This window comes from Duganella alba, from assembly GCF_009674495.1.
Lineage (GTDB): Bacteria > Pseudomonadota > Gammaproteobacteria > Burkholderiales > Burkholderiaceae_D > Rugamonas > Rugamonas alba.
This window is the reverse complement of sequence record NZ_WKJN01000003.1, coordinates 170,415-337,580: the sequence shown is the minus strand read 5'-3', so window position 1 is coordinate 337,580 and position 167,166 is coordinate 170,415. Positions and strand designations below refer to the sequence as shown.

General features: G+C 63.6%; 148 protein-coding genes, 1 other RNA gene and 1 pseudogene (1 of these 150 cut by a window edge). 89 read left to right on the top strand and 61 right to left on the bottom strand.

The window, feature by feature from the left end:
* Both GJ695_RS04795 and nhaR read right to left on the bottom strand, forming a co-directional pair.
* Positions 1-991 (bottom strand): OmpA family protein (locus GJ695_RS04795; RefSeq protein WP_154362450.1); only part of this gene is annotated, 991 nt, incomplete at its 3' end.
* Positions 992-1,310: 319 nt separating this feature from the next.
* The gene (gene nhaR / locus GJ695_RS04790) at positions 1,311-2,228 is read right to left on the bottom strand and encodes a transcriptional activator NhaR (RefSeq protein WP_154362449.1); all 918 of its coding nucleotides are present in this window, start codon (positions 2,226-2,228) and stop codon (positions 1,311-1,313) included.
* A gap of 101 nt (positions 2,229-2,329) precedes the next feature.
* On the opposite strand from nhaR, the gene GJ695_RS04785 reads away from it, so the two are divergent.
* The 4 genes from GJ695_RS04785 to GJ695_RS04770 all read left to right on the top strand — a co-directional run bounded on the left by GJ695_RS04785 (position 2,330) and on the right by GJ695_RS04770 (position 5,362).
* Complete coding sequence (locus GJ695_RS04785; protein ID WP_154362448.1) at positions 2,330-3,382, top strand: DUF475 domain-containing protein; 1,053 nt, start codon at positions 2,330-2,332, stop codon at positions 3,380-3,382.
* Between the two features lie 83 nt (positions 3,383-3,465).
* Positions 3,466-4,041 carry a TerD family protein gene (locus GJ695_RS04780; RefSeq protein ID WP_154362447.1) on the top strand — a complete coding sequence of 192 codons (576 nt, stop codon included), beginning with the start codon at positions 3,466-3,468 and terminating at the stop codon, positions 4,039-4,041.
* A 24-nt stretch (positions 4,042-4,065) separates the two neighbouring features.
* On the top strand, positions 4,066-4,764 hold the full coding sequence (locus tag GJ695_RS04775) for a TIGR00266 family protein (protein WP_154356585.1): 699 nt from the start codon (positions 4,066-4,068) through the stop codon (positions 4,762-4,764).
* 16 nt (positions 4,765-4,780) lie between these two features.
* Positions 4,781-5,362 (top strand): TerD family protein, encoded by a 582-nt coding sequence (locus GJ695_RS04770; RefSeq protein ID WP_154362446.1) that lies wholly within the window; start codon positions 4,781-4,783, stop codon positions 5,360-5,362.
* Positions 5,363-5,443: 81 nt separating this feature from the next.
* Here the strand turns inward: GJ695_RS04770 and GJ695_RS04765 are convergent, their stop codons facing one another.
* Positions 5,444-6,733 (bottom strand): porin, encoded by a 1,290-nt coding sequence (locus GJ695_RS04765; RefSeq protein ID WP_229260386.1) that lies wholly within the window; start codon positions 6,731-6,733, stop codon positions 5,444-5,446.
* A gap of 236 nt (positions 6,734-6,969) precedes the next feature.
* Between GJ695_RS04765 and GJ695_RS04760 the strand changes: the two genes are divergently transcribed.
* The 10 genes from GJ695_RS04760 to GJ695_RS04715 all read left to right on the top strand — a co-directional run bounded on the left by GJ695_RS04760 (position 6,970) and on the right by GJ695_RS04715 (position 17,175).
* Entirely contained in the window at positions 6,970-8,391 is a 1,422-nt protein-coding gene (locus GJ695_RS04760) for an MFS transporter (RefSeq protein ID WP_154362444.1), read from the top strand.
* 16 nt (positions 8,392-8,407) lie between these two features.
* Complete coding sequence (locus GJ695_RS04755; protein ID WP_154362443.1) at positions 8,408-9,226, top strand: HDOD domain-containing protein; 819 nt, start codon at positions 8,408-8,410, stop codon at positions 9,224-9,226.
* Between the two features lie 90 nt (positions 9,227-9,316).
* Positions 9,317-10,072, top strand: a complete 756-nt coding sequence (locus GJ695_RS04750; protein ID WP_154362442.1) for a FadR/GntR family transcriptional regulator — start codon at positions 9,317-9,319, stop codon at positions 10,070-10,072.
* A gap of 136 nt (positions 10,073-10,208) precedes the next feature.
* On the top strand, positions 10,209-11,120 hold the full coding sequence (gene kdgD, locus GJ695_RS04745; protein ID WP_154362441.1) for a 5-dehydro-4-deoxyglucarate dehydratase: 912 nt from the start codon (positions 10,209-10,211) through the stop codon (positions 11,118-11,120).
* A gap of 72 nt (positions 11,121-11,192) precedes the next feature.
* Positions 11,193-12,770, top strand: a complete 1,578-nt coding sequence (locus GJ695_RS04740) for an aldehyde dehydrogenase (NADP(+)) (RefSeq protein WP_154362440.1) — start codon at positions 11,193-11,195, stop codon at positions 12,768-12,770.
* A complete protein-coding gene (locus GJ695_RS04735; protein ID WP_154362439.1) occupies positions 12,758-13,636 on the top strand; it encodes an SMP-30/gluconolactonase/LRE family protein in 879 nt (292 codons plus the stop codon). Before GJ695_RS04740 ends, GJ695_RS04735 begins: the two co-directional genes overlap by 13 nt.
* A gap of 74 nt (positions 13,637-13,710) precedes the next feature.
* On the top strand, positions 13,711-15,198 hold the full coding sequence (locus GJ695_RS04730) for a glycoside hydrolase family 43 protein (RefSeq protein ID WP_371866486.1): 1,488 nt from the start codon (positions 13,711-13,713) through the stop codon (positions 15,196-15,198).
* Positions 15,198-16,613, top strand: coding sequence for a serine hydrolase domain-containing protein (locus GJ695_RS04725; protein WP_154362438.1), 1,416 nt, complete (start codon positions 15,198-15,200; stop codon positions 16,611-16,613). The genes GJ695_RS04730 and GJ695_RS04725 overlap by 1 nt, the downstream gene beginning before the upstream one ends.
* Positions 16,614-16,687: 74 nt before the next feature.
* Positions 16,688-16,909 carry a hypothetical protein gene (locus tag GJ695_RS04720; protein WP_154356574.1) on the top strand — a complete coding sequence of 74 codons (222 nt, stop codon included), beginning with the start codon at positions 16,688-16,690 and terminating at the stop codon, positions 16,907-16,909.
* On the top strand, positions 16,909-17,175 hold the full coding sequence (locus GJ695_RS04715; protein ID WP_154362437.1) for a hypothetical protein: 267 nt from the start codon (positions 16,909-16,911) through the stop codon (positions 17,173-17,175). The genes GJ695_RS04720 and GJ695_RS04715 overlap by 1 nt, the downstream gene beginning before the upstream one ends.
* Here GJ695_RS04715 and GJ695_RS04710 read toward each other — a convergent pair whose 3' ends face one another.
* From GJ695_RS04710 to GJ695_RS04685, 6 genes are all read right to left on the bottom strand, one after another.
* Entirely contained in the window at positions 17,176-18,657 is a 1,482-nt protein-coding gene (locus GJ695_RS04710; RefSeq protein WP_208023379.1) for a pectinesterase family protein, read from the bottom strand.
* Between the two features lie 8 nt (positions 18,658-18,665).
* Positions 18,666-20,504: a glycoside hydrolase family 28 protein gene (locus tag GJ695_RS04705; RefSeq protein ID WP_154362436.1), complete on the bottom strand. Its 1,839-nt coding sequence runs from the start codon at positions 20,502-20,504 to the stop codon at positions 18,666-18,668.
* A gap of 10 nt (positions 20,505-20,514) precedes the next feature.
* On the bottom strand, positions 20,515-23,109 hold the full coding sequence (locus GJ695_RS04700) for a pectinesterase family protein (RefSeq protein WP_166455087.1): 2,595 nt from the start codon (positions 23,107-23,109) through the stop codon (positions 20,515-20,517).
* Positions 23,106-23,897, bottom strand: coding sequence for a rhamnogalacturonan acetylesterase (locus GJ695_RS04695; RefSeq protein ID WP_154362435.1), 792 nt, complete (start codon positions 23,895-23,897; stop codon positions 23,106-23,108). The genes GJ695_RS04700 and GJ695_RS04695 overlap by 4 nt, the downstream gene beginning before the upstream one ends.
* A 96-nt stretch (positions 23,898-23,993) precedes the next feature.
* Positions 23,994-26,714, bottom strand: coding sequence for a TonB-dependent receptor plug domain-containing protein (locus GJ695_RS04690; RefSeq protein WP_154362434.1), 2,721 nt, complete (start codon positions 26,712-26,714; stop codon positions 23,994-23,996).
* 230 nt (positions 26,715-26,944) lie between these two features.
* A complete protein-coding gene (locus GJ695_RS04685) occupies positions 26,945-27,649 on the bottom strand; it encodes a FadR/GntR family transcriptional regulator (protein WP_154362433.1) in 705 nt (234 codons plus the stop codon).
* A gap of 282 nt (positions 27,650-27,931) precedes the next feature.
* On the opposite strand from GJ695_RS04685, the gene garD reads away from it, so the two are divergent.
* Together garD and GJ695_RS04675 are read left to right on the top strand one after the other, a co-directional pair.
* Complete coding sequence (gene garD / locus GJ695_RS04680; protein ID WP_154362432.1) at positions 27,932-29,497, top strand: galactarate dehydratase; 1,566 nt, start codon at positions 27,932-27,934, stop codon at positions 29,495-29,497.
* A 23-nt stretch (positions 29,498-29,520) separates the two neighbouring features.
* Complete coding sequence (locus tag GJ695_RS04675) at positions 29,521-30,327, top strand: NAD-dependent epimerase/dehydratase family protein (protein ID WP_154362431.1); 807 nt, start codon at positions 29,521-29,523, stop codon at positions 30,325-30,327.
* Positions 30,328-30,434: 107 nt separating this feature from the next.
* On the opposite strand, the gene GJ695_RS04670 is transcribed toward GJ695_RS04675, so the two are convergent.
* Genes GJ695_RS04670 through lepB form a run of 3 tightly spaced genes read right to left on the bottom strand, consistent with a single transcriptional unit; the run spans position 30,435 to position 34,247 of the window.
* Positions 30,435-32,774 carry a CPBP family intramembrane glutamic endopeptidase gene (locus GJ695_RS04670; protein WP_154362430.1) on the bottom strand — a complete coding sequence of 780 codons (2,340 nt, stop codon included), beginning with the start codon at positions 32,772-32,774 and terminating at the stop codon, positions 30,435-30,437.
* Positions 32,771-33,511 carry an ABC transporter ATP-binding protein gene (locus GJ695_RS04665; RefSeq protein WP_154362429.1) on the bottom strand — a complete coding sequence of 247 codons (741 nt, stop codon included), beginning with the start codon at positions 33,509-33,511 and terminating at the stop codon, positions 32,771-32,773. Before GJ695_RS04665 ends, GJ695_RS04670 begins: the two co-directional genes overlap by 4 nt.
* 58 nt (positions 33,512-33,569) lie before the next feature.
* A complete protein-coding gene (gene lepB, locus GJ695_RS04660) occupies positions 33,570-34,247 on the bottom strand; it encodes a signal peptidase I (protein ID WP_154362428.1) in 678 nt (225 codons plus the stop codon).
* Positions 34,248-34,337: 90 nt separating this feature from the next.
* Between lepB and GJ695_RS04655 the strand changes: the two genes are divergently transcribed.
* Complete coding sequence (locus GJ695_RS04655; RefSeq protein WP_154362427.1) at positions 34,338-34,619, top strand: hypothetical protein; 282 nt, start codon at positions 34,338-34,340, stop codon at positions 34,617-34,619.
* Here the strand turns inward: GJ695_RS04655 and ggt are convergent.
* The 7 genes from ggt to GJ695_RS04620 all read right to left on the bottom strand — a co-directional run bounded on the left by ggt (position 34,561) and on the right by GJ695_RS04620 (position 41,802).
* Positions 34,561-36,324: a gamma-glutamyltransferase gene (gene ggt / locus GJ695_RS04650; RefSeq protein ID WP_154362426.1), complete on the bottom strand. Its 1,764-nt coding sequence runs from the start codon at positions 36,322-36,324 to the stop codon at positions 34,561-34,563. The two genes, GJ695_RS04655 and ggt, sit on opposite strands and share 59 nt — an antisense overlap.
* Positions 36,325-36,335: 11 nt before the next feature.
* Positions 36,336-36,824: a hypothetical protein gene (locus GJ695_RS04645; protein WP_229260385.1), complete on the bottom strand. Its 489-nt coding sequence runs from the start codon at positions 36,822-36,824 to the stop codon at positions 36,336-36,338.
* Between the two features lie 153 nt (positions 36,825-36,977).
* Positions 36,978-37,865, bottom strand: coding sequence for an RNA polymerase sigma factor RpoH (gene rpoH, locus GJ695_RS04640; RefSeq protein WP_371865143.1), 888 nt, complete (start codon positions 37,863-37,865; stop codon positions 36,978-36,980).
* 243 nt (positions 37,866-38,108) lie between these two features.
* Positions 38,109-39,029 carry a permease-like cell division protein FtsX gene (gene ftsX / locus GJ695_RS04635; RefSeq protein WP_154362425.1) on the bottom strand — a complete coding sequence of 307 codons (921 nt, stop codon included), beginning with the start codon at positions 39,027-39,029 and terminating at the stop codon, positions 38,109-38,111.
* Complete coding sequence (gene ftsE / locus GJ695_RS04630) at positions 39,026-39,682, bottom strand: cell division ATP-binding protein FtsE (RefSeq protein ID WP_154362424.1); 657 nt, start codon at positions 39,680-39,682, stop codon at positions 39,026-39,028. Before ftsE ends, ftsX begins: the two co-directional genes overlap by 4 nt.
* A gap of 19 nt (positions 39,683-39,701) precedes the next feature.
* Positions 39,702-40,730 (bottom strand): signal recognition particle-docking protein FtsY, encoded by a 1,029-nt coding sequence (gene ftsY / locus GJ695_RS04625; RefSeq protein ID WP_154362423.1) that lies wholly within the window; start codon positions 40,728-40,730, stop codon positions 39,702-39,704.
* Positions 40,731-40,857: 127 nt separating this feature from the next.
* On the bottom strand, positions 40,858-41,802 hold the full coding sequence (locus GJ695_RS04620) for a MerR family transcriptional regulator (protein WP_154362422.1): 945 nt from the start codon (positions 41,800-41,802) through the stop codon (positions 40,858-40,860).
* 253 nt (positions 41,803-42,055) lie between these two features.
* On the opposite strand from GJ695_RS04620, the gene GJ695_RS04615 reads away from it, so the two are divergent.
* From GJ695_RS04615 to GJ695_RS04580, 8 genes are all read left to right on the top strand, one after another.
* Complete coding sequence (locus tag GJ695_RS04615; protein ID WP_154362421.1) at positions 42,056-43,324, top strand: NAD(P)/FAD-dependent oxidoreductase; 1,269 nt, start codon at positions 42,056-42,058, stop codon at positions 43,322-43,324.
* Positions 43,314-44,081, top strand: a complete 768-nt coding sequence (locus tag GJ695_RS04610) for a DUF1365 domain-containing protein (RefSeq protein ID WP_166455086.1) — start codon at positions 43,314-43,316, stop codon at positions 44,079-44,081. Before GJ695_RS04615 ends, GJ695_RS04610 begins: the two co-directional genes overlap by 11 nt.
* Entirely contained in the window at positions 44,078-45,292 is a 1,215-nt protein-coding gene (locus GJ695_RS04605) for an SAM-dependent methyltransferase (RefSeq protein ID WP_154362419.1), read from the top strand. Before GJ695_RS04610 ends, GJ695_RS04605 begins: the two co-directional genes overlap by 4 nt.
* 4 nt (positions 45,293-45,296) lie before the next feature.
* Complete coding sequence (locus tag GJ695_RS04600; RefSeq protein WP_154362418.1) at positions 45,297-45,818, top strand: chalcone isomerase family protein; 522 nt, start codon at positions 45,297-45,299, stop codon at positions 45,816-45,818.
* Positions 45,815-47,062 carry an MFS transporter gene (locus GJ695_RS04595; RefSeq protein ID WP_229260384.1) on the top strand — a complete coding sequence of 416 codons (1,248 nt, stop codon included), beginning with the start codon at positions 45,815-45,817 and terminating at the stop codon, positions 47,060-47,062. The genes GJ695_RS04600 and GJ695_RS04595 overlap by 4 nt, the downstream gene beginning before the upstream one ends.
* Positions 47,063-47,071: 9 nt before the next feature.
* Complete coding sequence (locus tag GJ695_RS04590) at positions 47,072-47,845, top strand: SDR family NAD(P)-dependent oxidoreductase (protein WP_154362464.1); 774 nt, start codon at positions 47,072-47,074, stop codon at positions 47,843-47,845.
* 705 nt (positions 47,846-48,550) lie between these two features.
* Entirely contained in the window at positions 48,551-49,642 is a 1,092-nt protein-coding gene (locus GJ695_RS04585) for a porin (RefSeq protein ID WP_154362417.1), read from the top strand.
* A 69-nt stretch (positions 49,643-49,711) separates the two neighbouring features.
* Positions 49,712-50,248: a hypothetical protein gene (locus tag GJ695_RS04580; RefSeq protein WP_154362416.1), complete on the top strand. Its 537-nt coding sequence runs from the start codon at positions 49,712-49,714 to the stop codon at positions 50,246-50,248.
* Here the strand turns inward: GJ695_RS04580 and GJ695_RS04575 are convergent.
* Positions 50,243-51,949, bottom strand: coding sequence for a thiamine pyrophosphate-binding protein (locus GJ695_RS04575; protein ID WP_154362415.1), 1,707 nt, complete (start codon positions 51,947-51,949; stop codon positions 50,243-50,245). The genes GJ695_RS04580 and GJ695_RS04575 overlap by 6 nt on opposite strands.
* A gap of 118 nt (positions 51,950-52,067) precedes the next feature.
* Between GJ695_RS04575 and rnpB the strand changes: the two genes are divergently transcribed.
* An RNA gene (gene rnpB, locus GJ695_RS04570) (RNase P RNA component class A) lies at positions 52,068-52,409 on the top strand.
* A 27-nt stretch (positions 52,410-52,436) separates the two neighbouring features.
* Positions 52,437-53,927 (top strand): glycerol kinase GlpK, encoded by a 1,491-nt coding sequence (gene glpK, locus GJ695_RS04565; RefSeq protein WP_154362414.1) that lies wholly within the window; start codon positions 52,437-52,439, stop codon positions 53,925-53,927.
* On the opposite strand, the gene GJ695_RS04560 is transcribed toward glpK, so the two are convergent.
* Entirely contained in the window at positions 53,924-54,706 is a 783-nt protein-coding gene (locus GJ695_RS04560) for an alpha/beta fold hydrolase (RefSeq protein WP_154362413.1), read from the bottom strand. The two genes, glpK and GJ695_RS04560, sit on opposite strands and share 4 nt — an antisense overlap.
* A gap of 109 nt (positions 54,707-54,815) precedes the next feature.
* Here GJ695_RS04560 and GJ695_RS04555 point away from each other — a divergent pair, with 109 nt between their 5' ends.
* The 19 genes from GJ695_RS04555 to GJ695_RS04465 all read left to right on the top strand — a co-directional run bounded on the left by GJ695_RS04555 (position 54,816) and on the right by GJ695_RS04465 (position 75,779).
* Positions 54,816-55,754 (top strand): LysR family transcriptional regulator, encoded by a 939-nt coding sequence (locus GJ695_RS04555; protein ID WP_154362412.1) that lies wholly within the window; start codon positions 54,816-54,818, stop codon positions 55,752-55,754.
* Positions 55,755-56,310: 556 nt separating this feature from the next.
* A complete protein-coding gene (gene mraZ / locus GJ695_RS04550; protein ID WP_166455085.1) occupies positions 56,311-56,739 on the top strand; it encodes a division/cell wall cluster transcriptional repressor MraZ in 429 nt (142 codons plus the stop codon).
* Between the two features lie 11 nt (positions 56,740-56,750).
* Positions 56,751-57,713, top strand: coding sequence for a 16S rRNA (cytosine(1402)-N(4))-methyltransferase RsmH (rsmH, locus tag GJ695_RS04545; protein ID WP_154362410.1), 963 nt, complete (start codon positions 56,751-56,753; stop codon positions 57,711-57,713).
* Positions 57,710-57,985: a cell division protein FtsL gene (gene ftsL, locus GJ695_RS04540; RefSeq protein ID WP_154362409.1), complete on the top strand. Its 276-nt coding sequence runs from the start codon at positions 57,710-57,712 to the stop codon at positions 57,983-57,985. The genes rsmH and ftsL overlap by 4 nt, the downstream gene beginning before the upstream one ends.
* On the top strand, positions 57,982-59,757 hold the full coding sequence (locus GJ695_RS04535; RefSeq protein WP_154362408.1) for a peptidoglycan D,D-transpeptidase FtsI family protein: 1,776 nt from the start codon (positions 57,982-57,984) through the stop codon (positions 59,755-59,757). Before ftsL ends, GJ695_RS04535 begins: the two co-directional genes overlap by 4 nt.
* A complete protein-coding gene (locus GJ695_RS04530; protein WP_166455084.1) occupies positions 59,754-61,313 on the top strand; it encodes a UDP-N-acetylmuramoyl-L-alanyl-D-glutamate--2,6-diaminopimelate ligase in 1,560 nt (519 codons plus the stop codon). The genes GJ695_RS04535 and GJ695_RS04530 overlap by 4 nt, the downstream gene beginning before the upstream one ends.
* A complete protein-coding gene (locus GJ695_RS04525; RefSeq protein ID WP_154362407.1) occupies positions 61,313-62,698 on the top strand; it encodes a UDP-N-acetylmuramoyl-tripeptide--D-alanyl-D-alanine ligase in 1,386 nt (461 codons plus the stop codon). Before GJ695_RS04530 ends, GJ695_RS04525 begins: the two co-directional genes overlap by 1 nt.
* 2 nt (positions 62,699-62,700) lie before the next feature.
* Entirely contained in the window at positions 62,701-63,870 is a 1,170-nt protein-coding gene (mraY, locus tag GJ695_RS04520) for a phospho-N-acetylmuramoyl-pentapeptide-transferase (RefSeq protein WP_154362406.1), read from the top strand.
* Entirely contained in the window at positions 63,870-65,462 is a 1,593-nt protein-coding gene (murD, locus tag GJ695_RS04515) for a UDP-N-acetylmuramoyl-L-alanine--D-glutamate ligase (protein WP_154362405.1), read from the top strand. Before mraY ends, murD begins: the two co-directional genes overlap by 1 nt.
* On the top strand, positions 65,462-66,682 hold the full coding sequence (ftsW, locus tag GJ695_RS04510; protein ID WP_154362404.1) for a putative lipid II flippase FtsW: 1,221 nt from the start codon (positions 65,462-65,464) through the stop codon (positions 66,680-66,682). The genes murD and ftsW overlap by 1 nt, the downstream gene beginning before the upstream one ends.
* Positions 66,679-67,758, top strand: coding sequence for an undecaprenyldiphospho-muramoylpentapeptide beta-N-acetylglucosaminyltransferase (murG, locus tag GJ695_RS04505; protein WP_154362403.1), 1,080 nt, complete (start codon positions 66,679-66,681; stop codon positions 67,756-67,758). The genes ftsW and murG overlap by 4 nt, the downstream gene beginning before the upstream one ends.
* The gene (murC, locus tag GJ695_RS04500) at positions 67,755-69,146 is read left to right on the top strand and encodes a UDP-N-acetylmuramate--L-alanine ligase (protein WP_166455083.1); all 1,392 of its coding nucleotides are present in this window, start codon (positions 67,755-67,757) and stop codon (positions 69,144-69,146) included. Before murG ends, murC begins: the two co-directional genes overlap by 4 nt.
* A gap of 3 nt (positions 69,147-69,149) precedes the next feature.
* Positions 69,150-70,109, top strand: coding sequence for a D-alanine--D-alanine ligase (locus GJ695_RS04495; RefSeq protein ID WP_166455082.1), 960 nt, complete (start codon positions 69,150-69,152; stop codon positions 70,107-70,109).
* 7 nt (positions 70,110-70,116) lie between these two features.
* The gene (locus GJ695_RS04490; RefSeq protein WP_154362402.1) at positions 70,117-70,917 is read left to right on the top strand and encodes a cell division protein FtsQ/DivIB; all 801 of its coding nucleotides are present in this window, start codon (positions 70,117-70,119) and stop codon (positions 70,915-70,917) included.
* A 24-nt stretch (positions 70,918-70,941) separates the two neighbouring features.
* Positions 70,942-72,174: a cell division protein FtsA gene (gene ftsA, locus GJ695_RS04485; RefSeq protein WP_154356536.1), complete on the top strand. Its 1,233-nt coding sequence runs from the start codon at positions 70,942-70,944 to the stop codon at positions 72,172-72,174.
* A 111-nt stretch (positions 72,175-72,285) separates the two neighbouring features.
* Positions 72,286-73,512, top strand: a complete 1,227-nt coding sequence (ftsZ, locus tag GJ695_RS04480; RefSeq protein ID WP_154362401.1) for a cell division protein FtsZ — start codon at positions 72,286-72,288, stop codon at positions 73,510-73,512.
* A gap of 81 nt (positions 73,513-73,593) precedes the next feature.
* Positions 73,594-74,097 carry a peroxiredoxin gene (locus GJ695_RS04475; RefSeq protein ID WP_154362400.1) on the top strand — a complete coding sequence of 168 codons (504 nt, stop codon included), beginning with the start codon at positions 73,594-73,596 and terminating at the stop codon, positions 74,095-74,097.
* A 54-nt stretch (positions 74,098-74,151) separates the two neighbouring features.
* Entirely contained in the window at positions 74,152-75,279 is a 1,128-nt protein-coding gene (locus GJ695_RS04470; protein ID WP_154362399.1) for an XRE family transcriptional regulator, read from the top strand.
* Positions 75,276-75,779: a DUF4411 family protein gene (locus GJ695_RS04465; protein WP_166455081.1), complete on the top strand. Its 504-nt coding sequence runs from the start codon at positions 75,276-75,278 to the stop codon at positions 75,777-75,779. Before GJ695_RS04470 ends, GJ695_RS04465 begins: the two co-directional genes overlap by 4 nt.
* A gap of 6 nt (positions 75,780-75,785) precedes the next feature.
* Here the strand turns inward: GJ695_RS04465 and GJ695_RS04460 are convergent, their stop codons facing one another.
* Genes GJ695_RS04460 through GJ695_RS04445 form a run of 4 tightly spaced genes read right to left on the bottom strand, consistent with a single transcriptional unit; the run spans position 75,786 to position 79,191 of the window.
* Positions 75,786-76,238 (bottom strand): DUF2244 domain-containing protein, encoded by a 453-nt coding sequence (locus tag GJ695_RS04460; RefSeq protein WP_154362398.1) that lies wholly within the window; start codon positions 76,236-76,238, stop codon positions 75,786-75,788.
* Between the two features lie 18 nt (positions 76,239-76,256).
* A complete protein-coding gene (locus GJ695_RS04455) occupies positions 76,257-77,324 on the bottom strand; it encodes a fumarylacetoacetate hydrolase family protein (RefSeq protein WP_154362397.1) in 1,068 nt (355 codons plus the stop codon).
* Positions 77,325-77,371: 47 nt separating this feature from the next.
* Positions 77,372-78,448 carry an alkene reductase gene (locus GJ695_RS04450; RefSeq protein WP_154362396.1) on the bottom strand — a complete coding sequence of 359 codons (1,077 nt, stop codon included), beginning with the start codon at positions 78,446-78,448 and terminating at the stop codon, positions 77,372-77,374.
* A gap of 11 nt (positions 78,449-78,459) precedes the next feature.
* Positions 78,460-79,191: an SDR family oxidoreductase gene (locus GJ695_RS04445; RefSeq protein WP_154362395.1), complete on the bottom strand. Its 732-nt coding sequence runs from the start codon at positions 79,189-79,191 to the stop codon at positions 78,460-78,462.
* A 102-nt stretch (positions 79,192-79,293) separates the two neighbouring features.
* On the opposite strand from GJ695_RS04445, the gene GJ695_RS04440 reads away from it, so the two are divergent.
* Complete coding sequence (locus GJ695_RS04440; protein ID WP_154362394.1) at positions 79,294-80,244, top strand: LysR family transcriptional regulator; 951 nt, start codon at positions 79,294-79,296, stop codon at positions 80,242-80,244.
* On the opposite strand, the gene GJ695_RS04435 is transcribed toward GJ695_RS04440, so the two are convergent.
* Positions 80,219-80,986 carry a class I SAM-dependent methyltransferase gene (locus GJ695_RS04435; protein ID WP_154362393.1) on the bottom strand — a complete coding sequence of 256 codons (768 nt, stop codon included), beginning with the start codon at positions 80,984-80,986 and terminating at the stop codon, positions 80,219-80,221. The genes GJ695_RS04440 and GJ695_RS04435 overlap by 26 nt on opposite strands.
* Positions 80,987-81,080: 94 nt before the next feature.
* Here GJ695_RS04435 and GJ695_RS04430 point away from each other — a divergent pair, with 94 nt between their 5' ends.
* From GJ695_RS04430 to lpxC, 3 genes are all read left to right on the top strand, one after another.
* Entirely contained in the window at positions 81,081-81,848 is a 768-nt protein-coding gene (locus GJ695_RS04430) for a helix-turn-helix transcriptional regulator (protein WP_154362392.1), read from the top strand.
* A gap of 150 nt (positions 81,849-81,998) precedes the next feature.
* Positions 81,999-82,841, top strand: a complete 843-nt coding sequence (locus GJ695_RS04425; RefSeq protein ID WP_154362391.1) for a DMT family transporter — start codon at positions 81,999-82,001, stop codon at positions 82,839-82,841.
* Between the two features lie 23 nt (positions 82,842-82,864).
* Complete coding sequence (gene lpxC / locus GJ695_RS04420) at positions 82,865-83,800, top strand: UDP-3-O-acyl-N-acetylglucosamine deacetylase (protein WP_154362390.1); 936 nt, start codon at positions 82,865-82,867, stop codon at positions 83,798-83,800.
* Here lpxC and GJ695_RS04415 read toward each other — a convergent pair whose 3' ends face one another.
* Positions 83,801-84,286, bottom strand: a complete 486-nt coding sequence (locus tag GJ695_RS04415; protein WP_229260383.1) for a DciA family protein — start codon at positions 84,284-84,286, stop codon at positions 83,801-83,803.
* A 231-nt stretch (positions 84,287-84,517) separates the two neighbouring features.
* Between GJ695_RS04415 and secA the strand changes: the two genes are divergently transcribed.
* A complete protein-coding gene (gene secA, locus GJ695_RS04410; protein WP_154362388.1) occupies positions 84,518-87,301 on the top strand; it encodes a preprotein translocase subunit SecA in 2,784 nt (927 codons plus the stop codon).
* 77 nt (positions 87,302-87,378) lie between these two features.
* The gene (locus GJ695_RS04405; protein ID WP_154362387.1) at positions 87,379-88,581 is read left to right on the top strand and encodes a GAF domain-containing sensor histidine kinase; all 1,203 of its coding nucleotides are present in this window, start codon (positions 87,379-87,381) and stop codon (positions 88,579-88,581) included.
* Positions 88,582-88,659: 78 nt separating this feature from the next.
* On the opposite strand, the gene GJ695_RS04400 is transcribed toward GJ695_RS04405, so the two are convergent.
* Positions 88,660-89,070 (bottom strand): DUF4019 domain-containing protein, encoded by a 411-nt coding sequence (locus GJ695_RS04400; protein WP_154362386.1) that lies wholly within the window; start codon positions 89,068-89,070, stop codon positions 88,660-88,662.
* Between the two features lie 219 nt (positions 89,071-89,289).
* Here GJ695_RS04400 and GJ695_RS04395 point away from each other — a divergent pair, with 219 nt between their 5' ends.
* Positions 89,290-89,910, top strand: coding sequence for a DUF6624 domain-containing protein (locus GJ695_RS04395; RefSeq protein WP_308492158.1), 621 nt, complete (start codon positions 89,290-89,292; stop codon positions 89,908-89,910).
* On the opposite strand, the gene GJ695_RS04390 is transcribed toward GJ695_RS04395, so the two are convergent.
* The 3 genes from GJ695_RS04390 to GJ695_RS04380 all read right to left on the bottom strand — a co-directional run bounded on the left by GJ695_RS04390 (position 89,907) and on the right by GJ695_RS04380 (position 93,625).
* On the bottom strand, positions 89,907-91,871 hold the full coding sequence (locus GJ695_RS04390; RefSeq protein ID WP_229260382.1) for a sensor histidine kinase: 1,965 nt from the start codon (positions 91,869-91,871) through the stop codon (positions 89,907-89,909). The genes GJ695_RS04395 and GJ695_RS04390 overlap by 4 nt on opposite strands.
* A 114-nt stretch (positions 91,872-91,985) precedes the next feature.
* Positions 91,986-92,369 carry a type 2 periplasmic-binding domain-containing protein gene (locus tag GJ695_RS04385; RefSeq protein ID WP_371866484.1) on the bottom strand — a complete coding sequence of 128 codons (384 nt, stop codon included), beginning with the start codon at positions 92,367-92,369 and terminating at the stop codon, positions 91,986-91,988.
* A gap of 38 nt (positions 92,370-92,407) precedes the next feature.
* Positions 92,408-93,625, bottom strand: coding sequence for a porin (locus GJ695_RS04380; RefSeq protein WP_154362382.1), 1,218 nt, complete (start codon positions 93,623-93,625; stop codon positions 92,408-92,410).
* Between the two features lie 328 nt (positions 93,626-93,953).
* Here GJ695_RS04380 and argJ point away from each other — a divergent pair, with 328 nt between their 5' ends.
* From argJ to GJ695_RS04365, 3 genes are read left to right on the top strand one after another with little or no spacing between them, the layout of a single operon-like run.
* Positions 93,954-95,192 carry a bifunctional glutamate N-acetyltransferase/amino-acid acetyltransferase ArgJ gene (gene argJ / locus GJ695_RS04375; RefSeq protein WP_154362381.1) on the top strand — a complete coding sequence of 413 codons (1,239 nt, stop codon included), beginning with the start codon at positions 93,954-93,956 and terminating at the stop codon, positions 95,190-95,192.
* Between the two features lies 1 nt (position 95,193).
* On the top strand, positions 95,194-96,063 hold the full coding sequence (locus GJ695_RS04370; RefSeq protein ID WP_154362380.1) for an ATP-binding protein: 870 nt from the start codon (positions 95,194-95,196) through the stop codon (positions 96,061-96,063).
* Entirely contained in the window at positions 96,060-96,452 is a 393-nt protein-coding gene (locus GJ695_RS04365) for an NUDIX domain-containing protein (protein WP_154362379.1), read from the top strand. The genes GJ695_RS04370 and GJ695_RS04365 overlap by 4 nt, the downstream gene beginning before the upstream one ends.
* 67 nt (positions 96,453-96,519) lie before the next feature.
* Here the strand turns inward: GJ695_RS04365 and GJ695_RS04360 are convergent, their stop codons facing one another.
* From GJ695_RS04360 to GJ695_RS04345, 4 genes are all read right to left on the bottom strand, one after another.
* A complete protein-coding gene (locus tag GJ695_RS04360; protein ID WP_154362378.1) occupies positions 96,520-96,693 on the bottom strand; it encodes a DNA gyrase inhibitor YacG in 174 nt (57 codons plus the stop codon).
* Positions 96,694-96,701: 8 nt separating this feature from the next.
* Positions 96,702-97,457: a cell division protein ZapD gene (gene zapD, locus GJ695_RS04355; RefSeq protein WP_154362377.1), complete on the bottom strand. Its 756-nt coding sequence runs from the start codon at positions 97,455-97,457 to the stop codon at positions 96,702-96,704.
* Positions 97,458-97,550: 93 nt separating this feature from the next.
* Positions 97,551-98,195: a dephospho-CoA kinase gene (gene coaE / locus GJ695_RS04350; protein ID WP_154362376.1), complete on the bottom strand. Its 645-nt coding sequence runs from the start codon at positions 98,193-98,195 to the stop codon at positions 97,551-97,553.
* Entirely contained in the window at positions 98,192-99,064 is an 873-nt protein-coding gene (locus GJ695_RS04345) for a prepilin peptidase (RefSeq protein ID WP_154362375.1), read from the bottom strand. Before GJ695_RS04345 ends, coaE begins: the two co-directional genes overlap by 4 nt.
* 122 nt (positions 99,065-99,186) lie before the next feature.
* On the opposite strand from GJ695_RS04345, the gene GJ695_RS04340 reads away from it, so the two are divergent.
* The gene (locus tag GJ695_RS04340; RefSeq protein WP_154362374.1) at positions 99,187-100,002 is read left to right on the top strand and encodes a sensor histidine kinase; all 816 of its coding nucleotides are present in this window, start codon (positions 99,187-99,189) and stop codon (positions 100,000-100,002) included.
* Between the two features lie 12 nt (positions 100,003-100,014).
* Here GJ695_RS04340 and GJ695_RS04335 read toward each other — a convergent pair whose 3' ends face one another.
* From GJ695_RS04335 to uraH, 8 genes and pseudogenes are all read right to left on the bottom strand, one after another.
* The gene (locus GJ695_RS04335; protein ID WP_154362373.1) at positions 100,015-101,229 is read right to left on the bottom strand and encodes a type II secretion system F family protein; all 1,215 of its coding nucleotides are present in this window, start codon (positions 101,227-101,229) and stop codon (positions 100,015-100,017) included.
* Positions 101,230-101,241: 12 nt separating this feature from the next.
* Positions 101,242-102,981 carry a type IV-A pilus assembly ATPase PilB gene (gene pilB / locus GJ695_RS04330; protein ID WP_154362372.1) on the bottom strand — a complete coding sequence of 580 codons (1,740 nt, stop codon included), beginning with the start codon at positions 102,979-102,981 and terminating at the stop codon, positions 101,242-101,244.
* A gap of 144 nt (positions 102,982-103,125) precedes the next feature.
* On the bottom strand, positions 103,126-104,406 hold the full coding sequence (locus GJ695_RS04325; RefSeq protein WP_154362371.1) for an HlyC/CorC family transporter: 1,281 nt from the start codon (positions 104,404-104,406) through the stop codon (positions 103,126-103,128).
* A 134-nt stretch (positions 104,407-104,540) separates the two neighbouring features.
* A pseudogene (locus tag GJ695_RS04320) lies at positions 104,541-105,134 on the bottom strand (aminoglycoside 3'-phosphotransferase); the annotation flags it as partial.
* A gap of 12 nt (positions 105,135-105,146) precedes the next feature.
* Positions 105,147-105,323, bottom strand: coding sequence for a hypothetical protein (locus tag GJ695_RS29965; RefSeq protein ID WP_229260380.1), 177 nt, complete (start codon positions 105,321-105,323; stop codon positions 105,147-105,149).
* A gap of 8 nt (positions 105,324-105,331) precedes the next feature.
* On the bottom strand, positions 105,332-105,955 hold the full coding sequence (locus GJ695_RS04315; protein ID WP_154362370.1) for a VOC family protein: 624 nt from the start codon (positions 105,953-105,955) through the stop codon (positions 105,332-105,334).
* The gene (locus GJ695_RS04310; RefSeq protein ID WP_154362369.1) at positions 105,946-107,439 is read right to left on the bottom strand and encodes a tetratricopeptide repeat protein; all 1,494 of its coding nucleotides are present in this window, start codon (positions 107,437-107,439) and stop codon (positions 105,946-105,948) included. Before GJ695_RS04310 ends, GJ695_RS04315 begins: the two co-directional genes overlap by 10 nt.
* Positions 107,440-107,459: 20 nt before the next feature.
* Positions 107,460-107,813 carry a hydroxyisourate hydrolase gene (uraH, locus tag GJ695_RS04305; protein ID WP_154362368.1) on the bottom strand — a complete coding sequence of 118 codons (354 nt, stop codon included), beginning with the start codon at positions 107,811-107,813 and terminating at the stop codon, positions 107,460-107,462.
* Positions 107,814-107,922: 109 nt separating this feature from the next.
* On the opposite strand from uraH, the gene puuE reads away from it, so the two are divergent.
* The 10 genes from puuE (at position 107,923) to GJ695_RS04255 (ending at position 124,738) form a co-directional block, all read left to right on the top strand.
* Positions 107,923-108,876, top strand: a complete 954-nt coding sequence (gene puuE, locus GJ695_RS04300; RefSeq protein WP_154362367.1) for an allantoinase PuuE — start codon at positions 107,923-107,925, stop codon at positions 108,874-108,876.
* A 7-nt stretch (positions 108,877-108,883) separates the two neighbouring features.
* Positions 108,884-110,353, top strand: coding sequence for a xanthine dehydrogenase small subunit (xdhA, locus tag GJ695_RS04295; protein WP_154362366.1), 1,470 nt, complete (start codon positions 108,884-108,886; stop codon positions 110,351-110,353).
* Between the two features lie 11 nt (positions 110,354-110,364).
* On the top strand, positions 110,365-112,698 hold the full coding sequence (gene xdhB, locus GJ695_RS04290; protein ID WP_154362365.1) for a xanthine dehydrogenase molybdopterin binding subunit: 2,334 nt from the start codon (positions 110,365-110,367) through the stop codon (positions 112,696-112,698).
* 1 nt (position 112,699) lies between these two features.
* Positions 112,700-113,782 carry a xanthine dehydrogenase accessory protein XdhC gene (gene xdhC / locus GJ695_RS04285; protein ID WP_154362364.1) on the top strand — a complete coding sequence of 361 codons (1,083 nt, stop codon included), beginning with the start codon at positions 112,700-112,702 and terminating at the stop codon, positions 113,780-113,782.
* Between the two features lie 30 nt (positions 113,783-113,812).
* Entirely contained in the window at positions 113,813-115,120 is a 1,308-nt protein-coding gene (gene guaD / locus GJ695_RS04280) for a guanine deaminase (RefSeq protein ID WP_154362363.1), read from the top strand.
* Positions 115,121-115,132: 12 nt separating this feature from the next.
* On the top strand, positions 115,133-116,569 hold the full coding sequence (locus GJ695_RS04275) for an amidohydrolase family protein (RefSeq protein ID WP_154362362.1): 1,437 nt from the start codon (positions 115,133-115,135) through the stop codon (positions 116,567-116,569).
* A gap of 629 nt (positions 116,570-117,198) precedes the next feature.
* Positions 117,199-120,615, top strand: a complete 3,417-nt coding sequence (locus tag GJ695_RS04270; protein WP_154362361.1) for a TonB-dependent receptor — start codon at positions 117,199-117,201, stop codon at positions 120,613-120,615.
* Positions 120,616-120,762: 147 nt separating this feature from the next.
* A complete protein-coding gene (locus GJ695_RS04265) occupies positions 120,763-122,457 on the top strand; it encodes a bifunctional metallophosphatase/5'-nucleotidase (RefSeq protein ID WP_154362360.1) in 1,695 nt (564 codons plus the stop codon).
* Positions 122,457-123,680 (top strand): phospholipase D-like domain-containing protein, encoded by a 1,224-nt coding sequence (locus GJ695_RS04260; RefSeq protein WP_154362461.1) that lies wholly within the window; start codon positions 122,457-122,459, stop codon positions 123,678-123,680. The genes GJ695_RS04265 and GJ695_RS04260 overlap by 1 nt, the downstream gene beginning before the upstream one ends.
* The gene (locus GJ695_RS04255) at positions 123,677-124,738 is read left to right on the top strand and encodes a S1/P1 nuclease (RefSeq protein ID WP_154362359.1); all 1,062 of its coding nucleotides are present in this window, start codon (positions 123,677-123,679) and stop codon (positions 124,736-124,738) included. The genes GJ695_RS04260 and GJ695_RS04255 overlap by 4 nt, the downstream gene beginning before the upstream one ends.
* Before the next feature lie 119 nt (positions 124,739-124,857).
* Here the strand turns inward: GJ695_RS04255 and GJ695_RS04250 are convergent, their stop codons facing one another.
* A complete protein-coding gene (locus tag GJ695_RS04250) occupies positions 124,858-125,769 on the bottom strand; it encodes a transporter substrate-binding domain-containing protein (RefSeq protein ID WP_229260379.1) in 912 nt (303 codons plus the stop codon).
* A gap of 64 nt (positions 125,770-125,833) precedes the next feature.
* Here GJ695_RS04250 and GJ695_RS04245 point away from each other — a divergent pair, with 64 nt between their 5' ends.
* Entirely contained in the window at positions 125,834-126,199 is a 366-nt protein-coding gene (locus tag GJ695_RS04245; RefSeq protein WP_154362358.1) for a c-type cytochrome, read from the top strand.
* Between the two features lie 74 nt (positions 126,200-126,273).
* Here the strand turns inward: GJ695_RS04245 and GJ695_RS04240 are convergent, their stop codons facing one another.
* Positions 126,274-127,029, bottom strand: coding sequence for a DeoR/GlpR family DNA-binding transcription regulator (locus GJ695_RS04240; RefSeq protein ID WP_154362459.1), 756 nt, complete (start codon positions 127,027-127,029; stop codon positions 126,274-126,276).
* A gap of 79 nt (positions 127,030-127,108) precedes the next feature.
* Here GJ695_RS04240 and GJ695_RS04235 point away from each other — a divergent pair, with 79 nt between their 5' ends.
* The gene (locus tag GJ695_RS04235; protein WP_154362357.1) at positions 127,109-127,690 is read left to right on the top strand and encodes an NUDIX domain-containing protein; all 582 of its coding nucleotides are present in this window, start codon (positions 127,109-127,111) and stop codon (positions 127,688-127,690) included.
* Here the strand turns inward: GJ695_RS04235 and GJ695_RS04230 are convergent.
* The 5 genes from GJ695_RS04230 to tal form a co-directional block, all read right to left on the bottom strand.
* Positions 127,687-128,658: an ABC transporter permease gene (locus GJ695_RS04230; protein ID WP_154356488.1), complete on the bottom strand. Its 972-nt coding sequence runs from the start codon at positions 128,656-128,658 to the stop codon at positions 127,687-127,689. The genes GJ695_RS04235 and GJ695_RS04230 overlap by 4 nt on opposite strands.
* A 7-nt stretch (positions 128,659-128,665) precedes the next feature.
* Positions 128,666-129,739: an ABC transporter permease gene (locus GJ695_RS04225; RefSeq protein ID WP_154362356.1), complete on the bottom strand. Its 1,074-nt coding sequence runs from the start codon at positions 129,737-129,739 to the stop codon at positions 128,666-128,668.
* Positions 129,736-131,265, bottom strand: coding sequence for an ABC transporter ATP-binding protein (locus GJ695_RS04220; protein ID WP_154362355.1), 1,530 nt, complete (start codon positions 131,263-131,265; stop codon positions 129,736-129,738). Before GJ695_RS04220 ends, GJ695_RS04225 begins: the two co-directional genes overlap by 4 nt.
* A 75-nt stretch (positions 131,266-131,340) precedes the next feature.
* Positions 131,341-132,336 carry a BMP family lipoprotein gene (locus GJ695_RS04215; RefSeq protein ID WP_154362354.1) on the bottom strand — a complete coding sequence of 332 codons (996 nt, stop codon included), beginning with the start codon at positions 132,334-132,336 and terminating at the stop codon, positions 131,341-131,343.
* Between the two features lie 88 nt (positions 132,337-132,424).
* Positions 132,425-133,504 carry a transaldolase gene (gene tal / locus GJ695_RS04210; protein ID WP_154362353.1) on the bottom strand — a complete coding sequence of 360 codons (1,080 nt, stop codon included), beginning with the start codon at positions 133,502-133,504 and terminating at the stop codon, positions 132,425-132,427.
* A 352-nt stretch (positions 133,505-133,856) separates the two neighbouring features.
* Between tal and GJ695_RS04205 the strand changes: the two genes are divergently transcribed.
* The 4 genes from GJ695_RS04205 to pcp all read left to right on the top strand — a co-directional run bounded on the left by GJ695_RS04205 (position 133,857) and on the right by pcp (position 138,605).
* Positions 133,857-136,205, top strand: a complete 2,349-nt coding sequence (locus tag GJ695_RS04205; protein WP_154362352.1) for a TonB-dependent receptor — start codon at positions 133,857-133,859, stop codon at positions 136,203-136,205.
* A 67-nt stretch (positions 136,206-136,272) separates the two neighbouring features.
* Positions 136,273-136,959 carry a DUF969 domain-containing protein gene (locus GJ695_RS04200; RefSeq protein ID WP_154362351.1) on the top strand — a complete coding sequence of 229 codons (687 nt, stop codon included), beginning with the start codon at positions 136,273-136,275 and terminating at the stop codon, positions 136,957-136,959.
* Positions 136,956-137,912 carry a DUF979 domain-containing protein gene (locus tag GJ695_RS04195; protein ID WP_154362350.1) on the top strand — a complete coding sequence of 319 codons (957 nt, stop codon included), beginning with the start codon at positions 136,956-136,958 and terminating at the stop codon, positions 137,910-137,912. The genes GJ695_RS04200 and GJ695_RS04195 overlap by 4 nt, the downstream gene beginning before the upstream one ends.
* Positions 137,913-137,954: 42 nt before the next feature.
* A complete protein-coding gene (pcp, locus tag GJ695_RS04190; RefSeq protein WP_154362349.1) occupies positions 137,955-138,605 on the top strand; it encodes a pyroglutamyl-peptidase I in 651 nt (216 codons plus the stop codon).
* Here the strand turns inward: pcp and GJ695_RS04185 are convergent.
* The 4 genes from GJ695_RS04185 to GJ695_RS04170 are packed head-to-tail and all read right to left on the bottom strand — an operon-like array spanning position 138,602 to position 142,109.
* Positions 138,602-139,129, bottom strand: a complete 528-nt coding sequence (locus GJ695_RS04185) for a GNAT family N-acetyltransferase (RefSeq protein ID WP_154362348.1) — start codon at positions 139,127-139,129, stop codon at positions 138,602-138,604. The genes pcp and GJ695_RS04185 overlap by 4 nt on opposite strands.
* Before the next feature lie 2 nt (positions 139,130-139,131).
* Positions 139,132-140,040, bottom strand: a complete 909-nt coding sequence (locus GJ695_RS04180; RefSeq protein ID WP_154362347.1) for a LysR family transcriptional regulator — start codon at positions 140,038-140,040, stop codon at positions 139,132-139,134.
* A gap of 19 nt (positions 140,041-140,059) precedes the next feature.
* Entirely contained in the window at positions 140,060-140,974 is a 915-nt protein-coding gene (locus GJ695_RS04175) for a pseudouridine-5'-phosphate glycosidase (RefSeq protein ID WP_154362346.1), read from the bottom strand.
* A gap of 4 nt (positions 140,975-140,978) precedes the next feature.
* Positions 140,979-142,109: a carbohydrate kinase gene (locus GJ695_RS04170; RefSeq protein WP_166455080.1), complete on the bottom strand. Its 1,131-nt coding sequence runs from the start codon at positions 142,107-142,109 to the stop codon at positions 140,979-140,981.
* A gap of 214 nt (positions 142,110-142,323) precedes the next feature.
* Here GJ695_RS04170 and xapA point away from each other — a divergent pair, with 214 nt between their 5' ends.
* From xapA to GJ695_RS04135, 7 genes are read left to right on the top strand one after another with little or no spacing between them, the layout of a single operon-like run.
* Complete coding sequence (xapA, locus tag GJ695_RS04165) at positions 142,324-143,163, top strand: xanthosine phosphorylase (protein ID WP_154362344.1); 840 nt, start codon at positions 142,324-142,326, stop codon at positions 143,161-143,163.
* 51 nt (positions 143,164-143,214) lie between these two features.
* Positions 143,215-144,408: a phosphopentomutase gene (locus tag GJ695_RS04160; protein WP_154362343.1), complete on the top strand. Its 1,194-nt coding sequence runs from the start codon at positions 143,215-143,217 to the stop codon at positions 144,406-144,408.
* The gene (gene deoC / locus GJ695_RS04155; RefSeq protein WP_154362342.1) at positions 144,405-145,367 is read left to right on the top strand and encodes a deoxyribose-phosphate aldolase; all 963 of its coding nucleotides are present in this window, start codon (positions 144,405-144,407) and stop codon (positions 145,365-145,367) included. Before GJ695_RS04160 ends, deoC begins: the two co-directional genes overlap by 4 nt.
* Positions 145,368-145,384: 17 nt before the next feature.
* The gene (locus GJ695_RS04150; RefSeq protein WP_371866482.1) at positions 145,385-147,766 is read left to right on the top strand and encodes an aldehyde dehydrogenase family protein; all 2,382 of its coding nucleotides are present in this window, start codon (positions 145,385-145,387) and stop codon (positions 147,764-147,766) included.
* Between the two features lie 12 nt (positions 147,767-147,778).
* Complete coding sequence (deoA, locus tag GJ695_RS04145) at positions 147,779-149,101, top strand: thymidine phosphorylase (RefSeq protein WP_154362341.1); 1,323 nt, start codon at positions 147,779-147,781, stop codon at positions 149,099-149,101.
* On the top strand, positions 149,098-149,505 hold the full coding sequence (locus GJ695_RS04140; protein ID WP_154362340.1) for a cytidine deaminase: 408 nt from the start codon (positions 149,098-149,100) through the stop codon (positions 149,503-149,505). The genes deoA and GJ695_RS04140 overlap by 4 nt, the downstream gene beginning before the upstream one ends.
* Positions 149,505-150,725 (top strand): nucleoside deaminase, encoded by a 1,221-nt coding sequence (locus GJ695_RS04135; protein WP_154362339.1) that lies wholly within the window; start codon positions 149,505-149,507, stop codon positions 150,723-150,725. Before GJ695_RS04140 ends, GJ695_RS04135 begins: the two co-directional genes overlap by 1 nt.
* Here the strand turns inward: GJ695_RS04135 and GJ695_RS04130 are convergent.
* The 5 genes from GJ695_RS04130 to GJ695_RS04110 form a co-directional block, all read right to left on the bottom strand.
* The gene (locus GJ695_RS04130) at positions 150,722-151,150 is read right to left on the bottom strand and encodes a VOC family protein (RefSeq protein WP_154362338.1); all 429 of its coding nucleotides are present in this window, start codon (positions 151,148-151,150) and stop codon (positions 150,722-150,724) included. The two genes, GJ695_RS04135 and GJ695_RS04130, sit on opposite strands and share 4 nt — an antisense overlap.
* 55 nt (positions 151,151-151,205) lie before the next feature.
* Positions 151,206-151,967, bottom strand: coding sequence for a LytR/AlgR family response regulator transcription factor (locus GJ695_RS04125; RefSeq protein ID WP_154356465.1), 762 nt, complete (start codon positions 151,965-151,967; stop codon positions 151,206-151,208).
* Positions 151,964-152,893, bottom strand: a complete 930-nt coding sequence (locus GJ695_RS04120; RefSeq protein WP_154362337.1) for a sensor histidine kinase — start codon at positions 152,891-152,893, stop codon at positions 151,964-151,966. Before GJ695_RS04120 ends, GJ695_RS04125 begins: the two co-directional genes overlap by 4 nt.
* Positions 152,890-153,141, bottom strand: a complete 252-nt coding sequence (locus GJ695_RS04115) for a hypothetical protein (RefSeq protein WP_154362336.1) — start codon at positions 153,139-153,141, stop codon at positions 152,890-152,892. Before GJ695_RS04115 ends, GJ695_RS04120 begins: the two co-directional genes overlap by 4 nt.
* Positions 153,142-153,242: 101 nt before the next feature.
* A complete protein-coding gene (locus tag GJ695_RS04110; RefSeq protein ID WP_229260378.1) occupies positions 153,243-153,815 on the bottom strand; it encodes a GNAT family N-acetyltransferase in 573 nt (190 codons plus the stop codon).
* Positions 153,816-153,955: 140 nt separating this feature from the next.
* Between GJ695_RS04110 and GJ695_RS04105 the strand changes: the two genes are divergently transcribed.
* Positions 153,956-155,071, top strand: a complete 1,116-nt coding sequence (locus tag GJ695_RS04105; RefSeq protein ID WP_229260377.1) for a choice-of-anchor A family protein — start codon at positions 153,956-153,958, stop codon at positions 155,069-155,071.
* Here GJ695_RS04105 and GJ695_RS04100 read toward each other — a convergent pair.
* Positions 155,031-155,690 carry a TetR/AcrR family transcriptional regulator gene (locus GJ695_RS04100; RefSeq protein WP_154362334.1) on the bottom strand — a complete coding sequence of 220 codons (660 nt, stop codon included), beginning with the start codon at positions 155,688-155,690 and terminating at the stop codon, positions 155,031-155,033. The genes GJ695_RS04105 and GJ695_RS04100 overlap by 41 nt on opposite strands.
* Positions 155,678-157,138, bottom strand: coding sequence for an aminotransferase-like domain-containing protein (locus GJ695_RS04095; RefSeq protein WP_154362333.1), 1,461 nt, complete (start codon positions 157,136-157,138; stop codon positions 155,678-155,680). Before GJ695_RS04095 ends, GJ695_RS04100 begins: the two co-directional genes overlap by 13 nt.
* Positions 157,139-157,328: 190 nt before the next feature.
* On the opposite strand from GJ695_RS04095, the gene aptA reads away from it, so the two are divergent.
* The 8 genes from aptA to GJ695_RS04055 form a co-directional block, all read left to right on the top strand.
* Positions 157,329-158,645: an omega-aminotransferase AptA gene (gene aptA, locus GJ695_RS04090; protein WP_154362332.1), complete on the top strand. Its 1,317-nt coding sequence runs from the start codon at positions 157,329-157,331 to the stop codon at positions 158,643-158,645.
* A 15-nt stretch (positions 158,646-158,660) separates the two neighbouring features.
* The gene (gene ald, locus GJ695_RS04085; RefSeq protein WP_154362331.1) at positions 158,661-159,776 is read left to right on the top strand and encodes an alanine dehydrogenase; all 1,116 of its coding nucleotides are present in this window, start codon (positions 158,661-158,663) and stop codon (positions 159,774-159,776) included.
* A gap of 25 nt (positions 159,777-159,801) precedes the next feature.
* Entirely contained in the window at positions 159,802-161,295 is a 1,494-nt protein-coding gene (locus GJ695_RS04080) for a CoA-acylating methylmalonate-semialdehyde dehydrogenase (RefSeq protein ID WP_154362330.1), read from the top strand.
* 16 nt (positions 161,296-161,311) lie between these two features.
* Positions 161,312-162,682: an NAD(P)-dependent oxidoreductase gene (locus GJ695_RS04075; protein WP_154362329.1), complete on the top strand. Its 1,371-nt coding sequence runs from the start codon at positions 161,312-161,314 to the stop codon at positions 162,680-162,682.
* Positions 162,682-163,971: an NAD-dependent dihydropyrimidine dehydrogenase subunit PreA gene (gene preA, locus GJ695_RS04070; protein WP_154362328.1), complete on the top strand. Its 1,290-nt coding sequence runs from the start codon at positions 162,682-162,684 to the stop codon at positions 163,969-163,971. The genes GJ695_RS04075 and preA overlap by 1 nt, the downstream gene beginning before the upstream one ends.
* 149 nt (positions 163,972-164,120) lie before the next feature.
* On the top strand, positions 164,121-165,605 hold the full coding sequence (locus GJ695_RS04065) for an NCS1 family nucleobase:cation symporter-1 (protein WP_166455079.1): 1,485 nt from the start codon (positions 164,121-164,123) through the stop codon (positions 165,603-165,605).
* Positions 165,606-165,614: 9 nt separating this feature from the next.
* A complete protein-coding gene (gene hydA / locus GJ695_RS04060; RefSeq protein ID WP_154362327.1) occupies positions 165,615-167,009 on the top strand; it encodes a dihydropyrimidinase in 1,395 nt (464 codons plus the stop codon).
* 10 nt (positions 167,010-167,019) lie between these two features.
* On the top strand, positions 167,020-167,166 hold the 5' end (the start) of the coding sequence (locus GJ695_RS04055) for a Zn-dependent hydrolase (protein WP_154362326.1). The gene runs 1,080 nt beyond the window's last position; only the first 147 of its 1,227 coding nucleotides appear in the window; it begins with the start codon at positions 167,020-167,022; the stop codon falls past the right edge of the window.

Genomic DNA, 167,166 nt, shown 5'->3' with positions numbered 1-167,166 from the left:
CGGCGGCGATGGCCGGCGGCGCGGACTTGCTGCTGGGTTTCGCTGGCGCAGGCTTGGCGGCGGCGGTTGCCGTGGAGGGCGCCGGGCCTGCTGCGGCAGCGACGGCTGGCGCCGGCGCCGCGTCAGGACGATAGAACTCGTAGCGCGGCTTGCGGTCGGCCAGGAAGCGGTTGAAGGAATCCGTGTCGGCCACCTCGACAATTTCAACGCGGCGGTTCTGCGCCCGGCCTTCGTCGGTGTTGTTGTCGGCAATCGGATAGGACTCGCCGGCGCCCTGGAAATACAGCGAATCCTGCGGGATGCCGCGCTTTTCCATGTAGGCGGCGACAGCGCGCGCGCGGCGTTCCGACAGGTCGGCATTCAGGCGCGAATTGCCGGTATCGTCGGTATGGCCGATCAGCAGGATTTTACGCTTGCTGATCTGGGCAATATAGTCGGCCTTGGCTTGCGGATCGCTAATATTATTCGCGTTAATACGGGCGTTATAGGAATCGGCGATGGCCGAGAAATAACGTTGCGCCTGTTCGGTTAATTGATCGGAATTGGTTTCAAAATGACCGCCGCGTTCCGGCTGGTCGCGAATCTCCACCACCATGCCGACCGCGCTTTTCTTGATTTGTTCGGCGTTGGGATTATTTTTCAGATTACTGTCGGCGATCACCTCGCCGCTGGCGCTGACGGTCGACGTCTGTAACTTCAGGTCGTATTGCTTGGCAATCTTGGACAAAGCGCAACGACGGTCGTCCATGTCCTTGCCGATCAGGCCGCCGATGGTGGCGCCAGCCAGCGCGCCGACCACGCGCGCACCGTTCGAATGCTTGACCTGGTTGGCCAGAATGGCGCCAGCCAGGGCGCCGGCGACAATCCCGATGTTACGGGCGTTGTTGGCGCACGGATCGTCGCTGGCGAAAGTTTGCTTGAACGATGGCTGCCCCGTGCGGGGATCGGTGGCGCAGCCGCTGACGATGGTGGTGCAAACGGCCACCACCATGAATTTCACGGCAAACCGTGCCGGCAGACACCGGGCAGGAGGCTGAATGTGGGCTGCTATCAAGGGAATCTCGCTGGAGGGTGTGTTAAAGGATGGCTATAATTGTTGCCGAATATCAATATATTCGCATATCTCACACACTTTTGGTAATTATTTTTCTGATATGAAAGATGTTTAAGAGAATAATCGATTTAAAGCTGGAAATTCTCACCAAATATAACAACGCGGGAATGCGCCTGGCCCCGATTTCAGGGGAGGCGTCATTAATTCTAGGTGGGGTATTTAGCGCGGATTTGCGCTGGAACAGAGTAATCCGCGATTAATCGTGCGAGCTAACGAAGAACAAGCCGCTGTGCACTGCATTCAGAATCGCTTCAATTGCCGGGTGAGTAATTTTGCGGGCATTGGAGATGGCGTAGAAATGTTCGCGCAGCTCCGGCGCATCGCCGACCAGCACCGCGCCGAACTGGTCTTCGATGTCCTGCGCCAGCGCCGACGGCGCGAAGAACAGGCCCAGACCGTTGCGGCCGAAGGTGTTGAGCATGGCGTTGTCCTCGAACTCGGCAACGATCTGCGGCCGCACCTTGTGCTCGACCAGCCAGGCGTCGATGCGGCCGCGCAGCGCGTTGTTGCGGGTGGGGACCAGCAGCGGCGCGCCGTCCAGGCTGGCGGGGAAGTCGCGGCGGTATTTGCGCGCCAGCTTGGGCACGCCGAACAGTTTCATGTCGCTTTCGCCCAGCAGGTGGCTGAACACCTTCAGGCTGCCGCCGGCGCGCACGGTGCGGTCGGTCAGCACCACGTCCAGCTTGCCCAGCGCCAGGTCGGCCAGCAGGTTTTCGAATTCATCCTCCATGCAAACCAGATGCACGCGCGTGTCCATCTGCTGCGTGGCCTGCAGCAGGCGGAAGGCGATCAGCTTGGGCAGCGAATCGGAGATGCCGACCGTCAGACGCATCTTGTCGTTTTCCGCTTCTTCCAGCGCATCCTGCAACTGGTCGCCCAGCAGGAAGATCTGTTCGCAATAGCTGAGCGCCAGCTTGCCCGCCTCGGTCGGCACCAGGCGCCGTCCCTGCGGTTCCAATAGCTGCTTGCCGATCGATTGTTCCAGCGACGCCAGCTGCATGCTGATGGTCTGCACCGCCAGCCCGAGACGCTCGGCGGCGCGCGTGACGCCGCCTTCCTTGGCCACCATCCAGAAGAAATACAAGTGTCTGAAATTCAATCCGCTGTTTTTCATGGTTCGGTTTTTACGAAGTAATACTTCAATTATCTTCTATTTTTCAAATCACCGGTTTTCTTTACACTGCGTCCATCGATTAATAAATACGAGAGAAAACGATGAAGCACTTCAGAATTTCTTTCCTCGTCAGCTTTGTCTGCCTTGCGGTGGCAGGCTGGTGGGGCTACTCCCTGGCGGGGTGGAGCGGCGCGCTGTCCGCCTTCGGTATCGCGCTGATCCTGGCGGCGATGGAAGTGTCGCTGTCGTTCGATAACGCGGTGGTCAACGCCTCCGTGCTGAAGAACTGGAACGAGTACTGGCAGAAGCTGTTCCTCGGCGTCGGCATCATCATCGCCGTGTTCGGTATGCGCTTGCTGTTCCCGCTGGTGATCGTGGCGGTGGCGGCCGACATCGGCATCATGGATGTGTGGACACTGGCGCTGAACGATCCGCAGACCTACTCGATGCACCTGACCAATCACCACGCTGAGGTGGCGGCATTCGGCGGCATGTTCCTGCTGCTGGTGTTCCTGAACTTCCTGCTCGATTCGGAAAAGGAAACGCACTGGCTGGGCAACTTCGAGAAGAAACTCGGCACGCTGGGCAAGGTCTCATCCATCTCCGTGATGATTTCCATCGGCGTGCTGATGGCCTGCATGGGCCTGGTGGCTGAAGCGCAGAAGATGGTGGTGCTGATGTCCGGCCTGTGGGGCATCCTGATCTACGTCTTTGTCGACGGCATCAGCAGCCTGCTGGAGAAGGAAGAAGAAGGCGGCGGCAACGTCGGCGACATGGTCAAGAAGGGCGGTATCGGCGGCTTCCTGTACCTGGAAGTGCTGGATGCATCGTTCAGCTTCGATGGCGTGATCGGCGCGTTCGCCATCACCACCGACGTCGTGATCATCATGCTGGGCCTGGCGATCGGTGCGATGTTTGTCCGCTCGATGACGATTTACCTGGTGAAGAAAGGCACGCTCGACCAGTTCGTGTACCTGGAGCACGGCGCCCATTATGCGATCGGTATCCTGGCCGCGATCATGTTGGCCAGCATGAAGTTCCATGTGCCTGAAATCTTCACCGGCCTGATAGGCGTGGCCTTCATCGGCGCCTCGGTGTGGTCCTCGGTACGCCACCGCCGCCAGCAGGCCAAGACACTCGCCGTCACGGCGTAAAGAATACGGCGGGCCGTTTATTACGGACACGGCCCGCCGCCTTGCAGTACCCCAAGTCCGGTTCTCATTAAGGAGTATCACAAATGGCAATCAGTCTGCAAAAAGGCGGCAACGTCAACCTGAGCAAAGAAGCGCCCGGCCTGACCAAGATCACGGTCGGCCTGGGCTGGGACGTGCGTTCCACCGATGGCAATCAGTTCGACCTGGACGGCTCGGCCTTCCTGTTGAAAGCCGACGGCAAGGTGCGCAACGACAGCGACTTCATCTTCTACAACAACCTGAAGTCGACCGACCAGTCGGTGCTGCACTCGGGCGACAACCGCACCGGCGCCGGCGATGGCGACGACGAAACCGTCACCATCGACCTGACCCGGGTGCCGGCCGATGTCGAGCGCATCGCCATCTGCGTCACGATCCACGAGGGCGACGCCCGCCGCCAGAACTTCGGCCAGGTGCAGAAGGCTTTCATCCGCACGGTGAACGCCGGCAGCAACGCCGAAATCGCTCGCTACGACCTGTCGGAAGACGGCTCGACCGAGTCGGCCATGATCTTCGGCGAGGTATATCGCAACGGCGCCGACTGGAAGTTCAAGGCCGTCGGCCAGGGTTTCAAAGGCGGCCTCGGTCCGCTGGCCGGCTCGTTCGGCGTAGGCGTTTAACTTTATCTGAAAGGACTCGCAATCATGCCTGTATTTACGATCACCGGTGACGTCGATCCATTTCTTCATGTATCGCTACGCCAGGGAGAAAAAATCTACTGCGAATCGGGCGCCATGGTGATGATGGAAGCGGCGCTTGACCTGAAGGGCAAGATCACCGGCGGCATCGGCGCGGCACTGATGCGGCGCTTCGCCAACGGCGAGTCCTTCTTCCAGCAGCACATCGAAGCGGTGCGCGGCGACGGCGATTGCCTGCTGTCGCCAACCTTGCCCGGCGCGATGCAGACGCTGGATCTCGGCAACCAGCAGTACATGCTGAGCGACGGCGCGTTTGTCGCCGCCACCTCCGGCGTGGAACTGAAGGTGCGCACGCAAAGCCTGGGCAACGCGCTGTTCGCCGGCAGCGGCGGTTTCTTCATCACCGAAACCAGCGGCGTGGGCCAGGCCGTGGTGTCGGGTTTCGGTTCGATCTCGCAGCTGGAGGTGGAACCGGGGCGCGACGTCATCATCGACAACGCGCACGTGGTGGCATGGGACAGCGCGCTGCGCTATGAAATCTCGGTCACCACGGGCGGCAACAGCGGCTTCCTCAGCAATCTGGTGAACAGCCAGACCAGCGGGGAAGGCCTGGTGCTGCGCTTCTCGGGCAAGGGCAAGATTTTGATCTGTTCGCGCAACAGCGGATCGCTGCAAGCCTGGCTGACGCGTCAGTCGGCCTCGTAAAATTCAAGGAGTAACTATGTCAGTCAATTTGAGCAAGGGCCAGAAGATCTCTCTGGAGAAGGAAGCCGGCGGCGCATTGGGCCGCGTGACCATGGGTCTGGGCTGGGACGCCATCAAGAGCAAGGGCTTCCTCGGCTTCGGTTCCAAGACCGAAGCGGTGGACCTCGACGCATCGTGCGTGATGTTCGACGAAGGCCACCGTCCGGTGGACGTGATCTTCTTCCGCCAGCTGAAGAGCAAGGACGGCAGCATCGTCCACACCGGCGACAACCGCACCGGCGCCGGCGATGGCGACGATGAGCAGATCAATGTCGACCTGAACGCCGTGCCGTCGCACATCAAGAGCCTGGTGTTCACGGTGAACAGCTTCACCGGCCAGACCTTCTCGCAGGTGGAGAACGCCTATTGCCGCCTGGTCGATGCGGCCGGCGGCAAGGAAGTGGCGCGGTTCAATCTGTCGGTGCAGGGACCGCACTCGGCGCAGATCATGGCCAAGCTGTATCGCCACAATGGCGAATGGAAGATGCACGCCATCGGCGAAAACGGCAACGGCCGCACGTTTGACGACCTGCTGCCGCAGATCGCCGCGCATCTGTAATTTCTAAAACCGGGGTCAGTGCCGACATTCGGACATTTCGCGAGCGAAATGTCCGAATGTCGGCACTGACCCCGGTTTGTTTTAGAACGAGTGGCGGATGCCGAGGCTGACCATGGTGGTGCGGGCGTCGATGTTCTGGCCGGCGCCGGAGAACAGCGGCACTTCCTGCGTGCCCAGCGGGATCAGGATCGCGCCCGGACCGCCCGCCAGCGGCAGCGGCGTCGCGCTGCTGACCACCGTCTTGCCGCGCGTGTCCTTGATGCCGCCGAAGCGCGAGTACAGCGCCGTGCGCTTGGAGAAGTTGTAGTCGGCGCCGAACATCAGGCCACGGTCCTTGCCCTCGGTGTAGTTGGTGAAGCGCGTATCGAGCAGGATCACGCTCAGGTCGAAGGCGCCGACCGGATGCTTGAGCGTCGCGGTCCAGGTGCGCACTTTCGGATCGGTGGCGCCGCGCAGGTCGAACTTGGCTTCGTGGCCGCCGATGGCGAGCGAGGTGCCGATGCCGGGGAAGGTGTACTTCACCGCGCCCATGTAGGAGGTGAATTTCTCGCCGATGAACAGCGGCACCAGCGTGGTGCCCGACACCACGCCGATCGGCACGTTGTCGAAGTTGTTGCGGTGGTAGGACGCCAGCGCCACCAGGTCGTCGGTACGGTAGGCCAGCATGGCGCCGGCAGCCTTGCCGCGGCCGCTGGCGGTTTCCGCACCGGCGGTCAGGCCGCCGACGATCTGGCCGGTGGTGCCGGTGGCCACCGGCGTCGAGGCGGTGGCGGTCGAGCGCGCCGCGCTGATGCCGCTGCCGATGCCGGCATTGGTGGCGTAGGACAGGATCGCCGTGATCGGGCCTTTCTTGATCGCGTAGCTGACCTGGTTGTCCTGCCAGGTCTGCACGGTGTTGACCACCAGGCCGGCGCCGAAGAAGTCGGTGCTGCCCAGCGCTTCCGGCGTCACCAGGTAGTAGGCGATCAGCATCGGGCTGGCCTGGCGGCCCAGCTTGACTTCACCGACCGGCGTGGTCAGGCCCACGTAGGCCTGGCGGCCGAACAGGCGGTTGTCGTTGGCGAGGCCGCCATTGTCGGCGGTGATGCCGCCCTCCAGCACGAACAAGCCGCGATAGCCGCCGCCCAGGTCTTCCACACCCTTGAAACCGATATTGCTCTGGCGCGTGTGCGAGGGGCTCAGGCGCGTCGTCACGCTGGCCGGCGCGGCGATGCTGTTAGGCACAGGCGTGGCGCCACTGACGCCAAATACCGTGCCCTGCACATTGCCCTGGCTTTTGTCGATGCGGTCGATGCCGACGTCGATGGTGCCGTACATGGTGACTGAGGATTGGGCGGCGGCGTGGCCGGCGAACAGGGCGAGCGCGGTCATGCACGCTGCGGATGCGGCAGTTCTCTTCATGTGGTTTGTCTCCGATGTTTTTGGTTGTGCTCGGTAGCTCGACTCTATAGCAGTCTTGAGGAAATGGCACGAGTGTTCGCAAAATTCGTGGCAGTTCCAACACACTTGCATGAATGAACCAAAGCTAGCGTTTTGCAAGCATGCGTGCGGGAATGACGGCGATGCGGCAGAATGTCGCGTTGAACCAATGACGGCAAGGGCGGCGTATGCAAAGCGGGACAGTGGGCGCGGTGGTCAACAGCAAATGGATCGCCTTGCTGGTGGCCGGTGCGTTCTTCATGGAGAACCTGGACGGCACCGTGATCACCACGGCGGTGCCGGACATCGCGCGCTCGTTCGGCGTCGCGCCACTGGCCTTGAACATCGGCGTCAGCGCCTACCTGCTGACCCTGGGCGTGTTCATTCCGATCAGCGGCTGGGTGGCCGAACGCTTCGGCGCGCGCCGCGTGTTTGCGATGGCCCTGGCGATCTTCACGCTGGCGTCGGTGTTGTGCGGCATGGCCAACAGCCTCGGCGAGTTTGTCTGGCTGCGCGTGCTGCAAGGCGCGGGCGGGGCGATGATGGTGCCGGTCGGCCGCCTTGTCGTGCTGAACAACACGCCGAAGGAAAGGCTGATTTCGGTGATCGCCACGTTGACCTGGCCGGCGCTGGTGGCGCCGGTGCTGGGGCCGCCGGTGGGCGGCTTCATCACCAGCTATGCATCGTGGCGCTGGATCTTTTACCTGAACCTGCCGCTGGGCGTGATCGCGCTGGCGCTGGCGTGGTGGCTGATTCCCGACAAGCGCGCGGCCGAGCCCCGCCCGTTCGACTGGCCCGGATTTTTGTTAAGCGGCAGCGCCTTGCTGCTGCTGACCTGGGGGGCGGAAGTGATCGGCGGGCAGAACCCGGACTGGAGCGAGGCGGGTGCCTGCCTGCTGGCCGGTGCGCTGCTGCTGGCGGCGCTGGGCTGGCATCTGAAGCGCGCCGCCCATCCGCTGATCGATCTGTCGTCGCTGGCGATACCGACGTTCTCCATCACCATTGTCGGCGGCTCGCTGTTCCGCATGGCGATCGGCGCGGTGCCGTTCCTGCTGCCACTGATGTTCCAGCTGGGCTTCGGGCTGGACGCCTTCCATTCCGGCCTGCTGGTGATCGCGGTGTTCGCCGGCAACCTGATGATGAAGCCGGCCACCACGCCGATCCTGCGCCGCTTCGGCTTCAAGCCGGTGATCCTGGTCAACGGCCTGGCCAACGTGGCCTCGCTGGCCGCCTGCGCCTTGTTGACGCCGGCCACGCCGGTGTGGCTGATCGCGGCCGTGCTGTTTGTCGGCGGCCTGACGCGCTCCATGCAGTTCAGCGCGCTCAATACCATCGCCTTTGCCGACGTGCCGCAGCAGCGCATGGCGGCCGCCAACACCTTGTTCAGCACTGCCTTCCAGGTCGCGCTCGGCCTTGGCGTGGCGCTGGGCGCCAGCGGCGTGCGGCTGGGACACTGGAGCGCGCAGCAGTTGGGCATCGGCGGCTGGGCCGCCATCGACTACCGGCTGGCCTTCCTGCTGGTGGCGCTGGTCAGCCTGCTGGGCCTGGCCGATGCGCTGCGGTTGAGCAGCAACGCTGGCGAGCAAGTTGCAAGGGGCTCGGCGCGTTAAGGGCTATAATGTTTCCATGGTAAAACTTAAAGACTTCTCGCAGATCCTCGCGCAGGCCGCGCGCGGCGAACTGGTTTTTCCGACCAGCGTGAACGCGGCGCTGCGCCTGCAGCTGGCGCTCGCCGATCCGGATTGCGAGATGGACGATGTGATCCGCAAGGTGCTGGGCGAGCCGATGCTGGCCGCGCGCACCGTGGCGCTGGCCAATGCGGCAGTGTTCAATCGCAGCGGCACGCCGGTCACCAGCGTGCGGGCGGCGGTGCAGCGCGTCGGCTACCGCAACCTGTACACCATGGCGGCGGCAATGGTGGTGCGCCAGTTCGGCGCCCGCATCCGCGATCCGCAACTGCGCGCGCAGGCCGATCAGCTATGGCGCCACACGGCGCACGTGGCGGCGCTGGCCCACGTCATCGGCCGCAAGCTGACGTCTTCCGATCCGGATACCGCGCTGTTCGCCGGCATCGTGCACGAGGCCGGCGGCTTCTACCTGCTGTCGCGCGCCGATGAGATTCCCGGCCTGCTGGACGACTCGGTGGCGTGGATGGGCGCGGCGCAGGAAATCATTTCGCGCGAGATGATGAAGAAATTGAGCATTCCCGAACCGGTTAGCCAGGCCATCGTCTCGCTGCGCGGCGCCACGCTGACGCCGCCGCCGCTGGGCCTGCGCGACACGCTGCTGATCGCCAAGCGCCTGGCGCCGGTGCGCTCGCCATTGGCCGCCGCCGAGGACAGCCCGTCGCTGTCGGGGTTTGTCGACGACAACGCCTTGCTGGACCAGATCCTGCACGAATCGGCCGAGGAGGCCGCCTCGATGAGCGCGGCGCTGCTGGTGTAAGCAGACAATTTGTTGTGAAAATGATGTTGTCGATATAATCCGTACACCAATACGTGTATCCTTATAGTCGTCATACAACAGCAAACCGCCATGAATCAGACCGCAACAGTCCCCGCTGCCGCCGCCGCGCCCGCCCTCGTGCCGAAGAAGAAGCACCGCAACCTCGCCCAGGGCGTGGTGGAGAGCTTCACCAGCAGCATCCAGGCCGGCACGCTGAAACCGGGTGAAAAGCTGCCGACCGAGTCCGTCATCATGGAAATGCACGGCGTCAGCCGCACCGTGGTGCGCGAGGCCATCTCGCACCTGCAGGCCGCCGGCCTGGTGCAGACCCGCCACGGCATCGGCACTTTTGTGCTGGAGCCGCAGCCCACCAATATCTTTGCCGCCGACACCATCCGCACCATCGGCGACGTGCTGTCCATCCTGGAGCTGCGCATCAGCCTGGAAACGGAGGCCGCCTGGCTGGCCGCCAGCCGCCGCAGCGAAGAGCAGGTGCAGGCGATGGACGCGGCGCTCAAGCGCATCGTGTCGTCGCAGAACCGTCCCGGCGCGGTGGAGTCGGACAAGGCCTTCCACCTGCTGATCGCGCAGGCCACCGGCAACCGTTATTTCGTCGACATCCTCAGCGACCTGGGCAACACCATCATCCCGCGCGCGCGCCTCGACTCGGCGCAACTGGCGCATGACGATCCGGTGGCTTACCAGGAACGCGTCAACCGCGAGCACGACGATATCTATCACGCCATCCTGCGCAAGGACGCGGAAGCGGCGCGCGCGGCGATGCGCACCCACCTCAGCAACAGCCGCGAGCGCCTGCGCCGCGCCCAGCAAGAGGTGAGCGTTTAAACAACGACAGGGCAGGCGATTTGACGCTTTACGTTAAATCGCTTGCTTCCAACCGGATCTAGTTGTACGATGTCATACAACACGGCGCAAGAGCGTCTTCACCCATTTCACCAGACGTTAATATTTGGAGACTGTAATGCAACCGAATGACCTGAAAAAAATCCTTTCCTCCGGCCTGCTGTCGTTCCCGGTTACCGACTTTGATGCTGAAGGCAACTTCAACAAGTCGACCTATATCAAACGTCTGGAATGGCTGGCTCCATACGGCGCGACCGCGCTGTTCGCCGCCGGCGGCACCGGCGAGTTCTTCTCGCTGACCCCACAGGAATACCCTGAAATCATCAAGACCGCCGTCGATACCTGCCGTGGTCAGGTGCCGATCTTGGCCGGCGTCGGTGGTCCGACCCGCGTGGCTGCCGCTTATGCCAAGGAAGCCGAGAAAGCCGGCGCGCAAGGTCTGCTGCTGCTGCCGCACTACCTGACCGAAGCGTCGCAGGACGGCCTGATCGAACACGTGGCGGAAGTCTGCAAAGCCACCAACCTGGGCGTTGTGGTGTACAACCGCGCCAACTGCCGCCTGAGCCCGAACTCGCTGGCGATCCTGGCGGACCGTTGCCCTAACCTGATCGGCTTCAAGGACGGCATCGGCGACATCGAACTGATGGTCTCGATCTGGCGCAAAATGGGCGACCGCTTCAGCTACCTGGGCGGCCTGCCAACCGCGGAAGTGTACGCCGCCGCCTACAAGGCGCTGGGTACCCCGGTGTACTCGTCGGCCGTGTTCAACTTCATGCCGAAACTGGCGATGGACTTCTACCACGCTGTCGCGTCGGACAACCACGCCGAACAGAACCGCATGATCGACGAGTTCTTCCTGCCATACCTGGACATCCGCAACCGCAAAGCCGGTTACGCCGTGTCGATCGTCAAGGCCGGCGCCAAACTGGCGGGCTACGATGCCGGTCCGGTGCGCGCACCGCTGACCGACCTGAACGCGGAAGAAATCGACATGCTGCACAAACTGATGCTCAAGCAAGGCGCGCAGTAATCAGCTAAGCTATACCCATAAGCAAAATCAAAGCGCGGCTCCGACCGCGCTTTTCAACCATTAGGAGTCAACATGCAAGTAGCAGGCGAAATGATCATTGGCCGCAGCGCGGTCCTGGGCAAAGAAGGCACCATCAAGGCCATCGATCCATCCCGTAACGCTGAAATCGAGCCAGCGTTCGGCCTGGCCGGCGCCGCCGACCTGCAACGCGCGGCCGAACTGGCCAACGCGGCTTTCGACGTGTACCGCGCCACCAGCCTGGAAGTGCGCGCCAAATTCCTGGAAACCATCGCTGACCGCATCATGGATCTGGGCCCGACCCTGATCGAGCGCGCCATGCAGGAAACCGGCCTGCCGCAAGCCCGCCTGGAAGGCGAACGCGGTCGCACCGTCGGCCAGCTGCGCCTGTTCGCGAAGGTGGTGCGCGACGGCCGCTTCCAGACCGCGACGCTGGACAGCGCGCTGCCGGACCGCGTCCCTGCGCCACGTCCTGACCTGCGCCTGCGCAAAATCGGCCTGGGCCCGGTTGCCGTGTTCGGCGCGTCGAACTTCCCGCTGGCGTTCTCGGTGGCTGGCGGCGATACCGCCTCGGCACTGGCGGCCGGCTGCCCGGTCATCGTCAAGGCCCACTCGGCTCACCTGGGTACGTCGGAACTGGTCGGCAAGGCTGTGGCCAAGGCCGCTGAAGAGTGCAATATGCCTGAAGGCGTGTTCTCGATGCTGATCGGCTCGGGCCAGACCATCGGCCAGAACCTGGTGGCGCATCCGTTCATCAAGGCGGTTGGCTTCACCGGCTCGCGCGCCGGCGGCATCGCCCTGATGCAAACCGCTGCGGCCCGTAAAGAGCCGATCCCTGTGTATGCGGAAATGAGCTCGATCAATCCGGTGTTCCTGCTGCCAGGCGCGCTGGACAATCCCAAGCTGCCGCAAGCCTTCGCCGATTCGCTGACCCTGGGCGCCGGCCAGTTCTGCACCAACCCGGGCCTGCTGATCGCGCTGAAATCCGACAAGCTGCAAGCCTTCGTCGACGCTGCCGCCGGCACCATCGGCGCCAAGGGCGCGGCCACCATGCTGACCCCGGGCATCCACAAAGCCTACGTCAGCGGCGTCAAAGGCCTGGCTGGCGTGGACGGCGTCAAGCAGGTCGCTGTCGGCCAGACCACCGATGCACCGTGCGCAGCCCAGGCGTTCCTGTACCAGGTTGACGCCAAGCGCTTCCTGACCGACACCGCGCTGGAAGGCGAAATCTTTGGCCCAACCTCGCTGCTGGTGGTGGCCGAGAACGAAGAAGAACTGCTGGCTGTCGCCGAGCACCTGGAAGGCCAGTTGACCGGCGCCGTGCACGCCACCGCCGACGACAAGGCGCTGGCCACCAAGCTGCTGCCTATCCTGGAGCGCAAAGTGGGCCGCATCCTGTTCAACGGCTTTGGCACCGGCGTGGAAGTGGCGCACGCCATGGTTCACGGCGGCCCGTTCCCATCGACCTCGGACAGCCGTTCGACCTCGGTAGGCGCATCGGCGATCGACCGCTTCCTGCGTCCGGTGTCGTACCAGGACGTGCCTGCGTACTTGCTGCCGGAATCGCTGGCTGACGCCAATCCGCAGAAGATCCCGCGTGTGGTGAACGGCGATCTGGTATGGAACGCGTAAATGGCGTGAGTTGCACGGTGGGCGAAAGCCCAACGTGGAGCGCGGCGGAAAACGCCTGGTACTGGGTGGATATCCCGGCCAGGCGCGTGTGGCGCATGGACGCCGCCAGCGGCGCCACCCGCTATTGGGATAACGCCGAGATGGTCGCCTGCGTGGCGGCCAAGGCTGGCGGTGGCCTGATCGCGGGCATGGAGACCGGTATCTTCAGCCTGGAACTGGGCGCGGGCCAGAACGCGGCGGCGCTGAAGCTGGCGACGCCGGCCTCCGGCCTGGGCGAAGGCATGCGCTTCAACGATGGGCGTTGCGACCGCCAAGGCCGCTTCTGGGCCGGCACCATGTTCATGGACATGGGCGCCGCCAAGGCGGTGGGCCAGCTGTATCGCTACGATGCGGCGCGCGGCATTTCGGCGTCGTTCGTGTCCGAGCTGCTGACGCAGAACGGCACGGCGTTTTCGCCGGACGGCCGCACCATGTACCTGTCGGATTCGCATCCGCAGCGGCGCATGGTGTGGTCGTTCGACTACGACATCGCTGATGGCGTGCCAAGCAACCGCCGCGTGTTCGCCGACATGACGACCTATGCCGGCCGTCCCGACGGCGCGGCGGTCGACGCCGACGGCTGCTACTGGATCTGCGGTAACGACGGCGGCTGCGTGCTGCGCTTCACGCCGGACGGCAAGCTGGATCGCCGTATCGACGTGCCGATGCTCAAGCCATCCATGTGCGCCTTCGGCGGACGGGATCTGGATACGCTGATGGTCACCTCCATCGTCTCCGGCAAGCCGGAAGATGCGGAGTGGGGCGGAGCGGTCGCGTTGCTGCGGCCGGGCGTCAAGGGCGTGGCTGAAACGCCGTTTGGAGCATGATGATGGGGCGGATACTGATACGGTGTCTGCCCTTTTTATTTGCGGCCCTGCTGGCCGCCTGTACGACCGCGCCTGTGGCGCAGTATCAGAACCCGATTATTCACGCCGACTATTCCGATCCCGATGCGATCCGCGTCGGCGACATGTATTACCTGGTCTCCTCCAGTTTCAATAACGCGCCGGGGCTGCCGCTGCTGCAGTCGCCGGACATGGTCAACTGGACGCTGGTCGGCCACGCTCTGCCGCAGCTGGTGCCGCTGGATGTCTTCGCCAGGCCGCAGCATGGCAAGGGCGTGTGGGCGCCTTGCCTGCGCTACCACGACGGCAAGTTCTGGATCTTCTATCCCGATCCCGATTTCGGCATCTACGTGATGACGGCGATCTCGTTCACCGGGCCGTGGAGCGCGCCGCATCTGCTGGCCGCCGGCAAAGGCCTGATCGATCCGACGCCGCTGTGGGACGACGACGGCCAGGCCTACCTGCTGCATGCGTGGGCCAGGAGCCGCGCCGGTTTCGCCAACGTGCTGACGCTGCGCCGCATGGCGCCGAACGGCAGCCGCCTGCTCGATGACGCGGGCAAGATCATCATCAACGGCGACAAGCTGCCCAAGTACACCACGCTGGAAGGCCCGAAACTCTACAAGCGCGATGGCTACTACTACGTGTTTGCACCGGCCGGCGGCGTGGAAACCGGCTGGCAGTCGGTGTTCCGCTCACGCAGCATCGACGGGCCATATGAGGACCGCATCGTCATGGCGCAGGGCGGTTCAACGGTAAACGGCCCGCACCAGGGCGCGTGGGTGCAGACGCCGCAAGGCGAGGACTGGTTCATCCACTTCCAGGACAAGCGCGCCTATGGCCGCGTGGTGCATCTGCAACCAATGACGTGGCGCGACGGCTGGCCGCTGATCGGCGAGGATGTCGGCACCGCGGCCGGCCAGCCGGTGGCGCGCCATCGCCTGCCAGTGACGGGACAGGCCACGGCAGCGCCGCCAAGCAGCGATGAATTCAATGGGGCGACGCTTGGCCTGCAATGGCAGTGGAACGCAAACTGGCAGCCGTCGTGGTACGCGCTGGGCGACGGGCGACTGCGACTGTTCGCCCAGCCGCGCACCGGCAACCTGTGGGATGTGCCGTCGCTGCTGCTGCAAAAGCTGCCGGCCGAAACGTTCACGGTCGAGACCAGGCTGGACGCCGCCGGGCTGGCGGAAGGCGGCGTCGCCGGCATGGTGATGTACGGTTCCGATTACGCCTGGCTCGGCACGCGCCGTCTCGACGGCAGGACACAGCTGGCGCTGGTGAGCTGCTACAAGGCCGACGCGGCCTGCCATGAGCAGCAGGAAGCTGGCGTGGAGCTGCCATCGTCGCAGGTATGGCTGCGCATGCGCGTGATCGCAGGCGGCGTTACCAACTTCTCCTACAGCGTCGACGGCAAGAAGTACACGCCGATCGGCGCCCAGTTCACCGCCAAAATGGGCCGCTGGGTCGGGGCCCAAATGGGCCTGTTCAGCGCCGGTCCCGCCGGTCACGCCGACATCGACTACTTCCGCGTCACGCCCTGATGGCGGCCTCGCGCATCCTGACGACGCTGGTGCTGCTCCTGCCGTTGCGTGTGTTGGCTGCCGATCCTCCGCTGGCCAACTACACCGGCACCTACATCGCCGCCGACGGCCAGGTCGCCGAACTGCTCGACGGCGCTGAACTGGTGGCGGTTATCGACGAAGCCAAGTACCGGCTGCGCCGCCTGGGCGGCGACGATTTCGCCAATCCTGGCGGCCGAAAAATTCCCTTCCACCGCGATGCCGATGGCCGGATCACCGAGTTTGTTGACGGCTCCGTGGTGTACCGGCGCACCGGCGACGGCATCACGGAACAAACGCGCGCGCTGATGCGGCCGCGCGTCTCGTCTGACTACCACTATCGTGCGCCGCCGGATCTGAACGACGGCATCGCTGTCGGCACGCTGGCGGATTCGGATATCGGCGTGGCGGTTGGTGAAAAGATCGTCCGCGGCATTCTGGATGAGACGTGGCGCGACGTGCACGGCGTGTTGCTCTACCAGCGCGGTCACCTGGTGCTGGAAGAGTACTTCTACGGCTACGATATCCAGCGCACGCACCAGATGCGGTCCGCCACCAAGTCCATTGTCAGCGCGCTGGCCGGCATCGCCGCCGATCGCGGCAAGCTGGATGGCGCCACACAGCCGGTGCTGCCGCTGATGACGTATCCAAGCTACGCGAATCCGGACCCGCGCAAACAGCGCATTACCCTGGGCGATTTTCTGGCCATGCGTTCCGGCCTGTCCTGCAACGACTACGATGCCGCCTCGCCGGGCAACGAACAACGGATTTACGAATTCCCCGACTGGGTCAAGGCAACGCTGGATTTGCCGATGGCGGAAGAGCCGGGCCGTGTTGCCCGCTATTGCTCGGGCGGGGTCGCCGTTGTCGGACGCGCGACGGAGAATGCGGTGAAGATGGCGTTGCCGGATTTCGCCCGCGACGCGTTGTTTGCGCCACTGGGCATCAAGGTCTCCGACTGGCGCTGGAACTACACGCTCACCAACGCCAACAAGGAATACTCGCAGTTGCACATGCGTCCACGCGACATGCTGAAGATAGGTCTGCTGTATGCGGACGGCGGCCGCTGGCACGGCAAGCAGATCGTGTCATCGGCATGGGTGCATGAATCGCTGACGCGGCAAAGCCAGATCGATGGCACCGACTACGGTTATTTCTGGTGGCTACAGCGATTCAACGTCGACACGCCGCAAGGCGAGCGCGTGGTGCAGGTGAGCGCGGCGCAGGGCAACGGCGGCCAGAAAATCTTCATCGTGCCGGAGTTCGATCTGGTGGCAGTATTCACCGGCGGCGGCTACAACGCCGGCAGCACACCGCCCAACAAAATCATGACCACTATTTTGCTGCCGGCGCTGATGCAGAAGTCGGCATTGACCACTTCCGTATCTTCTCCCTGATCCGTTTGCCTTGGATCAAATGGCGACCTCGCACCATCGCAGTATAATTTTTTCCTCACATGCGGAGGTGCACCATGCGAACCATGACCTTAAGTTTGTCCAGCGAAATTGACGATTTTCTCACTACGTTTGCGTACGAACGCGGCATTAGCAAGGCCGAAGCAATGAAGGGTGCTTTTGCGCTTTTAAAGATTGCTTATGATGAGAAGCGAAAAGGGGATGGCTCGTCGATAGGTTTGGTTCGACGCCTGCCAGACGACTCCCTTGAGGCGGTGGGGCTGGTAACCGGTGCATAATGGCTACTCCGCAAAAACCAGTCGATTTTCTCGAAGACATATTCCAGCGCGATACCGGCGTTGCAATTAATGAGGGAGATCGGCTCATTTTCGCCAAGCAGATAACGCTGGGATTGGCGCTTATCAGCTCTGCGATCATGACAGGTTATGCCTGTTATCCGGATAATAAAGCGTTGGTTGCTCTCATTGAAATCATTAAGATCGGCGCCTTGCCAATGGCGACGCCGGTGATTTCTTTTTACTTCACCAGCGGCACGAAAAAGTGATTACTGCTTCATCCAGTCACCCAGCACCCACGCTGGATTGCTGTAGTTGCGGATGGTCTCGGCGTCTTTCTCCGTCGTTAGCTGGCGCGCGGCTGGATTGCGTTGACTGGTGTCTGCCTGTGTGCCGTCCGCATTGCGGCTGTTGAATTCCCAGAAGTGCACATTGCTTGCGTCGCCGTCGATCTGTCCCCAGCCCACGGGGCTGATGCCGCTCAGGGTGGCGTTGATCAGCACGGCTTCGGCGTAGGGATAGTTCTTGCCCTTGTTGGCCGGCAGCCGTGCCAGTTCGGTTTGTCCTTCGATGGCGGTGAAGCGGCAGTCGATGAAGACGTTGCCGTGATTGGTGGCCGGATTGCGTATCCACATGAACGCGTTGCGCGACTGGATGTCGCAGCGTTCGAAGAACGCCGGCCCGCGTCCAAGTATCGTGTCGCCATGGCCGACGACCTTCACATCCGGCAGGTAGGTGCTGCCATTGACCTGTAACGCATCGCCTGAACCGATCACTGTCGTGTTGGCGACGATGTTCTCGGAGCCGGTAATCAGCAAGCCTTCGGCCTGGCCTTGCAGCGTGGTCTCCAGCGTCAGGTCGCGCAGGTGGATGCCCTTGACGTTATCCGCTGCGAACGCCGCGCGGCGCGACGGGAAGGTGCCCGGCTGCTCATTGGTGCTGATGTTGGCTGGATGCGGATTGAACGCTTCGTTGTTCGCATAGTGAATGCGCACCTTGTCGCGCGTCTCGCCCTGCACCGTGATGTTGGACTTGTTGCGGAAGTAGACGATTTCCTCGTAATCGCCATTGCGAACGAAGATGGTCACGCGCTTGGCGGGATGATCCGGCACGTAATCCAGCGCGCCTTGCACGGTGCTGAAATCCGCCTTGCCATCGGCGCTGACCACCACGCGTTCGGCGGCTGCTGCCGGACCATGCGGCCTGGTGCTGAACTGCCATGGCTTGATGGCGCGGCCGAACACCGCATCGTCAATCTGCACGCGATAGCGCTTGCCATATTCGAGCAGATTGTTGTGCGGGTAGATCGTCGCCGTCTTGTCATGCACGATCACCGGATGGAAGTGGAAGCCGTCCGTAAAGCCGCCGATGATGGTGAGCTGGTACTTGTCGCCGCCCGGCTCCGCGCCGGCCGATGGCGTACCGGCCTTGGTGTTGGCGTTGGTCGCGCGCGGACCATCGGCGTAAGCGTAGGGCGTCGACAGATACGGCGGTGCCGGCAGCTTGGTGCGCTCGGTCGGACCGGCCGGAATGCTCAGGTCCAGCGTATCGACCAGCCGCCCGTTGGCGGCGTCGTAGATGCGGATCAGGCCCGATCTGCCCAGCACCGGCGGCTGGTCAAAACGCAGCGTCAGATGCGTATCCGGATTGACCTGCCGCGCGCCATTGGCGGGCAGCAGAACGGTGGCCGCGCCGGCCGGTGCAGCAGCGGCGATCAAAACCAGGGTGCAGAGCAGGCGCGGAATCATCATCGCTCCCCTCAGGCCGACAGCGTGGTGTTGTGCACCTTGTCGCCGATGGTCACATTCTTCAGTGTCATGTTCTTGACGTTGTAGAGGAACCATGGCGATGCCGCATTCACCGGCGTGCCGAAATCGCAATCGCTGATCGACACATTCGTCACCGGGAACACCGGCGGCATCGGCTGCGGACCGTTGTAGTCCGACGCCACCGGGCCGAGAATCACGATCGCCTGGAAGCACGACGCGGTCTTGCCATCCTTGCTGACGTTGCTGGCCTTGATGTTGGAAATCTGGATGTTGTCCACAATCGGCGGGCGGATGCGCACGTTGTCGCTGATCGGCGTGTAATCGCAATCGAAGGTGACGATGGCGCCAGCCGCTGTGGCGACCGTCTTCGACTGGATCGGCGAACCTGGCAGCGAGGCATAGAACGACGGCGAAATCTGCACCCCATTCGGCACCGTGCAATCGCGGACATAGAAATTGCGCAGGTAGCCGCCGCGATTCATATTGGTCTTCATGCGGATCGCCGTGTTGAGCGGATTGGTTTTCCAGTTGGCGTTCTCGAACACCAGCTTTTGCGCGAACACGTTCTGGATGCCGCCGGCCATCTCGCTGCCCAGCGTAATGCCGCCGTGGCCGCTGTGCATGATGCAGTTCTGGACCACGATGTTCTGCGAAGGACCATACTGCGTATCCTGGTCCTTGCCGGCCTTGATGGCGATGCAGTCGTCGCCGGTGTCGAAGGTGCAGCCTTCAATCAGTACATGGTCGCAGGCTTCCGGATCAAAGCCGTCGCTGTTCGGGCCGTGGCTGTGCATGTAGACGTTGCGGATCACCAGATTGCGGCAGTGGACCGGATGGTGCTGCCAGAACGGCGTGTTCTGCACCTTGTAACCCTGCAGCAGCACATTGGTGCAACCGATAATCTGGATCATCGGCGCGCGCAGATAGTGGCCAATGCCAAAGACGCGCTTCGACAGCGGCACGCCGGCTTCCGACAGCGCCGGCAGATACTGCGCATCCGCGCGCCACTTGCCGCCTTCACCCTGAATCAGCAGGCGTTCCTCTTCGGTCAGTGCCGGCGCGACCATGGCCAGCGATTCCGCGTTCAACGGATTCTCGGTGTTTTCCGACATCTTGCCGGCCTTGAAGTTGGGCGTAGTGCCCTGGCCGATGGAGTTGATGGTTTTCTGCTTGCCCTTCCAGGTCCACCACGAATCGCCGGCATCGTTGAACGGCACGCCGCCCTGGCCGTCGAGGATGGAAGTCCAGTCCTCGCCGGTGAGGGCGATGTTGTCCTGGCCGTAGGCGTAGATCATCGACGAGTAGTTCAGGCAGTCGTTGCTCTGCCAGCGCGAGATGGTCAGCTTGCCGTTCTTGCCGCAGTCGATGTCGCCGTACTTGGCGTAGTGTTCCGGATTGTGGCTGAAGTAGAGATGCGCGCCTTTGGCCAGGTGCACGTTCACGTTCGACAGCAGCACCATCGGGCCGGCGCAGTACCAGTCGCCGGCCGGAATCAGCACGCGTCCGCCGCCGGCCGCGTTGCAGGCCTTGATGGCGGCCTTGATGGCGGCGTAGCAGTCGCTTGCGCCGGCAACCGGCGTGCCCAGTTCCTCCTGGTCCTCATGCGATACCCACGCCTTCACCTTGGTCAGCTTGCACGGTTTGGCGCCGTAGGCGGTGATGTTGAAGTCCTGCTTGCGGAAGTTGCGCGGACGGGAGACGTGATCGACGATAGCCTGCGCCTGCAGCCATGGATCGGGCGCGGTGGCGGCAATGGCCGGCAGGGTGAGCGACACGCCCGCCGCAGGCAAGGCTTTCATCAGGCTGCGGCGCTGGTTGTTGATGGTCATGCTGTGTTCCTTATTCATCTGAATTGTTGAACTCACCGAGGAAGACATCGGCCGGCGAAGGTGGTTTGGCGTAGCCGAGATCCTTGACGGGATCGATGCTGGCTTTAATCAGGTTGTTCCAGTGGTCGTCCGAGTTGTACTGCGCCGGACGAAAGGAAATCGCGCCGGGCTTGTTCCAGTCAGCCCAGGGATGCTGGCGGTTGATGTGCGCGCCGATGCGCGAATTCAGCACCACCATTTTGCCGACCGCTTCCAGCGATACGCGCGCCACGGTGCCTGCGGGCGCCTTGTAGCCGTTGGCGGGGCCGTAGGTGCAGCTGTAACCATCCAGTGCCAGCGGCGCATATGGCGTGCAGCGCGAGCTGGCGAACCATTGGCGCAGCAGGTAGAAGTCGCCGTTCTTCCTGCCTTCGTGCGTGAAGCGGCAGTTGTCGAAGACGAAGCCGTATTTGGTTTTCAGGTAGGTGTTTGGTGCGGCGGTGTAGGACACGCCGCGATCGCCGAGCGTGCGGATCTCGGTCTGGTAAAAGTAGGCGGTGCTGTCGCCGAAGATGAAATCGACATCGCCTTCGATATACGATTTGTTGAAGAAGCTGCGCACGGTGCTGCCGATCTGCGGCGACTTCAGATACAGCGTGTCCTGAAAGCCGATCAGGCGGATGTTCTCGAACTGCGCCTTGTCGGCGCTGTCCACGCTCAGCGCCAGCGCCTGGTGGTGGACGTTGTTGATGTTCGGGAGTTCCTCGGCGCGGGCGTTGCCGGTGTCCTTGTTGTAGCCGTTTTCAAAGGTCAGGTTGCGCGCCTGGAAGCCGTTGTTCTGCGTCCAGACGGTTTGCGTGCCGAAGGTGCCGATCTGCGCGCGGTCCTTGATGGTGGCGTACATGGCCTGCACCGCCGGCGCGGCTTTGGCGAACTGCGGGCCGTACAGGGCGTCGTAGGCGGCGCCGGTCATCGAGGCTTCCAGTTTGGCGGTGATGCGCGTGGCTGCCGCATCCTTGCCTTCACCGTACATCGTGATCTGTGTGGCGGAGGCTGGGATGTAGACCAGCTCCGGATAAACGCCGGGCTTCAGCAGGATATAGACGCGCCTGGCCTTGCTGTCGGCCACCGCGCGGCTGACGGCTTCCTGCACCGTGTTGAAGGTGCGCGCGCCATCAGCCTTGGCGTCCTTGTCGGCAATATAGTCCGGCGTGAAGGCGGCGCCCTTGGCCAGCGGATCGTTGAGCGGATCCCATGGATCGACCGTTTCCTTGCCGGCCACGCCGACGTACTTCAGCACTTCGCCATATGAGAACTGCCTGGCCTGGTCCAGCGTCAGCTGCGGGCGCGTGCTGGCTGCCGCCGATTCAGGGAACGGCGCGAAGCGCGTGGCGCAGTTGCTGCTGTCGCTGGCGCCGATCGCTTCGCCGGAGAGTCTGGCGAATTCGATCCTGCGGTCCGCTTTGCCGCTGATGCTGACGTCATGCAGCCTGGCCTGCACCGGCCGCTGCTCGTCGTAGCCCTGCACCACCACACGGCCCGGCGACACGCTGTGCACATCATCGAAGGCAATGTTGGTGAACACCGGCACCTGCGTGCCTTCCGCATCCTTGGTGTAGCGCGTGCTGATGTCGATCGGCGTCTTGACGTCGCGCAGGCACACATTGCGATAGCTGACCTGGTCCACCACGCCGCCGCGCGACACATCGCTCTTGATGCGCAGGCCGGAGGTGGTGCCGTCCATGCTCAGGTCTTCGACCAGCACGCGGCGCACACCGCCATTGGTCTCGCTGCCGATGGACATGCCATGGCCGCTGTAGAAGCGGTTATGCACGATGGAGACATTTTCCGTCGGGCCGTTGTTGCCGGCCTTGACGGCCACATTGTCGTCGCCGGTGCGGATATGGCTGTAGGCGATGGTGATGTTGCGCGACGAGATGGGATCGATGCCGTCGGTATTGCGCGCGGTGGCCGGCGTGTCGATGCGCACGCCCCATGCGGTGAAGCCGTCCACCCTGTTCAGGGTCACGTGGAAGTTGGGCGAATTGCGCAGCGTGATCTTGTGCAGCGTGATGTCGCTGGCGTTGGTGATCTCGATCAGACGCGGCACGTTCTGGCGCGCGTCTTCCTTTTGCGCGCGGCGCGCCAGCTGCCACCACGATTCGGCGCCGCCGTCGACTACGCGGCCGCCCTGGCCGTCGATGGCGCCTTCGCCGTAGATGCCGCTGCCCTTGGCGCCGTCGATCGTGATGAAGGGCTTGCAGCCGCGTCCCAGCTTGTCGACCGTGCCGCAAGTGCCGGCGCCGCGGTCGTACAGCTTGGGATTGCCGCTGGCTTGCAGCGTGGCGCCGGCGTCCACCAGCAGGCTGACGCCGCTGCGCAGATTCAAAGGACCGGAGACGAAGCGCTGCTTCTCGTTGTTACCCGACAGCCGCACGGCGCGGCCGGCGGGGCATTGATCGATGGCGGCCTGGATGCGTGCGGTGTCGTCAACGCCGGCGCCGGCGGTCAGCACGGTGCACGATGGCGGCGGCGTTGGTTCGGTTACCTTGCGGGTGTCTTGCGCGTGGGCCGTGGTGGCGGCAAGCAGCACCGCCAGCGCGGCGGAGAGGCGATGTTTCGTCACTGCTCGCTCTCCGGCTTGAACTGGCCTGCGATTTCAGGCAGGGTGTGTTTGATTTCTTCCATCACCATGCGCGAGAAATAGGCGGCGCCCTTGACGCCCACGTGGGTGCGGTCGAAGGCCGACTTGGCGGCGCCCGCCACTTCCACCTTGCCGGCGGCCGGCGCCACGCCGTAGTCGGCGGGACGCGGCACCATGGCCAGCGTGTCGGCTTCGTCCTGGCCCATGGCCTGCACGGCGGCGTAGCTGTCGGCGTTCAGGTCCAGCAGTGGCACTTTTTGAGCGGCGGCGGTGGCGCGAATCACATCGTTCCACGGGCCGAAGTTGTTTTCCAGGACGCCGTCCTTGAAGGTGCGGCGGGTCAGCGGCGTGACCAGCACCGGCACGCCGCCCAGTGCTTTCACTTCCTGCACGTAGCGCGTCATGTTGGCGGGGAATTCGGTTTTGATGTCGGTGGAGCGGCCCGGCTTGCCCGGCTGGTCGTTGTGGCCGAACTGGATCAGCACATAGGTGGCGCGGTAGGCGGCGGCGCCGCGCAGCAGGCCTTCCACTTCGTCCCAGCGGCCTTCGGCGCGGAAGCTGCCGGAGCTGCGGCCGCCCTTGGCGAGATTGAGACAGGTGTTGGCGCGGTTGACGCGCGCGCAGAAGGCGTCGCCATAGCCGCTGGTGTTGGCCATGGTCGAATCGCCGACCAGGATGATGCGGATTGGTTTGCTCGGCGCATCGGCTGCTTGCGCACCGCCGGCCAGCAGCGCCAGGGACAAGGTGAGGACGGAGGAAATCAATTTCATGGTGCGATCCAAAAAAAAGGGCGCCGGCCGTGATGCGGTCCGGCGCCCATTCACATGCTTAGGCAGAGTGATTCAGCTTATGCAGCCACGCTTTCATCAGAAAGTGTAGGTCATGCGCACGTTGTACGCGCGGCCGATGGCGCTGCCCGCGCTGCTCAGGTAACCATAGGTGTACAGGCTGCTGTTGGTTGCCGGCGGCGCGACGTTGAACAGATTGGTGATGCCGGCGGTAACCTGGATATTCTTGAAGCCGCTGTACGTGGTGGTTGCGTTCCACAGCTTGTAAGAATTGATGTTGCGCCAGTACTGCTTGGCCACCAGATTCTGGTCGGTGTATTTCGAGTTGTAGTTCTGGGTCAGCTGGCTGTTCCAGTTACCGGCAGCCCAGTTCAGTTTCAGCGTGTGCTTCCAGCGGTAGGTGATGATCGGGAAGCTCGACGTGGTGCCGTTGCTGGCCAGGCCGAACTGGCCGATGTTCGACACGTACGGGCTGCCGTTATACAGCTGGTTGTCGAACTGGGTCAGGTAGGTGCCGTCGATCGCCACCTTGAAATCGCCGTAGGCGGTTTTCGGGAAGTTGTACGAACCCGACACGTCCACGCCGGCCGCCTTCTGGCCACCCAGGTTCATCGTGGTGTTGACGATGTAGTTGATGGTGCCATCGGCGTTACGCACGAAGTACGATGCGTATTTGACCGGGTCCAGGAAGTAGACCTGCTCTGGCAAGTTGGCCAGCATGTCGGTCATCTTGATGTTCCAGTAGTCGAACGAGATCATCGCGTTCTTCACCGGCTCCATCACCACACCCAGCGTGAAGCCCTTGGACTTCTCCGGTTTCAGGCCGGCGTTGGAGCCGGTCTGTTTAGGCAGCGTGGTGTTGCAGACGGTCGATGCGACCAGGCCCGGCAGCGCGGTGCCGGTGCCGGCCACGCCTGGCGTGCCGCCCGGGCACAGGACCGGATCGTCCCACTTGGCGGCGGTCAGGCCGGTGGCGCCAGGCAGGCGGTAGCCGTAGGCGTCGAACAGGGTCGGCGCGCGGAAGCCGGTGTTGGCCGAACCGCGGAACATCAGCTGTTTCGACGGCTCCCAGCGGAAGCTGATTTTCGGATTGATGGTGTTACCGAAGTCGCTGAAATGGTCATCACGCACGGCGGCGTTCAGTTCCAGCGTTTTGGTGACCGGCATGTTGATCTCGGCGAACAGCGCGGCGACGTTACGCTGGCCTTCGCCGTGCGATGGCGTGGCGTTGGCGTAGGTGACTTCGGCGCCGATCGGCAGCTTGGTGTCCTCGGTGGTGTCGCGGTGCAGGTCGACACCGACTGCCAGTGCCAGCGAGCCGCCCGGCAGTTCCATCAGCGCGCGGCTGGCGGTGGCGTCGACGCCGGTGAAGGTCGATTTCGAGTAACGGTTCTTGGCGCCGTCGACGCTGATCGTGTCCAGGTAAGCCTTGCCGTCGGCGTCCTGCAGGCCGAATGGATTCAGCTTGCCGTTTTTCAGACCGTCCAGCAGGCCCTGGCCCTTGTAGTAGCCGGAGTAGTAGTAGTTGCTGCGCTCGGAGATACCGATCACCAGGCCGGCCTTGTAGTCCCAGCCCGCCAGCGTGCCTTCGTCCATCACGGCCAGGCGCTGGTTCAGCTGCACGTCCTTGGTGGTGGCCAGGCCGCCGTCGGCAACCGCCCAGGTCACGGTCAGCGGTGCGTTGTTCAGGCCCGCCACGGCAGGCACGCCGCCGCTACCGCCCGGATACCATTTGCTGGTCGACGGCAGGATGGCCGAGACGCCGTTGACCGCCAGCGCATTGGTCGGGTTCTTGGTGCCGAGGATGAACTCCTCGCCGCGCGAGTAGTCGACGGTGACGATGTGGTCTTCGCTCAGCTTTTTGGCGGCGCGGGCGTAGAAGGTCACCTGCTGGTTGGCGTACAGCGCGCTGCCGTACTCGTTGTTGTCCAGTACGCAGGTGCCTTTCTGGCCGGTGATCGAGTACGGCGCCAGGCAACCGCGGGTGCCGTAGGGATTCTGCGCGGTCTTGTTGGTCGGCGTGGTGAAGTTGGCCGGCGTGGCGTTGCCGCCGGTGCCCAGCGATGGCGCGCGGCCCAGCGCGGTCAGCATGTCGGCCGTGCTCAGGTAGGCGCGGTCGGACGAGGCCAGGCGGGTGCGCTGGTGCGCGTCCAGCGTGGCGTAGAAGCTCCATCCATCGGTTTGCAGGTTGCCCTTGCCCCAGGTGATGGTGGCGCGCTGCTCGTCGCCGCCGCCCTTGTGCTCCGGCTGCACGGCCTGGCCGGTCAGCTGCAGGCCTTCGAACTGGGTCTTGGTGATGAAGTTGACCACGCCGCCGATGGCGTCGGAGCCGTAGATCGACGAGGCGCCGTCGCGCAGGATCTCGACGCGGGCCAGGGCGCTCATCGGGATCACGTCCAGATTGGCGTAGCCGTCGGAGATCGCTTCGTTGGCCAGGCGGCGGCCGTTCAGCAGCACCAGGGTGCGGTTCACGCCCAGGCCGCGCAGGTTGATGTTGGTGCCGGAGCCGGCGTTCGACGGCGCCAGCGATGCCGATTGCGGCAGCGCCATCATGACGTCGGCCAGCGTGGTCATGCCTTGCTTGACCAGGTCTTCGGCCTTGATGGTGCTGACCGGCAGCGAGGCTTCATTGGCCACGCGCTTGATGCTCGAACCGGTCACTTCGACGCGGGTCATGGCGCCTTCGCCGCTGTCCTGGGCGTAGGCGGTGTTGGTCAGGGTGAGGACGGCCAGACTGATAGCGGTGAGCAGCAGGCGCGGTTGGGCGGAACGGTTCTGGACCGGTTTCTCGGACTTCATGGTGTTGTCTCCTTCGTCTCTTGAATAAAGTTATACGCAGCGCTGAACAGCGCCTGCGTGAGTGGAGCACCTCGCGTACTCCGTGCCGCTGTGACGAGGGCCGCTGTGCAGGGAGCAGAGGGGCGGCCGAGGTCAAGCCGGTCGATAACTTGATTGCTTTATTTTCGCGGCCGGCTTCGAGGCCGGTCCTGCGTTACTACGGGTGCTGTGTGTTCTTGCTGTGTGTTCTGTTATCCGCGCGAGAAGGTGCGGGTCACGCGTTCCAGGTGGGCGCGCATGGCTTTGCGCGCCGCCGCCGGATCGTGGGCGGCAATCGCCTCCAGGATGCGGCGGTGATCCTTCAGCGTTTCCTGGCGCAGTTCCTCGGTCTGGAAGTGTTCTTTCAGCTTGTGCCACAGGCGGCCGCGCTGGTCCCACAGATAGGTCAGCGATCCGACCAGCGCGCTGTTGCCGGTGGCGCGCGCGATGGCCAGGTGGAAGTTGCGGTCGGCCTGCTCGTTGCTGGAATAGTTGTCGTGGTTTTTTTCCATCTCGACCACCGCCTGCAGGATGGCGTCGACGGCGCTGTCGGTGGCGACGCGGGCGGCGATGGCGGCGATCTCGGATTCGATCAGGCGGCGCGCGGACAGCACTTCAAACGGGCCGGGACCGGCTTCCGGCAGGTCGGTGTCGGCCGGTTCGGGGATTTCGCTGACATAGACGCCGGAGCCGCCGCGCACTTCGATCACGCCGCCCAGCTCCAGGGCGATCAGCGCTTCGCGCAGCGAGGCGCGGCTGACGCTGAGTTTGGTCGCGAGGTCGCGTTCCGACGGCAGGCGTTCGCCGGCGCCGATGTGTTCGTTGCGGATGAGTTCCTGGATGCGGTCGGCCACCACGCGGTAGAGGCGCGGCTCGTGGGCGGAGTTCTCGGCAGGAAGAACGGTCTTTTTCAGCATTGCTTGTCTCGTCGTTATCTGTGGCTTATTTATTTGCCATCTGGTCAGGCCATTCTAAGGTGGTCAGACCAAATGCGCAATGTGGACTAGCCAAATTAATTTTAAACTGGCATACTGAATTCATCGAGCGGCCATCTGCGCCCCATGTTTACATGGTAAATTCCCCAGGAAACATGCGGTCTCCAGACTGTGGCGCTCAGGCCACAATTCCAGAGCTGGCCGGCCAATAACAGAAGTGGTCAGACCACTTTACGAGACCAAAAAACAACGTAGGAATGCCAGATGACGACACCGACGAGCGCCAACAACACGCCGCGCTATATCCTGATGCACGACAACGATAACGTCGCGATTGTCGTCAACGACGGCGGCCTGCCCGCCGGCGCCGTGTTCCCCAGCGGCTTGACGCTGCTGGAAGCGGTCCCGCAAGGCCACAAGGTGGCGCTGCGCGACCTCAAGCAGGGCGACCATGTGATCCGCTACAACGTCACCATCGGCTACGCGTCGAAAGATCTGCCGGCCGGCAGCTGGCTGGCCGAGCACAATGTCGAGATGCCGCCGGCGCGCGAGCTGACCGGCCTGCCGGTCTCGACCCGCCTGCCGGGGCCGATGGAGCCGCTGGAGGGCTACACCTTCCAGGGCTTCCGCAATCCGGACGGCAGCGTCGGCACCCGTAACATTCTGGCCATTACCACCACCGTGCAGTGCGTGTCGGGCGTGGTCGAATTCGCGGTCGAGCGCATCAAGAAAGAATTGCTGCCGAAGTACCCCAACGTCGACGACGTGGTGGGCCTGGAGCACACCTACGGCTGCGGCGTGGCGATCGAAGCGCCGGGCGCGCCGATCCCGATCCGCACCATCCGCAACATCGCGCTGAATCCGAACTTCGGCGGCCAGGCCATGGTCGTCAGCCTTGGCTGCGAAAAGCTGCAGCCGACGCGCTTGTTCCCGAAAGGCTCGATCCCGATCCAGAACGCCGGCGGCGCCGATCCCGGCCTGGTCTGCCTGCAGGACGCGCAGCACGTCGGCTTCATGTCGATGATCGATTCGATCATGAAGCAGGCCGAGAAGAATCTGGCGGAGCTGAACAAGCGCCAGCGCGAAACCGTGCCGGCCTCGGAGCTGGTGGTGGGCGTGCAATGCGGCGGCAGCGATGCCTTCTCGGGCGTCACCGCCAATCCGGCCGTGGGCTTCGCCACCGACCTGCTGGTGCGCGCCGGCGCCACCGTGATGTTCTCGGAAGTGACCGAAGTGCGCGACGGCATCGACCAGCTGACCTCGCGCGCCTCGTCGCCGGAAGTGGCCGACGCCATGATCCGCGAGATGGCCTGGTACGACGAATACCTGACGCGCGGCGGCGTTGACCGCAGCGCCAACACCACGCCGGGCAACAAGAAGGGCGGCCTGTCGAACATCGTCGAGAAGGCCATGGGCTCGATCGTCAAGTCGGGCAGCGCGCCGATTTCGGGCGTGCTGTCGCCGGGCGAAAAGCTGACGCAAAAAGGTCTGATCTACGCCGCCACGCCGGCCAGCGATTTCATTTGCGGCACGCTGCAACTGGCGGCCGGCATGAACGTCCACATCTTCACCACCGGCCGCGGCACGCCATACGGCCTGGCCGAAGTGCCGGTGATTAAAGTCGCCACCCGCAATGACCTGGCCAACCGCTGGCATGACCTGATGGACATCAACGCCGGCCGTATCGCCAGCGGCGAAGCCACCATCGCCGATGTCGGCTGGGAGATGTTCCAGATGCTGCTGGACGTCGCCAGCGGCAAGGAGACCTGGGCGGAGAAATGGAAACTGCATAACGCACTGGTGCTGTTCAACCCGGCCCCGGTGACGTAAAAAATAAAACAACGGAGACAAGCATGGCAAAACCATTCAAACGACTGCTGCTGACCGGCGCCGCCGGCGGCCTCGGCAAGATTCTGCGCGACCGCATCAAGCCGTGGGCTGATGTGGTGGTGCTGTCCGATATCGCCGACATGGGCGAGGCGCGCGAAGGCGAGGAAATCGTCCAATGCGACCTGGCCGACAAGGCAGCCGTCATGCGGATGATGGAAGGCGTGGAGGCGGTGCTGCACTTCGGCGGCATCTCGACCGAGAACACCTTCGAGAACATCATGCAGGCCAACATCCTGGGCACCGCCAATATCTACGAGGCGGCGCACAAGCATGGCGTCAAGCGCATCATCTTCGCCAGTTCCAATCACACGGTGGGCTTCTATCGCAACACCGACTACATCGACGCCACCGCGCCGACCCGCCCGGATTCGTTCTATGGCGTCAGCAAATGCTTCGGCGAGCAGCTGGCCAGCTACTACTGGGACCGCGTCGGCCTGGAGACTGTCAGCCTGCGCATCGGCTCCTCGTTCCCGGAGCCGAAGGACCGCCGCATGATGGTTACGTGGCTGAGCTACGACGATCTGGTGGAAGCGCTGCATCGCTCGCTGTTTGCCACCCGCGTCGGCTTTACCGTGTTGTTCGGCATGTCGAACAACGATGTGGCGTGGTGGGACAACAGCAAGGCGTCGCACCTGGGCTACAAGCCGAAGGACAGCTCGTCGCAGTTCGACGCCAGCTTCCCGGACAGTGGGGAGTATCCCGATACCAATGCATCGGTGACTTACCACGGCGGCGCGTTTGCGTTGGCCGAAATCCGCTACAAAGACTGAAACCCGTACGGCGCTGCGGCCAGGGTCTGTCCCCATGCGGGGACAGACCCTTTCGTTATTGGGATTTGAAATTTGTTTCGTTGATGGGCGTTTCGGTGCCCATGCTTCTACCCCTGCCAGAACTGGGACGACAGGATTGCCGCGTTGTAGGTGGCGTGGACCAGCATCGGCGCCAGCAATGTCTTGCTGCGTTCGTAGGTCCAGGCGGTGCACAGGCCCAGCATGAAGACCGGCAGCATCGACAGCGGCGGATGCACCACCGCGAAAACTGCCGCGCTCATCACCATCGCTTGCGGCGCTTTCATCGAGCGTCGCAGGCCGCCGTAGATCAGGCCACGGAAGATGAATTCCTCGCACAGCGGCGCCGCCACCACGGCCAGCGCCAGTATCCAGGTGCGGCTGCCCGTCATCACCGACGCGGGCGCCGACTTGAGCATCTCGTCCCACAGCGCCGTGTGCTGGAGCGTGGCCAGGTAGCCCAGGCCCGCCGCGCAGGCGACGGCGGCGGCGATGGCCGCGCTGCGCAGCGATAGCTGGATGTCGATGCCGCGCAGGATCGCCGGCACGCCGGCCGTCTTGCTGCGCCAGTAGACATAACGCATCAGCATGTAGATGGTCAGCCCGGCGATGCTGAAGGCGATGGTCATCGCCTTCAGGTCGGACTCGCCGATGATGAGCAGGATCACGCCCTGCAAAATGAAGAACGCGGTGGCGGCGATCAGGCCGTCGGCGGTGGAGACGCGCGGCGGCGGCGCGGCGGCCGGGTCGAGCAGGTAGGGCAGGGCGTCGCGCGCTTTCTGCCACAGCGCCAGCGCCATCGAACCGACCAGCACCATCACCACCAGTTTTTGCGACCACACATTGCTGTAGATCGACCAGGTGTAGAAGCTGGCCAGCAGCATGTAGAGATAGACGTAAGTGGGCCGCACGCGGGCGCGCGCTTCCACCGCCAGCGGATCGCAGGCAAACACGCCCAGCGAGACGGCGATCATCGAGTAGATCGGAATGCCGGCGAAGACGGTCAGCACCAGCACCAGCTGCTCCCATTCGAACGACGCGGTGTACCACGCGCTCATGCCGATCACGATGGCCGGATAGACCAGCGCCAGCGTGCCCCACAGCTGCGCCTTTTCCTTCAACATGCTTTCGATCGAGCGCGGCAGGGTGTACAGCAGCCACAGGACCTGGCCTTCGTTGTTCAGCGTCTGGAAGGCCGACAACATCAGCACGTACACGCCGATGCCGAAAGCGATGGAGGCCGCCACCAGATGATGGTCGCCCAGCTCCGCCATGCTATCGAGCTTGCCGTTGAAGACCACCTGGCTGCCGACGATGATCACCGGCAGCAGCAAGGTCTGGAACAGGAAGTTGCGGTCGCGGCTCAGCAGGCGCAGCTCGCGGCGCTTGAGCGGCGACAGCAGCGCATCCAGCCAGCGCGGCTGCGCCACGCCGGCCGGCGCCACGCGGCGCACGCTTTCGCGCGCGCCGGAATTGACCACGCCATGGCGCAGCTGATGGCGCAGCAGCGCCATCCCGGCCCACATCACCGCCGCGACTTCCGCCAGCAGCAGTGCCACGCTGGACGCCAGCTGTCCGATGTCCTGCGCCTGTATCGCCTGCAGCACCAGGCCTGGCGGCAGCCAGCCGGCCCAGGATGGAAAGGCGCGCGCCCAGTTCATGGCGAAGCCGTTCGCCTGCGGCATGCCGAGCGCCATGACGAAGTAGATCAGCGGCAGATTGAGCAATCCAGTCACCGCCTGCAGGTTGCGCAGCTGCGCGGCGGGAAGCCACATGCGCAGGCCGGTGTCGGCCAACGTGTGCAGCATGGCCGCCAGCGGCAGCAGCATGGCGGCCGCCAGCAGCGCGATCGGAATCGTGCTCCACGCATAGCCGGAGTACCAGGCGATCACGCCGTAGGCCGGCAGCAGCGCGAACCAGCCGGCGATGTTGCTGGCGCTGCGTTCCAGCACGCGGCCCCACAGCAGCGTGGCGCGCGACACCGGCATCGTCACCAGCCATTCCAGATCCCAGTCCGGCTGCGCCAGTTCCTTGTTCCCCAGCGGGAGCAGCACGGCGACCAGCAGCAGTATCGTCACCTCCATGCCCAGGCCGCGCATCAGCGCCGGCGCGAACGGCGCGCTGGCCAGTTCGTCGTCCGCGATGTGCAGGCGGCTGTGGTGCTCGCCCTGTTTGTCGACATACAGGCATTTGCTGGCCTGGTCCAGCTGGCACTGCATGTTGAGCACCACGTTGTGCGACATGACGACGAAGGAGAACGACATCACCGCCACCATCGCCAGCGTCAGCACCCACAGGCTGCTGCGCTTGCCGCCGCTGGTGTCGCGCGGTTTTTTCTTATTGAAGCGGAACAGGTTATTGAACAGCATATTGCGCTGGCGCGTCAGGCGCATGCGCGTCATCAGCCAGATGGTGCGCAGCGCCGTCATTGCGCGGTCTCTTCGGCGGCTTCGTCGGTGATCTTCAGGAACACGTCTTCCAGCGAGCCGCTGGCGGAGGCTTCGGCGCGGATTTCATCCAGCGTGCCGGTGGCCACCAACTGGCCGTGGTGGATGATGCCGACGCGGTCGCACAGCTTCTCGGCCATGTCCAGCAAATGGGTGGAGACGAAGATGGTGACGCCGCGCGCGGCCGCCGCCAGCAGGCGCTCCTGCACCTCGCGCGAGGCGCGCGGATCGAGACCGTTGATCGGTTCGTCGAGGATCAGCACCGCCGGGTCGTGGATCAGCGCGCAGGCCAGGCCGAGGCGCTTCTTCATGCCCAGCGAGTAGTTGACGGCATAGTCCTCGCCGGCTTCGGTCAGGCCGAATTCCGCCAGCAGCCGCGTGCTGCGCGCGGCCGCGTCGGCGCGCGCAAAGCCGTGCATCTCGGCGACGAATTGCAGGATCTCGCGGCCGCGCAGGTAGTCGTAGAAGATCGGTGTATCGGGCAGGTAGCCGACGCGGCGCTTCACTTCGGCCGGCTCGGCGTGGCAATCGAGGCCGTCGATCAGCACCTGGCCGCCGCTGGGCACCAGGATGCCCATCATCATGCGGATGGTGGTGGTCTTGCCGGCGCCGTTGGGACCGAGGAAGCCGAACACTTCGCCGCGCCGCACGGTCAGCGTCAGCGGTTTGACGGCATTGAAGCTGCCGTAGACTTTGGACAGGCCCTGGAATTCGATCATGTTTGCACCGGCAATGTTATGAATTTACTACATCATCATAACACCGCCGATGCGGATGTTATTGCTTTGGATAGAGGCTCATGCCGAAGCGCTCGGTGCGCGGCATCCAGTTGCCGGTGATGTCGGCCGAAGCCAGCACCCGTTCGGCGCGGCCGATCAGCAGCGCGCGCGGCACCAGGCCGATGTAGCGCGAGTCTTCGCTGTTGTCGCGGTTATCGCCCAGCATCATGTACTGGCCGGGCGGCACCACCAGCGCGGCGAAATTGCGGCGCGCCTGGATCTGCGGCAGGAACTGGATGGTGTGGCGGCTGTCGCCGACCGCTTCGTCGACGCGCACGGCGGCCAGGTCGCCGATGCCGTGGATGGTTTCGATGCCGTGGCCCAGCGCGGTGTAGCCGGCGGTCTGGCCGTTGATGATCAGCTCTTCGTTGCGCATTTCGACGCGGTCGCCGGGCAGGGCGATCACGCGCTTGATCAGGCGCGTGCCGTTGACCGGCGAGGAGAAGGTGACGATGTCGCCGCGCTGCGGCTCGCCCGTCGGGCTGATGACGATGTCGGTCAGCGGCACCTTGACGTTGTAAGCCAGGCGGTTGACGAACACCACGTCGCCTTCCAGCAGGTTGGGGTGCATGGAACCGGAGGGAATCGGATTCCAGTCGGCGACAGCGGTGCGGAAGATCCCGAACAGCGCCAGGAACAGTAAAAAGCCTTTATTGGCGCGCAACCATTTGTTCATGTCTTCCCCCAAGTGAGTGATGTTATTGGCGTGTGGCCGGTATTAATATTGTGAGCAGATTCTTAATCACGGCTTAGCCGCGGAGGCTTCATGAAACCCCATGATCTGCCATTGGCCAATGTATCGCTGGCGTCCACCCTGATCGGCAACACTGTGCTGGCGCTGATGAACGAGCCGGAAGACGCGCGCAGCGGCCCGGAGGACATGGAGGTGCTGGTGCGGACGGTCAGCCGCTGTCTCGGCTTCGGCGCCGATGAGGGGCCGCATCACGCACAGGCGTGCGCGATGGCGGCGGGGGTCATGCGTGAACTGCTTAGTGAGCGCTCTTCTGCACCAGCGCGCTGCCTATCCCGTGGCGGTGACCTTCGCTGACAGCCGTCACCGTGCCGTCCGGGTTGAACACCAGCGCGTTGGCGGCGCCGATTTCCTCCACATCCTTGCTCCAGTGCTGGCCGGTCTTCTCCAGCGCCTGCGCCTGCGCGCTGGCGACGAAGCCCGGTTCCACGTCGGTGGCCAGGCCGTTGCGCTCGGACAGGCGCGGCGCGTTCACCGCGTCCGGCATCGACATGCCAAGATCGACGTAGTTGAAGATGGTCTGCAGCACGGTGGTGATGATGGTGGCGCCGCCAGGGCTGCCGATCGAGAACGCCGGCTTGCCGTTCCTGAACGCCAGCGTCGGCGACATGCTGCTGCGCGGGCGCTTGCCGGCTTCCGGCACGTTGGGCGCCGGGCCGGAGAAGTCGAAGTCGGTCATCTCGTTATTCAGCAGGAAGCCATAGCCCGGCACCACGATGCCGCTGCCGCCCCATGATTCGATGGTGTAGGTGTAGGAGACGATGTTGCCGTCCTTGTCCGATACGGTCAGGTGGGTGGTGTGCGCGCCTTCGGCGATCAGCTTGTTGGCGTTGGGACGCAGCGGTACGCTGACGTCGTTCTGGAACGGATAGGGATCGCCGGCCGGGGCCTGGGCGCTGGCCTGTTCCGGATTGATCAGCTCGCGGCGGCGCGCGGCATAGTCCTTGTTCAGCAGGCCGGCCACCGGCGCGTCGATGAATTCCGGATCGGCCAGGTAGGCGTTGCGGTCGGCGAAGGCCAGGCGGCTCGCTTCCAGATACAGGTGCTCGGCTTTGGCGCGCGGCATGGACTTGAGGTCGTAGCCTTCGAGGATATTCAACGCTTCGGCGACAGCGATGCCGCCGCTGCTCGGCAGCGGCATGCCATATAAATCGTAGCCGCGATACGTGCTGTGCACCGGCTGGCGCAGGCGCGCTTCGTAGTTGGCCAGGTCGGCCAGCGTCATCTTGCCCGGATTGACCCGCACGCCCGGCGCGGTGGCCGGCGCGTTGACCGCATCGACGACCGCGCGCGCCATCTTGCCGCTGTAGAAAGCTTTCACGCCGCCAGCGCCCAGTTCGCGGTAGGCCTGGGCCAGGTCCGGATTGCGCAGCGTGCTGCCGGCCGGGATGGCCTTGCCGTTCTTCAGGTACAGCGCGGCGGTGGCGGGGAACATGGCGAACTTGGCTTCGTTGCCCTGCACCAGGTGCGAGAAGTTGTCGCTGACTTTGAAGCCCCTGGTGGCGACCTCGATGGCCGGCGCCAGCACCTGCTTGAACGACATCGAGCCGTAGCGGTCCAGCGCCTCGTGCCAGCCGCGCACCGTGCCCGGCACGCCGACCGACATGCCGCTGGCCACCACCGTTTCAAAGTCCAGCTCCTTGCCGTCTTTCTGGAACACGGTCGGCGTGAAGCTGGCCGGCGCCGTTTCGCGGTGGTCGATGGTGATCACGCGCTTGTCCTTGGCCAGGTAGATGACCATCAGGCCGCCGCCGCCGATGCCGCAGCTGAACGGATCGGTCACGCCCAGCGTGGCGGCCGCCGCGACAGCCGCGTCGACCGCATTGCCGCCCTTGTTGAGGATGGCGATGGCGGCTTGCGAGGCGGGTTCGCTGATGGTGGCGACAGCGCCGCCGGTGCCGGTGGCAACCGGTGTCTTGGCGAAGCTGAGGCCGGGCAGGGCCAGGGAGAGGAAGATGGAGGAAACGAGAACGGTGCGGGCGGGACGGGAGATCGGGATCATGTGGGCCGTGTTCAAGGAGAGTTTATGTTGCTCACCTTTAAGCTTACCCGATAATCCGGCGGCGCCTCATTTTTCGCCGGCACCTGTTGCGGTTCAAATCCGGCCAGCGTGAAGGTCAATCCGTGTTGCGTGACCGTGGCGGTGCCGTTCGGCATGCTCTCGGACAGCACGAAGTTGCTGGCGGTGCCGTCCGGATGCGACAGCGCGAAGCTGAAGCTGATGTAGCCGGCCCACACGCACACCGCACCGGCGCGGCAGCGGCTGTCGTTGACGCGGTCCAGTCGCAGCACCGGCGCGGTGGCGCCAATGCTGGCGTTGCTGCCGGCCACCGCCGCCGGCGTGATGGCGACGCTGGCGCCCTGGCGCAACGTGTAGGTGGTGGTGAAGTGCGCCGGCGCGGCGGCGCGGCCGTTGGCCGAGCCGCAGGCGTACAGGGTGGCCATCACGGCCACCAGCAAGGGCAGCACAATCAGCTGCCGTAGTATTGTTGTTTTCATCATAGACCTCTTGCCTCAATTGAAGGCAAGCTTAACAAAAAGACCATGGGCGTGGCGCACGAACGGCACGACCTCAGCGTTAGCTCAACGATGGCCCAAAAAAAAATTGCCGCCGGCGCGAACGCCAGCGGCAATCGGGGAACAGCAGCGCGGGGCTTAGACGTAAGCGGCCAGCGCGCCTTTCATTTTTTTCAAGGCAGCCGCCTCGATCTGGCGGATACGCTCGGCCGATACGCCGAACTCTTCCGCCAGCGTGTGCAGCGTGGCGCCGGAACCATCGTCATTGGCCAGCCAGCGCGCTTCGATGATGCGGCGCGAACGGGCGTCCAGCTTGCTCAAGGCTTCTTCCAGGCCTTCCGATTGCAGGCGGGTCACCTGTTCGGCTTCCAGCACGCGGGTCGGTTCCGACGCTTCGGAGGACAGGTAGGCGATCGGCGCGAACTTGTCATCTTCATCATCGGTAGGCGATTCCAGCGCGATGTCGCGGCCGCTCAGGCGCGTTTCCATTTCGATCACTTCCTCGCGCTTGACGTCGAGCGTCTTGGCCAGTTGATCGATCTGGGCGGGCGTCATCGCGTCCAGGCCGGTCTTGTGGCTGCGCAGGTTGAAGAACAGCTTGCGCTGGGCCTTGGTCGTTGCCACTTTGACCAGACGCCAGTTCTTCAGGATGTATTCATGCATCTCGGCCTTGATCCAGTGCATGGCGTAGGACACCAGACGCACGCCCTGGTCGGGGTCGAAGCGTTTGACCGCCTTCATCAGGCCGATATTGCCTTCCTGGATCAGGTCGCCGTGCGGCAGGCCATAGCCCAGATAGCCACGGGCGATCGAGACCACCAGACGCAGGTGGGACATCACCAGCCGTTCGGCGGCGCCCAGGTCGTTCTGGTCCTTCAGGCGTTTGCCCAGGGAGATTTCTTCGTCGTGCGTCAGCATCGGCAGGCGATTGACGGCCGAAATGTAGGCATCCAGGTTACCCAGGTTGCCACTAAACCCGAGTCCCAGAGCACTGTTTTTCGCAGGTACCACGGACATCATAGTCATTTTCGTTTCCTTCGCTTGTGATTGCTTATGAGCACTTATGTACTCTGTCGGACATATATTAGCACTCTCTGTCGTTGAGTGCCAATCATCCAAAATAAATGGGTCCGATAGTAAAAATACTATCGGGACTTCCGTTGTATTAAGAATGCGCGATGGATCTTAGGGAGGGCTTAACAATGAAAGCATGCTAGGCCGAAGGGAGGGCCGGTTCCGTGCGCGGACGCACGGAACGGTCAGGCAGGCTTAGTTGAGACGGGCGGTGTGGCGGGTGACGGACAGGCGGGCGGCGATCAGGCCGAGGCCGGCGGACAGGGCCAGCAAGGCGGCCATGGCGGCCGGCGGCAACGGCGCCAGCTGGAATTCCGAGGCGTACAGTCGTGCGAATTCGGCAATCGCGGTGTTCAGCGGCTGCAGCGCCAGGGTCACCGAACCGAGCGCCAGCGCGCCGGCGCACAGGCCCAGCAGCGCGCCGGTGTAATAGAAGGGGCGGTGGATGAAGCTGTCGGTCGCGCCGATCAGCTTGGACACCAGGATTTCCTCGCGCTGGGTCATCACCTGCAGGCGGATGGTGTTGAAGATCACCGCCACCACCACCGTGCCCAGGGTGGCCGCCAGCAGCAGCAGCGCCAGCCGCAGGATATTGATCAGCGCGGCCAGGCGCTTGACCCAGGCCGAATCGACCTGCACCGTGTCGACGCCCGGCAGGGCGCGGATCTGCTCGGCCAACTGGTCGACGTCGCCACCGGCCTGGGCGTTGCGGAAGGCGTCCAGCTTCAGCACGTAGCTGTCCGGCAGCGGATTGTCGCCCAGGGTGGCCAGCACGTCGGCCAGGCCGTTCTTGTCCTTCAGGTTTTCCAGCGCCTTTTCACGCGGCGTGAAGACGATCCTGGCCTGCTTGTCGCGCACGGTCTGGCGCAGCTGCACGGCCAGCGCCTCGGCCTGGTCGCGCGGCGTGTCCTGCTTCAGGAAGATGCTGATTTCCGGATCGACCGACAGCGACTCCGACATCGGCCGCACATTGTCGAGCAGCGTCACGCCCATGAAGGGCAGGGCCAGCGCGATGGCCACCACCAATATATTGAACAGGAAACCGCCCGGCGAGCGGCGCAGGTGCACCAGCGCGGCGGACAGGGCGTAGCGGTGTTGGCGGAACCAGTACGTCATGCCGGCACCTCCACCTGGCCCTGGTTGAGATGGATGACGCGCGCGGCGGCGTCCAGCATCACTTCGTCATGGCTGGAAATCAGGCAGGTGACGCCGACCGAGTTGAAGGCCTTCAGCGCTTCCAGCACCTTGTTGGCGCTGGCGCGGTCCAGGTTGGCGGTCGGTTCGTCGGCCAGGATCACCTGCGGACGGTTGACGATGGCGCGCGCGATCGACACGCGCTGCTGCTCGCCGCCGGACAGGGCCAGCGGCTGGGCGTTGGCGCGGTCGCCCAGGCCCACCTTGTCGAGCGCGGCGCGGGCGCGCTGCTCGGCCTGCGTCTTCGAGGCGCCGGTCACCAGCAGCGGCAGCATGACGTTGGCCAGCACGGTGCGGTCGGTCAGCAGCCGCTGTTGCTGGAAGATCAGGCCCAGGTTGCGGCGCAGGAAGGGCACGGCGGACGATTTGATGCGGGCGATGTCCTGGCCGTTGACGATCACCTGCCCGGAACTCGGGCGTTCCATGGCGGCGATCATTTTCATCAGGGTGGATTTGCCGGCGCCGGATGGGCCCGCCAGAAAGACCAGTTCGCCCTTTTCAACCGTCAGCGAGATGTCGCGCAGCGCCATCACATCGGAAGAGTATTGTTTCGAGACGTTCCGGAATTCGATCATAGAGGTCTGGTGATGTTGGTTAGCCAAGCAATGCTTCGACAAATTCGGCAGCCACGAAGGGCTGCAGGTCTTCAATCTTCTCGCCCACGCCGATGAAGTACACCGGCACCGGCCGCACGCGCGCGATGGCCGCCAGCACGCCGCCCTTGGCGGTGCCGTCCAGCTTGGTGATCACCAGGCCGGTCAGCTTGAGGGCGTCGTCGAAGGCTTTCACTTGCGCCAGCGCATTTTGCCCGGTATTGCCATCGATCACCAGGAGAGTTTCGTGCGGTGCGCCGTCCATGCCCTTGCCGAGCACGCGCTGGACTTTTTTCAGCTCTTCCATCAGGTGCAGCTGGGTTGGCAGGCGGCCGGCGGTGTCGATCATGACCACGTCCATGCCCTTGGCCTTGCCGGACTGTACGGCGTCGAACGACACGGCGGCCGGATCGCCCGAGGCTTGCGAGATCACGGTGATGTTGTTGCGCTGGCCCCAGACCATCAGCTGCTCGCGGGCGGCGGCGCGGAAGGTGTCGCCGGCGGCCAGCAGCACCGACTGGCCGTGGGTCTGCATGTGCTTGGCCAGCTTGCCGATGGTGGTGGTCTTGCCGGCGCCGTTGACGCCGGAGATCATCATCACGGTGGGCGTGTGGCGGCCCAGTTCGAACGGATGCTCCAGCGGCGTCAGCAGCTCGATCAGCAGCTGTTTCAGCGCGGCCTTGACGGCGGCGGCGTCAAGCAGCTTGTCTTCCTTGACCTTGCGCTTGAGGGCGTCGAGCAGGTAGGTGGTGGCGTCGACGCCGGCGTCGGCCATCAGCAGCGCGGCTTCCAGCTCGTCGTACAGGTCGTCGTCGATCTTGGCGCCGACGAACAGCACGGACAGGTTATTGGAGGTTTTCGACAGGCCGGCCTTCAGGCGCGCCATCCACGATTGTTTTTTCTCCGCCGGTTCTTCGATCGGCAGCAGGTCGGGGAGGTCGGGCGCGGGGGCGGCTATGGGAGCAGGGGCGACGACAGGCGCCGCAGGCGCTTCGGGAGCGACAGGTTTTTTCTTGAAGAAGCTGAACATGGATATTGAGTAGGGGTGCTGGCCAGCACAAAGTTTGCCCATTCTACCAGAGCGTCAACCCGCACTACCATAGAGGGTCCGACCCCGTACGGGGTCAGACCCCGCGGCGGACCGTCGTGCGGGGTACTTAGCCAGCCGGCAGACCCGCGTGACGCGTCCGCCACTCGCCGATCGCTTTGGCCAGATCCGCCAGCTCGAACACCCGCACATACGCCGGCTTGCGCCGTTTGAGCGCCGCATTATTACCGCCCGCCCACAGGTCGGCACAGCCGGCCAGCCGCGTATGCAGCTCCGCCAGACCATCCAGCACCTGGCGCGGATTCATCGCCACCGAGAACGACAGCGCAATGATATCCACCCGCTGCACGCGCGCCGCTTCCACGATATCCAGCAGCGGCGTCTGCACGCCCAGCGAAATGCAGTGCGCGCCTTCGGCCACGCACATGGCCTCGGCCATCAGCAGGCCCAGGCCGTGACGCTCCTGCGGCAGCGTGGTCAGCAGGATGCGCGGCGCGCCGACATTGTTGGCGTTGGCCTGCGGCATGGCGAAGATGGCGCTGCGCATCACCACCGTCAGCGACTCTGTATACAAGTGTTCTTCAAAGGTGGCCAGCTGGCCGCTGGCCCAGGCTTCGCCGATCAGCGCGGTCAACGGCGCCACCAGCTCGATCACGAAACTCTTCAAGCCCATCATCAGCAACGCCTGTGACAGCTTGCGGCGCATGGCTTCCATCTGATGGCTTTTGCACAAGTCGAGATAGGTTTGCAGCTCGGGCGCCGGCGCCACCGGACCGTTGCCGGCGGCGGCCTTGCCGGTCAGTGCCTGCAATTCGGCGGTGCTGAACTGGATCACCTTGCCGGGGCGGAAGCCGAGGTCGATCAAACGTTTCACCAGGCGCAACTTCTGCACCTGCTCGATCGGATACACGCGCTCGCCATTGGGATCGCGCAGCGGTTGCGGAAAGTCGTAACGGCGCTCCCACACGCGCAGGGTTTCCTTGGCCACGCCGGTGTCGCGTTCGACGTCGCTGATCGTGCTCGGAACTGGTTGTGAGGAAACTGTATTAGTCATCAGGCAATAAGCGGCTGCGGGTTTGGGGCAGTCACGAGGGTTGGGCACAGGGTCCGGGTGCACAGGTAGCGCCCGTCATTTTACAGCCGATTTTGACGCGAAAGTAATGCATCCAAAACAGCGTTTGATGCGTATAAGTTATGGCGAAACTGCTTGTCCACGACACACAGTTGACATCTAGAACTATTTAACTGAATATCGTTTTTGCTCTGCATTTGTCCAGGACAAAAATATTTTGTTTAGGTGAAAAATAATGAAGATAGCTGTTGTAGGCAGCGGAATTTCCGGTCTTTCCTGCGCATATCGCTTGATTCGAGCGGGCAATGACGTTCATCTGTACGAGGCGGGCAGCCATTTCGGCGGCCACAGCCATACCGTCGATGTGACGTTGGAGGGCGTCACCCATGGCGTCGACACCGGCTTTCTGGTGTTCAACCACCGCACGTATCCGCTGCTGACGGCGCTGTTTGACGAGCTTGGCGTCAGCACGGCGCCCAGCGAGATGGGCTTCTCCGTCAAAATGCCGACCGACGGGCGCATGCTGGAGTGGGCGGGCGGCGATCTGGACCAGGTGTTCTGCCAACGCGGCAATCTGCTGCGGCCCGCTTTCCTGCGCATGCTGCGCGATATCCTGCGTTTCAACCGCGCCGCCACCGCCCTGGTCCACCACGGCGCACCACAGATGAGCCTGGGATCTTACCTCGATGCGGAAGGATACAGCACCCAATTCCGCCAGTGGTATTTATTACCGATGGCGGCGTGCATCTGGTCTTGTCCGGCACAGCAGATGCTGGAATTCCCGCTATCCAGCTTTGTACAGTTTTGTCATAACCACGGTTTGCTGCAAGTAAACCAGCGCCCGCAGTGGCACACGGTGCGCGGCGGTTCGCGCGAATATGTGCGGCACCTGCTGGCGGCCTTGCCTCGGCGGCATTTGAACACGCCGGTGCAGTCGGTGGCGCGCGATGCGCTGGGGCTGACATTGACCACCGCGCACGGCGGCGCGCGCTACGACCAGGTGGTGCTGGCCTGCCACAGCGACCAGTCGCTGGCGCTGCTGCGCGACGCCACCGACGACGAACGCGATGTGCTGTCGGCGGTGCGCTATCAGCCCAATCGCGCGCTGCTGCATACCGACACCAGTTGCCTGCCGGCGCAGCGCAAGGCGTGGTCGGCGTGGAATTACCAGGGCAGCGGCGGCGCCGACCAGCGCGTGTGCGTGCACTACCTGATCAACAAGCTGCAACCGCTGCCGTTCGAGCAGCCGCTGATCGTGTCGCTCAATCCCATCGACGAGCCGCGCGCGGAGTGCGTGCTGCAGGAGTTCTCGTATGCGCATCCGGTGTTCGACGAAGCGGCGGTGGCGGCGCAGCGCCGCCTGCATACGCTGCAGGGACGCGGCGGCATCTGGTTTGCCGGCGCATGGACCGGTTACGGCTTCCATGAAGACGGCCTGAAATCCGGTCTGGCGGTGGCTGCCGCCATCGTCTCGCGCGCCGCGCAGGTGGCCCGTGCAGCCTGACGCCAAGCCGCAGCTGTGTTTCGGCCAGGTGCGGCATCTGCGCCTGCGGCCGGTGCGGCATGGCTTCCGCTACCGGACCTATTTCGTGCGGCTGCCGTTGCGGACGCTGGGCGAGCGCGATTTCGGCAGCCGCCTGTTTGCGCGCAATCGCCGCAACCTGCTGTCCTTTTACGACAGCGACTATGGCGACGGCCGTCAGCCTTTGCTGCAATGGATAGACGGCCTGCTGGCAGCCGAGGGCGTGCACGACGCCGATGGCGAAGTATGGCTGCAAACCATGCCGCGCGTGCTGGGCTATGCCTTCAATCCGGTGTCGTTCTGGTTCTGCCACCGCGCGGACGGCACGCTGCGCGTCATCGTCGCCGATGTGCACAACACCTTCGGCGAGCGCCATTGCTACCTGCTGGAGACCGGCGGCGCGATCAGCGCGGCCGATGAACTCACGGCGCGCAAGATTTTCCACGTATCGCCGTTCTGCGAAGTGCAGGGCGGCTACCGCTTCCGCTTTTATTGCGGCAGCCAGCGCAGCATGGCGCGCATCGATTACGACGACGATCTGGGGCCACTGCTGGAAACCAGCCTGTCCGGCCGTGCTGTTGTGCTCGACGACCGCAGCGTGGCGCGCGCTTTCTTCGCTTATCCGCTGATGACTTTCGGCGTGATGTTCCGCATTCACTGGCAGGCGCTCAAGCTCTGGCTGCGCCGCGTGCCGTTCTTCCGCAAACCTGAACCGCCACAACAGAAGGTGTCCCGATGAATACCAATTCCCTGCGCGCGCCCGCGTCGCTGCCCGTCAACGACAAGCTGCCGACGGCCGCGCGCCTGATCGTCAAGGCGCTGCGCAACCTGAAACACGGCGCCTTGCTGCTGCGGCGGCCGGACGGCTCGCATCAATTGTTCGGCGACGGTTCTTTTCCGGTCGTGCTGGAGCTGGCCATCTGGAAGCCGTGCAGTGCGGCCCTGCGCAGCGGCGATATCGGCTTTGCCGAGTCCTTCATCGCCGGCGAGTGGAAGACCGATAACCTGCCAGGCCTGCTGGCGCTGTTGATACGCAATCGCGGCGAGATGGAAGCGCTGGTTTATGGCAGCTGGTGGGGCAGCCTGCTGTATCGGCTGAAGCATCTGCTGAACCGCAATTCGCGCGCGGGCAGCCGCAAGAATATCCACGCGCACTACGACATCGGCAACGCTTTCTACCAGCTGTGGCTCGACCCGACGATGACCTATTCCAGCGCCATCTTCAGCGGCGGCGATGACCTGGCGGCGGGGCAGATGGCCAAGTACCGCCGCATCGTCGGCCAGTTGCAATTGCAGCCGGGGGCACGCGTGCTGGAAATCGGCTGCGGCTGGGGCGGTTTTGCGGAGACTGCGGCGCGCGAAGCGCAAGCGCATGTGACCGGACTGACCTTGTCGACCGAGCAGCTTGACTACGCGCGCCAGCGCTTGACCGACGCTGGCCTGGCGCAGCAAACGGATCTGCGCCTGTGCGACTACCGTGATTGCGCCGGCCAGTTCGACGCCATCGCATCCATCGAAATGTTCGAGGCGGTTGGCGAGCGTTACTGGCCGGACTATTTCGCCTGCGTCGCGCGCAACCTGAAGCAGAGCGGACGCGCGTGCATCCAGACCATCACGATTGATGAGGCTTTGTTTGCGCGCTACCGCCAGGGCACGGACTTTATCCAGCAGTACATCTTCCCCGGCGGGATGCTGCCGGCGCCGTCGGCGTTCCGCCGCATGGCGGAGCAGCACGGCCTGCGCGTGGTGGACGAATTCCGCTTCGGGATCGATTATGCAAACACCTTGCTGCAATGGCGCCGCAGCTTCCTGGCGCAAAGCGAAGCGGTGATGGCGCAGGGGTTCGACCAGCGCTTCATGCTGACGTGGGAGTTTTATCTGGCCTATTGCGAAGCCGCCTTCCGCGCCGGGAATACGGATGTGATGCAGTTCACGCTGGTCAAGGCCTAGCGCCATGCGCGCCTGGCTGATTGTCCTGCTGCTGGTGTGCGCGCCGCTGCACGCTGCAAGCTACATCGAGCAGGAGTTGGGGGCGGCGCGGTTGAGCGGACAAGGCGTCTACACCTGGTTTGGGCTGAAGATTTACGCGGCCGAATTGTGGGTGGGGCCGCAAGGCTATGCAGGGGATGCGGCGCCGCTGGTATTGGAGCTGCGCTATGCACGCGCACTCCATGGACGCAGGATCGCCGAAGCCAGCGCCGAACAGATGGAGAAGATAGGTGCCGGCAGCGAGACGCAGCGCGCAGCGTGGCTGGCGCAGATGAAGGCGATCTTCCCGGACGTGCAGGAAGGCTCGCGGCTGGGCGGCGCGCTGGTGCCGGGCCTGGGCATGCGCTTTTACCGCGACGGGCAGTTGCTGGCCACCGTGTCCGACATGGCGTTTGCACACGCCTTCTTCGGCATCTGGCTGGACCCGGTGACCAGCGCACCGAAGCTGCGCCAGGCTTTGTTGCGCGACGCGGCAGCCGTGCCATGACCGATACCGTTACTGCTCCGCTAAAGTGGGGAGGCATGCTGTCGTATGGCTTGTTCGGCATGCCGTTGGCGATGCTGGCGCTGCCGATCTATGTCTATGTGCCGCAGTTCTATGCGCAGCACAGCGGTCTGACGCTGGCGGTCATTGGCGCCGCGCTGCTGGCAGCGCGCACGGTGGCGGCGTTTCTTGATCCGCTGCTGGGCTGGTGGATCGCGCGCGCCGGCGCCGCCTATCCGCGCTTTGTGCTGTTGTCCTTGCCCTTGCTGTTGCTGGGCTACGGCGCCCTGTTCCATCCACCGGCGCAGGCCGGGACGCTGGCGTGGTTCCTTGCTTCGCTGATGCTGGTGTACCTGGGCTTCGGCCTGGCGACCATTGCGCACCAAAGCTGGGGCGCCGCGCTGACGCAGCGGCCCGGCGAACGCGCGCGGCTGGCTGCCGTGCGCGAAGGCTGCGGCCTGCTTGGCGTCATGACCGCCGCTGCGGTGCCGGCACTGGCCGGCTACAACGCCCTTAGTGTGATATTCGCCATGGTGCTGCTGGCCGGTGGGGCCTGCCTGCTGCTCAAGGCGCCGCGCCCGGCAACCGCTGTCGCGCAATCTGCTGCACCGCGCGGCTTGGCGGCGCTGCTTGCGCCGTTCCGGCAGCAGCGTTTCCGCTGGCTGTTTGCGGTGCTGCTGGTGAACGGCGTCGCCGCCTCGATTCCCGCCACGCTGTTCCTGTTCTTCGCGGAAGATCGGCTGCAGCTTGGCCCCAGGGCCGGCCTGTTCCTGCTGCTGTACTTCACCAGTGCCGCCATCTCGATGGCGGCGTGGCCGGCCATCGCCGCCCGCATCGGTGAAGCGCGCGCATGGATCGGTAGCATGCTGTTGACCGCTCTCGTGTTCATCTGGGCCTATGGGCTTGGTGCCGGCAACGCCTTGGCGTATGGCGTGATCTGCACCTTGTCCGGCCTTGCGCTGGGCGCCGATTTGGCATTGCCACCCGCGCTGCTGGCGGCCACCATCGCTCATGCCGGCGACAGCGGCCGGCGCGAGGCCGCGTACTTCGGCGTCTGGAACTGGGGCGTGCAAATGACGCTTGCACTTGCCGCCGGCGTCGCGCTGCCAGCGTTGGCGTGGCTGGGCTACCGTCCCGGCATGCAGCAGGGACTGGAGGCGCTGTCGTTCGCCTACGCCTTGCTGCCATGCTGTTTGAAACTACTGGCCGCCGTGCTGCTGTGGCGCGCGCCTTTGCATGAGGAATAAACCATGGGCATGAACGCAGCCATTCACGACTGGCACGGACAATATGTGTGGATCATCGGCGCTTCCAGCGGCATCGGCGCCGCGGTGGCGCGGCAGCTGCTGGAAAAAGGCGCCCGCGTGGCGATTTCGGCACGGCGCCAGGCGCTGCTGGATGAACTGGCAAGCACCGAGGCGCCGTCGGACATCTTCCCGCTGGCGCTGGACATCACCGATCACGCCAGCGTGCTGGATGCGCGCGACCGCATACTGCGGCGCTGGCCGCGCATCGACACGGTGCTGATCGTCGCCGGCGGCTACAGCGAAATGCGCGCCGACAGTTTCGACCTGGCCGCCGCCAATCAACTGATCGACCTGAATCTGCGCGGCGTCTTCAACTGCCTGGACGCCGTGCTGCCCATGCTGCTCGGGCAGGGGCGTGGCGGCATCGGCATTGTCGCGTCGGTGGCTGGTTACAGCGGCTTGCCGAAGGCGCTGGTGTACGGGCCGACCAAGGCCGCGCTGATCAATCTGTGCGAATCGCTGTATGGCGATTTGCATCCGAAGGGTATTTCGGTGTATCAGATCAATCCCGGCTTCGTCGACACGCCGCTCACCAAGGGCAATGACTTCCCGATGCCGTCGCTGATGACGGCGCCGCAAGCGGCCCGGCAACTCATCGCCGGCATGGAGCGCGGCGCATTTCATATCCATTTTCCAAGACGATTTACCAACCTGCTGCGGCTGGCGCGGTTGCTGCCTTACCGGGGCTATTTCTGGCTGATTGCCAAAGTCACGGGACTCTGAGCCCGGTAATGAATCTATTTCATGCACCAAATCAGTGCGGTGGTGCAAAAAAACGCACCGATTTGTCTCCTGAATACAACAGGTAGCAATTTCTTACAATTCGGTAACGTAATGCAACTCGTCTCTGTTTTGACAAAATTTACTACACAAATAAAGCTGTAATACTGGGAGCAAAGTTGGTTTGTTGCTGATTTTGCTTGAGAAATGGGCCGAACAAAGTCAGGGGGTGTTAGCTTATTACCATTTGGTAGAGAGGAGTGTGGGCGGTGTTCAGTATAAAATAGCGTCAGAAATAGCAATGTGGCTATTTTTACTTGGTCCGACGAAGAGGTGTTCATCACCGTGTTCATCGTGCGGGAAGCCTGGCCTGTTTCGCTTGATCGGCAGGAAATATTGCGATGCGGTAAAATGCCGCTGCTTTGAAAGACAGACAAGAATATTCGCTGTTCAGTATGAATGGTTTTACACTTGTTGAAGTTTCTTGGCATCAGTATAGTGCCGCCTCCGGCGCCCCACCGCGGGCGCTGCGATTAAAGCCGGCGTAGTTTCATCGGCCGCATTTAGTGAACGCATCCCACGTTACTGGGGTGCACAGTGGCAGCTGGGGAGTTTGCCCTCACGCACAAAACGGCACAAGCCGAGCAGCACCGAACACGCCGCACTACTGGCTTATTTTTACAGCAACACAACTGAAGGAAACATGTAATGAAAAAATCCCTTATCGCTATCGCCGTACTGGCAGCAACCAGCTCCGCAGCATTCGCTCAATCGAACGTGACCATCTACGGCATCCTGGATGCTGGCATCGTCTCCGAACGCGGTGGCGCAGCTGGCACCGTCAGCAAAGTCACCAGCGGCGCCGCATCGGCATCGCGTATCGGCTTCAAAGGCACCGAAGATCTGGGTGGCGGTCTGAGCGCAATCTTCAAACTGGAAACCGGCGCGAAAATCGACGACGGCACCCTGGACGCTACCAACACCATCTTCAATCGTGAAGCGTATGTTGGTCTGTCGTCGAAAACCGCTGGTACCCTGACCCTGGGTCGTCAGTACACTCCGTACTACGAAACCCTGCGCGACGTTGGCGATCCATTCGCAATGGGCTACGCTGGTACCGCTAAAAACCTGTTCCCAGTTGCGTCGTACATGACCCGTAACTCGAACGCTGTTGTGTACAAAACCCCGAACCTGAACGGCTTCACCGGCGCGGTATCGTACAGCCTGGGCGAAACCCCTGGCGATGCAACCGCACAGCGTCAAATCGGCGGCTCGCTGGCTTACAACAACGGTCCTCTGAACGTTGCAGTTGCTTACAACAGCAAAAACAACGACACCGCTACCGTGAAAACCACCGGCATGGGCCACAACGGTCTGATCGCTGCTAACTACGACTTCAAAGTAGTGAAAGTGTTCGGCGCCTACTCGAAAGACAAAGGCACCGGCAGCGCACCGATCAACGGCGCAGCCAGCGCAACCGCAACCACCAACGCGTTCGGTTACACCTTCGCTCAAACCGCTGACAGCGCTGACGCTCTGCTGGGTCTGACCGCACCAGTTGGCGACACCGCCGGCACCGTGATGGCTTCGTACATCCGCAAAAACGACAAAGAAGTTGCTAACCGTGATGCTGACCAATGGGCAATCGGCTACAGCTACGCTCTGTCGAAGCGCACCAGCACCTACGTTGCTTACGCAAAAATCAAAAACAAAAACGGCGCAGGCTACACCGTTGGTAACAACACCGAAGCCGGCACCGGTGACAAGGCCTTCAACTTGGGTCTGAAACACTCGTTCTAATCTGATTATTCAGGTTTAGATTCAACAACGGCTGCCTTGTGCAGCCGTTGTTCATTTCCGAAAGCGATAATGATGACACGACGTGCCCTGTTTGCCGGCGCCATCCTGCTGGCTTCCTGCGCAGTGCTGGCCGCGCCCAAGAGCGCCAAGAAACCCGGCGGCCTGCCGCGCTACGGCATGCAGGTGTTTTCCGATTTATGCATCCACGCCGACAGCGGCGAATTCGGCGGCCAGCGCATCACGCTGCAGCGCTTTGCCGAAGTGGATACGGTGTTATATGAATACACGGCCGGCGGCTTGAGCTGGCCGGTGGTGGCCAGCGACGTGAATATCGATCCGCGCGGCCAGCAGCTGTACTTCACGGTGCAGCCGCCCGACGAGGACGAGCGCACCATCAGCGGCAAGCTGGCCGACGGCGGCAGGACGCTGGTGCTCGATGGCGGCTACTGCGGCGACGAAGCGGTGCCGATGCGGCTGCCGCTGGTGACGGACTTCAGTCGCAAGGCCGGCGCCTGCCGCGCCTGCCCTGTGCCGAAACATAAAAAAGAAAAAGAAGAAGAGAAGCCGCTGCTCGACAGCGGCTCCACCACCACCGCCGGCTTATGACCTGGCGGCCTGCGCGGCTGCCGCAGTCTGGCGGATGGTGTCCAGCGTGGCGCCCGGCGTGATCAGGTTGCCGTCGTAGCGTAGCTCGATCAGCGCCGGCAGATTGCTGGCGCGCGTGTGCGCCAGGGCGCGTTCCAGCGCCGGCGCGAATTCCTCTGTCCTGGTGACCACTTCACCGCTGCCGCCATATGCCACCGACAGCGCGGCGAAATCCGGATTGTGCAGCGTGGTGCCGGACACGCGCCCCGGATACTCCCGTTCCTGGTGCATGCGGATGGTGCCGAACATCGCGTTGTTGAACACGATGATGATCACGCCAGCCTGGTACTGCACCGCCGTGGCCAGCTCCTGGCCATTCATCATGTACTCGCCGTCGCCGGCAAAGGTGATCACCGTGCGCGCTGGATCGATGATCTTGGCGGCCACGCCGGCCGGTACGCTGTAGCCCATCGCGCCGCTGGTGGGCGCCAGCTGCGTGCGCATGCCGCCATAGCTGTGGAAGCGGTGCGCCCACGTCGCGTAGTTGCCGGCGCCGTTGGTGATGATGGTGTCGTGCGGCGCCAGCTTGTCGATCTGCTGCACCACCTGCCACAGATCCAGCGGCGCCTTGCCGTCCTTGAAGATGGCCGGCTGCTGTTTCCACGCTGTGTATTCCGCGCGCGCCTCGGCCACGCTGGCCGCCCATGCCGACGAGTCGACCGGCGCCATCGCCGCCAGCATCGCCGCCACTTGCGGCATGCCGCTGTTGATCATCACTTCCGCCTGATAGACGCTGCCCAGTTCCTCGGCATCCGCATGCACGTGGATCAGGCGCTGCGCCGGCACCGGCGATTGCAGCAGGGCGTAGCCGCTGGTGGTCATCTCGCCCAGGCGCGGGCCGATGGCGAGGATCACGTCGGCTTCGCGCACGCGCGCCGCCAGTTTCGGATTGATGCCGATGCCGACGTCGCCGATGTACTGCGGGTGCTCGTTGTCGAGCAGGTCCTGGAAGCGGAAGGCGCAGCTGACCGGCAGCTGGTTGGCTTCGGCGAAGCGCTGCACGTCGGCGCAGGCCTGTTCGTTCCAGCCGCCGCCGCCCAGCAGGACCAGCGGCTTCTTCGCGCCTGCCAGCATGGCGCGCACGGTGTCGATCTGCGCGGCCGACGGCGAGGCCTGCACCGCCTGGTAGCCGCGCGTGTCGGCCACGCTGGCGCGGGTGGTCAGCATGTCCTCCGGCAGCGCCAGCACCACCGGGCCGGGACGGCCGCTGGTGGCGATCTGGAAGGCGCGCGCGATGTATTCCGGCATGCGGTCGGCGCGGTCGATCTGCGTCACCCACTTGGCCATCTGGCCGTACATGCGGCGGTAGTCGATTTCCTGGAACGCTTCGCGGTCGATGAAGTCGCTGCCGACCTGGCCGATGAACAGTATCATCGGCGTCGAATCCTGGAACGCGGTGTGCACGCCGATCGAGGCGTTGGTGGCGCCCGGTCCGCGCGTGACGAAGCAGATGCCCGGCTTGCCGGTCATCTTGCCGTAGGCGTCCGCCATGAACGCGGCGCCGCCTTCCTGGCGGTTGATGATGAAGCGGATGTCGGAATCGTGCAGCGCGTCGAGCACGTCGAGGTAGCTTTCGCCGGGTACGCCGAAAGCGGTGTCCACGCCGTGGATCTTCAGGGCGTCGACCAGGATCTGGCCGCCGGTGCGGGATGGTTGCGTCATGTTGGTGAGCCTCGTCGGTGAATTGTCCAAGCATTCTACGGCGGCGCCGGCAGGGCGGCTTTTGGAATGGCGACACCAAATTTCAGATTTGCAGGGCCGGACTGGTACAATACCGCCTGAAGCAAGCCAGACAGCCGCTGGCCAGCGCGTAATGCCTGGCGGGAGGAAGGTCCGGACTCCATAGAGCGGGGTGACGGTTAACGGCCGTCCGCCGAAAGCCAAAGCGCAAGCCGAGGTATAAGGCGAGGAATAGGGCCACAGAGACGAGCGTATTAAGTTACGGTGAAACGCGGTAACCTCCACCTGGTGCAATTCCAAATAGGCACGCGATGATGCTGCTCGCGGAGCGTGCGGGTAGGAAGCTTGAGCGCTGGAGTAATCCAGCGCCTAGAGGAATGGCTGTCATAGCGCAGGTTCGCCTGCGCCGTAACAAAATCCGGCCTATCGGCTTGCTTCAACTAACAATCATTTTTTCGCTGCGGACGCGATGAAAAAATACATACTGGCCCTGGATCAGGGCACCACAAGTTCGCGCGCCATCCTGTTCGATCACCAGGGCCAGATCTGCGGCTGCGCGGCGCAGGAATTCCCTCAGCATTTCCCGCATCCCGGCTGGGTCGAGCACGACCCGCAGGATATCTGGCACAGCCAGCTGGCCGTGGCCCGCAAGGTGCTGGCCGACCACCACATCGACGCCCATCAGATCCTGGCCATCGGCATCGCCAACCAGCGCGAGACCACCGTGGTGTGGGACCGCAAGACCGGCGAGGCGATCGCGCCCGCCATCGTCTGGCAGGACCGCCGCACCGCCGACATCTGCGACGGCCTGCGCGCCGATGGCAAGGCCAAAAAAATCACCGATATCTCCGGGCTGGAACTGGACGCGTATTTTTCCGCCACCAAGTTGAAGTGGCTGCTCGACCATGTGCCCGGTGCGCGCGACAAGGCCGTGCGCGGCGAGCTGGCGTTCGGCACCGTCGACAGCTGGCTGGTGTACAAGCTGACCGGGCAGCATGTGACGGACGTCAGCAATGCGGCGCGCACCATGCTGTTCAATATCCACCTGATGCGTTGGGATGTCGACCTGCTGCACCTGTTCGATATTCCGGAAGCGGTGCTGCCGCAGATCGTCTCGTCCAGCGAAGAGGTGGGCGTGACGCATCACAGCCTGTTTGGCGCGGCGATACCGGTGGCCGGCATCGCCGGCGACCAGCAGGCGGCGACCTTCGGCCAGGCCTGTCACAAGCCGGGCATGGTGAAGAATACCTATGGCACCGGATGCTTCATGCTGATGCATCTGGGGCGGCATCCGGTGGCCTCGCATAACCGCCTGCTGACCACCGTGGGCTGGCGCGTCGATGGCGAAACGGATTATCTGCTGGAGGGCAGCGTGTTCATGGGGGGCGCCACGGTGCAGTGGCTGCGCGATGGCCTGGGCATCATCCAGTCTTCGGCTGAAGTCGAAGCGCTGGCGGCCAGCGTGCCGGACGGCGATGGCGTGTTCATGGTGCCGGCCTTTGTCGGCCTCGGTGCGCCGCACTGGGATTCGTATGCGCGTGGCGCCTTGTTTGGCCTGAGCCGGGGCAGCAACCGCGCCCACATCGCCCGCGCCGCGCTGGAGGCGATCGCCTACCAGAGCGCCGAATTGATGGCTGCGATGCAGAAGGACGCCGCGATGCCGCTGATCGAAGTGCGCGCCGACGGCGGCGCCGCCCGCAACGACCTGCTGATGCAATTCCAGGCCGACCTGCTGGGCGTGCCGGTGGTGCGTCCCAAGGTGACGGAAACGACGGCGCTCGGCGCCGCCTACCTGGCCGGCCTCGCGGTCGGCTTCTGGGAAACGCAGGAAGAAATCGCCGCCCAGTGGACCTGCGAACGCCGCTTCGAACCGGCGATGGCAAGTGACCGCCGCGCCGAACTGCTCGCCAGGTGGTCGCGCGCCGTCGAGCGCTCCAAGGCCTGGGAAAGCGCCGCCTAAGCCAGCGAGGCGACGAAGTCTGCGATCAATCCGGCCAGCTCCGGCGCGGATTCCAGCGGCGACAGGTGGCCGGTGCCCGGCAGTACGCGCAGCGTTGCTTGCGGAATGCGGGACAGCACTTCCGCCTGCAGCACCGCCACCGGATCGACCTTGTCCAGTTCCCCCGCGATGACGATGGTCGGCACGATGATCTTCGTCACGTCCTCGCTGATGTCCTTGCGGCTGGTGTAGCTGGGCCAGGCGACGCGCGCCTGCGGGGCGCCGCGCAGGCTGTCGGTGATGACCTGGTCGCGTTGCGCGGCGCTCAACGGCTTGGCGGTCAGCATGTGGTCGATGCTCATGCCGACCGACTCCGGCGAGTTATAGGCGCTTTCCATCGCGGCGCGCGCTTCCGGCGGCAGCGCCAGCGGCGTCGGCGGCGCGGTCGCCACCAGTACCAGTCCCTGCAAACCCTGCGGCCGGCGCGACGCCAGCAACTGCGCGATCTTGCCGCCCATCGAGTGGCCGACCAGCACGTACTGCTTCAGATCCAGCGCGGCGACCAGGTGCTCCACGTCGGCGGCGAAATCGGTCAGGGCGTAGGCATTGTTGGCCGGCGCATCCGAGTCGCCCCAGCCGCGCAAGTCCGGCGCCAGGCTGCGGTAGCCGGCGGGCAGGGCGTCGATCACCGCGCGCCAGGTGCGGGACGAGCCGCCCCAGTAATGCAGAAAGACCAGCGCCGGGCCGTTGCCGTCCTGCTGGCTGACGTGGAGACGGATGTTGTTCACGGTGATATGCATGGCGATACTCCTTATTGATTAGTGTCTCAATTGTAGATTCGCTCAAACCGCGTGATAATCCATTCATTATTATCATGAATCGATCATAAAACGATCGAATTGGATTGCCATGGACCGTTTCGCCTGTATTTCAGTGTTTGTCGCTGCCGTCGAGGAGGGCAGCCTGGTGGCCGCCGGCCGGAAGTTCAGCCTGTCGGCATCGATGGCGGGGAAGTACCTGGGCAGCCTGGAGGCCGAACTGGGTGTGCGCCTGATCCAGCGCAGCACGCGCAGCCTGAGCATCACCGACGCCGGACGCGCCTATTATTCACGTTGCAAACGCATCCTTGAGGAATTCGAGGAGGCCAACCAGGAGGCCAGCGAAAGCGCCGCGACCCTGCGCGGCCTGCTGCGCATCGCCGCCCCGGTCAGCTTCGGCGCCCTGCACATGGGCGACGTGGTGGCGCGCTTCCTTGGTGATCATCCGCAGGTGACGGCCGACGTCATCCTCGACGACCACTACGCCGACCTGCACACGGCCGGCATCGACGTCGCCATCCGCATCGGCCGGCTGGCGGACTCCGAACTGGTGGCGCGGCGGCTGGCGCCATGCCGCATGGTGTTCTGCGCCGCGCCTTCCTATATCAAGCAGCATGGCGCCCCGCGCACACCGGCCGACCTGCAGGCCGCGCCGCGCCTGGCCTTCCGTGGCGCCGTTACGGCCGGCGACTGGAACGTCACCGACGCCGCACAGCGCGTGCACACCATCGCCGGGCCGCTGCGCGCACAGGCCAACAATATGCAACTGCTGCTGTCGATGGCGGTGGCGGGGCTGGGCGTCGCCTACGGCCCCACCTTCGCCTTCGGCCCGGCGATCGCGCAGGGCAGGTTGGTGCAGCTCCTGCCGGATTGCGAGGTCGAAGAACTGACGGTGCAGGCGATTTATCCGAGCGCGCGCTACCTGCCGTCCAAGGTGCGCAGCTTTGTCGATTATGTCGCCCAAGCCTTCGCCGGCGATCCGCAATGGGACGATTTTCCGTCCCGTGCGGGCGCCGCGCGCGGCGTATAATGGCGGTTTACGGCGCATGTTGCACTGCAAAAGTTGTCTATACAAGTTTGCCTGTGCTCGTTGCCTTGAAGTAAAAGTTACCGAGTTTTTGTGAAGGTTCCCAATCCGCGTAAGGGCGCTTCTGCTGCGCCATGCTGGCTTTTCCCTCCTGCTTACCCATATTCCCTGTGAGTTGTTTATTTGATACTGCAATGTTGGCGGTTTGCAACTTTATGCATTTAGATCACTATTTTTATTCGCATAATTTTCGGCTAAAACACATGGGTACAGATGAGGTGAAACCTTCACAATCTTTCATAAGTACTTAATTTATTGAACTATTTTGTTTCTAGCTGGCTTCAAGGAATCGCGCTAAGTCCTTAATTTCATTACTAAAATCCCCGTTTCGATTGGCTGAAAGCGCTTGACCACTATTCTTGCATCCTCTAAAGTGGGCATCTGTGTGAAAAAGTGTCTTTTTGTGGGAAATTTTGCCTGACTTAGCGGACAGGGAAGATGAAAAACGAATGGTCATGGTTTCATGCTCCGCTAACCAACTGAGGTAAAAGGTAATCACGTGTTTCAAGGCGCGTCCGCAATCAATCTCGATGCCAAAGGCAGGATGTCCATCCCTGCCAAGCACCGTGACGCGCTGTCGATCCAGTGTGAAGGCCGCCTCACCCTGACGCGCCATCCCGACGGCTGCGTCATGCTGTTCCCCCGTCCTGTGTGGGAACAACACCGTCAACAGATCTCCGCCTGGCCCATGCAAGCGCGCGCCTGGCAACGCATTTTCCTCGGTTACGCCACCGACGTGGAAATGGACACCGCCGGCCGCATCCTCATTTCGCCCGAACTCCGCGCCGCCGTCGGCCTGGACAAAGAGGTGATGATGATGGGCATGGGTTCCCACTTCGAGATCTGGGACGCCGCCAAGATGGCGGAAAAAGAGCAGCAGGCCATGGATGCCGGCACCCCCGATGTACTCGCTAATTTCTCCTTCTAAGGCCCCGTCATATGACCACGACAACGGTGCCTGAATTCCAGCATCGCACGGTGCTGCTAGACGAAGCGGTCGACGCGCTGGCGCTGGATGGCGCGCGCGCCGACGGCATCTTCGTCGACGGCACCTTCGGCCGCGGCGGCCATTCGCGCTTGATCCTGTCCAAACTGGGCCCGAAGGCCCGTTTGGTCGCCTTCGACAAGGATCCGCAGGCCATCGCCACCGCCGAACAAATCAACGACCCGCGCTTCACCATCGTCCACGACAGCTTTGCCACCATGCGCGAATCGCTGGCGGCCAACGGCGTGGACAAGGTGGACGGCATCCTGCTCGACCTGGGCATCTCGTCGCCGCAGGTGGACGACGCCGCGCGCGGCTTCAGTTTCCGTAACGATGGCCCGCTCGACATGCGCATGGATACCACGCGCGGCATGTCGGCGGCGGAGTGGCTCGCCACTGAAACCGAACAGACACTGGAAAAGGTGATCAAGGAATATGGGGAAGAACGGTTTGCTTTTCAGATTGCAAAGGCGATTGTTGCTCGCAGGGCAGTCGAGCCAATTTCAACCACACGACAGCTTGCCGGCATCGTGGCAGGCGCGGTCAAGACTCGGGAAAAGGGCAAGGATCCGGCAACCCGCACATTTCAGGCTATCCGGATTTTCATCAATAAAGAGCTTGAAGACCTTGAAGTCGGTTTGAACCACGCCTACGACAGCCTGGCGCCGGGCGGCATCATCGCCATCATCAGCTTCCACTCGCTGGAAGACCGCATGGTGAAGCGCTTCTTCGCGTCCAAGGCCAACGTCGAGCAGCCGGACCGCCGCCTGCCGATCCGCGCCGTGGACCTGCCGCAGCCGGAGCTCAAGCTGCTGTCGAAGATGAAGCCTTCCGACCAGGAGATCGATGACAATCCGCGTTCCCGCTCGGCGGTGATGCGCGTCGCGCGTCGTCTTCCCATTCCGGAGGGTGCATGAGCGGTAAGCTCAACCTGGTGTTGACGGCACTGCTGGTCGCTTGCGGCCTGTCGCTGGTTAACGCGCAATACCAGGCGCGCCACCTGTTCATCGAACTGGAACGCACGCAGTCGCAGGCGCGCCAGCTGGACATCGAATGGGCGCAGCTGCAACTGGACCAGTCCACGCTGGGCAAGCACGCGCGGATCGAGGAAATCGCCCGCCGCGACCTGAACATGACGCCGCTGACCGCCGCGCGCACGCAGTACCTGACGCCGGAGAACTCGAAATGAGCCGCGGCAGCAATTTGAACAATTCGCGCGTGGCCGCCTCCAAGGGCGTGGCCTTCTCGAAGAGCCCAGTGCTGGCGGTGCGTCTGCCGGTATGGCGTTCGCGCGTGGTGTTGTTCGTATTGTTTGCCGCATTTGCCGCACTGGCCGGCCGCGCCTTGTGGCTGCAGGGCGTGTCGACGCAGTTCCTGCAAAAGCAGGGCGAGATCCGCTACGCGCGCACGCTGGACCTGCCGGCCACGCGCGGCAAGATCACCGACCGCGACGGCCAGGTGCTGGCCTCGTCGATTCCGGTCAAGGCCATCTGGGCGATCCCTGATGACGTGCAGGAAGCGCCGCCGGCCAAGCTGAAACAGCTGGCCAGGCTGCTCGATATGAGCGACGCCGAGCTGCAGAAAAAACTCGACTCCGACCGTGGCTTCGTCTACCTGAAGCGCCAGGTGGAGCAGGACGTGGCGACCAAGATCACCGAACTGGGTATCGAAGGCATCCAGACCCGCAAGGAATACAAGCGCTTCTACCCGCAGGGCGAAGTGACGACCCACGTGGTCGGCTTCACCAACGTGGAAGACATGGGCCAGGAGTCGATGGAACTGGCGCAGCAGAAAACGCTGCAGGGCGTGCCGGGCAGCCGCCGCGTCATCAAGGACCGCCTGGGCCACATCGTCGAAGACATCGAGTCGGTGCGCGAGCCGCACGACGGCAAGGACCTGACGCTGTCGATCGACAGCAAGATCCAGTACATCGCCTTCACGCAGGTGAAGGATGCGGTGGAGAAGTTCCACGCCAAGGCCGGCGCCGCCGTGGTGCTGGACGTGCACACCGGCGAAGTGCTGGCGCTGGCCAACTGGCCGACCTACAACCCGAACGACCGCTCCAAGCTGACCGGTGAACAGCTGCGCAACCGCGTGATGACCGACACCTTCGAGCCGGGTTCGTCGCTCAAGCCGTTCACCGTGGGCCTGGCGCTGGATGAAAAGCGCATCACGCCGCATACCATGTTCGACACCGGCCCCGGTTCGATGGTCATCGCCGACCGCGTGATCCACGATACGCACCCGCACTACATGATCGACGTGCAGACCATCATCCAGAAGTCGTCCAACATCGGCACCTCGAAGATCGCGCTGGGCATGCCGGCCGAAGACATGTGGGAGATGTTCACCAAGGTCGGCTTCGGCCAGCAGCCGAAGTGGGGCTTCCCCGGCGCCGTGGCCGGCCGCGTGCGTCCTTATAAATCGTGGCGTCCGATCGAGCAAGCCAACATGAGCTTTGGCCAGGGTATTTCGGTATCGCTGATCCAGCTGGCGCGCGCCTACATGATCTACGCCCGCGACGGCGACATCATTCCGCTGTCGTTCCAGAAGGTGCACGAAGCGCCGCACGGCACGCAGGTGGTGAGCGCCAAGACCGCCGCCGAAATGCGCGAGATGCTGGAAATGGTCACGCAGCCGGGCGGCTCCGCCGTCAAGGCGCAGGTGCCGGGCTACCGCGTTGGCGGCAAGACCGGTACGGCGCAGAAGTTCCTGAACGGTCACTACTCGCAAACCAAATACATTGGTAACTTCGTCGGCATGGCGCCGATGTCGGACCCGCGCTTCATCATCGCCGTCATGATCGACGAACCGGGTGGTCCGGTGCACGTCGGCGGCGACGTTGCCGGTCCGATCTTCTCGACGCTGGCGGCGCAGGCGCTGCGCGCCAAGAACGTGGCGCCGGACTCGGACCTGACCCATATCATCATTCCTGAATCAGCAGCACAGGGGAACATGTGACGACTTCTACTTTCGACCCGATCGCGATTGCAGCCGCAATCCGCAAGCTGGCGCCAACGGCGAACCTGGCTTCGGACTCGCGTCGCATCAAGCTGGGCGATGTGTTTTTTGCTTATCCCGGCGATGCCGGCGATGGGCGCAGCTTTATTGAAGGCGCCATCGAGCAGGGCGCGGCATTGATCGTGCTCGATCCGGCCGGCTTTACCTGGAACGACAAGTGGGCCGTGCCTTTCCTGACGGTCGAACAGTTGAAGCAGAACGCCGGCGCCATCGCGCACGCGTTCTACGCGCAGCCGGATGCCGGCATGTTTACCGTCGGTGTCACCGGCACCAACGGCAAGACTTCCAGCGCCGTGTGGCTGGGCCACGCGCTGTCGCGCGCCGGCGAACCGGCGGCCGTCATCGGTACGCTGGGCATCGGCGTGTTCCGTCCGCGCGGCGAAGTGGAATACGACGTCACCGGCTACACCACGCCGGATGCGGTGCTGCTGGCGCGCTCGCTGGCCGAACTGCGCGACAAAGGCGCGGCGTCGCTGGCGATCGAAGTGTCGTCCATCGGCCTGGAACAGGGCCGCGTATCGGGCATGCATTTCGACGTCGCGCTGTTCACCAACCTGACCCGCGATCACCTGGACTATCACGGCACCATGGAAGCCTACGAGGCTGCCAAGGTCAAGCTGTTCGACTGGCCTGGTTTGAAAACCGCCGTCATCAATCTGGACGATCCGGCAGGCGTGCGCCTGATCGATCACCTAAAAGCCAAGCCTGCGCCGCTGGCCGGCGAGATTCCGCTGATCGGCTACACGCTGCACGACAGCACCGCGCGTCCCGACATCGACGGCGTGATGATCCTGCGCGCCAGCCAGCTGCGCGCCGGCCGCAGCGGCGGCACCGAATTCCACCTGGAGTGCCCGCTGGGCGTGGCGCAAGTGCGCACGCATCTGGTGGGCGGCTTCAATATCAGCAATGCGCTGGGCGTCATGGGCGCCGTCATCGCCAGGGACCTGGGCCTGCGCGCCGCCATCGAGGCGGTCGAAGGACTGGAGCCGGCGCCGGGCCGTATGCAGCAGGTCGGTGGCCACGACGCGCCGCTGATCGTCATCGACTACGCACACACGCCGGACGCGCTGGAAAAAACCCTGGCTGCGCTGCGCCCTGTGGCCACCGACCGTGGCGGCCAGCTGTGGTGCGTGTTCGGCTGCGGCGGCGACCGCGATCCGGGCAAGCGTCCGCAGATGGGCAAGATCGCGCAGGCGGCCGACCATGTACTGGTCACCAGCGACAATCCGCGCAGCGAAGAGCCGCACGCGATCATCGAACAGATCCTGGCCGGCATGGACCAGAACAATCCGGCATCCACGGTACAGGCGCTGGACGACCGCGCCGGCGCCATCCTGTCGGCCATCAAGCATGCGGCCAAGCCGGATGTGATCCTGCTGGCCGGTAAAGGTCATGAGCCGTACCAGGAAATCAAAGGCAAGAAGCTGCCGTTCTCCGATGCCGATCACGCGCAACTGGCGCTGTCGGCCCGCCTGACCATGATGAGGACGAATTAATGCGCGCAGCACTCGCACAAATTCTGTCTGCCCTGACCGGCGCCCGTTTGGTGGGCGACGGTGCGGTTGTATTCAACGGCGTCTCCACCGACAGCCGTAGCGTTGCCGCCGGCGCGCTGTTCGTCGCCCTGCGTGGCGAAGTGTTCGACGCCCACAAGTTCCTGCCGCAAGCGGCGGAAAAGGGTGTTGTCGCGGTTATTGTTGAAGAACTGCCGGACGGCTTCCCGCTGCCGGCCATCGTCGTACCGGACACGCTGGTGGCATTGGGCCAGATCGCCAACTGGTGGCGCAGGCAGTTCACCATGCCGGTGATCGGCGTCACTGGCAGCAACGGCAAGACTACGGTCAAGGAAATGATCTCCGCGATCCTGGCGGCGGCCCATGGCGAAGAAGGCCGCCTGGCCACGCGCGGCAACCTGAATAATGAAATCGGCGTGCCATTGACGCTGTTCCGCATGGCGGCAGGCCAGCAGTCGGCCGTGATCGAGATGGGCATGAACCATCCGGGCGAGATCGGCCGCCTGGCCGTGATCGCCGGCGCGAACATCGCCATGGTCAACAACGCCCAACGCGAACACCAGGAATTCATGCATACCGTGGAAGCGGTGGCGCGCGAGAACGGCTCCGTGCTGGCCGCGCTGCCGAAAGACGGCGTGGCCGTGTTCCCGCATGGCGACGAATTCACGCCGGTGTGGGAAGAACTGTCGGCTGGCCGCCGCATGCTGCGTTTCGGCTTGAGCAAGGAAGCGGAAGTCAGCTGCACCTTCCGCGCCAGCGATTTTGAAAGCGAGATGTTCATCACCATCTGCGAAAGCGAAGCGGACACGCAGCAGTTCTTCGTGCGCCTGCAAGCGGCGGGTGAGCACAACGTGCGCAATGCGCTGGCTGCCGTGGCCTGCACTTACGCCGCCGGCATCGCATTGGAAAAGATCAAGCTGGGACTCGACACGTTCGAACCGGTCAGTGGCCGATTGCAGAAGAAGCAGGCGGCCAACGGCGCCGTCGTCATCGACGACAGTTACAACGCCAATCCGGATTCGGTGCGCGCCGCCATCGACGTGCTGTCGAAAGCCGCCGCGCCGCGTGTGCTGGTGCTGGGCGACATGGGCGAAGTCGGCACGCAGGGCCGAGAATTCCACGAAGAGATAGGCGCTTACGCGCAAAGCAAGGGCATCGAAACGGTGCTGGTTACCGGCGAACTGGCTGCGCATGTGCAAGGCGCGAACGTTCGTCATTTTGAAAACTTTGGCGATTTGCTGTCTGCTGTCGAAGCAGCGGTATCGCCTGATGCAACTGTATTAATCAAGGGCTCCCGTTTCATGAAGATGGAGCGGGTCGTGCAGCATTTGATTGGGTCGCAACAAGCTAACAAGGAAAGTCACTAATCATGCTGCTCTGGCTCGCACAATTTTTCCAGCAGGACGTCGGGATACTCCGGGTGTTCGGCTTCATCACCTTCCGCGCGGTGTTCGCCACCGCGACGGCACTGTTCATCGGTCTGGCCGCCGGCCCGTTCGTGATCCGCAAGCTGACCGCGATGAAGTATGGCCAGGCCGTGCGTACCGATGGTCCGCAGACCCACCTGAAAAAACACGGCACGCCGACCATGGGCGGTGTGCTGATTCTGCTGTCGATCGCGATTTCGACGCTGCTGTGGTGCGATCTGTCGAACCGTCTGATCTGGCCGGTGCTGATCGTGACGCTGGGCTTCGGCGCGGTGGGCTGGGTGGATGACTATCGCAAGGTGGTGTACCAGGACCCGGAAGGCATGCGCTCGCGCGAGAAGTATTTCTGGCAGTCGCTGGTCGGCATCGCCGCCGCGCTGTACCTGGCCTTCTCGGTGTCGGCGCCGAACACCGGCAAGGTGTTCGAGCTGTTCTTTGCCTGGGTGCAGTCGGGCTTTTCGATGGACCTGCCGCCGAAGGCCGACCTGATTGTGCCGTTCTTTAAAACGATCAGCTATCCGCTGGGCGTGTGGGGCTTCATCGCCTTGACCTACTGTGTCATCGTCGGCTCGTCCAACGCCGTTAACTTCACCGACGGCCTGGATGGCCTGGCCATCATGCCGACGATTATGGTGGGTTCGGCCCTGGGCCTGTTCGCTTACCTGACCGGCAGCGTGACGTATTCGAAGTATCTGTTCATTCCGCACATTCCCGGCGCGGGCGAGCTGATTATCTTCTGCGGCGCGCTGGCTGGCGCCGGCCTGGCTTTCCTGTGGTTTAACACCCATCCGGCGCAGGTGTTCATGGGCGACGTTGGCGCACTGGCGCTGGGCGGCGCGCTGGGCACCATCGCCGTGATCGTGCGTCAGGAGATCGTGTTGTTCATCATGGGCGGCATCTTCGTTGCGGAGACGGTGTCGGTGATGATTCAGGTGATGTGGTTCAAGTACACCAAGAAGCGCTATGGCACCGGCCGTCGCGTGTTTTTGATGGCGCCGCTGCACCACCACTTTGAACAAAAAGGCTGGAAAGAGACCCAGGTTGTCGTGCGTTTCTGGATTATCACGATGATACTGGTACTGGTTGGACTCTCGACGTTGAAACTGCGCTGATGATTTACGAAGGCAAAAACGCACTGGTATTGGGACTGGGTGAATCCGGTCTGGCGATGGCGCTGTGGCTCGCCCGCAGCGGCGCGCGCGTGCGCGTTGCCGATACGCGTGAGTCGCCGGAGCGCTTGCCGGCGTTGCGCGCCGCCGTGCCGGATGCGGAATTCGTCGCCGGCCCGTTTGGCGCGTCGTTGCTGGAAGGCGTGGACTTCGTCACCGTCAGCCCTGGCCTGGCGCCAAACCGCGAGCTGGCCGAGATTGCGCCGGCCGCCGCTGCCGCCGGCATCGAGGTGTGGGGCGAGATCGAGCTGTTCGCGCAGGCGCTGGAAGCGCTGAAGACGGAACGCGGCTATCAGCCGAAGATCATCGCCATCACCGGCACCAACGGCAAGACCACCGTGACCACGCTGGTTGGCCAGTTGTGCGAGCGCGCCGGCAAGACCGTGCGCGTGGCCGGCAATATCAGCCCGGCAGCGCTGGACGTGCTGCGCGAGGTGCTCGACGCGTCGCCTGCGCCAATCGCGCCAGCCGTCGCCGAGGCGCCTGCGGATGCCGCTGCGCCAGCCGCGACCGACGGCCCGGCCGCCGCGCCGCAGCTGCCGGAAGTCTGGGTGCTGGAGCTGTCGAGCTTCCAGCTGCAGACCACCTTCACACTGGAAGCCGACGCCGCCACCGTATTGAACGTGACGCAGGACCACCTGGACTGGCACGGCGACATGCCATCCTACGCCGCCGCCAAGCACCGCATCTTCGCCGCCAACACCGTGCGCGTATTGAACCGCGACGACGCGACGACGATGCGCATGGCCAGCGCCACCGGCCACAACGTCACCTTCGGCACCGACGCGCCAACCCTGCGCGATGACCTGGGCCTGAACAACGAGCGCGGCGTGCTGTGGCTGGCCACCGCCGTCCCGGTCGAAGAAGAGGGCGAGCCGAAGAAACGCAAAAAGAACGATCCGCCGCCACCGCCGTTGGAGTGTATCGTCAAGAACCTGATGCCGGCCGACGCGCTGCAAATCCGCGGCGTGCACAACGCCGCCAACGCGCTGGCTGCGCTGGCCCTGTGTCGCGCCATCGACCTGCCGCTGGCGCCACTGCTGCACGGCCTGCGCGAATATCGCGGCCAGCCGCATCGTGTGGAACTGGTCAGCGCCATCAACGACGTTGAATACTACGACGACAGCAAAGGCACCAATGTCGGCGCCACCGTGGCCGCATTGAATGGCCTGGGCAAAGCCTTCACCGGCGCCAGCCAGCGCCTGGTCGTCATCATGGGCGGCGACGGCAAGGGCCAGGACTTCGCACCATTGGCCGAGCCAACCTCGCACTACGTCCGTGCCGTGCTGCTGATCGGCCGCGACGCGCCGCTGATCCGCGCCGCATTGCAGAACACCGGCGTCGAGCTGGAAGACTGCGGCACCGACCTGCCGCAAGCCGTGAAGCGCGCGAGCGAACTGGCGCAAGCCGGCGACGCCGTGCTGCTGTCCCCGGCCTGCGCCAGCATGGACATGTTCAAGAACTACGCGCATCGCGCCCAGGTGTTCATCGACGCCGTGCGCGACATCGCCCTCGACGCAGGACAGGAGATCTGATGCCCTTCCAGCTGCCATTCCGCTTTGGTTCTTCGTCGGCGTCCACGCCGATGGATAGCCGCGCGCGGCAGTCGAAGATGATGGAGTACGACCAGCCGCTGGTCTGGGTCACGCTGTTGCTGATGCTGCTCGGGATGGTGATGGTGTACTCGGCGTCGATCTCGCTGCCCGATTCGCCCAAGTTCGCCAACTACGTCCGCTGGCAGAACACCTACTTCCTGCAACGCCAGGCCATGTTCATCGCCGTCTCGCTGGTCGCCGGCCTGTTCGTGTTCCGCGTCCGCATCGCGGATCTGCAGAAGGCCGCGCCGTATCTGTTCATCTGCACGCTGGTGCTGCTGGTGGCGGTGCTGATTCCCGGCCTGGGCGTGGTGGTCAACGGCGGCCGCCGCTGGCTGTCGCTGAAGGTATTCAACGTGCAGCCGTCCGAATTGATGAAGGTGGTGGCGGTGCTGTACGCCGCCGACTACACGGTGCGCAAGCAGCAGTACATGCACAAGCTGACCAAGGGCTTCATGCCGATGGCGGCGGCGGTCGGCTTCGTCGGCCTGCTGCTGCTGCTGGAGCCGGACCTGGGCGCCTTCGGTGTGATCGTCTGCATCGCCATGGGCATCCTGTTCCTGGGCGGGATCAACGCCATCTGGTTCGGCGGCATCGGCGCCGTGCTGGTGGTGATCTTCGGCTCCATCATCGCGCTGTCGAAATTCCGCCGCGAGCGCTACTTCGCCTACCTGAATCCGTGGGAAGAAGACAACGCGATGAACAAGTCCTACCAGCTGACCCACTCGCTGATCGCCTTCGGGCGCGGCGAGATTTTTGGCGTCGGTCTGGGCGGCAGCGTCGAGAAGCTGCACTACCTGCCGGAAGCGCATACCGACTTCCTGCTGGCGGTGATCGGCGAGGAACTGGGCCTGGCCGGCGTGCTGGTGGTGATCGCGCTGTTCTACTGGATCATCAAGCGCGCCTTCGACATCGGCCGCCAGGCCATCGCCATCGACCAGACCTTTGCCGGCCTGACGGCCAAGGGCATCGGCATCTGGATCGGCGTGCAGACGTTTATCAACATGGGCGTGAATCTGGGCTTACTGCCAACCAAGGGCTTGACCCTGCCGCTGATGAGCTATGGCGGCACGGGCGTTGTAATTAACTGCATCGGACTCGCGATCCTGCTCCGGATCGACTACGAGAACCGGGTTCTGATGCGTGGTGGCAGACTATGAAACGATTAATGATTATGGCGGCCGGTACGGGCGGTCATATTTTCCCGGGCCTGGCGATCGCGCAGACGATGCGCGCGCGCGGCTGGGAAGTGAGCTGGCTCGGCACCTCGACCGGCATGGAGCAGGATCTGGTGCCGAAGCACGGCATCGCCATGGACAGCATCCATTTCACCGGCATGCGCGGCAAGGGCATCAAGCACTCGCTGGGCGGCGCGTTGAAGATGGTGAAGGCGTTTGCCGACTGCTTCGGTTTCATCGGCAGCCGCAAGCCGGACGTGGTGATGGGCATGGGCGGTTACGTCACCGTGCCGGGCGGTTTGATGTCGCGCATGCGCGGCACGCCGCTGGTGCTGGTGAATGCCGATGCGGCGCTGCTGTTGTCGAACAAGACGCTGGTGCCGTTCGCGGACCGCGTGTGCTTCGGCTTCCCGGCAAATTTTGGCGCGGCGGCCAGCAAGGCGGTCGTCACCGGCAATCCGGTGCGCAAGGAGATCCTGGACATGGCGCCGCCGGCCGGGCGTTTCGCCGGCCGCGAAGGTCCGCTGCGCATCCTGGTGGTGGGCGGCAGCCTTGGCGCCAAGGCGCTGAACGATGCGCTGCCGGCCGCGCTGGCGCTGATTCCGGAAGCACAGCGTCCGCTGGTGACGCACCAGTCGGGCAAGAAGAATATCGATGCGCTGCGTGCGGCGTATCAGCAGGCCGGCGTGACGGCCAATGTGGTCGATTTCATCGACGACATGGCGGCCGCCTACAGCGTTGCGGACGTGGTGATCTGCCGCGCCGGCGCCATCACCGTGTCGGAGTTGACGGCGGCGGGCGTGGCCAGCGTGCTGGTGCCGTTCATGGCGTCGACCACCAGCCACCAGCGCGACAACGCGCAGTGGATGGCGAAACAGAAGGCGGCGATACACATGCCGCAAACGGAATTGAGCGCGCAATCCGTTGCGACGCTGTTGGAAACGCTGACCCGCGCATCCTGCCTGGCCATGGCCACGGCGGCGCGCGACGTCGGCAAACGCGATTCAAATGAAGCAATCGCACAGGTATTGGAAGAATTAGCATTGGATAAGCTGTGAAACATAAAGTACAGAACATACACTTCGTCGGCATCGGCGGCAGCGGCATGAGCGGCATCGCGGAAGTGCTGCTCACGCTGGGCTACAACGTGTCCGGCTCGGACCTGGGCAGCAATGCTGTCACCCAGCGCCTGGCCGACATGGGCGCGACCGTGTATCTGGGCCATGCGGCGGAAAACATCGGCAAGGCCGACGCCGTCGTGACCTCGACCGCTGTACAGCAGGACAATCCTGAAGTGGTGGCGGCGCGCAGCCGCAAGGTGCCTATCGTCCCGCGCGCGGTGATGCTGGGCGAGTTGATGCGCCTGAAGCGCGGCATCGCCATCGCCGGCACGCACGGCAAGACCACCACCACCAGCCTGGTGGCGTCGGTGCTGGCGCAGGGCGGACTCGATCCGACCTTCGTCATCGGCGGCCGCCTGACCAGCGCCGGCGCCAACGCCAAGCTGGGCACCGGCGAATACCTGGTGGCGGAAGCCGACGAATCGGATGCATCGTTCCTGAACCTGACGCCGATGATCGAAGTCATCACGAACATCGACGCCGACCACATGGAAACCTACGAGCACGATTTCGAGAAGCTCAAGCAGGCTTTCGTGCATTTCACCCACCGCCTGCCGTTCTACGGCCGCGCCATGCTGTGCATCGATGATCCGCATGTGCGCTCGATCCTGCCGCATGTGACCAAGCCGGTGACCACCTACGGCTTCGCCGAAGACGCCGAAGTACGCGCCGTGAACGCGCGCGCCGTGGGCGTGGAAATGCACTTCACCGTCAAGCAGGAAGGCTATCCGGACCTGGACGTGGTGCTAAACCAGCCGGGCCTGCACAATGTGCAGAATGCCTGCTCGGCCGTCGCCATCGCACGCGAGATCAATATCCCGGACAGCGCCACGCAGGCCGGTCTGGCCGGTTTCGCAGGCGTTGGCCGCCGCTTCACCAAGTATGGCGATGTCGCCATTCCGGGCGGCGGAACGTTCACGCTGGTGGACGACTTCGGCCACCACCCGCTGGAAATGGAAGTGACCATGGCCGCCGCGCGCGCCGCCTATCCAGGCCGCCGCCTGGTGCTGGCGTTCCAGCCGCACCGTTTCAGCCGCACGCGCGACCTGTTCGAAGACTTCGTCAAGGTGCTGGGCACGCCGGACGTGCTGGTGCTGGGCGAAGTGTACGCCGCCGGCGAAGCGCCGATCGTGGCGGCCGACGGCCGCGCGCTGTCGCACGCGCTGCGCGCGCGCGGCAAGACGGAACCAATTTTTGTTGAGGCGATCGGCGATATGCCGGAAACCATCATGGGCGTGGTGCGCGACGGCGACGTCGTGATGACCATGGGCGCAGGCTCGATCAGCGGCGTCCCGGCCAAACTGACTAATTATCCAAAGGTCTGAATCGTGAGTACCCTGAATCCACAAGACGCAAAAGCATTCGGCAAGGTCGGCGTGCTGTTTGGCGGCCGCTCCGCGGAACGTGAAGTATCCAATATGTCCGGCAGCGGCGTGCTGGCCGCGTTACAAAGCAAGGGCATCGACGCCCATCCGTTCGATCCGGGCCAACGCTCGCTGGCCGAACTGGCGGCGGAAAAATTCGACCGCGTGTTCATCGCGCTGCACGGCCGCTACGGCGAAGACGGCAGCCTGCAGGGCGCGCTGGAACTGCTGGGCATTCCCTACACCGGCAGCGGCGTGATGGCCAGCTCGGTGGGCATGGACAAGATCACCACCAAGATCGTCTGGCTGCACAAGGGCCTGCCGACGCCGCGTTACGCGGTGCTGAACGCGCAATCGGACCTGGCGGCCACCGCCGCCGATCTGGGCCTGCCGCTGATCGTCAAGCCGCCGCATGAAGGGTCGACCATCGGCATCACCAAGGTGAGCGAGGCCGGCGCCTTCAAGGCCGCCTACGACACCGCCGCCGCGCTGGACGACTCGGTGCTGGCGGAGGAATTTGTCACCGGCCGCGAATTCACGGTCGCCATCCTGGGCGGCGGCGCCACGGCGCGCGCGCTGCCGGTGGTGGAAATTGTCGCGCCGGAAGGCAATTACGACTACCAGAACAAGTACTTCACCGACGACACCAAGTATTTCTGCCCTGCCGCGCTGCCGGAAGCGCTGAGCGAGGAAATGCGCCGTATCGCCGTGGAAGCCTACCGCGCGCTGGGTTGCGAGGGCTGGGGACGCGTCGACGTGCTGCTGCGCGAACGCGACCAGAAGCCCTTCCTGCTGGAGGTGAATACCTCGCCGGGCATGACCACGCACTCGCTGGTGCCGATGGCGGCGCGCGCGGAAGGCATCACCTATGAAGACCTGTGCGTGGAAATCCTGCGCACCGCGCGTTTGAAAATGAAGGGCTAGGCAGTAGATGTGGCAAGACGCGAAGGCTTTGAATGCAACCGCCAGCGGCATCTTTGCGCTGACGCTGTTGGCATGCATCGCGGCCGGCGTGTGGTGGGTGTCGCAGCGACCGATGTTCAACCTGCGCACCATCCGTATCGAGAGTATCGGCAGTGACGATTTAAGGCATGTGAATCACCTGACGCTGCGTAACAACGCGCTGGGCAAGATCAAAGGCAATTTCTTCACCACCAACCTGGATGCGGTACGCCAGGCGTTTGAGACGGTGCCCTGGGTACGCCGCGCAACGGTACGCCGCGAATGGCCGGACCAGTTGATCGTGGCGCTGGAGGAGCATGAGGTGCTGGGCACCTGGGGCGAGGATGGCAGGCTGCTGTCGACCAAGGGCGAGTCGTTCACCGCCAACCTGGCCGAGGCGGAAGAGGATCACGCGCTGCCGGAGTTTGAAGGGCCGGAGGGCAGCGAGCGGGAAGTGCTGTCGCGGTATGACGAGCTGCGTGCGTGGTTTGCGCCGCTCAAGCTGTTGCCGCAGGCGCTGTCGCTGTCGAGCCGCTATGCGTGGACGGTGAGGCTGGATAACGGAATGAGCGTGGCGCTGGGACGGGAACAGACCAGCACCACGTTGAAGGAAAGGGTGGACCGGCTGGTGGGGATTTATCCGCAGTTGGTGGGGCATCTGCCCAATATAGACACGATCGACATGCGGTATCAGAACGGTTTGGCGTTGAGCGCGCAGGGATTGAAGATTCCAGCGGAAGGCGCGAAACCCAAACCGATAGTAAAAAAACCGGCACCGAAGCATACCTAAGCATAACTAGCAGGCAGAGAAGAAATGACTAAAGACGCGAAAAACCTGATCGTCGGCCTCGATATCGGCACCTCCAAGGTGGTTGCCGTGGTGGCCGAGGTGATGGGCGATGGACGCCACGAAGTGATTGGCCTGGGCCAGCACGAATCGCGAGGCCTGAAGAAGGGCGTGGTGGTCAACATCGAAGCGACCGTGGAATCGATCCAGCGCGCGCTGGAAGAAGCGGAGCTGATGGCCGACTGCAAGATCCGCAATGTCTACGCCGGCATCGCGGGCAGCCATATCCGCAGCTTCAATTCGAGCGGCATGGTGGCCATCAAGGACAAGGAAGTGACGGCGACCGACGTAGCGCGCGTCATTGAAACGGCAAAGGCGGTTAACATTCCGACCGACCAGCAATTGCTGCATACGGTGCCGCAGGAATTCATCGTCGACAGCCAGGAAGATGTGCGCGAACCGATCGGCATGAGCGGCATCCGGCTGGAAGTGAAAGTGCACATCGTCACCGGCGCGGTGTCGGCGGTGCAGAACATCGTCAAGTGCGTGCGCCGCTGCGGCCTGGAAGTGTCGGACCTGATCCTGCAACCAATGGCCTCGGCCGACGCGGTGCTGACCGGCGACGAGAAGGAACTGGGCGTGGTGCTGATCGACATCGGCGGCGGCACCACCGACGTGGCGGTGTTCTCCGACGGCGCGATCCGCCACACCGCCGTGATCCCGATCGCCGGCGACCAGATCACCAACGACATCGCCATGGCCCTGCGCACGCCCACCACCGAAGCGGAAGAGATCAAGATCCGCTACGGCGTGGCCAAGCAGGTGCTGGCCGATCCGGGCGAATCGCTGGAAGTGCCGGGCCTGGGCGACCGCGGTCCGCGCAACCTGTCGCGCCAGGCGCTGGCCGCCGTCATCGAGCCGCGCGTGGAAGAACTGTTCGCGATGGTGCACCAGGTGGTGCGCGAGTCGGGTTATGAAGGCGTGCTGTCGTCGGGCATCGTGCTGACCGGCGGCACCGCGATCATGCCGGGCATGGTCGAGATGGCGGAAGACATTTTCTTGAAACCGGCGCGCCTTGGCACGCCGGACTACCGTGGCCAGCTGGCCGACGTGGTGCGCAGCCCGCGCTACGCGACCGTGCTTGGCCTGTTACAGGAAGCGAAAAAGCAGTACCTGCGCGGTCACATCGTCACGCGGCAGGATGGTTCGGTGAAGGCAGTGTGGCAGCGCATGAAGGAATGGTTCCTCGGGAATTTCTGAGGCAGGGCAGGTACAAATTTTTTTATATTAAACCGCAGTTTTCAATCCCCAGTTCTCCTACAATTATGAGGACTGGCGCTTGAAAACCGCATTCTGATAGGGAGTCACATCATGGAGTTCGATATGGTCGATAACGCAGCTTTGGGTACCGTCATCAAGGTCGTCGGTGTCGGCGGTGCGGGTGGCAACGCAGTGCAGCACATGATCAACAAGGGCATGTCGGGCGTCGAGTTCATCGCCGCCAACACCGACGCGCAAGCACTGTCGACTTCCAAAGCCGACAACGTCATCCAGATCGGCGATACCGGCCTGGGCGCCGGCATGAAGCCGGACGTCGGCCGCAAGCTGGCCGAGGAATCGCGCCAGCGCATCGAAGACTCGCTGCGCGGCGCGCACATGGTCTTCATCGCTGCCGGCATGGGCGGCGGCACCGGCACCGGCGCCGCGCCGATCGTCGCGGAAATCGCCAAGTCGCTGGGCGCGTTGACCGTGGCCGTGGTGTCGAAGCCGTTCTCGCACGAAGGCCAGAAGTGCATGGACATCGCCGACGAAGGCCTGGAGCAGCTGTCGGCCAACGTCGACTCGCTGATCGTGATCCTGAACGAAAAGCTGGAAGAGATCTACGAAGACGAATCGCTGATCGAATGGCTGCAACACGCCGATGATGTGCTGAACAACGCCGTCGCCGGTATCGCCGAGATCATCAACGTGCCAGGCCACATCAACGTCGACTTCAACGACGTGAAAACCATCATGGGCGAGCAGGGCAAGGCCATGATGGGCACCGCCACCGCTTCCGGCGTCGACCGCGCACGCATCGCCGCCGAACAAGCCGTGGCTTCGCCGCTGCTGGACGGCGTCGACCTGTCGGGCGCGCGCGGCGTGCTGGTGAACGTCACCGCATCGCGCGGCCTGAAAGGCAAGGAGATCAAGGAAGTCATGGCGGCGGTGCGCGCGTTCGCGGCGCCGGACGCGTCGATCGCGCAAGGCATCGCCTACGACGACGACATGGGCGACAGCATCCGCGTGACCGTGGTGGCGACCGGCCTGGGCAAAGCCAAGAAGCACGTGCAGCTGGTTCCTCAGCAGATGCTGCGCACCGGCACCCACAACAGCCCGATGATGCCATCGGCTGCCATGGGCGGCGCGGCGGCAGCGCAGGGCCTGTCGATGGGCGCGGCCGGCGGCATGGGCGGCGGCGCTTCGCCAGCCTTCGACGGCATGAAGGCGCCAGCGGTATGGCGTCGCGAATCGGCCTCCGAGCAGGTGCGCGCGATGGAGAAGAACGGCATGGAAACCTACGACATTCCAGCGTTCCTGCGCAAACAGGCCGATTAAGGCATACTGCCGGTTCTATTCCGGGAAAAGCCGCACCTCGGTGCGGCTTTTTTACATTCAAAGTCATACAAGGAGTCATCCATGACCATCAAGATTGGCGACAAATTGCCAGAAGGCACCCTGGCCGAATTCATCGAAACCGAAACCGAAGGCTGCTCGCTGGGCCCGAACACGTTCAACGTGCAGGATCTGGTCAAGGGCAAGAAGATCGCCATCTTCGGCCTGCCAGGCGCCTACACCCCGACCTGCTCGGCGCAGCACGTGCCAGGCTACGTCAAGCACGCGGAAGAACTGAAAGCCAAGGGCGTCGATGAAATCTGGTGCATCTCGGTCAACGACGCGTTCGTGATGGGCGCCTGGGGCCGCGACCAGAAAGCCACCGGCATCGTGCGCTTCATGGCCGACGGCAATGCCGCTTACTCGAAAGCACTGGGCCTGGACGCCGACTTCAGCAAGTTCGGCATGGGCACCCGCTCGCAGCGCTACTCGCTGCTGGCGGAAGACGGCGTGGTCACCCAGCTCAACATCGAGCAGGGCGGCAAATTCGAAGTCTCGAACGCCGAGACGCTGCTGGGTCAGCTGTAATCAGAAAGACGGCGCCGATGGCGCCGTTTTGGTTTTTGAGAGTATATTTATCGTATGACGCAAGCTCTGATCAATCCGGCATTGATGTCCTGGTCCCGCCATCGCGCAGGTCTGAGTGCTGCTGAGCTTGCAGAGAGCATTACCGTCAAAGAGGACAAGGTTCTGGCGTGGGAAGCGGGCGAGGCCAGACCGACCTTCCGTCAGGCGCAGCAGTGGGCAGATCGTCTGCATATTCCTTTTGGCTTTCTGTTCCTGAAGGAGCCGCCGCACGAGACGTTGCCATTACCGGATCTGCGCACGGTCGGCAGCGTCGCCCCGCTCAAGCCGAGCTTGGATTTGCTGGATACGGTGCGCGACGTATTGCGCAAGCAGGAATGGTATCTGGACTATCTGGCTGATCAGGAACCCCAACCATTACCGTTTGTCGGCAGGTTTTCGCTCAGCACGCCGGCGGGCCAAGTGGCGGCGGACATCCGGTCTGTACTTGGTGTTCTTGATGTGGCAGCGGGACAGGATCAGTACTTGCAAGCGCTGATCGCTGCGGCCGATGCTGCCGGCATCTTGGTGATGCGTAGCGGCATAGTTGGTTCGAATACGCATCGCAAACTGGATGTTGGCGAGTTTCGCGGTTTTGCGATCAGCGATAAATTCGCTCCGGTTGTCTTTATTAATATTGCGGATGCGCCAGCGGCACGGTTGTTTACTTTGCTGCATGAGCTGGCGCATATCTGGATAGGCAGCAGCGGTATTTCCAGCGTCGCGCCGTCCAGTCATCGTCAGGAAGAAGCGTATTGCAATGCGGTTGCCGGTGAGTTTCTGGTGCCGGAGGCACGCTTCAAGGCGCTGTGGCGCGATACTGATGACTGGCAAGCGTTGCTGCCGGTGCTGGCTGCCGCATTTCATGTCAGTCGTCTGGTTATTGCTCGTCGGGCGTGTGATCTGGGATATATCTCCAAGGAAGCATATACGGAGTTCTATCTGATTGAACTCAGTGCCTATCGCAATAAGAAAACGGATGGCGGCAATTTTTATCGGACCGTAGATGGAAAGAACAGCAAGCGCTTCAGCCGCGCTGTCTTGTCAGAAGCGCTGAGCGGGCGCTTGTTGTTGAGGGAGGCGGGCAAGCTATTGGGCATTCAACCTGCCAAGGTTCGCACCTACGCTGAAAAGACAGATGAGTGAACTACCTCCTTGATGCCAATACGTTTGTTGAAGCGAAGAACCGTTACTACAATATGACGGTTTGTCCGGCCTATTGGAGCTGGATACTGCAACAGCGCGCATCGGAAACTGTAGCGAGTATCGCGATGGTTGGGGAGGAACTGAAAAAAGGCGATGATGAACTTGCCAGGTGGGCGAAGGATCATCCGGAGTTATTCCTGGACGTACATGACCAGGCTACGCAAGAGTGCTTCGCAGTCGTAGCCGAATATGTCGTCAGCCATGCTGTCAGGATGAAAACTGGAGCGGCGGAAGATTTTCTCTCTGGCGCGGATCCGTGGCTGATCGCCAAGGCAATGACCACCGGATGCACAGTAGTGACACATGAACGCCATCATGCCGAGGTAGTCAAAAAATTTCTGATTCCAAATGTCTGCGATGTATTCGGCGTGAGCTGGATGAATACCTTCGATCTTTTATATAAGCTGGAAGCACGCTTTGTCCTGCCGGCACAATTATGAGTGTCTTTAACGTTGCGAGATGTAGAGCGCGAGGTCGTTCGATAGTTGCTGGCGTTGCGATGGTGGAAGGAACTCGGCCAGCGTGATGATGATGTCGCCGTCCGCCAGTTGCAGGCGGGAATCGCTTGGCGCAAGCACGCGCGCGGTTTGCGGATTCAGCTCGATGCGGCGCTCGACCAGTGCGCGGCGCTGGGCGATGTGGATGGCGGCCGGTGTGATGTCGATGCGGTCGTAATCGGCCGCGTGGCGGGCGTGGTGGCGCAGGCATAGCGCCACCACACTCAGTTCCAGCACGCTGTAAGCCAGGATGTACCAGTAGCCGAACCACAGAAAACCGCCCGCCACCGTCAGCGACGGCACGCACAGCGCCGCGAACAGCAGCGTGAGCTGCCGTCGACTCAGCCGGTAGCGGCGTTGCAGCAACCAGCTGCGGTGTCCGGATGGACCTTCGCGCGGCATGGCATTCTCCGTGTGGTATCAGCCTTCCGCCTTGATGACGTTGCGGATGATGCCGATGCCGGTCACTTCCGTTTCCATCACGTCGCCCGGCTTCATGAACTCCGGCGGCTTGCGGCTGAAGCCGACGCCGGACGGCGTGCCGGTGGTGATGATGTCGCCCGCTTCGAGCGTCATGCCGCGCGACAGTTCGGCGATCACGCGCGGGATCTTGAAGTACATTTGCTTGTAGCTGGCGTTCTGTTTTTCCACGCCGTTGACGCGGCTGATGACGCGCGCGTCGTCCAGGTTCAGGCCGGCCGCGGTGACGATCCACGGGCCCATCGGGCCGTAGCCGTCCAGGCTCTTGCCCTTGAACCACTGGCCGCCGTGGCGCTTCTGCTGCACGTCGCGCGCGGTGGTGTCGTTGTAGACGGCGTAGCCGAACACGTGGTGCATGGCCTGTTCTTCCTTGATGTTGCGCCCGCCGCGTCCGATGACCACCGCCAGTTCGGCTTCCCAGTCCACCTGCGTCGAGTTGCTGGCGTCGAAGGGGATGGTGTCGAACGGGCCGTTCATGGTGTTGACGCCCTTGGTGAAGAACACCGGATTGGCCGGGTATTCGGTCACCACGCGGTCGACGCGCGCCGCCTTGCCTTCCTCAAAGTGATCGAGGTAGTTCCAGCCCACCGCGTAGATATTGGCGCGCGGGCGCGGAATCGGCGACAGCAGGCGCACCTGGTTGACGGTGGGCCGCATGATGCGCAGCAGCGCCGCGCGCTCGGCCAGCGCATGCACCTGGGCCAGGCCCTGGTCGCCGCTGTCGATCAGCGACAGCATGGAATCGGCATCGAACGCCAGCCTCACTTTTTGCCGCTTCGCTTCGGCGCCGACGTCGAGCACCTGGCCGTCATCGAACACCACGCCGACACGCGGCTTGTCCTGCGGCCCCGGCGAGAAGTTGGCCAGGCGCAGGCCCAGCTTGGCCGCCAGCGGCGCGATGGCGCCGACCTGCGGTGTTTCAGCGGCCGCCGCGGCTGCCTGACCCAACACGCCTACCGCTGCACTGGTGGCGCCCAGCTTGAGAAAATTACGACGATTTTCCTGCATGCCTGTCTCCTGTTGTGAGTGCTGGAATCATTGTATGCCATGTCAAGTCACGCCGCTGCGGGATAGTCGGTATAGCCCAGCGCCTCCTGCGTGAACCAGGTGTCGCGGTCATCCGGCGCCAGCGGCAGGCCTTGCGCGATGCGGCGCGGCAGGTCGGGGTTGGCGATGAACGGCCGGCCGAACGCGATGGCGTCGCCGACGCCGGCGCGCAGGTCATGCTCGGCGCGGGCCACGTCAAAGTCCGAATTGAGCAGCAGCGGTCCCTTGAACGCGGGGCGCAGCAGCGGCGCCAGCGGCAAGGTTTCGCCGACGCCGAAGCTGCCGTCCGGCGGCGGCTCGCGCAGCTCCAGGTGGGCGATGCCCAGCGACGACAGCGTTTCCAGCGCGGCCGTGAACAGCGGCAGCGGCGCGCTGTCGCGCACGCCCTGCGTCTCGCCGTTCGGCGACAGGCGCACGCCGACGCGGTCGGCGCCGATCGCATCGGACAGCACCTGTGTCACTTCCTTCAGCAGGCGGATGCGGTTGCTGATGGTGCCGCCGTAACGGTCGTCGCGCAAGTTGCCGCTGTCGCGCAGGAACTGGTCGACCAGGTAGCCGTTCGACGCATGCAGCTGCACGCCGTCGAAGCCGGCCAGCATGGCGTTGCGCGCCGCGATGGCAAAGTCGTTCAGGATGGCGGGGATTTCATCCGGCCGCAGCGGCCTGGCGGCTGCGTAGGGCTGCGTGCCGGCATAGGTGTGCGCATGGCCGGGCGCGGTGGTGGCGGACGACGACACCGGCGGCTGGCCGCCCAGGAAGTCCGGATGCACGGTGCGGCCCATGTGCCACAGCTGGGCGATGATGCGGCCGCCGGCCTCATGCACCTTGTCGGTCACCGCGCGCCAGCCGGCAACCTGCTCGCCGGACCACAGGCCGGTGGCATATGGCCAGCCCAGTCCCTGCTGGCTGATGCCGATGGCTTCGCTGATGATCAGGCCGGCCGAGGCGCGTTGCGCGTAGTAGTCGGCCATCATCGGCGTCGGCACGTGCTGCCGCGTGCCGCGCGCACGCGTCATCGGCGCCATCAGGATGCGGTTGGGGAGGCGGATGGCGCCCAGTTGCAGCGGTTCGAGTAACAGGCTCATGATGGTTCTCCTCAGACCAGGCCGGCGCCGCCGTCGATATGCAGCGTCGCGCCGTTCATGTTGCGGTTGGCCATCAGGAACACCACGGCGGCGCCGGCTTCGTCGGCGCTGCCGAGACGGCGCAGCGGCAGCGTCGATTCCAGGTGGGCGACGTAGGCGTCGCGGCCGGCGCCGAGGGCCTTGCCCAGCAGCGGCGTGTCGATCGGGCCGGGCGACAGCGTGTTGACGCGGCGCGGCGCCAGTTCCAGCGCCAGTCCGCGGGCGAGGGCTTCCATCGCCGCGCTGGCGGCGGCCAGGATGGCGGTGCCATAGGCGTTCGGGCGGTCGGCCAGCACGCCGGAGATGAAGGTGATCGAGGCATCGGCAGCCAGGCGGTCGCCCAGCGCGCGCAGGATGTGCACGGCGGCCCAGACGCGTTCATCGAAGGCGCGCTGCAGGTAGGACACCTCGGCTTCCAGCACCTTGCCGGCGACGAAGCTGCCGGCCATCAGGACCAGGTGGTCGACGCCGGGCATATCGGCCAGCGCCGGGGCCACCGTGTCGGTGCGCGTCACATCGAAGACGCGATGGCCGGCGAAGCCGTGTTCAGCGGCGACAGCGGCCGCGCGCCCGGCGTCGAAGCCGGTGATGATGACGGCGGCGCCGGCCGCCTTGGCCTGGATGGCGGCCGACAGGCCGATGCCGGACGTGCCGCCGACGATCAGCACGGTTTTGCCTTGCAGTTGATTGAAGAGGTTGTTCATGGTGTTTGCTCCTGGAATTTAGCGCACCCGGCGCTGACAGGAACAAGATTAGGTTGATGCCATGGATTTGACAATGCGGCTGGAATTCGTTTTAATCATGCCATGACGGCACAAATTGGATTGGAACGGTTGACGGGCTTGATCGCCTTTGCGCGCGCGGCGTCGCTGGGCAGCTATACGGCTGCGGCGCGCTCGCTGGCGATCTCGCCGTCGGCGGTCAGCAAGAGCGTGCAGCGGCTGGAGCAGCAGCTGGGCCTGTCGCTGTTCACGCGCACCACGCGCTCGCTGACCTTGACCGCCGAGGGCCGCGATCTGCACGAGCGCGCGCTGCGCCTGCTGCACGAGGCGGAGGAAATCGAACAGGCGGTGCTCAGCGCGAAGGCGGAGCCGGCCGGCACGCTGCGGGTCGCCGCGCCGCTGCCGATCGGCACGCAGATCCTGGCGCCGCAGCTGGCGCTGCTGAAGCAGCGCTTTCCCAGGTTATCGATCGACCTGCGCCTGGGCGACGAGTTTGTCGACCTGATCAAGGAAGGCATCGACGTGGCGATCCGCGTGGGCGACCTGGCGGATTCACGGCTGATCTCGCGCCGGCTGGCGCCGCACCGGCTGTGCGCGTTCGCCTCGCCGGCCTATCTGGCGGCGCGCGGCGCGCCGCAGCATCCGGATGACCTGGTGCGGCATGATTGCGTCAACTTCCGCTTCCAAAGTTCGGGCCAGTTGCTGAAGTGGCCGTTCATGGTGTCCGGCCGCGTGGTGGAGGTGACGCCGCCAAGCTGGGCGGTTGCCAATGCCAGCGACGCCATCGCCGAAATCCTGGTGGGGCAGGGCGGCATCGGCATCTCGCCGACCTATGTCGCCGCCCGCTACGTGGCACGCGGCGAGCTGGTGCCGGTGCTGGCCGACTACGCGGTCGACCGCTCGACCATCACCGCGCTGTGGCCGCAAAGCCGGCGCGGCAATCCCAACGTCAAGGCCTTCCTCGGTTTCCTCGACACCGTGTTCCCCGAGCAGACGCCGTGGGACGCGGTCATCGCGGCCGCGGCGCGGCCCTGAACAGCGTGGCATCGATGCTGAAGGAATCGTCGGGCTGCACGGCGAAGTAGCCGCGCGTTTCTTCCGGCGCGGTGCGGAACAGGCTGCGGATGGCGGCGACGCGCTCGGCCGGCGTGCGCATGCGCGCGGTCCAGTCGTCGAACTTCATTTCCAGCTTCCAGTCGTTGCCGCGCTCGCTCGTGAAGCCGGCGTCGTCCAGCATCCGCGTCCATTCCGAAGGGCGATAGTCGCGCACGTGCGAGCCGTCGCGCAGCAGTTCCACCCCTTGCAGCGTGGTGTCGTGCAGCGGCGTTTCCGGCGCGGTAATGTCGATGACGACGAACACGCCGCGCGGCTTCAGCACGCGTTTGACTTCGCGCAGCGCGGCCGGCACGTCCAGCCAGTGGTGGGCCGAGAAGCGCGTCACCACCATGCAGAAGGAGGCGTCGGCAAACGGCAGGCTGCTCACGTTGCCTTGCCGCGTGCCGATGTTGTCCAGGCCGCGATCACGCGCCGCATGCGCCACCACCGTCAGCATTTGCGGCGACAGGTCGAACGCCGTCACCGATTCCGCCACCGGCGCCACCGCAAAGCTGGCGTGGCCGGCGCCGCAGCCCAGGTCCAGCACCAGCGGACGCTTGGGCAGGGCGGCGGCGATCTCGCGCAACCGCACCAGGTCCGCGCCTTGCGCGTGGACCGTGCTGGTCAGGTAGGCGCTGGCGGTATTGCCGAACTGCTGGGCGACAACGGCTTGCTGTTGCATGATGTTTTCTCCAAAAGTGGGATGGTTCAGGGCAGAATAGGCGGGTTTTTATCCTGTAACAAGACAAGGATTTATCCTGGTATAAGGAACTACCATGCAAGACAATCTGGGCGATTTCATCCGCGCGCACCGCGAGCGCACCACGCCGGCCAGCGTCGGCCTGCCTGCCGGCGGCCGTCGCCGCACGCCGGGCTTGCGGCGCGAGGAGTTGGCGCAATTGTGCGATGTCAGTCCGACCTGGCTGACGTGGCTGGAGCAGGGCCGGGACGTGTCGGCGTCCGGCAAGCTGCTGGCGCGCATGGCCGAGGTGCTGCACCTGAGCGCGGCCGAGCGCAGTTATCTGTTCAGCCTGGCCGAGCGGCTGGACCCGCAGCACGATGCGGACGCCGAGGACGCCGGCGACTCGCTGGACGACATCGTGGCCGCCATCGACGCGCCGGCCTACATGCTGGACCGGCAGTGGGATGCGGTGGCGTGGAACACGCACGCGGCGGCGCTGTTCGGCGGCTGGCTGGATGTGGCGTCGTCGCCGGCGCGGCCCAACCTGCTGCGCTTCATGTTCCGCGCTGCCGCCGCACGCGGCCTGATCGTCGACTGGGAAGACCGCGCGCGCCGCCTGGTCGCCGAATTCCGCGCCGACATCGGCAAGCACGCCGGCCAGCCAGCGCTGGCGTCGCTGATCGCCGAACTGTCGCAGGACAGCCCTGAATTCCACGCGCTGTGGACGCTGCAGGATGTGGTCAGCCGCGAAGGCGGCCTGCGCCGCTTCCACCATCCGAGCATGGGTGAACTCGGCTTCAACCAGGTCACGCTGCACCTGGCCAAGCGCCACGACCTCAAGCTGGTGATGCTGCTGCCGTAGATGAGGCGTTTGCTATAATCGCCAGGACAGCGCAATGCTGTGCTGGCTCCGGACGTCGCCATAATGACGTTCCCAGTGGTCCGCCCCGGACCGGTCGTCAAGGAGCTTCTTCTGTCCTCCCGTCAAGAAAATCTGCACAGCATCTACGCGATGCTGACTGCGGTTGCCATGTTCTCGTTCATGGACACCAGCATGAAGCTGCTGTCCGCCCATTATCCCGCCACGCAGGTGACGGCGCTGCGCTCGCTCAGTTCGTTGCCGCTGCTGTGCGGCTATATGCTGTATCGCGGCGCCTTCAAGACCATCTTGCGCGTGCGCTGGCCGATGCATGTGTTCCGCGCCGTGCTGGGCATCGCCATGCTGACCACGTTTGCTTTCGGCCTGCAGTCGCTGTCGCTGGCCGAGGCGTATTCGATTTTCTTCATCGCGCCGGCGCTGATCACGGCGCTGTCGGTGTGGGTGCTGAAGGAGCATGTGGGCGCCGGCCAGTGGGTGGCCATCGCTGTCGGGCTGCTGGGCGTGCTGGTGGTGCTGCGTCCCGAAGGCACGGGCTTTCTGTCGCTGGGCGGCGTGGCGATCCTGGCGGCGGCGGCCTGCTACGCCGTGTCGGCCATCAGCGCGCGCGTGCTGGCGCGCACCGACAGCACCGAATCGATGATGTTCTGGCTGCTGACCATGATGGCCATCGGCGCCGTCGCGCTGTCGTACCGCCACTGGGTGCCGGTGCGCGCCGAGCATGGCTGGATTCTGCTGGCGCTGGCCCTGTCCGGCTTCTTCGGCCAGCTGGCCATCACCAAGGCCTTCAGCACCGGCAAGGCCTCGATCGTGGCGCCGTTCGAGTACACGGCGCTGGCCTGGGGCGTGGCGATCGACTGGCTGCTGTGGCACGCGCTGCCGGACGGCTACACGCTGCTCGGCGCCGGCATCATCATCGCCAGCGGCGTCTACCTGGTGCGGCGCGAGGCGGTCCATGTTGAAGCCGAGCATCCTTGACCACAGTTCGTTATAATCTTCCGATGTTAAAACAACGCACTATCAAAGAACTGGTCCGCACCACGGGTGTCGGCCTGCACTCCGGCACCAAGGTCGAGCTGACCTTGCGCCCGGCCGCGCCGGATACCGGCATCGTGTTCCGCCGCGTCGACCTGGAGCCCATGGTGGAATTCCCGTCCAGCGCGATGGCGGTGGGGGATACCCGCATGGCCTCGGTGCTGGTCAAGGAAGGCGCGCGCGTCTCCACCGTGGAGCACCTGATGTCGGCCTGCGCCGGTCTCGGTATTGACAACCTGTACATCGAAGTCAGCGCCGAAGAAATCCCGATCATGGACGGTTCGGCTTCGTCGTTCGTATTCTTGTTGCAACAGGCGGGCGTGCTGGAGCAGCCGGCGGCCAAGAAATTCATCCGCGTGCTGAAGCCGGTGGAAATCCGCGAAGGCACGGGCGACAAGGAAAAATGGGCGCGCCTGCTGCCGCACGACGGCTTCAAGCTGGACTTCTTCATCGAGTTCAACCACCCGGCGGTGGACGGCACCCAGCAGCGCGCCCATGTGGATTTCGGCGACGTCTCCTATGTGCACGACGTCGCGCGCGCCCGTACTTTCGGTTTCATGCAGGATGTCGAGATGTTGCGCGGCATCGGCCTGGCGCGCGGCGGTTCGCTGGAAAACGCGATTGTGATGGACGAGTACCGCATCCTGAATTCGGACGGCCTGCGCTATGAAGACGAGTTCGTGCGCCACAAGATCCTCGACGCCATCGGCGACCTGTACCTGGTCGGCCATCCGCTGCTGGCGTCGTATGAAGCGCACAAGTCCGGTCACGCGCTGAACAACCAGCTGCTGCTGGAACTGCTCAAGCATCCGGACGCCTATGAAGTGGTGACGTTTGACAGCAATGACGTCGCGCCGCAGTCCTATGTGCGCCAGATGGCGCGTGAGTGGGCGCTAACTTAATCAGCCGCCGCCGGCGCGGCGCCGCGCCACCATCGCCTTGACCGCCTCGATCAGCGCCGCGTTCTGCGGCGTCTGCTCCAGGCTGCCGCTGAGCTGGTCGAAGGCGTCCACCGCGGCGCCCGGCAATTCCAGCGCCCGCATCTTTTCCTTGATCTCGGCCTGCTTGGTCATCTGCACCTTGAGCTTGACGCCGTGCACCTGCCAGCCGCGCCGCGCCAGCGTTTCTTGCAATTTCGGCAATTGCTGCTTGAGCTTGGCCGCCAGCGCCGTGGTCGGCAGCGACAGCAGCAGCTGGCCATCCTCGAACGCCAGGATCTCGCAGTGCACGAACATGGCCGGCAGGCACTCGGCGCAGTCCTTTTGCAGCCGCGCCATGCGCTGGACGGCCGGCAGCAGCGCCGCCATCTTGTCGTTGCGGCGCAGGAAATCGGTCGCTCCCACCGCAGTGGGGCGCTTGAGCGCGAGGTTGGAGGAGTTGAATCGCATGCGGCGAAACATATCACAGATATTGCGCCGCCCCAAAATCGTCACCAGCGGTTAAAATCGATTGATTTTGTGACATTGTTCACACTTGGGCTATTGTTATATAGGCCAATAACCCAATGTAGGCCCGAGCGCGTGATAAAATCACCGTCTTTTGCCATAGTCCAACTCCGTGCGGTAAGCGTTCTTAACCTACAGAGCTTTTTTCAACGGCGTTTTTTCAAGAATTCAAGCATGTCTTTTCTGACCAAGATTTTCGGCAGCCGCAACCAGCGCCTGCTCAAGCAATACCAAAAAACGGTACGCGAGATCAATGCGCTCGAACCGGCGATGGAAAAACTGTCGGACGCCGAGCTGCAAGCCAAGACGCCCGCTTTCAAGGAGCGCATCGCCAACGGCGAGACGCTGGACGCGCTGTTGCCTGAAGCGTTCGCGGTCTGCCGCGAAGCCTCCAAGCGCGTGATGAAGATGCGCCATTTCGACGTGCAGATGATCGGCGGCATGGTTCTGCACTACGGCAAAATCGCTGAAATGGGCACCGGCGAGGGCAAGACCCTGACCGCGACCCTGCCGGCCTACCTGAACGCACTGTCCGGCAAGGGCGTGCACATCGTCACCGTCAATGATTACCTGGCGCAGCGCGACGCCGAGACCATGGCCAAGCTGTACAGCTGGCTGGGTCTGACCACCGGCATCAACCTGTCGCAGATGGAGCACGCCACCAAGCAGGCGGCCTACAACTCCGACATCACCTACGGCACCAACAACGAATTCGGCTTCGACTACCTGCGCGACAACATGGTGTTCGACGCCAAGGACCGCGTGCAGCGCGTGCTGAACTTCGGCATCGTCGATGAAGTCGACTCGATCCTGATCGACGAAGCCCGTACCCCGCTGATCATCTCCGGCCAGGCCGAGAACCACACCGATCTGTACTACAAGATCAACGAACTGCCGCGCCTGCTGACCCTGCAGATCGGCGAAGAAACCGCCGACGGCAAAGGCAAGGTCGAGGTCCCTGGCGATTACACCAAGGACGAAAAAGCCCACCAGGTGCTGCTGACCGAAGCCGGCCACGAGAAGGCCGAAGGCATCCTGACCCAGATGGGCCTGCTGCCGGAAGGCGCCTCGCTATACGATTCCGCCAACATCACGCTGGTGCACCACCTGTACGCGGCGCTGCGCGCGCACGCGCTGTACTTCAAGGATCAGCACTACGTGGTGCAGAACAATGAAGTGGTGATCGTCGACGAATTCACCGGCCGTCTGATGACCGGCCGCCGCTGGTCCGACGGCCTGCACCAGGCGGTCGAGGCGAAAGAGGGCGTGAAGATCCAGAACGAGAACCAGACGCTGGCCTCGATCACCTTCCAGAACTATTTCCGCATGTACGCCAAGCTGGCCGGCATGACCGGTACGGCCGATACCGAAGCCTACGAATTCCAGGAAATTTACGGTCTGGAAACCGTGGTGATTCCACCGAACCGTCCGTCGGCGCGCAAAGACCGCCAGGACCAGGTGTACAAGTCGTCGCAGGAAAAATACAACGCCATGATGCTGGAAATCCGCGAGTGCTACGAGCGCGGCCAACCGGTGCTGGTGGGCACCACCTCGATCGAGAACTCGGAACTGCTGTCGGGCATCCTGACCAAGGGCGGCCTGCCGCACAACGTGCTGAACGCGAAACAGCACGCCCGTGAAGCGGAAATCATCGCCCAGGCCGGTTCGCCGAAAGCCATCACCATCGCCACCAACATGGCCGGTCGTGGTACTGACATCGTGCTGGGTGGTAACGTTGAAAAACAAATCCAGTTCATCGAAGCCAACGCCGAACTGAGCGACGCCGACAAGGCCGCCCAGTCGCAGGCGCTGCGCGACGGCTGGCAGGCGCTGCACGAACAAGTGGTGGCCGCTGGCGGCCTGCACATCGTCGGCACCGAGCGTCACGAATCGCGCCGCGTCGACAACCAGCTGCGTGGCCGTGCCGCGCGCCAGGGTGACCCGGGCATGTCGCGCTTCTTCCTGTCGCTGGACGATCCGCTGCTGCGCATCTTCGCCGGCGACCGCGTGCGCGCCGTCATGGACCGCCTGAAAATGCCGGAAGGCGAACCGATTGAAGCGGGCATCGTCAGCCGCTCGATCGAGTCGGCCCAGCGCAAGGTCGAGGCGCGCAACTTCGATATCCGTAAGCAACTGCTGGAATACGACGACGTCGCCAACGACCAGCGTAAAGTGATCTACCAGCAACGTAACGAGCTGCTGGAAGCGGCCGATATTTCGGAACTGATCATGTCGCTGCGCCACGGCGCCTTCACCGACCTGGTGCGTGAATACGTGCCGGAAGAATCGGTGGAAGAACAGTGGAACCTGAAAGGCCTGGAAGCGGCGCTGGCCGCCGAGTGGCAGATCGATCTGCCGCTGACCGCCATGGTCGCCGCCGAGCCCAACCTGACCGACGACGAAATCCTGGAACGCGTGATCGGCGCGGCCGATGCGCTGTACCAGTCGAAGATCGATATCGTCGGCAAGGAATCGTTCGGCGGCTTCGAGCGCAACGTCATGCTGCAATCGGTGGACTCGCACTGGCGCGAGCACCTGGCGGCGCTGGACCACCTGCGCCAGGGTATCCACCTGCGCGGTTATGCGCAGAAGAATCCGAAGCAGGAATACAAGCGCGAAGCGTTCGAACTGTTCGGCCAGATGCTGGACATGATCAAGAACGAAGTCGTCAAGCTGATCATGACCGTGCGCATCCAGTCGCGTGAAGAGATCGACGCGGCCGAGGCGGCAATGCAACAGTCGCACGTGGAAAACGTCAGCTACCAGCACGCCGATTTCGATCCGAGCGCCGCGCCGGAAGAACTGCTGGCGCCGCCACAGTTCACCGGCCTGCCGCCAGAGCTGCAAAACCTGAGCGGCGAGCAGCTGATGGAAATGGGCCTGAAGGTCGGTCGCAACGATCCATGCCCATGCGGCAGTGGCAAGAAATACAAGGCCTGCCACGGCAAGCTTGCGTAAGCAGCACAGCGGCAGCACAATGAACCCGTAGGGCGCAAGCCTTGCGGGTTTTTTTATGGTTGAAGCGGAGGTGCGGGATGACACAGGGCTTGGACGAGGATATCGCGGCGATTGCCAGGATCGGCGCGGTGCCGACGATACTGGAGGCTGTTTCCGAATTGACCGGGCTGGGCTTTGTTGCCATCGCGCGCGTGACGGCCAATTCCTGGCATTGCTGCTCGGTGCTGGACAAGCTGAACTTCGGCCTGCAAATCGGCGGCGAGCTGGACGTCACCACCACGCTGTGCGAAGAGGTACGCGACAACAATGCCGCCATCATTATCGATTCGGTGCGCGACAGCGAGCGCTATTGCAACCATCACACGCCGCGCATCTACGGTTTCCAGAGCTATTTTTCGATTCCGCTGTACCGGCCGAGCGGCGAATACTTCGGCACGCTGTGCGGGCTTGATCCACACAAGGCCGAGCTGACCAACAAGACCATGCGCAACACGCTGATGCTGTTTGCCGAGCTCATCAGCCGTCAGCTGGAAAGCGAAGTGGTGCTGGGCGAGGCGCAGGCGGCGCTCAGCGATGAAGTGAAAACCGCGAAGATGCGCGAACAGTTCATCGCCATGCTGGGCCACGATATCCGCACGCCGCTGAGCACCATCATGAACGGCACCGAAATCCTGCGCATGCAGGCGCCGCCGTCGCTGCGGCCGCTGCTGGACATCATGCAGCGCAGCAGCCAGCGTATCGGCGCGCTGATCGACGACGTCACCGATTTCACGCGCGGGCGCATGGGCGGCGGCATCTCGCTCAATCTGCGCCACGAAAGCCAGCTGGAGAAACCGCTGCAACAGGCGATTGCCGAGTTGCGCAGCGTTTATCCGCAGCGGGAAATCATCGAGGAGTTGCCGGGCGGCGTGGCGTTGCTGTGCGATGCGGCGCGCCTGGTGCAACTGCTGTCCAACCTGCTGAAGAACGCCCTCGTGCATGGCAGCGCGGCGGCGCCGGTGTACGTCAAGGTCAGGCAGTCGAACGGCATCTTTGAAATGTCGGTGACCAATAGCGGGCCGCCGATTCCTGCCGAGATTCAGGCGCAGCTGTTCACGCCGTTCTGGCAATCGAGTTCCGGCGGCGGTTCCGGCGGCCTGGGGCTGGGGCTGTTCATCGCCTCGGAAATCGCCGTCTCGCACGGCGGCGTGCTGGAAGTGGCATCCAGCGACACGGCCACCACCTTCACCTACCGCAGCCGCACCGCCGAGTTTGTCGAACGCCGCGCGCTTACACGCTGATCACGGTGACGCGCGCGGGATTGCGGCGCACGACGCAGTCGAACAGGCCGACCGAGGTGGCGCAATCGGTCCTCCATGTTATTCCTTGTCATCGCTGTGGATGCCGTAGCCGGATACGCGCCACACGCCATCCTTCTCCTTCACGGCGGTGACGGATTCGCGCACGGCGTGGTTTCTCTGGTAGTCAGAGATGTACTCGAAGGTGATCGACGCCGGCTTGACGCTGGCCGACTGGTAGCTGCGCGACTTGAACGTTCCCAGCGGAATATGGATGGCGCTGGCGAGCATGTTCCACGCCAGCTTCGACATATCCTTGCGCACGCCTTCGGCGCCCTTGTTCCAGGCGGCCGAATAGTCTTCCGCATCCATCAGTTTCATCCAGCTCTCCGACGCCGCGCGCGCGTCCGCGACATCCTTGGCACCTTGGGCAAACGCGGAAGAACCAATCAGCAACGACAACGCCAAGGCAAATGCAGACAGCAGCTTCATAGGAAAATCTCCGGAAAAGGTGAGTTGAGCCTATGCTAAGCCATCCCTTCGCGCCAGTCCGGATTTTGCGATGGACTGCAGAATCGGAGGGTTAAACCGGCATGCTATCCTTGAGCGCGACATCGATATATCGGGAGGAATGGATTGTTTCGGATATTGCCAGCATTGCTGTGTGCAGTGTTAGCCGCGCCAGCTTTTGGCGAGGAGGCTGTGGATGCGATGCCGTGTCCCGGCGCCATTGCCTGGAACCAGGCCCACCCAGAGGAGTCGGACGCGGCGATGAATCAGCGTGATGCAGCGCGGTCGTTCAGCGATCCGGCGTTGCGTGAAGAGCTGGCGATACGTTCCCAGCGTGACCAGGAAGCGCGCATTGCATACCTGGCTCACCCTGCCAACACACTGGTCCGGCAGCGTGCGGTTCAGGTGGATGCGAACAACGTCAAATGGCTGTCCATGCTGGTGCGCAGCCAGGGCTTCCCGACCGCCGCGCAGGTGGGTGAACGCGGTGTGCGTCAGGCGTGGCTGCTGGCGCAGCACGCGGACCTGCAACCGGCGTTCCAGGCGTCGCTCCTGCCCGAACTGGAACAGCGCCATGCCGCCGGCGAGTTGGACGGCATGACCTTGTCGCGCTTCATCGACCGGGTGCTGGTGGCGCAACACAGGGCGCAGCGCTACGGCACGCAGTTCACGCCCGAGGCCTGGGCTACCGCCCATTTCGGCCTGCCCGACGACCAAAGCGTGCAAGAGGTGGAGCAGAACCGGCGTGCGCTCGGCATCATGCCGCTGGCCGATTATGTGTGCATGATGAGCTACGTCCGCAGGAAGCGCCCGTCGGATTAGGACTTCGCCTCGCGTTGCGGGGCCACGCGCGGCAGCAGCATGCGCACGGTGGTGCCGGCGTCCGGCGCCGAGTCGATGCTGATGCGTCCACCCAGCACGCCGGTGACGATGTTGTAGACGATGTTCATGCCGAGGCCGGTGCCGCCCTGGCCCATGCGGGTGGTGAAGAAGGGATCGAACACGCGCTTGAGCACGTCCTCGGTCATGCCGCAGCCGTTGTCGCTGAACTCCAGCGACAGGACGTCATCGTCCACCATCGCCGCGCGCACGACGATGACGCCGTCGCGGCGCTGTTCGAAGGCGTGGGCGAGGGCGTTGTTGATCAGGTTGTTCAGGATCTGGTACAGGCCGCCCGGATAGGAATCCAGCATCAGCCCCACGGGGATCCGCAGGTCCACCTCGCACGGCACCCGGCGCAGGCGCGGCATGTAGGTGGCGATGGTGTCCTGCACCGCCGCCAGCAGGTCGAAGGCGCGGCGCTGGTCGTTGGTCTGGTCGACGGCGATCTGCTTGAACGACGAGATCAGCTCGGCCGCCTTGTGCAGCGAGCCGGAAATCAGCTCGCTGGCCATGCGCACTTCCTCCAGGTGCGAAGTCAGCTGCGAGCGCCGCAGCGCGCCGGCCTCCACCTGGCGTTCGAATTCCTGCACGCGGTCGCGCAGCGCGGTCGAGGCCAGCAGGCTGTTGCCGATCGGCGTGTTCAGCTCATGCGCGATGCCGGCCACCAGCGACCCCAGCGACGCCATCTTCTCCGACGCCAGCAGCTCGTGCTGCGTATGGCGCAGCGTCTGCAGCGCCGTGCTCAGTTCGGCGTTGGCGCGTTCCAGCGCGGCCGAGCGTTCGCTGACGCGGCTTTCCAGCGACACGTTCAGATCCTTCAGTTCGCGCTTGGCGTTGAGTTCCTCGGTCAGGTCCAGCAGCGCCCAGATGATGATGTCGTTGCCGTCCTGGGTCAGCGAGGACGACCAGATCGCCACGCTGCCGACGCTGCCGTCGGGCAGCTGCACGCCGGCGATGGCGCCATGCACCGCGCCGTGCTCGCGGTACATGTTCCAGATCCGCTCGCGCTCGATGCTGCTGGCCCAGAACGGCACTTCGTCGCTGCGCTTGCCGATCAGGTTGGTGGCGGCCTTGCCGAAGGTATGCAGCAGCGCGCGGTTGGCGGCGATGATGCGGCCTTCGCGGTCCGACACGGTCAGCGGCAGCGGCGCCATGTCGAACAGGGTCTTGAAGCGCGCCTCCGATTCCGACAGCCGCCGCTGCGACTGCTCCAGCTGCGCGATGCGTTCGCGCAGCGCCGCGCTCATGGTGTTGAGGGCGCGCGTGAAGACCGCGATTTCATCGGCGCCATGCACCGCCAGCGCCTTGCTGTAGTCGCCGGACGCCAACTGTTCCGAGTCGCCGGTCAGCGCCTGCAGGCGGCGGCCGATGCCGTGCGTGAAGATGTAGACCATCAGCACGCCCAGCCCGAAGCCGAACAGGGCGATGACGCCGCTCTGCACCAGCACCTCGTCGCGCGCCTGTTTCAGGTCCTTGGTGCTGAGGCCGAAGTTGATGCTGCCGATGCGGTTGTCGGCCAGCAGCAGCGGCGCGCGCGCGTGCAGCGTGGCGTCGCTGATCAAGGTGCGCACGCCCTTGAAGCTGGTGCCGCCGCCTTGCCGCAGCAGCGCCGGCAGCGGCATATCGCGCTTGCCCACGGCGATGATGGGGCTTTCGTTGTCGTCGAGGATGGTCAGGTAGCGCAGGAAGCTGTCGTCCGGATCGGACAGCATTTCGGCCAGGTAGGTATTCAGTTCGGGCAGCCGTCCGCGCATGGCGTAGGGACTGAGGGAGAGGTTGAGCGTGACCGCATATTCCTGGGCGACGCGTTCGGCGTTGGTGCTGACCGCGTGGTTCATCAGGCGCAGGCTGTTCCAGATCAGCAGGCTCACCACCAGCGCCTGCACCACGGCACTGAGCATCAGAAACTTCGCGCGTAGCGATACACTCAAAACGGTCACTCCTTGTTGGAAGGCGCCAGGAGCACACGCGCCTGCCGCGCGGATGGCACGGCAGGCTGGCAGGACGACCTGGAGTTAAGGCAGGGTCAGAATCACTTTGACGGTATCGTCAACTGCCGACTTGTCAATATACCCGATTGCTTTCGGATCGGCAGCAACTGCTTTTTTCACGTCGGCGCTGTTCGGATATTCCTTCGGCGGCGTGGCTTTGCCGGTGAACACCAGCTTGGACCACAAGGCCTTGACCTGGGCCGCGTCCTTGTCCGCCACTTTCTTGTAGAACTCGTTGCGGATGGCCGAGCCGTCGGCCTGGTCGACCGGCGTGAACAGGTTGGATTTGCCCAGGAAGAATTGCGACGCCTGTTCCGAGAACATGCGCGTGGCCGGATTCTGCTTGCTGACGATGACGACGATTTCGGCCGAAGCCGGCAGGGCTGCCGCCGCAAGTGCGGACAGCATGAGAGCGCTGATAAGCTTTTTCATTCTAGTTTTCCCGATCAGAATACGAAGTCCAGGCCGGCGGCGACCACGGTGACGTCTTTGCTATAGCCGGCGGCCGGCACGTTGATCAGCAGGCCCGACTTGGCGCCCGGCTTGACGCGGTCCACTTGCACTTTCAGGGCCAGCTGCTTGGCGAAGTCCCAGCGCACGCCGATGATGTCCGAGGTCTGCTCGGCCGACGTCAGCAGGCCGGTGACGGCGGTGTTCAGCGCCGGAATGCGCGCCAGCGCGGCCGGCGTGGTGACCGAGCTGCCGGCGCCCTTCGACGAGGCGTGCGCGTAATACGGCAGCACTTTGCCGACGCGGTAGCCGACCATGGCGTACCAGGCGTTGGTGTCCGGCAGGTAGACCGCTTCCTTGGCGCGGCGCTGGGCGTATTCGGCCTGGGCCACGATGTTGTTCCAGTCCATGGTGCCGCCCACCGAAGTGAAGGCGATTTTCTTGCCGGTGCTGAAGGTGATGTCCGACGCCAGCTGGGTCAAGCCGACGGCGTTCAGCGTGGTGGTCAGGCCGTTGATCGGTTGCAGGTCGTTGATCTTCATGTCGGCGCGCGCGTGGGCGAAGCGCAGCAGGAAGGGGCCGTATTCGCCGGCCACGCTGAAGCCGGCGGCCGGTGCGCGGTAGGTCGCGGTCGAACCGGCGCCGGTGGCCACGAACAGCTTGCCGCGGCTGACGCCGGCAAAGGCTTGCGCCGTGAAGTTCAGTTCGCCGAAAGCGTGCTGGTAGTTGATGTCGGCGCCGTCCGAGTTTTCAATCGGCGCCTGGCTGTACATCTCGATCGGCGGACGCATCATGGTGTTGGCGTAGCCGACGTTCTGGTAGTCGGAAATCAGGAAGGTCGGCACCACCACGCGGCCCACGCGCACCGACACTTCGTCGTTGATGCGGGCTTTGAGGAAGGCCCAGGTCAGGTCGGTGGTGAAATTGTGTTCGGTGGCCTTGCGGGTCAGCACCTGCGCGGTGCCGGACAGCCAGTCGTTGATCTTGTAGGTGGCTTGCAGGCCGAGGTTGGTGTCGAGGCCGAGGCGGGCGCTGTCGCCGACGCCGTCGGCCTGGTTGTAGCGCGCGTAGGTCACGTCGTCGGTATTGCTCTTGGCGGCGGCCAGCGTGCCGAAACCACTGATGCTCAGGTTGCCGTCATCCAGGGCGCCGGCGTGCGCCTGCATTGCGGCGGTGGCAGCCAAGACGGCAGCTACTAAAAGTTGCTTTTTCATGAGTTCAATCCTAGGGGGTTGTTGTCGGTATGACGGTTGTGCCGTCTTTTATTTATGGAGCAATGCGGGGATGGGGCATTCAGTTATTACCTTAGACCAATTTCCTGGGAGCATGAAAGAGGAAAACGATAAACTGAACGATCGTACTAATTTTTTGTGGTTTTTGTGCTAAAAGCGCTGTAAAAACAGCAGCTTGTACGATATCGCTCCAGTGATTTTTGAGCAAATTTGATGTTCTGTTATCGGTCACTCGTGGTTACAGGCCACGCGGCTGGCGGATCAGGTATTACAATAGCGGCTCCCTCTTTCCACCCACGAGATCAAGAATATGGCCGTCAATTCCCCCCTGCCCATCGCCTCCGAACTGAAGCCCGTCGCGGGTGTTGAAATCGGCTTTGCCGAAGCCGGCATCAAGAAGCCGAACCGCAAGGACGTGCTGGTGATGAAGCTGGCGCCGACCGCCACCGTGGCCGGCGTGTTCACGCTGAACCGCTTCTGCGCGGCGCCGGTGCAGATCGCCAAGGCGCATCTGGCGGCGGCCAAGGACAGCGGCAAGCCGATCGCCGCGCTGCTGGTCAACACCGGCAACGCCAACGCCGGCACCGGCGAGCTGGGTCTGTCGCTGGCCAACGAAACCTGCGTCGCGCTGGCCGCGCAGCTGGGCGTGGACGCGGCGCAGATCCTGCCATTCTCCACCGGCGTGATCCTGGAGCCGCTGCCGGCCGCCAAAGTCATCGCCGGCCTGCCGCAAGCCATCGCCGGCCTGAAGGCAGACAACTGGTACAACGCGGCCGAAGCCATCATGACCACCGACACGCAGCCGAAAGCCGGCTCGCGCACCGTCACCATCGGCGGCCACAGCGTGACCATGACCGGCATTTCCAAAGGCGCCGGCATGATCAAGCCGAATATGGCGACCATGTTGGGCTACCTGGCGCTGGACGCCAAGGTGGCGCAGCCGGTGCTGGAACAACTGGTCAAGCATGCGGCCAATCACTCGTTCAACTGCATCACCATCGACGGCGACACCTCGACCAACGATTCCTTCATGCTGATCGCCACCGGCGCCGGTTCGCTGGAAGTGAACTCGGTGGACGCACCGGAATATGCCGCCTTGCGCGACGCCGTCACCGAACTGTCGCTGTTCCTGGCGCAAGCCATCGTGCGCGACGGCGAAGGCGCGACCAAGTTCATGAGCATCATCGTGGAAGAGGGCGCCAGCGTCGAAGAGTGCCGCAAGATCGCCTACTCGATCGGCCATTCGCCGCTGGTGAAGACCGCCTTCTTCGCCTCCGACCCCAACCTGGGCCGTATCCTGGCCGCCATCGGCTACGCCGGCGTGGACGACCTCGACGTCAGCAAGCTGAACCTGTACCTGGACGATGTGTGGGTGGCCAAGAACGGCGGCCGCAATCCTGACTACAAGGAAGAAGACGGCCAGCGCGTAATGAAGCAGGCCGAGATCACCGTGCGCGTCAAGCTGGCGCGCGGCGCCGCTGTGGCCACCGTCTACACCTGCGACCTGTCGCACGATTACGTGTCGATCAACGCCGACTACCGCTCGTAAGATGTCGACGGCCCTCGAACAATTCCTGGTGCGCGCCGAGGCCCTGCTGGCGCGCGTGGAGGCGGTGCTGCCGCAGGCGCCGCGCGAGCCGGACTGGCGGCTGGGGTACGCCTTCCGCTGGCGCAAGCGCGCCAACAGCCCGAGCTATCTGCAGGCGGTGGCGCACGTGTCGGATATCGCGCTGGACGACTTGCAGCACATCGGTCCGCAGAAGGAACAGATCGAGCAGAACACGCGTCAGTTCGTCAGCGGCAAGCCGGCCAACAACGTGCTGCTGACCGGCGCGCGCGGCACCGGCAAGTCGTCGCTGATCAAGGCCTGCCTGAACCAGTTCGGCAAGGACGGCCTGCGTCTGATCGAGGTGGACAAGGCCGACCTGGCCGAGCTGCCGGACATCGTCGACCTGGTGGCCGGGCGGCCGGAGCGCTTCATCATCTTCTGCGACGACCTGTCGTTTGAAGAGGGCGAGAGCGGCTACAAGGCGCTGAAGGTGGCGCTGGACGGCAGCATCTCGGCGCAGTCGGACAATGTGCTGATCTACGCGACGTCGAACCGCCGCCACCTGCTGCCGGAACGCATGTCCGACAACATGAGCTACAAGCACGACGAAAACGGCGACCTGCATCCGGGCGAAACGGTGGAGGAAAAGATTTCGCTGTCCGAGCGTTTCGGCCTGTGGCTGACCTTCTATCCGTTCAAGCAGGATGACTACCTGACCATCGTCGGCCACTGGCTGTCGACCTTGGGCTGCACCGAAGCGCAGATCGAAGGCGCGCGCGCCGACGCCTTGCGCTGGGCCTTGCAGCGCGGCTCGCGTTCGGGCCGCGTGGCGTGGCAGTTCGCCAAGGACTACGCGGGGAAGCTCGCATGAAGCCGGTCGATGTGGCGGTAGGGATTCTGGTCAAGCCGAATGGCGATGTGCTGCTGGGCCAGCGTCCGGCCGGCAAGCCGTATGACGGCTACTGGGAATTCCCCGGCGGCAAAGTCGATCCCGGTGAGACGATCCTGGAAGCGTTGAAACGCGAGTTTGTCGAAGAGCTGGGCCTGCAGATCCACAGCGCCGAAGAATGGTGCGGCGTGGAGTACGTCTACCCGCACGCGCACGTGCGGCTGCACTTCTACATCAGCCGCGACTGGTCCGGCGAACCGCAAAGCCTCGAAGGCCAGGCATTCGCATGGCAGGGAACAGTCGGGGTAGAGCCGTTGCTGCCCGCGACGATACCGCTGTTGGAGTGGCTGGAACAGGTGCGCTATAGCTGAACCCCGAACCGTGGCGGGGTCTGACCCCGAACGGGGTCAGACCCCCGGCTCCGGTGTGCGGGTGTAATTACTCTTCGTCCAGAGGATCTTTCGGCGGCGCGGCCGGAATGGCGTACTTTTCCTCGGCCCACGCCCCGAGATCAATCTTCTTGCAGCGCTCCGAGCAGAACGGGCGGAATTTATTCTCCGGTTTCCACTCCACTTTGGCGGAGCAGGTCGGGCATTCAACTACAGTGGTCATGAGGTTCGTCAGAAGTTACAAAGGGTAAGCTCGAATGGTACATCATCTTCCAGCGGCTTGGGTTTCAGGTCGCCGCCCTGCGAGGTAAAGCGCACCCACAGCATGTACTTGTTGGCCGAAATCTCCGGAATCGCGCCCTGCGCCTCATCCAGGGTCAGGCGCAGCATCTGATACACCTTCCCCTGCAACATCTGCTGATAGCTGCCGGCGACGGCAATCATCTTCACCGGCCCGCCCGAGTCGCGCAGCAGGCGCAGCACCAGGCCCAGCGCATCGAACAGCGGCGCCAGCGGCGCAAACCAGTTGGCGATGTCGTTGAAGCGCTGTTCCGCCGGCCGCTTCTGCCAGGCGTAGTAGGAAGGCAAATCAAACTCGCAGGCGCCGCCCGGAATGATGGTGCGGCCGCGTATGCTCATCAGCCACTCGTTGTCGCGCACGTTCTGCCCGGTCTTGCCCTGCGCGGCGACCAGCGCGCTGGCGACGCCATCGACTTCGGCCAGGATCGCGTCCAGCGTTTCAGCCTGCACATTGGGATTCATGCGGTAGCCCAGCAGCGTTTGGCGCTGGCGCTCCAGTTCTTGCAGCAGGTCGGATTTCAGATCGGCGCGGCCGGCCACTTCCAGCATGTCGAAGATGGTGGCCAGCGCAACGTGGTGCTGCATCGGATGTTCTTGATGCACAAAGAACTTGAATTTCTCGTACAAATCCTCCAGGCGCAGCAACGTGCGGATGCGCTCGTTGAAAGGATATTCGTAGACGATCAAAATAACATCCCTCTATAGATGGACTTGCAAAGAATTCTCGTGATTTTGAAGCAAGCCAAGCAAAATTACAAACGTTGCGAAGGCATTATTGCCCTATTCTGCGAAATTACCAGCGAATTTGCAGCGAAGTTGCTGATAAAAGGCGTGCAAGCGGTCGACTTGGGCTTCCAGATCCTCGATTCCTGCATTATTGACAATCACATCGTCCGCCGCCGCCAACCTTTGCGCCCGGCTCACTTGCGCCGCCATGATGGCGCGGACTTGCGCCTCCGGCAAATTGTTACGCGCCATCACGCGGGCAATTTGCACTTGTTCGTCACAGTCTACCGCCAGCACGCGGGTGACCCGCGCACGCCACGTGCCGGATTCGATCAGCAGCGGCACCGCGTAGATGACGTAGCTGCCCGGGTTGGCCACCATGGCCGAAGCCGCGGCGGCCAGCGCGGCGTCGCGGATGCGCGGATGCAAAATCGCTTCCAGCCGCGCCTTGGCGCCGGCGTCGCGGAACACCAGTTCGCGCATGCGCGCGCGGTCCATGGCGCCAGTGGCATCAACGAACGCCGCGCCGAATTCGGCGGCGATGGCCGGCATGGCGGGGCCATCGGGCGCGGTCATGCCGTGGGCGATGACGTCGGTGTCGACAATGCTGGCGCCGCGCGCCGCGAACATGTCGGCCACCGTGCTCTTGCCGCTGCCGATGCCGCCGGTCAGGCCGACAGCGAAAGGCGCGCTGCTCATGGATGGACGACGCCCAGCGTGAAGGCGGTCAGCGGCGCGCCGTACAGCAGCGCGATCAGGCCGGCCGCCGCCAGATAGGGGCCGAACGGAATCGGATTGTTGCGGCCGCGCTTGGCAAACACGATCAGGCAGATGCCGACCACCGCGCCGACAATCGACGACAGCAGGATGATCGCCGGCAGCATGGTCCAGCCCATCCACGCGCCCAGCGCCGCCAGCAGCTTGAAGTCGCCGTAGCCCATGCCTTCCTTGCCGGTGACCAGCTTGAACAGCCAGTACACCGACCACAGCGCCAGGTAGCCGGCGGCCGCGCCGATCACCGCGTCCTGCAGCGGCACAAAGGCGCCGTTGACGTTCATCAGCAGGCCGGCCCACAGCAGCGGGTAGGTCAGGTCGTCCGGCAGCAGCTGCGTGTCGAAGTCGATGAAGGTCATGGCCACCAGCGAGTACAGGAAGAACAGCGACGCCAGGCCGGTCCAGCCGCTGCCGAGGCGCCAGATCACCAGCGCCGACAGCGCGCCGGTCAGCAGCTCCACCAGCGGATAGCGCGGCGAGATCGGCGCCTTGCAGTTGCTGCACTTGCCGCGCAGCGCGAGCCAGCTGATCACCGGGATGTTTTCCATGGCGGTGATCTGGTGCTGGCAATGCGGACACGCCGAACGCGGCGTCATCAGGTTGTAGCGGGTGGTGTGGGGCAGCGGCTTGTTGCTTTCTTCGGCCACATAGTTGTCCGACTCGCGCTGCATCATGATAGGCAGGCGGTGGATGACGACATTCAGGAAGCTGCCGAACAGCAGGCCGAACAAGCCGGCGATGAGACTGATGGCGAGGTCGCCAGCAGGAGCGAACAGCAGGGTCGATTGCAGCATGGGCGTCAAAGAGCGGTAATGATCACGCGCCCATATTAAAGCATTGCCGCAACGTTGCGAACGCTTTTTCGGAATACACTCCCCCGTCAGGGAGATAGTAAAAACATTGAGACAATGGCAAGGTGACAGCTCAGTTTATCCGCCCGGAGCGCACCTTGTCGTCGTATTACCAGACATTCCTGTTATTGCTGCTCGGGCTGGTGTTGCTGTGCCTGGCCTCCGGCGCCGCATGGCTGCTGGGCCGGCGCCACACGCAGCGTGTGTATGAAGCCCGCCTGCGCCTGCTGGCCGAACGTGAACGGGTGGCGGCCAGCCTGCACGACACGCTGGTGCAAAGCATGCAGGGCATGATCCTGCGCTTCCAGGGCGTGGGCCACCGGCTGGCGGTCGACAACCCGGAACGCGCCACCATCGACCACATCCTGGACCAGGCCGACGAGGTGCTGGCCGAGGGCCGCCACCAGATCCTGGCGCTGCGCATGCCGGTGGTCTACGGCGACAAGCTGAACCAGGCGCTGGCCGCCATCGGTCAGTCGCTGCAGGACAATTTCAATATTCCGTTCCGCATGATCGTCAGCGGCCGGCCGTCGCCGCTGAACGGCGACCGCAGCGAGGACATCTATGCCATCGTGCGCGAGGCGTTGTATCACGCCTACCAGCACACGCAGGCCAGCAGCGTCGAGCTGGAACTGGTGTACGGCTGCGAGTTCTTCACGCTCTACGTGCGCGACAATGGCAGGGAAACGGCGGGGCCGCTGCGCGGCCTGCCAGCCATGCGCGACCGTGCCGCGCGCATGGCCGGCACGGTCGATGTGCTGACCTTGCCGGAGCAGGGCACCGAGATGGCGCTCAAGGTGCCCGGCGAGGTGTGCTACCAGACACCGCGCAAGCTCGGCTGGCGCCGCCTGGCGGCGTGGCTGCATCAGCTGCATCACTGACGCCGCCGCGGATTACACCACCGCGCCGAGTTTGAAGATCGGCAGGTACATCGCCACCACCAGGCCGCCGATCAGCACGCCCAGGATGACCATGATGGCCGGCTCCATCAGCGCCGACAGCGAGGCCACGGCCTCGTCGACCTCATCCTCGTAGAAGTCGGCCACCTTGCCCAGCATGGCGTCCAGCGAGCCGGACTCCTCGCCGATGGAGACCATCTGCGTGACCATGTTGGGGAACACGTCGGCGTTCTGCATCGCCACCGTCAGGCTGGTGCCGGTGCTCACCTCGGTCTGGATGCGGCGCGTGGCGTCCAGGTAGACGGCGTTGCCGGCGGCGCCGCCCACCGAGTCCAGCGATTCGACCAGCGGCACGCCGGCGGCGAACATGGTCGACAGCGTGCGGGTCCAGCGGGCGATGGTGGCCTTGCGGATCACCTCGCCGAATACGGGCAGGCGCAACAGCAGCTTGTCCATGAAGCGCTGCATCTTCAGCGAGCGCTGCCAGGCGCGGAAGAAGAAGTAGAGGGCGGCGAACAGGCCGCCGAAGATGACGTACCACCACTTGACGAAGAATTCCGACAGCGCCATCACGAACAGCGTCGGCGCCGGCAGGTTGGCGCCGAAGCTGGCAAACACTTCCTTGAAGGCCGGCACCACCCAGATCATGATCACCGCCGTGACCAGGAAGGCCACCGCCAGGATCGACACCGGATAGGTCAGCGCCGACTTGATCTTGCTCTTGATGGCCTGGGTCTTTTCCTTGTAGATCGCCAGCCGCGTCAGCAGGTCTTCCAGGATGCCGGCCTGTTCGCCAGCGCCCACCAGGTTGCAGAACAGCGGATCGAAGTACAGCGGGAACTTGCGGAATGCCTGGTTCAGGCTGGTGCCGGTCTCGATGTCGGCGCGCAGGTCCATCACCAGCTTGGAGACCGAGGGGTTGGAGTGGCCCTTGCCGACGATGTCGAACGATTGCAGCAGCGGCACGCCGGCCTTCATCATGGTGGCCAGCTGGCGCGTGAACAACGTGATGTCCTTGTCGGTGACTTTCTTGCCGGAGCGGTAGGCCTTCTTCTTGACCTTGGTGACCATGATGCCCTGGCGGCGCAAGGTCACGTTGACCACCGCCTCGCCGCCGGCGCGCAGTTCGCCGCGCACGGTCTTGCCGGTTTTGTCCTTGCCTTCCCAGGCGAAGACGGATTCCTTGACCTGGTTGCCCGATGTTGCCATGATCGTTTCCCGTTATTCGTTGGTGCAGCCGAGCACTTCTTCAAGGCTGGTCAAGCCGCCCTTGACCTTGACCAGGCCGGACTGGCGCAGCGACTTGACGCCCTCCGCTTCGGACTGGGCGGCGATCTGCATGGCGTTGCCGCTGGCCAGGATCAGCGATTCGATCGCCGGCGTGATCGGCATGATCTGGTAGATGCCGACGCGGCCCTTGTAGCCGCCGCCGTTGCAGCGCTCGCAGCCGACCGGGCCGTAGGGTTTCCAGCTGCCGTCCAGTTCCTCCGGTTTGAAGCCGGCCTTGAGCAGCAGTTCCGGCGCGATGTCGACCGGCTGCTTGCAGCTGCACAGGCGGCGCGCCAGGCGCTGGGCGGTAATCAGGATCACCGACGAGGCGATGTTGAACGGCGCCACGCCCATGTTCATCAGCCGCGTCAGCGTCGACGGCGCGTCGTTGGTGTGCAGCGTGGAGAACACCATGTGACCGGTCTGCGCGGCCTTGATGGCGATGTCGGCGGTTTCCAGGTCGCGGATCTCGCCGACCATGATGATGTCCGGGTCCTGGCGCAGGAAGGACTTCAGCGCCACCGGGAAGGTCAGGCCGGCCTTGTCGTTGACGTTGACCTGGTTGACGCCGGGCAGGTTGATCTCGGCCGGATCTTCGGCGGTGGAGATGTTGATGCCGGGCTTGTTCAGGATGTTCAGGCAGGTGTACAGCGACACCGTCTTGCCGGAGCCGGTCGGGCCGGTGACCAGCACCATGCCGTAGGGCCGCTGGATGGCGTCCAGCAGCAGCTCCTTCTGGTCCGGATCGTAGCCGAGCGAGTCGATGCCCATCTGCGCCTGCGTCGCGTCCAGGATACGCATCACGGTCTTTTCGCCGAACAGCGTCGGCAGCGTCGAGATGCGCAGGTCGATGGTCTTGGTCGGCGAGACGATCAGGCGCATGCGGCCGTCCTGCGGCACGCGCTTTTCCGAGATGTCCAGCTTGGCCAGCACCTTGATGCGCGAGACCAGTTTTTCCTTGATCGAGATCGGCGGCTGCGCGTGTTCCAGCAGCACGCCGTCGACGCGGAAACGCACGCGGTAGAATTTTTCGAACGGTTCGAAATGCAAGTCGGAGGCGCCGAGGTTGACGGCGTCCATCAGCATCTTGTTGAGGAAGCGCACCACCGGCGCGTCTTCCACCTCGTTGGCGGCGTCGGCGGCGGCCGCGGCGCTGGCGGCGGACGGCTGCTCTTCCTCGGCGAACTGGATGTCGGCGTCGTCGCCGGCCAGGTCGCTGATGCTTTGCTCGCTGCTCTTGTTGATGCGCGCCAGCAGTTGCAGCAGCGCGTCGTGGGGCACGATCACCGGTTCGACGGTGGACTCGGTCTGGAACTTGATCTGATCCAGCGCCTGGGTGTTGGTCGGATCGGAAATCGCCACCGACATCTTGTTGCCGCGCTTGGCCAGCGCGACCACGCGCTGCGTCTGCATCAGCTTGTTGTCGATGATCTTGGCCGGCAGCGCGTCGATGTTGAGCGCGTTGACGTCCATCAGCGGATAGGCAAAGGTTTCGGCGCAGAAGGCGGCCAGCGCCTTCGATTCAATCGCGCCGCTCGACAGCAGCACGTCGATGAAGGCCAGTTTCTCCGCGACGGATTTTTTTTGCAGGGTCTCGGCCTGCAAGGCGGACAGGCGTCCGGCTTGCATCAATGCCCTCGCCAGCCCCGGCATCGGGGCGCCTGGCACTGCGTTCGGTAGGACTGCAGCCATAGAAGCGTCTGTCAGGTTGAGAGGGCGGATTGAGGTGAGTGAACCTCAGAATAATGCTCCTAGGCACTATTTTTGTAAAGCGTGCGCTTCGATTTTACTCCGCTCTGTTGCGCCCGCCCACGCGTTTGCGTGGTTTTACCCTGGCTAGCGGGCCTGCGGGCGTCGCAATTTGACGACTTTGATGGCCTGGTCGTGCACCTGCACCACTTCGACGATGCACTGGTCGACCTTGAGGCTGATCGGCGCGTCTGGAATTTCTTGCAACAGTTCCAGCAGCATGCCGTTCAGCGTCTTCGGACCGTCGAGCGGGAAGGACAGGCCGAGGCGCTTGTTGACGTCGCGCAGCGGCGTGGCGCCGTCGAGCAGGCACTCGCCGTTTTTGTCCCAGCCGAAGGTTTCGGCCTTGGCCGCGCTCGGCGTGGAGGTGGTGAACTCGCCGATCATCTCTTCGATGATGTCGTCCAGCGTGACCAGGCCCTGCACCTCGCCGTACTCGTCGACGATGATGCCGAGGCGTTCCTTGTTCTCCTGGAAGTACTGCAGCTGGGTGAACAGGCGCGTGTCCTGCGGGATGAAGTAGGGCGGCGTCAGCAGTTCGCGGAAGTGCTCGGTGGTCAGTTCCTCTTCCTGGTTCAGCAGCGCCACCGCCTTGCGCACGTGCAGGATGCCGACGATGCGGTTGATCTCGCCTTCGTAGACGGGCAGCTTGTTGTGATAGCAGGTGGTCAGCTCGCGCTTGATTTCCTCGACCGGCAGTTCCAGGTTCAGCGCCTCGACCTGGGCGCGCGGCGTCATGATGTCTTCGACCGAGATGGTTTCCAGGTCGAACAGGTTGAGCAGGATGCTCTTGTGTTTTTGTGGGATGAAGTTGCCGCCTTCGAGCACGATCGAGCGCAGCTCTTCCGGCGACAGGCGCGGGTCGTGCGCGTGCGAGCCGGCCTTGATGCCGAACACTTTCAGCAGCTGCGACACGAACAGGTTGACGAACCAGATCATCGGCTTGGACACCGCCATCAGCGGTTTCAGCACCATGCTGGTCGGCAGGGCGATTTTTTCCGGGAAGGTGGCGCCGATGACTTTCGGCGAAATCTCGGCGAACACGATCAGCAGAAAGGCTACCACGCCGGTGGAGATGGTGATGACGTTGTCGTCATGGCCGAAGGTCTGGATCGCCAGCGAGGTGACCAGCGCGGTGGCGGCGGCGTTGAACAGCGTGTTGGCGATCAGCACGAGCGACAGCAGCTTGTCGGTGCGGTCCAGCAGCCACAGCGTGGTGATGGCGCGGCGGCTGCCGCGTTTGGCTTCATGGCGCAGGCGATATTTGTTGGCCGCCATCAGGGCGGTTTCCGCCATGGCGAAGAAGGCCGAACACAATATCAGGAAAAAAAGTGCAAGAAATTGCACCCAAAGTGGCACGGTATCCAAGGGTCACCGTAAAGAATCTTGCATGGGGAAAGTGGGCAACCGATCAGGCGCCAGCGCAAAGCAACAGTTTTAGATTCTAAGGCAATGATGAGTTGCATGCAAGTTTGATGATGTTGTTGTACTTTGGAGGGAGGTTAGAACAACTCATCAAGCTGTTCGAAAAACAGGCGTTTTGCAGCGGCGTCCTGGACACCGAGCATGGTCAGGAATTGCGCTGCCGCGTTGTCGGACACATCCTCGCGCAGGTTGCGGTGGACAAAGGCGATGTCGAGCCAGCGGTCGGCCTTGCCGCCCCGGCCGAGGTCGATGAAATACAGTGTGTCGTTGTCGGTGACGAAGATATTGCTGTTGCCGAGGTCGCCGTGGGAAAAGACCCGGTCTTCGTCAGGCAGCGTGGCGTGCAGTCGTGCCAGCAGGTCTTGCGGCGTCGCCAGGCCGGGCCATGCGTTGAAGTTGTAGTCCTCGTCGATCAGGCCGCTGTCGACCAGGTAGGCCAGCTCGCGCAGGCGAACGGCGGCGCCGGCGTCGAACGGGCAATTGACGATAGGGATGGATTGCAGCTGGTGCAGCGCCTGGTGGAACAGCGCCGTCACCGGCCGCCCGGCCGCGATCAGCGACGACAGCGGTACGCCGGGCACGGTGCGGGTGATCATGTATTCCTGTTCGTCATCCTGCGCGGTCAGGACGACTTCCGGCACGTTCAGCTTGCCGGTCAGCCATTGCATGACGCTGGCTTCGCGTTACACGCTGTAAGTGGTGTCGGCGTAGACCGATGGCGAAGTCTTCAGAAAATAAAGTTCGTCGCCGCGCTGGAAGCGGTGCACCTGGCATGGCGATTCGCCGATCGGGTCGCGTTGCAGAACGGCGTCGCCAACAAAGCGTCGGATGGTGTGCGGCATTGTCTGGTTGCGCGCCATGTGTCGCCTCAATACTTGAAGATGAGCGGCAGGGCTGGGCGGAAGTCGTGTTGCAGGCCGCGTGTTTCGTGGTCGAAGCTGATTTCCAGCAGGTGCGGGCCTTCGGCGAAGGCGATGCCGCTGGCGTGGGCGGCGGACGACAGTGCCGCGACCGATGGCAGCGTGCAGCGCAGGGCGGTGATGCTGCCAAGGCCGGCGGCGTGGTGCAGCGGCTGCCGGCGGTCGCCTTCGAAGGCTGCGGGCGCTTTGCCGGCGGAGGTGTGGAACCACATCGGCTCCGTCAGTGGCGCGTCGGTGGCAATGCCGATCTGCATGCCCGGCGGCAGGTAGGCTGGCGCGTAGTTCCAGGTTGCGAACGGCACGGCGGGACGGAAGCAGATGCCGAACGGCGAGGCGTCGCCATCGGACAGCCGTTCGCGCAGCATGGTTGGGCGCGTGGTCTGGTTGGCGATTTCCGTTTCATCGGCAATCCACAGCAGTTCGATGAAGGCGTTGGCGAAGAAGAAGCGGCGGTTGGCCGTGCCCTGGCCCGGATGAACGTTGCCGGAACCTTCGCTCAGGCCGAACGCGCGCAGCGCTTCGGCTTCCGCGCCGCCCGGCGATACACGGATGAACAGATGGTCTATCTGCATAACAGGAAAGCGTGAGCGGCGATCGGCGCACCGTTTTCCTGGCGCGCGTCCAGCGCCTGCGTAGCCAGCACCGTGAAGCCGGTCGCCGCCGCCAGCCGGCGCAGATAGTCCGGCGTGTGCGCGTAGCGGTTGGAGGGACGCAGCACATAGTCGGCGTCATCGCCCGCTTCGACCGAGAAGCAGAAGCGGCCGCCCGGACGCAGCGCCGCGTGCACCGCCTTGAATACCGGCGCCAGATCGCCGATGTAGACGAACACGTCGGCCGCCACCGCCAGATCCCATGTCGCCTCGCGGCCGTTCAGATAGGTCAGCAGGTCGGCGCACGCCAGTTCGTCGTACAGGCCGCGTTCAGCCGCCTTGTCCAGCATCTGCTGCGACAGGTCGACGCCGTCCAGCCGGCGCGAGTAGGCGCGCAGATACGGGCCGCACAGACCGGTGCCGCAGCCCAGGTCCACGGTGGCCAGCTCCGAAGCCGGCGCCACGTGGCGCAGCAGCGCATCCAGCACGGCCGGCGTCTGGTAACCCAGCACTTCGGTCAGATGCTGGTCGAAGTGGTTGGCGTACTGGTCGAACAGCGAACGCACGTAGTCGTTCGGCAGCGCGGCCGGCGTTTCACCCGCGCCCACCGATGCCAGCGCGAAGGCGATGGTTTCCGGATTGTCGCCATGCGCCAGCGCGGCATGATAGGCGGCGATGGCTTCCTCGCGCCGCCCCATCGCGCGCAGCGTGTTGCCGCGATAGTAGTGGGCCAGCGCGTAGTCCGGCTTGTGTTTCAGCGCCTGGTCGTAGCTGTCCAGGGCGGCGGCGAATTCGCCCAGCCGTTGCAGGGAGGAGCCTTGCGCGCTGTAGGCTTCCGCCCAGTCTGGACGCAGATGGATGGCGCGATCAAAGCTCTCCACCGCCTCCGGCAGGATGCGCAGGCAGTGCAGGGCATTGCCGCGCGCCAGCCACGCATCGGCGTAACGGTCCTTGATGTCGAGCGCATGCTCGGCCGCGCCCAGCGCATCGAGATAACGGCCCTGATCCTGCAGGATGATGGCGCGGTTGCAGTGCGCTTCCGCGTAATTCGGCTGGATCTGCACGGCGCGCTGATAACTGTCCAGCGCCTCGTCCAGCCGGCCCAGGCGGCGCAGCGCGTTGCCGCGATTGCTCCATGCCATGGCATACGAAGGAAGCAGCGCCAGCGCGCGCTCGTGGCTGGCCAGCGCCTCATCGGTACGGCCGGCATCCAGCAGCGCGACACCGAGATTACAATGGGCGCTGGCCTGCGCGCCGTCCACGGCGATCGCTTGCGAGATCAGATCGATGGCGGCCGCCGCATCGCCCTGCTGGCGCGCGATCACGCCCAGCAAATGCAGCGCGTCAAAGCGGCGCGGATCGAGTTCGAGGACTTGCCGGTACAGCGCTTGCGCCGGCTGCAGCCGTCCCTGCTGGTGCAGTTCGACGGCTTGTTGAAGGAGGGATGCGGCCAGTGATTCAGTCATAGTGCCCGCATCTTAACATTTCAGCTTCCCCGGTAAGTCGAATAAGCCCACGGCGACACCACCAGCGGCACATGGTAGTTCTGGCTGGCGTCGGCGACACCGAAGGCCAGCGTCACCTCGTCGATAAACTTCGGTTCCGGCAGCGTCACGCCCTGGGCGTCGAAATACGCACCAGCACTGAACACCAGCTCATATTTGCCCTGTTTCAGTGCGTCGCCCTCCAGCAGCGGTGCGGCGCAGCGGCCGTCGGCGTTGGTGACGTCGGTCTTCAGCAGCTCCCGCCCCTGCGGTCCCACCGCGTACAAGGTCACTTTGACGCCGGCGCCAGGCTTGCCCTGGGTGATGTCGAGAACGTGCGTGCTGAGTTTGCCCATGTTCGGTCCTATATCCGTAGGTTATGAGTGTCTATTGTACAAATCATATACCGCCATGCGCGCAGGCATATATGATTAGAGTTATATTCCCCATAGACTTGCCTGCGCCATGACCACTTACGACAACTACCCGCGCGACATGATCGGCTACGGCCCGAAACCGCCGCACGCCCAGTGGCCGGACCAGGCCCGTGTGGCGCTGCAATTCGTGCTGAACTACGAAGAGGGCGGCGAGAACAGCGTGCTGCACGGCGACGCCGGTTCCGAGACTTTCCTGTCCGAGATCATCGGCGCGGCCTCCTTCAGCAACCGCCACATGAGCATGGAGTCGCTGTACGAGTACGGTTCGCGCGCCGGTTTGTGGCGTTTGCTGCGCATGTTCGAGGAACGCAAGTTGCCGCTGACGGTGTTCGGCGTGTCGATGGCGCTGAAGCGCAATCCGGAGGCGGTGGCGGCGTTCAAACAACTCGGCCACGAAATCGCCTGCCATGGCCTGCGCTGGATCACCTATCAGAACATGGACGAAGCCACCGAGCGTGCGCACATGAAGGAAGCCGTGGACATCATCCGCGAGCTGACCGGCAGCGCGCCGCAAGGCTGGTACACCGGCCGCGATTCGCCGCAGACGCGCAGGCTGGTGATGGAACACGGCGGCTTCCGCTACGACGCCGACCACTATGGCGACGACCTGCCGTTCTGGCAGAAGGTCGACTACACCGACGCGCAGGGTAAAGCAGCCAACGCGCCGCAGTTGATCGTGCCGTACACGCTGGACACCAACGACATGCGCTTCGCCGCCGCGCAGGGCTTCAACTCCGGCACGCAGTTCTTCGATTACCTGAAGGACGCCTTCGACGTGCTGTACGCCGAGGGCGATCCGAACGGCCTGAATCAGCCGAAGATGCTGTCCATCGGCCTGCACTGCCGCATCGTCGGCCGTCCGGCGCGCGCTGCTGCGCTGGCGCGCTTCCTCGACTACGTGCAGCAGCATGACAAGGTCTGGATCACGCGCCGCATCGATATCGCCGAACACTGGCGCAAGGTTCACCCATTTGTAGATTGAGATCGTGATGTCCGAACCCATACGCTTTTACTTCCGTGGCGCTGTCCAGGAAATCCATGACGCCGCGCCAACCCGCACCGTGCTCCAGCACCTGCGCGAGGATCTGCATTGCACCGGCACCAAGGAAGGTTGCGCCGAGGGCGATTGCGGCGCCTGCACGGTGGTGGTGGGCAGCCTGAACGCCGCCGGCCAGCTGGAGATGAAGGCGGTGAACTCCTGCATCCAGTTCGCACCGACGCTGGACGGCAAGGCGCTGTTCACGGTGGAGGACATGCAGCAGCCGGACGGCGCGCTGCATCCGGTGCAGCAGGCGATGGTGGAATGTCACGGCTCGCAATGCGGTTTCTGTACGCCGGGCTTCGTCATGTCCCTCTGGGGCATGTATCTCGACAAGGATGGCAAGCCGGCGCAGCGCAAGGAGATCGACGACTGCCTGTCCGGTAACCTGTGCCGCTGCACCGGCTACCGCCCGATCATCGATGCGGCGCACCGCATGACAGAACTGCCGAAGGTGGCGTTCGACCGTGCGGCGCTGACGCAACAGCTGCAAGCCTTGCAGCGCGAGGCTGGTTCCACCTACACCGCGCGCGGCCAGTCGTTCCATGCGCCGCGCACGCTGGAAGAACTGGTGGCGCTGCGCGCCGCGCATCCGAAAGCCACGCTGCTGGCCGGCTCCACCGACATCGGCCTGTGGGTCACCAAGCAGATGCGCGAGCTGGGCGACATCATCTACCTCGGCCACGTCACCGCGCTGCAAAGCGTGCAGCAGCAGGACGGCATGCTGGAAATCGGCGCCGGCGTGTCGCTCAACGCCGCCTACGAGGCGCTGTGCAAGCTGTATCCGGCGCAGCTGGGCGAGTTGTGGCAGCGCTTTGCCTCGCTGCCGATCCGTAACGCCGGCACGCTGGGCGGCAACGTCGCCAACGGCTCGCCGATCGGCGATTCGATGCCGTGGCTGATCGCGCTGGGCAGCGAAGTGGTGCTGCAAGGCCCGTCCGGCCGCCGCGTGCTGGCGCTGGAAGCCTTCTATCTCGATTATCAGAAAAAGGATTTGCAGGCCGACGAATTTGTCGCCGCCGTGCGTGTCCCGCTGCCGCGCGCCGGCGTGCAGTTCCGCACCTACAAGCTGGCCAAGCGCTTCGACCAGGATATCTCCGCCGTATGCGCGGCGTTTGCGTTCACGCTCGATGGCGACAAGGTGATTGACGCGCGCATCGCGTTCGGCGGCATGGCGGCCACGCCGCGCCGCGCGCCACGTGCCGAAGCGGCGTTGACCGGGCTATCCTGGAGCGAAACCAATCTGCGCGTGGCGATGGACCAACTGGCGCAGGACTTCGCACCGCTGTCGGATATGCGCGCGTCGAATACCTATCGCATGCAGACGGCGCAGAATCTGCTGCGCCGCTTCTGGCTGGAGACGCGTACCGATGCACCGCTTGCGGCCGATGCCGTCAACGCTTTCGCCTGCCGCGCCTGAAAGGAGCCATCATGAATCAACCCGTTGCTCCCGCCGCGATTGCGGAATCCGCATGGAAGGCCGTGGGCGTCTCGCGTCCGCACGAATCGGCCGAGCTGCATGTGCTGGGCCAGGCCACGTACACCGACGATATCCCCGAGCTGCAAGGCACGCTGCATGCGGCGCTGGGCCTGTCGTCCAAGGCGCACGCGCGCATTACGGCGATGGATCTGGCGCCGGTGCGCAGCGCGCCGGGCGTGGTGGCTGTGTACACCGCCGAGGACATCGTCGGCACCAATGACTGCGGACCGATCATCCATGACGATCCGATCCTGTCGGCCGGCGAGGTGCTGTATGTCGGCCAGCCGATCTTTGTCGTCGTGGCGGATACGCACGACAATGCGCGCCGCGCCGCCCGCCGCGCGGTGATCGCTTATGACGAGCTGCCGGCGATTTTCACGCCGCAGGAGGCCAAGGCCGCCAACTCGTATGTGCTGCCGCCGATGCAGCTGACGCGCGGCGATTACCAGACCGCCTTCGACATGGCGCCGCGCGTCGTGAAAGGCCAGCTGTTCGTCGGCGGCCAGGAGCAGTTTTACCTCGAAGGCCAGATCGCCTACGCGATTCCGAAGGAAGACAACGGCCTGCTGGTGCAATGCTCGACGCAGCACCCGAGCGAGATGCAGCACGTGGTGGCGCATGCCATTGGCGTGCATTCGCACAAGGTGCAGGTCGAGTGCCGCCGCATGGGGGGTGGTTTCGGCGGCAAGGAGTCGCAATCGGCCTTGTGGGCGGCGTCGGCCGGCATCGCGGCGTCCAAGCTGCGCCGCCCGGTCAAGCTGCGCGCGGACCGCGACGACGATATGCTGGTCACCGGCAAGCGCCATTGCTTCTTTTACGAGTACGAAGTCGGCTACGACGACAATGGCAAGATCCTGGCGGCCAAGGTCGATATGACCTTGCGCGCGGGCTTCTCGGCTGACCTGTCGGGGCCTGTGGCGACGCGGGCGGTCTGCCACTTCGATAACACTTATTATCTGTCGGACGTGGATATCCGTGCCGGCTGCGGCAAGACCAATACGCAGTCGAATACGGCGTTCCGCGGTTTCGGCGGCCCGCAGGGCGCGATAGCGATCGAATACATCGTCGACGAAATCGCGCGCAACCTGGGACGCGATGCGCTGGATATCCGCCGCCTGAATTTCTACGGCACGACGGAGCGCAATGTCACGCCGTATGGGCAGGAGATTGTCGATAACGTGATCGAGGCGCTGACGGCGGAGCTGGAGCAGACCAGCGAATATCGCGCGCGCCGCAAGGCGATCGAGGCTTACAACGCTTCCAGCCCGGTGCTGAAGAAAGGGCTGGCGCTGACGCCGCTGAAGTTCGGCATCGCCTTCAATGTCACGCACCTGAACCAGGCCGGCGCGCTGGTGCATGTGTACGTGGACGGTTCGGTGCTGGTGAATCACGGCGGCACGGAGATGGGGCAGGGCATCAACACCAAGGTGTTGCAGGTGGTGGCGCATGAACTGGGCCTGGACCTGTCGCACGTGCGCATCACGGCGACCGATACCAGCAAGGTGGCGAATACCTCGGCCACGGCCGCATCCACCGGCGCGGACCTGAACGGCAAGGCTGCGCAGGATGCGGCACGGCAGATCCGCGAGCGCCTGGCTGCGTATGCGGTCAAGCTGTATGGCGATGACGATGGCCAGCCGGTGCGCTTCTTCGACAACCATGTGCACGTCAACGGCCACAAGGTGCTGTTCGCGGAGCTGGTGCAGAAGGCCTACCTGGCGCGCGTGCAGCTGTGGTCCGACGGTTTCTATGCGACGCCGAACCTGCACTGGAATCCGAAGACGATGAACGGCCATCCGTTCTCCTACTACGCTTACGGCGCTGCGGTGTCGGAGGTGGTGGTGGATACGCTGACCGGCGAATGGAAGCTGTTGCGTGCTGATGCCTTGTACGATGCGGGCCGTTCGCTGAATCCTGCCATCGATATCGGCCAGGTGGAAGGGGCGTTCATTCAAGGCATGGGCTGGCTGACCACCGAGCAGCTATGGTGGAACGCGGCCGGCAAGCTGATGACGCATGCGCCGTCCACTTACAAGATTCCGGGCATCTCCGATTGTCCGGAGGATTTCCGCGTGAAGCTGTTCGATAACGGCAATGTGGAGGACAGCATTCACCGTTCGAAAGCGGTGGGCGAGCCGCCGCTGCTGCTGCCGTTCTCGGTGTTCTTTGCGATTCGTGACGCGATTTCCGCTGTTGGCGGACATCGCGTGAATCCGCCGTTGAATGCACCGGCGACCAGCGAAGAAATTCTGCGGGCCGTGTCCGCGGTGGAAATGGCGGCCTGATATGAACGAGTGGCTGACAGCGCAGGTGTCTGAACCGGCAGTGCTGGTGACCGTGGCGATCGTGGAGGGCTCGGGCCCGCGCGAACCCGGCGCCAAGATGCTGGTGACGGCGCGCGGCCAGCATGACACCATCGGCGGCGGGCATCTGGAGATGTGCGCGGCCGAGCTGGCGCGCGAGATGCTGAAGAGCGCGGCCAACCGGCGCGCGGCGGCGGGCGATGCGGCCGCGATCGGCGCGCGCCTCGAACGCTACGCCCTCGGTCCGACGCTGGGGCAGTGCTGCGGCGGCGTGGTGCATCTGGCGTTTGAGCCGGTCGATGCATCGTTGGCGGCCGTATTGGCTGGCCTGCGCATGCGCCGCCGTGAAGACAACTGGCGGCTCAGCGCCATCGATGGCGCGCCGGTTGCGCTGTTGCTTGGCGCGGATGGCGCAGTCGTCGCCGGTGCTGGCCGGGACAAGGCAGGCGAGGCGGGCGCCTTCGGCCCCGCCTTCCCGGCGGTGGACCGCGAACGCGGCACGCACGTGCTGCGCGACACGGCCGGCCGCCGCTGGCTTGCCGATCCGTGCTTCGCGCCGCGCGCCCACCTGGTGCTGTTCGGCGCCGGTCACGTCGGCGCGGCCATTGTCCGCATGCTGGGCGAACTGCCGTGCACCGTCACCTGGGTGGACGAGCGCGAAGACATGTTCCCCGCCAGCGTGCCGCCCAACGTCACCGTGGAAGCCAGCGATACGCCGGAAGCCGCAGTGGCGGATGCGCCGGCCGGCGCCAGCTATCTCGTCATGACCCACAGCCACGCGCTGGACCAGCGCCTGTGCGAAACCATCCTGGCCCGCGAAGACGCCGGCTGGTTCGGCCTCATCGGTTCCAACACCAAGCGCGTGCAGTTCGAACGGCGCATGGCCGCGCGCGGTCTGCCGCAAGACCGCATCGACAACATGGTCTGCCCCATCGGCCTGCCGGGCATCACCAGCAAGCTGCCGGCCGCCATCGCCGCCTCCGTGTGCGCGCAGCTGCTGATGGTGTGGGAGGCGCAGCAAATCGCTGCCCTCAACGCGCCGGCGCGGCTGGCCGTCGCAAGCTAAACTACGCATTCAGATTCAAGAAAGATCACCATGAACACCAACCTGCAAGCCTACCGTGGCAGCTTGCTGCACTTTCTCGCCGATCCGGCCTTCAGCGAACATTCGCACGCGTGGCACGAGGACGGCCTGCTGATCGTCGCCGACGGCAAGGTCCAGGCGGCGGGCGACTACGCCACCTTGCACGCCACGCTGCCTCCCGGCGCCGTGGTGCACGACTACAGCGGCAAGCTGCTGATGCCGGGCTTTATCGACACCCACATCCACTACCCGCAGAGCGACATGATCGCTTCGCCGTCGGAAGGCCTGCTGCCATGGCTGGAGACCTACACCTTCCCGACCGAGCGCCAGTTTGAAGACACCGCGCACGCCGCCGACGTGGCCGATTTCTTCCTCGACGAGCTGCTGCGCTGCGGCACCACCACCGCCATGGTCTACTGCACCGTGCATCCGCAATCGGTGGACGCCTTCTTCACCGCCAGCGAGCAGCGTGGCCTGCGCATGGTGGCCGGCAAGGTGATGATGGACCGGAACTGCCCCGAATTCCTGCGCGACACCGCCGAATCCGGCGCGCGCGACACCGAAGCGCTGATCCAGCGCTGGCACAAGCGCGGCCGCGCGCTGTATGCGATCACGCCGCGCTTCGCGCCGACCTCCACCGAACGCCAGCTGCAACTGGCCGGCGAACTGGCGGCCGCTTATCCGGACACCTTCATCCAGACCCACGTGTCGGAAAACGAAGCCGAATGCGCATGGGTGCGCGAGCTGTTCCCCAACTCCCGCAGCTACATCGATGTTTACGACAGCTACGGCATGCTGCGCCCGCGCGCCATGTACGGCCACTGCATCTGGCTCAATGAGTGCGACCGCCAGCGCATGGCCGAAACGCAGTCCGCCGCCGCCATTTGCCCGACCTCCAACCTGTTCCTCGGCAGCGGCCTGTTCGACTTCGAACGCGCCGACGACGCCGGCGTGCTACTCTCGCTGGCCACCGATGTCGGCGGCGGTACTTCGTTCTCGATGTTGCAAACGATGAATGAAGCCTATAAAGTAGCGCGCTTGAAGGGCAGTTACCTGCCGGCCTTGCGGATGTTTTACCTGGCCACGCTGGGCGCGGCGCGCAGCATGCAGCTCGAAGGCACGATCGGCAATTTCACCGCCGGTGCGGAAGCGGACTTCATCGTCGTCGATCCGCAAGCCACGCCGCTGCTGCAACGCCGCACCGCGCGCAGGGAGAGCCTGGAAGAGCTGCTGTTCGCGTTGGCGCTGCTGGGCGACGACCGCGCGATCGCCGCGACCTATTCGGCGGGCCGCCAGGTACATGTCCGCGAAACGACTTAATTAAGGATACACATGAAGAACAACATCAAAGCCCTGGCGCTTGCCGCCGCCGTGTTCAGCGCCATGCCGCACGCGCAGGCGGCCAACGCCAACGAGGAGGCCACCAAGCGCCACTTCGCCGCGCTGATCGCGCCGGGCAAGGAGCCGAAACTGGCCGAGCTGACGATGTTCTTCACCATGATGCCGAAGGGCGGCGACCTGCACCACCACTACTCGGGCGCGATCTACGCCGAGCAGTACCTGGAGTGGGTGGACAAGGAAGGCTTCTGCGTCAACAAAACCAGCTACACCATCGAGAAGGCCAAGCCTTCGGCCGGCTGCCTGTCGGGCCAGGACGTAATGCTCGATAACACCGTGCTGGCCAACCTGCTGCAACGCTGGTCGGACAAGGACTTCTACAACCACAGCGCGATCCAGTCGCCGCCGGACCGCCAGTTCTTCGACACCTTCGCCTACTTCAATCCGGTGGCGTCGACCAATGCGGTGGACGGCCTGCAGCGCCTGAAGCAGCGCGCCGTGCAGGAAAACCTGAGCTACATCGAAACCATCTACGAGATCGCGCCGATCGCGCAGGATGCGGACTTCGACAAGAAGGCGCAGGCCGGCAGCCTGACCGACGCCGACTTCGCCGCGCTGATCGCCAAGCTGGACCAGGACCAGGCCTTCCAGGGCTGGATCGGCGCGTATCTGAAAAACGTGGACACGGTCAGCGCCGGCATCGACGACGCCAACTTCACGCTGCGCTACCAGCCGTTCGCGCTGCGCTTCCTGTCGCCGTCGCAGGTGTTTTCGCAAATCGTTTCCAGCTTCAAGCTGGCGACCTCGAATCCGAAGATCGTCGGCGTCAATATTGTCGGTCAGGAAAGCGTGCACGTCGCCATGCGCGACTACGAACTGCACATGCAGATGTTCAAATTCCTGAAATCCAAGTACCCAAGCGTGAAACTGGCGCTGCATGCCGGCGAGCTGTCGCTGGGCATGGTGGAGCCGGAAGGCCTGACCTTCCACATCAAGGATGCGATCGACGTCGCCGGCGCCAGCCGCATCGGCCACGGCATGGACATTGCCCACGAGACCAATCCGCTGGCCATCATGAAAAAGATGCATGATCAGAAGATCGCGGTCGAGGTCAACCTGAGCAGCAACGACTTCATCCTCGGCATCAAGGGCCAGGCGCATCCCGTCACGCTGTACCGCAAGTATGGCGTGCCGTTCGTGCTGTCGACCGACGATGCCGGCGTTTCCCGTAATAATTTGTCGGGCGAGTACGTGCAGTATGCGGCCCGCTACCAGCCGGACTACGCCGAAGTCAAAAAACTGTCATACGACAGCATCCGTTATTCCTTCCTGAATGATGCGGACAAACAACGTCTTTTGAAGGCATTGGACGGGAAGTTCGCCAAATTCGAAGCGGAAATTGCTGCATCGCAACCTAAGGCCGGCCGCTAAGCGGGCTGCTTTCACCGGCGTTTGTGGCGGGTAACCCACAAACGCCGCGTTTGTTACAAACTCAACACCCTCCTGGCGACGATTCTCACGTTGTCACAAATCACTATCGCTATCATTGGAAAATATTCTTCTGATAACTGTGTGGTCAGCTAGCGACACAAATCCTGTTCTATCCCAAAGCTTTTTGTTTTTCAGGCAATGAAAAGAATTCATGCTGCCTTGGCTGACATATAATTTCGCCGTTTGTTTTCAGGTGGCAAGACCATTAGCGATTTGTGACGAAAATATGACTTATTTATATATTTATCGTCTGAATTTCTAAATTAAATCGTATTTGTCAGGCAATTTTGGGTAATGCATAGTTCAAGGGAAATGATCCAAAAAAGCAAGTTTATTGCTTACTCCACAGTCCAGAATTCGTAGTACAGCGGGCCGGTGACGCACCTTGTTTATGTCACAAGCTTGTCATAAATGCGTCATCGGCCTGACATATTTGGCCGTTACACTCACCCGCTGCCCACTGGCACGCCGGGGTTGGGACGGCAAGACCAGTTGCAGCAAACGTAAAGAGGAACACCTGCTATCCGTAAGGGTTCCATATAACTATTAGTCTTTTTTGGGGTTATACAATGATCAATCATAAACGGCTCAAGCTGACGCAGATGGCGTTCAGCCTGTCTCTCGCGCTAGCGACGGTACCGGCCTTGGCACAGAACACCACGTCGGCGATCGGCGGCCACATCGTTACCGGCGACGGCAAGCCAGCCGCCGGCGCAGTGGTTTCCATCGTGCACACCGAATCGGGTTCGGTGACCAATGTCGTGACCGACGCCGAGGGCCGTTATGTCCAGCGTGGTCTGCGTACCGGCGGTCCGTACACCATCACCATCACCAAGGATGGCGTCAGCGAAAAACGCGAAGGCGTGTACATCCAGCTGGCGGAAACGGCCAACGTGGACGCCACCCTGGGCGCGCAGATGCAGACCGTGACCGTCGCCGGCGCCGGCGGCCGTTCGGACAAGTTCTCGAAGACCGCGATGGGTGCTGGCACCAGCATCAGCGCCACCGAGCTGGCCGTTCAAGGTTCGATCAACCGTAACCTGCAAGACTACGCCCGTGCCGACCCACGCGTGTCGCAGACCGACAAAGAGCGCGGCGAAATGTCCGTCGCCGGCCAGAACTCGCGCTACAACTCGCTGACCATCGACGGCGTGTCGGTCAACGACACCTTCGGCCTGGAAGCTTCGGGTTCGCCAACCGCCAAGCAGCCGATCTCGATCGACGCGATCCAGTCGGTGCAGGTCAACGTCGCCAACTATGACGTGACCCAGAAGGGCTACACCGGCGGCAACATCAACGCCGTGACCAAGTCCGGCACCAACACCGTCAAGGGCAGCGTTTACTACGTCTTCCGTAACGACAGCATGGCCGGCGACCGCTACAACGCGTCGACCGACACCTACGCCGCACCAGCGCCGTTCAAGGAAACCACCAAGGGCGGCACCATCGGCATGCCGCTGATCAAGGACAAACTGTTCCTGTTCGCCGCCTGGGAAAAACTGGAATCGACCCGTACCGCGCCAGCCTTCGGCCCACTGGGCAGCTCGGTGACCAACGTTGGCGTGACGCCGTCGGCCATCGCCTCGGCACAAGCCATCGCCAAGAGCACCTACGGCGTCGACATCGGCACCTCGGCCGTCTCGGCCGGCACCGCGCTGGACGTGACCGACAAACTGGTCAAGTTCGACTGGAACATCAACGAGAACCACCGCGCCATGTTCCGCTACTCGAAAACCGACCAGAGCGAGCCGCAATTCTCGGGCCTGTCGGCAACCGGTATTTCGCTGAACTCCGAGTGGTACCAGCAGAACAAGACCATCGAGACCAAAGTCGGCCAGATCCTGTCGGACTGGACGCCTAACTTCTCGACCGAAATCAAGTTCTCGACCCGTGACTACGATTCGCTGCCAAAGCTGAATGCGACGCTGCCGCTGGTCGGCCTGCAATTCTCGGGCGCGCTGCCAGCCGGCACGCCATCGACCGTGTCGTCGGCCAACCGCTTCCTGAACTTCGGTACCGACAACAGCCGTCAACGTAACATCCTGGGCACCAAGACCACCGACGCCTACGTCGGCGCCAACTGGTCGCTGGGCGACCACGAAGTCAAATTCGGCGGCGACTACAGCAAGAACAAGATCTACAACGCGTTCCTGCAAAACGTCTGGGGTAACTACACCTTCGGCTGTATCAACAACATCAACTACCAGTTCCTGGGCAGCAGCACCTTCAACTGCGCCACCGCGACCAACGCGCAGGTGGAAGCAGCCGTGCTGGAGAACTTCCGCCGCGGCCGTCCAACCAGCTACAGCGTGCAGGTGCCAAACGCCGGCCTGACGCTGGATGACGCCGTATCGCAGTTCAGCATGAAGAACTACGGTGCCTTCGTGCAGGATACCTGGACCATCAACTCGCGCCTGACCATCAGCGCCGGTCTGCGTATGGACAGCACCGCCGTGAGCGAGCGTCCGCTGAAGAACAACACCGTGGCCCTGGCCGCAGTGCAAGGCAACCCAGCCACCGGCGCCCGCGCCACCGGCGGTTTCGGCCTGGACAACACCAACACCTTCGACGGTCAGGACCTGGTCCAGCCGCGCGTCGGCTTCAACTACACCTTCGATACCCCGCGTCAGCTGCAAGTCCGCGGCGGCGCCGGCCTGTTCCAGGGTTCGGCTCTGAGCGTGTGGCTGTCGAATCCGTTCTCGAACACCGGTGTACAAACCAAGACCGTCGGTTGCGGCATCTCGGGCTACGCAGCTTGCCCAACCACCGATGGCCTGTTCAGCGCGGACATCAACAAGCAGGTCACCAGCTTCACCGGCTCGGTCCCGGCCGCTAACGTCGACATCCTGGCCCCTGGCCTGCGTCAACCATCGGTCTGGAAATCGAACCTGGCGCTGGATGCGGAACTGCCATGGTACAACCTGGTGCTGGGTCTGGAATACCTGAACACCAAGGCCAAAGACGCGATCTACTACCAGAACGCCAACTTGGGCGTGGCCACCAAAACCGGTACCGACGGTCGTCCGCTGTACTACAACGCGCAGGGTTTCAACCCGGCGTGCTGGTCGGCCACCGGTGGTTCGATCACCAACGGCGCTTGCGCAGGCTTCACCGCCAAGGCGCTGAGCAACTCGGCCTTCAACAACGTGCTGGTCGCCACCAAGACCGACAAGGGCGGCAGCAACGTCGCTACCGTGTCGCTGTCGCGTCCGATGATCAACGGCTGGAGCTGGTCGCTGGCGTACACCTACACCGACGCGAAAGAAGTTTCGCCGCTGACCTCGTCGACCTCGTCGTCGAACTACGCCAGCCGTTCGATCTTCAATCCTAACGAAGAAGTCAACGCCAACTCGAACTACCTGGTGAAAGACCGTATCAGCGCGCTGGTGAACTTCCGCAAGCGTCTGTTCGGCGCCTACAACACCACCTTCGGCGTGTTCTACGAAGGTCGTGCAGGCAAGCCTTACAGCTGGACCGTCAACAACGACTTGAACGGTGACGGCCTGGCCGGTAATGACCTGATGTTCATCCCTTCGGCTCCAGGTTCGGGTCAAGTGGTGTTCTACGGCGATACCGCCACCAGCCACGCCAACGAAGACAAGTTCTGGAGCATCGTCAACGCCAACCCGGCGCTGCGTAAATCGGCCGGTGGTGTGATCAGCCGTAACAACGACTTCGCTCCATGGACCAACAGCTTCGACCTGCGTATCGCTCAGGAAGTCCCAGGCTTCTTCAACGGTAACAAGGGCACCCTGTCGTTCGACATCTTCAACGTCGGCAATCTGCTGAACAAGAAGTGGGGCCGTATCAATGAAGTGGGCTTCCAGACCAACGGCGGCCTGGCACGTAGCTTCGTCGATTACCAAGGTCTGGATTCGAGCGGTCGTTACATCTACCGCGTGCGTGACGTGGAAACCGTCGACATCCGCCAGGTTAAAGGCGAATCGCAATGGGCGATCCAGGCGACCGTCAAGTACGAGTTCTAAGCTTGAGCAGAACCGTCTGACCTTCGCATGACAGAGAGCGGCTGGTGGCAACACCGGCCGTTTTTTTATTTGTAACGTAGTTTGCGCGACTATTTTGACGATGGGGTTGCGCTGTACAATATTTGATTCCGACTGAACTAGCACGCAATGAAAAAATATCTGAGCCCCGTGGCCGGCACCCTGCTGGCTGCTTTGCTGGCAGGCTGCGCGGCGTGGCAAACGCAGCCCGGCGCCACCGACATTCATCTGGTGGCGCTGAACGATTTCCATGGCAATCTCGAAGCCAGCAAGTACGTGTGGGACAGCGCGTCCGGCGGCGGCGAGCGCACCATCCAGGCCGGCGGCATCGACACGCTGGGCGCGGCGCTGCAGGCGTGGCGCAAGCAGGATCCGGAACTGCTGCTGGTCGGCGCCGGTGACCTGGTCGGCGCCAGTCCCGCCATCTCGTCGATGTGGGCGGACGAACCGACCATCGGCGCCATGAACCTGCTCGGCCTGCGCGCGACCTCGGTCGGCAATCACGAATTCGACCAGGGCCGCATCGAGCTGCTGCGCCAGCAGGGCGGCGGCTGCACCTCGCCGCGCGCCGACAAGGCCTGCAAGTTCGACGGCCCGTACAAGGGCGCGCAATTCCAGTACCTGGCCGCCAACGTGATCGACATGCGCACCCGCAAGCCGGTGCTGCCGGCCTATAAGATCGAAACCGCGCATGGCGTGAAGATCGCCTTCATCGGCACCGTGCTGCGCGAGACCGCCGAATCGGCGCTGGCTTCCGGCATCGCCGGCCTGGAGTTCGTCGACGAGGCCGACGCCATCAACCGCCAGCTGCCGGAACTGCGCAAGCAGGGCGTGGGCGTGTTCGTGGTGCTGATCCACCAGGGCGGCCGCACCACCGACAAATTCGACCAGCAGGATTGCGGCAATCTGAAAGGGCCGATCGTGGACGTGGTCAAGCGCCTGGACCCTTCGATCCGCCTGGTGATCAGCGGCCACTCGCACCAGGGCTATCTGTGCAAGGTCGATGGCCGGCTGGTGACGCAGTCCGACATGGGCGGCCACGTGCTGGGCCGCATCAAGCTGACGGTCGACACCCATACCAACACCGTGCGCGACGTCAGCGCCACGCAGGAAGTCATGGTGCCGGGTGAATGGCCGGCCGACCCGGCGTTGAGCGCCTATCTGGTTAAGGCGCGCGCGCAAAGCGCGGCGGCGCTGGCGCGTCCGGTGGCGACGATCGCCGTGCCGAGCGTGAAGCGGGAAAAAGAACACACCAGCGAATCGGCGCTGGGCGACCTGATCGCCGACTCGATGCTGGCCGCCGGCCGGCCGTTCGGCGCGCAGATCGCGCTGCAAAATCCGGGCGGCATCCGCCAGGATCTGGAAAGCGCCGCCGGCAACCGCGTCACGCTGGGCCAGGCGATGGCGGTTCTGCCGTTCGGGAACACGCTGGTGGCGATGAACCTGCGCGGATCGCAGATCGTCGAGCTGCTGGAAGAACAGTGGCTGGAAGACCGCGACAGCAAGCGCGGCCTGCTGCAACTGTCGGACGGCTTCAGTTACGAGTGGGATGCGTCCAAGCCGGAAGGCGGCAAGATCGTGCCGGGCAGCGTGAAGCTGAACGGTGTGCGCCTGGAGATGGACACCGCGTACCGCGTGGTGACCAACAACTTCCTGGCCGAAGGCGGCGACGGTTTCCCGACCTTCAAGAAAGGCGCCAACCGCGCGCCGACCAGCATCCGCGACATCGATGCGCTGACCCAGTACCTGGCCAGGCGCGAACAGGATGGCAAACCGGCCGGCGCCGCCGCGCCGCTCAAGCGTTACGTACAAAAGGAACAATGATGCGTCGAATTTTACTTTCCGCCCTGATCTCGGCCGCCGTCTTTGCGGCGCCGGCGCGCGCGGAGTTTTCCATTCCCGGCTTTGAACTGGTGCAGACCGCGCCGGTGGAAACGCCGCTGCACAGCGACGACCTGCGCAACCCTGCGCAGGTGTGGAGCGAGCTGTTTGACAACGCCCAAAGCGAAATCGTCATCGGCCAGTTCTATGCGGTGATCAAGCCGGGCAGCGTGTTCGAAAAAGTGGTGGAGCATCTGGAGGCCGCCGGCAAGCGCGGCGTGAAGATCCGCTTCCTGCTGGATCAGAAGGGCGTGGGCCTGTCGGAGAAGCCGACCATCGAGCGCCTGAAGGCGATTCCCAACCTGGAATTCCGCGTCCTCGATTTCAACAAGCTGACCGGCAACGGCATCATCCACGCCAAGTACCTGGTGGTGGATGCGAAGACGGCTTACATCGGCAGCCAGAACTTCGACTGGCGCTCGTTTGAACACATCCACGAAACCGGCTTGCGCATCACCGATCCGAAGATCGTCGTCCAGGTGCAGGCCATCTTCAACCAGGACTGGAAGGCGCAGGAACTGACCTCGCAAGGCCAGATCGCACCGGTGCTGAACGTGAAGACGGCGATGGCCGATATCCATCAGGGCACCTTCCTGCTGGCCAGTCCCAACCAGTACAACCCGGCCGGCGTTGGCGATTCCGAGACCGGCCTGCCGGCGCTGCTGGCGGAGGCGAAAAGCGAAGTGCGCATCCAGCTGCTGGACTACGCGCCGCTGAGCTACGGCCCGAAAGGCACGCGTCCTTACTACGCCGTGATCGACAACGCGGTGCGCGCCGCCGCCGGCCGTGGCGTCAAGATCAAGCTGATGGTCTCCAACTGGAACCTGGAAAATCCGGCGCAGGCGTATCTGAAAAGCCTGGCGGTGCTGCCGAACGTGGAGATCCGCGTGGTGACGTTGCCGGTGGCGTCGACCGGCTTCATTCCGTTCGCGCGCGTCATCCACAGCAAGACCATGGTGATCGATAACCAGGTCGCGTGGGTCGGCACCAGCAACTGGAGCGGCGGCTATATGGACCTGTCGCGCAATCTGGAGGTGGTGATGCGCAATGAGAAAATGGCGCAGCGCCTGGCGTCCCTGCACGAACAGACCTGGTCTTCGTCGTATGCGCAAGTCCTCGACTTCAACAAACAATATCCCAAGCCAGCGAAAGGCAGTCCTGAATGAAAAAGCTCGCATGCATCGTGGCGCTGAGCAGCGCCTTCGTCTCCATCAACGCCCACGCGTGGGGCAATGACGGCCACCGCGCGGTCGGCGCGATTGCCGATCGGCTGATCAAGGGCAGCAACGCCGAGAAGCAGGTGCAAGCCTTGCTGCTGCCGGGCGAGAGCCTGGCCAAGGTCGCCTCGTGGGCGGACTGCGTGAAGGGCACCTACTGCGGCCCGCAAACGGAGGAGATGGTGGCTTACACCACCGCCAATCCGAAGCACAGCGAGTACCACTACACGGACGTGCCGTTCCAGCTGTCGCATTACGAAGATCACGGCGTCGGCACCACCGACCACGATATCGTGCAGACGCTGAAGCAGTGCATCGCGGTGCTGCAGGGGAAGGGCAACGCCACCACCAATCCGCACAACTTCACGCCGCGCCAGGCGCTGCTGATGCTGACCCACCTGACCGGCGACATCGCGCAGCCGCTGCACGTGGGCGAGGGCTATGTCGGCAAGAGCGGCGGCTTCGTGGTGCCGACCCAGAAGCAGCTGGACGACAAGGAAGCTTTTGCCACGCAGGGCGGCAATAACCTGCAACTGGACGACATCAAGCTGACGGCGAAAAGCTCGGAGTTGATTCCTGCCGCGCCGGCGGAGGACAAGCCTGCACCGGCGACGCCTGCGCGTCCGCCGCAGACCACGCGCGCATTCCACTCGTACTGGGACAGCACGGTGGTCAACTACGCGTTCCGCCGCATCGGCGCACGCACGCCCGAGCAGTTTGCGGACATGGTCATTGCCGGCAATCCGGTGGTGTCGCCGAACAGCGGCGATCCTGCGGGCTGGCCGTATGAGTGGGCCGATCAGACGCTGGTGGTGGCCAAGCTGGCGTATGCGGATGTGGTGCCGGGACCGATGGCGCAGCAGACCGCCAAGAACGGCGACGTCTACAACGTGTGGCCGCTGGCGATTCCGGACAACTACCCGGTGCCATCGTCGGCTGCCGCCAAAGGCCAGCTGATTCAGGGCGGCTACCATCTGGCCGCGGTGCTGAAAGCCATCTGGCCTTAACCCCGGTGGTGGGGTCTGACCCCGTACGGGGTCAGACCCCTGTCACGCTGTGCGGGTCGTGGCGTGCGTCCCGTCGGTGCGCCGAAATTGGCGTTGCCTCTGTCGCATGCATTACCCCGCTACTTCCCGGTGTTGGGGTTAAACCAGAGCTCACTGCGCGCCAGCGGCGTCTCCGGCGTCAGGTGCGGATTGTTCAGGTGCAGAATACGACGCTTCTGCAATCCGCCTGACTTGATGCTCTCCCCCTTGTATTGCTGGAACAGGGCGTTGAGCGATCCATCCTTGATCATCATCTCCATGCCATCGGTGATGCGCTGCGCCAGCAGCTTGCCTTCGGCATCGCGCCGCGTGAAGAAGTACAGCGGCAGCGGATACTGCAGCAGCAATGTCGGCTCGATCGCCATGTTCGGATAGGTGGGGTGGCGCTCCGCGTATTCGCGTTGTGCTTCGTCGATGCCGCGCGAGAACCAGTCGAAGCGGCCGGCGGCCAGCATGGCGAACAGGCCGCGATAACTGGTGCCTTCCACGACATTGAAACCGGCGTCGCGCAGCAGCGGCACATCCACCCAGTCCTTGCCTTGTCCCACGCTCAGCTTGCGCAGATTGTCCAGCGTGTGCACGGCCGCAAAGCGCGGCAGATCGGCATAGCGCACCAGGAAAATGCGATAGCCCAGCAGGCCCTTGTCGATGGGCAGGCGTACCGGTATGTATTGCCGTTCCAGTTCCGGTGACGTCGCGCGCGCCAGAACGTTGATGCGACCTTGTGGCGCCAGCAGCTCCTGCGCCACGCGCTGCGGCGACATCGACTGCGTCGACTGCCTCATCTCAAACGGCCCGTAACGCGGTACGGTCTTTTGCAGCGCCACGCGCAGCACCGCCCAATCGTATTCGTAGCGGCTGTCCGCATCGTCAAGGCTGGTCAACGGATACACCACCTCCGTCGCCGCACCGCACGCGCCGGCCGCCAGCCATAAAGCCGCCAGCCACAAGCGCCGCGCATTGTATTTTCTGTGACGTGGAAGCTGGTTCATTCCTGCAGTGTGCCATCGTGAGGCATTACCGGCAAGAGCCGCCGCCGCGGTGCATAATAATGGCATGAGCCGATTTATTTTTATTGCATTGTTATTCGCGCTGCCCCTTGCCAGCGCCGCGCCGGTGGGCAATCCGAAGAATGGCGCGCTGCTGTTCCAGCGGTGTGCGTCCTGCCATGCGGTGGGGCCGTTCGCGAGCGGCGGCTATGGGCCGCAGCTGAATGGCATCGTGGGCCGGCGCGCGGCGTCGACCAGGGATTACAAGTACTCCGAAGCGATGAAGAAGTCCGGATTGGTGTGGGATGAGAAAACGCTGACCGCCTATCTGCGCGCGCCGCACGATGTGGTGCCGGGGACCAGCATGCGCTTTTGGGGCATCAAGGATGAACAGCAGATCGCTGATCTGCTCTCTTATCTGAAGACGTTGTAGACGATGAAGAATCTGATCGCCTTGCCGACCGCTCCGCGTATCACGTTGAGCGGCATCACGCGCTCGTTCCATTTCTAAGCCTTGACGACGTCGATGCCCATGGTGCGATAGCGCGCCAGCAGCGCTTCCGGCGCATCGCGTGTAACGACGATGGCGCTGACCTGCGACAGCGGCGCGATCTGGTAGGGCGAGGCGGTGTCCAGCTTTTCCGGCGACGCCAGCACCACGGTGCGTTGCGCCATGTTGCTGATGGCGCGCTTGACGCCCGCCTCGTCGAAATCGCCGGTGCTGATGCCGCTGTCCGGATGCAGGCTGCACACGCCCATGAAATAGATGTCGGTGCGGATCTGCGCAATCGCCTCCAGCGCCGACGGTCCCATCGTCACGATGGAGTGCTTGAACAGCCGGCCGCCGATCAGGATCACCTCCATCAGCGGATGTCCCGCCAGCTCCACCGCCACCGATGGACTATGCGTCACCACCGTGCATTGCAGATCCTGCGGCAGCGCGCGGGCCAGCTGCACGGCGGTGGTGCCGCCATCGATAAACACCACCTGGCCCGGCGCGATCATGGCCGCCGCGGCGCGCGCGATGGCCGGCTTGGCGTCGCCGGAAATCTGCTGGCGCTCGGCGAAGTTGCCCAGCGCCGGCGATGCGGGCAGCGCGCCGCCATGCACCCGTTGCAGCAGACCTTCGCTGGCCAGGTCGCGCAGGTCGCGGCGGATGGTGTCTTCCGACAGGCCCAGCTCCTCGCTCAACGATTTGGCGACGATCTGCCCATCCTGGCGCAGGCGGGCGAGCAGCAGTTCTTTGCGGTGGCGTGTCAGCATATGCATGAATTTTCTTGATATTGCACGATATTGCATGATATTGCATGATATCGTAAAAATACGCAACCAGGAGATCGCCATGCCCGAAGACCGTATCCGCATTCATCAGGTAGAAACCCTGTCCGACGACTGGTTCCTCCTGAAAAAGACCACCTTCGACTACCGCCGCCGCGACGGCAGCTGGCAGCGCCAGACGCGCGAGACCTACGATCGCGGCAACGGCGCCACCATCCTGCTGTACAACCGCGCGCAGCGCACGGTGCTGCTGGTGCGCCAGTTCCGCTTTCCCACCTACGGCAATGGCCATGACGGCTTCCTGATCGAGACGGCGGCCGGCCTGCTGGACCAGGCCAGCCCGGAGGCGCGCATCAAGGTGGAGGTGGAGGAGGAAACCGGCTACCGCGTCGGCGAGGTGCGCAAGGTGTTCGAGGCCTTCATGAGTCCCGGTTCGGTGACCGAGCGGCTGTACTTCTTCGTCGGGGAATACGACGCGGCGTCGCGCACCGGGGATGGCGGCGGCATTGCGGAGGAGGGGGAGGATATCGAGGTGCTGGAACTGCCGATGGCGGAAGCCATGGCGATGGTTGCCGACGGCAGGATCGCCGACGGCAAAACCATCATGCTGCTGCAATACGCAGCCTTACATTTGCTGGCGGCTTAGCGCGATTTCACGAACGGTGAACCCAGCGCTTTCGGCGCCACCGACTTGGCCATCAGGCCGGCCAGCACGATCACGGTCAGCACGTAAGGCACCATCTGGATCATGGCGCCCGGCAGGCGGCCGATGACCGGCAGCTCCACGCCTTCGATCTGGATCTGCACCGCGCCGAAGAAGCCGAACATCAGGCAACCCAGGAAGGTGTACAGCGGACGCCAGTTACCGAACACCATGGCGGTCAGCGCCAGGTAGCCGGCGCCGGCCGACATGTCGCGCAGGAAGAAGCCGCTCTGCACGATCGACAGGTAGGCGCCCGAGAACGAGCACAGGAAACCGGCGATCAGCATCGCCATGTAGCGCTGGCGTTCGACGCTGACGCCGGCCGCATCGGCCGCATGCGGATTCTCGCCGCAGGCGCGCAGGCGCAGGCCGAAGCGGCTGTGATAGACGATCCAGTGCACCAGCGGCACCAGCGCAAACGCCAGGTACACCAGCACCGAATGGCCGCCGATCAGATGCGCATAGACCCAGCCGATGAAGGGAATATGCTCCACCGCCGCGGAACCGGGCAGCACCACGTCGAACAGACGCGCCGAGCCCAGGTCCGGCGTGCGGCCGCCCTGCTGGAAGAAGTACTGCGCAACCACGAAGGTCAAGCCGCTCATGGCGATGTTGATGGCGATGCCGGCCACCAGCTGGTTGCCCTTCTGGGTGATGGCGATGTAAGCCTGCAGGCTGGCCAGCAGCATCGACACCACGATGCCGGCCATCACGCCGTACCATGGATTCTGCGTGGTGAAGGCGACGGCGGCCGAGACGAAGGCCGACGCCAGGATCTTGCCTTCCAGGCCGATGTCGATCACGCCCGAACGTTCGGCGAACAGGCCGGCCATGCCGGCGAAAATCAGCACCGGCGCGTTGCGCACGGTCGAAACCAGGATGCTGCCGATATGGAGGTCGTCAAAAGTCATAGTGTCCTCACTTCTTCAGTTTGAGCATTTTGGCGATGGCCGGCGCGTACAGGTTTTCCATCGCGCCGCAGAACAGGATGATCAGGCCCTGGACCAGGATCACCATCTCGGGCGGGATGTTCTGCTTTTCCAGCGACAGGTCGAAACCGCCCTGGGTCAGCGCGCCGAACAGCACCGCCGACAGGAAGATGCCCACCGGATGCTGGCGGCCCATCAGCGCGATCGCGATGCCGATGAAGCCCGCGCCGCCGACAAAGTTCAGCGACAGGTAGTGGGTCGAGCCCATGATGGAGTTGACCGAGCCGAGGCCGGCCAAGGCGCCCGAGATCAGCATGACGATGATGATCATCTTGCTGATGCGGATGCCGGCGTAGTGCGCGGCGTGCTTGTTCAGGCCCGTGGCGCGCAGCTTGAAGCCCCACGACGAACGCGACACCACCACGCCGTAAATCACCAGCGCGATGATCGCCAGGAAGAAGCTGATGTTGAGCGGCGTCTCGCCGAGGATAGGGAACCACTGGTTCAGGCGCGGCATCTCGGCGGCGGCGGCAAACGCGCGGCTGGCCGGATTCTGCTCGCCCGGCGGCACCAGCTTGACGATCACGGTGTTCATCAAGGCGCCGGCGATGTAGTTGAACATGATGGTGGTGACCACCACGTGGCTGCCGCGCTTCGCCTGCAGGTAGCCGGGCACGAAGGCCCACAGCGCGCCGAACAGGGCCGCGCCGAGCATGCCGACCGGGATCAGCAGGATGGCCGGCAGCGAGCTGTCGAAGGTCAGCATGGCCAAGGTCAGGCCCAGGCCGGCGAAGTACATCTGGCCTTCGGCGCCGATGTTGAACAGGCCCGCTTCCATGGCGATCGATACCGCCAGGCCGGTGAAGATGAAGGTCGAGGCGTAGAACAGCGTGTAGCTCAGGCCTTCCGGATTGACCACGGCGCTGTTGACCAGGATCGCCAGCGATTCGGTCGGGCTTTCGCCCAGCAGGTGAATCACCAGCGCGGTCACCAGCAGCGCCGACAGCAGGTTCAGGAGGGGCAGGACAAACGCGGTTGCCCAGCGTGGCAGGTCTTTATTCATGATTTGTGCATCCCGCCCATCAGCAAGCCGATACGGGTTGTGTCGAATTCTTCAATTTTCAGTTCGCCGGTGATGCGGCCGCCGCACATGACCAGGATACGGTCCGCCAGCGCGCGCACTTCTTCCAGCTCCACGGAGACCAGCAGGATCGCCACGCCTTCGTCGCGCAGCTTGAGCAGCTGCGCGTGGATGCTTTCGATGGTGCCGATGTCGACGCCGCGCGTCGGCTGGCCGACCAGCATCAGCTTCGGCTGCGCCAGCACTTCGCGCGCGATCACCACCTTCTGCTGGTTGCCGCCGGAGAGCAGGCCGATACGCAGCTCGTGGTTGTTCGGACGCACGTCGAAGCTCTTCATCAGCGCGTCGCAACGGGCCGCGATGGCCTTGAAGTTCAGCAGGCCCCACTTGTTTTTCAGCTTGTCCTGGTAGCCGAGGATGGTGTTGTGCATGACCGAGAAGGCCTTCACCACGCCGTCGCGCAGGCGGTCTTCCGGCACGTGGGCGATGCCCAGTTCGCGGAAGGTGCGGGGCAGGCCGTCCGGATCGGTGCGGCCGTTGAACGGCAGGTTCTTGCCGAGGAATTCCAGCTTGCCGGAGGTCGGCAGGCGCATGCCCGACAGGATCTCCATCAACTCGCTCTGGCCATTGCCGGACACGCCGGCCACGGCGACGATCTCGCCGGCGCGCAGCGTGAAGCCGATATCGGCCAGCAGCTTGACGCCCTGGTCGTCCAGCAGTTGCAGGCCGTCGACGTGCAGCACCGGCGCGCCAGGATTGTACGGCGCGCGCGGCAGGTTGTTCTCGATCGGACGGCCCACCATCATGTTGGCCAGGTCTTCCTTGGTGGTGCCGGCGGTCGGCACGGCGCCGATCACGCGGCCGCCGCGCATCACGGTGACGGTGTCGGTGATGTCGAGGATCTCCTGCAGCTTGTGGGTGATCAGGATGATGGTCTTGCCCTGTTCCTTGAACAGGCGCAGGATCTCGAACAGCGACTCGGTCTCCTGCGCGGTCAGCACGGCGGTCGGCTCGTCCAGGATCAGGATGTTGGCGCTGCGGTAGATCTGCTTGAGGATCTCGACGCGCTGCTGCGCCCCCACCGACAGGTCGTGGATGGTGGCCAGCGGATCGACGTCCAGGCGGTAGCGCGTGCAGATCTCGCGCAGCTCCGCTTCCACGCTGGCGCGCTTGGCCTTGAGGCGGATGCCGCCTTCGCTGCCCAGCATCACGTTGTCGAGCACGGTCATGTTCTCGACCAGCATGAAGTGCTGGTGCACCATGCCGATGCCGAGGGCAATCGCCTCCTGGCTGTTATGGATGCGACGCGCCTGGCCATCGAGCAGGATCTCCCCGCCGTCGGCGCGGTAGTATCCGTACAGGATGCTCATCAGGGTCGATTTGCCGGCGCCGTTCTCGCCCACCAGGCCATGGATGGAACCCTTGGCGATGGCGAAGCTGACGTCCGTGTTCGCTTTGACGGCTCCGAAATGCTTGGAGATGCCGCGAAATTCTACTGCTGGCTGCATAGGATCGTTTTTTATTTAAGTAAAACGCGCCGCGCGGGGCATTCCCCGGCGGCGCGCTCAATGTTCAAACAGATTTTAAACCGGGCAGGCCGCGCCCGAACGGATGTCGATGACCTTGACCTTGCCATCGATGATGTCCTTGCGCGCACCCAGCACGCGCTTCTCGATTTCCGGCGTGATCAGCTTGCGGTTGTTCTCGTCCAGCGCCCAATCGACGCCGCCTTCCTTGATGCCCTTGGCGGTGACGCCGGCCTTCCAGGTGCCGTTCTTCATCTGCATGAAGGAGTCGTACACGGCGTTGTCGACGCGCTTGACCATCGAGGTCAGAATCGAGCCAGGGTACAGGCTGTTCTGGTTGGAATCGACGCCGATCGCCAGCTTGCCTTTTTCCTTGGCGGTTTGCAGCGTGCCCAGACCCGAACCGCCGGCCACGGCAAATACCACGTCGACGCCGCGGTCGAATTGCGAGCGGGCCAGTTCGCCGCCCTTGGCCGGGTTGTTCCACGAGTCCGAGCTGGTGCCGACCATGTTCGAGGTCACGTCCACTTTCGGGTTCACGGCCTTGGCGCCCTGCGTGTAGCCGCAGGCGAAGGTGCGGATCAGCGGGATGTCCACGCCGCCGATGAAGCCCAGCTTCTTGGATTTCGAGGCCATGGCCGCCGCCACGCCGACCAGGTAGGAACCTTCTTCTTCCTTGAACGTGATGGAGTTGACGTTGGCGCCCGGCGCCACACCGTCGATCAGCACGAAATGCACTTTCGGGAATTCCTTGGCGACCTTCTGCACGGCTGCCTGCTGGGCGAAGCCGATCGAAGCGATCAGGTCCAGGTTTTTGCGGGCGAGGCCGCGCAGCACCTGTTCAGCCTGGGTGTCGCTGGAGGCTTGCACCTCGATGAAATTGATGTTGGTTTCTTTTTTGAAGCGGGTGGCGCCTTCAAAAGCGGACTGGTTGAACGACTTGTCGAACTTGCCGCCTGCGTCATACACGATGCCCAGCTTAGGGTCAGCCGCGGACGCGCTGGCAGCGACAAAGAGTGCTGCAACCGTCAAACTAAGTTGTGAAAGTTTCATGTATAGGCTCCTGGAAGAACGGTATTGTATATTTTTATTGGCCGAAACATGTAAACCACGGCCGTAAAATCCTTCTAAATCCCTGATTTCACTCGGTAAGCGCTAGCAACTTGCTAAAAGCTTGCTCGAATTGCAGCAGGCCGGCGGCCAGCAATTGCTGGCCGATTGTTTCCAAATCGATACCTTGATGGGCCAGCTGCGCCAGCACGGCGCGTTCGGCCTGCACCTCGGTTCCCAGCGCCGCCGCGGCGACGCCGTGGTCGCGGAAAGCGGCCAGCGTGGCGTCCGGCACCGTGTTGATGGTGTCGGCGCCGATCAGTCCCTCGACATAGCGCACATCGCGTTCGGCGGTGGTCTTGGTCGCGGTGCTGGCCCACAGCAGCCACTGCGGCGTGGCGCCGAAGGCGGCAAACACGGCGAAACCGCTGTCCTGCTTCCAATCGGCGTAGGCGATGCGGGCCGCCGCCATGGCGGCCTGGCCGCGCAGCGGATCGGCGGCCGGCAGCAGGGCGTCGACCGCGACGTCGATGCGGCTGATGAAAACACTTGCAACGCTGGCAATGCGCTGGACCGATAACTTGTCTTGCAAGCGGCGTGCCAGGCCACGGCGGTGGGCGGCGCGCACGGCCTGGATCTGGCTGGCGCTGAAAATCAGCGTCATGTTGACGTTGATGCCGGCGTAAATCACTTCCTCCAGCGCGGCGATGCCGGCCGGCGTGGCCGGAATCTTGATCATGGCGTTGGGACGGGCGATCAGCGCCCACAGCCGTTTGGCGTCGGCCACGGTGGCGGCGGCGTCGTGCGCCAGGCGCGGCGACACTTCGAAGCTGACAAAGCCGGCCTTGCCGTCGGCGTCGCGGTACAGCGGCGCGAACAGGTCGCAGGCGCGCTGCACGTCGGGAATCACCAACGCTTCGAAGCGGGCTTCCGGCGAGGCGTGCGCGGTGCGCAGCAGCGGCAGGGCGGCCTGGTAGGCCGGGTCGTGCTGGATCGCCTGGTAGAAGATGGCGGGATTGGAGGTCAGGCCCTGTACGCCGTCGCGGGCGATCAGGTCGGCCAGCTGGCCGGACACCAGCAGTTCGCGGCTCAGGTTGTCGAGCCAGAGTTGTTGTCCCAGTTGGGCCACCGCGCGGAGGCGGCTGGCACCATGTTCAAGCGTGTTGTTCATCTATCGTCCAAGAATGTATGTCGCACTGCAACAACAGCGGCCGCCGAATTAAATTTTTTTATATCGTTGCTTTTTTGTCCGTTTGGAAAAAACAGTGCGCGCCTGCGATCCGCTGCCGCCGCCTCTCTTTCATAGAGAAAGCGGCCATCTGCCCGTGTTTGAGGGTAGCTCTCTACTATGCACCACCCAGAATAAGTAGGACAAATTCGTTTTTACTTAGCTATTTATTCAAAATAGATATGAATCAAATGCCACAAAAGTTCAGTTTCTTGTATTTTTTTCCGTGCTAGCATGATTATTAATCTGTATATCGATATAACTAAAAACCATCTAATCAAAGGGAGCAGGACTTATGAGCAAGCAAGGTTTCGCAGTGCGATCGCTGATCGCCCTGGCCGTCGCCAGCGCTTTTCCGCTGCAATCGGCCATGGCCACCGAAGTTGAGGCCGTAGCCGCCCAGCCGGCAGCCGCTGAGGAACAGGCCGGCCAGGCCGTCGCCGCAACGCCGGTCATCAAGGGCGATCAGCTGGAAACGGTGATCGTGACAGCGCAGCGCCGCGCCGAAAACATCAAGGACGTGCCGATGTCGATCGCCTCGATCAAGGGCGACAAGCTGGACGTGCTGACCTCCGGCGCCGCCGACATCCGTTTCCTGTCCAGCCGCTCGCCGTCGGTCAGCGTGGAATCGGACTACGGCCGCACCTTCCCGCGCTTCTACATTCGCGGCCTGGGCAATACCGACTTCGACCTGAACGCGTCGCAGCCGGTCGGCCTGGTGGTCGACGATGTGGTGCAGGAAAACGCCATGCTGAAAGGCTTCCCGGTGTTCGACGTCGACCAGGTCGAAGTGCTGCGTGGCCCGCAGGGCACGCTGTTCGGCCGTAACTCGCCGGCCGGCGTGATCAAGTTCGATTCGGCCAAGCCGGTGTTCAAGACCGAAGGCTACCTGACCCTGGGCGTGGGCAATTACTCGGCCAAGACCGCCGAAGGCATGTTCAACATCCCGGTCAGCGACACGGTGGCGCTGCGCTTCTCCGGCACCAGCCAGCACCGCGACGACCGCGTGCACAACACCAATCCGACCGCCAACAAGGGCACCCAGGACTTCGAAGGCTACGGCGACAACGCCTTCCGCCTGCAAGCCCTGGTGCAGCCGACCAAGGACTTCAGCGCGCTGTTCAACTACCATGAGCGCGACTACCACGGCACCGCCACCCTGTTCCGCGCCAACATCATCAAGAAGGGCACGAACGACCTGGTCGACGGCTTCGACTACGATTCCTATCCTAGCGACGGCATCAACTACCAGAAGCTGACGACCAAGGGCGGCAGCATCCGTCTGAAGTACAACATGGACGACATCACACTGCACTCGATCACCGGCTACGAAACGCTAAAGTTCAACAGCCGCGCCGACGTCGATGGCGGTTACGGCGCCGTCTACGCGCCGCCGTATGGTCCTGGCTACATCCCGTTCGCGGTGGAAACCGCCGACCTGCTGCCGAACCACAAGCAGTTCACGCAGGAGTTCCGCGCCGAGTCCAACTACAAAGGTCCGCTGCAATGGATCGGCGGCCTGTTCTTCTTCGACGAGAACATCCAGATCGACTCGATCGCCTTCGACACCTTCTCGCCTGGCAATCCGCAGGTGGCGCCGTACTCGGTGCAGTACCAGAAGGCCAAGTCGTGGGCGGCGTTCGGCACGCTGAACTACACCGTCAACGACCAGTTCAAGGTCCGCGGCGGCCTGCGCTACACCAACGACAAGAAGGACTTCTCGGCGTCGCGCATCGACTACCCGGCCGGTTCGACCTCGCTGACCACCGCCACCACCGACCTGCATGACACCTCGCACAACCTGAGCTGGGATCTGAGCGGCACCTACGAGCTGACCAAGGACACCAACCTGTTTGCCCGCGTGGCGACCGGCTACCGTGCACCGTCGATGCAGGGCCGTCTGAGCGCGCTGACCGACAAGCCATCCAAGGCCGGCGCCGAGCGGGCGCTGTCGTATGAGGCCGGTATCAAGCAGGATCTGTTCGACAAACGCGCACGTCTGAGCGCCTCGGTGTTCCAGTACCGCGTCAAGGACAAGCAGCTGACCGCCGGCAGCGGCTCGGTCAACATGAATCAGTTGATCAATGCCGAGAAAGTCACCGGCCAGGGCGTCGAGCTGGATCTGCAGGCCAACCTGGGCTATGGCTTCAGCAGCACCCTGGGCTACAGCTACAACGATACCGAGATCAAGGATCCGAGCCTGTTCGTGCAGTACTGCGGCAACTACGGCAACAATCCGACCCACCTGAGCGGTTGCACGCCAACCAATGCGGCTGGTCCGTTTGCCGGCACGTCCCTGATCAACGGCAATCCGCTGCCGCGCGCGCCGAAGAACCAGCTGAACTTCACGCTGAAGTACAGCACCGAAATCGGCAACGGCGAGTTCTATGCGTACACCGACTGGACCTACCGCAGCAGCTACAACTTCTTCCTGTACGAAGCGCCGGAGTACAAGGCCAAGCCGCTGACCGAAGGTGGTCTGCGCGCCGGCTACAAATGGGGCGACGGCAAGTATGAAGTGGCAGCCTTCGGCCGCAACATCACCGACAAGCGCGTGATCCTCGGCGCGATCGACTTCGACAACCTGACCGGCATGCTGAACGAGCCGCGTACCTACGGCGCGACCTTCAAGGTCAACTTCTAAGGGTAACAAGCTAAAATCCCCGCGTGTGCGATCAGCCACGCGGGGATTTTTCTTTGGGGAGCCTGATTTGAACACTGTTGTCAACCTGTGGCCGCTGCTGGGCGTGGCCGTCATCATCGCCGGCTTCGCGCTGCGCGCCCATCCGGTGCTGGTGGTGATCGCCGCCTGCTTCGTCACCGGCGTCGCCGCCGCCATGCCGGTCGAGCAGCTGCTTGCCACGCTGGGCGCTGCCTTCATCAAGACCCGCAACCTGCCCCTGATCGTGCTGCTGCCGCTGGCCGCCATCGGCCTGCTGGAACGGCATGGCTTGAAGGAGCATGCGCAGGCGTCGATCGCGCGCATCAAGTCCGCCACCACCGGACGGCTGCTGATTGTTTACCTGGCCATCCGCGAACTGACCGCCGCCTTCGGCCTGACCAGCATCGGCGGCCACCCGAACATGGTGCGGCCGCTGGTCGCGCCGATGGCGGAAGGCGCGGCCGAGGTGCGCTATCCGAATGTGACGATGGAGATGCGCTACCGCATCCGCGCGATGGCGGCCGCCACCGACAACGTCGGCCTGTTCTTCGGCGAGGATATCTTCGTCGCCTTCGGCGCCATCGTGCTGATGCAAACCATTCTGCGAGGCGAAGGGCTGGAGGTCGATCCGCTGCACATGGCGCTGTGGGGCATCCCGACCGCCATCTGCGCCTTCGTCATTCACTCATGGCGGCTGTACCGTCTCGACCGGCACCTGGCGCGGAGCGCCGCATGATTCTGGCGCTGGACTACTTCTTCTACGTGCTGGGCGCGATGCTGCTGATGGTGGCGTGGATGGCGCTGCGCGACCGCCACAATCCCAAACGCTACAGCAGCGCCACGTTCTGGGCGCTGTACGCGCTGATCTACCTGGCCGGCGAACAGCTGCCGCCGGTGGCCGCCGGCCTGGTGATGGTGGCGATGGCGCTGATCGCCGGCTTCGGCGGCGTCACGCTCGGACGTTACGGCGAGCGCACGGCGCAAGAGCGCCGGGGCAGCGCGCAGCGGCTCGGCCACAAGCTGCTGACCCCCGCGCTGCTGATCCCCATCACCACCGTGATCGGCTCCACGCTGTTCAAGGACGTCAGGTTCGACGGCCTGTTCCTGCTCGATCCGAAAAACCTGACACTGGTCAGCCTCGGTTGCGGCTCGCTGTTTGCGGTCGTTACCGCCTGCTGGCTGACGCGCTCCACGCCGCTGCAGGCGATGCGCGAGTCGCGCCGCCTGATCGACCATCTCGGCTGGGCGGTGGTGCTGCCGCACATGCTGGCGGTACTGGGACTGCTGTTCACCGAAGCCGGCATGGGCAAGGCGGTGGCGCATGTGGTCACCTCGTACATCAATATGGACGTGCGGCTGGTGGCAGTGGCGGTGTACTGCATCGGCATGGCGCTGTTCACCGTCATCATGGGCAACGGCTTCGCCGCCTTCCCGGTGATGGCCGGCGGCGTCGGCATTCCGGTGCTGGTCGGCGTCTACCACGCCAACCCGGCGGTGATGGCGGCCCTCGGCATGTTCAGCGCTTACTGCGGCACCTTGATGACGCCGATGGCGGCCAATTTCAATATTGTTCCTGCTGCATTGTTGGAACTGCCGGACAAGAATGCGGTGGTCAAAATGCAGGTGCCGACAGCGTTGCCATTATTGTTAGCAAATATTGCGCTGCTTTATTTTTTGATGAATCTGTGAGACTCTTCCGCGTTAACGCATCAAAGCGCAGGAGCAGTCGAGATGAAAAAGATAATATTATTAACGGGCTTTGAGCCCTTCAACAAGGAGACCATCAACCCTTCGTGGGAAGCCGTGCAGCTGCTGGACGGCTGGCACGAGGGCGAGTTCGTGGTCCATGCACGGCAGTTGCCGTGCGCCTTCGGCAAGGCGCTCAAGACCATTCATCGCGCGGTCGAGGAACTGCAGCCGAGTATCGTGATTTCGGTCGGCCAGGCCGGCGGCCGCGTCGATCTGTCGGTGGAGCGGGTGGCGATCAATGTCGACGACGCGCCGTATGCGGACAACCAGCAGCGGCAGCCGGTCGACCAGCCCATCGTCAACGGCGGGCCGGCGGCTTACTTCTCCACCTTGCCGATCAAGGCCATCGTGCACGAGCTGCGCGAAGCGGGCCTGCCGGCATCAGTGTCGCAATCGGCCGGCACCTTTGTCTGCAACCATGTGTTCTATGGACTGATGCACCAGGCGCACGAGTGGGGCACCACCATGCGCGCCGGTTTCATCCACATTCCCTACCTGCCGCAGCAGGCCGCGCGCCATCCCGGCACGGCCAGCATGAAACTGGAAGATGTGGTCGAAGGCCTGCGCATCGCGGTCCGCACCACGCTCGCCCATACCGTCGATGTGCGCGAGGCCGGCGGTCTGACGCACTAATGCGCCGCTTTACGCCATGCGTCCCTGGTCACCACGTAGACCGTGGTATCGGTGTTGTACCAGCGCTCGACGCCGCGATAGGTCATGCCCAGGCGCTGCATCATTTTTTCTGAACCGGTATTTTGCACGTGGCAAACCGCCACCAGTTGCGGGCTCTCCAGGACCTCGAAAGCAAAATTGGCCATCGCTAGCGCGGCCTCCTTCGCATAGCCCTTGCCCTGTGCATCGGGACGCAGGCGCCAGCCGATTTCCAGCGGATTGTCAGGATTGCGTTCGATATTCTGGATGCACCCGGCACCAATCAACTGCCCGGAGTCGTTGTCGATGAACGCCCACCACGAATAGCCCAGCGTGGCCCATGCCGCTTTGACCCTGGCGATGAACGCGGTGGTTTCTTCCGCCGTCTCCGGCCTGCCGGTGATGTAGCGCATCACTTCCGGATCGCTGTTCAGCGCGCGCAAGCCATCGTAATGTTGATCGTCGAAGGGCTGCAATTGCAGGCGCGCGGTGGCGAGAACGGCCATGTTCAATTCTCCCGTGCCGGCGGATTCAAGATATTCAGGAAGGCCCGCACCACCGGCGCATCGTCGGTCGTGGTGTAGGTGATGTACAAATTGGCCGACGGCGGATTGCTGCGGATCGGCACAAACACCACGCCCGGCCAGCCGATGCGGCTGGTGGTCTCCGGCATCAGCGCCACGCCCAGTCCCGCACCCACCATCGCCAGCAGCGTCTGCGGTTCGGACGCTTCCTGGAAAATCGTCGGCTGGAAGCCGGCCTTCACACAGCACTGCATCAGGTAGCGCGGGAACGACGACTTGTCGAGCGCCAGCGTCAGCATCGGCTCCTCGGCGATGTCCATCAGTTCCAGCGCATCCTGCTTGGCCAGCGGATGGTGTTCGTTGATGGCCACGCACACGTCTTCGCGGAAGCACAGTTCCTGGCGCAGGTTGTCCGCTTTCAGATAATCTTCGTCGAGCTTCGGTTCGCGCCAGAAGCCGACGTCGATCTGCTTGGCGCGCAGGGCGTCGTATTGCAGCGTCGGACCCAGTTCGTGCAAGGTCCAGGTCACGCGCGGGAACTTGGTCTGGAATTCCTCCAGCAGGCTGGGAATCGGTCCCCACATCGCCGAGCCGACGATACCCACCCGCAGCCGTCCCACTTCGCCGCGGTCGATCTGACGGATGGTGTCGATGGTCATGCGCATCTTGGCCAGCATGTCCGACGCTTCACTCATCAGCGCCTTGCCTGCCACCGTCAGCTCGAAAGTGCGGGTGGTGCGGGCGAACAGCTTCACGCCCAGTTCACTTTCCAGTTTCATGATCTGCTGGCTCAGCGGCGGCTGCGAAATGTGCAGGCGCTCGGCGGCACGGCTGAAACTTTTTTCTTCAGCCACGGCGAGGAAGTACTTCAGTTGTTTCAGATCGATGGACATGGCGGCGGCTCGATGTCGGTTAATGTGTGGATTGCATGGCCACCGCCAGCGCGGCGCCGCAACGGGCATTGTTCTTCACCAGCGCGATATTGGTCGCCAGGCTGCGGCCCTCGGTCAGCTGCTTGATGCGGCTGAGCAGGAACGGCGTGACGTTCTTGCCGGTGATGCCCTGGGCATCGGCTTCCTGCAAGGCCTGCGCGGTGATGCGGTCGATTTCCTCCTTCGGCATGGCCTCGGCGGCCGGCACCGGATTGCTGACCACCACGCCGCCCTTCAGGCCCAGCGACCATTTGGCCTGGATGAAGGTGGCCTGTTCGGCCGGCGTGTCGAGCTGGAAGTCGGCGTTGAAGCCGCTCTCGGTGGTGAAGAAGGCCGGGAAGCCGCGCTGGCCGACGCTGATCACCGGCACGCCGAAGGTCTCCAGGTATTCCAGCGTCAGGCCGATGTCGAGGATGGATTTGACGCCGGCGCACACCACCGCCACCGAGGTCTGCGCCAGTTCCTGCAGGTCGGCCGAGATATCGAAGCTGGTCTCGGCGCCGCGGTGCACGCCGCCGATGCCGCCGGTGACGAACACCTGGATGCCGGCCAGTTCGGCGCAGATCATGGTGGCGGCCACGGTGGTCGCGCCGAGCTTCGCCTGCGACAGCACGTAAGGCAGGTCGCGGCGGCTGACCTTCATCGCATCCGGCGAGGTGCCCAGCAGCTCCAACTGCTGTTCCGACAGGCCGACGCAGATCTTGCCGTCGATGATGGCGATGGTGGCCGGCACGGCGCCGCCGTCGCGGATGATCTGTTCAACTTCACGCGCCATCTGCACGTTTTGCGGATACGGCATGCCGTGCGAGATGATGGTCGATTCCAGCGCGACGATCGGTTTGCCGGCGGCGCGGGCGGCGGCCACTTCCGGCGAGAACAGCAGGTATTGGTGCATGGTTTTATCCTTTACTAGGGAAGAGCGGAGCGCTCATATCAAAATCGTGAATTTCGTCGAGGACATCGGCGGCCAGCACCGGCGAGACGGTTTCCTGGCTTTCCAGCGTCATCGCCGCGACCTTCAGGCCACGGCGGCAGGCCAGCGTCAGGTCGTCGCTGCCCTGGTACAGGGACCAGCAGATGGCGGCCGAGAAGGCGTCGCCGGCGCCGGTGACGTCCACCACATCCACCTGGTGCGCGGCCAGCCATACCAGTTCGGCCCCGCGCGTGTGGTACACGCCCTGGCTGCCGCAGGTGACGATGACGTCCTGCGCGCCTTGCAGGCGCACCTCGTTGCAGGCGGCGCGCACGTCGGCTTCGGTGGGCAGCGCGCGGCCGGCGCGGGTTTCCAGTTCGCCGCGATTGAGGATCAGCAGGCGCAGGCCCTGCAGGCTGGCCGGCAGGCGTGCCATTTTCGGCTGCGACACGGCGACGATCACCAGCGGCACATTGTCGCCGCGCGCACTGTCCAGCAGCGCGGTGATGCTGTCGGCGGGCAGATTCAGGTCGGCCACGGTCATGGCGGCGGCGGAGCGCTGCGGCTGGCGGCTGGCCAGGAACGCCGGCGTGATGTGGTCGTACAGCGCCATGTCGGCCAGCGCCACCACCAGCTCGCCCTTGTCGTCGAGGATGGCGGTGTAGGTGCCGGTGGCGTTGTCCGGCAGCTTGAGGCTGCCGCGCGTGTCGATGCCGGCGGCTTCCGCGTGGTCCTGCAGGTTGCGGCCGGCGCCGTCGTCGCCGAGGGCGGTCAGCAGCGCCACCGGCAGGTTCAGGCGGGCCAGGTTTTCGGCGATGTTGCGCGCCACGCCGCCGTAGACTTCCTCGGCGGTGGCGGGATTGGAGGTGCCCAACTGCATCGCCTCGATGGTGCGCAGCTTGCGGTCCAGATTGGCGGCGCCGATGCACATCACCGGACGCTTGTCCGGCAGCACATAGGCGCGGCCCAGCAGGCGACGTTCGCGGATCAGGCCGGCGATGTGGCCGGCCACGGCGGAGCGCGACAGGCGCAGCTCGACCGCCAGGTCTTGCTGGGAGATGAAGGGGTTGGCGCGGATCAGCTGGTAGAGCTGTTCCTTTTTGGAGGAGTCGGTCACGGTAGTGGCCCTTTTAAACAATTGTCTTCAATAGTAAACATTTGTTTGAATCGAGTCAATCGCACGTCTGCGGCTAAGTTTGCCTTGGTTTATAATACCGCCGATTTATATCACTTTTATATAAATGGCTAAGAAAAATGGTATTTGCCATACATATGCACGATGATGCATCATGTCAGCTTCCCCAGCCATATCAAAAAAACAGAGGATCTTCATGTCTAATAACTTCCCATTCCAGGCAGCCGACATCATTCGCGCCCGTCTTCCACAAGGCTTTAAACCGCGCGTGGCGATGATCCTTGGTTCCGGCCTGGGCGTGCTGGCGGAACAGATGACCGATGCGATCACCATCGGCTACGACGAACTGCCAGGTTTCCCGATTTCCACCGTGCACGGCCACGCCGGCGAACTGGTGATCGGTACGCTGTCGGGCGTGCAGGTGGTGTGCATGAAGGGCCGCGGCCACGTCTACGAAGGCTACGGCCTGGGCGTGATGACCAGCGCCGTGCGCACCATGAAGCTGCTGGGCTGCGAAATGCTGTTCGTGACCAATGCGGCCGGTTCGCTGCGCACCGAAGTCGATGCCGGCGCGCTGGTGGCGCTGACCGACCATATCAACTTCCTGCCGGGCACCCCGATGATGGGCCCGAACGACGAGCGTTTCGGTCCGCGCTTCTTCAGCATGGCCAACGCCTACGATGCGGAACTGCGCGCGCTGCTGCAAACCTCGGCCAAAGAGAAAAACGTGACGCTGCATGAAGGCGTGTACATCGCCTACGCCGGCCCTAACTTTGAAACGCCTGCGGAAATCCGCGCGTTCAAGACGCTGGGCGCCGATGTGGTCGGCATGTCGGTGGTGCCGGAAGTGGTGTCGGCCCGTCACTGCGGCCTGAAAGTGGTCGGCGTGTCGGCGATTACCAATCTGGCCGAAGGCCTGTCGCCGTTCCCGCTGTCGCATGACCAGACCTTGAAGTACGCAGCGATCGCAGCGACGTCGCTGATTGAAGTGATCCTGGGCTTCCTGGGCAACGTGGCGAAAACGCCGCAAGCTTAAGGAACCAAACAGGGGCGGCTAGTCCGCCCTTTTGCTTTTTAGGAGTTCATTATGAAACGCGCATTTATCCTGCTGCTCGATTCGTTTGGTCTGGGCGCCACGCCCGACGCGGCGAAGTACAACGACGCCGGCGCCAACACCTTCGGCCACATCGCCGAACAAGTCGCCAAGAGTGGCACGCCGATGTCGCTGCCGACCATGGAAAACCTGGGCCTGACCGCCGCCGCGCATCTGGCCAGCGGCGAGTGGGCCACCGGCTTCAATCAACGCGACGGCTTCACCGCGGCCTACGGCGCGGCGCGCGAGCGTTCGACCGGCAAGGACACCCAGTCCGGCCACTGGGAAATCGCCGGCGTGCCGGTGGAATTCGACTGGGGCTACTTCCCGAAAACCGTGCCGTCGTTCCCGGCCGAGCTGACCGCCAAACTGCAGGAGCTGACCGGCGTGCCGGGCTTCCTCGGCGACTGCCACGCGTCGGGCACGGAGATCATCAACAAGCACGGTGACGAGCATGTCGCCACCGGCAAGCCGATCATCTACACCTCGGCCGACTCGGTGCTGCAGATCGCCGCGCACGAGGAGTCGTTCGGCCTGGAGCGCCTGTATGAAGTGTGCGAGATCGCCTTCAAGCTGGTCGAGCCGTACAACATCGGCCGCGTGATCGCCCGTCCATTCCTGGGCGCGAACGGCAACTACACCCGTACCACCAACCGTCACGACTACGCTGTCGCGCCGCCGGCGCCGACGCTGCTGGACCACGTGAAGAACGACGGCGGCGAAGTCATCGCGCTGGGCAAGATCAGCGACATCTTCGCCACCCAGGGCGTGTCGCGCGTGGTCAAGGGCAAGGACAATATGGCGCTGTTCGACGCGCTGCTGAAAGTGGCCGACGAAGCGGGCGACAAGTCGCTGACCTTCGTGAACTTCGTCGACTTTGACCAGGCCTTCGGCCATCGCCGCGACGTCAAGGGCTATTCGAACGCGCTGCACGAGATGGATGCGCGCCTGCCGGAGTTCATCGCCAAGCTGCAACCGGACGACCTGGTGGTGATCACCGCCGACCATGGCTGCGATCCAACCTGGCCGGGCTCCGACCACACGCGCGAACACATCCCGATGATCTTCTTCGGTCCGAATGTGAAAGCGCAGTCGCTGGGCATTTCCGAATCCTTCTCCGACATCGGCCAGACCCTGGCCCATCACCTCGGCGTCAAACCACTCGAAAACGGAACCAATCTGTTATGAGCATCATTACCGATTTCAAACGCAATGAAGCTGTCCCGCTGGACCTGGGCTGGATCAATCACATCCACGTGAACAAGAGCGCCGCCGACCGCCGCGCCGCCAGCCTGGCCAACCGCCGCACGGTGAAGAAGGAATACCAGGCCGCCTGGCTGGTCAAGGCCATCGGCCTGATCGACCTGACCACGCTGTCGGGCGACGATACGCCGGGCCGCGTCGAGCGCCTGTGCCGCAAGGCGCTGCGTCCGCTGCGCGCCGATCTGGTGGAGGCACTTGGCCTGCAAGACGTCAACCTGGCCACCGGCGCCGTCTGCGTGTACCACGAGATGATCAAGCCCGCGGTCGACGTGCTGCAAGGCCGCCTGCCGATCGCCGCCGTGTCGACCGGCTTCCCGGCCGGCCTGACCAGCATGGAAACCAAGGTGCGCGAGATCGAACTGTCGGTCGCCGCCGGCGCCTCCGAGATCGATATCGTCATCACCCGCCAGCACGTTTTGACCGGCAACTGGCAGGCGCTGTACGACGAGATGCTGGCTTACCGCAAGGCTTGCGGCGAAGCGCACGTGAAAGCGATTCTGGCGACCGGTGAACTGGTCACGCTGGAAAACGTGGCCAAGGCATCGTGGGTGTGCATGATGGCCGGCGCGGACTTCATCAAGACTTCGACCGGTAAAGAACCGGTCAACGCAACGATCCCCGTGTCGCTGACGATGGTGCGCGCGATCCGCGAATACCACGAGCAGACCGGCTTCAAGATCGGCTACAAGCCTGCGGGCGGCGTCGGCACGGCCAAGGCCGCGCTGCAGTACCTGACGCTGATGAAGGAAGAACTGGGCAACGAGTGGCTGGAGCCGCACCTGTTCCGCATCGGCGCATCGAGCCTGCTGACCGACATCGAACGCCAGCTGGAACACTACGTGACCGGACACTACTCGGCCGCTCACCGCCACGCGCAACCATAAAGAACACGGACACTGTCATGCCAACCATCAAAGAGATCCTGAACACCATGGAATACGGCCCAGCACCGGAGAGCACCAAAGAAGCGCAAGCGTGGCTGGAGCAGCACGGCCGCCAATTCGGCCTGTTCATCGACAACGCGTGGACCGCGCCGGGCGAACTGTTCGCCTCCATCAATCCAGCCGATGCCGCCAAGCTGGCCGACCTGACGCAAGCCACCAGCGCCGACGTTGACCGCGCTGTCGCCGCCGCGCGCGCCGCGCAGCCGGGCTGGCAGGCGCTGGGCGGCCATGGCCGCGCCAAAGTGATGTACGCGCTGGCGCGCCTGCTGCAAAAGCATTCCCGCCTGTTCGCCGTGCTGGAAACGCTGGACAACGGCAAGACCATCCGCGAAACCCGCGACGTCGATCTGCCGCTGGCCGCGCGCCATTTCTACTACCATGCCGGCTGGGCGCAACTGCAAGCCGAAGAATTCGCCGACTACCGCGCCGTGGGCGTGGTGGGCCAGATCGTGCCGTGGAATTTCCCGCTGCTGATGCTGTCGTGGAAAATCGCGCCGGCGCTGGCCGCCGGTAACACCGTGGTCTTCAAGCCGGCCGAATTCACCTCGCTGACCGCGCTGCTGTTCGCGGAAATCTGCGTGCAGGCCGGCGTGCCAGCGGGCGTCGTCAACATCGTCACCGGCGACGGCAGCGTGGGCGAAGCCATCGTCAAGCACGAAGGCATCGACAAGCTGGCCTTCACCGGTTCGACCGAGGTGGGCCGCCTGATTCGCCAGGCCACCGCAGGCAGCGGCAAGAAGCTGTCGCTGGAACTGGGCGGCAAATCGCCGTTCATCGTGTTTGAAGATGCGGACCTGGACGCCGCTGTCGAAGGCCTGGTCGATTCGATCTGGTTCAACCAGGGCCAGGTGTGCTGCGCGGGTTCGCGCCTGCTGGTGCAGGAATCGGTGCAGGACAAGTTCCTGGCCAAGCTGCGCGCCCGCATGGACAAGCTGACCCTTGGTTCGCCGCTGGACAAGTCGATGGACATCGGCGCGCTGGTCGATCCGGTGCAGAAGCAGCGCATCGAAGGCCTGGTGCAATCGGCGCGCGACGAAGGCTGCACCGTGTACCAGCCGGCCTGCGAACTGCCGGCGGACGGCTCGTGGTTCCCGCCTACGCTGATCACCGGCGCATCGACGTCGGCCGCCGTGGCGCAGGCCGAGATCTTCGGACCGGTGCTGGTGGCGATGAGCTTCCGCACGCCGCCTGAAGTGGTGCAGCTGGCGAACAACACCGTGTACGGCCTGGCCGCCTGCGTGTGGACCGAGAACATCTCGCTGGCGCTGGACGTCGCGCCGCAGATCAAGGCCGGCGTGGTGTGGATTAACACCGCCAACCAGTTCGACGCCGCTTGCGGCTTCGGCGGCTACCGCGAATCCGGCTTTGGCCGTGAAGGCGGCCGCGAAGGCATGTACGAGTACCTGACAGCGCTGTCGGAAGACGCGCGTCCCGCCGCGCCGGTGGTGGAAGCCAAGGCCAAGGCGAAAGCCGCCGTGCCGGCCGGCAGTCCGTTCGGCATCGACCGCACCGCCAAGATGTACATCGGCGGCAAGCAGGCGCGCCCTGATGGCGCCTACAGCCGCGCGATTCACGGCGCCGACGGTTCCTTCATCGCCGAAGTGGGCGAGGGCAGCCGCAAGGACATCCGCAACGCCGTGGAAGCCGCGCACAAGGCTGGCGGCTGGACCAAGGCGACGTCGCACAACCGCGCGCAAGTGCTGTACTACATCGCTGAAAACCTGGCGGCGCGCGGCGAGGAATTCGCCGCCCGCATCGCCGCCATGACCGGCACGAAAAACGCCGAGAAGGAAGTGCAGGCGTCGATCGAGCGTCTGTTCTACTACGCTGCCTGGGCCGACAAGTACGACGGCCTGGCGCATCAGCCGCCGATGCATGGCATCACCGTGGCGCTGAACGAGCCGCTGGGCGTAATCGGCATTGTGTGCCCGAACGAGTCGCCGCTGCTGGGCTTCATCTCGCTGGTGGCGCCGGCGATCGCGCTGGGCAACCGCGTGGTGGTGGTGCCGTCGGAAGCGCATCCGTTGTCGGCCACCGATCTGTATCAGGTGTTCGATACCTCGGACCTGCCGGGCGGTGTGGTCAACATCGTCACCGGTTCGGCTGATGAACTGGCGCGCACGCTGGCGACGCATAGCGATATCGATGCCGTATGGCGTCACGACGGCTCGGCCGAAGGCTGCGCCGAAGTCGAGCGCCTGTCGGCCGCATCGCTGAAGCGCACCTGGGTTGGCGGGGCGAAGGGGCGCGACTGGTACAGCACGGCGCAAGCCGGCGGCCGCGCAGTCCTCGCGCACGCATCGCAAGTCAAAAACATCTGGATCCCCTACGGCGTCTGATCGGAGCATTACATGTTTTTACCTCAAGAGATCATCCGCAAGAAGCGTGACGGTGGCGTATTGTCGGCCGAAGAGATCCAGTTCTTCGTTGGCGGCATCACGTCCGGCCGGGTGACCGAAAGCCAGATCGCCGCGTTGGCAATGGCTGTCTATTTCAACGACATGAATATGGACGAACGCGTCGCCTTCACGCTGGCCATGCGCGATTCCGGCGAAGTGCTGGACTGGCGCTCGCTGGACCTGAACGGTCCGGTGGTCGACAAGCACTCCACCGGCGGCGTCGGCGACGTCGTCTCGCTGCTGCTCGGCCCGATGGTCGCAGCCTGCGGTGGCTACGTGCCGATGATCTCCGGCCGTGGTCTGGGCCACACCGGCGGCACGCTGGACAAGTTCGACTCCATCCCCGGCTACACCACGGTGCCGGACAATGCCTTGTTCCGCAAGGTGGTGAAGGAAGTCGGCGTCGCCATCATCGGCCAGACGTCCTCGCTGGCGCCGTCGGACAAGATCTTCTATGGCGTGCGCGACGTCACCGCGACCGTGGAATCGGTGGCCATGATCACCGGCTCCATCCTGTCGAAGAAACTGTCGGCCGGCCTGGACGCGCTGGTCATGGACGTGAAAGTCGGCAGCGGCGCCTTCATGCCGACCTATGACAAATCGGTGGAGCTGGCCGAGAGCATCGTCAAGGTCGGCAACGGCGCGGGCATGATGACTTCGGCCATCCTGACCGACATGAACGAATCGCTGGCGCCCTACGCCGGCAACGCCGTCGAAGTACGCGGCGCGATCGACTACCTGAGCGGCAAGTCGCGTCCCGCGCGCCTGCACGAGGTGACGATGGCGCTGTGCGCCGAGATGCTGGTGCTGGGCAAACTGGCGGCGACCGAAGAAGAAGCGCGCGCCAAGCTGCAAGCGTCGCTGGACAGCGGCGAAGCGGCCGAGCGCTTTGCGCGCATGGTGGTGGCGCTGGGCGGTCCTGCGGACCTGATGGACAATCCGGACAAGTACCTGGAACGTTCGCCGATCATCGTGCCGGCGCCTGCGCTGACCTCGGGCTACGCCGCAGCCGCCAACTGCCGCGACATCGGCCTGGCCGTGGTGTCGCTGGGCGGTGGCCGTCGTCGTGCTGCCGATCCGATCGATTTCGCCGTCGGCCTGACCGGTTTGGTGGGCCTGGGCGACAAGATCGAAGCCGGCCAGCCGCTGGCGATGGTGCACGCCCGCACCCAGGAAGCGGCCGAACAGGCCATCCGCGAAATCCAGGCGGCGTACCGCATCACCGACGCCGCGCCTGCCGCCAATCCCGTCATCTACCGCACGATCAAACCATGAACAAACAAGAACTGATCGCCGAAGCCGCCGCCGCGCGCCTGAAGGCATACGCACCATACTCCAACTTCAAGGTCGGCGCCGCGCTGCGGACCAATGACGGCAAGGTCTTCCACGGCTGTAACGTGGAAAACGCCGCCTATGGCCTGTGCAACTGCGCCGAACGCACCGCCTTCTTCAGCGCCTTCGCCCACGGCTACAAACAGGGCGATTTCGACCAACTGGTGGTCATCGGCGAAACCGACGGCCCGATCGCGCCATGCGGCGCCTGCCGCCAGGTGATCCTGGAATTGGGCGGCAACGACCTGCCGGTCCTGCTGACCAACCTGAAAGGCGACATCTTCGAAACCACCGCCGCCGAACAGCTGCCGAACGCCTTTGGCGGCGCGGACCTCAAGAAGAAGTAATGGCCTTCAAGAAGACGATTGATGTGCAAGCGGCTGTCGCCATCGCGGCGGCCGAGGCCATCGCCGCAAAGACGCAGGGTACTTTCGGCGTCGGCGGCGTGATGCTGGATCAGCATGGCAACGTGCTGCAATCCCTGCACAACAACGTCGTCAAGGACGGCCTGATTTTTGACCCGACCGCGCACGGCGAACGCCAGTTGATCGACTGGTACTATGCCGAACGCGCCAAGGGCCGCGAACTGCCGGCGCCGCAGGACGTCACCATCGTCACCTCGCTCGATCCCTGCTGCATGTGCAGCGGCGCGATCCTGGCCGGCGGCTTCAATGTGGTGGTGGCCGCGCCGGACAGGAACGCCGGCATCAACTACGACAACAGCGCCGGCTTCCACGCGCTGCCGGAAGCGCTGCGCGCGCAGGCCGGCGACAGCTTCGGCTATCCGGCCATCCTCGGCGCCTCGTCGTATGCGCGCGCCGCATCGGGCGCCACGCCGAAGTCCTTCTTCATCGGCAAAACCATCGCCGAACCGACGCAGGCCTTGTGCTCGCTGGTGTTCGAGGCCACGTCGGCCGATGTGATGGAAATGGTGAACAGCGACCTGCCGCAGGAATCGCTGAAAGACCCGGCCACGCTGCCGGCCGATCACGCCATCGTGCGGGCGCTGAAGCAGCAGTATCCGGATGCGCTGGCTTACCGCTGCGCGCCGCACCAGCCGGATGCCGGCCTGGCGCCGTTCCTGCTGCAGGCCATGGCGCGCGACCGCGAACACGGCGGGGTAGGGGACACGGTGGCCTTGCTGGATTCGTTCGGCAATCTGCTGCTGTGCATGCCGGGCCGGCTGACGCAGTCGGGCATCCGCAGCGCCTTCATGGAAACCACGCGCGCCTACGCGCAGCTGCGCTACAAGCTGCTGCACGGCGCCACGCGCGCACAGCAGGACGACATCCGCCACTACCTCGGCCATCCGAAGGACGGCACCTTCGTGTTTGCGCAGGGACCGGACGCCAGCGCCGTCAGCTTCATGAACCTTGGCGCCTACGGCTCGACCATGGAAGGACCGCTGCCGATGAAAAATCCCACCCAATTCCAATACGTGCTGCCGGCGCTGCCGGAAGCCGAACTGGCCGCCATCTGCGCCGCCATGCCGCCGCTGTACCGCAACATCATCCGCATCCGCCCGACGCAGGTGGCCGACAACGCACTGATCGCCGCGCTGTCCTAGGACGCGTAGGGATCGTAGGTGCCGATGCTCCAGACGTGGCCTTCGAGGTCGCTGCAGGTGAAGCCGCGCCCGCCGTAGTCTTCGTCCTTGATGTCGAGCAGGATCTTGCCGCCGCCTTCCAGCACGCGGCCGTACACCAGATCCGCATTGTTGACGATCAGGTAGGCGGCCTGCGTAACCTGGCCGCCGGTTTCCGATGGCTGCTTGAGCAGGCGGCCGTATTCGCTGTCCACCGCCGAACCCAGCATGATCATGCTGTTGCCGAAGGTGAGCTGGGCGTGGGCGATGCTGCCGTCCTCATTGGGCACCACGAACTGGACTTCAAAGCCGAGGGTGTCGCGCAGCCATTCGATGGCGGCCGGGGCGTCGCGGTAGCGCAGGCATGGTATGACGCCACACAGGGTTTGCTTGGGTATGCTGGACATCGTTCCCTCCCTTGAGTGAAGAGATCCAGTATACGCCGATGCCCAACAGACGCTGTTACATTTGCTGGAATAAATGAGTGTGGCCGCGGCTCACTTCCAGCAAGGTTGGATGGTTGCGGATGCGCACCATCTGCCGTCCGCGCAGGTCGCGCGTGACTTCTTCGATGGCGTCCACGCGCACCAGCGTCGAGCGGTGGATGCGCCAGAATTCGTCCGGGTCCAGCTCGTCCGCCAGCTCCTTGAGCGTCTTGCGGATCAACACTTCCGACTGCTCGGTCTGCACCCGCGTGTATTTTTCATCGGCCTGGAAAAACAACACTTCACGGGTGGAGATCATGCGCAGGTTGGCGCCGACCACGGCCTGTATCCAGCGCAGGTAATCCGGCTTGGCGGCCGGCTTGCTGTGGTTCGACAGCAACTGGCTGAGCTGGCGTTCGATGTTGGATGGCTGCTGGCCGATCAGCGATTGCAGCCGCGCGCAGGTGGTCTTCAGGCGCTCGCCGCCGACCGGCTTCAGCAAGTAATCCAGCGCGCCCTGTTCGAACGCCTCGATGGCGTATTGATCGTAGGCGGTGACGAACACCAGGTGGCAGCGGTTGAACAGCATGCGCGCCGCCTCGATGCCCGACAGGCCCGGCATGCGGATGTCGAGGAAGACGATGTCCGGCTGGTGCTTGCCGGCCAGCGCCACGGCCTCGATGCCGTTCTCGGCTTCGGCAACGATGTTCAGCGCCGGCCAGGCTTCCTGCAGGCGGCTGCGCAGCTGCTGGCGCATGCCTTCTTCATCGTCGGCGATCAGTGCGGTGGGAGCATTCATTTGGAACTCGCGGCAAAAATATCGGGAGCGTAGGGCACGCGGATGCTGGCGCGCGTGCCGCCGGTCAGCGGCGCTTCGATCACCAGCTGGGCGCGGTTGCCGTACTGGATGCGCAGGCGTTCGCGCACATTGGCCAGGCCGAGGCCGTCGCCGGCGAAGGCGTTGAAGCCGACGCCGTCGTCGCATACGTCCACTTGCAGCATCTGGCCGTCGACCGTGGCGCGGATGTCGATGCGGCCGCCTTCGATCTTCGGCTCCAGTCCGTGCTTGATGGAATTCTCGATCAGGATCTGCAACATCATCACCGGGAAGGTGGCGCTCAGCATCTCGTCCGGCACGTCGACCGAGACCGCCAGCCGCGAGCGCATGCGCGCCTGCATGATGGCCAGGTAGGCGCGCGACATCTCGATCTGCCGGCCCAGCGTGCCGGAACCCTTGGCGCGCATCTGCGGCAGCGTGGCGCGCAGGTAGTCGATCAGGTTCTGGTGGATGCGCGCGGCCTGCGGCGGATCGGTCTCGATCAGCTGGCCGATCAGCGCCAGGGTGTTGAACAGGAAGTGCGGCTCCACCTGCGCCTGCAGGGCGGCCATGCGCGCCTCGACCACGCGCCGTTCGATGCTTTCCTCGTCGGCGTGGGTCTCGGCGTCGCGCGCCTCCAGCTCGGCCTTGCGCTTGCCGCCGGCCAGCACCTTCAGGCCGAAAGAGATCAGGATGAAGCCCCAGGCCTGTTCGTTCACATGGAACAGCGAGGCCGACAGGATCAGCAACAGCAGCCAGATGATGACCAGCTTGCGCCACTCCACCTGCGCCAGCCAGTCGAAGAAATGCCACCACACGCTGACGGCGGTTTCGCCAATTTCGCGGACGATGTCCAGCAGGCTCTTGGCATTTTTATAGCCGGCCTGGGCCAGCCGGTGCTTCTTCATTCCACGTGCTCCTGCGGACGGTTGGCGCGGCGGCGGCCGATGACGCAGGCGCCGACCGCGATCTTGATCAGCATGAAGAATGCGAACAGCACGATGGCCAGCGGCAGGATGGAGCAGATGAAGGCCAGTACCAGCGCCGCGCCGAGCAGCGCCGGCGGCGACATGCGGCCGATCAGGCGCAGGGCGTAGCGCAGCATCTGCGTCAGGGCCTGGAAAATTTCATCTATGAGGGCGGCGGCTTGGTTCATCGTGGGTCTCCCGAAAGGTGGTGCGATGAGAGCACTGTAACAAAGCCTTGGACCGCCATGGTGTGGATTCCGATCAACTGCGCTTTCACGGGCATGGCCGGCTATTGCGCCGGATGAATGGCGGCTTGCCAGTCCTGCCGCAACAGGCCGTAGATGATGCTGTCGGAAACCTCGTCGCCCACGTACCAGCGCTGGCGCAGGTGGCCTTCGCGCTGGAAGTGCAGGCTTTGCAACAGCCGCTCGGAGGCAATGTTGTCGGGATGGATATCCGCTTCCAGGCGCCGCAGTTGCAGGGTTTCGAAGGCATAGTCGATCACCGCGCGCAGGGCTTCCTGGGTGTAGCGCCGGCCCCAGTGCGGCTGGCCGAGGATGTAGCCGATTTCGCAACGCTTGTTGCGCAGGTCGAAGGCGTACAGGGTGACAGTGCCGATCACTTCGCCCGCGTGTTCGCCGTCGCGCGGCACCATGGCCAGGCGCAGCGCGGTACGGTCCCGGTAGCCCTTGAGCGTTTGCTCGATGTTGTCGACCGCCTGCGACAGCGCCTGCCATGGCGTGCTGCTGAAGTAACGCATGGTTGCTTCGACCGACATGATACGGAACAGCGCCTCGGCGTCGCCCGGTTCGACAAAGCGCAAGGTCAGGCGCGCGGTCTGCAGCGTGAAAGGTGTGAACATTTCCATAATTAAAGTTGTCTCTTCGAATTTATTTTTGAGCCCCGGCTTCGATGCATGATATACTAATCGCAATTATTTTTGAATTATGGCAATTCTCCCCCGGCGGCCGCCGGTTGTTACCTTTTTAAGGAAAATTTGTGATGGCACGAGTACTTCCGATGACCGCCCTGGCCTTGGCCGCCCTGTACGTTGCTAATGCGCAAGCCGCAGCGCCTGCGCCGCTGACCGCAGCCCAGATGCTGCAACAGTTTAACCTTGTGGTCAGCCAGGATCTGACCTCGACCTCGCACGTGCAAGGCCGTACCTTCGTCGGCGGCAATGCCGTGGCGCAGGACTTCGTGCAGAAGCCGGCGCACGTGGCCGCGTCCAACTATGCCGGCGTGACCGTGCTGGGCAACATGAGCGGCAACAACAACGATGCGCACGTCGACGCGCTTGGCCTGTACGTTGGCGGCAGCACCAACAAGGTGATCGTCAATAAAGGCGACGCCTATGTTGGCGGCTCGGCCACCGGCGGCGGCTTCAGTGACAATACCTGGGTCAACGGCGCGGCTACCGACGTGAATCAGAATGGCGCCTTCCACGCCGCCACCAGCAACCGCCACATCAACAATCCGCTGGCGGCAGAAACCAGCACCATGCTCACCAACAAGGCGGCCGCCACCTCGACCGATTTCGGCCAGGTCATGACCGGCCTGTCGACCCAGTTGTCGACCTTGAAAGGCACCAAAGACGCCACCGTGTCGATCGATACGGCAACGCACAGCAAAGTCACCTTCAGCGGCACGGCCAATTCCTCCGGCCTGCTGGTGTTCGACCTGACCGGGGATACTGACAGCAGCATTTTCTCGTCCAAAATCACCGACTTCTACTTCAATCTGACCGGCGCCACCACCGTCATCTTTAATACCGATGACAAGAACCTGACGCTGAACGCCAACTTCCAGAACGCGGAAAGCAACGGCAGCAAGTTCATCTGGAACTTCGCCGGCGCCGAAAGCGTGACGGTGGGCCGCACCTTCGGTGGCCAGGTGCTGGTGGCTGGCGGCACCTTCAGCAACATCAACGGCGCCAACGTTGAAGGCGGCGTGTACGCCCAGAACGTCAACGAGTACGGCCAGATCCACATCCAGGCCTTCACCGGCACGATTCCAGCGGCGGTGCCGGAAGCGGACACCTATGCGATGCTGCTGGCGGGCCTGGGCATCGTCGGCTTCATCGGCCGTCGTCGCCAGAAAGCGGCTGCGGCACGCTGATCGCCGCCAGCACCATGTCGACGATGACCTTCTCGGCATCGTCGAAATCCTTCTTCGTCAGCTGTTTGCGGTTCAGCACCAGTGCCATCTGGGCGGAAAAGTCCGCGTAGGACTGGGTCATCGCCCAGATCGCAAACAGCAGGTGCGTCGCGTTCACCGGCGCCATCTTCCCCTCGCTGATCCACTGTTCGAACACCTCGATGTCCTTGCGCACCAGGGGCACGACGCGGTTCTGTATCTGCCCGCCGTACAGCGGCGCGCCGCTGATCACTTCCATCGCATACACGCGCGAGGCCCACGGATTCTCGCGCGAGAATTTCAGCTTGGCTTGCACATAGGTGCGCAGCACTTCGCGCGGATCTTCGTGGGCCGCAGCCAGGCTTTCCATGCGCGCCAGCCAGTCGTCCAGCACTTCGTCCAGCACGCGCTGGTACAGCGACTGCTTGGTGGGGAAGTAGTACATCAGGTTCTGCTTCGACAGGCCGGCGTTTTCCGCCACCGTGGCGATCGAGGTGCCTTCGTAGCCGCATTCAGCGAACACGCGCACGGCTTCGGCGGTGATCTCGGCTTCCAGCTTGTCGCGGTTGAGCAGGCGGCGATTGATTTTTACTGTCGGCATATGCGTCTCAGGAAGTTGGTGAGTTGCGGATGGTCGGCGTAGGCGACGTTGAAGCGGAACCAGATCGCTTCCGGCGCGCGCAGCATGAAGAAGTCGCACGGCGACAGCAGGATGCCGTGCTTGAGCGCCTGGTCGGCGATGATCTTGCCGTTCCAGTCGGGCGTGGGCGCGTCGTGCCAGCCGGCGCTGACGAACATGCCGCCGCGCGGCCGCGCCAGCAGCGTCATGCCAACGTCGCGCAGGCTGGCCATGGCGCGTTCGCGGCCGGCGTCCAGCTGCGTTACCAGCTTGTCCACCATGCGCTTGTAGGGGCGCGCGGTGATGGCGTGATAGACGGCGCGTTCGTTGATTTCGGAGGTGGTGAGGCCGGCCAGCATCTTCACCCGCAGCAGTTCGGGAATCAGCGAGGCCGAGGCGCTGATCGAACCGACCCGCAGCACCGGCGACAGCGTCTTGGAAAAGCTGCCGACGCGGATCACGCGCCGCAGGCCGTCCATCGCCGCCAGCGAGGCTTCGCCGCGCGGCGCCAGCTCGCGGTAAATATCATCCTCCACCAGCCAGAAATCGAACTGCTCGGCCAGGGCCAGCAGGCGGTGCGCCTGCGCCGCGCTTAAAGAAGTCCCCAGCGGGTTTTGCAGCACCGTGTTGACGAACATGAGCTTGGGCTGCATCTGCGCCGCCTGCTGCGCCAATACGTCCAGATCCAGCCCGTTCTCGCCGCGCGGGATGCCGACCGCGATGCAGCCGTGGTGGCGTATCAGCGACAGCAGGTTGCTGTAGCCGGGATCTTCGACGAACACCGTGTCGCCCGGCTTGGTCAGCGTGCGCAGCACCAGGTCGAAGGCGTGGGTGGCGCCGTGGGTCAGCAGGATTTGTTCGGCTTCGACCGGAAACAGCTCGTCGCTCAACGTGGCGGCCATCTGCTGGCGCAGCGTGGGGAAGCCGAGCGGATGGCCGTAGCCGCGCAGGCGGGCGGCCGGGATGCGCATCGCCTGGCGCACGGCGTCGAGGATGGTGTCTTCGCCATACCACTCCGGCGGCAGCCAGCCGGCGCCCACCGGCAGCGCTTCCGAGGTGCCGGAATACAGGTCGGCGGTCAGTGCGTCGATGGCGTTGGGCGTGGCTTGCAGGGTAGCCGGCAGCAGCACGGCCGGCAAATCCTGGCGCGCCACGAAGTAGCCGGAACCGCGCCGCGACGACAATAATCCCAGCGTCACCAGACGGTCGTAGGCCTCCACAACTGTAAAGGTGGAGATGCCATTACACTTGGCGAACTGGCGCACCGAGGGCATCTTAGTTCCTACGCGCAACTCCCGGCGGCCCACCATGGCGCTGATGGCGGCGACGATCTGCTCGACCAGGCTGCCCTTTTGTCTGCGCTCGATCGCCACGCAGGGCCAGCCTCCCGGCCCGCCGGCTTGATCGATCACAGGACTTGTTTCTTCCATCCTTGACTCCACGCAGCGAAAGTGAAACTGTAGTGTTTTTGTTGCCAGTACGGTTGGACAGTTTTGATGAATTGTGTATCTGTGCCATAGTTGTTGCGCTGTCTATTATTGCATCATCATTTTGCCAACTGGTAAATTTTTTTACGGTCTGTCAAAAAAATCCGAAAGCAGTTGTTTCATAGGAGATGTGATGAACGAGTCTCGACCAGAATCGATGGAATCCTTCTGGATGCCATTCACGAACAACCGCGACTTCAAGGCGCACCCGCGCCTGCTGGTGTCGGCGGAAGGCATGTACTACAAGGACGTCGACGGCCGCAGCATCCTGGACGGCACCGCCGGCCTGTGGTGCGTGCCATGCGGTCACGCGCAACCGAAGATCGTCGCCGCCGTGCGCGAGATGGTCGGCCAACTGGATTTCGCGCCGACCTTCCAGATGGGCCACCCGGCCGCTTTCGACCTCGCCGAAAAGCTGATGGAGTACACCAACCATCGCTATGGCCACGTGTTCTATACCAACTCGGGTTCCGAAGCGGTGGACACCGCGCTGAAGATCGCGCTGGCGTACCACAAGGCGCGCGGTGACGCGAGCCGCACCCGATTGATCGGCCGCGAACGCGGCTACCATGGCGTCGGCTTCGGCGGTATTTCGGTGGGCGGCATCGCCGGCAACCGCAAGCCGTATGGCGTGATGCTGCCGGGCGTCGATCATCTGCCGCACACCCACAACCTGGAGAAGAACGCCTACACGCGCGGCGAGCCGGAACATGGCGCCAACCTGGCCGATGAACTGGAACGCATCGTCGCGCTGCACGACGCCTCGACCATCGCGGCGGTGATCGTCGAACCGGTGGCCGGTTCCACCGGCGTGCTGATTCCGCCCAAGGGCTACCTGAAACGCCTGCGCGAGCTGTGCACCAAGCACGGCATCCTGCTGATCTTCGATGAAGTGATTACGGGCTTCGGCCGCCTGACCACGCCGTTCGCCGGCGACTACTTCGACGTCGAGCCGGACATGATGACCACCGCCAAAGGCCTCACCAACGGCACCATTCCGATGGGCGCGGTGTTCAGCAAAAAGCATATCCACGATGCCTTCATGGACGCGCCGGCCGGCATCGAGCTGTTCCATGGCTATACCTACTCGGGCCACCCGGTGGCTTGCGCCGCATCGCTGGCGACGCTGGAAGTGTTCAAGGAGCAGAAGATCCTCGAACACGCGGCCGGCATGGCCGAGTACTGGGCCGACGCCGTGCATTCGCTGAAAGGCCTGCCGCACGTGATCGACATCCGCACCATCGGCCTGATCGCCGGCATTGAGCTGGCGCCGATCACCGGCAAACCGGGCGCGCGCGCTTTCACCGCGTTCAAGAAAGCGTTTGAAGACGGCGTGCTGATACGCACCACCGGCGACATCATCGCCTTGTCGCCGCCGCTGGTGCTGGAGAAAAAACACATCGATGAATTGTTTGGAAAGCTGAGGGAAGTACTGAAAAACCTGGACTAACGAGGAGAACTCACCATGCTGGTAGGCGTCCCAAAAGAGATCAAAAACCAGGAGTCCCGCGTCGGCCTTACCCCGGCCAGCGTCAAGGAACTCATTTTGCGTGGTCATCAAGTACTGGTACAACAAAACGCCGGCGCGGCCATCGGCCTGACGGATGCGATGTATGAAGCATCCGGCGCCACCATCATCGAAGACGCGGCCGAGATCTTCGCCCGCGCCGAGATGATCGTGAAGGTGAAGGAACCGCAGCCGCAGGAATGCGCGATGCTGCGTCCGGGGCAGATCCTGTACACCTATCTGCACCTGGCGCCGGACCCGGAACAGACCAAGGCGCTGCTGAAATCCGGCGCGGTGTGCATCGCGTATGAAACCATCACTGGACCCAACGGCGGCTTGCCGCTGCTGGCGCCGATGAGCGAAGTGGCGGGGCGCATGTCGATCCAGGCCGGCGCCGCGCACCTGGAAAAATCCAAGGGCGGCATGGGCCTGCTGCTGGGCGGCGTGCCAGGTGTGGCGCCGGGACATATCGCCATCATTGGCGCAGGCGTGGTCGGCACCAATGCCTTGCAGATGGCGGTGGGCATCGGCGCGCGCGTGACGATTTTGGACAAGAACATCGACCGCCTGCGCCAGCTGGACCTCGTGTATGGCAACCGCATCGCCACCATGTATTCCAACGCGCACTCGATCGAGGAAGCGGTGGTCGATGCGGACCTGGTAATCGGCGGCGTGCTGGTGCCCGGCGCGGCGGCGCCCAAGCTGGTGACCAAGGCGATGATCGCGCGCATGAAGCAGGGTGCGGTGGTGGTGGATGTGGCGATCGACCAGGGCGGATGCTTTGAAACCTCGCACGCCACCACGCACGAAAAGCCGACGTATGTGGTCGACGGCGTGGTGCACTACTGCGTGGCGAACATGCCGGGCGCGGTGGCGCGCACCTCGACCTTCGCGCTGAATAACGCAACGATAGGCCATGCGGTGGCGCTGGCCGACAAGGGTTGGCAGAAAGCGCTGAAAGCCAATCCGCATCTGAAGAACGGTTTGAATGTCTGCCAGGGCAAGGTCACCTACGAAGCGGTGGCGCACGCCCTTGGCTATACCTATGTAGACGCGGACAGCCTGCTGGGCTAAGCCGCGCTTTAATTGAAAGAGCATCATGGATACCATCACCCATTTCATCAACGGCGTTACCGTCGATACGCAAAGCGGCCGCCATGCAGACGTGTTCAATCCCGCCTTGGGCGAACCGGTAGCCAAAGTCGCGCTGGGCACGGCGGAGGAGGTCGACGCCGCCGTGCGCGCGGCGGAGAAGGCGTTTCCATCGTGGTCGGCCACGCCGCCGCTGACGCGCGCGCGGGTGCTGTTCAAGTATCTGCAACTGTGCCAGCAGCATGTGGACGAATTCGCAGCGATGATCACGCGCGAACATGGCAAGACCTTCGCCGATGCGCAGGGCGAAGTGGCGCGCGGCATCGAGATGGTGGAATTCGCGGTGGGGATTCCGCAAATGCTGAAAGGCGAATTCACCGACCAGATCTCGCGCGGCATCGATGCATGGTCGATGCGCCAGGCGCTGGGGGTGGTGGCAGGCATTACGCCATTTAACTTCCCGGTGATGGTGCCGATGTGGATGTTCCCGGTCGCGCTGGCATGCGGTAACACCTTCGTGCTCAAGCCTTCCGAGCGCGATCCGTCGGCGTCGCTGCTGCATGCGCGCCTGCTGAAGGAAGCCGGCTTGCCGGATGGCGTCTTCAATGTGGTGCAGGGCGATAAGGTCACGGTCGATGCGCTGCTTGATCATCCGGTGGTGCAGGCGATCAGCTTCGTCGGCTCGACGCCGATTGCGGAATACATCTACTCGCGCGGCTGCGCTGCGGGCAAGCGTGTACAGGCCTTGGGCGGCGCGAAGAATCACATGGTGGTGATGCCGGATGCGGACATGGAGATGACGGTGGATGCGCTGATGGGCGCCGCCTTCGGTTCCGCCGGCGAGCGCTGCATGGCGATTTCCGTCGTCGTTGCGGTGGGCGATGCGGGCGACAAGATTGTCGACGCACTGGCACAGCGCACCGCTGCACTGAAAGTGCGCGATGGTATGGCGTCGGACGCCGAAATGGGGCCGGTCGTCACCAGTGCGGCCAAGCAGCGTATAGAGCGCTTGATTGGAGAGGGTGTCGAGCAGGGCGCGAAACTGGTGGTGGATGGACGCAATCACCAGGTGGTCGGACGCGAGAACGGCTTCTTCATCGGCGGTACGTTGTTCGATCACGTCACGCCGGATATGACGATTTATAAGGAAGAGATTTTCGGCCCGGTGCTGTGCATGCTGCGCGCGCCGGATGTGGGTACGGCTGTGGAGCTGATCAACCGCAATGAGTACGGCAACGGCGTGGCGATCTACACGCGCGACGGCGGCGTGGCGCGCGAGTTCGTGCGGCAGATCCAGGTCGGCATGGTGGGCGTCAATGTGCCGCTGCCGGTGCCGATGGCGTTCAACAGTTTCGGCGGCTGGAAGCGTAGTCTGTTTGGCGATCATCATGCCTATGGACCTGAAGGCGTGCGCTTCTATACGCGCCATAAAGCGGTGATGCAGCGCTGGCCAAATACCGCGAGCGCTGGCGCGGAATTTGCATTCCCTCAGATGAAATAATCAACCAGGAACGAACATGATTCTCGAATCGATTAGCTACCTGCCGACATCGAAAGAAGCCAATGAATCATTGGCGAAACACTTCACCGATCTGGCGCCCGCGCTCACCGCGCGCCAGGCCGCGATTGAAAGTTCGCGCTGCCTGTATTGCTACGATGCGCCGTGCACGCGCATCTGCCCATCGGACATCGACGTCGCCAGTTTTATCCGTAATATCCACGACGAGAATATCAACGGCGCCGCCGTCGGCATCCTCAAACAGAACATCCTCGGCGGCAGCTGCTCGCGTGTGTGTCCGACCGAAATCCTGTGTGAAGACGCCTGCGTGCGCAATCACGATGCGGAAGGCCAGCCGGTGAAAATCGGTCTGCTGCAGCGCTACGCCATCGATAACATGAAGCTGGAAGAGCATCCGTTCAAGCGCATGGCTTCCACCGGCAAGAAGATCGCCGTGGTCGGCGCCGGACCTGCGGGTCTGTCGTGCGCGCATCGCCTGGCAATGCTGGGCAACGAAGTGGTGATCTATGAAGCCAAGGAAAAATCCGGCGGCCTGAATGAATACGGCATCGCCAAGTACAAGCTGACCGATAACTTCGCGCAAAAGGAAGTGGACTTCCTGCTGCAAATCGGCGGCATCACCATCAAGCACGGCCAGACGCTGGGTGGCAATGTACAACTGAAGGATCTGCATACGAATTACGACGCGGTGTTCCTGGGCCTGGGCCTCGGCGCCAGCAAGCAGATGGGCCTGACCGGCGAGGACGCGCCTGGCCTGATGGCTGCCGTCGACTACATCGCCGAGCTGCGCCAGTCGGATGACCTGAGCAAGCTGCCGGTGCCATCGCGCGCCATCGTCATCGGCGCCGGCAATACGGCGATCGACATGGCGGTGCAGATCCAGCGCCTTGGCGCGGATGAAGTCACGCTGGTTTACCGTCGCGGCTTTGAAGCGATGAGCGCCACCGAACATGAACAGCATATCGCCAAAGAGAATCAAGTCCGCATGCGCACCTGGGCGCAGCCGCAGCAGGTGCTGCTCGACGACGCCGGCCGCGTGCGCGGCATGCGCTTCGAGAAGACGGCGCTGGTCAACGGCCGCCTGTCGGGCACCGGCGAAACCTTCGAGATCGCGGCTGACGCCATCTTCAAGGCCATCGGCCAGAGCATGGACGAAACGAGTATCAGCGATCCGCTGGCGACAACACTGAAACGCGACGGTGACAAAATCCACGTCGACGATCAGTTCCGCACAGTCCTGCCGCGCATCTACGCCGGTGGTGACTGTGTGGCGCCTGGGCAGGATCTGACCGTGCAGGCGGTCCAACACGGCAAGCTGGCGGCGCACGCCATTCATCAAGACATCACCGGACTGAAGGAGGCTGCATAATGGCTGACCTGAGCATTGAATTCTGCGGCATCAAATCCATCAATCCGTTCTGGCTGGCCTCCGCGCCGCCAACGGACAAGGCCTACAACGTGGTGCGCGCATTTGAAGCGGGATGGGGCGGCGTGGTGTGGAAGACGCTGGGTGAAGATCCGGCGGCGGTCAACGTGTCGTCGCGCTATTCGGCGCACTATGGCAAGAATCGGGAAGTCCTCGGCTTCAATAATATCGAGCTGATTACGGACCGTTCGCTGGCGATCAACTTGCAAGAGATTACGCAGGTGAAGAAGGATTGGCCGGATCGCGTGATTATTGTGTCGCTGATGCTGCCGTGCGAGGAGCGCCTGTGGGCTGACATCCTGCCGCTGGTGGAGGCAACTGGCGCCGATGGCATCGAGTTGAATTTCGGCTGCCCGCATGGCATGCCGGAGCGCGGCATGGGGGCGGCGGTGGGGCAGGTGCCGGAGTATGTGGAGATGGTCACGCGCTGGTGCAAGCAGAACACCAGGCTGCCGGTGATCGTCAAGCTGACGCCGAACATCACCGATGTGCGGGCGCCTGCGCGCGCGGCCAAGGCTGGTGGCGCTGATGCGGTTTCGCTGATAAACACCATCAACTCGATTACGCATCTGGATCTGGATCAGATGGTGGCGTTTCCGATTGTGGGCGGCGCCAGCACGCACGGTGGTTATTGCGGTTCGGCGGTGAAGCCGATTGCGCTGAACATGGTGGCGGAGATTGCGCGCGATCCGCAGACGGCGGGCCTGCCGATTTCCGGTATCGGAGGGATTGGTAACTGGCGCGATGCGGCGGAGTTTATTGCGCTGGGTTCGGGCTGCGTGCAGGTGTGCACGGCGGCGATGCTGCATGGCTTCCGCATCGTTGAAGAGATGAAGGATGGTTTGTCGCGCTGGATGGATCAGAAGGGCTACAAGAGCATCAGCGATTTCTCGGGCAAGGCGGTGCCGAATACCACCGACTGGAAATACCTGAACATGAATTACCAGGTGATCGCGCAGATTAACCAGGATGACTGCATCAAGTGCGGCCGCTGTTATGTGGCGTGCGAGGATACGTCGCACCAGTCGATTGCGCAGCTCATCGATGAGGCGTCGGGCGTGCGCACGTATGAGGTGATCAAGGAGGAGTGCGTTGGGTGTAATCTGTGCGAGATCACCTGTCCGGTGCAGGGGTGCATCACGATGGTGCCGCAGGATACGGGCAAGCCGTATATGAACTGGACGCAGGATCCGCGCAATCCGCGAGCCGAAAAGGCAGTGGAAGCGGCCTGACGGCGGCGCATGCTTACCCCCAAGTCCGTAAGGGGTCTGACCCCGCATGGGGTCAGACCCCGGCGACTCGCAGTGCGGGGTGAAAGCAAGCATCAAGGTACGAAACTTGCAGTGGTGGATGGATACATCAACCCTTTGGAGAACGCCTCGTGAGCATTGAATCTTCTGGCAGCACGCAACTCTGGAACGAAGACCTCGCGCCGACTACGGCGGCGCAGCGCACCTGGCGCTGGTATCACTTCTCCGCGCTGTGGGTTGGCATGGTGATGTGCATTCCGGCGTACACGCTGTCCGCCAGTTTGATCGAGGGCGGCATGTCGGGTTACCAGGCGGTGCTGACGGTGTTCCTTGCCAACGCCATCGTGCTGCTGCCGATGCTCTTGATCGGCCACGCCGGCACCAAGTACGGCATTCCTTACGCTGTGCTGGCGCGCGCTTCGTTCGGCACTTCCGGCGCACGCTTGCCGGCGCTGATGCGCGCCATCGTCGCCTGCGGATGGTATGGCATTCAAACCTGGTTCGGCGGTTCGATGATCTACACGCTGCTCGGCGTGATGATGGGCGGCGATGTCGGCGGCGACAAGATCGCGGGCCTGGGCATCAACGGCGGTCAGCTGCTTTGCTTCCTGGCTTTCTGGGCCATCCAGTTCTACTACATCGTGCACGGCATGGAGTCGATCCGCAAGCTGGAGACCTACACGGCGCCGCTGAAGATCCTGATCTGCTTCGTGCTGCTCGGTTGGGTGCACAGCAAGGCCGGCGGCTTCGGTGAGTTGCTGTCGGCACCTTCGCAGTTCGTTGAAGGCGGCAAGAAGGCTGGCCAGTTCTGGTCCGTGTTCTGGCCTTCGCTGACGGCGATGGTCGGCTTCTGGGCCACGCTGGCGCTGAATATTCCCGACTTTACGCGTTTCGCCAAAACGCAGCGCGACCAGGTGATCGGCCAGACCGTCGGCCTGCCGGTGCCTATGGGCCTGCTGGCGGCGATGGCGGTGATCGTCACGTCGGCCACCGTGGTCCTATACGGCAAGGCGATCTGGGACCCGGTCGACCTGTCGAGCCGCATGACCGGCGCGGCGGTGCTGGTGGCGCTGGTGATTCTGCTGATCGACACGGTGTCGGTCAATCTCGCGGCCAATCTGGTCGGACCGGCGTATGATTTCTCGTCGCTGGCGCCGCAGCAGATTTCGTATAAAACCGGCGGCTATATCACCGCCGCCATCGCCATCCTGATGATGCCTTGGAAGATACTGGAATCGACGCAGGGCTATATCTTCACCTGGCTGATCGGCTATTCGGCGCTGCTGGGGCCTATCGCCGGCATCCTGATCGTCGACTACTACATGGTGCGCAAGACGGAGCTGAATGTGAGCGAACTGTATCGCGAAGATGGCCAGTACTCGTATGGCAAGGGCTGGAACATGGCGGCGCTGGTGGCGTTCGTGATCGGCGTGCTGCCGAATATTCCCGGCTTCCTGAATGCCGCATTCCCAACGTCCTTCCCTGGCGTGTCGGAAGGATTCAAGACAATTTATACCTACGCATGGTTTGTTGGCATCGCCATCTCTGCCGTGGTGTATGGGGTTATGATGAAAGGGAAGACCGTCCCCGCTGTGAGGGCGACGGCTCACCCGTAAGGAGACCTTATGAAGACTATCATCCGTGGCGGCACTGTTGTCAACGCCGACCGCGCTTTCCGCGCTGATGTGCTGTGCGACGGCGACAAGATCGTCGCTGTCGGCGATAACCTTGAGGTGCCTGCCGGCGCCAAGGTGATCGACGCCGGCGGCCAGTATGTGATGCCGGGCGGGATCGATCCGCATACGCACATGAACCTGCCGTTCATGGGCACGGTGACGCAGGATGATTTCTACACCGGCACCGCCGCCGGTCTGGCAGGCGGCACCACCACCATCATCGACTTTGTGATTCCGGCGCCGAAACAGAACCTTATCGAGGCTTACAATCAGTGGCGCGACTGGGCGAAGAAATCGGCCGGCGACTATACCTTCCACGTGGCGATCACGTGGTGGGACGAGACGGTGCACCGGGATATGGGCACGCTGGTGAAGGACCATGGCGTCAACAGCTTCAAACACTTCATGGCGTACAAGAACGCCATCATGGCCGACGATGAAACGCTGGTGAAGAGCTTCCGCCGTTGCCTGGAACTGGGCGCCATGCCGACCGTGCATGCGGAGAACGGTGAACTGGTTTATCAGTTGCAGCAGGATCTGCTGAAGCGCGGCCTGACCGGCCCAAGTTCGCATCCCTTGTCGCGTCCTCCGGAAGTGGAGGCGGAAGCGGCCAACCGCGCGATTGCGATCGCCAATGTGCTTAACACGCCGTTGTACATCGTGCACGTGTCGTGCGCTGAATCGCTGGAGGCCATCACCCGCGCCCGCGCGCATGGGCAGCGCGTGTATGGCGAAGCGCTGGCCGGCCATCTGGTGATTGACGACAGCGTCTATCAGAGCGACGACCTGGAGTACGCGGCGGGCCACGTGATGAGTCCTCCGTTCCGCAGCAAGCATCACCAGGCCGCGTTGTGGCAAGGGCTGCGCGGCGGGAACCTGCACACCACGGCCACCGATCACTGCACCTTCTGCGCCGAGCAGAAGGCGATGGGCAAGGACGACTTCACGCGCATTCCTAACGGCTGCGGCGGCGTCGAAGACCGCATGTCGGTGATCTGGGACGCCGGCGTGAATACCGGATTGCTGACGCCATCCGAATTCGTCAAGGTCACCTCGACCAACACGGCGCAGATTTTCAATATCTATCCGCGCAAGGGTGTGATCGCGCCGGGCGCGGATGCGGACGTGGTGGTGTGGGATCCGGAGGGCACGCGCACCATCTCGGCTTTGACGCAGTTCGCCAAGGGCGGATTCAATGTATTCGAAGGCCGCACCGTGCGCGGAATTCCAAGCACCACGCTGTCCGCCGGTAACGTCGTGTTCCATCGCGGCGTGCTGATGGCCGTGGAGGGCGCTGGCCGCTATATCAATCGTCCGGCGTTCAAAGCGACGTCGGCGCGCTAAGGAGCAGCAAATGAAGATTAATGGTGACCGCCTGTGGGCATCGCTGATGGAATTGGCAAAGATCGGCGCAACGGAAAAAGGCGGCGTCAAGCGCCTGGCGCTGACGGATCTTGACAAGCAGGGCCGCGACCTGGTGGTCGGCTGGGCGAAGGACGCC

What these genes read in the sequence shown, in the direction of transcription:
- nhaR (WP_154362449.1), bottom strand. Translation starts at nt 2,228, where the DNA reads ATGAAAAACAGCGGATTGAATTTCAGACACTTGTATTTCTTCTGGATG.
- GJ695_RS04785 (WP_154362448.1), top strand. Translation starts at nt 2,330, where the DNA reads ATGAAGCACTTCAGAATTTCTTTCCTCGTCAGCTTTGTCTGCCTTGCG.
- GJ695_RS04780 (WP_154362447.1), top strand. Translation starts at nt 3,466, where the DNA reads ATGGCAATCAGTCTGCAAAAAGGCGGCAACGTCAACCTGAGCAAAGAA.
- GJ695_RS04775 (WP_154356585.1), top strand. Translation starts at nt 4,066, where the DNA reads ATGCCTGTATTTACGATCACCGGTGACGTCGATCCATTTCTTCATGTA.
- GJ695_RS04770 (WP_154362446.1), top strand. Translation starts at nt 4,781, where the DNA reads ATGTCAGTCAATTTGAGCAAGGGCCAGAAGATCTCTCTGGAGAAGGAA.
- GJ695_RS04765 (WP_229260386.1), bottom strand. Translation starts at nt 6,733, where the DNA reads ATGACCGCGCTCGCCCTGTTCGCCGGCCACGCCGCCGCCCAATCCTCA.
- GJ695_RS04760 (WP_154362444.1), top strand. Translation starts at nt 6,970, where the DNA reads ATGCAAAGCGGGACAGTGGGCGCGGTGGTCAACAGCAAATGGATCGCC.
- GJ695_RS04755 (WP_154362443.1), top strand. Translation starts at nt 8,408, where the DNA reads ATGGTAAAACTTAAAGACTTCTCGCAGATCCTCGCGCAGGCCGCGCGC.
- GJ695_RS04750 (WP_154362442.1), top strand. Translation starts at nt 9,317, where the DNA reads ATGAATCAGACCGCAACAGTCCCCGCTGCCGCCGCCGCGCCCGCCCTC.
- kdgD (WP_154362441.1), top strand. Translation starts at nt 10,209, where the DNA reads ATGCAACCGAATGACCTGAAAAAAATCCTTTCCTCCGGCCTGCTGTCG.
- GJ695_RS04740 (WP_154362440.1), top strand. Translation starts at nt 11,193, where the DNA reads ATGCAAGTAGCAGGCGAAATGATCATTGGCCGCAGCGCGGTCCTGGGC.
- GJ695_RS04735 (WP_154362439.1), top strand. Translation starts at nt 12,758, where the DNA reads ATGGAACGCGTAAATGGCGTGAGTTGCACGGTGGGCGAAAGCCCAACG.
- GJ695_RS04725 (WP_154362438.1), top strand. Translation starts at nt 15,198, where the DNA reads ATGGCGGCCTCGCGCATCCTGACGACGCTGGTGCTGCTCCTGCCGTTG.
- GJ695_RS04720 (WP_154356574.1), top strand. Translation starts at nt 16,688, where the DNA reads ATGCGAACCATGACCTTAAGTTTGTCCAGCGAAATTGACGATTTTCTC.
- GJ695_RS04715 (WP_154362437.1), top strand. Translation starts at nt 16,909, where the DNA reads ATGGCTACTCCGCAAAAACCAGTCGATTTTCTCGAAGACATATTCCAG.
- GJ695_RS04710 (WP_208023379.1), bottom strand. Translation starts at nt 18,657, where the DNA reads ATGATGATTCCGCGCCTGCTCTGCACCCTGGTTTTGATCGCCGCTGCT.
- GJ695_RS04705 (WP_154362436.1), bottom strand. Translation starts at nt 20,504, where the DNA reads ATGACCATCAACAACCAGCGCCGCAGCCTGATGAAAGCCTTGCCTGCG.
- GJ695_RS04695 (WP_154362435.1), bottom strand. Translation starts at nt 23,897, where the DNA reads ATGAAATTGATTTCCTCCGTCCTCACCTTGTCCCTGGCGCTGCTGGCC.
- GJ695_RS04690 (WP_154362434.1), bottom strand. Translation starts at nt 26,714, where the DNA reads ATGAAGTCCGAGAAACCGGTCCAGAACCGTTCCGCCCAACCGCGCCTG.
- GJ695_RS04685 (WP_154362433.1), bottom strand. Translation starts at nt 27,649, where the DNA reads ATGCTGAAAAAGACCGTTCTTCCTGCCGAGAACTCCGCCCACGAGCCG.
- garD (WP_154362432.1), top strand. Translation starts at nt 27,932, where the DNA reads ATGACGACACCGACGAGCGCCAACAACACGCCGCGCTATATCCTGATG.
- GJ695_RS04675 (WP_154362431.1), top strand. Translation starts at nt 29,521, where the DNA reads ATGGCAAAACCATTCAAACGACTGCTGCTGACCGGCGCCGCCGGCGGC.
- GJ695_RS04670 (WP_154362430.1), bottom strand. Translation starts at nt 32,774, where the DNA reads ATGACGGCGCTGCGCACCATCTGGCTGATGACGCGCATGCGCCTGACG.
- GJ695_RS04665 (WP_154362429.1), bottom strand. Translation starts at nt 33,511, where the DNA reads ATGATCGAATTCCAGGGCCTGTCCAAAGTCTACGGCAGCTTCAATGCC.
- lepB (WP_154362428.1), bottom strand. Translation starts at nt 34,247, where the DNA reads ATGAACAAATGGTTGCGCGCCAATAAAGGCTTTTTACTGTTCCTGGCG.
- GJ695_RS04655 (WP_154362427.1), top strand. Translation starts at nt 34,338, where the DNA reads ATGAAACCCCATGATCTGCCATTGGCCAATGTATCGCTGGCGTCCACC.
- ggt (WP_154362426.1), bottom strand. Translation starts at nt 36,324, where the DNA reads ATGATCCCGATCTCCCGTCCCGCCCGCACCGTTCTCGTTTCCTCCATC.
- GJ695_RS04645 (WP_229260385.1), bottom strand. Translation starts at nt 36,824, where the DNA reads ATGATGAAAACAACAATACTACGGCAGCTGATTGTGCTGCCCTTGCTG.
- rpoH (WP_371865143.1), bottom strand. Translation starts at nt 37,865, where the DNA reads ATGACTATGATGTCCGTGGTACCTGCGAAAAACAGTGCTCTGGGACTC.
- ftsX (WP_154362425.1), bottom strand. Translation starts at nt 39,029, where the DNA reads ATGACGTACTGGTTCCGCCAACACCGCTACGCCCTGTCCGCCGCGCTG.
- ftsE (WP_154362424.1), bottom strand. Translation starts at nt 39,682, where the DNA reads ATGATCGAATTCCGGAACGTCTCGAAACAATACTCTTCCGATGTGATG.
- ftsY (WP_154362423.1), bottom strand. Translation starts at nt 40,730, where the DNA reads ATGTTCAGCTTCTTCAAGAAAAAACCTGTCGCTCCCGAAGCGCCTGCG.
- GJ695_RS04620 (WP_154362422.1), bottom strand. Translation starts at nt 41,802, where the DNA reads ATGACTAATACAGTTTCCTCACAACCAGTTCCGAGCACGATCAGCGAC.
- GJ695_RS04615 (WP_154362421.1), top strand. Translation starts at nt 42,056, where the DNA reads ATGAAGATAGCTGTTGTAGGCAGCGGAATTTCCGGTCTTTCCTGCGCA.
- GJ695_RS04605 (WP_154362419.1), top strand. Translation starts at nt 44,078, where the DNA reads ATGAATACCAATTCCCTGCGCGCGCCCGCGTCGCTGCCCGTCAACGAC.
- GJ695_RS04600 (WP_154362418.1), top strand. Translation starts at nt 45,297, where the DNA reads ATGCGCGCCTGGCTGATTGTCCTGCTGCTGGTGTGCGCGCCGCTGCAC.
- GJ695_RS04595 (WP_229260384.1), top strand. Translation starts at nt 45,815, where the DNA reads ATGACCGATACCGTTACTGCTCCGCTAAAGTGGGGAGGCATGCTGTCG.
- GJ695_RS04590 (WP_154362464.1), top strand. Translation starts at nt 47,072, where the DNA reads ATGAACGCAGCCATTCACGACTGGCACGGACAATATGTGTGGATCATC.
- GJ695_RS04585 (WP_154362417.1), top strand. Translation starts at nt 48,551, where the DNA reads ATGAAAAAATCCCTTATCGCTATCGCCGTACTGGCAGCAACCAGCTCC.
- GJ695_RS04580 (WP_154362416.1), top strand. Translation starts at nt 49,712, where the DNA reads ATGATGACACGACGTGCCCTGTTTGCCGGCGCCATCCTGCTGGCTTCC.
- GJ695_RS04575 (WP_154362415.1), bottom strand. Translation starts at nt 51,949, where the DNA reads ATGACGCAACCATCCCGCACCGGCGGCCAGATCCTGGTCGACGCCCTG.
- glpK (WP_154362414.1), top strand. Translation starts at nt 52,437, where the DNA reads ATGAAAAAATACATACTGGCCCTGGATCAGGGCACCACAAGTTCGCGC.
- GJ695_RS04560 (WP_154362413.1), bottom strand. Translation starts at nt 54,706, where the DNA reads ATGCATATCACCGTGAACAACATCCGTCTCCACGTCAGCCAGCAGGAC.
- GJ695_RS04555 (WP_154362412.1), top strand. Translation starts at nt 54,816, where the DNA reads ATGGACCGTTTCGCCTGTATTTCAGTGTTTGTCGCTGCCGTCGAGGAG.
- rsmH (WP_154362410.1), top strand. Translation starts at nt 56,751, where the DNA reads ATGACCACGACAACGGTGCCTGAATTCCAGCATCGCACGGTGCTGCTA.
- ftsL (WP_154362409.1), top strand. Translation starts at nt 57,710, where the DNA reads ATGAGCGGTAAGCTCAACCTGGTGTTGACGGCACTGCTGGTCGCTTGC.
- GJ695_RS04535 (WP_154362408.1), top strand. Translation starts at nt 57,982, where the DNA reads ATGAGCCGCGGCAGCAATTTGAACAATTCGCGCGTGGCCGCCTCCAAG.
- GJ695_RS04525 (WP_154362407.1), top strand. Translation starts at nt 61,313, where the DNA reads ATGCGCGCAGCACTCGCACAAATTCTGTCTGCCCTGACCGGCGCCCGT.
- mraY (WP_154362406.1), top strand. Translation starts at nt 62,701, where the DNA reads ATGCTGCTCTGGCTCGCACAATTTTTCCAGCAGGACGTCGGGATACTC.
- murD (WP_154362405.1), top strand. Translation starts at nt 63,870, where the DNA reads ATGATTTACGAAGGCAAAAACGCACTGGTATTGGGACTGGGTGAATCC.
- ftsW (WP_154362404.1), top strand. Translation starts at nt 65,462, where the DNA reads ATGCCCTTCCAGCTGCCATTCCGCTTTGGTTCTTCGTCGGCGTCCACG.
- murG (WP_154362403.1), top strand. Translation starts at nt 66,679, where the DNA reads ATGAAACGATTAATGATTATGGCGGCCGGTACGGGCGGTCATATTTTC.
- GJ695_RS04490 (WP_154362402.1), top strand. Translation starts at nt 70,117, where the DNA reads ATGTGGCAAGACGCGAAGGCTTTGAATGCAACCGCCAGCGGCATCTTT.
- ftsA (WP_154356536.1), top strand. Translation starts at nt 70,942, where the DNA reads ATGACTAAAGACGCGAAAAACCTGATCGTCGGCCTCGATATCGGCACC.
- ftsZ (WP_154362401.1), top strand. Translation starts at nt 72,286, where the DNA reads ATGGAGTTCGATATGGTCGATAACGCAGCTTTGGGTACCGTCATCAAG.
- GJ695_RS04475 (WP_154362400.1), top strand. Translation starts at nt 73,594, where the DNA reads ATGACCATCAAGATTGGCGACAAATTGCCAGAAGGCACCCTGGCCGAA.
- GJ695_RS04470 (WP_154362399.1), top strand. Translation starts at nt 74,152, where the DNA reads ATGACGCAAGCTCTGATCAATCCGGCATTGATGTCCTGGTCCCGCCAT.
- GJ695_RS04460 (WP_154362398.1), bottom strand. Translation starts at nt 76,238, where the DNA reads ATGCCGCGCGAAGGTCCATCCGGACACCGCAGCTGGTTGCTGCAACGC.
- GJ695_RS04455 (WP_154362397.1), bottom strand. Translation starts at nt 77,324, where the DNA reads ATGCAGGAAAATCGTCGTAATTTTCTCAAGCTGGGCGCCACCAGTGCA.
- GJ695_RS04450 (WP_154362396.1), bottom strand. Translation starts at nt 78,448, where the DNA reads ATGAGCCTGTTACTCGAACCGCTGCAACTGGGCGCCATCCGCCTCCCC.
- GJ695_RS04445 (WP_154362395.1), bottom strand. Translation starts at nt 79,191, where the DNA reads ATGAACAACCTCTTCAATCAACTGCAAGGCAAAACCGTGCTGATCGTC.
- GJ695_RS04440 (WP_154362394.1), top strand. Translation starts at nt 79,294, where the DNA reads ATGACGGCACAAATTGGATTGGAACGGTTGACGGGCTTGATCGCCTTT.
- GJ695_RS04435 (WP_154362393.1), bottom strand. Translation starts at nt 80,986, where the DNA reads ATGCAACAGCAAGCCGTTGTCGCCCAGCAGTTCGGCAATACCGCCAGC.
- GJ695_RS04430 (WP_154362392.1), top strand. Translation starts at nt 81,081, where the DNA reads ATGCAAGACAATCTGGGCGATTTCATCCGCGCGCACCGCGAGCGCACC.
- GJ695_RS04425 (WP_154362391.1), top strand. Translation starts at nt 81,999, where the DNA reads ATGCTGACTGCGGTTGCCATGTTCTCGTTCATGGACACCAGCATGAAG.
- lpxC (WP_154362390.1), top strand. Translation starts at nt 82,865, where the DNA reads ATGTTAAAACAACGCACTATCAAAGAACTGGTCCGCACCACGGGTGTC.
- GJ695_RS04415 (WP_229260383.1), bottom strand. Translation starts at nt 84,286, where the DNA reads ATGCGATTCAACTCCTCCAACCTCGCGCTCAAGCGCCCCACTGCGGTG.
- secA (WP_154362388.1), top strand. Translation starts at nt 84,518, where the DNA reads ATGTCTTTTCTGACCAAGATTTTCGGCAGCCGCAACCAGCGCCTGCTC.
- GJ695_RS04405 (WP_154362387.1), top strand. Translation starts at nt 87,379, where the DNA reads ATGACACAGGGCTTGGACGAGGATATCGCGGCGATTGCCAGGATCGGC.
- GJ695_RS04400 (WP_154362386.1), bottom strand. Translation starts at nt 89,070, where the DNA reads ATGAAGCTGCTGTCTGCATTTGCCTTGGCGTTGTCGTTGCTGATTGGT.
- GJ695_RS04395 (WP_308492158.1), top strand. Translation starts at nt 89,290, where the DNA reads ATGCCGTGTCCCGGCGCCATTGCCTGGAACCAGGCCCACCCAGAGGAG.
- GJ695_RS04390 (WP_229260382.1), bottom strand. Translation starts at nt 91,871, where the DNA reads ATGCTCAGTGCCGTGGTGCAGGCGCTGGTGGTGAGCCTGCTGATCTGG.
- GJ695_RS04385 (WP_371866484.1), bottom strand. Translation starts at nt 92,369, where the DNA reads ATGCTGTCCGCACTTGCGGCGGCAGCCCTGCCGGCTTCGGCCGAAATC.
- GJ695_RS04380 (WP_154362382.1), bottom strand. Translation starts at nt 93,625, where the DNA reads ATGAAAAAGCAACTTTTAGTAGCTGCCGTCTTGGCTGCCACCGCCGCA.
- argJ (WP_154362381.1), top strand. Translation starts at nt 93,954, where the DNA reads ATGGCCGTCAATTCCCCCCTGCCCATCGCCTCCGAACTGAAGCCCGTC.
- GJ695_RS04370 (WP_154362380.1), top strand. Translation starts at nt 95,194, where the DNA reads ATGTCGACGGCCCTCGAACAATTCCTGGTGCGCGCCGAGGCCCTGCTG.
- GJ695_RS04365 (WP_154362379.1), top strand. Translation starts at nt 96,060, where the DNA reads ATGAAGCCGGTCGATGTGGCGGTAGGGATTCTGGTCAAGCCGAATGGC.
- GJ695_RS04360 (WP_154362378.1), bottom strand. Translation starts at nt 96,693, where the DNA reads ATGACCACTGTAGTTGAATGCCCGACCTGCTCCGCCAAAGTGGAGTGG.
- coaE (WP_154362376.1), bottom strand. Translation starts at nt 98,195, where the DNA reads ATGAGCAGCGCGCCTTTCGCTGTCGGCCTGACCGGCGGCATCGGCAGC.
- GJ695_RS04345 (WP_154362375.1), bottom strand. Translation starts at nt 99,064, where the DNA reads ATGCTGCAATCGACCCTGCTGTTCGCTCCTGCTGGCGACCTCGCCATC.
- GJ695_RS04335 (WP_154362373.1), bottom strand. Translation starts at nt 101,229, where the DNA reads ATGGCAACATCGGGCAACCAGGTCAAGGAATCCGTCTTCGCCTGGGAA.
- pilB (WP_154362372.1), bottom strand. Translation starts at nt 102,981, where the DNA reads ATGGCTGCAGTCCTACCGAACGCAGTGCCAGGCGCCCCGATGCCGGGG.
- GJ695_RS29965 (WP_229260380.1), bottom strand. Translation starts at nt 105,323, where the DNA reads ATGGCGCGCAACCAGACAATGCCGCACACCATCCGACGCTTTGTTGGC.
- GJ695_RS04315 (WP_154362370.1), bottom strand. Translation starts at nt 105,955, where the DNA reads ATGCAGATAGACCATCTGTTCATCCGTGTATCGCCGGGCGGCGCGGAA.
- GJ695_RS04310 (WP_154362369.1), bottom strand. Translation starts at nt 107,439, where the DNA reads ATGACTGAATCACTGGCCGCATCCCTCCTTCAACAAGCCGTCGAACTG.
- uraH (WP_154362368.1), bottom strand. Translation starts at nt 107,813, where the DNA reads ATGGGCAAACTCAGCACGCACGTTCTCGACATCACCCAGGGCAAGCCT.
- puuE (WP_154362367.1), top strand. Translation starts at nt 107,923, where the DNA reads ATGACCACTTACGACAACTACCCGCGCGACATGATCGGCTACGGCCCG.
- xdhA (WP_154362366.1), top strand. Translation starts at nt 108,884, where the DNA reads ATGTCCGAACCCATACGCTTTTACTTCCGTGGCGCTGTCCAGGAAATC.
- xdhB (WP_154362365.1), top strand. Translation starts at nt 110,365, where the DNA reads ATGAATCAACCCGTTGCTCCCGCCGCGATTGCGGAATCCGCATGGAAG.
- xdhC (WP_154362364.1), top strand. Translation starts at nt 112,700, where the DNA reads ATGAACGAGTGGCTGACAGCGCAGGTGTCTGAACCGGCAGTGCTGGTG.
- guaD (WP_154362363.1), top strand. Translation starts at nt 113,813, where the DNA reads ATGAACACCAACCTGCAAGCCTACCGTGGCAGCTTGCTGCACTTTCTC.
- GJ695_RS04275 (WP_154362362.1), top strand. Translation starts at nt 115,133, where the DNA reads ATGAAGAACAACATCAAAGCCCTGGCGCTTGCCGCCGCCGTGTTCAGC.
- GJ695_RS04270 (WP_154362361.1), top strand. Translation starts at nt 117,199, where the DNA reads ATGATCAATCATAAACGGCTCAAGCTGACGCAGATGGCGTTCAGCCTG.
- GJ695_RS04265 (WP_154362360.1), top strand. Translation starts at nt 120,763, where the DNA reads ATGAAAAAATATCTGAGCCCCGTGGCCGGCACCCTGCTGGCTGCTTTG.
- GJ695_RS04260 (WP_154362461.1), top strand. Translation starts at nt 122,457, where the DNA reads ATGCGTCGAATTTTACTTTCCGCCCTGATCTCGGCCGCCGTCTTTGCG.
- GJ695_RS04255 (WP_154362359.1), top strand. Translation starts at nt 123,677, where the DNA reads ATGAAAAAGCTCGCATGCATCGTGGCGCTGAGCAGCGCCTTCGTCTCC.
- GJ695_RS04250 (WP_229260379.1), bottom strand. Translation starts at nt 125,769, where the DNA reads ATGAACCAGCTTCCACGTCACAGAAAATACAATGCGCGGCGCTTGTGG.
- GJ695_RS04245 (WP_154362358.1), top strand. Translation starts at nt 125,834, where the DNA reads ATGAGCCGATTTATTTTTATTGCATTGTTATTCGCGCTGCCCCTTGCC.
- GJ695_RS04240 (WP_154362459.1), bottom strand. Translation starts at nt 127,029, where the DNA reads ATGCTGACACGCCACCGCAAAGAACTGCTGCTCGCCCGCCTGCGCCAG.
- GJ695_RS04235 (WP_154362357.1), top strand. Translation starts at nt 127,109, where the DNA reads ATGCCCGAAGACCGTATCCGCATTCATCAGGTAGAAACCCTGTCCGAC.
- GJ695_RS04230 (WP_154356488.1), bottom strand. Translation starts at nt 128,658, where the DNA reads ATGACTTTTGACGACCTCCATATCGGCAGCATCCTGGTTTCGACCGTG.
- GJ695_RS04225 (WP_154362356.1), bottom strand. Translation starts at nt 129,739, where the DNA reads ATGAATAAAGACCTGCCACGCTGGGCAACCGCGTTTGTCCTGCCCCTC.
- GJ695_RS04220 (WP_154362355.1), bottom strand. Translation starts at nt 131,265, where the DNA reads ATGCAGCCAGCAGTAGAATTTCGCGGCATCTCCAAGCATTTCGGAGCC.
- GJ695_RS04215 (WP_154362354.1), bottom strand. Translation starts at nt 132,336, where the DNA reads ATGAAACTTTCACAACTTAGTTTGACGGTTGCAGCACTCTTTGTCGCT.
- tal (WP_154362353.1), bottom strand. Translation starts at nt 133,504, where the DNA reads ATGAACAACACGCTTGAACATGGTGCCAGCCGCCTCCGCGCGGTGGCC.
- GJ695_RS04205 (WP_154362352.1), top strand. Translation starts at nt 133,857, where the DNA reads ATGAGCAAGCAAGGTTTCGCAGTGCGATCGCTGATCGCCCTGGCCGTC.
- GJ695_RS04195 (WP_154362350.1), top strand. Translation starts at nt 136,956, where the DNA reads ATGATTCTGGCGCTGGACTACTTCTTCTACGTGCTGGGCGCGATGCTG.
- pcp (WP_154362349.1), top strand. Translation starts at nt 137,955, where the DNA reads ATGAAAAAGATAATATTATTAACGGGCTTTGAGCCCTTCAACAAGGAG.
- GJ695_RS04185 (WP_154362348.1), bottom strand. Translation starts at nt 139,129, where the DNA reads ATGGCCGTTCTCGCCACCGCGCGCCTGCAATTGCAGCCCTTCGACGAT.
- GJ695_RS04180 (WP_154362347.1), bottom strand. Translation starts at nt 140,040, where the DNA reads ATGTCCATCGATCTGAAACAACTGAAGTACTTCCTCGCCGTGGCTGAA.
- GJ695_RS04175 (WP_154362346.1), bottom strand. Translation starts at nt 140,974, where the DNA reads ATGCACCAATACCTGCTGTTCTCGCCGGAAGTGGCCGCCGCCCGCGCC.
- xapA (WP_154362344.1), top strand. Translation starts at nt 142,324, where the DNA reads ATGTCTAATAACTTCCCATTCCAGGCAGCCGACATCATTCGCGCCCGT.
- GJ695_RS04160 (WP_154362343.1), top strand. Translation starts at nt 143,215, where the DNA reads ATGAAACGCGCATTTATCCTGCTGCTCGATTCGTTTGGTCTGGGCGCC.
- deoC (WP_154362342.1), top strand. Translation starts at nt 144,405, where the DNA reads ATGAGCATCATTACCGATTTCAAACGCAATGAAGCTGTCCCGCTGGAC.
- GJ695_RS04150 (WP_371866482.1), top strand. Translation starts at nt 145,385, where the DNA reads ATGCCAACCATCAAAGAGATCCTGAACACCATGGAATACGGCCCAGCA.
- deoA (WP_154362341.1), top strand. Translation starts at nt 147,779, where the DNA reads ATGTTTTTACCTCAAGAGATCATCCGCAAGAAGCGTGACGGTGGCGTA.
- GJ695_RS04140 (WP_154362340.1), top strand. Translation starts at nt 149,098, where the DNA reads ATGAACAAACAAGAACTGATCGCCGAAGCCGCCGCCGCGCGCCTGAAG.
- GJ695_RS04135 (WP_154362339.1), top strand. Translation starts at nt 149,505, where the DNA reads ATGGCCTTCAAGAAGACGATTGATGTGCAAGCGGCTGTCGCCATCGCG.
- GJ695_RS04130 (WP_154362338.1), bottom strand. Translation starts at nt 151,150, where the DNA reads ATGTCCAGCATACCCAAGCAAACCCTGTGTGGCGTCATACCATGCCTG.
- GJ695_RS04125 (WP_154356465.1), bottom strand. Translation starts at nt 151,967, where the DNA reads ATGAATGCTCCCACCGCACTGATCGCCGACGATGAAGAAGGCATGCGC.
- GJ695_RS04120 (WP_154362337.1), bottom strand. Translation starts at nt 152,893, where the DNA reads ATGAAGAAGCACCGGCTGGCCCAGGCCGGCTATAAAAATGCCAAGAGC.
- GJ695_RS04115 (WP_154362336.1), bottom strand. Translation starts at nt 153,141, where the DNA reads ATGAACCAAGCCGCCGCCCTCATAGATGAAATTTTCCAGGCCCTGACG.
- GJ695_RS04110 (WP_229260378.1), bottom strand. Translation starts at nt 153,815, where the DNA reads ATGTTCACACCTTTCACGCTGCAGACCGCGCGCCTGACCTTGCGCTTT.
- GJ695_RS04105 (WP_229260377.1), top strand. Translation starts at nt 153,956, where the DNA reads ATGGCACGAGTACTTCCGATGACCGCCCTGGCCTTGGCCGCCCTGTAC.
- GJ695_RS04100 (WP_154362334.1), bottom strand. Translation starts at nt 155,690, where the DNA reads ATGCCGACAGTAAAAATCAATCGCCGCCTGCTCAACCGCGACAAGCTG.
- GJ695_RS04095 (WP_154362333.1), bottom strand. Translation starts at nt 157,138, where the DNA reads ATGGAAGAAACAAGTCCTGTGATCGATCAAGCCGGCGGGCCGGGAGGC.
- aptA (WP_154362332.1), top strand. Translation starts at nt 157,329, where the DNA reads ATGAACGAGTCTCGACCAGAATCGATGGAATCCTTCTGGATGCCATTC.
- ald (WP_154362331.1), top strand. Translation starts at nt 158,661, where the DNA reads ATGCTGGTAGGCGTCCCAAAAGAGATCAAAAACCAGGAGTCCCGCGTC.
- GJ695_RS04080 (WP_154362330.1), top strand. Translation starts at nt 159,802, where the DNA reads ATGGATACCATCACCCATTTCATCAACGGCGTTACCGTCGATACGCAA.
- GJ695_RS04075 (WP_154362329.1), top strand. Translation starts at nt 161,312, where the DNA reads ATGATTCTCGAATCGATTAGCTACCTGCCGACATCGAAAGAAGCCAAT.
- preA (WP_154362328.1), top strand. Translation starts at nt 162,682, where the DNA reads ATGGCTGACCTGAGCATTGAATTCTGCGGCATCAAATCCATCAATCCG.
- hydA (WP_154362327.1), top strand. Translation starts at nt 165,615, where the DNA reads ATGAAGACTATCATCCGTGGCGGCACTGTTGTCAACGCCGACCGCGCT.